The organism is Actinoplanes rectilineatus (assembly GCF_000962825.1).
In the GTDB taxonomy this organism is placed as follows: Bacteria; Actinomycetota; Actinomycetes; order Mycobacteriales; family Micromonosporaceae; genus Actinoplanes; species Actinoplanes rectilineatus.
In genome coordinates this window covers 1-209,362 of sequence record NZ_JZKF01000008.1, presented here as the reverse complement: position 1 = coordinate 209,362, position 209,362 = coordinate 1, and the positions used below count along the sequence as shown (strand labels likewise).

Below are 209,362 nucleotides of genomic sequence, written 5' to 3'. Positions count from 1 at the left end.
GCTCCACTTCGCTCCACTGGAGGGGGTGGGGGGTTTGTGGCGTCCCTCCACTTTCCTCCCGGGGAGCGCGGCGGGCGGGTGTGGGGGGTGGAAAGTCGGGTTGGAAAGTGGGTCATACGGGACTGTGAGCGCTCCATGTCGGAAACCGGACGGAGTGGATCATGGAAGAGCGCTCCACTGCGCTCCACCGCCTGTGAACAGGGATTACGTCCGCGAAAAGGCCTCGCGAGCGGCTGCTTTCGGGTTGCAGGTGGAGGGAAGTGGAGTAGAGTGGGGCGCAGTGGCAGGACCGAGGAACGAGACGGGACCTGCCGGCCCGAGTTGACAGGTGGTCCGACTCCCTCCGCGAAGGAGCGGAACGCCACGGCAAGGGGGTTGGGGCCGGATGTTCCTCGGCACACACACCCCGCGCCTCGACGAGAAGGGCCGGCTGATCCTCCCGGCCAAGTTCCGTGACGAGCTGGCGGGAGGTGTCGTGATCACGAAGGGGCAGGAGCGCTGTCTTTACGTGTTCCCGATGCCGGAGTTCCAGCGGATTGCCGGTCAGCTACGTGAGGCGCCGGTGACCAACAAGGCCGCCCGGGCTTACGGCCGGGTGTTCTTCGCCAGTGCTCACGACGAGGTGCCCGACAAGCAGGGGCGGGTGACCATACCAGCCCACCTGCGCGATTATGCGAGCCTCGGGCGCGACCTCGTGGTGATCGGGGCGAGCACTCGGGTCGAGATCTGGGACAAGCAGTCCTGGGAGGACTACCTCGCGGCGAGCGAGCAGGAGTTCGCCGACATCGAGGAGGGGGTGCTGCCCGGCGGACTGTAGGGCGTGCACTCGGTGGGCCTTTGTGACCGGCCCGGACGCCACTGCTGCCGTACCTCGAGATCTCCAGCCGCTCCCGCTCCTGGCGCCTCTTCCCCGGCGCCAGGCGCGTGTCCGAGCCCGGTTCATTGGGCATAGGACATGAGCGGATGGGGATCTGGTGGTACGGAATGGCGGCCGGGCCGGTGTGGCACGGCAGGAGCCGGGTGAGACGCAAGATGGTGGGGCAATGGGGGTCGTCATGGGGGAGCCGCGGGGCACACACGTGCCGGTGCTGCTCGAGCGCTGCCTCGAGTTGCTCGCTCCCGCCCTGGGCCGGCCGGGCGCCGTCCACGTCGACTTCACGCTCGGTCTCGGCGGGCATGCCGAGGCGGTGCTCGAACGATTCCCGGACGTGGTCCTGATCGGACTGGACCGCGACACCGAGGCTCTCGCCCACGCCCGGCACCGGCTCTCCCGGTTCGCCGATCGCACGCACCTGGTGCACGCGATCTATCACGAGCTGCCGCGAGTGCTCGACGAACTCGGGATTCCGGCGATCGACAGCGGACTGTTCGACCTCGGGGTCTCCTCGCTCCAGCTGGACGAGGCGGACCGCGGTTTCGCGTACGCGCAGGACGCCCCCCTGGACATGCGGATGGACCAGTCGCGCGGCGCCACCGCCGAGGAGGTCGTCAACGGCTACGAGCCGGGTGAGCTGGTGCGGATCCTCCGGCAGTACGGGGAGGAGAAGTTCGCGACGCGGATCGTCTCGACGATCGTGCGGGAGCGGGCGAAGAACCGGATCACCTCCACGGCGAGGTTGGCGGATCTGGTGAAGGACTCGATCCCGGCCGCCGCGCGGCGAACGGGTGGTAATCCCGCCAAGCGGACGTTCCAGGCACTACGCATTGAGGTGAACGGGGAGCTGGACTCGGTGGAGTCCGCGGTTCCCGCCGCTTTGGACGCTCTGGCGATCAACGGGCGACTTGTGGTGATGAGTTATCAATCGTTGGAGGACAGGATCGTCAAGCGCGCCTTCACCGCGAGGGTGCGCAGCACCGGGCCGGTCGACCTTCCGGTCGAGCTGCCCGGCACCGGGCCGTCGATGCGGTTGCTGACCCGAGGGTCGGAGCCGCCGACCGAGGCCGAGGTGGCGGAGAACCCGAGGGCTGCCTCGGTGAAGCTGCGAGCGGTGGAACGGATCGACGAGCGGGAGCAGGGACGGAAGTACGACCGGGCACCGATGGCCGGCCGCGAGCGGCCACGGGTGTCAACGGGTGGGGGACAAGGGCGGTTACGCCCGGGGGCGAAACAGGAGGGGGAGGGACGATCATGAGCGAGCGATCCGCCGCGCCTCGGCCGGGGGGCCGGGCCGAGCGGCCGCGCACCGGGGACGGTGAGCGGGGACGCCGGATGAGCGAGGCCGGCGAGGGGACTGGCGCCCGGGGGGTGCGCCAGTCCGCAACGAACGCCGGCTCGACGAGGTCGTCGGCCGACACGCGCCGTGGTCAATCCGACACGCGCCGTTCAGGGATGCGGTCCGGCAAGGGGAAACCCGTGACCGGTGCGCCCGTCGAGGGCACCGCGGCTCTGGCACTTGACGTTCCCGGCGAGGCGCCGGGGATGCCGGACGCGCGGCCCCGCCTGTGGGTGGCGCCACCGCTGCCGATCCGGGCGCCGCGGGTCACCTTCGCCGCCTCGGTGATCGTGGTGGTGCTCGCCGGCGTGCTGGGCATCCTCCTGATCAACACCAAGACGATGGAGCAGTCCTTCCGTCTGGACGCCCTGCAGAAGGAGCGGGCCGGGCTCGACACGCAGCAGCAGGAGCTGGAGCGTCAGCTGATCCAGGTGTCCGGTCCGGGCAACCTGTCGGCGATGGCGCGCCAGCAGGGTCTGGTGCCGGGCACTCCGGCGATGATCCGGCTGCCGGACGGCAAGATCGTGAGGCCGCCGAAGCCGGGCAAGGGCACGGTCGGACCGGTGGCCCAGCCGAACCTGTCGACGGTGACGCCGTCCGCGTCCGCCTCGACCGCGGCTGGTCAGGCCGAGACTGGACAAGCCGCGACCGGACAAGCCGCGACTGGACAAGCCGGGACCGGTCAGGCCGGGACCGGACAAGCCTCTGCCCCGGCTGCGGCCGGTCAGTAGGCCGTGATGTCTCCACGAGACGACGACGACACTCCGCGCCGGGGCACTCCGCCCCGGCGCGGCTCGTCCCGAGACCTTCCGGACGCCGAGACGGGCGAGGAGCAGCGGCCCCGCGACGGTCAGCCCCGCGACGGTCAGCAACGCGATGGTCAGCAACGCGACGGACATTCACGCGACGGGCAGCCGCCCCGGGACGGGCGGCGCGGGCGCAGCAGCATCAGTGAGGCGCGCGCCTACACGCCGCGCGGGCGCACCGTGGCCGAGCGGGGGCGCCTGCCGCGGTCCGGGCGCACGACTGATCCGTTCCGGCCGGCGCTGCAGGTGCTCGACGGGGGTGAGGGCGACACCGCGCCCCGCACCCGCGGGCGTGGCCGCGGTGCCGAGCCGCCGCCGGAGGAGCCGCCGAAGCAGCGCGGCAAGCGTGCCGCCGAGCCCCGTGCCGAACAGCCGAAGAAGGCGGAACCCCGTTCCGGCACCGGGGGCGACCGGTCTGCCTCTGACCGGACACGATCATCTTCAGCGCGTACCCCCAAGGAAGCCGGACCACGGCGGACCGTGACCGTGAAGCGGGGTTCGGAACGCGACGGGCGTGACCGGGACGCCCGTCGTGCCCGCCCGGTGCCGCCGGAGCCGCCGAAACTGGCGAGCAGCAGCCGGCGTCTGCGGCTGGGCACGGTGCTGGCGCTCTCCCTGTTCGTCACCATCGGCGTGCGGCTGGTGGTGCTGCAGCTGGGCACCTCCGAGCAGGAGGTGGCGCAGCTGCTCGACCTGCGGGAGAAGCGTCTCAGCACGGTGCAGCTGCCCGCGCCGCGCGGCAGCATCCTGGACACCAACGGTGAGGTGCTGGCGCACAGCGTCGAGGCACGGTACGTCTCCGCGGACCCGGAGAACACCGCCCTGCAGAAGGACATCCCGGGCATCGCGGCGCAACTCGCGCCGCTGGTGGGCGTGGCGCAGTCCGAGCTGGCCGAGAACATGCAGCGCAAGCAGGTGCTCGGGCGCTGGTTGCAGTTCCGGTACCTGGCCCGGGGCGTGGACGTCGGTGTCGCCGACCGGATCGAGGCGCTCGCCCTGCCCGGCATCTACACCCACAGCGACGAGCGGCGCGACGTGCCGGGCAAGGACCTCGCCGCGAACCTGATCGGGTTCACCGGCGACGACCACCACGGCCTGGAGGGCCTGGAGGCGCGCTACGACGACCTGCTGCACGGCACCGACGGCAAGCGGATCTTCGAGATCGGCAAGGGGAACCTCAACAAGCCGATCCCGGGCGGGTACGAGCAGTACACCGCCGCCCAGCCGGGCAACTCCCTGAAGCTCACCATCGACCAGTACGTGCAGTTCGACGTGCAGCGCATCCTCAAGAAGGCCGCGGAGAAGGCGAAGGCGACGGTGGCCGGGGCGGTCGTGATGAACGCCGAGACCGGTGAGGTGGTGGCGCAGGCCAGCTACCCGCCCTACAACGCCGCCAAGCCGCAGGATTTCGACCCGGTGGAGCGCATCGACGTGCCGACCGCGGTGGTGACCGACCCGGGCTCGACGCACAAGGCGCTCGTCTTCGGCGCGGCCCTGCAGGAGGGGATCATCACCCCGGAGTCGACCCTGGCCATCGGTCCGGCGATCAGCCGGGGCGGATTCCCCTTCGAGGACTCGCATCCGCAGGACAAGGGCACGCTGATGACGATGGAGGGGCTGCTGGCGCTCTCCTCCAACGTGGGCACCATCCTGATCGCCGACCAGCTCGGCAAGGAGAAGCTGTACGAGTACCAGAAGCTGTTCGGTCTGGGGGAGTCGACCGGGGAGGGCATGCCCGGCGAGGCCGACGGTGAACTGCTCAAGCCGGAGGACTGGAGCGGCTCGGCGAGCGGTTCGGTGCCGGTCGGCCACAGTGTCTCGGCGACCCTGGTGCAGATGGCGGCGGCGTACGGGGCCATCGCCAACGACGGCGTCTACACGCAGCCTCATCTGATCAAGGAGACCATCTCCGGTGTCGACGGCGAGGTGACGCCGTCCGCGGCGCCGGAGACGCACAAGGTCCTGGATGCGGACAAGGCCGCCCAGCTGCGGACGATGATGGAGGCCGTGGTCGAGTCGGACGTCGGCACCGGCAAGTCGGCGCGGGTCGCCGGGTACCGGGTGGCCGGCAAGACCGGCACCGGCAAGATGCTCGTGGACGGGCAGTACACCAGCCACTACGCGAGCTCGTTCGTCGGCATGGCGCCGGCCGACGACCCGAAGTTCGTCATCGCGGTCTCGATGGACGTCGCCAACGGCAGCGGCGGTGAGGTGTCCGGTCCGGCGTTCAGCGAAATGATGTCCTACACCCTCCTTCATTACGGAGTGCCACCGTCCGGTACCAAGTCGCCGACTTTCAAGATCCATCCATGAACGCCAGCCGCATGGCGTTGACGAGAAGCTGTGAGGGACCGGGTAGGGTCTGACGCCGTGTCCGGCATTACCCGACCCGAGACCGTCGCGCCGCACCCGCTTGCCCAGCTCGCAGAGCTGGTGCACGCGGAGTTGTGCGGTGCTGACGCAGAGGTCTCCGGCGTGACGCACAGTAGCAATGCGGTGCGTTCCGGAGATCTGTACGCGGCGCTTCCCGGCGCCAACCGGCACGGCGCGGAGTTCGTCTCCGCCGCCGCCCGAGCCGGGGCGGTCGCGGTACTCACCGATCCCGCCGGTCGGGAGGCGGCGATACAGGCCGGTCTGCCGGTCCTCGTCGTGGACGACCCGCGTGCCGTGCTCGGCGCGGTCGCCGCGGCGATCTACGGCGAGCCGTCCCGGCGGCTCACCATGATCGGCGTGACCGGCACGGCCGGGAAGACCTCCACGTCGTACCTGGTGGAGGCCGGTCTGCGGGCCGCCGGTCTGGTGACCGGCCTGGTCGGCACGGTGGAGACCCGCCTCGGCGACCACGTCGTCAAGAGCGTGCGGACCACGCCGGAGGCGACCGACCTGCAGGCGATCCTGGCCTCCGGGGTGGAGCGCGGGGTGTCGGCGGTGGTCATGGAGGTGTCCAGCCACGCCCTGGTGATGGGGCGGGCGGACGGGATCCGGTTCGCCGCGGCCGGGTACACCAACTTCGGCCAGGACCACCTGGACTTCCACCCGACGGCCGAGGACTACTTCGAGGCGAAGGCGCGTCTCTTCGACGGCCGGGCGCGAGTCGAAGTGCTTAACTACGATGATTCGGCAGTTATGCGCTTGAAGGGTGATGGAACGGTCACCTACTCGGCGGCCGGCGCGGAAGACGCCACCTGGTGGGCGTCCGACGTCCGGCCCTCCGCCTTCGGGCAGCTGTTCACCGCGCATGGGCCGGACGGGATCACCGTCGAGACCGGCGTGGCGCTGCCCGGCCTGCACAACATCGCCAACGCGCTGCTCGCGCTGGCCCTGCTGGTCGGCGCCGGCATCGACCCGGCGACCGCCGGGCAGGGCATCAGGGACTGCCGGGGCGTTCCTGGCCGTCTGGAGCGCGTCGACGCCCCCGGCGAGATCCTCGGGGTGGTCGACTATGCCCACAAGCCGAACGCGATCGTGGCGGCCCTGGCGGCCCTGCGGGAGCTGGCGTCCGCCCGCGGTGGCGGCCTGATCTGTGTGATCGGTGCCGGCGGCGACCGGGACAAGGGCAAGCGCCCGCTGATGGGCGAGGCCGCGGCGCAGGGATCCGACCTGGTCATCGTCACCGACGACAACCCGCGCACCGAGGACCCCGCCGCGATCCGGGCCGCGGTGCGCGTCGGCGCCGAGGAGGCCGGGACCGCCGCGAAGATCATCGAGGTGGGTGGGCGCCGGGCGGCGATCGCCGAGGCGGTCCGCCTCGCCGCGCCCGGCGACGTGATCGCGGTGCTGGGCAAGGGCAACGAACAGGGGCAGGAGGTCGACGGCGAGGTGCTGCCGTTCGACGACCGCATCGAGCTGGCTACCGCTCTGGAGGGCCGATCATGATCCGGATGACGCTGACCGAGATCGCCACGATCACCGGTGGCACGGTCGTCAACGCCACCGGCGACGAGGCCGTCACCGGCGGGGTGGAGTACGACTCCCGCAAACTCGGCCCGGGTGGCCTCTTCGTCGCCTTCGCCGGCGAGAAGGCGGACGGGCACGACTTCGCCCCGGCCGCGATCGCCGGTGGCGCCGCGGCCTACCTGGGCTCCCGGGACGCGGGCGTGCCCGGTGTGGTGGTCGCGGACCCGCTGGCCGCCGTCACCACGCTGGCCCGGGAGGTCGCCTCCCGGCTGGACAAGCTGACCGTGGTCGGGGTGACCGGCTCGTCCGGCAAGACCACCACCAAGGACTACATCGGTCAGCTCCTGGCGCACCTCGGGCCGACCGTGGCGCTGCCCGGATCGCTCAACAACGAGCTGGGTTTCCCGTACACCGTGCTGCAGGCCACCGAGGAGACCCGCTTCCTGGTGCTGGAGATGGGTGCCCGGGCCGTCGGGCACGTAGCCCACCTGTGCGGGATCGCCCCGCCGAGGATCGGCGTGGTGCTCAACGTCGGCGCGGCGCACATCGGCAAGTTCGGCTCGATGGAGGGCACCGCCCAGGCCAAGGGTGAGCTGGTCGAGTCGCTGCCGGCGGACGGCACCGCGGTCATCAACGCGGATGACGCGCTGGTCGCCGCGATGGCGTCGCGGACCTCCGCCCGGGTGACGCTCACCGGCGAATCGGACGCGGCGACGGTGAAGGCCACGGAAGTGACTGTTGATCACTACGGTCGCGCCAGCTATACACTCATAAGTGGTGAAAAAACTGGTTTTGTCCGACTGGCTGTCGTCGGGCGGCATCAGGTGGCGAACACCCTCGCCGCCGCCGCCGTGGCGCTCGCCGCGGGCATGGCCTTCGACGACGTGATCACCGCGCTTCCGGAGGTGGGCATCGTCTCCGAACGCCGGATGGACGTGGTCACCCGCCCGGACGGCGTGGTGCTCGTCGACGACTCGTACAACGCGAACACGTCGTCCACCATCGCCGCACTGCGGGCGCTGGCGGCGATGAGTGAGGGCCGGCGCACCACCGCGGTGCTCGGCTACATGGCCGAACTGGGGGAGTACGAAGTATCCGGTCACGCCGAGGTGGGGCGGCTCGCCGCCGAACTCGGGGTGGACCGGCTGATCGCGGTCTCCGCGGAGGCCGCGCCGGTCCTGGACGGCGCCGCCGAAGTCGCCGGATGGACGGGGCAGGCGCACTTCGCCGCCGACCAGGCGGCCGCGATCGAGATTCTGCAGCAGGACCTGCGCGCCGACGACGTCGTGCTGGTCAAGGGTTCCCGGTATCGGACATGGGACGTCGCCGACTGGTTGCGGCGCTCCGAGGAGGTTTAGCCCCGTGAGGGCAGTCATCGTCGCGGCCGCGGTCGCCTTTCTCATCTCTCTGTTCGGCACCCCGATCGCGATCCGGGTCTTCTCGGCGCTCAAGGCCGGTCAGCCGATCCGGAGCATCGGACCGCAGACCCACCTGGGCAAGCGCGGCACCCCCACGATGGGCGGCGTGGCGTTCATCATCGCCACGGTCTTCGCCTACGTGGCCGGGCACCTGGCGCTGACCACCCTGCCGGACCGGCAGATCGCCCAGGAGAAGCCGACCATGACCGCCCTGGTCCTGCTCGGTCTCTTCGTCTTCTGCGGTGCCGTCGGCTTCATGGACGACTTCCTCAAGATCCGTAAACGCAACTCGGACGGCCTCAGCGCCAAGGGCAAACTGCTCGGCCAGATGCTGATCGGTACCGCGTTCGGCATCGCCGCCCTCTACGTGCCCAGCACCAACGGCCAGACGGTCGCCAGTGAGAACATCTCCTTCATCCGCGACGTCGACTGGCTCAACGTCGGCAAGGTCGGTTCGGTCATGGTGTTCGTCTTCGTGATCATGGCGATGTCGAACGGCGTGAACCTCACCGACGGCCTCGACGGTCTGGCCACCGGTGCGTCGATCCTGGTCCTCGGGGCGTACTCGCTGATCGGCTTCTGGCAGTACCGGCACTGGTGCGGTGACGACAACTACCGCTCCACGAGCGCCCTCACCGAGACGCACTGCTATCAGGTCCGAGATCCCCTCGAGATCGCGATGATCGCGGCGGCGGCGGCCGCGGCCTGTGTCGGCTTCCTCTGGTGGAACACCAACCCGGCCCGCATCTTCATGGGCGACACCGGCGCGCTGGCCCTCGGTGGCCTGATCGGCGGCCTCGCGGTGGCCACCCGCACCACCCTGCTCTCGGTGATCATCGGCGGCCTCTTCGTCATCATCACGATGTCGGTGGTCATCCAGATCATCTCCTTCAAGACCACCGGCAAGCGTGTCTTCCGGATGTCCCCGCTTCAGCACCACTTCGAGCTGGCGGGCTGGTCCGAGGTCAACATCGTGGTCCGGTTCTGGATCATCGCCGGCATCTGCGCGGCGATCGGCCTGGGCCTGTTCTACAGCGACCACCTGGCGGTCATGGGATAACCCCTTCTCGGGTACGCGTACAGCGGGTCGTCACCCTGCCTCTCCGGCGGGTCGGCGGCCCGCTGTTCGCGTACCGGGGTTGATCTTCGGGGGTGACCACGCACGCAGGTCGCCCCGGAGGGCTTCACGCTCTGGACGCGTAGCGGCCAGTGAAGCGCTTCGGGGCCCTCGGCGGGAGCGACGGTCTGCACCACCCACTCTGCTACGACATCGGTCTTGACGATCGCCCGGTGACGGACGGCATAAACGTGCGACACGCCCGGTTCGTGACGCGTGGGGATGTGGACGGCGGACGATGATGGGGCCATGGCGGACGACCGAACCCAGACGGCCCGCCCGACACTGAGCCGGCAGCTGCTGCCCGCGGTGCACGGGCTGCTGGCGCGACCACTGTCGTCCTACTACCTGCTGATCGCCAGTGCCGGGCTGCTGCTGCTGATCGGCCTGACGATGGTCTTCTCGGCGACCAGCGTGAAGGCCTACGCCGAGGACGGGAACGCCTTCTCGGCACTCACCAGCCAGGTGGTGTTCGCGCTGCTCGGGCTGGTGGCGTTCTGGGTCTGCCAGCGGCTGCCCGCGCTGACCCTGCGGACCCTGGGCAAGTACGTCCTCGGCCTGGCGATCGGCCTGCTCGGTGTGCTCGACGTGCTGATGGCGCTCGAAGGTGTCGGCCTGCTGGGCTCGGCGCGGCTGGGACCGCTCGAGGCGAACCTGAACTGGCTGTACGTGGGCCCGGTCAGCCTGCAGCCGGCCGAACTCGCCAAGCTGGGCATGGTGCTGTGGGGCGCGGACGTGATGGCGCGCAAGGGTGCCTCGCTGGCGCACTGGCGGGAGCTGGCGATGCCGCTGTTCCCGGTGGTGGGCCTGCTGTTCGTGCTGGTCGGCTACAACGACCTGGGCACCATGCTGGTGCTGCTGGCGCTGATCATCGGTCTGCTCTGGGCCGCCGGGGTACGCCTGCGGGTCTTCGGTGCGCTGGGGGTGCTGGGACTCGCCGGCATCGGCCTGCTGATCGCCGCCGCCTCACGGGGTGCCGGCTCCGGGTCGGCCGACGCGCCCAACTACCGCCTGGAGCGGCTCACCAGCTTCCTGACGCCGTTGAAGGACTGCGACCCGACCCGGGAGTGCTACCAGGTCATCCAGGGCCGCTCGGCGATCTTCGAGGGCGGCTGGTTCGGTGTCGGCCTGGGCAAGGGCGCACTGAAGTGGAACTGGCTGCCGCAGGCGGACAACGACTTCATCTTCGCGGTGGTCGCCGAGGAACTGGGCGTGGTCGGCTGCGCGGTGGTGCTGGCGCTGCTGTCCGTGCTGGCCTACACCGGTTTCCGCATCGCCCGCCGGGTCGCCGACCCGTTCCGCCGCCTCGCCGCGACCGCGATCACCACCTGGCTGGTGGCCCAAGCAGTGATCAACATGGGCGGCGTGGTCGGTCTGCTGCCCATCACCGGCCTGCCGCTGCCGTTCATCTCCGCAGGTGGCAGTGCCCTCGTGGTGACGCTCGCGGCGATCGGCATGCTCGCCTCGTTCGCCCGCGCGGAACCGGACGCCGCACGAGCCCTGAACGCCCGTCCGACCCCGAGATGGGTACGACTAGTGTGGGCCCCGCTGCCGCCGCTCCCCCCGCCGCGGCGGCCGGGACAGTCACGTCCTCCTGCCGGGAAGAAGACGAGCAGTGGGACTTCCGTGGGCGCGGGGGGCGAGAGGAGACGGTGATGGGTCCGCTGCGGTCGGTCGTGCTCGCCGGAGGAGGCACCGGCGGTCACATCTATCCGCTGATCGCCTTCGCCGACGCCTTGCGACGCCACTTCCCCCAGGTCAAAATCACCACGCTGGGCAGCCCGAAGGGCATGGAGAACCAGTTGATCCCGGCCGCCGGCTACGACCTGCGGCCGATCCCGGCCTTCCAGCTGCCCCGGTCCCTCAATCTCGACCTGCTGCGTACGCCGGACCGGATGTACAAGTCGGCGGCCGCGTGCGGCGACATCATCGACGAGGTGCAGGCCGAGGTGGTCGTCGGTTTCGGCGGCTACGTGTCGGTGCCGGCCTACCTCGCCGCCTGGCGCCGTGAGCTGCCGATCGTGATCCACGAGGTGAACGTGCCACCGGGCGTCGCGAACCGGATGGGCATGAAGTTCACCAAGCGCATCGCGGTGGGCTTCCCGCACCAGCTGGAGCAGGCCGAGTCGCTGCGCAACGCGCGCCTGGTCGGTGTGCCGCTGCGGACCGGCATCTCCCAGCTGGACCGGCCGGCGCTGCGCCCGCAGGCGCTTTACCACTTCGGGCTGCGCCCCGACCTGCCGGTGCTGTTCGTGTCCGGCGGTTCGTCCGGTGCGCGCAGCATCAACCTGGCGGTGGCGGCGGCGGCCAAGAAACTGGCGCACGCCGGCATCCAGGTGCTGCACGTGCAGGGCGGCCGCAACGAGCCGTTCGACGTGCCGAACGACCTGCCGGTGCCCTATGTCGTTGTGCCCTACCTGTCGGACATGCAGCTCGGATACGCTGCCGCCGACCTGATGCTCTGCCGCGGCGGAGCGATCACGGTGGCCGAGACGACAGCGCTCGGCATGCCGGCGATCTACGTGCCGTACCCGTACAGCAACCAGGAACAACGGCGTAACGCGCTACCGATCGTCGACTCGGGCGGTGGCCTGATCGTCGACGACAGCGAGATGACTCCGGAATGGGTGGAGCACAACATCATCCCGCTGGCACGTGACCGGCAGCGGCTCGCCCAGATGGGCGCCGCCGCCGCGAGTTATGGCCGTCGTGACGGTGACGAGGCGCTGGTGCGTTTCGTTCTCGAAGCGGTGCGCTGATGCATTTTCTTGAAGGAGCGGATCTGTGAACACGGCGGAGCTGACGCCGGCCGGCGAGTTGACCGCCGAGGACCTGGGCAGCGTGCATCTCATCGGCATCGGCGGAGTCGGCATGGGCGGCCTCGCCCGGCTGCTGCTGACCCGTGGCGTCCCGGTCTCCGGCAGCGAACTGCGGGAGTGGCCCGCGCTGGCGGCACTGCGCGCGCTCGGCGGCACGGTGCACATGGCGCACGAGGCGTCGAACCTCGACGGGGTGGACACGGTCGTCTACTCGACCGCGATCCCGCGGGACCACATCGAGCTGGCCGAGGCCCGCCGCCGCGGTCTGCGCGTGCTGCACCGCTCGGAGGCCCTGGCCGCGGCGATGACCGGCCGGCAGACGATCGCGGTGGCCGGCACGCACGGCAAGACCACCACCACGTCGATCATGACGGTGATCCTGCAGCACGCCGGCCTGGACCCGTCGTTCGTGATCGGCGGCGAGATGTCCGCGGCCGGCGCCAACGGCCACCACGGCACCGGCCCGCACTTCGTGGCCGAGGCCGACGAGCACGACCGGTCGTTCCTGATCTACCGGCCGCACGTCGCGATCATCACGAACATCGAGGGCGACCACCTCAACAACTGGGGTGACCTGGAGACGCTCAAGGCGGGCTTCCTGGAGTTCGGCTCGCTGGCCGACGGGTTCGTGGTGACCTGCGCGGACGGCCCCGGCACCGAGGAACTCATCGCGGGGCTCAAGGCCGCGGGCAAGACCGTTTACACGTACGGGGAGAGCGAAGGCGCCGACCTGCGGGTCAGCGGGATCGTCACCACCGTGAGCGGGGTCCGCTACCAGGCCGAGTTGAACGGGGAGGCGCTCGGTGAGGTGAAGCTGGCGTTGCCCGGCAAGCACATGGGGCTGAACAGCGCGGCGACCGTGCTGACCGCGCTGAAACTGGGCCTGTCGCTGGACAAGGTGCTGGAGGCCCTGGAGGCGTTCCCGGGGGTCCGCCGCCGGTTCGAGCGCAAGGGCATCGCCGCCGGCGTGCGGGTGTACGACGAGTACGCGTACCACCCGACCTCGGTGAAGGCGGCGCTGCGCACCCTGCGGGACGTGGCCGGTGACGGGCGCCTGCTGGTGGTGTTCCAGCCGTACCGGGTCTACCGGACCCGGGACCTGGAGGCGGAGCTGGCCGACGGCCTCGCGGTCGCCGACGAGGTGATCTGCATGGAGGTGTTCGGTCCGGGCGAGACCCGTGGCCCCGGTGAGGGCGGCCGGGCGCTGACCGCGGCGATCGATCTGCCCGCGGACCGCAAGGTCTTCGTGCCGGACTGGGAGGACGTGCCGGCCGAGGTGGTCAAGCGGTCCCGGCCGGGCGACGTGGTGGTCACCATGGGCGCGCCGCCGATCTCGCTGATGGGCGACGAGCTGCTGGCCGCGCTGGCCGAGGCCGACCACAAGCCGGACCTGGCGAGGTAACACCGGTGGCGGGCGGGGGCACGCGCAACTGGCGTCTGGTGCGCGCCGACACGGACGCCGTGCCGCCGTCGGCGCGCCGGTTCATGGCCCGGGCCCGGCAGCGGCGCCTGCGTGCTCTGCTGCCGTGGCTGATCGGTGTGGGCGTGCTGGCCGCGGCCGGTGGCCTGACGTGGACGGTGTACGGCACGGCGGTGCTGGGTGTCCGGGCGGTGGAGGTGGTCGGCGCGGAGACCCTCACCCCGGACCAGGTCCGTGCGGCCGCCGCGGTGCCGGATCTGCTGCCGCTGGCCCGGGTCGACCTGGACGAGGTCGCCGCCCGGGTTCGCGGCCTGCCGCCGGCCGGCCGGGTGGCGGTGCGCCGCAGCTGGCCGTCGACCCTGGTGGTCGAGGTGGTGGAGCGGACGCCGGTGGCGGTGGTGCCGGCGAACGGCACATTCGTGCTGATCGACGAGCTGGGTGTGCCGTTCCGCTCGATGACCGAGCAGCCGGGTGGTCTGCCGCTGGCCCGTCTGGCGACGCCGGGGCCGGCCGACGAGAACACCGGCTCGGCGCTGACCGTGCTGGCGGCGCTCAGCGACGACCTCCGGGAGCAGCTGGTGGCGGTGTCGGTGGAGTCGCCGGTGCAGATCCGTCTGGAGTTGCGCAAGGGGCGCGAGGTCATCTGGGGCGACGACACCAAGAGCGACGAGAAGAGCAAGGTCGCGACGGCGTTGTTGGGTCAGAAAGGCGACGAGATCGATGTGAGCGCGCCGACAGTCGTCACAATCAGGTAAGTGGCCGGTTATACCGGACGTTGCGGCATGAACGGAATATTACGTGCAAGGTTACGGGTGAGTCGGATACTCACCTCGTAAGCGGACGCGACACGCCGCCCCGGGTCTTTGGTCGAGGGGGGATGTCCGCTTAGGTTGCGTCGAGAGGTTTCAGTAGTTGACATAACTCTAAACCTCTAGTAGAGGGTGAGGGTTTCCTCGCCCTCCCTTGTACGGCTGCGGATGTCGAAGTGCGGTCCCCTCTCGGACCGCAGGGGCCGTCGACATTCGCCAACCCTGGAAGGGATGGCTGAGCCCGATGACACCTCCGCACAACTACCTTGCGGTCATCAAGGTCGTCGGCATCGGTGGTGGCGGCGTGAACGCCGTCAACCGCATGATCGAGGTTGGGCTCAAGGGAGTCGAATTCATCGCGATCAACACCGATGCCCAAGCGCTGCTGATGTCGGATGCCGACGTCAAACTGGACGTCGGCCGTGAGCTGACCCGTGGACTGGGCGCCGGCGCTCAGCCCGAGGTCGGCAAGAATGCCGCCGAGGACCACCGCGACGAGATCGAGGAGGTCCTCAAGGGGGCCGACATGGTCTTCGTGACGTGCGGCGAGGGTGGTGGCACCGGCACCGGTGGCGCGCCCGTGGTCGCCAACATCGCCCGCAAGCTGGGCGCCCTGACCATCGGCGTGGTCACCCGGCCGTTCTCGTTCGAGGGCAAGCGCCGTCAGGTGCAGGCCGAGGCCGGTATCGACGAACTGCGTAACCAGTGCGACACGCTGATCGTGATTCCGAACGACCGGTTGCTGGCTCTCGGTGACCGGGGTATCAGCATGATGGACGCGTTCCGTCAGGCCGACCAGGTACTTCTCTCCGGTGTGCAGGGCATCACCGACCTGATCACCACACCGGGTCTGATCAACCTGGACTTCGCCGACGTCAAGAGCGTGATGAGCAACGCGGGCAGCGCGCTCATGGGCATCGGCAGTGCGCGCGGCGACAACCGCGCGGTCGAGGCGGCCGAGCGTGCCATCTCCAGCCCGCTGCTGGAGCAGAGCATGGACGGCGCGCGCGGCGTGCTGCTCTCCATCGCCGGTGGCTCGGACCTGGGTCTGTTCGAGATCAACGACGCGGCGCAGCTGGTCACCGACGCGGCACACCCGGACGCGAACATCATCTTCGGCGCGGTCATCGACGACGCGCTCGGCGACGAGGTCCGGGTCACGGTGATCGCCGCGGGCTTCGACGGGGGCACGCCCTCGTACAAGCCGGTCGAATCGGTCCGTAAGGTGCCGCAGCCGTCCACCGGCGGCAGCACCCCGGCACCCACGCCGGCGGTCACCCCGCCGCCGCCGGCCGCGACCACCCCGCCGCCGCGCCGGGTGCTCTTCGACGATGTGGACGTGCCGGACTTCCTGAAGAACGGTTCCTGACTCTCTTCATGAATCAGAACGACGACGGGCGGCGAGCTGAGCTCGCCGCCAATCTCGTGCAGGTGCGGGAACGTATCGCCCGGGCCTGCACCGCGGCCGGCCGCGAGCCGGGCGAGGTCACGCTGACCGCGGTGACCAAGACGTACCCGGCGAGCGACGTGGTCCTGCTCGCCGGTCTCGGCGTCACGGACGTCGGGGAGAACAAGGACCAGGAGGCCGGCGCGAAGGCGGACGTGGTGAGCGCCGCGGGCGCCACCGGTCTGCGCTGGCACTTCGTCGGGCAGTTGCAGCGCAACAAGGCCCGATCGGTGGCCCGGTACGCCGACGTGATCGAGTCGGTGGACTCGGTACGCCTGATCACCGCACTGGACCGGGCCTCCGCCGAGCGGACGGTCCCGCTGGAGGTGCTGATCCAGGTGAGTATCGATGGGGACCCGGATCGCGGCGGCGTGATTGAGAATGATCTCTGGGGGGTATCGGAAGCCGCGGCCTCGTCACCGGGGCTGAGGCTGGGCGGCCTGATGGCTGTCGCGCCGCGCGGTTGGGAACCGGACCGGGCGTTCGAGAAGCTGGCCGTCCTCTCCGGACGGTTGGCCGCTCGGTACCCCGCAGCGACGACCGTCTCCGCGGGCATGAGCGGCGACCTCGAGGCCGCGATTCGGCACGGGGCGACACACGTACGGATCGGAACATCTTTACTCGGGATGCGAAACTCGCTGCGGTAGCCTTGCGGCGGGCAGCAAACTACACAGGTGTTGTTTAACGCGACGAGCCACCACAAACGGCCGTAGCGTCCGACGACGCAGCGTCGCAGCGGGTCGTGGGTCCGATTCGGACCCGTTCTCGAACCGCGTCAAGGGGGGACGCGGCACGCCGAAGGGGGCGCGTGCCGTATAGCGGACGGAGGTGGGGGCATGGACTCTCGGCAGGAGTGCCGGCGGGACGGGGTGGGCTCATGAGCGCTCTGCGTAAGGCGGGCGTGTGGCTCGGTCTCGTCGAGGAGGACGAGGACCGCGGTTACGACGACCGGGGTTACCGGGAGAGCACCTACCGCAACCGCGAGCGTGAGCGGGACCGCGATCGGGAGCGGTACACCAGCGATCGCTACGCGGACGAGTTCGCCGACGAGGAGGAGCCGGAGGAGGAGCGTCCGGTGCCGCGGTCGCGCGCGGAGCGCAGCGAGCGGGGCCGGATCGGTGACCGGTTGTCCTCGGCCCGGGCCGACCTGGAGCGGGAGGAGAACGAGCGACTCGATCGGGCGAGCGTGCGTTCCATCACCCGTCCGGCGGCGCAGGCGGAGCAGTCCGGTTCGCTGACCTACTCCACCCGGGAGAACCTGGCGCTGAAGCCGCAGCCGGTGCCCGCGCCCCAGCCGCAGCGGGTGGTCGAGGAGGAGCAGCGGTACCAGATCACCACGCTGCACCCGACGACCTACCGGGAGGCGCGCACCATCGGTGAGCACTTCCGGGACGGCGTTCCGGTCATCATCAATCTCACTGAGATGGATGAATCCGACGCTCGCAGGCTCGTGGACTTCGCCGCCGGACTGGCTTTCGGCCTGCGGGGTACGATCGAGCGCGTGACCAACCGGGTTTTCCTGCTCTCACCGGCAAATGTCCAGGTCACCGCTGAGGACAAGGCCAAGATCGCTGAGGGTGGCTTCTTCACCCAGAGTTGACCCGAACGAGGGATCCGCCTGCCGTGCTGTCGATCGTGTTCCAGATTCTCTACATCTTGCTGTACCTCTTCTTCATGGTGCTGCTGGGCAGGTTCGTGCTGGGTGCGGTACTCCAGTACGGACGCCGGTGGCAGCCCAGCCGGGGTGCCGCGGCTGCACTCGAATCGGTGTGGAGCGTCACGGATCCACCCCTTAAGGCGTTGAGGCGTGTGATCCCACCGCTGCGCATTGGTAACGTGAGTTTGGACCTGGCTTCCATCGTGCTGCTGGTTATCCTGTTCGTGCTCATGGATTTCGTGCTACGTCCGCTCATCATTACCAACAGCTAGACAGCAGCCTCAACCGCGGCCGCGACTGACCCGAGGAGTTTCGATGCCGCTGACCCCGGCCGACGTGCACAACGTCGCCTTCAAGAAGCCCCCGATCGGCAAGCGGGGGTATGACGAGGAGGAGGTCGACGCTTTCCTTGACGAGGTCGAGCGCGAGCTTGCCCGTCTGATCGAGGAGAACAACGAGCTGCGTGCCCAGGTGGAGCGTGGAGGACGGGGTGGCGCACCAGCCGGCCCGAATTCCGACCCCCGCATGGCTGCCGAGCTCAATGAGATCAAAGCCCAGCTCGACCGGGTGCAGCGGGACAAGACGGCGGCCGAGCAGGCTGCCCGTCAGATGCAGGCCGAGCTCGAGCAGGTGCGTGCCCAGGGCCCCGGCCCCGGTGGCGGCGGTGGTGGCGCGGACGGCGAGCAGCAGGCCCTGCGCGTGCTGATGATGGCCCAGCGCACCGCGGACGACCACGTCTCCGACGCGCGCCGGGAGGCCGACAAGCTTCTCGCCGACGCCCGTTCCAAGGCCGAAGAGGTCACCCGTGAGGCCCGGGCCAAGGCCGACGCCCTCGAGCGCGACGCGCGTCAGCGGCACCAGGAGGCCATGGGCGGCCTGGACGCCAAGCGGACCGCGCTGCAGAAGCACATCGAGGAGCTCAAGCAGTTCGAGCGCGAATACCGCACCCGGCTCAAGGCGTATCTCGAGAGCCAGCTGCGTGACCTCGACGGTCGCGGCCAGGGCCTGGAGGCCGAGCTGTCGCGTGCCGACTCGGGCCGGGCCGTGGGCGGCTCCGGGGGACTCGCCACCGCCGGCCTCGCCGGCTCGTACGGCGGTAGCCGTGCCAACTCCATCGAATCGGGTCGCTGACCGCAGCCCCGCACCGCGACGAGGATGAGCCATGATCGTTGCTAGTCTCCTGCTCATCCCCGTCGCGGTGCTGTTTCTGGCACTGGGTCTGAACAACGGCTCGAGCAGTCTGCTCATAGCCTCGATCGTGGTCAGTCTGCTGGCCGCGGTCGCCCTGGTGGTCGGTCCGCGGCAGTCGGCCGGCACGCGCCGGGGCGTCGCCGGTGACGTCGAACCCGACGACTACGCCCCGCAGCCGCCGCCGATGCGACGGGCGCCCGCCGCCGCTGACGACGCCGCCTACTCCGATGAGACCGCGGTCCACGACTTCCCGCCGCCGCCCGCGCCGTCTCCGGAGCCGGTCCTGTCCGAACCGGTGGACACCCCGCCGTGGGCCGGCGATCTCGCTGATCAGGCCGGTACCCGGACGGCCGCCGGCCACGCCGAGCCGCAGGCGACCCGCGCTGCCGGACGTGATGTCGCAGACTCCGCGGATTCCGACTCCGCCGCTGAATACGCCCGGTCTGCCGAGCGCCCCGAGCCGGTCCCGGCGCCCGCACCACAGGCGACGGAGCCCGAGCCGGCCCATGTCGATCCGGTCTATGCCGAGCCGGTCCATGCCGAGCCGGTCTATACCGAGCCGGAGGCCGAGCAGGCCGACGAGTTCGCCGAGCCGGACGCCGACGATCCCGACGACGAGCCACTGCCGCAGTCGGTGCGCCCGGCCGACGCGGTGCTGGTGGCCCGCCTCGACACCGAGGTGCTGGTGGTCGACGGCCGTCCCCGCTACCACATGGCCGACTGCCCGCACCTGGTCGGCCGGCTGACCGAGCCGCTGCCCGCGAACGAGGCCGTCGAACTGGGCTTCAGCCCCTGCGGTCTGTGCCGCCCGGTGGACCGTCTGGTCGCCGCCGTGGCGCACGGCTGACGATGCGCCGTCCCGTGCCGGCCCAGGAGTCGGTGGTGGTCCGGGTGCGCCCGGGTGCCGGGCGGACCCGGGTCGGTGGCCGTTACGAGGGCCCGCACGGTCCGGCTCTGATCGTCGCGGTGGGGGCGCCCGCGGTCGACGGCAAGGCCACCGAGGCGGTCCGTAAGGCGCTGGCGCAGGCGCTGGGTGTCCGGGCCGGTGAGGTCGCGTTGCGGCTCGGCGCGACGAGCCGGGACAAGGTGTTCACGGTGTCCGTGCCGGCCGCGCAGTGGGAGCCCCGGCTCACCGCGCTCCGCGATGACAGTCAGTGAATCAAGCGTCACGAGGGGTGTATCCTCGATAATCCGGACGAACGGCAGGGGTATTCATGCCGATTTGTCGGGACCGGGTGGGATGGCGGGTTGTCGGTCCATTTCGCGTTTCGTATGCTTGCCACCTTCCGGCGCGCGCGGTGCTTTCCTGCCGCGCCGTTTCTGCAGGTGGGGGAAGATCTACCGCGGCGACCCGGCGGGCCGGGCAGCGCCCGGAACACGACAGGGGAGACCGGACGGCGCGGCGGCGCCCCGGTCCGCACACGCCGATCGCCGCGCAGGCGCGCGGCTGAGGGAGCGACGATGGCCAAGGCAACCGGTGGAACCGCTGCGGAACGGACACGTTCGGCGGAGGAGACCGAGCAGATCATGCAGGCTCTGGTCGCGCGGCGCGACGAGCTGCAGGCCGAGTACGATCAGTCGCTCAGCGAGATCACCGAGCTGCAGCGTGAGCGACTCGCCGACTCGGCCGGCGACGACCAGGCCGACACCGGCACCAAGACGTTCGAACGCGAGCAGGAGATCACGCTGGCCAACAACCTGCTCGAGCGGATCACACAGGTGGAACGCGCCATCGAGCGGGCCGGTGAGGGCAACTACGGTTGGTGCGAGCGGTGCGGAAACCAGATTCCGGTCGAGAGACTGGCCGCGTTCCCGTCCGCCACCCGCTGTGTCTCGTGCAAGCAGTTGGAGGAACGACGCTGAACGCCGACGACCCGGCGACCGCGGACGGCCGCCCGGCCCCGCGTTTCGCTCCCCGTGCGGTGGCCGTGCTGGCGGCCACCGCGGTGATCGCCGTTGCGGTCGACCAGTGGGTCAAGCACCTGTCCACCGAGAACCTGGTCCCCGGTGAGCCGGTCCGGATCCTGGGTGGCCTGGTCCACCTTTCGCTGCTGCGCAACAGCGGGGCGGCGTTCAGTCTCGGGAGCGACTACACCTGGATCTTCCCGCTGATCACGATCGTCGTGGTCGGCTGGATCGGCTGGATGGCCGTACGACTGCGCTCGGTGCCGTGGGCGGTCGCCCTCGGCCTGGTGCTCGGCGGCGCCCTCGGCAACCTCGGCGACCGGTTGTTCCGGGCTCCCGGGTTCCTGCACGGCCACGTGGTCGACATGATCAGCGTCTTCGGGCCGTACGGGGAGTACTTCGCGGTGTTCAACATCGCTGACAGCTGTTTGACCGTGGGCGTGGTGCTCGCGGTGCTCCTCGAGCTGACCGGTCGCCAGCGCGACGGCAGCCGCCTGCCCGGCAAGCGGGAGAAACAGACCGCGACGACCGGAAAAGAGGAGACGGCATGAGTGGACAGCGTTCCCTCCCGGTGCCCGACGGACTGCACGGGATGCGCCTGGACCAGGCCGTCTCCCGGCTCTTCGGGCTGTCCCGGACCGCCGCGGCGACGCTGGTGGAGTCCGGCGACGCGATGGTCGACGGCGTGGTCCGGATCAAGTCGGAGAAGGTCACGGCCGGCTCCTGGCTCGAGGTGACCCTGCCGGCGCCGGTGGCCCCGCCCGTGGTGGTGGCCGAGCCGGTGCACGGCATGGGCATCGTCTACAGCGACGACGACATCGTGGTGGTCGACAAGCCGGTCGGCGTCGCGGCGCACCCCAGCCCGGGGTGGACCGGACCGACCGTGATCGGTGGCCTGGCCGCGATGGGGCAGAACGTGGCCACCAGCGGCGCCGCCGAGCGGCAGGGCGTGGTGCACCGTCTCGACGTCGGCACCACCGGTCTGATGGTGGTCGCCAAGAGCGAGGTGGCCTACACCGTGCTGAAGCGGGCGTTCAAGGAGCGCGAGGTGGAGAAGCGGTACCACGCCGTGGTCCAGGGGCACCTCGACCCGCTGCGCGGCACCGTCGACGCCCCGATCGACCGGCACCCGACGGCGGACTGGAAGTTCGCGGTGATGAGCGGCGGCAAACCCAGCGTCACGCACTACGACACCCTCGAGGCCTTCCGGTCGGCGAGCCTGATCGACGTGCAGCTGGAGACCGGGCGGACCCACCAGATCCGGGTGCACTTCTCGGCGCTGCGGCACCCGTGCGTCGGCGACACCGCGTACGGCGCCGATCCCACACTCGCGGCCCGGCTGCAACTCGGCCGTCAGTGGCTGCACGCCCGCGAACTGGCTTTCGTCCACCCCCGGACGCACGATGAGGTCCGCTTCGTGAGCGACTACCCTGACGACCTGAAATACGCGCTGGACGTCCTGGGGGACGCCGGCTGACCGTCGGGGAGTGACACGGTGGGCCCCTCGCACCGACTGCGGACGGCCCTCGTCCGGTTCGGGGGAACGTCACTGCGGTCGCAGGTGATGACCGCGGTGGCGCTGGTGGCCACCGCCGCGCTGGTGCTCGGGGTCCTCTGGGCCGACCACGACCTGCCGGCCGGTGATCCGGACCCGGGTGACACGGTGCGGGTGGGCCTGGTCGAGGGGCAGACGGTCGCGGGTTACCTCGATTCCGCCCGGGTGGAGATGGACCGGCTCACCGACCCGTCGGCCCCGGCGTCCGGGGAGACCTGGGCGCTGGTGAGCCTGATCGGGTACGTGTCGCCGGACGCCCTTCCGCTGCTGTTCGGCGACGCCGTGGTGGCCCAGGTGTACGCGCGGGTTCCACTGCCGGAGATCCGGACCCCGGTGACCAGGATCCCGGTGTACCGGATGCCGGAGGACGTGACCGCCGGGATGCTCGCCGCGGCCGTCGTCCGGGACCGGGAGCAGGCCGACTACCAGCGGCTGAGCCGGGCGCTGACCGGAGCCGGCCGGGGCGAGGAACAACTCCGGCAGACGTACGAGGCGGCCGCCCACATCGCGGCACGGGAGGCGGCGGCGTACCGGGCCGGGTGTGCGTGCGTCTTCGCCGCGGTGGTGCGGGCGCTGCCCGCGGCGCTGAGTGGTCTCGCCGGCAGCCCGCAGGTCCGGGCCGTCGATCCGGCGCCCGAGGTGCGCGGTCTGGACAGCACCGAATTCCGCCCGCCGCTGCCCGAGGAGGTGGGCACGGTCTCTCCGGAGCCGTCGCTCTCCGACCGTGCGGCGGGAGCGTCCGGCGATCCGGCCGTTGCCTCCACCACTGCGGCACCTATACCGTCATCGATCGGGGCACGTGTGACATCCGCCTCACCGGATGCGGCGGCGCCGGTGTCGGTGTCGCCCGTACTGCCGTCGGGGTCGCCGGTTGCCGTACCCTCTGCTTCGGACACGAGTCCAGCTCACGAAGGCTCCGGCGTGCCGTCGGGGACGCCTGCCGCGACATCCGGCGGTTAGCAACGTCACGCGTGCGGACGTTCGGGTGGATGCACGTGCATGACCAGCGTGCCGTTATGTGATCAAGAACGACCGGAGGATGGGCGCTCGGCCGGTGGCCCGATTAGGGTTTTCCTCCGTAGCCTGTCAGGGGCGACACCAATCGCCGAGGACGACAGCCTGTCATGGGCGGACCATCGCCGTGGACCACTGAACGGGTCGGCGCAGAGAGGACGAGCCGTGGACGGGACCGAGACCGGCTGGGGCCGGCCTGCGGAACCAGCCCCGCGCTGGCGGGCGCTGCTCGACCGTGCCCGGCATGGGAACCGCAGCGACGAGCAGCAGGCCGACGAACAGCGGCAGCAGGCTGAGCAGCAGGCGCAGCAGCAACAGCAGCAGCAGTGGGGTCAGCAGCAGCCGGGCGGCCGTGGGCCGGCGCCGGTGGAACGCCGCCCCTTCAACCCGCTCGACCCGCGCGCCGCCCAGCAACAGCAGCAGCCCGGTGGTTTCGACCGCCGGCCCGCGGACCCGGCCGCCGATCCGGGACGGCAGGTGCCGCAGCGGCCGATCAACCCGCTCGACCCGCGCTGGCAGGGCCGGCAGGCCGAGCCGCAGCAGCCGGCCACCTACTTCGATCCGGCGCCGCGCGGTGTCCAGCAGCACTCGGCACCGCCCGCGCCACCCGCCCCGCCGGTTCCGCCCACGGCGCAGTACGGCACCACCGGTTATGCGACACCGCCGGCTCCGGCGCCCGCGCCGTCGGCATATCCGCCCAGCGCGTACCCTCCACCGACCAACGGCTACCCGCCAGCCCCGGTCGGCAACGGCTATCCGGCACAGCCCGGCACGGCCTACCCGGCCTCGCCGGCCGCCGCCTACCCGCAGGCGCCGCCCGCGCCGCCGCAGCCGGCCGCGCCCCCGATGCCCCCGGCGCCCCGGGTGGTGCCCGCGGTCCAGCCGGCGCCGATCTCCCCGGCCACCAGCGGCGCCCGGATCGAGTGGCGGCAGACCCGGGTCGAGGACGGCATGGACCGGGTCGTCTCGGTGATGCGCCGCAAACTCGGCCAGCCCCGGGTGCTCGCCTTCGCCAACCCGAAGGGCGGCGTGCACAAGACCACCGCCACGGTGCTGGCCGCGGCCACCATCGGCAGCGTGCGCGGCCGCGGCGTGCTGGCCTGGGACGACAACGAGCTGCGCGGCACGCTCGGACTGCGGGCCGGCAGCGCCCGGCACGCCCGGACGATAAAGCACCTGCTGGCCGACCTGACGCGGATCGAGGGCCTGCACGGCGACGAGCTGCTCCAGGAGCTGGACGCCTATCTGCGGCACGCCTCCGACGGGTCGTACGACGTGCTGGCCGGCGAGGAGAACCCGCGGTTCGCCCAGCGGCTCGACCAGAGCACCGTGCAGCGGGTGATGGACCTGCTGCGGCGTACCCATGATGTGGTCTGCGTGGACACCGGCAACAACGTGGAGAGCGTCAACTGGCAGACGGTCATGCGGATGGCCGACCAGCTGGTGATCACCACGGTGCCGCGGGAGGATGCCGCGTTCACCGCCGACTGGATGCTCGACGTGCTCGAGGAGAGCGGGGCGGGCGAGATGGTGGCGAACGCGGTGACGCTGATCTCCTGCCCGTCGCCCGGTCACCTGCCGTTGCTGGAGGACTTCAAGAAGCACTTCGCGACGCGGACCCGCGCGGTCGCGGTGGTGCCCTACGACCCGGCCCTGGAGGTCGGATCCTCGATCGAGTACGGCGATCTGCAGCAGGAGACCCGGCAGGCGTGGCTGCGAGCTGCGTCGACGATGCTGGAACCCTTCGCGGAGTAAATGATCACGGCGTTGCCCGTGGTTTTCAGGATCCGGTCCGGGCTAGGCTTCCTGGCGCTGTCGACGTTAGGGGGCTCCGGGTGTCCGACTCGTTCGTGCATCTCCATGTGCACACTGAGTATTCGATGCTCGACGGGGCGGCCCGGATCAAGGAACTGCTCGCCGAGGCGAAACGCCTCGGCATGCCGGCCGCGGCGATCACCGATCACGGCAACATGCACGGCGCCTACGACTTCTACACGCAGGCCAAAGCCGCCGGCGTGACCCCGGTCATCGGCGTCGAGGCCTATGTCGCCCCGGAGTCGCGCCTGGAGAAGAAGCGCATCAAGTGGGGCCGCCCGGAGCAGAAGGGCGACGACGTCTCCGGTAACGGTGCGTACACGCACATGACCATGTGGGCGCGCAACGCGGTCGGCCTGAAGAACCTCTTCCGGCTCAACTCCCGGGGCTCGATCGAGGGCCAGCTCGGTAAGTACCCGCGGATGGACTTCGACATCATCGCGGAGCACGCCGAGGGCATCATGGGCACCACCGGCTGCCCGTCCGGCATCGTGCAGACCCGGCTGCGGCTGGGCCACTTCGACGAGGCGCTCAAGTCGGCCGCGCGCTACCAGGAGGCGCTCGGCAAGGACAACTACTTCCTCGAGATCATGGACCACGGTCTGTCGATCGAGCGCCGGGTCCGCGACGGCCTGCTGGAGATCGGCAAGAAGCTGGGCATCCCGCCGCTGGTCACCAACGACTCGCACTACGTGCACGAGGAACAGTCCGCGGCCCATGACGTGCTGCTGTGCGTGCAGACCGGCAGCAACGTCGCCGACCCCAACCGGTTCCGGTTCGACGGCTCCGGCTACTTCGTCAAGTCGGCCGACCAGATGCGCGCCGTCGACTCGTCCGAGGCCTGGCAGGAGGGCTGCCGGAACACCCTGCTGGTGGCCTCGAAGGTGGACACCGAGGGGATGTTCACCTTCAAGAACCTGATGCCCCGGTTCCCGATCCCGGACGGCTTCACCGAGGAGGAGTACTTCCGGCACGTGGCCTACGAGGGGCTGCGGTACCGGTTCCCGGACGGCATCCCGGAGACCCACGTCAAGCAGGCCGACTACGAGCTGGGCGTCATCATCTCGATGGGCTTCCCGGCGTACTTCCTCGTGGTCGCCGACTTCATCCAGTGGGCGAAGAACAACGGCATCGCGGTGGGCCCGGGGCGTGGCTCGGCGGCGGGTTCCCTGATCGCGTACGCGATGGGCATCACCGACCTCGACCCGCTCCCGCACGGCCTGATCTTCGAGCGGTTCCTCAACCCGGAACGCATCTCGATGCCCGACGTCGACATCGACTTCGACGACCGGCGCCGCGCCGAGGTGATCCGCTATGTGACCGAGAAGTGGGGTGACGACAAGGTCGCCCAGATCGCCACGTTCGGCACGATCAAGGCCAAGGCTGCGATCAAGGACTCGGCCCGGGTGCTCGGCTACCCGTTCGCGGTCGGCGACCGGATCACCAAGGCGATGCCGCCGGACGTCATGGGCAAGGGCATCACCCTCGGCGGCATCTTCAACAAGGACGACAAGCGGTACAACGAGGCCGGCGAGGTCCGCGGCCTCTACGAGACCGACCCGGACGTCAAGAAGGTCATCGACACCGCCCGCGGCATCGAGGGCCTGATCCGGCAGACCGGTGTGCACGCCGCCGGCGTCATCATGTCCGCCGAGCCGATCATCGACCACATCCCGCTGATGCGCCGGGCCAGCGACGGCGTCATCATCACGCAGTTCGACTACCCGACCTGCGAGACGCTCGGCCTGCTGAAGATGGACTTCCTCGGCCTGCGCAACCTGACCATCCTCGACGACGCCAACAAGAACGTCGAGCTCAACCACGGGGCGAAACTCGACCTGCTGAAGCTGCCGCTGGACGACCCCAAGGCCTACGAACTGCTGGCCCGCGGCGACACCCTGGGCGTGTTCCAGCTCGACGGTGGGCCGATGCGCTCACTGCTGCGCCTGATGAAACCGGACAACTTCGAGGACATCTCCGCCGTCCTGGCGCTGTACCGTCCCGGTCCGATGGGTGTCGACTCGCACACCAACTACGCGCTGCGCAAGAACGGCCTCCAGGAGATCACCCCGATCCACCCGGAGCTGGAGGAGCCGCTCAAGGAGATCCTCGAACCCACCTACGGCCTGATCGTCTATCAGGAGCAGGTGCAGCGCGCCGCGCAGATCCTGGCCGGCTACACCCTCGGCCAGGCCGACCTGCTGCGCCGCGCGATGGGTAAGAAGAAGAAGGAGATCCTCGACAAGGAGTTCGTCCCGTTCCGGGACGGCTGCCGGGAACACGGTTACTCCGACGAGGCCATCCAGGCGGTGTGGGACGTCCTGGTGCCGTTCGCCGGCTACGCGTTCAACAAGGCGCACTCCGCGGCGTACGGGCTGGTCTCCTTCTGGACGGCCTACCTGAAGGCGCACTACCCGGCCGAGTACATGGCCGGACTGCTGACCAGCGTCGGCGACGACAAGGACAAGATGGCGATGTACCTGGCGGAGTGCCGCCGGATGGGCATCCAGGTCCTGCCGCCGGACGTGAACCAGTCGTCCGGGCCGTTCACCCCGGTCGGCAAGGACATCCGCTTCGGTCTGGGCGCGGTCCGCAACGTCGGCGGCAACGTGGTCGAGGCGATCGTCCGGTGCCGCAAGGAGAAATCCGACTACACCGACTTCTACGACTTCCTGTCGAAGGTCGACGCCGTGGTCTGCAACAAGAGGACCATCGAATCGCTGATCAAGGCGGGCGCGTTCGACTCGATGGGCCACAGCCGCAAGGCACTGCTCGCGGTGCACGCCGAGGCGATCGACGCGTACGCCGGAGTCAAGCGCAACGAGGCGGCCGGCCAGTTCGACCTGTTCGGCGCGTTCGGCGACACCGAAGGCGGCTCGGCGGCCACGGTGGCCATGCCGACGATCGGCGACGGCGAGTGGGACAAGCGCGACAAGCTGGCCTTCGAGCGGGAGATGCTCGGCCTGTACGTCTCCGACCATCCGCTCGCGGGCCTCGAGGTGATGCTGCAGAACGCGGCGGACACCAGCATCGCCGCGCTGGGCGAGGAGGGATCCGTCCCGGACGGCCAGGTCGTCACCCTGGCCGGCATCCTCACCGGCGTCCAGCGACGGATCACCAAGCAGGGCCGGGCCTGGGCGTCGGCCACCCTCGAGGACCTCGCCGGTGGCGTGGAGGCGCTGTTCTTCCCGAACACCTACGAACTGGTCGGGCAGTACATCGCCGAGGACGCCATCGTGGTGGTCAAGGGCCGGATCGACCGGCGCGACGACCAGGCCCGCATCATGGCGATGGACATGTCCATGCCCGACGTCACGCACAACCCGGACACCAAACCGATCACGCTGACCATGCCGATCACCCGCTGCACCCCGCCGATGGTGGACCAGCTCAAGGAGATCCTGATCAGTCATCCCGGCGAGTCCGAGGTGCACGTGCACCTGCAGAACGGCAAACGGACCACGATCATGCGGCTCAACGGCATGCGGGTGGCGCCGACCCCGGCGCTGCGGGCAGACCTGAAGATGATCCTCGGCCCGTCGGCCGTCGGGTGACGTCGGTCCGGGATCTGGAAGGATCGTAGGGTGCAACCCACCGATGAGCCGGCCGGTCCGTCGCCCGTGCCGCCGGCAGCGCCGTCCGCCGGGCTCACCCCGGATTCCCGGGCCGCAGACCCCCGCGCCGGGGATCCGTCGACCGGGGACTCTCCCGCCGGTGACCTCCATGCCGCGGACCTCCATGCCGCGGACCTCCGTGATGCGGATCCGCTTGCTGACCCGCTGTATCCCGGGGCGGAGGATGCGGGGGAGCCGTGGTGGCGGTTCCAGCACGGCACCCGGCGTCCCTGGCGGCGCACCCTGACCGTCACCGTAGCGCTCGCCGTGGTGATCGTGGTGCTCGGCGCCGGTCTCGGCCTGCTCTGGGCGTGGCTCGCCCCGAACGTGCCGGTGATCGACGCCGGCGGGGGCGGCATCGTGGTCAACGACCCGTCGCCCGAGCAGTACATCGCGGCCGACGGCTGGTTCACCCTGCTCGGCCTCGGGTTCGGCATCCTGGTCGCGATCGCCGCCTGGATCGTCCTGCGCCGCGACCGCGGGCCGTTCCTGTTGCTCGGCGTGATCGGCGGGACCTTCGTGGCCGGTCACTGGGTGGCGCCGGCGGTGGGCGAGCTGATCGGGCGCGACGCCTACGCGGACTGGCGGGCGACCGCGGCGCAGGGGGCGAGCTACCTGGCCCCGCCGGAGGTGCACTCGGTCGGGCCGACGCTCGTGCCGGCCTTCGCCGCGGCGATCGTGCTGACCCTGCTGGCGGGCTGGGCCAACGACCCGGACCTGGACCAGCCGGGCGCGCACCCGGGATACGGGCCGAATCACCCGGACGAGTACCCGGCGTACGGCCCGCTCGGCGTGTCCGCCGCGGATGCCGGCGAGCCGCAGACCCCGGCGTCGCGGGAGCCCGGCCGCCCGTCCTGACCCGTACTGTCAGCGGGCCGTGGCTCGTGCTGCGGGAGGGCGGGGACCGCCGTGCCGGTTGGTCAGTTGGGACTGGCGGGACGGGCCAGGTCGGACAGCGGGACCGGGACGGCCCGGACCTGGGCCAGGAGCCCCGCCTCACGGGTGAGCAGCCGCAGCTCGGCGCGGAGCCGGCTCGCCGTGTCCGGCATGGCCAGCAGCATCTGGCGCTCCTCGACGGCGAGCTGCGCGGTGGCGGCGATCAGGTGTGACAGGACCGTCGGATCGTCCGGCACCTGGTCGAGGACCTCGCTGCTGGGGCGCAGCAGCTCGAGATATGCCCGGAAGGCCTGCAGCACGCGCGGCGCCAGGATCTGGGCGATCTCGCCGGCGTCCTTCTCCTCGGGGAGCCACTCCACATGGGCGGTCAGGTAGGGCTCGCTGCCCTGTTCGACGCTGAGCACGGTGAACCGCCGCCGGCCCACCGTCATGATGTCGAAGCGACCGTCCGGCAGCTCGGTGACGTGCCGCAGCTCGGCGGTGCAGCCCACGTCGTAGAGGTCGTCGGCGTTGACCGGCACGGCGGGGGCGGCCTGGCCGTCCTCCGGGTCGGGGGCGACCTCGCTGCCACGCCGGAGAGTGACCACGCCGAACTCGCCGGTGTCGTCCGAGGTCTGCGCCACCAGCTCCCGCACGAGAGCGCGGTAGCGCTCCTCGAAGATGTGGAGAGGTAGGACCAGACCGGGGAAGAGCACCGTGCTCAACGGGAAGACCGGTAGCCGATCGCTCACGCGTTCAGCCTAGTCCCCGTCCGACCTTGGTCAACCCGCCGTGTCCCAACGCCTGGGCCGGGGAGTCGCGGTCGATAACTCGTTTCCGTCGCGGCCTAAACTGGTCGAGTGCTGAATCGGATCGACCTGCGCGGCTCCCGGCCGGACCCGCGCGGACTGCTGCCCCGTGCCCAGCTCGACGTCTCTGTGGCTGTCGAGCGGATCCGCCCGGTCGTCGAGGCGGTGCATCAGCATGGGTTCAGCGCGATCCGGGAGGCGACCGAGAGGTTCGACGGTGTCACCCTGGAGCGTCTGCGAGTGCCCGCCGCGGCGATCGCCGCCGCGGCCGAGACGCTCGAGCCCGAGGTTCGCGCCGCGCTGCTCGAGGTGATCGCCCGGGCCCGCAAGGTGCACGCCGACCAGCGGCGGACCGACACGACCACCCAGGTGGTCGACGGCGGCACGGTGACCGAGCGCTGGGTGCCGGTGCGCCGGGTCGGCCTCTACGTCCCGGGTGGCCTGGCGGTCTACCCGTCCACCGTGGTCATGAACGTGGTGCCGGCCCAGGAGGCGGGTGTCGACGCGCTGGTGGTGGCATCGCCGCCGCAGCCGTCCAACGGCGGCCTGCCGGATTCCCGGGTGCTGGCCGCGTGTGCCCTGCTCGGTGTGACGGAGGTCTACGCGGTCGGTGGCGCCCAGGCCGTCGCGATGCTCGGCTACGGGGCTGACGGCGTGGACGCCGGTGACCGTTGCGAGCCGGTCGACGTGATCACCGGACCGGGCAACATCTGGGTGACCGCGGCGAAACGGCTGCTGCGCGGCACGGTCGGCATCGACGCCGAGGCCGGTCCGACCGAGATCGCCATCCTCGCCGACGACACCGCCGACCCGCGGCACGTCGCCGCCGACCTGATCAGTCAGGCCGAGCACGACCCGCTGGCCGCGAGTGTCCTGGTGACCGACTCGCCGGCGCTCGTCGACGCGGTCGAGGCCGAGCTCACGGTCCAGGTCGCGGCGACCAAGCACGAGGAGCGGGTCCGCACCGCGCTGACCGGCGAGCAGTCGGGCGTGGTGCTCGTCGACGACCTGGAGCAGGGGCTGGCGGTCGTCGACGCGTACGCGGCTGAGCACCTGGAGATCCAGACGCGGGACGCCCGGCAGTGGGCCATGCGGGTCCGCAACGCCGGGGCGATCTTCGTGGGGGCGTGGGCGCCGGTGTCGCTGGGCGACTACGCGGCCGGCTCCAACCACGTGCTGCCGACCGGCGGCTGTGCCCGGCACTCGTCCGGCCTGTCGGTGCAGTCCTTCCTGCGGGGCATCCACGTCGTGGAATACAGCGAGGCGGCTTTGAAGGACGTCGCCGGTCACGTGGTGGCGCTGGCCAACGCCGAGGACCTGCCCGCGCACGGTGACGCGGTGAAGGTCAGGTTCGCCCGATGACGACGATCGACGATCTGCCGATCCGTGACGACCTGCGCGGCAAGACGCCCTACGGCGCTCCGCAGCTCGACGTCGCCGTGCGGCTGAACACGAACGAGAACTCCTACCCGGTGCCGGAGGACGTGGTCGAGGCGATCGGCAAGGCCGTGCAGGCCGAGCTGCGGGACCTCAACCGCTACCCGGACCGCGACGCGATCGCCCTGCGCACCGAGCTGGCGGCGTACCTCGGGCATGGCCTGACCACGGCGAACGTGTGGGCGGCCAACGGTTCCAACGAGGTGCAGCAGCAGCTCCTGCAGTGCTTCGGCGGTCCCGGCCGCACGGCGCTCGGCTTCGGACCGTCGTATTCGATGCATCCGCTGCTCGCGGCCGGCACCGGCACCACCTGGATCGGCGCGCTGCGCGACCCCGATTTCGGGCTGAGCCCGGAGGACGCGGTCGCCGAGATCGAGAGACACGACCCGGACCTGGTGTTCGTCTGTTCGCCGAACAACCCGACCGGCACCGCGCTGGACCCGGCGGTGATCGACGCGATCCTGGGCGCGGCCCGGGGCATGGTGGTCGTCGACGAGGCGTACACCGAATTCGCCCGGCCGGGCACGCCGAGCGCGCTGACCCTGCTGGCCGGGCACCCGCGGCTGGTGGTGTCGCGGACGATGAGCAAGGCGTTCGGGTTCGCCGGTGGCCGGCTGGGCTACCTGGCCGCCGACCCGGCCGTGGTGGACGCGGTGCAGCTGGTCCGGTTGCCGTACCACCTGTCGGCGATCACCCAGGCGGCGGCGCGGGCGGCCGTGGTGCACCGGGAGTCGCTGCTGGCCACGGTCGACGCGATCAAGGAGCAGAGGGACCGGATCGTGTCGGTGCTCACCTCCCGAGGCGTCAAGGTCGCCGCGTCGGACGCCAATTTCGTGTTGTTCGCCGTCTCGAAAGATCAGAAAGCGGACTGGCAGGCCTTCCTCGACCGGGGCGTGCTGATCCGCGACGTCGGACTGCCCGGCTGGCTGCGCGTCACCGCCGGCACCGAGGCCGAGACCACCGCATTCCTGAACGCCGCTGAGGAGATCTTGTAGTGAGTCGCACCGGGCGGATCGACCGCGTCACCAACGAGACCAAGGTGCTCGTCGAGATCGACCTCGACGGCACCGGCAAGGGCGATCTGAGCACCGGGGTCGGTTTCTACGACCACATGCTCAACCAGCTCGCCAAGCACGGCGGGTTCGACCTGACGGTGCGGACCGAGGGCGACCTCGAGATCGACTCGCACCACACCATCGAGGACACCGCGATCGCGCTGGGCGAGGCGTTCGCGCAGGCGCTCGGGGACAAGCGCGGCATCCGGCGGTACGGCTCGGCCACCATCCCGATGGACGAGGTACTGGTGCGGGCCGCCGTGGACCTGTCCGGCCGGCCGTACGTGGTGCACGACGAGCCGCTGCTCACGCCGTACATCGGCCCGGTCTACGCGACCAGCATGACCCGGCACATCTTCGAGGCGTTCGGCCACGCGGCCAAGGTGACCCTGCACGTGGACGTGCTGCGCGCCTGCCGCCCGGGCGGTCACCCGGACGCGCACCACGTGGTGGAGGCCCAGTTCAAGGCGTTCTCGCGGGCGCTGCGTGAGGCCGTCGAGATCGATCCGCGCAACGCGGGTGCGCTGCCCTCCACCAAGGGGGTGCTGTGATCTCGATGGCGCTGTTCGCGCTGGCCGGCATCCTGGTCGGCGGCGTGATCCAGCTGGTCAAGTCGGACGCGACCAGGTTCAGCATCGGGATCACCGGTGTGCTGGCGCTGCTGGCGACCGCGGGCGGGTTCGCCTGGTGGCCGACGGGGGAAGCCTGACATGCCCGGTGTGGTGATCCTCGACTACGGGTCGGGAAACCTGCGGTCGGCCGAGCGGGCGGTCGCCCGCACCGGCGCCGACGTGACGGTCACCAGCGACCTGGACGTGGCAGCCGCCGCGGACGGCCTGGTGGTGCCGGGTGTCGGGGCGTACGCGGCGTGCATGGCCGGTATCGAGGAGCTCGGTGCGGGACCGGTCATCGCCGGGCGGGTCGCGGCGGGCCGTCCGGTGCTGGGCATCTGCGTCGGCATGCAGGTGCTGTTCGAGTCCGGGGTGGAGCACGGCGTGGAGACCAAGGGGCTGGGCCTGCTGCCCGGGTCGGTCACCAAGCTGTCGGCCGCGCGGATTCCGCACATGGGCTGGAACACCGTGCAGGCGCCGACCGGGTCCCGTCTGCTGACCGGTCTCGAGGCGGGGGAGCGGTTCTACTTCGTTCACTCGTACGCGGCACAAGATCTTGAAGTTCTGGCAGAGGCCGGTGCCGAGGTGACCACCGCGAGCCATGATCTGCCGTTCGCCGCCGTGGTGGAGTTCGGCGCGCTCAGCGCGGCCCAGTTCCACCCGGAGAAATCCGCGGACGCCGGTTACCTGTTGCTGCGCAACTGGGTCGCCGGGCTTGAGTAAGGAACGTCAGCGGCGGCGGGCGGAACGGCTCGTCGTCCTGGAGCGGCAGAAGGCCGTCCGGGCCCGCAGGGTGGCCCGGCGGTCCTGGTTCCGGGAGAAGAAGCGGGCGATCACGCCCCGTTTCGGGCGTGACGGCCGGCTGCACCGTCACAGCCGGCGTCAGCGGCTCGGCATCGCGGTCGTCACGCTGCTGGCTGTCGCCGTGGTCTGGACGCTGATCCCGGATCTGCCCCTGCGCATCATCCTCACCGCCATGCTGGTCCTCGCCGTGCCGGTGTTCGTCGTCCTCTGGAGAAAAACGTGACTCTTCAACTGTTGCCCGCCGTCGATGTCGCGGACGGTCAGGCCGTCCGGCTGGTGCAGGGCGCCGCCGGGTCGGAGACCGCCTACGGCGATCCGCTGGAGGCGGCGCTGGCCTGGCAGAACGACGGCTCCGAGTGGATCCACCTGGTCGACCTGGACGCGGCGTTCGGTCGCGGGTCGAACGCGGAGCTGCTGGCCGACGTGGTGCGGCGTCTCGACGTGAAGGTGGAGTTGTCCGGCGGGATCCGCGACGACGAGTCGCTGACCCGGGCGCTGAGCACCGGCGCGCAGCGGGTCAACATCGGGACCGCGGCGCTGGAGGACCCGGAGTGGTGCGACCGGATCTGCGGCGAGTACGGCGACCGGGTCGCGATCGGCCTGGACGTGCGGGGCCGGACGCTGTCGGCGCGGGGCTGGACCCGGGACGGCGGGGACCTGTACGAGGTGCTGGCCCGACTGGACAAGGCGGGCGCATCCCGTTATGTCGTGACTGACATCACCAAGGACGGCACCATGCGTGGTCCGAACCTGGAACTGCTCCGCGAGGTCTGCGCGGCCACCGACAAGCCGGTGATCGCCAGCGGCGGCGTCTCCACGCTCGACGACCTGCGGGCCCTGGCGACGCTGGAGCCGGTCGGGGTCGAGGGTGTCATCGCGGGCAAGGCGCTCTATGCCGGAGCGTTCACGGTGCGCGAGGCGCTGGCGGTTCTGGCGGGCTGATCCGGGCCGCCCACGCTTCCTGGAGAGCCTGCACGGCGGCCCGGATCGCGGGACGGGCCGCCGCCGAATCCCGCCAGGCCAGCACGACGCCGCGGGTGGGCAACGGGGTGACCGTGACCACCCGCACCCCCGGTGGCAGCATCGGCCGGGCCAGCCGGGGCATCAGCGCGATGCCCACCCCGGCGGCGATCAGCGTCAGCTGGGTCTCGAACTCGCCCAGCTGGAAGTCCGGCACCAGACCGGGCAGTTTGCGGATCAGGTATTCGTAGCAGACGTCGCCGGCCCGCACCGAGATCCACCGCTCGTGGCGGGCCTGCTCCAGGGTGACCGTGCCGGTCAGGTGATGGCCGGCCGGCACGATGAGGTCGGCGTGGTCGTCGCCGAGCGTCAGTTTCGTCACCCCGCTCGGATAGTGCAGGCCCACCTCCGGCCAGTCGTCGAGCACCGCCAGGTCGACGTGACCGCGGCGCAGCAGCTCCAGGCCCTCGTGCGGGTTGACCTCGATCACACCGGTGGTCAGCTGCGGATGATCGGTGGCCAGGCGGCGCAGCACGTGCGGCAGCAGTGCCCGGCAGGCCGTCGCGAAGGTCGACATGGTGAGGCGCCCGGTGACCGTGTCGCGGTGCGCGGCGAGTGCGGCCTCCGCCTCGTCGACGCTGGTCAGCACCCGCTCGGCGTGCCCGGCGAGGACCCGGCCGGCCTCGGTGAGCCGTAGCCGCCGGCCGTCCTTCTCCACCAGGGTGGCGCCGGTCTCGCGTTCCAGCTTGGCGATCTGCTGGGAGACCGCGGACGGCGTGCAGTGCAGCGCCTGGCCTGCGGCGAGGACCGTGCCGTAGCTGGCCACCGCGTGCAGCGCCCGTAGTCTGCCCAGATCAATCATGTAGCGATGCTACATCCTGGGTGTAGGTTATTTTGCTGGTGCTTAACGGTCTGATGGCGCGAGGCTGACCGGATGAGAGCGCGTGACCTGGCCCTCGCCGTCGCCGTGGCGGCCATCTGGGGCATCAACTTCGTCGTCATCGACATCGGACTGGACCACTTCCCGCCACTGCTCTTCTCCGCGCTGCGCTTCGGGCTCGCCGCCTTCCCCGCCGTACTGCTGGTGGGCCGCCCGCAAGTGCCCTGGCGCTGGGTCGCCGCCGTCGCCCTGACCCTCGGCGTCACCAAGTTCTCGCTGCTCTTCGCCGGCATGGCCGGCGGCATGCCGGCCGGCCTCAGCTCGCTGGTCCTGCAGAGCCAGGCCGTCTTCACCATGCTCTTCGCGGTGCTCTTCCTGCGCGAACGCCCCCGGGCGGTGCAGATCGCCGGCCTGGCACTGGCCGCCGCCGGAGTGCTGCTCGTGGCCACCCGCATGGGCGCCGCCCTGCCGGCGTTCCTACTGGTGATCGGCGCGGCGGTGGCCTGGGGGCTGGCCAACGTGGCCACCCGGCAGGCCGCGCCGCCGGACTCGCTGCGCTTCATGGTCTGGGTCAGCGCCCTCTCCACCGGCCCGCTGCTGGTCCTCTCCCTGATCGTCGACGGCCCGGCCGCCGACCTCGCCGCGCTGCGGGCGATCAACGTCGAGGCGGTGCTGGCGCTGCTCTACATCGCGCTGATCTCGACCCTGGCCGGGTTCGCCGGATGGGGTTTCCTGCTGCGCCGGTACGGGGCCGCCACCGTCGCGCCGTTCTCCATGCTCGTCCCGTTCTTCGGCATGGCCTCCGCCGCGGTGTTCCTCGGCGAACGGGTCCACACCGTCGACGTGATCGGCGGGACACTGGTCGTCGGCGGTGTGCTCCTGGGACTGGTCCGAACCCGTCCCGTCGTTCTCGCTAATGTTGCGCCATGACGGTCGCGGTGCGTGTTATCCCCTGCCTGGACGTGGACGCCGGACGGGTGGTGAAGGGCGTCAACTTCGCCGACCTGCGCGACGCGGGCGACCCGGTCGAGCTGGCCGCGGCGTACGACGCCGCCGGGGCGGACGAGCTGACCTTCCTCGACGTGACGGCCTCCTCGGACGACCGCGGCACCATGCTCGACGTCGTCCGGCGCACCGCCGAGTCGGTGTTCATCCCACTCACCGTCGGCGGCGGCGTCCGCTCGGTGGCGAACGTGGACGTCCTGCTGCGCGCCGGCGCGGACAAGGTCGGCGTGAACACCGCCGCCATCGCCCGCCCCGACCTGATCCGGGAGATCGCCGAACGCTTCGGCAACCAGGTGCTGGTGCTCTCACTCGACGTGCGCCGCTCCGACGGGCAACCCAGCGGCTGGGAGGTCACCACGCACGGCGGGCGCCGCAGCGCCGGCCTGGACGCGATCGAGTGGGCGGCCCGGGTCGCCGACCTGGGCGCGGGCGAGATCCTGCTCAACTCGATGGACGCCGACGGCACCAAAGCCGGCTTCGACCTGGCGCTGATCCGCGCGGTCCGGGCCGTGGTGGACATCCCGGTGATCGCCAGCGGCGGCGCCGGCATGGTCGAACACTTCCCGCCGGCGGTGGAGGCCGGGGCGGACGCGGTGCTCGCCGCCAGCGTCTTCCACTTCGGGGACCTGACGATCGGCGAGGTCAAGGACGTCCTGCGCTCCTCCGGCGCCCCGGTGCGCTGATTGGGTCGTCGGGCTCCTCCGGCGTCTCGGTGCGCTGATAGGGTCGTCGCCATGACGAACATGTGGTGGCCCGCCTGACCGGCGGTCCCCGTGTGTTCAAACAACGGCCGCCTCGGTGAGGTGGCCCCCTTCCGAGGCATGACACCCTCGGAGGACCATCGTGACGACCTTTCCCGGCCTGCTCGCCCGGCTGCTCGCCGGCACCGACCTGACGCCGGACGAGGCCCGCTGGGCGATGGAACGGATCGTCGGCGGCGAGGCCGACCCGGTGCACGTCGCCGCCCTCCTGGTGGCCCTACGGGCCAAGGGCGAGACGGCGGCCGAGGTGGGCGGGTTCGTCACCGCGCTGCTGGCAGCCGCCACCGTGGTACGCGTTCCCGGCCCCACCCTGGACATCGCGGGCACCGGCGGCGACGGTACGAACGCGGTGAACATCTCGACGATGGCGTCCGTGGTGGTCGCCGCGACCGGGGTGACCGTGGTCAAACACGGTGGACGGGCGGCGTCGGCGACCAGCGCCGGCTCGGCCGACCTGGTGGAGGCGCTGGGCGTACCGCTCGACCTGTCCCCGGCTCGCAGCGCCGCGGTGGCCGCCGAGGCGGGTGTCACGTTCCTGTTCGCCCCGACCGTCCATCCCGGGATGCGGCACGCCGGCCCGATCCGCCGGACTCTCGGGGTGCCGACCGTCTTCAACGTGCTCGGCCCGCTGATCAACCCGGTGTCACCGACTCACCGGGTGGTCGGGGTGGCGAACCCGCGGATGCTGCCGGTGATCGTGGAGGTGCTGCGGGACCGCGGCGAGTCCGCGCTGGTGGTTCGCGGCGACGACGGCCTGGACAAACTGAGCACGGCCACGACGTCCCAGCTGTGGACGGTCCGCGACGGATCAGCCCGCCACGAGGTGCTCGACCCGCGCGAACTGGGGCTGGCCCGGCCGGCGCCAGGCGCGTTGCGAGGCGGCGACGCGGCGGCCAACGCCCGGGTGATGCACGCTTTGGTTGCGGGCGAGCCGGGCCCGGTGCGGGACGCGGTGCTGCTGAACGCGGGCGCCGCACTGCTGGCGACCGGCCGGTGCGACCTGGCGGACGGCATGCGGCGCTGCGCGGAGGCGATCGACTCGGGCGCGGCCGCGGTGACCCTCAAGAGCTGGGTGGGCGCCGCGGTCAGGACAGCCGGGCCAGCGGAAGGTCGCTGAGGCGGGCCCGGATCAGCTCGGTCATCTCCGGCGTGAGCGGCATGCCGCCGGCGATGACCGAGCGCCATGTCTCCCGCATGCGGTCGGTGAAGGCCCCGGCGAGCGTTTCCAGTTCTTCGGGTACGGGATAGCCGATCCGCTCGCCGAACCGGCGGAAGGTCGCGGGCGTGACGGTGCCGAAATCCTTCGACCGGTCCAGGTTGAGGGCCAGTCCGTCGGCGTGGAACGGCTGGTAGACGATGGTGGACACGAAGTCGTACGCCGGGCTGAGCGCGGTTCGCCCGGACGGGTGGTACCGCAGGGACCAGTTCGAATATCTGACCCAGGACAGGGCGTCCCGGCATGCTCAGATATTCGGGATCGGGTGTGAATCGGTTGGTGTTGCCGACCAGTGCGATCTCGCCTACCACGGTGTCGTGTAGCCGGACGACAAGCCGGCGCTGCGCCTCACTCCCGGCGGGCATGGTTGTCACCCCTCTCACTGTCGTCGTCGAGGAGCAGGTCACTGATGGCAGGCCGGTCGGAGCTTCCCCACTCGGCCAGGCCCTCGGAGACCTTGGTCAGGCTGAGCTCCAGCAGTCTTTTCCGATGCCGCCGGAAACCGGGGACGTCATGATTCTCGATCGATGTCAGGGCGGCGTCGTCGACAGCGTGGGAAGCGAGGACGTCCGCCTTGCCGACCCCGCGGAGAAGCCGGTGGATCACGCTGCCGTCATCTGGCGGCAGGAAGAACGGAACATCGAAGAACTGCTGGAACACTTCGGTGCCGTAGGCCTCCAACAGTGTGGCCACCGCGTATGGCTCGCCGGTCAGGGGGGATCGGGGAGCAAGCACGGTCAAGGCCAATTGCTCGCCGATGTTCCCCAGGATGCCGGACCCGGGCGGCCGCCCGGCCGTTCCGGTCAGAAGCTCTGCGGCGTCGAGGGAGTCCCGGCCGCTGATCGCCCGGAACGTCCGAGCCGGGTCCGGGGATGCCATCGAGCGCCACAACCAGCGGCGCAACAGGATCCGTGCCCGGGGTGAGGGCCGGGGATAACGGTCGAAGAACCGGCTGAGGGCCGGGAGCAGTTCGAGGTGCTGCTGCCACACCGCCAGATGGGGTACGGACGCTTCCGTGCGGAGCCAGGTGAGGACCTGGAGAAGAGTCGCCTCCGGGTCCGCCATGTCCATGAACTGGCTGATCACACTCGGGGGAAGGCTACCGAACCCGGCTTGCGCGATCCGTGCGGCGATGGAGGCGGGTGTCCGGTTCGCGGACGGCTCGGGCCGTTCGGTGCGTGCGAGATCGATCCCGCTCAGACGGATACCGCTGGTGTTGAGGAGGCGGAACACAGCGGTGGCGTTGTCGGGGGACAGGCCGTCGATCCGGGAGAGGACGAGTGGATAGTCCAATATCCGGGCGCGCATGTCGATCGCCCGGGCCGACTGAGCGTCGGTGAGGGCCTCATGGTCGAGCCATGTGGTGAAGGTGTGGTCGTCGACCAGATGATCGAGCGGAAGGAACCAGGGCGCCGAGGACGTGGATTCGGCGCTGACAGCCTCCGTATCGAGGTCGATGACCAGATGCAACGGGTGGGGACCGATCGGCAGGAGAGCGCCGGCGAGAGCGCCGAGCCGGTGGGACCCGTCCAGGATCCACCAGGCGTGCGGATCCGGAGGGACGGTGAGGTGGACCGGCCCGATCCGGACGGCTCCACCGGGGGCGGGGGCCTCGGTGACGAGGACGAGGCCGACGGGGAGGCCGGCCACGATGCTCTCGACGAACGAGATCGCCTGGTCTGTCGTCCATCGGTAGGGGCGTTGGAACGAGGGGGTCCGAAATCGGCCCGCCTGGAGGAGGCTCAGTGTTTCGCGGACGGTCAGCACGAAAGGGGTCTGGGTCATCGATGCCCCCTTCAGCCGTCACCTTCCGTGGTCATTCAACCGTATCGGTGGTTGCGGAGGGAGGTCCGGCGCGCGGGTCAGCGGCCGTCGGCGAGGCGCAGGCTGTATTCGCGGACGGCCGCGGCGTAGGCCCGCTCGTCCAGGGACCAGTCGGCCCGCCCCGGCTCGGCGGCCCGGTTCAGCTGGGCCTGCAGGGTCATCACGGCGGAGGAGAGGCCGCTGAACGGCCGGGTCCGCCACAGCTGTTCGCCGGCCGGCGCGACCTCGATCACGTCGTCGTCGACGGTGAGCAGGCCGGCGCCGGTGAGGCGGCGGATCGACTCTTCGAGGTCGTCGCGGCTCGGCACGCTCTGGTGCAGGAAGTCGGCCGCGGCCAGCAGGTCCGCCAGGGTCGCGCCGCCGACCGGCAGGGCGGCGTGCAGCGCCCGATCGCGCTCCAGTCGCTCCGCGATGACCGCGGAGACGAAGATCCAAGCGTCGTTCCAGTTCCAGCCGCCGGCCCCCATGGCGCAATGATGCCGTGCCGTCGGCTCACCGGGAAGCGAATGTGTCCGGATGATCACCGGGTTGTGATCAGCGTCAAACCGGCATCGATCAGTTCAAGATCGTTTCAGCGGGTACGGGCGCCCTCTCCGGCACCGTCAGCAGCGGCAGGAAAAGGTGTACCAGAGGGCCGATGGCCAGGGCGTACGCGATGGTGCCGAGCCCGAACGTGCCGCCCAGGAGGACGCCCGCGCCGAGCACGGTCAGCTCGATGCCGGTGCGGATGACCCGGATCGAGAGTCGCGGAAAACGTGTGTTCAGTCCTGTCATCAGACCGTCCCTCGGACCGGGGCCCATGCGGCTGCCGATGTAGAGGCCGGAGGCGAAACCGTTGAGCAGGATCCCGCCGACGAGCAGTCCGACCCGGGTCGGCAGCGTCTCGGCTTCGGGCAGGACGGCGAGTGCCGCGTCCGCGGAGAAGCCGACCACGAGCAGGTTGGCGACCGTGCCGACGCCGGGGCGTTGCCGCAGCGGGATCCAGAGCAGCAGGACCGGTACGCCGACGAGCAGCACCACCCATCCGAAGCTGATGCCGGTCACCCGGGACAGGCCCTGGTGGAAGACGTCCCACGGGTTGAGGCCGAGTCCGGACCGCACCATCAGGGCCATGCTGGCGCCGTAGAGGCCGAGGCCCACGAAGAGTTGAACGAGTCGACGGGACATGATCATAAAGCCACTCTCGATGCCAATCCGCCGATGATAAAGTGCCAATCCTGGGGAGGTGGCCATGACGACGTCGATCCGCGGGGGCCAATTGGCGCGGCTGCTGGGCCGGTGGCACGCGCTGCCGGGGCGGCGGCGCAACCCGGACTACGCGGCGCTCGCCGCCGCCGTGCGGGGTCTGCTCGCCGACGGCCGGCTGGCCCTCGGCGTCCGGCTGCCCGCCGAACGCGAGCTGGCCGAGTCCCTGGAGGTGAGCCGCACCACGGTGTCGGCGTCCTACCGGGCCCTGCGCGAGAGCGGCCACCTGACCAGCCGGCGCGGCGCGGGCAGTTGGACCACCCTGCCGAACGGGCACCGGGTGGCCACCTCCGGCCTGTGGACCCCCGGCGACGACGTCGACATGATCGACCTGGGGGTGGCCGCGTCGGCCGCGCCCGACGAACTGGTCGCCGCGGCCCGGGCCGCCGCCGACGACCTGCCGCGATACCTGGGCACCGCGGGTTACCACCCGACCGGCCTGCCCGAGCTGCGGTCCGCGGTCGCCGACGGCTACACCGCCCGCGGCGTGCCCACCTCCGCCGAGCAGATCCTGATCACCGGCGGCACCCAGCAGGCCCTCGACCTGGTGCTCCGGCTGTCCGTGCCGGCGGGCGCCCCGGTGCTTGTCGAGACGCCCACCTATCCGAACGCGCTGGCCGCGCTGGCCGCCCGCCGTGCCCGGATCAGCACCCACGGCCTGGACACGGCCACCGGCTGGGACGCCGAGATGCTGTTCGGCGCGCTCCGGCAGACCCGGCCGCGCCTGGCCTACATGATCCCCGAGTTCCACAACCCGACCGGCCACCTGATGACCGCCGACCTGCGCGAACGCCTGGTCGCCGCGGCACACGCCAGCGGCACCGAGCTCGTCGTCGACGAGTCGTTCGTCGACCTGCCCCTCGACCTGCCTCTCGGGGACCCGGCCATGCCGCCCCCGGTGGCCGTCTTCGACCGGCATTCGAGGGTCACCTCGATCGGCGGGATGAGCAAGCCGTACTGGGGTGGGCTGCGCATCGGCTGGGTGCGCGCCTCCGCCCCGCTGGTGCAGCGTCTCGCTGCGATCCGGGTCGGCGTCGACATGGCCAGCCCGGTGCTCGAGCAGATCGTCGCCGTGCACCTGCTGAACCAGGCCGGCCAGATCCTGGCCGCCCGCCGCGAACAGCTCCGCACCCGCCGCGACGTACTGGTGGCGGCACTGCGCGAGATGTTGCCCGAGTGGCGTTTCACCGTCCCGTCCGGCGGCGCGTCGCTGTGGGTGGAGCTGGACGGGCCGATCTCCAGCGCCCTCTCCCGGGCCGCCGAGGACGTGGGGGTGCGTCTGGCGCCCGGCCCGCGTTTCGGCCTGGACGGCACGCTGGAACGGTTCCTGCGCCTGCCGTTCAGCCTGCCGCCGGAGGACCTGACCGAGGCGGTCCGCCGGATCGCCTCGGTCCGCCACGACCTGGACCACGTGACCGCGCCGGCCTGCCGGGCCCCCGCGGTGATCGCCTGAGTCCGCGGTCCGTCACGCGGTCTTCTGGAACAGCCCGATCAGGTGCCCGTCGACGTCCCGCAGCGTCGCGATCAGGCTGCCGTCGCCCACGTCGTGCGGTGATCGTTCGATGCCCGCGCCGGCCGCTTCCAGCGCCGCGATACTCGCTGTCATGTCGTCCACGTGCCAGTAGGTGACCGGCCCGGCGCCGACGTCACCGTGCGGATCGAGGCCCAGCTCCGGTGCGCCGTCGGGCCGGAACCCGACGTAGAATGGTTGATCGACGTAGGGCTCGACACCGAGCAGCGTCCGGTAGAGCGCCTTCGCGGCGTCCAGATCCTTGACCGGGACGGTGATCGTCCGGATCGTCATGCCCCACCCCCTGCGGTGCCCACGGCCGTCGTCCTCCTCACGGTAGGCGCCGGGAGGGCTCTCCGAGGTCAGAACCTTTCCGGGGTACGCCGGACCGCCCGCGAACGGTGGACGGGGCTCCGGGCGTACCCGGAAAGCCAGGAAGCCGGCGCTGAGCAGCGCCGGCCTCGGGAGGAAGGGGGACGGACGAGGATCAGATCTGGGCGAGCGAGCCCGCATACATCTTGTTGATCTCGTCGGCGAAGTTGGCTTCCACGCTGCGGCGCTTGATCTTCATGGACGGGGTGATCTCGCCGGCCTCGATGCTCAGGTCACGGGGGAGGATGGTGAACTTCTTGACCGTCTCCCACCGGTTCAGCTTGCCGTTGAGCTCGGTGATGAAGCCCTCGACCAGGTCGTGGGTCTCGCGGGCCGCGATGATCTCCTCGTAGGACTTGCCGGCCAGTGGACCGGACGCGGCCCACGTCTTGATGGCGTCCTCGTCGAGCGAGATCAGCATGGTGACGAAGTTGCGGGACTGGCCGACCACGACCGCCTGCGAGGTGTACGGGCAGACGGCCTTGAAGGAACCCTCGATCGCGGACGGGGCGATGAACTTGCCGCCGGAGGTCTTGACCAGGTCCTTCTTGCGGTCTGTGATCTTCAGGTAGCCGTCGGCGTCGAGTTCGCCGATGTCACCGGTGCGCAGGAAGCCGTCCTCGGTGAAGGCGCCGGCGGTCTCCTCGGGCAGGTTGTGGTAGCCGCGCATGACGGGAGCGCCGCGCAGCAGCACCTCGCCGTCGGTGTCGATGCGGACCTCGATGTCGCCGATCGCCTCACCGACCGTGCCGATCTTGAGGCGGCCGTAGCGGTTGACGAAGTTGCCGGCGCAGGCCTCGGTCATGCCGTAGCCCTCGAGGATCGGCAGGTTGGCGGCGGCGAAGAACTCGGAGATCTCGCTGCTGAGGGCCGCGGAACCGCTGACCAGAACGCGCAGGTTGCCGCCGAGTTTCTGCTGCAGCTTCGAGAAGACCAGCTTCTCGGCGATCGCGTACTGCACCTTGAGCGGCAGCGGGAGCGCCCGGCCGGACTGTTCGAGGGCGACCTTCCTCTTACCGGTGGCGACCGCCCAGCTGAAGATCTTCGGCTTGAGGCCGGTGCCGCTCAGGCCGCTGGTGACGGTCTTGTTGTAGACCTTCTCGAAGATCCGCGGCGGGGCGCACATCAGGGTCGGCTTGATCACCGAGAGCAGGTCGATCAGCTTGTCGACCCGGCCGTCGACGTAGGTCGGCACCCCCACGTGCACGATGCCGCAGAGCAGGGTCTTGCCGAATGCGTGCGACATCGGCAGCCACAGGTAGTGCAGGTCCTCGGGGGAGAACAGGCCCAGGTGGTCCTGCGCGACACCCTCCCAGGTCCAGCCCTTGTGGAGCAGTTCCACGCCCTTGGGCCGGCCGGTCGTGCCGGAGGTGTAGATCAGGGTGGCGACGTGGTCCGGAGTGAGCCGGGCGATCACGTCGTCGATCAGGCTGGGGTCGTCGCGCAGCGCGGTGGCGCCGCGTTCCTCAAGCTCGGCGAGGGTGATCTGAGGCGGCGTGGCACCGGCGTCGGCCGGTCCGTCGATCAGCACGACGGTGGTCACCGAGGTCTCGGTGCCGGAGATCTTCAGCGCCTGCCGGGGGTTCTCGGCGATCAGCACCCGGGACCCGGAGTCGGCCACGATGAACGCGGTGTCCTCGGGCTCGGTGGTCGGGTAGACCGTGGTGGCGGCGGCACCGGCGACGTTGATGCCGAGGTCGACCAGGACCCACTCGAGCCGGGTGTTGGACAGGATGGCGACCCGGTCCTCGATGCCGACGCCCAGCCCGTGCAGTCCGGCGGCTATCGCCTTGGCGCGCTCACCCACCTGGCGCCAGGTGAGCCAGGCCGGCCCGCTGTCGTCGGCGTTCGGGGCGGCGAACGCCCGGCTGTCCGGGGTTTTCGCCACGCGCTGGAAGAGCATGTCCGGAATCGACCGGTAGGGAACCTCGAGAGCCATCGGAAGCCGCCTTCAACCTGTACGGGGGGTGCGTAACGTCAGCGTTACCGCAGAGTAATGGTCATGTGGAAACACGGCTAGGGTGTCACGCCCTTTACCGTCGATCCTAGCCAGGCCGTTCGGCCCGGTCCGCTCGCAGAACGGCGCGGTGGGACCGGTCGTGGGCCGTTCAGGCGGGCCACTCCGCGGTGACCCGGGCGACCTGCTCCCGTCCGAAGAAGTACAGCGCCAGCTCGCCGGGGTCGCCGCTGATCCGGCCCCGGGGTTCGCCGGAACCGGCCCGGAACGCCGGGAGACCGGGGGCCGACACCTCGGCGCCGACACCCTTGCGGCGCAGTGTGGCCCGGCCGATCAGTTTCACGTTGCGCCAGATGATCGCGGTCAGTTCCGGATCGAGCTCGCGGGGCGCCCAGTCGTCACCCGTCCGGCGGACGTCCTCGTGGTGGATGAAGAACTCGACCGTGTTGACCAGAGGGTCGGTCACCGGGTTGGTCAGCGGGCCCCAGGCCGGCGGGTTGCGGATCTGGTCGATCAGCTGCTCGTAGGGCAGGGCGGCACGGGCCAGCCGGACCCTCTCCCCGTGGCCGGCCAGCGGCGGGACGAGCATCCCGATCGCCGAGTCCGGCCGCCGTTCCCGGACGACCAGGTGGGCGGCCAGGTCACGGGTGGTCCAGCCCTCGCACAGGGTGGGTGCGTCCGGGCCGGTGCGGAGCAGCAGGTCGGCGAGGAGTGCCCGCTCGGTGCGCGCGTGGTTGACCATCCGTCGATCGTAGGCGATGTAATCGTGGCCACAATGTAAACGCGGCCCGGGTTGGGCAGGATGGGTGGGTAAGGCCGGAAAGCGCGGCGAACACTTACCAGTCGGGTAGGACATTGAGCGGCAGGGCCAGCAATGACGTGCTGGGACGGGGCTTGCGGGTGCTCGGGCAGGCGATCCGCACCGAACCACGCCTCTTCACCATCGGAGCGGTGGGCAGCAGCATCTTCGGATTGCTGATCATCGCCAACTCGTACGTCGTGGGTTTCGTGATCGGGCACGTCGTGGTGCCGGCCTTCGCGGCGGGCCGGGTCGGCGCCGGGGAACTCGCGACGATCGTCGCGATCCTTCTCGGCATCGCCGGCCTGCGGGTGGCGACCATCTTCGGCAGGCGCCTGGGTGCCGGCTACATGCAGTTCCGGCTGCAGGCGCGGTACCGCCGTGCGGTGACCCGCCGCTACCTGTCGCTGCCGCCGGCCTGGCATCAGCGGCACTCCACCGGCAGCCTGCTCTCCAACGCCACCTCGGACGTGGAGGCGGCGTTCGTGCCGATCGCGCCGCTGCCGTTCGCGGTCGGCACCATCGTGATGATCTTCGGCGCGGTGATCTCGCTGTTCGTCACCGACTGGGTGCTCGCGCTGATCGGCGTGGCGCTGTTCCCGTCGCTGTTCGCGCTGAACCTGGCCTACTCCCGGCGGATGTCGCCGCGGCAGATCCACGCGCAGCGGATGCGCGCCAAGGTCAGCTCGGTGGCGCACGAGAGTTTCGACGGCGCGCTCGTGGTCAAGACCATGGGCCGGGAGGCGGACGAATCCCGCCGGTTCGGCGTCTTCGTCGCCGAACTGCGGGACGCGCTGATCGCGGTGGGCCGGCTGCGCGGCCTGTTCGACCCGCTGATGGACACCCTGCCCAGCATCGGCACGCTGGCCGTGCTGCTGATCGGCACCTGGCGGCTGCAGCAGGGCGCGATCAGCGTGTCCGAGCTGGTCAGCGTCGCGTTCCTGTTCACCGTGCTGGCCTTCCCGGTGCGCGCGATCGGCTGGGTGGTCGGCGAACTGCCGCGCAGCGTGGCCGGATGGGAGAGGGTCCAGGCCGTCCTCGCCGCGGAGGGCGATCTGGCGTACGGGCAAGCCGGGCTCCCCGGCGCGGGCCCGGCCGAGCTGGCCTTCGAGCAGGTGTCCTACCACTACGAGGGCGGACCGGAGGTCCTGCACGACGTCAGCTTCACCGTTCCGGCCGGTAAGACGGTGGCCCTGGTCGGCGCCACCGGATCCGGCAAGTCCACCATCGCCGCCCTCGCGGTCCGCCTGGTCGACCCGGACACCGGCACGGTCGCCGTCGACGGGGTGAAACTGCCCGACCTGGCCGCCGCCGACCTGGCCGCCGCGACCGCGCTGGTCCCGCAGGTGCCGTTCGTCTTCGACGACACGATCCGCGGCAACGTGGCGCTGGACCGGCCGGACATCGACGACGAGCGGGTCTGGACGGCGCTGCGGTTGGCCCAGGCCCAGACGTTCGCCGCCGGACTGCCGGCGAAACTGGACACCGCGGTCGGCGAGCGCGGCACGTCGCTCTCCGGCGGCCAGCGCCAGCGGCTCACCCTGGCCCGGGCGCTGGCCGGCAAGCCCCGGCTGCTGGTGCTCGACGACGCCACCAGCGCGGTCGACCCGCGGGTGGAGGCGGCCGTGCTGGGCGCCCTGCGCGGACCGGACGCGGGCGCGTCGATCCTGGTGGTGGCCTACCGGCGGGCCACCATCGCCCTCGCCGACGAGGTGGTCTACCTGCACCGGGGCCGAGTGGTGGCGACCGGGACGCACACCGCGTTGATGGCGTCCCAGCCGGGCTACCGGGACCTGGTCACGGCGTACGAGAAAGCGGAGCAGCAGTGAGCAGCGACGGCACCTTCGCCACCATCAAGCGGGGTCTGGCCCTCTCGCCCGAACTGCGGACCGGACTGGGCGGCACGGTCGCACTGGCGCTCCTGCAGATGGCCGGCCGGGTGGCCGTGCCGATCGCCGTGCAGCAGGGCATCGACCACGGCATCCGGGGCGACGGCGGGCCCGACCCGCAGATCGTGCTGGTCGTGGTGGCGCTGACCCTGGCCGCCCTGGCGGTCTCCACGCTCTGCGGCTATCTGATGACCCGGCGGCTGTTCGCGGTCAGCGAGACCGCGCTCGGCGCGCTGCGCTCCCGGACCTTCCGGCACATCCACGACCTGTCCATGCTGCACCAGCAGTCCGAGCGCCGGGGTTCCTCGGTGTCCCGGGTGACCAGCGACGTCGACCAGATCTCCACCTTCCTGCAGACCGGCGGCGTGCAGTTGCTGCTGGCCAGTGGGCAGCTGATCGTGTCGACGATCGTGATGGCCGTCTATTCCTGGCAGCTCACCATCGTGGTGCTGCTCGCCTTCGGCCCGGCCGTCGGTGTGATCCGGCTGTTCCAGAAGCGGCTGGCCGCGGTCTACCGGTCGGTCCGGGAACGCACCGGCACGATGATGGGCGCGGTCGCCGAGAGCGTGGTGGGGGCGTCGGTGATCCGGTCGTACGGCGTGGCCGCCCGCACCGAGCAGCGCCTGGACACCGCGATCGAGGATCTGCGGGTGGCCCAGCAGCGGGCCCTGCGTACGAGTGTGACGAGCTTCTCCAGCGGCGAGATCGGCGCCGGTCTCGCCCTGTCCGGCGTGGTGGTCGTCGGGGTGCTGCTCGGGGTGGACGGTGAGCTGACCGTGGGCCGGCTGACCGCGTTCCTGTTCCTGGTGACGCTCTTCATCCAGCCGGTGCAGATCGCCACCGACATGCTCAACGAGGCGCAGAACGCGGTGGCCGGCTGGCGGCGCATCCTGGACGTGCTCGACGTCGAACCGGACGTGGCCGACCCCGACGACAAGGGCGTCGACCTGCCCGAGGGCCCGCTGTCGGTGCGGTTCCGCGACGTGTCGTTCCGCTATCCGGGCGGCCCGCTGGTGCTGCAGGACGTCGACCAGGAGATCCCGGCCCGGACCAAGGTGGCCGTGGTCGGCGAGACCGGCAGCGGCAAGACCACGTTCGCCAAGCTGCTCACCCGGCTGATGGACCCGGCCGGGGGCGAGGTGCTGCTCTCCGGGGTGCCACTGCGCGACGTGCGGTTCTCGTCGCTGCGCTCGCGGGTGGTGATGGTCCCGCAGGACGGTTTCCTCTTCGACGCCACGGTGGCGGAGAACATCCGTTTCGCCGACCCGGATCTCACCGACGCGGATCTCCAGCGGGCGTTCACCGAACTGGGTCTCGGCGACTGGCTGGCCGGGCTCACGGAGGGGCTGGACACCCCGGTGGGCGAACGCGGTGAGGCGCTCAGCGTGGGGGAGCGTCAGCTGGTGGCGCTGGTCCGGGCGTACGTCGCGGACCCGGACCTGCTGGTGCTGGACGAGGCGACCAGCGCGGTGGACCCGGCCACCGAGGTGCGCCTGCAGCACGCCCTGGACCTGGTGACCCGCGGCCGGACCACGGTGGCCATCGCGCACCGGTTGTCCACGGCCGAGGCCGCCGACGAGGTCGTCGTGGTGGATGCGGGCCGCGTCGTACAACGCGGCCCGCATGCCCGCCTCGTCGCCGAGGAGGGGTCGATCTACGCCAAGCTCTACGCCAGCTGGTTGGAACAAACGCGCTGACCGGAACGATCCCGGTGAGATGAGCGCGTCGCTCGCAGCGGCTGCGGGGTACGCAACCGCTGCGAGAGGCCCGCCATTTCAGCGATTCAAGAGCCTGTCCGGCTCAGCGGGCGTAGTACTCCACCACGAGCTGCTCGTCGCACATGACGGGCACCTCGGAACGCTGCGGGGCGCGGATCACCGTGCTGCGCAGGTCCTCGAGGACGGTGGAGAGGTACGGCGCGGTCGGGCCGTCGATGTGCGTGCCGGTCGCGGCGATCTGGAACGGCGGCTTCTGCCGGCTCGTCTCCTTGACCTCGATGACCTGACCCGGCTTGAGCTTGTAGCCGGGGCGGTCGACCTTCTTGCCGTCCACGGTGAAGTGACCGTGCACGACGAGCTGGCGGGCCTGGTAGATGGTCCGGGTGAAACCGGCGCGGAACACCGTGGCGTCGAGGCGGCGCTCGAGCAGGGTGACCATCGTCTCGCCGGTCTTGCCCTCGGCCTTGTGGGCGGCGTCGTACGCGGCCCGCATCTGGACCTCGCTGATGTTGTACTGGTGGCGCAGGCGCTGCTTCTCCAGCAGACGAACCTGGTAGTCCGAGCTCTTGCGACGTCCCCGGCCGTGCACACCCGGCGGGAACGGCCGCCGCTCGAAGTACTTGACGCACTTGCGCGTCAGCGGGATACCGAGAGCTCGGGAGAGCTTCGCCTTGGGTCGAGAGTTGTTCACTCGTGATCTCCTGTTACGGTTAGCCTTGCCTAACTTAGGTAAGCCTAACCGGTGCCCGGAGGTGCTCGTCATGCAACCCAGTCCTAGCGAGATCGCGCGTACCCTCGCCGCCGGTCACCTGCCCGCCGTCGCCCACATCGCCTGCCGTCCGGGACCGGTGCCGGTCCGGCACGTGACCGACACCCAGGGGCGGATCCTGCTCCTCGTGCCCGCCGAGGGTACTCTCGCCGCCGCACTTCGCCCACAGGACGGCAACGACGACACCGCGCTCGTTCTCGACATCCGCGACGTGCCACCGATGGCGGCATCCCCGTCGCTCGGCCGGGTCTGGGTCTCCGGCTGGGCCGCACGGCTCGACGGTGAGGACGCCCGGGCCGCGGCCCTCGACTACGCCGACACCGACGCCACCGGCGACCTGCTCGACATCGGCGGGAGCCAGGCGATCTACCGGATGGACGTCGCCGAGGTCCGCTGGGAACGCAACGAGAAACTCGTCGAGATCGACCCGGACGACTACGCCGAGGCGAGCCCCGACCCGCTGCGTGCCGTCGAGTTCGACCTGATCGCCGACCTCGCCGACCACCACGACGAGGAGATGAGCGACTACGTACGCCGCCAGCTGGGCAAAGCCGCCCGCCCCGGCGACGACCCCAAGGTGGTCCGGATGGACCGCTACGGATTCCTGGTGCGCCTCGGCGGGCGCAGCGCGCGACTCGCGTTCCCGCGGCCGGTGACGGACCGCCACGACCTGGCGCATCTGCTGCACCCGATCCTCTGCCGCCGCTGCACCGCGGCCTGAGCTCCGACCCGGAGCTCCCCTGACGGGCGGGATCCCGACGGCCAACCTTCTGCCGCCGTCTGGCCGCGGGATCCCGTCATGTGCTCTGCCGGCCGGTGCCGCGGTCGGCAGAGCACAACCACACCACACACGACGGAGGGCCGCACCTCGAGGTGCGGCCCTCCGTCGTGTTGATCACATGCCGGACGTCAGAGCGACAGGATCCGGTCCAGGAACTCGCGGTACCCGCGCATCGCCATCCGCATGCTCTCGGTGTCCGGGGTGTCGGTGCCGCGCAGCGGGTCCAGATCGTCCCGCTCGGCCAGCAGCACCTCGGTCAGCTCGTTGACCGCGTCGGTGAGCAGGTCGTGCGCCCGGGTGAGCGCCGTCACCGGGTCGTCGACGAACTCCGCCTTCACCTCGTGCCAGGCCGCCCGGAAGTGCCGGGCCGCGTCCTCGTCCCAGATCGTGCGCGGGGTGCCGGCGTCGTCGCCCGGCCCGTCCAGAGCGTCCTCCGGGCGGCGTGCCCGGCGGGCCGGCTCGACGTCCTCCAGGCTGGCCGACCGGCGGACGCCACCGCCCGCGAGACCGGTCACCCCGGCGCCGCTGCCCGGGAAGACCGGGAACTCGACCTGCGGCGCGGCGACCGAGGGGGCCTGCGGCGCGGCCGACACCGGCTGCGGCGCGACCGGTGCGGACGCCGGGGCGACCGCGGCCGACCCGTACACCTCGCCGGACCGGCCGAGGCTGTATCCGGTCGGGCTGAAACCGAACGAGCCGTCACCGGCCGGCGGGAGTCCCGCGTACCCGGTGGAGCTCTCGGCCGGCTCGGCGTCCGGCGGGGTCCGGGTCGCCGGGATCTGCAGCAGCGGCACCGTCATCGTCGGCGAGGCGACCGCGGGGGCCTCCACCGCCGGGCTGACCGGTGCGGCCGGTGCGGCCTCGGCGACCGGGCGCGGCTCGGGAGCCGGCGCCGGCGCCGGGACGGGAACCCCGGAGGTCGGCGCGAGCGTCCCGGCGGGGTGGTCCGGGGTGAAGTCCGGCACGCCGAAGGGGCCGGCCGGGAAGTCCGGGGACACCGGGAACTCGGGGGAGACCGGAGCTCCGGAGACCGGCCCGGCCATCGGGACACCGGAGGTCGGCACGGCCGGCTGGGCCGCGCTGGGCACCGAGGCCCAGCCGGCGACCGGGCGCGCGTGCTCCACGGGTGTCCCCGGGTCGAGCTCGTCGCCGGTGCCGGCCGCCGGCGATGCCGGCACGCCGTCCGGGCCCAGCTGCTCGCCGGCCTGTGCGTAGCCGGGCGCGCCTGCCCGTCCGTTCATGTCCTCACGTCCGTTCTCATCGCTGGTCGCCGCCGGTTCGGCGGTGTCCTGATCATCGGCCGGGGCCGCGTCCGGTTCGGTGTCCCCGGGTTCTTCCGCGGTCCCCGAGCCGGGCGTGTCCGCCTCGGCGTCCTCGGCCTTCTCCGCCTTGTCGTCCTGTTCGGGGGCGGTGCGCCCGCCGAAGAGGAACCGGCCGGCGTTGCCGAGCCGGAATCCGCCGACCCGGCTCTCCGGCTCCACGGACTTTACGTCCTGACCGGGGTCCGTCTCGTCGTCCGGAGGTACCGAGTGATCAGTATCGCCGTGCCCCTTCCGGCCGGGTGCGCCGGTGGCCGGACGGCCGGCCACCGGGGGCCGGGGCGTGCCCGGACCGACCCGCCCGGCCGCCTTGTTCAGCCCGAACGGATCGGGTGGGGAGGCCGTCGGCCCCCGGGTGCCGAGCGCGACCACGTCCGCCTCCACGCCGTCCGCGAGGCTGTCCGGACGGCCCTGCCACATCCGCGGCATGCCGCTCGAGGGCACGGTGCTGTCACTGTTGGACGTCGGCTCCATCCGTTTCACCACTCCCGTAGTGGGGCGCCGCCACCGGATCCGGAGAACCGCACGGACACGGACGGCAGGCAGTCGGGCACGTACCGCGTTCCGGCGACCGTACCGCTCCCGATCGCCCGGCACATCCCCTGTGCCCGGATCGTGGGCCTTCCACAGGCGGTTACCGGGCGGCCCGGTGCCTGGGGGAGAATCCGAGCGTGCCCGTATCCGATGCAGCAGAGACCTCCCTCGACCCGGCGATCGCCGCCCGGCTCAAGCGCACCCCTGACGGCCTGGTCGCCGCGATCGTGCAGGAGCACGGCACCGGCGACGTCCTGATGCTGGCCTGGATGGACGACGAGGCGCTGCGCCGCACGCTGGCCACCGGCCGGGCCACCTACTGGTCCCGCAGCCGCGGGGAGTACTGGGTGAAGGGCGCCACCTCCGGCCACCACCAGCACGTCCGCCGGGTCTCGCTGGACTGCGACGGGGACGCGCTGCTGCTGACCGTCGAGCAGACCGGCGCCGCCTGCCACACCGGCACGCACACCTGCTTCACCGACGATCTCCCCGTGGAGGATGCGAAGTGACAAGCGGCGCCACTGTCCCCGACGAGGCCGGGTTCCTCGCGATCGACCGCCGGGTCGTGCCGGTCACCCGCAAACTGCTCGCCGACGGCGAGACCCCGGTCGGCGTCTACACCAAGCTGGCCGGCGGACCGGGCACCTTCCTGCTCGAGTCGGCGGAGCAGGGCCTGGCCTGGTCGCGGTACTCCTTCATCGGCGTCCGGAGCACGGCGACGCTCGTCGAACGTGACGGGGAGGCGGCCTGGCTCGGGACACCGCCGGCCGGCGTACCCCTCGGGGGTGATCCGGTGGCGGCCCTGCGCGAGACGGTGGCCGCGCTGACCGGCGCGAGCGCGCCCGACGACGGTCTTCCGCCGCTCACCGGCGGCCTGGTCGGCTACATCGGCTACGACCTGGTCCGCCGCTTTGAACGGCTGCCGTCCACGGCGACCGAGGACGTGCCGCTGCCCGAGCTGGGCATGATGCTCGCCACCGACCTGGTCGTGCTGGACCACCACGAGGGTTCGGCGCTGCTGGTGGCGAACGCGATCCTGGACGCCGGCGCCGACGAGACCGCCCGTCGTGCCGCCTACCACCAGGCGATCGGCCGGCTGGACGCGATGACCACCGCGCTGTCGCGGCCCACCCCGCCGATGGTCTCCACGGTGGAGCGCGTTCCGGCCGGTGAGCCGGTCAGCCGCACCGCCCCGGGTGAGTACCAGAAGGCCGTCGAGGTCGCGAAGGAGGCGATCCGGGCCGGCGAGTGCTTCCAGATCGTGGTGGCGCAGCGATTCGAGCGCCCGACCGACGCGACCGCGCTGGACATCTACCGGGTGCTGCGGGCCACCAACCCGAGCCCGTACATGTACCTGTTGCGCTTCGACGACTTCGACATCGTCGGCTCGTCGCCGGAGGCACACCTCAAGGTCAGCGCGAACCGTACCGCCCTGCTGCACCCGATCGCCGGCACCCGCTGGCGGGGCGCCACCCCGGAGCAGGACGCCGCGCTCGCCGCCGAGCTGCTCGCCGACCCGAAGGAACGCGCCGAGCACGTGATGCTGGTCGACCTGGGGCGCAACGACCTGGGCCGGGTGTGCGAGCCGGGCAGCGTCGAGGTGCCGGAGTTCGCCCGGATCGAGCGGTACAGCCACGTCATGCACATCGTGTCCACGGTCGTCGGCCGGCTGCGCTCCGACCGCACCGCTTTCGACGCGCTGGCCGCGACCTTCCCGGCCGGCACGCTCTCCGGTGCGCCCAAGGTCCGGGCCATGGAGATCATCGAGGAGCTGGAGCCGGTCCGGCGGGGCCTCTACGGCGGCACGGTCGGCTACTTCGGCCTGGCCGGCGACATGGACATGGCGATCGCGATCCGCACCGCGCTGCTCAAGGACGGTGTCGCCTACGTCGGAGCGGGCGCGGGCATCGTCGCCGACTCCGACCCGGCGGCCGAGGAGCAGGAGACCCGCAATAAGGCCGCCGCGGTGCTCGCCGCCATCGCCTCCGCCGAGACGTTGCGCGCCGCCCGGTGAACCCGCGCGGCATGCTCGCCTCGCTCGTCGCCTGCCTGGCCGGCGGCGGGCTGATCCTCTGGTCGGTCACCCGGGTCTGGACGGTCGAGGTCGAGCAGCGTACCGGGCTGCCCGAGCTGCGGACCGAGCAGACCGGCGCCGACCTGCACCCGTGGCTGGTCGGCCTGGCGCTGGTCGCCCTCGCCGGCGCGGGAGTGCTGCTGGTCGCCCGCGGGCCGGTCCGCCGCGGGCTCGGCGGTCTGATCTCGGTGGTGGGCACGGCGATGGCCGCGGGAGCGGTGGTGGCCTGGGCCGGAGCAGCCTCCGGCGTCTGGCCGGGGGGAGCGCTGCTGGGCAGCGCGGTCGTCGTGCTGGGCGGGGTGCTGGCGGCGCGGCACGGCGATCAGTGGTCCGGCATGTCCGCACGGTACGAACGGAGCACGTCCACGTCCGTTCCGGTGGTGAACAGTCCCGCCTCCGACACCCGCGCCGCGTGGGACGCCCTCGACCGGGGTGACGACCCGACCGCCTGAAAGTCACTTTCTCGCGGTCGGTTTCCCCACGGGATGCGCCTAGTCCGTTTTCCGGCGTGTCCGGGGCTGAACGGTCCCGTTCGGGTGAATCAGGAAGCCCGGGCGAAGGTCTTCACCCGTCGGGTCGCCGCCATCGCGGCCAGTGCGCGGCCGACGTCGGCACGCGCCTCGGCCCGGGCCATGTCGGCCTGGATCGCGTCCCAGGCGTTGTCGCGTGCCGTCCGCACGTTCGCCGGGCCGACCACGGCCCTCTGCACCCCGGTGGCCACGTCGGCCGCGATCGACACGATCGTCCGGGAGAGGCTTGCGAACCCCATCGGAGGGGTAGAGGAGGCAGTAGCCATTGCTCGTCTCCACATCATCGTCCGACTTCTCGGCGTGCACCGACGCCGGGACAAGTCTGCCCGAAGCCCATCGTGGCGGAGACCTGTTTCCGCACGGTGACACGTGGGTCAACGGGGGACGGGATCGGCTGAACGGCGGAGGATGCCCTGCACAGGGCGTGTGCCAGGTTTTCCGGACTGTGACCGAGCGAACAGCCCGCGTGGGGCAGCCTGGCATTATGCCGGAGTCCAATCCGTGAGGCGCGCCATACCCCCGGGAGGCCGTCACCCGCCGTCACCTCCTAGCATCGGGCCGAAGACACCCGGAGAGGGGAGTCATGACGTGACATCCGATCAGGCGGAAGCGGGCAGTGGCGGACCCGCGCGGCGCGGAGCGGCGCCGCAGCAGAACGTTCTCGAGGAGATCCTCGCCGGAGTGCGCGAGGACGTGGCGGCTCGCCAGGCGAAGCTGCCCCTCGAACAGGTCCGTGAACTAGCGGCGGCAGCCCCGCCGGCGATCGACGCGTACGCCGCGTTGCGCAAGCCGGGCGTGGCGGTGATCGCCGAGGTCAAGCGGGCCTCGCCCTCCAAGGGCGCCATCGCGGACATCCCGGACCCGGCTGACCTGGCCGCGGAGTATGCGGCGGGCGGTGCGCGCTGCATCAGCGTGCTCACCGAGGGCCGCTGGTTCGGCGGGTCGCTCGACGACCTCGCCGCGGTCCGCAAGTCGGTGAAGATCCCGGTGCTGCGCAAGGACTTCGTGGTCTCCAGCTACCAGATCCACGAGGCCCGGGCCCACGGCGCCGACCTGGTGCTGCTGATCGTCGCGGCCCTCGAGCAGAACGTCCTCGTCGGCCTCCTCGAGCGCATCGAGTCCCTGGGCATGACCGCCCTCGTCGAGGTGCACAACGAGGAGGAGGCCGACCGGGCACTGGAGGCGAACGCGAAGGTGATCGGGGTGAACGCCCGTGACCTGCGCACCCTCGAGGTGGACCGGTCCGTCTTCGAGCGGATCGCGCCCGGCCTGCCGAACAACGTGGTCAAGATCGCCGAGTCCGGTGTGCGCGGGCCGCACGACCTGATCCGCTACGCCTCGGCCGGTGCCGACGCGGTGCTGGTCGGCGAGGGCCTGGTGACGCAGAAGTCGCCGCGCGACGCGGTGGCCGAGCTGGTCAACGCCGGCAACCACCCCGCCACGCCCAGGCCGGTTCGATGACCGCGCCGTCGCTGCCGGATCTGGCCGGGCACTTCGGGAAGTACGGCGGCCGGTTCGTCCCGGAGGCGCTGGTCAAGGCCCTGGACGAGCTGGACGCCGCCTACCGGTCGGCGAAGGCCGACCCGGAGTTCCAGGCGCGCTTCCAGGATCTGCTGCTGAACTACGCGGGCACCCCGTCGCTGCTCTACCGGGCGACCCGGCTGTCCGAGGCGCTCGGCGCGGAGATCCTGCTCAAGCGGGAGGACCTGAACCACACCGGCGCCCACAAGGTGCGCAACGTGCTGGGGCAGGCCCTGCTCGCCAAGCGGATGGGCAAGCCGCGGGTGATCGCCGAGACCGGCGCCGGCCAGCACGGCGTGGCCAGCGCCACCGCGGCCGCCCTGCTCGACCTCGAGTGTGTCGTCTACATGGGTGAGACGGACACCGAGCGGCAGGCGCTCAACGTGGCCCGGATGCGGATGCTCGGTGCCCGGGTCATCCCGGTGACCAACGGCTCCCGCACGCTCAAGGACGCCCTCAACGAGGCCCTGCGCGACTGGGTGACCACCGTCGACACCACGCACTACCTGCTCGGCACGGCGGCCGGCCCGCACCCGTTCCCGGAGATCGTCCGGGACTTCGTGGGCGGCATCGGCGTCGAGGCCCGCGCCCAGGTGCTGGAGATGACCGGCAAGCTGCCGGACGCGGTCGCGGCCTGTGTCGGCGGCGGCTCCAACGCGATCGGCATCTTCCACGCGTTCGTCGGTGACGAGGGCGTGCGGCTGTACGGCTTCGAGGCCGGCGGCGACGGCGTGGAGACCGGTCGGCACGCGGCGTCGATCACCGGTGGCACCGTCGGTGTGCTGCACGGCAACCGGACCTACCTGCTGCAGGACGAGGACGGCCAGACGGTCGAGTCGCACTCGATCTCGGCGGGCCTGGACTACCCGGGTGTCGGCCCGGAACACGCCTGGCTGCACGACGCCGGTCGCGCGTCGTACGAGCCGGTCACCGACGCCGAGGCGATGGCGGCGTTCCAGCTGCTCTGCCGGACCGAGGGGATCATCCCGGCGATCGAGAGCGCGCACGCGCTCGCCGGTGCCGCGAAGATCGCCCCGCGTCTGCGCGAGGAGCTGGGGCGGACCCCGACCATCGTGGTCAACCTGTCCGGTCGCGGTGACAAGGACGTGCACACCGCCGGCGCCTACTTCGGCATCCTGGACAAGGACGTGGTCTCGTGACCATCGCGAGCACCTTCGCCGCGGCCAAGGCGGACGACCGTGCGGTGCTGGTCGGCTGCATGCCGGCCGGCTTCCCGACGGTGGACGACAGCATCGAGCAGATGATCGAGATGCACCGGTCCGGGTGCGACGTCATCGAGGTCGAGCTGCCGTACTCCGATCCGGTGATGGACGGCCCGGTGATCCAGAAGGCGAGCGACATCGCGCTGGCCAACGGGGTCCGCACCCGCGACACCCTGAAGATCATCGAAGCGGTCTCGTCGGCGGGTGCCACGGTCGTGCTGATGACCTACTGGAACCCGATCGAGAAGTACGGCGTGGACGCGTTCGCCCGTGACCTCGCCGCGGCCGGGGCCACCGGGCTGATCACGCCCGACCTGATCCCGGACGAGGCGCAGGAGTGGCTGGCCGCGTCGGACAAGCACGACATCGACCGGACCTTCCTGGTCGCGCCGAGCTCCACCGACGCCCGGATCGCGATGACCCTGGAGAACTGCCGGGGCTTCGTCTACGCCACCGCCCTGATGGGCGTCACCGGCGCCCGGACCGCGGTGTCCTCACAGGCACCCGAACTGGTGTCCCGGATCCGTGCGGTCGACCCGGACCTGCCGATCGGCGTGGGTCTCGGTGTCGGCAACGGCGCGCAGGCCGCCGAGGTGGCCGCGTTCGCCGACGGTGTCATCGTCGGCAGCGCGCTGATCCGCTGCGTCCTCGACGCCCCCGACCGGTCCACCGGTCTGGACCGGCTGCGCGCGCTGAGCGCCGAGCTGGCCGAGGGCGTCCGCGGCCGCGCATGAGCATCCGCGAGCAGTTGCGGGGGTTGCCGGTCCTGGCCGGCGACCTCCCCGGCTTCGACGCCGCCACCACCCCGGACGACCCGCACACGCTGTTCGTGCGCTGGCTGTCCGAGGCGGTGGCCGCCGGTGTCAGCGAACCGCACGCGGTCACCCTGGCCACCGTCGACGCCGACGGCCTGCCCGACCTGCGGGTGCTCATGCTGAAAGAGGTCGACGACCTCGGCTGGCAGTTCGCCACCAACCGGCACAGCGCCAAGGGCCGGCAGGTCGCCGCGAACCCGTCCGCCGCCCTCGGCCTGCACTGGCGCGAACAGGCCCGGCAGATCCGGGTCCGCGGACCGCTGCGCCCGCTCGACCGGGAGGCCTGCGCCGCCGACTTCCTGGCCCGCCCGATCCCGTCCCGGGTGGCGAGCCTGGCCGGGCCACAGAGCGCGGTGCTCGGCAGCCCCGGCGAACTGGCCGACGCGCTGACCCGGGCCGAACGTCTCGTCCACGATGCCCCGCAGACCGTCGCCGAGGACCACACGGTCTACGCGATCAGTCCGGTCAGCATCGAGTTCTGGCAGGGTGACGCCGAGCGACGGCACGTCCGGCTGCGATACCGGCGTAACGATGCGGTCTGGATCAAGGAACTCCTCTGGCCCTGAGGGTCACAGGACGCTCGCACAGCGGTAGCGTGTGCACCCGTGTACATCGCCGCCATCCCCAGTCCCACCACTTCGGTGTGGCACATAGGCCCGTTCCCGCTGAGGGCGTACGCGCTCTGCATCATCGCCGGCATGGTGCTCGCGGTGCTGATCACCGAGCGCCGCCTCCGCGCCCGGGGCGTGGCGCCGTGGTCGTCGCTGGACGTGGTGGTGTGGGCGGTCCCGTTCGGCATCGTCGGCGCCCGGATCTACCACCTGATCACCTCCCCGCAGGACTACTTCGGAGCCGGCGGTGAGCCGATCCGCGCCTTCTACATCTGGGAGGGCGGCCTCGGCATCTGGGGCGCGGTGGCCGGTGGTGCGGTCGGCGCCTGGATCGGCTGCCGCCAGATCGGCCTCAAGCTGAGCGTCTTCGCCGACGCGCTCGCCCCCGGCCTGCCGGTGGCGCAGGCGGTCGGCCGGCTGGGCAACTGGTTCAACAACGAGCTGTACGGCAAGGTCACCACCCTGCCGTGGGGACTCGAAGTGCACGAGATGGACTCGGCGAACCCCGGCCACGCCACCGTCATCGACGGTGAACCGGTGACCAAGCCGGACCTCTACCACCCGACCTTCCTCTACGAGCTGGTCTGGAACCTCGGGGTGGCCGGCCTGGTCTACGCCCTGGACCGCAAGTTCAAGTTCGGCAAGGGCCGGGCGTTCGCGCTGTACGTGATGGCGTACACCGCCGGCCGCCTGTGGATCGAGATGCTGCGCGTCGACGAGGCCAACACGTTCTTCGGGATCCGCCTCAACGTGTTCACCTCGATCATCATCTTCCTGGGTGCCGCGATCTACTTCTTCATTGTCCGCGGCCCGCGGGAGTTCGTCGTCCCGGTCGACGCCCCGACGACGGTGGCGGAGAAGGACGACGTCTCCGCGGTGGACGTCTCCGCCGAGTCCGGTGGCACCCCGAAGCCGCCGACGGCGTACCAGGTGGTCAGCGAGGAACAGTTCCTGGCGTACCAGAAGACCGGCATCCTGTCGGCCGACGCAGGCGTGGGCGCAGACGCGGATGCCGGCGCGGGCGCAGGCGCAGGTGAGGAGCCCGCGACGAAGGCCGAGCCCGCACCGGTGAGTGTGTCCGAGCCGGAGCCGGAGCCGGCCAAGGCCGAGTCCCGCCCCGCCGACGAGAACTGACGTCCCGTGCGCACGGCCGTGGTGGTGGGCGCCGGGATGGCCGGCCTGGCCGCCGCGGGTGCGCTGTCCCGTTCCGGCTGGCGGGTCACCGTCCTGGAACGGGCGGAACGGGTGGCCGCGCCACCCACCGCTCTCGTCCTCTGGCCCAACGGCCGTCGCGCGCTGGACGCCCTCGACCCGGACGGCGGCTGGTCGGGGATAGCGTCCGCACTGCCCGACGGCGGGGTGCGGCGCCCCGACGGCCAGTGGCTGATCGCCCCGCGTTCCCGGGCCGGCGCCGGCCCGGGTCCCGCCGCGGTGCACTGTGAGGACCTTTACGACGCCCTGGTCGCGGGTCTCGGCGAGCACACCGAGATCCGCACCGGCTTCGAGATCACCACGATCCGCTGCGACGCCGGCAGTCGTCCCGCCGTCAGCGACGGCCGTTCCACGATCGAGGCGGACCTGCTGGTCGGCGCGGACGGCATCGACAGCCGGGTCCGCACCACGGTGGCGCCCGAGTCGGTGGCGCTCGGTTCCGGGTTCGCCGCCTGGCAGGCGGTCATCCCCGGTTTCCGGGTGCCGACCCTGCACGGTGATCTGGGCGGCGAGACCCTCGGCGCCGGTTACCGTTTCGTCGCGGTCCCTCTCGGCGAGCGCGCGGCGGGCCGGGGCGGCATCTACTGGGTGGCCACCGCGGCCGGCGCCCCTCGCCCGGAACCCGCCGCCACCCAGCTTGCGCTGCTGAAACGCTGGTTCGCCGGCTGGCACGACCCGATCGGCGAGCTTCTCGACGCGACCCGCCCGGAGGACCTGGTCCCGCAGGGGGTCCGCGAGTTGCGCCCGCTGCCCCGCGCCTACGGTTTCGGCTGCGGTCCCGGTGGCGTGGTCCTGCTCGGCGACGCCGCCCACGCCATGCCCCACCACCTGGGCCAGGGCGCCTGCCTGGCCTTCGAGGACGCCGCCACGCTGCGGGCCCTGATGGCCGACGCGGCGCCCGGTCCCGATCTGGTCGCCGCGGTGGACGCCTACAGCCGCCTGCGCCGCCCGCGGACCACGACGGTCGTCCGTCAGACCCGCCGGATGTCCGCGGTGGTCCAGGCCCGGGGTCGTCTCGCGCTGCGTGCCCGCGACGCCGCCCTGAGTCACATGCGCCCGCGTTTCCTGGGCCGTCCACTGGACCCGGTGCTGGACTGGTCCCCGCCGGACTGAGCCGGACGGAGACGGCTCGAGGCGGACCAGGGCCTGGGCGTCTCTCTCACGCTTCCTTCGGGGGTACGCCCACACCTCCCCCCACCGCCACTACCCGTCCCGTGGTGGCCCCAGGTCGTTCGTTCGCCCCCGGTTGCTGCGCCCAGGCTCGCCGTCCGGCCCGTTCAGGGCGGTCGGCGGCCGGGATTTGGGAACGTGATCCACACTTCATGCGGGAGATCTCACATCGACGGAGATGACCGGGGATCCGTGTTCGCTGTGGCCCGCGCCATGCGACCGGTCAGCTGGGTAAGGACCGGCAACCCGATCCGATCCTTACCGGGTCCCAAGATCTGGGAAGTGTGAGGGATTCGGTCAGAGCGGAACGGCGGCCGGCTCGCCGATGCAGGCGGTGCCCACCCGGCGGAAGCCGACCTTCGTGTAGAGCCGGGCCGTGTCGTCGTCGCCCGCGGCCAGGAAGATCAGGCCGGCGCCGGACCGGAGGAGGTGGCCGGCCAGCGTGGCGGTCAGCTGCGAGGCGTACCCCTGATTGCGGGCGGACGGCAGTGTCGCCACCCCGGCGACCTCGGCGGTGTCGCCGTGCCGCTGGCCGGTGGCGACGGCGAGGATGCCGTCGGTGGGGGACTCGGCGACCAGGGTCGTGTAGTCACCGGTGGCGAACATCGCGCGGGCGTGGTCGACGGACTCGGTGCTCAACGGTTCCACAGCGTCGCGTTCCGCGGGGCCGGACGGGTCGATGGCCAGGGGTTTCTCCCCCGGAGTGGTCAGCGTGGTGAGCATCGTCAGCGGGGTCAGGGGCGAACGGTGCGGTGGGGTGGCGAAGGCCAGCCGGGCGACGGCCCGGGCGGCGCGCAGGTCCTCGGCGAAGTCGTCCGCCGTGGGGTCCAGGTAGCGCAGTGTGGCGCCGGGGACGGGCAGGTCGGGGACGAGCGCGGCGGCGTCCAGGCTCAGCAGCGGCGCGAGGAGCACCTCCAGCCCGGCGGACCGGGCGACCGCCAACAGGTCGGGGGTGGTCTCGTGGACCCACTCGAAGGACTCGGGCAGGCCGAGTTCACGCTGCCGGCGACGGGTCTCCAGGATGTCCGCTGCCGAAGGGGTGTGCGAACCGCGTGCGGGGCGGGCATAGTAGGGCCAGCCCTCTCCCTCGCGGATGAAGAGAATCAGTGAGCCGATCTCCTCGACGCGTGCCCAGGGTCGGGGCAAAGCGTCGTAGAACTGCTCGAGCCGGTCGAAGAGGTCCGAATCCACTCGCGCCATCGCGCGAGACTACCGGTCTCCGCACCCGCTGTGCTATTCAGTTCGTCCGCACCTCGCGGTGCGCGTGTGACCAATCCGCATCTGGCGGAGATCAGAGTCTCTTACCGTAGACTCGAGAGACTTTGCAGGGCCGACGTCGTCCCGACCTCAGAACGAAACACCAGTGACGACAGGAGGCCCGGTGGCATATCCGCACCCCCAGGGGCTTTACGACCCGGCTTTCGAACGCGATGCGTGTGGCGTCGCCTTCGTGGCCGACATCCACGGTCGTCGTTCCCACGACGTGGTCGCCAAGGGTCTGTCGGCGCTGATCCGGCTGGACCACCGGGGCGCGCGGGGCGCCGAGCAGAACACCGGTGACGGCGCCGGCATCATGATCCAGATCCCGGACGAGTTCTACCGCGCGGTCGTGGACTTCGAGCTCCCGGCCGCCGGCAGCTACGTCGCCGGGCTGGTCTTCCTGCCCACGGACCCCGACGACGCGGCCCGCGCGGTCAAGATCTTCGAGAAGTACGTGCTGGTCGAGGGCGCCGAGGTGCTCGGCTGGCGGGATGTCCCGGTCGCCCCGCAGGACCTGGGCGCGACCGCCGAGGACGCCCGTCCCGCGATCCGTCAGGTGTTCCTGGCCGCGGACCGTCTGGTCGGCTCGAAATCCGGCCCGTCCGGTGAGCCGCTGTCCGGCATCGATCTGGACCGGGTCGCCTTCTGCATCCGCAAGCAGGCGGAGCGGGAGACCTCGCAGCGGGGCATCGCGGCGTACTTCCCGTCGCTGTCCTCGCGCACCATCACCTACAAGGGCATGCTCACGCCGGAGCAGCTCCCGGCGTTCTTCCCGGACCTGACCGACGAGCGGGTCGCCAGCGCGATCGCCCTGGTGCACTCCCGGTTCTCCACGAACACGTTCCCGTCGTGGCCGCTGTCGCACCCGTTCCGGCTGATCGCGCACAACGGCGAGATCAACACGATCCGGGGCAACAAGAACTGGATGGCCGCCCGCGAGGCGATGCTCTCCTCGCCGAACATCCCCGGCAACATCAAGCGGCTCTTCCCGATCAACTCGGCGGAGGCGTCCGACTCGGCGAGCTTCGACGAGGTCCTCGAGCTGCTGCACCTGGCCGGCCGCAGCCTGCCGCACGCGGTGCTGATGATGATCCCGGAGGCCTGGGAGAACGACCCCGGCATGGAGTCGCAGCGCCGCGCCTTCTACCGGTTCCACGCCAGCATGATGGAGCCGTGGGACGGCCCCGCCTCGGTGGCGTTCACCGACGGCACCATCATCGGCGCGGTGCTGGACCGCAACGGCCTGCGCCCCGGACGCTGGTGGCACACCACCGACGGCCTGGTCGTGCTCGGTTCCGAGGCCGGCGTGGTCGACGTCGAGCCGGCCGACGTGGTGGCCAAGGGCCGCCTGCAGCCGGGCAAGATGTTCCTGGTCGACACCGACGCCGGGCGCATCGTGCACGACGACGAGATCAAGGCCGAGCTGGCCGCCGCCGAGCCGTATGCGGACTGGCTGCACGCCGGCCTGATCGAGATGGACGACCTGCCCCCGCGCGAGCACCAGGTCTACACCCACGACTCGGTGACCCGTCGTCAGCAGGTATTCGGCTACTCCGAGGAGGAGCTGAAGATTCTGGTGGCCCCGATGGCCCGGACCGGCGCGGAGCCGCTCGGCTCGATGGGCACCGACACGCCGATCTCGCCGCTGTCGACCCGCCCGCGGCTGCTGTTCGACTACTTCCACCAGCTGTTCGCCCAGGTCACCAACCCGCCGCTGGACGCGATCCGGGAGGAGCTGGTCACCAGCCTCTCGGCGACGATCGGCCCGGAGGGCAACCTGCTCGACCCGGGACCGGCGAGCTGCCGGCAGATCGTCCTGCCGTACCCGGTGATCGACAACGACGAGCTGGCCAAGCTGCTCTCCATCGACGAGGACGGCGACCTGCCCGGGTTCAAGGCGGTCCGGGTCTCCGGGCTGTACCCGTTGCGGGACGGCGCGGCCGGCATCAAGGCCCGCCTCACCCAGATCTGCCGGCACGTGTCCGAGGCGATCGAGGACGGGGTCCGCATCCTGGTCCTCTCCGACCGCGACTCCAACGCGGACCTGGCGCCGATCCCGTCGCTGCTGCTCACCGCCGCGGTGCACCAGCACCTGGTCCGGGAGCAGACACGCACCCAGGTCGCGCTGGTCGTCGAGTCCGGCGACTGCCGCGAGGTGCACCACGCCGCCACGCTGATCGGTTTCGGGGCGGCGGCGGTCAACCCGTACCTCGCCTTCGAGAGCGTCGACGACCTGATCGCCACCGGCACCCTGGTCGGCATCGAGCGGCACAAGGCGGTCCGCAACTACGTCAAGGCGCTCGGCAAGGGCGTCCTGAAGATCATGTCGAAGATGGGCATCTCCACGGTGTCCTCGTACTGCGGTGCCCAGGTGTTCGAGGCCGTCGGCCTGGACAACAAGCTGCTGCAGCGCTACTTCGCGGGCACCTCCGGCCGGATCGGCGGCGTCGGCCTGGCCGGCATCCACGCCGAGGTCAAGGCACGTCACGACAAGGCGTACCCGGCGAACCGGGCCGAGCGCACGCACCGCCGTCTCGAGGTCGGCGGGGAGTACCAGTGGCGTCGCGAGGGTGAGATCCACCTGTTCAACCCGGAGACCGTGTTCCTGCTGCAGCACGCCACCCGGTCGAAGCAGTACGACGTCTTCAAGCGCTACACCGAGAAGGTCGACCAGCTGTCCGCGGACGCCGGCCACCTGCGCGGACTGTTCCGGTTCACCCCGGACCGGCCGTCGATCGACATCAGCGAGGTCGAGTCGGCCGCCGACATCGTCAAGCGGTTCTCCACCGGCGCGATGAGCTACGGCTCGATCTCCGCCGAGTCGCACGAGACCCTCGCGATCGCGATGAACCGGCTGGGCGCCAAGTCCAACACCGGTGAGGGCGGCGAGGACGTCGAGCGGCTGTACGACCCGGAGCGCCGCTCCTCGATCAAGCAGATCGCGTCCGGCCGTTTCGGCGTGACCAGCGAATACCTGGTCAACGCGGACGACCTGCAGATCAAGATGGCGCAGGGCGCGAAGCCCGGTGAGGGCGGCCAGCTGCCCGGCAACAAGGTGTGGCCGTGGGTCGCGAAGACCCGGCACGCCACCCCGGGCGTCGGCCTCATCTCGCCGCCGCCGCACCACGACATCTACTCGATCGAGGACCTGGCCCAGCTGGTCCACGACCTCAAGTCGGTCAACCCGATGTCGCGGGTGCACGTCAAGCTGGTCTCCGAGATCGGTGTCGGCACGGTCGCGGCGGGCGTGGCCAAACTCAAGGCCGACGTCATCCTGATCTCCGGCCACGACGGCGGCACCGGCGCCTCCCCGCTGAACTCGCTCAAGCACGCCGGCACCCCGTGGGAGCTGGGCCTGGCCGAGGCGCAGCAGACCCTGCTGCTCAACAAGCTGCGAGACCGGGTCACCGTGCAGGTCGACGGGCAGCTCAAGACCGGCCGGGACGTGGTGATCGCGGCGCTGCTCGGCGCCGAGGAGTTCGGGTTCGCCACCGCTCCGCTGATCGTCTCCGGCTGCATCATGATGCGCGTCTGTCACCTGGACACCTGTCCGGTCGGCATCGCCACCCAGAACCCGGTGCTGCGGGAGCGTTTCACCGGCAAGCCGGAGTTCGTGGAGAACTTCTTCCTCTTCCTCGCCGAGGAGGTCCGTGAGCTGCTCGCCGAGCTGGGCTTCCGCACCATCGACGAGGCGATCGGCCACGCCGAGGTCCTCGACGTGGCGGCCGCGGTCGACCACTGGAAGGCCAAGGGTCTCGACCTGGCGCCGGTGCTCTACGTGCCGGAGCTGCCCGAGGGCGCGTCCCGCCGCGGCGTCGTCGCCCAGGACCACGGCCTCGAGGCGTCCCTGGACAACGAGCTGATCGCGCTGGCCCAGCCGGCCCTCACCGACGGTGAGCCGGTCCGTGCCGAGCTGCCCACCCGCAACGACCAGCGCAGTGTCGGCGCGATGCTGGGTGGCGAGGTCAGCCGCCGGTTCGGTGGCAACGGCCTGCCCGACGACACCATCGCGTTCACCCTGCGGGGCACCGGCGGCCAGTCGTTCGGCGCGTTCCTGCCGCGCGGTGTGACGCTGCGCCTGATCGGTGACACCAACGATTACGTGGCCAAGGGTCTCTCCGGCGGCCGGGTGATCGTCCGCCCGGCCGAGGACGCGCCGTTCGTCGCCGAGGACAACATCATCGCGGGCAACACGATCCTCTACGGCGCGACCGGCGGCGAGGTGTTCCTCCGGGGACGCGTCGGTGAGCGGTTCGCGGTCCGTAACTCCGGTGGTGTGGCGGTCGTCGAGGGCGTGGGCGACCACGGCTGCGAGTACATGACCGGTGGTGTCGTGGTGGTGCTCGGCCCGACCGGCCGCAACTTCGCGGCCGGCATGAGTGGCGGCAAGGCGTTCCTGCTCGACCTGGACCAGCGCCTGGTCAACCCGGAACTGGTCGACCTGACGCCGCTCACCGAGGACGAGAGCGACCTGGTGCGTACCCAGGTGGAGAAGCACCACGCGGAGACCGATTCGGCGGTCGCCGGCCGTCTCCTCAAGGACTGGGCCACCTCGGCGGAACGCTTCACCGCCGTGGTGCCGCGCGACTACAAGCGCGTGATGGAACTGATCAGGACCGCCGAAGCCGCCGGTCGCAATGTGGACGAGGCGGTCATGGGGGTCACCAGTGCCTGATCCGAACGGTTTCCTTCGTTACCAGCGACAGCTGCCGAAGCGGCGGCCCGTCCCGGTGCGGATCATGGACTGGCGTGAGGTCTACCCGCCCGCGGGCGAGGAACTGATCCGCGACCAGGCCACCCGCTGCATGGACTGCGGCATCCCGTTCTGTCACGAGGGCTGTCCGCTGGGCAACCGCATCCCGGACTGGAACGACCTGGTGCGGACCGGGGCGTGGGCGGCGGCCTCCGAGTCGCTGCACGCGACCAACAACTTCCCGGAGTTCACCGGGCGGCTCTGCCCGGCGCCGTGTGAGGCGGCCTGTGTGCTCGGCATCGGCGACGACCCGGTGACGATCAAGCAGGTCGAGGTGGAGATCGCCGGGCACGCCTTCCGGGCGGGCCTGGTGCCGCAGCCGGCGCCGATCGCGTCCGGCAAGTCGGTCGCCGTGGTCGGTTCCGGCCCGGCCGGTCTGGCGGCGGCCCAGCAGCTGGCGCGGGCCGGCCATGCGGTCACCGTCTACGAGCGCGACGACCGCATCGGAGGCCTTCTCCGGTACGGGATCCCCGACTTCAAGATCGAGAAGGACGTCATCGACGCCCGCCTCGAGCAGATGGCCGCCGAGGGTGTCGTCTTCCAGCCGGGCGTCGAGGTCGGCGTCGACATCACCGCCGACGACCTGCGGGAACGGTTCGACGCGGTGCTGCTGGCCGCCGGTGCGCTGCAGGGCCGGGACACCCCGGAGACCCCGGGCCGGGAGCTCGACGGCGTCCACCTGGCGATGGAGCACCTGGTGCCGGCCAACCGGGTCGTCGCCGGTCTGCAGGACGGCACGCCGATCGACGCCGCCGGCAAGCACGTGATCATCATCGGTGGTGGTGACACCGGCGCCGACTGCCTCGGTGTGGCCCACCGCCAGGGCGCTGCCTCGATCACCCAGCTCGACCAGTACCCGGTTCCGCCGGAGGAACGCGCCGGGATCAACGACCCGTGGCCGACCTGGCCGATGATCCTGCGCAACTACGCGGCCCACGAGGAGGGCGGCGACCGGATCTTCGGGGTCGCCGTGCAGGAGTTCATCGGCGAGAACGGCAAGCTCACCGCGATCCGGCTCGCCGACGTCGCGGTCCAGCGCGTCGACGGGGTACGGACCGTCACCGTCGTCCCCGGCTCCGAGCGGGAACTGCGCGCCGACCTGGTCCTGCTGGCCATCGGCTTCGCCGGCACCGAGGAGCAGCCGCTGCTCGACCAGTTCGGGATCGCCCGCAACCGGCGGGGCGCCCTGGATGCCGGCGCCGACTGGCAGACCGCGCCGGGCGTGTTCGTCGCGGGCGACATGCACCGTGGGGCCTCGCTGATCGTCTGGGCGATCGCCGAGGGCCGGGCCGCCGCGGCCGCGATCCACGACTACCTGGGGGCGGCGGGCGACCTGCCGGCTCCGGTCCGCGCCGACCAGCAGCCGTTGTCGGTCTGATACCACGATCGCGCCGATGCCCGTCACCCGTCGAGGGTGGCGGGCATCGTTGGTTACGGACAGTGCCGAAAGTCCCGGCATACCGCGTGACGGACGTTACGCAGGGTACGACGAGCGCCGGAGGCCTTCTCGGACCCGGCGAAGATCGACGGCCGCCGCGCCCCGCTCGCACCTCTTGCCTGGTGGTGCAGGGGCAGCTCGTACCGTGAATGGGGTTGCGGCATGTGCCGCCGACGGCCGGAAGCGGACCGATAAGCTGGGGCGGCGGTCGCTGAAGCCCGCTGGACGACGCAGCGCAACCCCTCCTTCATGCGGGTTCCTCGCCGTCGACACCCGCATTTCATGCCGAAGACGGGGGTCGGCCGCCGAGCCGCCCCAGGACAAGGACTAGCCTGATGGCCGTGACACGCCGCGTAAAGATCGTCTGCACGATGGGACCCGCGACCGCCCAGCCGGAGCGCATGCTCGGCCTGGTCGAGGCGGGCATGGACGTGGCCCGGATGAACTTCAGCCACGACAGCCGGGAAAACCACAAGAAGATCTACGAGATGGTGCGCACCGCCGCCGACCAGGCCGGCCGTGCCGTCGCCGTTCTCGCCGACCTTCAGGGCCCGAAGATCCGTCTGGGCAAGTTCGCCGACGGCCCCCACCGCTGGGAGACCGGTGACCGGGTCACCATCACCAGCGACGAGATCCTCGGCACCCGGGAGCGCGTCTCCTGCACCTACAAGAAGCTGCCGCACGAGGTCAAGGTCGGTGACCGCCTCCTGATCGACGACGGCAAGGTCGCGATCGAGGTCGCCGACGTCGAGGGCGAGGACATCCACTGCCTCGTCATCGAGGGTGGCCCGGTCAGCAACAACAAGGGCGTCTCGCTGCCCAACGTCGCGGTCAGCGTCCCGGCCCTGAGCGACAAGGACGAGGAGGACCTGCGCTTCGCCCTCGGCCTCGGTGTCGACCTGGTCGCGCTCTCCTTCGTCCGCGCGCCGGAGGACATCAACCTCGTCCACAAGATCATGGACGAGGAGGGACGTCGCGTCCCGGTCATCGCCAAGGTGGAGAAGCCGGAGGCCGTCGAGCACCTCGAGGCCATCGTCCTCGCCTTCGACGGTGTCATGGTCGCCCGCGGTGACCTCGGCGTCGAGATGCCCCTCGACCAGGTTCCGCTGGTGCAGAAGCGCGCCGTGCAGCTCTGCCGGGAGAACGCGAAGCCGGTCATCGTCGCGACCCAGATGCTCGACTCCATGATCGAGAACTCGCGGCCCACCCGCGCCGAGGCGTCCGACGTCGCCAACGCCGTCCTCGACGGCACCGACGCGGTCATGCTCTCCGGCGAGACCTCGGTCGGCAAGTACCCGGTTCTCACGGTCAGCACGATGGCCAAGATCGTCACGACCACCGAGTCCGGTGGCCTGATCATCCCGCGCCTGCAGCACGACCCGCGCACCCACGGTGGCGCGCTCACCGTCGCCGCCGCGCAGATCGCCCGCAACATCGGCGCCAAGGCCCTGGTCGCCTTCTCGCAGACCGGCGACACCGTGCGCCGTCTCGCCCGGCTGCACTGCGACCTGCCGCTCTACGCGTTCACCCCGGTCGCCGAGGTGCGCAACACCCTCGCCCTGAGCTGGGGCGTCGACACGTTCCTGACCGACTTCGTCGAGCACACCGACGACATGTTCCGTCAGGTGGACGCCAAGATGCTCGGCCTCGGCCTGGCCAAGCCCGGCGACTACGTCGTCGTCGTGGCCGGTTCCCCGCCGAACGCCCCCGGTTCCACCAACACCCTGCGCGTCCACCAGCTCGGTTCGCTCGTCGACCCGGCCACGGTGTGACCTTGCCACTGCAAGGGCAGGCCGCCGTCGACCAGCTCCTGGATCTCCTGGATCTGGAGCAGGTCGACGCGGCCTCCTTCCGGGGTGAGAGCCCGCAGACCGGAGCCCAGCGTGTGTTCGGCGGTCAGGTCGCCGGACAGGCGCTGGTCGCCGCGGGCCGCACCGTCGAGCCGGAGCGGCAGGTGCACTCGCTGCACGGCTACTTCGTCCGCCCCGGCGACCCGACCGAACCGATCACGTTCACCGTGGAGACCATCCGCGACGGACGATCGTTCTCGGTCCGGCGCAGCACCGCGCAGCAGCACGGCAAGACCATCTTCTTCATGTCGGCGTCGTTCCAGACGCCGGAGACCGGTCTCGACCACTTCAGCCCGGCACCGACCGACGTGCCCGCCCCCGAAGACGTCCCGACGATGCTCGACTGGGTCTCCCGATATCCCGATCGGCGCAGCCTGTTCAAGGCGTCCCCGCAGGCCGTCGACGTCCGCTACGTGGGCGTGCCCGGCTGGGTGCCGCCCGGCGACCGCGACGCGCAGGCACAGCAGCGCGTCTGGATGCGGATCAACGGCAAGCTCCCGGACGACCCGCTGATCCACGCGTGTGCGCTCGTCTACGCCTCGGACATGTCGCTGCTCGATGCGGTGCTGTCCACCCACGGCGAGGTCTGGGGGCCCGGGGGTGTGATCGGGGCCAGCCTCGACCACGCGGTCTGGATGCACCGGCCGTTCCGGGCCGACGAGTGGTTCCTCTACGACAGCGAGAGCCCGTCGGCGAGCGGGGCCCGCGGCCTGGCGAACGGGCGGATGTTCACCCGCGACGGCCGGCACATCGCCAGCGCGGTGCAGGAGGGGCTGCTGCGGCGCGTCGGTGGCTGAGGCCCCGGGCGGTCGTCAGACCCACGGTGCCGGCGTGAGCGTCGCATCCTGGTCGGACGACAGCAGCACCTGCGAGTGGAACGGCACCTCGGCGCCGCGTACCGCCGGTTCCATGACGGGCACTCCGGACGGGCTGCCCGGCTTGGCGCGGTGACGGCCGGTCGCCTCGAAATCGGCCAGGCCCGCGGCGTACCCGGCGAGGCCCTCCGTGCGCTCCTCGGGCTCCGGCGTGTTCTCCCGCAGCCGCAGCGCGGCCACCAGATCCGCCACCGCGCGCAGCACGCCCATCGCGCCCAGCACCATGACCAGCATCTCCGGTGTTCGGCCGAACGCGCTCGAGGAGAAGAATCCCAGCCCGGTCTGCAGCACGCCCAGGGTCAGCAGCAGCGCGTCCCGGGTCACCACGCCCACCGCGACGTCGGCCGAGCCGCGGACCAGCAGGTACCACCCGACGAGTGACGCCGGCGTGGTGAGCGACGAGTCCGGGCTGGCCAGCAGCAGCAACCCGGTCACCGCGAACAGGATGCCCAGGCCCGCGTTCAGCCACCAGGTGCGCGTCCCGGCGAGCGCCCGCATCATCTCGCAGACCGCGCCGAACAGCACGACCGGTCCGGCGACGAGACCGATTCCCATCGGTTCCAGCCGGAGCATCGCCCAGGCGACGGCCAGCCACGCAGCCGAGGCGAACATGAGGAATCCCCACATGCTTCCGCGCGCGAGGGCCCGGGGCGACGAAGCGGACATCATGAGGCAATGACACCATCTTGCGAGGCCAGGTGTCTGCAAGATCACCACTTCGGTCCCGCGATCCGGTCCGAACGGGCGACGGTCCGGCGCCGGATCCCTGGGAAGGTGGTGGTGCGGGGGAGGATGCCGGCCGATTCTTTTACCCGGCCGTAACGTGCACGCGCGCATTCGACGTCGTCGGCGGTGCTGTGATTTCCATGTGCATTTCCGGGCGGAACGGCATCGGGATGTCGGCCGGTACCGTTCCGTTCCCACGTCATCCCGCAGAATCAAATGCGGCCAATGCGCGCGTACGCGGAATGCGGTGGCCCCGGTTCGCCGCCATGACGAACCTGGTGTCGTGGATCGGCCCGAGATAACGATGAACAGCGGAATCGGTCGGCGCACCGCTGCCGTCGATCGGGGTGCCTCGCACCCTGAGGATTGCTGTGTGTCCCCGGTGGGATTCGAACCCACACTGAATGGATTTTGAGTCCATCGACTCTGCCGGTTGGTCTACGGGGACGACATCACGGGCGCCGGCGCACTTCGGTCACGCCAACCCGAGCAGGGGACAGCCTACCTACTAGGCTTAGGGCGGCGACACCCACATACCGGGGTGTCGCGACATCGACGTTGTGGGGGTAGGGGTTTTCGTGGCCGAGACGCAGGCTGGTGCCGAGCGCAAACGCGTGCTCATCGCCGAGGACGAGGCCCTGATCCGGCTGGACCTCGCCGAGATGCTCGTCGAGGAGGGCTACGACGTGGTCGGTGAGGCCGGTGACGGCGAGACCGCCGTGCGCCTGGCCGAGGACCTCAAGCCGGACCTGGTGATCCTGGACATCAAGATGCCGATCATGGACGGTCTGGCGGCGGCCGAACGGATCGCCGGCGGCCGGATCGCCCCCGTGGTGATCCTGACCGCTTTCAGCCAGCGCGACCTGGTCGAGCGGGCGCGCGCGGCGGGTGCGATGGCCTACCTGGTCAAGCCGTTCCAGAAATCGGATCTGGTCCCGGCGATCGAGATCGCCCTGTCGCGTTACTCGGAGATCGCCGCGCTGGAGTCCGAGGTGGCGGGTCTGACCGACCGCCTGGAGACGCGCAAGTCGGTGGAGCGGGCCAAGGGCGCGCTGATGACGAAGTACGCGATGACCGAACCGCAGGCGTTCAAGTGGATCCAGCGGACGGCGATGGACCATCGGATGACGATGCGCGAGGTCGCCGATCGGATCCTCGCCGAGCAGGAGACCGAGGCCGGCACCACCGAGACCGCCTAGGCTCCCCCGATGACGCGGGCGGGCGTGGCGACTGCGGCAGCGCTGCTGCTGGTGATGTCCGCCTGCTCGCCGAGTTCCGTTCCGGAGCCGTCTCCCGTGTCTTTCGACTGGCGGGAGGCGGCTCTGTCGCTTCCGGACGGGGTGGCCGGCGTCCCGGTGGTACGGGACGCGGTGGAGTGCGGCGGTGAGTGGCTCGTGGTGGGTGCGGTCCGTGACAGCGACCGGGGCACCCGTCCGGCGGCGTGGCGGTCCCGTGGTGACGCGTCGGTGTGGGTGCCGGTACGAGTGGACGCGCAGAGTTACTACGGTCGGCAGAACGTGCTGTTCACGGCGGCGTGCCGGGACGGCCGGGTGGCCGTGCTGGGCGCCAAGCCGGGTGGGGCGCACGGCAATCCCCGGGTCAGTTCGTGGACGCTGTCCGGCGACGGGGTGCTGCGGGAGGTGTCGGCGCCGTTCGAGCTGTACGGCGGCCCGAACGCGGTGAACGTGTCGCGGGTGACGTCCGGGCCCGGGGGGTTCCTGCTCGCGGGGAACCGGGCGAGCGGCGCGGCGGTGTGGTCGTCGGCGGACGCGGCGGAGTTCGCGATCGCCGAGGGTGTGCCCGGTCTGGCGTCGGACGCGGCGGGCCTGACGTGGGCGGCGGATGCGGTGGCGGTGGAGGACGGCTGGCTCGTCGTCGGCGGCCTGCTGCCGGCCGGCCGCGTGGACCGGGACGCGGCGGGCTGGTCGTCGCGGGACGGCGGCGTCTGGCAGCGGGCCGGCACGGCCGGGGCGACCCCGGCGTACGAGGAGTTGCAGCGGGTGACCGTGCTCGGCGGCGTGCCGACGGCCCTGGGGATGAGCGGGCCGGCTTTCGGCGTGTGGCGGCTGGAGTCGGGGCAGTGGCGGCCGCTGGCGTCGTTCGGCGCGGTGAGCCCGTCGGCCTGGTCGGGTGTACGGGCGGTGACGGTGGCGGGTTCCCGGATGCTGGCCGCCACCGGTGACGGTACGCAGTTCGGCCTGTGGGTCTCGGACGACGGCGGAGCGCTCTGGCGCCCGGGTTCGTTGCCGCGTCCGGTTCCGGGAAAGGCCGGTAGTGAACTCTCCGTGACGGCCGGGCCCGGCATGATCGTGTTGATTGCCGACGATGGCGAAACCGGGCGTATTTTCATCTCCGTTACAACCTCGTGAAATGTTTTTTCGGGGCGACTGCCTGTTCGTGCAGTACTCGGTAACGGTTTGGTGTGGACGGGCCCAAGTTCTTACCCGTCGATGCCGAGCCCAGTACGCTGCGCCAACACGAGCAGTGCGCAGGTATCGCGGCACGGGCTGTCGGGGGGATGAAGATCTTGTGATCCCTGGTCGGTTTCGATGTACCGCTTCCTGCACCGGGATGAAAGGTCAGAAGCCTTGAGGCGTAATTATGTACGGGCCCTTGGTGCGGTCGGGCTCGCCGCCGCGTTGTTCGCGGCGGCCGGTTGTCAGGACGCTGGTAGCGGTGACGACACCGCCGCCAGCGAGGGCTGTGGCGGCAAGATCGCGATCTTCGGCGCGTTCAGCGGTGACAACGCCGGTCTGGTGCTGCCGTCGCTGAACGGTGCGAAGCTGGCCCTCAAGCAGCACAACGCGGCGAACGCCGACTGCCAGATCACCATGCAGGAGTTCGACACGCAGGGCGACCCCGCCCAGGCGACTCCGATCGCGAACCAGATCGCGGGTGACGCCTCGTTCCTCGGTGTCATCGGTGGCCACTTCTCCGGTGAGTCGGACGCGACGATGCCGGTCTACGAGGCCGCGGGTCTCGTCATGGTCAGCCCGTCGGCGACCCGCACCGACCTGACCTCGAAGGGCAACAAGTCCTTCTTCCGGGTGGTCGGCAACGACGGCACCCAGGCCGGCGCGGTCGCCACCTACCTGAAGTCGCAGAACGCCGCCAAGGTGTTCGTGATCGACGACGGCAGCGCGTACGGCGCGGGTATCACCGCGGACCTGGGGACGAACCTCGGTTCGACGATCGTGGGTACCGACAAGATCCAGGAGAAGCAGTCGCAGTTCGACGCCACCATCTCCAAGATCAAGACGGCCGGCGCCGACTTCGTGTTCTTCGGTGGCTACACCCGTGAGGCCGCTCCGCTGGTCCGCCAGATGCGCGCCGCCGGCGTGCAGGCCAAGTTCGTCGGCCCGGATGCCGTCTACGACCCGGCCTTCCCGGCCGGTGCGTCCGGTGGCGCCGAGGGCGCCATCATCACCTGCCCGTGCCTCCCGCCGGACAAGGCCGGCGGCACCTTCGACGCCGACTACAAGGCGGAGTACGGCCAGGCCGTCGGTTCCTACGGCGCGGAGGGCTTCGACTCCGCGCAGATCCTGATCGACGCGTTCAAGGCCGGCAAGAAGACCCGCGCCGACATCCTCGCGTTCGTCAAGGCGTACGACAAGCAGGGCGTTTCGAAGTACATCAAGTTCGCCGAGAACGGTGACGTCGACCCGAGCAAGGTCGTCATCTGGTCGTACCAGGTGAAGGGCACCGGGTTCGAGCCGCTGCAGGAGCTCAAGCTCAGCTGACGACGAGCGCTGGAATGCGGCCGGGGGCAACGCCCCCGGCCGCGTTCGATGCAAGGAGAACTCGGTGAATTTCGACGACCTCATCGGCCACATCGGCCAGCACACCGTCGACGGGCTGTCCAAAGGCGCGATCTATGCACTCATCGCGCTGGGGTACACGCTGGTCTACGGCGTCCTACGACTGATCAACTTTGCCCACTCCGAAGTGTTCATGGTCGGCACCTTCGCGGTGCTGGGCGTCTGGACCGCCCTCGGCGTGGAAAATAACCCGCCCATCGGCCAGGCCATCCTCTTCCTGCTGATCGGGTTCGTCGTCGCGGCGATAGCCTCCGGCGGCACGGCACTGGCGATCGAACGGATCGCCTACCGCCCGCTGCGGCGCAAGAACGCGCCGCCGCTGATCTTCCTCATCACCGCCATCGGCGTCTCGCTGATCCTGGTCGAGGTCTTCGGCCTGCTCCTGCCGGACCTGCTGGGCAAGGCGATCCCGTCGATGTTCGGGCGGGCGCGGCAGATCGTCGGCATGCCGACGATCATCCAGCAGGAGACGCTGTTCACGATCGGGAACACCCAGATCACCAACGTTCAGGTGATCGTGGTCGTCTCGGCGCTCGTCATGATGGCCCTCCTGGACTGGTTCATCAACAAGACGCGGTACGGCCGGGGTGTGCGCGCGGTCGCACAGAACCCGGAGACCGCCGCGCTGATGGGCGTGAACCAGGAGCGCGTGATCATGCTGATCTTCGTGCTCGGCGGCATCATGGCCGGCGCCGCCGCGCTGCTGTGGAGCATGCGGTTCGGCATCACCCAGAACAGCATCGGCTTCGTGCTCGGCCTCAAGGCCTTCACCGCGGCGGTGCTGGGTGGCATCGGTAACCTGCGGGGCGCGCTGCTGGGTGGCCTGGTCCTCGGCGTCGTCGAGGTCTACGGTGCGACGCTGTTCAGCTCCCAGTGGGAGGACGTCATCGCCTTCGTCATCCTGATCGTGATCCTGATGTTCCGTCCGACGGGTCTGCTGGGCGAGTCGCTGGGGAGGGCCCGCGCATGATCGACAAGCTGCGTGACGCGAACGCCCGCCGGGCCACCGCCATGGCGGGGTTCGGTGACCGGATGCGCGCCCTGCCGAAGTGGCAGCGGATGCTGGGCGTCGCCGCCCTGATCGCTTTCCTGTACTACCTGCCCCTGCTGGGCATCCCCGGACTGACCTGGCTGCGGACCGACTCGATCGAGGGCGGCAGCAACTGGGCCGGTGTGCTGTTCACCTGCGCCGTCTACGTGCTGGTCGCCATCGGCCTGAACGTGGTGATCGGTCTGGCCGGCCTGCTCGACCTCGGCTACATCGGGTTCTTCGCGATCGGTGCGTACAGCGTCGGTCTGTTCGGTTCGTTGAACTCGCCGGTGGTCAAGTGGTTCCAGCAGCAGTTCGACCTGCCGCCGACCTGGGCGGTCACCTGGGCGGTCTGCGCGATCCTGGCGCTGGTCCTGACGATGATCTCGGGTGTTCTGCTGGGATGGCCGACGCTGCGCCTGCGCGGCGACTACCTGGCCATCGTCACCATGGGCTTCGGCGAGATCATCCGGATCATCGCCCGGAACGCCGTGGGCGTCACCAACGGCCCGCAGGGTCTGTCGGCGATCCCCGGTCCGGAGGGCCCGCCGTCGGCCGACAACGAGGTCTTCGGTCTGATCGACGTCAAGCCGTGGTACTGGCTGGCGATCACGTTCGTCCTGGTCATGGTCTTCGCCGTGCGCCGGCTGGAGCACAGCCGGGTCGGCCGTGCCTGGCTGGCGGTCCGTGAGGACGAGGACGCCGCCGCGGTGATGGGTGTGTACCCGTTCAAGTTCAAGCTCTGGGCGTTCGCCATCGGCGCCGCTCTGGGCGGACTGTCGGGTCTGCTCTTCGCCAGCCGGTACGCGTTCATCGACCCGACCCAGTTCAACGTCAACCTCTCGATCCTCTTCGTCGCGATGGTCGTCGTCGGTGGCTCGGGCAACATGGTCGGCGTGTCACTCGGCGCGGTGCTGCTGGCGTACCTCCCGGAGCGTTTCCGGGAGATCGCCGACTACCGCTGGCTGGCGTTCGGTCTGGCGATGGTGCTGGTGATGATCCTGCGCCCGCAGGGCCTGGTCCCGAGCCGGCGCCGGACCCGCGAGCTGAGGGACCGCGCGGCGGAGGTCAAGGAGGCGCCCGCTCATGTCTGACGAGACCACCACCGTGGCGGCGCCGGAGACGGCGGAACAGCCCGGCCCCCGCAAGAAGCTTCTCGAGGTCGACAACGTCACGCTGCGCTTCGGCGGCGTGGTCGCGCTCGACGGGATCAGCTTCGACATCCACGAGGGCGAGATCCTCGGTCTGATCGGCCCGAACGGTGCCGGCAAGACGACCACGTTCAACGTGATGACGGGCGTCTACAAGCCCACGTCGGGCGCGGTCCGGTTCCGCGGCGACCAGGTGACCGGCCGCAAGCCGCACCAGATCAGCCAGATGGGAATCTCCCGGACCTTCCAGAACATCCGTCTCTTCCCGGAGATGAGTGCTCTGGAGAACGTGATGATCGGCACCGACTCCCGGCACAAGACCAGTGTGCCGGGCGCGCTGTTCCGCCTCTACCGGGTCCGTCCCAAGGAGGAGGAGCTGCCGCAGGTCACCGCCGAGAGCGGGATCGTGCGGACGTGGCAGCAGGTGCGGCGTACCTTCGCCAAGACCTTCGGGCTGTCGCGGCACATCCTGGAGGAGCGGGCGGCCGAGGACAAGGCGCTGGAGCTGCTGCACTTCGTCGGCATCGCGGACCGGGCCAACGACGCGGCCCGCAACCTGCCGTACGGCTATCAGCGCCGCCTGGAGATCGCCCGGGCGCTCGGCACCGAGCCGAAGCTGATCTGTCTGGACGAGCCGGCGGCCGGCTTCAACCCGGCGGAGAAGGAAGAGCTCCTCGAACTGATCCGCAAGATCCGTGACATGGGCGTCACCGTTCTGCTGATCGAGCACGACATGCGACTGGTCATGGGTGTCACCGACCGGATCGTCGTGCTGGAGTTCGGGCGAAAGATCGCCGACGGGGCGCCGGCCGAGGTCAGCCGGAACCCGAAGGTCGTCGCCGCGTACCTGGGGGAGCCCACCGATGCTGCTTGAGCTGGACAACGTCACCGTGTCGTACGGCCGGATCGAGGCCCTGCACGGCATCAGCCTCACCGTCGAGGAGGGCGAGGTGGTGGCCCTGATCGGTGCGAACGGCGCCGGCAAGACCACCACCATGCGGGCCATCTCCGGAACGCGCGGGCTCTCCAGTGGCAAGATCACCTTCAACGGCGAGGACATCAGCAAGCTCCGGGCCGACCTGCGGGTGGTCCGGGGCCTGTGCCAGTCGCCCGAGGGCCGGCAGATCTTCCCCGGCATGACGGTCCTGGAGAACCTGGACATGGGTGCCTACACCCGCCGGGACTCCGCCGGGATCGCCGCCGACCTGGAGAAGGTGCTGGAGATGTTCCCGCGCCTGCGGGAGCGCCGTAAGCAGGCGGGCGGCACGCTCTCCGGCGGCGAGCAGCAGATGCTGGCCGTCGGCCGGGCGCTGATGAGCCGTCCGAAGCTGCTGCTGCTGGACGAGCCGTCGATGGGCCTCGCACCCATGATCATCCAGCAGATCTTCGACATCATCACGGAGATCAACCAGCAGGGCACCACGATCCTGCTGGTGGAGCAGAACGCGCAGCAGGCGCTCTCCCGGGCACACCGTGGTTACGTGCTGGAGACCGGCCGGATCGTCAAGGAGGGGTCCGGGCAGGACCTGCTCCACGACCCGGCGGTCAAGGAGGCGTACCTCGGCGTCGCCTGACCCGAGCCGGCTACGGGACGGTCACCCTTCACGGGTGGCCGTCCCGTAACTTGTCGGGCCCTGCGGATAGAGTCCCTACCCGTGAGCAACGACAAGTCGCGCCTTCTCCTGCTGGACGGTCATTCGCTGGCCTACCGGGCCTACTTCGCCCTGCCGGTGGAAAATTTCAGCACCGCCACCGGCCAGGCGACGAACGCGGTGTTCGGCTTCACGTCGATGCTCATCAACATGCTGCGCGACGAGAAGCCGACACACATCGTCGTGAGCTTCGATCTCTCCCGCAAGTCGTTCCGCACCGAGAAATACGCGGAATACAAGGCCGGCCGGTCCGAGACCCCGGCGCCGTTCCAGGGTCAGGTCAGCCTGATCAAGGAGGTGCTCGAGGCGCTCCGGATCCCGGTGGTGGAGAAGGAGAACTACGAGGCCGACGACGTCATCGCCACCCTCGCCACCCAGGGGCGGGACGCCGGCATGGAGGTGGTGATCTCCAGTGGCGACCGCGACGCGTTCCAGCTCTCCTCCGAGCACGTCACCATCCTCTACCCGGTGCGCGGCGTCTCCGAGGTCTGGCGGATGACCCCCGAGGCCATCGAGGCGAAATACTTCGTACCCCCGTCGCTCTACCGCGACAAGGCCGCCCTGGTCGGCGAGGCCAGCGACAACCTGATCGGGGTGCCCGGCGTCGGCGACAAGACCGCCGCCAAGTGGATCAAGGAGTACGGCAGCCTCGACGGCATCGTGGCGAACGTCGACAAGATCAAGGGCAAGGCCGGCGAGAACGTGCGCGCCCACCTGGCCGACGTGCTGCGCAACTACGACCTCAACGGCCTGGTCTGCGACCTCGACCTGCCGCTGCGCCCGGAGGACGCCCGCTGGCAGGGCTGGGACCGCGAGGCCGTGCACCAGGTCTTCGACGCCCTCGAGTTCCGGGTGCTGCGCGAACGCCTCTACTCCTACCTCGACGCCGTCGAGCCCGAGGCCGAGGCCGGCTTCGACATCGACGGTCACGTCCTCGGCGCGGGTCAGGTGGCCGGCTGGCTGCGCGACCACGCCGGCACCGCACCGGTCGGCATCGCCGTCACCGGCACGTTCGGCCGGGGCACCGGTCAGCTCACCGGCATCGCCGTCGCCACCGCCGACGGCCCGGCCGCCTGGTTCGACCCAGCCGGTCTCGACGAGGACGACGAACGCGCCGTCGCGGCCTGGCTCGCCGAGCCGTCGCGCCCCAAGGTGATCCACGACGCCAAGCCCGCGCTGCTGGCCTTCCGCGCGCACGGCTGGCAGCTCGCCGGCGTCGGCACCGACACCGCCCTCGCGGCCTACCTCGCCAAACCCGACCAGCGGGCATACGCCCTCGACGACCTGGCCCTGCGCTACCTCAAGCGCGAACTGCGCGTCGAGGAGCCGGAGAACGGCCAGCTCACCCTCGACTTCGCCGCGGTCGACGCCGACGACCACTCCGCCGAGCAGGGCGTGATGCTGCGCGCCCGGGCCACCCTCGACCTGGCCGCGGTGCTCATCGCCGAGCTGTCCGCCGACGGCGGCGAGTCGGCCGGCATCCTCGCCGACGTGGAGCAGCCGCTGTCGGTCGTGCTCGCCGAGATGGAGCAGCGCGGCATCGCCGCCGACACCGACTACCTCTCCGAGCTGGAGTCGCACTTCGCCGCCGAGGTCAAGTCCGCCCAGCTGGCCGCCCACGAGGTGGTCGGCCGCGAGTTCAACCTGGGCTCCCCCAAGCAGCTCCAGGAGATCCTCTTCGTCGAGCGCAACCTGCCCAAGACCAAGAAGATCAAGTCCGGCTACACGACCGACGCCGACGCCCTGCAGAGCCTGTTCGCCCAGACCGCCGACCCGGTCCTGGCACACCTGCTGCGGCACCGCGACGTCGCCAAGCTGAAATCCACGGTGGACGGGCTGCTCAAGTCGGTCTCCGACGACGGCCGCATCCACACCACCTTCAACCAGACCGTCGCCGCGACCGGCCGGCTCTCCTCCACCGACCCGAACCTGCAGAACATCCCGATCCGCACCGCGGAGGGCCGGCGCATCCGTCGGGCCTTCGTCGTCGGGGCCGGCTTCGACGAGCTGATGACCGCCGACTACAGCCAGATCGAGATGCGCATCATGGCGCACCTGTCCGGCGACGACGCGCTGATCGCCGCCTTCAACTCGGGCGCCGACTTCCACGCCGCCACCGCGTCCTCGGTCTTCCACGTGGCTCTCGACGAGGTCACCCCCGACCAGCGTCGCAAGATCAAGGCGATGAACTACGGTCTTGCGTACGGTCTGAGCGCCTTCGGCCTCTCCAACCAGCTGACCATCTCCACCGACGAGGCCAAGGGCCTCATGACGGAGTACTTCGACCGGTTCGGTGGCGTCCGCGACTACCTGCAGGCCGTCGTCGCCCAGGCCACCAAGGACGGCTACACCGCCACCATCCTCGGCCGGCGCCGCTACCTGCCCGACCTGAGCAGCGACAACCGTCAGCGCCGCGAGATGGCCGAACGGATGGCCCTGAACGCCCCGATCCAGGGCTCCGCCGCCGACATCATCAAGCTGGCGATGCTGCACGTCGACGAGGCGCTCAAGGACTCCGGCCTCGGCTCGCGGATGCTCCTGCAGGTGCACGACGAGCTGGTCTTCGAGGTCGCCCCGGGCGAGCTCGCGGCCCTCGAGGAACTGGTGCGCCGGGAGATGGGTGCCGCCTACCCGCTGTCGGTCCCGTTGGAGGTCTCCGTCGGCAGAGGCCGCGACTGGAACGGCGCCGACCACTGACCACCGCTCGCCTCCGACCGCCGGTCGCGGTCTTCCGGTCCTGATCGGTGGTCGCGGCCTTCCGGCCCTGATCGGTGGTCGCGGCCATCGGGTCCTGATCGGTGGTCGGCCGATCGGGCTGTAGCCGGTTCGGGCCGGCGGAGGGGTGCCCGGGACCTTCGGGGCTGCGCAACGGCGCTCTGGGGTGCCCTGGACGGGATGGATCGTGCCCGTTCGGGTGGTTCAGGGGCCGCGGGGAGCGCGATGATCTGCCACCCTGGTTCGATGCCCAGCCGGTCCCTGGCGGTGGAGACCGCCTCGCCGCTCCCGGCAGCGACGCCGGGGAAGCCGGTCGCGTCGCTGCTGCACGGTTCGTTGGATGCCACCCGGGCGGGTGAACTGGCCGGCGTCTTCAAGGCACTCGGCGACCCGGTCCGTCTGCGGCTGCTGTCGATGATCGCCTCCGCGGAGGGCGGGGAGGCGTGCGTCTGCGATCTGGGCGCGGTGTTCTCGCTGACCGGCCCGACGATCTCCCACCATCTGCGGATTCTGCGGGAGGCCGGCCTGGTGGACGCTTCCCGCCGGGGCACCTGGGTCTACTACCGGCTCGTTCCGGGTGCCCTCACCGCGCTGGCCGGGCTGCTGGATCCGCCCGCTGTGTGAGTGGGTCGTGTCCCCGGCTCGCGGGGCTGACGGTCACCGCTTTGCGGAACCCGGTCCGCACCTCGGGGCCGATCGTCCGGTCAGCGACGGCGCAGCGATGCGGGTTTGTGCACCGCGTCGCGGCCGGTCCTGTCGCTGCGCACCCGGTACTGCGGTTCGTCCGGTGAGGCCGCCACGGTCCGCCCGGCGGCCTCGGTCCGCTTGGTGATCTTCTGTTCGACGGTGCCGTGCACGGTCTCGCCATGACTGCGCCAGCTCACCTTGTCACCCTTTTTCGGGCTTTCACCAGCTTTTCCCATGTCCGACCGGATACCCCGGCCCGACGAGCGGAAACGGTGACTACTCGTGAGAACCGGGCAGATCGCAGACGAAGATCGCCGTGCCGGGGAAGAGCCGTCCGCGCAGCGGGCTCCACTGGCCCCACACGCCGTCGTGATCCGCCGGCCACTCCGGCTCGATCAGGTCGCGCACCACGAATCCGGCCGCCACCAGTTCCCGGATCCGGTCGCCGAGGGTCCGGTGCTGTTCGAGATAGTTGACCGTTCCGTCGTCGTCGCGCTCGACGTACGGCGTCCGGTCGAAATACGAGTTCCGCACCACGAGCCCGCTCTCGTCGGGCTCGTCCCAGAACGCCCACCGCATCGGGTGCGTCACCGAGAACACCCAGCTCCCGCCCGACCGGAGGACCCGGGCGACCTCCCGCATCGCGGCGGCCGAGTCGGTCACGAACGGGATCGCGCCGAACGCCGTGCAGACGATGTCGAACGCGCCGTCACGGAACGGCAGGGCCATGGCGTCGGCTTGGATCAGCGGAACGCGTACCCCGGACCGGGAAGCGGCCTCGGACGCATGCCGCAGCATGCCCGCGGAGAGATCCATGGCGACCGGCAGGGCACCCTCCCGGCGCAGCCACCGGCTCGCTGCCGCGGCTCCGGCACCGAGTTCCAAGATCTTCTTGTCGTGTACGGGACCGAGCAGCCGCGCGTCAGCCTCCCGCAGACGCTCCGGGCACCACACGAAGTCGACGTCACCGAGGAACTTGCCGTGCTCGTCCTGATAGTCGTCGGCGTCGAGGTCCCACCACGAGCGGTTGGCCCGGCGCGCCTCGGTCTCAGTCACGTTACGACCCGGCGGGGCTGCCGCGGTGGGGATCTCAGTCACCCGGCAACGGTACGACAGGCGCGTCGCCTGTCCTTATTCGGGCTAAATCGGGCATGATGGCGGGTTCGGAGCTAACAATGTGCCGCGCTCCTCAGGAGGGCTTGCAACCTGTGGTAATGCGCACGGTAAGCTAGTCGATGCGCTCGCGGATCGTGTGCCTCGGCAGGGAGCAGGCTCCGCGGTCGCCGGTCTCGGCATGATCGATGGCATTGATCAGACTGCTCAAGGGTGGTCGTTCTCGTTCGTCTCGTGTCGCTTCCGGTGGCAGTTCCGCAGAGCGCGAGAGACACCACGACACCATCCGTTCGGAGCAACAGTCCACATGACGAGCAGCATCGAGGCCACCTCGAGCGCCAACAGGGTCACCGTCGACGATCTCGGCTCGGAGGAAGCATTCCTCGCGGCCATCGACGAGACCATCAAGTACTTCAATGACGGCGACATCGTCGAAGGCACCGTCGTCAAGGTCGACCGGGACGAGGTCCTGCTCGACATCGGCTACAAGACCGAGGGCGTCATCCCCTCGCGCGAGTTGTCGATCAAGCATGACGTGGACCCCGCGGAAGTGGTGTCGGTCGGTGACCACATCGAAGCCCTCGTCCTCACCAAGGAGGACAAGGAAGGCCGTCTGATCCTCTCGAAGAAGCGCGCTCAGTACGAGCGGGCTTGGGGCACCATCGAGAAGATCAAGGAAGACGACGGCGTCGTCCGCGGTTCGGTCATCGAGGTCGTCAAGGGTGGCCTCATCCTCGACATCGGCCTCCGCGGCTTCCTCCCGGCCTCGCTGGTCGAGATGCGGCGCGTCCGTGACCTGCAGCCGTATGTCGGCCGCGAGCTCGAGGCGAAGATCATCGAGCTGGACAAGAACCGCAACAACGTGGTTCTGTCCCGCCGCGCCTGGCTCGAGCAGACGCAGTCCGAGGTTCGCACCGAGTTCCTCAACAAGCTGCAGAAGGGCCAGGTCCGCAAGGGCGTCGTGTCCTCCATCGTCAACTTCGGCGCCTTCGTGGACCTGGGCGGCGTGGACGGCCTGGTGCACGTCTCCGAGCTCTCCTGGAAGCACATCGACCACCCGTCCGAGGTCGTCGAGGTGGGCCAGGAGGTCGAGGTCGAGGTTCTCGACGTCGACCTGGACCGCGAGCGCGTCTCCCTGTCGCTGAAGGCGACCCAGGAAGACCCGTGGCGCCAGTTCGCCCGGACCCACGCGATCAACCAGATCGTCCCGGGTAAGGTCACCAAGCTCGTTCCGTTCGGTGCGTTCGTCCGCGTCGACGACGGCATCGAGGGCCTGGTGCACATCTCCGAGCTGGCCGAGCGTCACGTCGAGCTGCCGGAGCAGGTCGTCCAGGTCGGCTCCGACGTCCTCGTCAAGGTCATCGACATCGACCTCGAGCGTCGCCGGATCTCGCTGTCCCTCAAGCAGGCCAACGAGAACTTCGTGGAGGGCGAGGAGCACTTCGACCCCACCCTCTACGGCATGGCCGCCACGTACGACAACGAGGGCAACTACATCTACCCGGAGGGCTTCGACCCGGAGACGGGCGAGTGGCTCGAGGGCTTCGACAAGCAGCGCGAGACGTGGGAGAAGCAGTACGCCGACGCCCGCGAGCGCTGGGAGGCCCACACCAAGCAGGTGCAGGCGTCCCGCGAGGCCGACGCCGAGGCTGCCCTCAACCCGGTCCCGGTCGGCGGCGTGACGTCCTCGTCGTCGTCGTCTTCCTCCTCCTCGAGCTCGTCGACCCCGTCGCGCTCCACCGAGGAGCCCGCGGGCACCCTGGCCACCGACGAGGCTCTCGCCGCTCTGCGCGAGAAGCTTGCCGGCGGCAAGGGCTGACATCACGACGGCTGAGTCCTGACTCGGCCGCGCCGGCGACAGTCGGCAGGTAATACCCGGAAAGGTCGTCCCGGCATCACGCCGGGGCGGCCTTTCGCCTTTCCTGAAGACGGACGATCCGCCGGACGCGGCCGATGGCCGGCACCGGGATACTGGGCGCATGCTGATGGTCGGGCTCACGGGTGGAATCGGTGCGGGCAAGAGTGCGGTGGCGTCCCGGCTCGCCGAGCGCGGCGCGGTGATCGTCGATGCCGACGTGCTGGCCCGGGAGGTGGTGCGGCCGGGCACCGACGGTCTCGCCGAGATCGTGGCGGCGTTCGGGTCGGGCGTGCTCACCCCCGAGGGTGATCTCGACCGGCCGGCGCTCGGGGCGAAGGTGTTCGGCGACGAGGCGGCCCGGCGGCGCCTGGAACAGATCATTCATCCCCGGGTACGCGCACGGACTGCCGCGTTGACCCACCAGGCACCCTCCGACGCGATCGTGGTCAACGACGTTCCGCTCCTGGTCGAGACGGGGCTCTCCGCCACGTACCATCTGGTGATCGTGGTCGATGCGGACCGTGAGGTGCGCGCCCGGCGGCTGACGCAGATGCGCGGCATGTCGGCGGCGGACGCCGCGGCCCGGATCGGCGCGCAGATCGACGACGAGAGCCGCCGTGCCGCCGGTGACGTGGTCCTGGCCAACGACGGTGATCTCGACCAGTTGCACGCCCGGATCGACGAGCTGTGGCGCGACCGGCTCGTCCCCTTCGAACGTAATGTGCGACTCGGCCGTGCTGTCGCGAAAGGCCCGGAGACCCGGATGACGGCGGCCGACCCGGACTGGCCGTGTGCCGCCGCCCGGCTGATCGCCCGGATCGAGCACGGCCTCGGTCCCGGCGTGACCGCTCACCACATCGGCTCGACCTCGGTGCCCGGCCTGCCCGCCAAGGACATCATCGATCTCATGCTGAGCGTGCGGACCCTCGCCGAGGCGGACGCGTTCGCCGATCGCCTCGGTGAGCTGGGCTTCCCGCGGTGGCCGGGGGAGTGGACCGACAACGCCCGCGGCCTGCCGGGGCACCGTTGGCCGAAACGACTGCACGGGTGCGCCGACCCGGGGTATCGGGTGAACCTGCACATACGGGTCGCCGGCTCACCGGGCTGGCGGTTCGCGCTGCTGATGCGCGACCACCTGCGCGCGGTGCCGGAGGCGCGGGACGCCTACGCCACGGCCAAGGCGGACCTCGCGGTGCGCTTCCCGGACCGGGCCGGATACCGCGCCGCGAAGGAGCCGTGGTTCGACGAGGAGGCCCGGGCGGCCGACGACTGGGCGTTGTCCACCGGATGGCAGCCCGCCTGACCCAAGATGTCGTACCCCCGACGTACGGTGGTGGCATGGCGCTCGACATCCCACGACTCGACGGCCGGTTCGAGGTCGTCAGCGACTATCAGCCCGCCGGTGACCAGCCCGCAGCCATCGACGACCTCGAGCGGCGGGTGCGTCGCGGCGACCGGCACACGGTGCTGCTCGGCGCCACCGGCACCGGCAAGAGCGCCACCACGGCCTGGCTGATCGAGCGTCTGCAGCGGCCGGCTCTCGTCCTGGCGCCCAACAAGACGCTCTGCGCCCAGCTCGCCAAGGAGTTCCGCGAGCTGCTGCCCAACAACGCCGTCGAATACTTCGTCAGCTACTACGACTACTACCAGCCTGAGGCGTACATCGCCCAGACCGACACCTACATCGAGAAGGACTCGTCGGTCAACGAGGAGGTCGAGCGGCTGCGCCACTCGGCCACCATGTCGCTGCTCACCCGGCGCGACACGATCGTGGTCGCCACCGTCTCGGCGATCTACGGTCTGGGCACCCCGCAGGAATACGTCGAACGTGCCGCCCGGCTCAAGGTCGGCGACGAGATCGACCGCGACAAGCTGCTGCGCCGCCTGGTCGACATCCAGTACACCCGTAACGACGTGGCCTTCCAACGCGGCACCTTCCGGGTCCGCGGCGACACCCTGGAGATCATCCCGGCCTACGAGGAGCTGGCCGTCCGGGTCGAACTCTTCGGCGACGAGGTGGAGAAGCTCTACTACCTGCACCCGCTGACCGGCGACGTGGTCCGCGAGGTCGACGAGCTGATCATCTTCCCGGCGTCGCACTACATCGCCGGCCCGGAGCGGATGGAACGGGCTATCAGCGACATCGAGGCCGAGCTGGAGGAACGCCTCACCGAACTGGACCGGCAGGGCAAGCTGCTCGAGGCTCAGCGCCTGCGGATGCGCACCACCTACGACCTCGAGATGATGCGCCAGGTCGGCTTCTGCAACGGCATCGAGAACTACTCGATGCACATGGACGGCCGGCAGCCGGGCGACCCGGCGTTCACGCTGCTCGACTACTTCCCCGACGACTTCGTGACGGTGATCGACGAGTCGCACGTGACGATCCCGCAGATCGGCGGGATGTATGAGGGGGACGCGTCGCGCAAACGGATCCTCATCGAGCACGGGTTCCGGCTGCCCAGCGCCGCCGACAACCGCCCGTTGCGCTTCGACGAGTTCCTCGACCGGGTCGGCCAGATGGTCTTCCTCTCCGCGACCCCGGGCAACTGGGAGATGGAGCAGGCCCAGGGGGAGTTCGTCGAACAGGTCATCCGCCCCACCGGCCTGGTCGACCCGGAGGTCGTGGTCAAACCGACCAAGGGCCAGATCGACGACCTGATGCACGAGATCAAGCTCCGCACCGAGCGCGACGAGCGGGTCCTGGTCACCACGCTGACCAAGAAGATGGCCGAGGACCTCACCGACTATCTCCTGGAGAACGGCATCCGGGTGCGTTACCTGCACTCCGAGGTGGACACACTGCGCCGCGTCGAGCTGCTCAAGGAGTTGCGCAAGGGCGACTACGACGTGCTTGTCGGCATCAACCTGCTCCGGGAGGGCCTCGACCTGCCCGAGGTGTCGCTGGTGGCGATCCTCGACGCCGACAAGGAGGGCTTCCTGCGCAGCGGCCGCTCGCTGATCCAGACCATCGGCCGCGCCGCCCGCAACGTCTCCGGCCAGGTCCACATGTATGCCGACAAGATCACGCCGTCGATGCGCAACGCGATCGAGGAGACCGACCGCCGGCGCGACAAGCAGATCGCGCACAACGAGGCGAACGGCATCAAACCCCAGGCCCTCCGCAAGAAGATCCACGACATCCTCGACGACATCTACCGCGAGGCGGAGGACACCGACGACGCCGTGGCGGGCCCGATGGTCGGCGGCGCCGGCCGGCAGATGTCGCGCGGCAAGGCGCCTGTCCCGGAGACCCGCTCGAAGGCCAAGGCCGGCTCGGGGACGGCGCGTCCGGGCATGGCCCGCACCGAGCTGGCCCAGCTCATCCAAGACCTCAACGATCAGATGCTGGGCGCCGCACGCGAGCTGCAGTTCGAGTTGGCGGCCCGGATCCGTGACGAGATCTCCGAGCTGAAGAAAGAGTTGCGCGGCATGGACATGGCCGGCGTGAAGTAACGACGTCACGGCCCTGGCGGGGCGGTCCGGCCTGGCCCAGGCGTTCGGTTCGGTCGGCTCGGTCCGGCGTGGTTCGGCTCGGTCCGGGCGGGGGTTCGGGTCGGGCGGCCAGGTCCGGCGTGGTCCGTGTGGACATTCGGCTCGGGTGCTCGGGTGCTTGGGTGCTTGGGTGCTTGGGTGCTTGGGTGCTTGGGTGGCGTGGTTCGGATTCGGCCGGTCGGCGTTCGGTGCGGACGGGGTGTGGTTCGGTTCGGTCCCGGTGAGGCGTGCGGCTCAGGCGGCGCGGCTCGCCGGGCTATTTCCGTGTTGCCCGGCTTTTTCTTACTGTGTCCGGCCGTCGTCTGTGGTGCTTGTCCGAGGGCAGGGGGTGGCCTGCCGTCGTCTGCGGTGCTCGGCCGAGGGAAGAGGGTGGCCCGATGCCACTCGGCTTAAGTTGATCATGAATGTGACCGGCGACTCTGCTGCGGCTGCGATCACGTCTGCCGTGCGCCGTCTCCGGTCGCCTCGTGCGTAGGCACCGTTCAGCCACTCGCAGCCTCCCCGGACCCGCCGCCAAGATCGGAATAGGGCGCGTGGCGTTCCGGCTACCCCTGGCCGTCGGCCCCGGTCCACCCGAGAGCCGAAAACAACCGCGGACGACGGCTGGGTGACTCCGAGCCGTCGCTGATGGCTGATTCCCGCCTCTCGAAGAGCCGTGGTTGACGGCTTGACTGGTTCGGCCGTCGGTCATGGTTCGTTTGCGAGTCGAAAGCAACCGTGGTCGACGGCTGGGTGACCCCGAGCCGTCGCCCACGGCTGATTCCCACCTCCCGAACAGCCGTGGCTGACGGCTTGACCGGTTCGGCCGTCGGCCATGGTTCGTACGCGAGTCGACAACGGCCGTGGGCGACGGCCGGCGGTTGCGTGATGCCACTCAGCTTACGTTGATCTTGGAGGTGGCCCCGCGCCGCGACGGATAGCTGAGCTGCGCCGACGTGACTGCCGCTGTCAACGGCCGACGAGTCGCCGCGGCGAAGGGGATCGCATGATCACTGGCGACGGCTTTGATCAACTTAAGTTGAGCGGCGTGGGAGGGTGGCCCGCTGTCGCTCTGTGCCGCGAAGTCGATGCCGTTGCCGATCCCGTCTCACAGCGTCAGGTGTCGGGTGCCGGAGCGATCGGGAGGCGGCAGGGCCTGCCACCTGAGGCTGCGGGGGCGGCAGGGCCGGGAGGCGGCAGGGCCTGGCACCCGAGGCTGCGGGAGGCAGTTGGGCGGGCGGAGTTCGGAGGCTGCGAACGGCCGGAATGGCTAGGCTCGCGCCATGACGACTGTCCCTGCGGCGGCTGCCCAAATCGACGCTGCCCGGATCGACGTCGGCCCGATCGACGCTGCCCGGATCGACGCCGGCTCGATCGGCGCTGGCCCGATCGGCGCTGGCCCGATCGGCGCTGGCCCGATCGACGTCGGCCCGATCGACGCTGGCCCGATCGACGCCGGCTCGATCGGCGCCTGCTCGATCGAGGCCGGCCCGCTGGACGAGGAAGAGCTGACCGGCCTGGTCCGGCGTTGCCTGGCAGTTGACGGCGGTCTGCCGCTCGCGGTGGAACCCGGCTTCCTCCGCAGTCGCTGGGCCGCTCCGGGGTCGGTGGCATTCGCGGTTCGGCCGTCGACCGGTGACGGCAGGCTGCTCGCGGCGCTTGCGGTGCGCCCGGTGGACGACGGTGTGGCGATCATCGGACTGGTCGACCCGGACGCCCGTGGTCGCGGCATCGGCAGCCGTCTGCTGGACCACGGTCTGGCCGCCGCCGGTCTGCTGCAGTCCGGCGCTACCGCCGCCGAAGCCCGACACGGCGCGAGACAGGTGGGACATCCCGGCCCGCCGTCCGCCGATGCGGGGAGAACAGCAGGAGAGGCCACAGGGGCGTCTGCGAGACCTCCCGCGGTACCGGCGACGGCTGTTGTCCGGGTGGAGAGTGAGGGGCTCACGGCGGGAGCGGCGGAACTGTTCGCCTCCCGCGGGTTCCGGCAGAGTTTCGCCGAAGACGTGATGCGGATGGACCTCGCCGATCGGGCCATCATGCCACCGGACTGGCCGGCGGGGACGACGACGGCCGTGTGGAGCGGGGAGACCGCGGAACGATTCCATGCCGTCTACACCGCGGCGTTCCGGGACAGGCCCGGCTTTCCGGGGACGCCGGCCGCCGAGTGGATCGCCGACACGGAGGACGACGACGACTTCCGGCCGGAGTTCTCACTGCTCGCGATGCTGCCTGAGGAGAGCCGCGACGACGGTGGCGATATCAACAGCGTCGACCGTAGCCGGGACGCGGGATTCGTGACGGCGGGAGTCGGCTGGATCGTACAGATCGGTGTGAGGCCGGAAGCGCGCCGCCGAGGTCTCGCCTCCGCCCTGATGCGGGAGTCGCTGCACCGGATGGCCGCTGCGGGCATCGCGCACGCCTGGCTGTGCGTCAACGTCGACAACCCGGCCGCATCGGTGTACCGGCGGCTCGGCTTCGTGGACAGGGGTCGCCGTGCCCGGTTTCTGCGATGACCCCCGAGGAGCGCGCGAGGCGAGCGAGGGCGTTAGGAGAAAGCGAGCGCGCGAGGCGAGCGAGGGCGTTAGGAGAAAGCGAGGGCGTTAGGAGAAATCGTGCTCCGGATCCAACCGGGTCGGGAAGTCGCCGAACAGTTCGGTCGTCGGCGGCTGTTTGAGCGCCCCGCCGATCAGCGCCCGCCACTGCGCGAACCGTTCGGTCCGCCGGAAGTTCCGTTCGTGCGCTTCCACGCTGTCCCATTCCGCGAGAAGCGTGAACCGGTACGAAACATCCACCGACCGTCTCAGTCGCACCGCTCGACATCCGGGTGCTCCTGCGATCATCGGCCGCGCACGCTGGTAGGCGTTGACGAAATCATCCTCGCGGCCAGGGAGAACGTCGATCAGCGTGACTTCGAGCACCATGCCCGCAAGCGTCCCATACGTACCCGGAAGTCGCCGTACTAGGATGCTCGACCCCCTGTGTCGGTGTTCTGACCAGCACATATTTATGCAATACCGGGTTAACCTGGCGTGGTGGCAGTCGGCTGGAGGAGGCGGCGCATGGGTGAACCGGCGGTGGACGCGGAGAAACCGACTGCGATGAGTGGTTTGACCGCGAGGTCCGCCACACCCGGGCTCCCGATGTGTTGCCCGGCGGTCGAGTGCGCAACAATGGGCCGTGTGGGAGGGGAGTATTCCCCCGCACCGGTCTCGTCAGCACGGAACGCCTCAGCAGGCGGGCCCGGGGCCGGTGGTCGCGGACCTCTGTTCGCGGCGGAAGAGACCTCCGACAGTCGCACGTCACTGCTTGCTGCCCGGACGGGATTCCGTCTTGACTTCGAGCAGCGACGACTCGTGTCTGCCGGAGGTCCGCGTTGAACGTTTCCGCCTGGGTGTGGGCTGTCACCCTCCTCGCTCTCGTCGTCGTCATGGCGATCGATCTACTGATCATCGGGCGGCGCCCGCACGAGCCGAGTATGAAAGAGGCCGGCGGGTGGGTCGCCTTCTACGTCGGTCTCGCCGTTCTGTTCGGCATCGGGGTCTGGGCGACCGCGGGTGGCACCGCAGCCGGTGAGTTCTACACCGGCTGGCTCACCGAGTACTCGCTGAGCGTCGACAACCTGTTCGTCTTCGTCATCATCATGGCCCGGTTCGCGGTGCCACGGCATCTTCAGCAGAAGGTGCTGCTGATCGGCATCGTGCTCGCGCTGATCATGCGGGGCGCGTTCATCGCCGCCGGCGCCGCGCTGATCACCCAGTTCTCGTGGGTGTTCTACATCTTCGGCGCGTTCCTGGTCTACACCGCGATCACCCTGGTCAAGGGCGGTGACGAGGAGGAGGAGTTCAAGGAGAACATCCTCATCCGCTGGGCGAAGCGTGCGCTGCCGCTCTCCTCGTCGTTCGGTGACGGCCGTTTCAGCGTCGTCTCGGAGACCGGCAAGCGCCTCTTCACCCCGATGCTGATCGTCATGATCGCGATCGGCACCACCGACCTGATCTTCGCGCTCGACTCCATCCCGGCGATCTTCGGCATCACCAAGGAGCCGTACCTCGTCTTCACCGCGAACGTGTTCGCCCTGATGGGTCTGCGCCAGCTGTTCTTCCTGCTCGGCGGTCTGCTGGAGCGTCTGGTCTACCTCAACATCGGCCTGGCCGTGGTGCTCGCCTTCATCGGCGTCAAGCTGGTCCTCGAGGCCCTGCACACCAACAACCTGTCGTTCATCAACGGCGGCGAGGGCTTCCACTGGGCCCCGGAGATCCCGATCTGGCTCTCCCTGCTGGTCATCCTGGGCACGTTGGGTATCGCCACCATCGCCAGCCTGGTCAAATCCTCACGCGACCGCAAACGCGAGCTGATCGCCTCCAACTCCTGACAGATCAAAACCCCCTTCCGGGGGTACGCGTAAAGCGCCGTCCCGTGGCCCCCACCGGACGGCGCTTCCGTCTGTTCCCGAAGCACCGTCGAGCGGCACACTGGGGGAACCCCAGCGGGTGACGTCAATTCGTGTACGACCCGATTCGTTCCTATGGTGGGCGGCGTGCCGGGTGGCGACACTGGGTGCGCAGCGAGCCGAGCCGACGGGTGAGAGATGAAGCGCATGCAGTGGCAGCGGGCTGTCTACGACGAGCGGTACCTCGGCACCGGCTACGACGACCGGTCGGCCGTCCGCGTTCTCACCGCGGAGTCGTCGGCGCTGCATCAGGCGGTGCGCCGTGCGTCCGAGATGCTGCCGCCCGGTGCGCCGCTGACCCTGTTCGATTTCGGGTCGGGTACCGGCCGGGTCACCAACGAGTTCGTCGCCCGGTTCGCGGTGGACTGTGCTGACATGCGGCGTGATCTGCACGTCGTGGCGTACGACGTGGCGGCCAACGGCCTCCGCAAGGCAGCACGCAACCTGATCCACGATGAGGGTTTCACCGTCGTCGACAAGCTCTCCTGGGACAACGACGCGCCGGGCGGTTACCGGGTGGGGACTGTCGCCCGTCCTGCTGTCGGAGAAGGCCCTGCTGCCGGTGTCGCTGGAGGCCCGGCCCGCGGTGGTGGCCCAGCCGTCGGTGGTCCGGCGGTGTCGGTGACTTTTGTGCACGGCGCGGAGGGCGACGCCGCCCCGGACGTCGGTCTCCTGGTCCGGGCGGCCAACGAGGGCCGGCCGTTCGGCGTGACCACGTCCTGGTACAGCGCTGTCTCACACATTCCGACCGCCGCCCGGCGTGCCGAGTTCCTGCGGATGCTCTGCGATGTCACCGACCCTCGTGGCGAGGTGCTGGTGGCGCCGTCGGTCTCCGGGGACCTGGTGGAATTGCAGGCCGAGTGGGCCGGGCGTCTGGCGGCCGGCACCGTGGGCGCGCATCCGATCGAGCAGCCCGGTGACGTCATCTACGAGACCGAACTGGGCCAGCAGAACTTCTACCACGTGTTCGGCTCCGACCTGGCCGACCTGCTGGAGGAGTGCCGTCGTCCCGGCCAGCGCGCCTGGCTGGAGGCCGTCCGCATGCCGGACGAGGAGTTCACCTGCGTCGCCGAGGAGCAGGACAACTACCGGCGGGCACGCGAGTTCAATGCCCGGATCGGTCGTCGGCGTTGGCGTCCGGAGGACTTTCGGCAGGTTCACACAGCTCTGGCCGTGCTGAGCGGCCACCCCGGCGAGTAGCCGCAGGAGCAGGCATCACCGGCAGCGGTCGAACCGTGGACCCCGGCCATCACGACCGGGGTGTGCTGCTGGGTGAAGGGGTTCCGCCACCGTCTACGAGGAAGCGCCGGGCGTTGCGTACCCGGTCCGGCCGGCTCCCGTGGAGGGCCGGTCGTGCAGGAGGTGGCCCGGGAAGTCCTGGTGGCAAACGGATGAGCCCGCCACCCCGGAGGGTGACGGGCTCATCCGGCAGCGAAACGACTACTGGTGCTTGCGGCGCGCGGCGGCGCGACCACGCTGGTTCTGGTCGAGGACGACCTTGCGGATGCGGACCGCGGTCGACGTGACCTCGACGCACTCGTCCTCGCGGCAGAACTCGAGGGACTGCTCCAGGGACAGCTTGCGCGGCGGGATCACCTTTTCGGTGTTGTCCGCGCTCGCCGCACGCATGTTGGTGAGCTTCTTCTCCTTGGTGATGTTGACGTCCATGTCGTCCTCGCGAGAGTTCTCGCCGACGATCATGCCTTCGTAGACCTCGGTGGTCGGCTCGACGAAGAGCTGGCCGCGCTCCTGCAGGTTGATCATCGCGAAGGCGGTGACCGCGCCGGAGCGGTCGGCGACCAGGGAGCCGTTCTGGCGGGTGCGGAGCTCGCCGAACCAGGGCTCGTGACGCTCGTACAGGTGGTGCATGATGCCGGTGCCGCGGGTCTCGGTGAGGAACTCGGTGCGGAAACCGATCAGGCCACGCGCCGGGACGAGCCACTCCATGCGGAGCCAGCCGGTGCCGTGGTTGATCAGTTCTTCCATCCGGCCCTTGCGGGTGGAGAGCAGCTGGGTGATGGCACCCATGTACTCGTCGGGGGCGTCGATGGTCAGCCGCTCGACCGGCTCGTGCACCTTGCCGTCGATGAGCTTGGTGACGACCTGCGGCTTGCCGACGGTCAGCTCGTAGCCTTCGCGGCGCATCTGCTCGACCAGGATGGCGAGGGCCAGCTCACCACGGCCCTGGACCTCCCAGGCGTCCGGGCGGTCGGTGTTGAGGACGCGGAGCGAGACGTTGCCGATCAGCTCCTTGTCGAGGCGGTCCTTGACCATCCGCGCGGTGACCTTGGCTCCCTTGACCTTGCCGACCATCGGCGAGGTGTTGGTGCCGATGACCATCGAGATGGCCGGCTCGTCGACGCTGATCAGCGGCAGCGGGACCGGGTTCTCGGCGTCGGCGAGGGTCTCACCGATCATGATCTCCGGGATGCCGGCGAGGGCGATGATGTCGCCGGGGCCGGCGCTCTCGGCGGGCTTGCGCTCCAGGCCCTCGGTGATCAGCAGCTCGGAGATGCGGACGTTGCTGACCGTGCCGTCGGTCTTGCACCAGGCGACGGTCTGTCCCTTGCGGATGGTGCCCTCGTGCACGCGGCAGAGCGCGAGACGGCCGAGGAACGGCGAGGCGTCGAGGTTGACGACGTGCGCCTGCAGCGGGGCGCCCTCGGTGAACTTCGGCGCCGGGATGGTGTCCATGATGGTGCTGAACAGCACCTCGAGGTCGGTGCTGTCCTCGGGGACGGTGCCGTCCTTGGGCTGGGTCAGCGAGGCGATGCCGTCGCGGGCGCAGGCGTAGACGATCGGGAACTCGATCTGGTGCTCGTCGGCGTCGAGGTCGAGGAAGAGTTCGTACGTCTCGTCGACGACCTCCTTGATCCGCGCGTCGGGCCGGTCCACCTTGTTGATGATCAGGATGATCGGCAGCTTGGCGGCGAGGGCCTTGCGCAGCACGAAGCGGGTCTGCGGGAGGGGGCCCTCGGAGGCGTCGACGAGCAGGGCGACGCCGTCGACCATGGTGAGGCCGCGCTCGACCTCACCGCCGAAGTCGGCGTGGCCGGGGGTGTCGATGATGTTGATGGTGACCGGTTTGCCCTCGGCGGGCTGGTAGCTGATCGCCGTGTTCTTGGCGAGAATGGTGATGCCCTTTTCCCGCTCCAGGTCCATGGAGTCCATGACGCGGTCGGCCATCTCGCCGCGCGCGTGGGACTGGCTGCCCTGGCGCAGCATGGCGTCGACCAGGGTGGTTTTGCCATGGTCGACGTGAGCGATGATGGCGACGTTGCGTAGGTCGGTGCGGGTCTGCATGGAGCCATTGTCCCCGGCTCAGGTTGCGATCAGTGACACGGGGTCAACTCTTGTGCTCGATGGCTGCGAGACGGTTGCAAGCCGGTCTCGGGGATGGTGAACAGCCCGGTCACGAAGGTCGACGGAGTGCGCGTTACACTGGAGTCCGGACCCGAGACCCCCTGCACCGACGCCGCTTTGACCCTCTGGTTGCCGCGGTAGTAAGGTCTCGGGGTTGTCGTGTGTCGTTGTGCTGGCGAGCTGCGTTTCTCCGGCCCGTGCAGCTCACCCTAAGGAGCCCTACTCAATGCCGCCCAAGAAGAAGACTCATGAGGTAACCCTCGCGCTTGAGGCGGGTAACGCCGCGATGGTCGACCTCGGTAAGATGCTTGGCCCGACCGGTGCCAACATGCGCGCCGTCAAGGTTGAGTACGACGAGGCGACCTCGAAGAACCGGGGCGAGATCATCCCGGTCATCGTCTCCGTCTACGAGGACCGCAGCCACACGCTGGCCTACAAGACGCCGCCGACGAGCTTCCTCATCCGGAAGTCTCTGGGCATCCAGTCCGGCGCTGCCAACCCGCTCACCACGACCGTCGGGACGCTCAGCGCGACCCAGGTCAAGGAGATCGCGGAGCGCAAGCTGCCCGACCTCAACGCGAACGACCTCGACGCCGCGATCAAGATCGTTGCCGGCACCGCCCGTTCCATGGGCGTGAAGGTCGCGTCCTGATCACAGGATCAGAAATGATCACGACGTCGATCTGAGTGATCAGAGAAAGCCCCGGGAGTTCACTCCCGGGGCTTTTTCGGGCTCACGACCTCGTCGATGAGCCCGTACTCGAGGGCTTCGGCGGCGCCGAGGCTGCGTCCGGTGGAGAAGTCGTCCTCGACCCGGGACCGTGGTTGCCCGGTCACCTCGGCGACCCGGATCAGCACCTCCTCGAGTTCGCGCAGGTGCTGACCGGCTGCCGCGGCCACCTCGTCGGCCGTCCCGGTCACCCCGGCGGCCCGCGGTTCGGCCAGCCGGAACCGTGCGTGCCGATAGGCCGACCGGCGGTCCGCCGCGACGAGGATGGCCAGTGCCGCCCCGCCCGCCTCGGACGTGACCAGGGCGTGCACCGGTGCGGTCAGGGCGTCGAGCACGTCGACCACCGCCAGGGCCGCGCTCAGGTCGCCGCCCGGACTGGCCACGTGCAGTTGGATCATCTCGGGCCCGGCCGAGTCCAGGGTGAGCAGCGCCGCCGAGATCCCGGTGGACGCCTCGCTGGTGAGCTGCCCGCGCAGCATCACGATCCGCTGGTCGAAGAGCCGTTCCTCGAGCCAGCCGGGCATCCCCGGACCGTGCGGGGGCGGCTGCCAGTCGGGTTGCTGATGTGGACCGGGGGAACCCCAACGCGACGGGTACACACGGCCAGCCTATCCACCCGGCAGGAAATGCGCCGATAACCAACGGGGACTAGGGTCCGGCCATGTCTGGGCCTCGACGCCGTTCGGTGCTGCTGGCGCGGCTCGCGGACCGGCCGGCGGGCAGCCCGCACACCGTGATCCTCGACGAGTTGCGCGGGATCATCCTGCACGGTGAGGTGCCGCCGGGTTCGGCGATCCCGGTGGACGCGGTGGCCGCGGCGTTCGGGGTGAGCCGGATTCCGGTGCGGGAGGCCCTGATGACCCTGATCGGCGAGGGCCTGGTGGACCATCGGCCGAACGGCGGCTACCGGGTGGCGATGATGACGGCCCGGGAGTTCGGCGAGATCTACCTGGTTCGGGAGGCTCTGGAGTCGGCGGCGCTGCGGGCCGCGGTGACCGGGGCGACATCGGACGACGACCGGCAGGCGCGGGCCGCGTTGCGGGCCCTGGACGGGGCGATCGAGACCGCCGACGGTGGTGCCGCCTATCACAGGGAGAGCCGCCGGTTCCACCTGGCGCTGATCGGGGCGTGCCGGATGCGCCGGCTGCTGCACATGCTGGAGGCGGCGTGGAACATGACCGAGCCGCTGCGTCCGATGTCACACCTGACGTCCGCCGACCGGGAGCTGCTGCACTCCGACCACGCCGGGATGCTGGCCGCCTTCCTGCGCCGGGACGAGCAGGGACTGGCCCAGGTGTCCGCGGTACACCACCACCGGTTGCAGGGTTTCGTATCGGGGATACCCCGAAACACCGGTCTATTCGCGGAGGGCTGAGCGCCCCAGCGCTGTCGCCAGGGACGCGGTGAGTACCACCGCCACGGCCGGCGCCAGCACCAGATGCGGGGACGAGAAGAGATAGGTACGCCCGTCGGCCACCATGGCGCCCCACTCCGCGACCGGCGGCTGCACCCCGAGGCCGAGGAACGACAGCCCGGAGACGGTCAGGAGCGTGCCGGCGAACCGCAGGCAGAGGTGGGCGAGCACCGGCCCGGCGATGTTGGGGGCGATGTGCCGGGTGATCACGCGTACCGGGCCGGCGCCCAGTGAACGGGCCGCCTCGACGTACTCCCGGCCCGTCTCCCGGACGGTGAGGTGGTACGCCTGCCGGGTGAACGGGCTCCACCCGACCGCGCAGACCGCCACCACCACGGACGGCAGTCCCGGTCCGAGGATAGCGGCGGTGATCAGTCCGACCAGGATGGTCGGCAGGGCCGCGACGACGTCCGCGATCCGCGGCACGGCCCGCAGCCCGAGATGACCCGCGACCGCGCCCAGCACGGTTCCGCTCACCGCCGTGACGGCGAGGGTGGCCAGGGTCAGTCCCAGGGTGAGCCGGGCGCCGGCGATCAGCCGGGCGGCCACGTCCCGCCCGAGCTGGTCGGTGCCGAGGAGGTGGGCGGCCGACGGCGGCGCCAGGATCGCGCCGTAGTCGACGGCCAGCGGATCCGGCAGGTAGGAGAGACCGAACACCAGCACGAGGAGAAGGAGGAGGAGACGCCTCATCGGGACCGTTCCCGCGCCACCGGATCCAGGGCCAGCTGCGCCACCTCGGCGACCACGCCCGCCACCAGCGCGATCCCGATCACGGTCATCGCCCCGGCCTGGATCATCGGCAGGTCCTGGGCGAGCACCGCCTCGTGCAGCAGCCGTCCCAGCCCGGGGATCCCGAAGACCACCTCGACGACCACCGAGCCGCCGATCATCCCGGCCACGAACATCCCGGACAGGGACAGCACCGACGTGGTCGCCAGCCGGGCGCCGTGCAGCCACAGCACCCGGCCGTCCGTGAGTCCCTTCGCCCGGGCGGTCCGGACGTGCGGCGACGCGAGGACGGCGATCGTCTCGGCGCGTATCAGCTGGGTGGTCAGCGCGGCCGGGTAGACCGCCAGGGTCAGCACCGGCAGCACCGCGTGGGCCGGCGTCCCCCAGCCGACCGCCGGCAGCATCCCGGCGTGCACCGCGAGGACCAGCACCAGCACCGGCGCGAGCACGAACTCCGGCACCGACACCCCGAGCACCCCGGCGCCGGTCACGGTCCGGTCCAGCATGCCTCCGGGGCGTCGGGCGGCGTACACCCCGGCGGGAAGACCGAGAAGGACGGCCAGGACCAGAGCCAGGACGGTGAGCAGCAGGGAGATCGTCAAGGCGTCGCCGACGGCCGATCCCACCGGGGTACGCGTGACGAACGAGACACCGAGGTCCCCACGGCAGGCGGCCGCCAGCCAGCGAAAATACTGCTCCACCGCGGATCCGTCGAGGCCGAACTCGGCCGCCACCCGGGCCTGTGTCACCGGGTCCGGGGCCTCCGACGCGGTCCGGGTCCGCAGCACCGTGCGGACCGTGTCGGCCCCGGTGAGCCGCGGTAACGCGAACACCAGAACCGACGCGGCCAGCAGGACCGGCGGGAGCAGGGCCAGCCGCCGGAGCAGCCGTCTCACCCCGCGGGTTGCAGCTGCGGCAGGACCGGCCGGACGCCGAGCGGGTCGGGCGTGAAGCCGGTGACGCCGCGGGTGCCGGCGGTGTTGTTCGGGTGCACGATCATCACGCCGACGGCCTGCTCGGTGAGCATGGCCGCGGCCTGGGCGAACACCTTCTGCCGGGCGGTGACGTCGCCGGTGCTGGACAGGCCGGCGATCGCCGCGTCGAACTCCGCCGAGCAGAAGTGGTCGATGTTGTAGCTGCCCTTGCAGGTGTAGTCCGAGGTGAGCACACTTGCCGCGTCCGCGAAGTCGGACAGGTAGCTACGGCTGTTCAGGAACATGTCGAACTCGCCGGCCAGGATCTTCGGCTCCTGCGCGGAGTAGTCACCGACGGTCACCTCGACGGTGATCCCCACCTCGGCCAGCATCGCCTGGATGGCGGTGGCCAGCACCGGCATCTCCGGCCGGTTCGGGAACGTCCACAGGCGTACCGTCAAGGGAGACGACGGACCGTGACCGGCCTCGGCCAGCAGGCGCTTCGCGGTGGCCGGGTCCGAAGCCTGCGGGGCGGTGGTCGCACCCCACGGCACCGCCGAGCCGAACAGGTCGGACGCCGGGGTGGCGGCACCTTCGAGGACCTTGGCGGCCAGCACGTTCCGGTCGATCGCCGCCGTGACCGCCTGCCGGACGCGGCTGTCGGCGAAGGGCGCGGCGGCCTGGTTGAGCAGCAGCTCCACGGTGCGGGCGGCCGGGTACGCGGTGACCGTCCCACCCGCCGACTCGACCTGGGCGGTGGCCGCGTGCGGCAGGCCCTCGGCGAACTGGACGTCCCCGGACTGCAGGGCGAGCGCCCGGCTCTGCGGGTCGGTGACGTAGCGCACCGTCACCGTCGACGCGCCGGCCTTGGCACCCCAGTACGCGTCGTTGCGTTCCAGCACCGCCGAGTCCGCACCCGCGACCGAGGCCAGAATGTACGGCCCGGTGGCGGTCCGGAGCACCGAGGGCTGTTGGCCGGTCGCGTACGCCGAGGGGGCCAGGATCCCCAGATTGCCGCTGCTCATCCGTAGGGGCAGAACGGGGTCGGGCTGACTGGTACTGATCAGCACCGCGTCGTCGCCGTCGGCGGTGACGGTCAGCCCGATGTCGCGGACCGCGCGGGGCGGCGCACTGACCGAGGTGATGTACGACAGTGCCGTCACCACGGACTGCGGCGTCAGCGGCGTACCGTCGTGGAAGGTGACTCCGGGGCGCAACGTGAAACGCCAGGTCTTGGGGTCGCCGGTCTGTTCCCACGCGGTGGCGAGCGACGGCGCGGGCTGAGCCTGCGCGTCGACGGTGGTGAGTGTCTCGGCGACGCCGAGGGTCATCAGCAGCGCGCCGTCATCGGCGTCGAAGGCGTACGCGGACCGGGGCGGGAACTGCATCGCGACGGCGATGGAGTCGCCGTCGGCGGTGGCGGTGCCGCTGGAGCAGGCGCTCAACGTGCACGCCAGGAGAACGGCTGTGAAGAGCCGCAGCACGGGGGAACCTTTCCGGGAGATCGCGTCCCTGGGGGTGGAGCGTCGACGGCACCGGGTCTGACTTCTCCCGTGACCGGGAGTAACAGTGGCGCGACCGTGCCGGGATTGCACCGGCTTCCGGGTTGCCGTCCTTGGCGCCGTGGAGTCTAGGTGGTGGTTCCTCGGACTGTGCTGTCAGGCCAGGGGTGGAATCCGGTCGTTACCCTCGTTTTCGATCAAGAGGGACGGCGGGGGACATGCGTAACTGGATCCGATCCCGGTTCACGCCGGCGGAGGACGTCGACGGGTGGCGGCCGGGCACGGCCATGAGCATCGTGGCTCACCCGGACGACGATCTGTACTTTCTCGACCCGGCGATCAGCGCCGCGGTCACCGCCGGGGCACCGGTCACCGGGATCGTGCTGACCGCGGCCGAGAGCGACGGCCGGAACGTCGACGTCAACGACCCGGACCGGGAGTCGGCGCCGGCCGATCACGCCGGCTATGCGACCGCCCGGCACGTCGGGCTGCGCCGCGCGTACGCCAGGATGGCCGGACTGCCGGTCGACAGCCCCTGGGAGCAGCAGGCGGTGACCCTCCGCACCGGTCTCACCGTGGAACGCGACCGGCTCGCCGCCCGGCCGGAGATCGTTCTTTATTTCGTCAACCTGGCGCACGCCGACGGGTTCAGCCGGTACACCGTGCCGCCGATGGCCGACGGTGAGCCGGTGGTCAGCCCGGTGTTGTCCCCACTCGACCTGCCGCTCCCGGACCAGGACGTGGACCGGGAGACCCTGATCGGCTCGCTGGTGGAGCTGATCGACGAGCACCGCCCCACCGTGATCCGTACCCTCGACCCGGACCCGGAGCACGACTGGGGACAGCCCGGACGGGTGGTCTCCGACCATGTCGAGCACGCCGCGACGGCCCGGCTGACCATCGAGGCGGTGCACCGGATCGGTTGCCGCAGGCCGGTCCCGCCGGTCGTCGAGTACCACCGGGCCTACGCCAACCGGTTCTGGCCGACCAACCTGAGTCCCCGGATGACCACGGCGAAGGCCGGCCTCCTGGCCACCTACGCCGGCGCGGACGGCGCGCCGGATCCCGGCCTGCCCTACGGCCACGGCGACTACCAGCTGGGCCCGGACCCGTGTCGCAGCACCCACATGTTCTCCACCGCCGCGCGGTACGCGGCCACCACGACCTGGCTGACCCGGCTGCCCGGCGGCCGGCTGGCCGCGTTCGTGGTGCTCGGCGACCGGCTGGCGATGTGGACCGAGCGCCGGCCCGGCTCCGGCACCTGGCGGGGCCCGGCCCTGATCGGCGAGCCGGGCCTGCTGCCCACCCTGGCCGTCGCCGCCGCGCCGGACCGGCCGGTGTCGGTGGTCGCGTTACGCCGCACCGACCGGGACGGTGTCGTCGACGTCGAGGTGGGCTTCCTGACCGTGGACGGCCGGGGCCGGGCCTCCGCCTGGACCTCGCTGGGCGGCCCGGACGCCGGCGACCCGGATCACCGGCGGGAGACCGGGGTGCCGGCCGCGACCGTGGACGGCGCCGGTGACCTGTGGGTGTTCGTCCGGGACTTCAGCGGTGGGCTGAGCCACCGGCGGCAGTCCGGTGGCGTCTGGCAGGACTGGACGCCGCTGGGGCGGGGGCCGCTGCAGGACGTCCCGGTGGCGACCACCGACGCGGACGGCACCGTCCGCGTCTTCGTGGCGGCCAAGACGACCGTGGCTACCTGGCGGCAGACCGTGGTGGGTGGCCCGCTGGAACCGCTGGCCCTGCGAACCGGGCAGGTTGCCAGTGGCGGCCTGACCGCGGTCCGGACCGCCGGTGACCGGCCCTGCCTGCTGTACCGGCAGGGCAGCCCGGCCCGGGGCCCGGAGAGCCGCGACGAGACCAGTGTGATCCGGGCGTACCGGGCGCACGACACGGGTAACGGCTGGCCGGGCGGCCGGGGCGCGGACTTCGGCGGCCCCGACGGGATCGGCCCGGTCGCGGCGCTGGACCGGACCGACGCCGGGGCCGGCGACCTGGTGATGGCCCAGCGCAACCGGTTCTGGACGGTCAGCGTGGCGGTGCCGCCGGCGAAGGAGGGCCGGTCCCGGTGGCGGCGGCTGCCCGGCATGATCAGCGGTGCCCCGGCCCTGGCGGTGGACGCCGAGGGCCGGGGTGTGCTGGCTGTCTACGGGCTGGACGGCCGGCTGCACCTGAGCCGGCAGGACGGCGACCTGCCGACCGACGCGTTCGGCCCCTGGACCACTGTCTAGGTACAGGCTCGGGGACCGCGCGAGTGCGCGATCCCCGGGCCGGCACCGTCAGCCGGGTCTGTCGGTGACCGCGAACGCCAGGCTGCTCGGGACCGAGAGGTACGGGCGGACCCGTACCTCCGGCCGCGGGTACTCCTCGTAGAGGTCCACCTCCGGCCGATCCTCGACCAGCATCGACGTGTACACGTAGACCCGCTTGCGTTCGACCACGTCGTCCATCAGGCGGGCCACCGGCACCGGAGTCCCGTCCGGCCCGCGGGCGACGGACGCGTCCCAGTCCTCGTACCGCAACAGACGGCGGTCGGCGAACGCGGCGGTCGGCACATCGACGGTGAACCGTCCCGCGCCGCAGGTGACGCCGGGAACGGTGAAGGCGTCCTCGTGTTCCCCCCGGCGGTTCATGATCAGCGTCGGCACGGTGTCGCCGAAGTCACCCCCGACGAGCCGCCCGGTCACCGTGATGTGCTCCTCGCCGAACGTGAGGTGCTCCAACTCGGCGTGCTCCGGCCGCTGCCAGGCCGCCACCGCCAGGTATCCGTCCGCGGTCGGGTAGGGGACGTTGCGGACGAACGGCGCGGTCTCCGGTCCGCCGATCAGCCCGCGCAGGTCCAGCAGCCCGGCCCGCAGGCGGTGCAGACCGTCGCGCCGGTCCGCGGCGTACAGATCCCAGCGGCCCTCGGCGAACGTCGCCGCCCAGGCCGGGAACGAGGCCTGCCAGCCGGTCTCCGGATCACCGGTGAGCGGCACCCGGACCGCCTTGGTCACGCCCTCGATCCGGCGGGGCCGGGCGACCAGCCGGGTCATTCCCCGGGGCAGCCCGGTGGCCGGCAGGGTGACCACGACCCGGTCGCCGTCCAGCCGGGCGCCGGCCACCGGTGCCGGGGCGGTCCCGCCCCGGATTCGCAGGCCGGGCAGGACCCGGAAGAGCGCGCGGCCGCCGGACCGCAGCCGCCGGGCCGGGCCGGTCGTCCCGCCGGCCCGCCGGCCGCCGGGGGTGAGGTGCTCGGTGAAGAGACTCTCGTAGGCGGCGGCGATCGGCACCGGGTCGTACCGGCGGGCGTTCTCCCGGGCCGCGGTGCCCATCCGGGCACGCAGATCCTGGTCGTTCATCAGCCGTAGCAGGCCGCCGGCGATGGCGTCGACGTCGCCGGTCGGTACCAGCAGGCCGTCCACCCCGTCCTCGATGATCTCGGCCGGGCCGACCGGGCAGGCCGTGCTGACCACCGGCAGGCCGCAGCGCATGGCCTCCACGATGGTCATCCCGAAGGACTCCTTGTCCGAGGTGACGGCGGCGATCGAGCCCTTGACCCACTCCGCCTCGAGCGGTGCGTAACCGCCCATCCGGAAGACGTGGTTGTGCAGACCGAGGTCGGCGATCAGGGTGCCCAACGGCTGGGACTGACCGCCGCTGCCGTAGATCCGCAGGGTCCAGTCCGGCCGCTCGGTGATCACCTTGGCGAACGCGCGGACCAGCAGGTCGTACCGTTTGATGGCGTCCAGCCGCCCGGCCGCGATCACGATCCGCCGGTCGCTGTCGGCCGGGGCCACCGCGGGGTCCGGGACGCTGTTCGGGACGGCCAGTACCGGCGGGGCGCCCGGGCCGAGCAGGGTCCGCACCGCGGCGGCGTCGGCCTCGGTGACCGCGGTGACCGCGGACAGCTGCCCGTAGTACCGGCGCATCTCCTCGTGCACCGACGCCGGGATCATGTCCTGGGTCATGTGCTCCTGCGCGACCCGGACCGAGCCGGGCCGGCCGAGCCGGGCCACCGCGAGGTTCAGCGCGGACCGGGTGCCGACCACCACGTCGTACGCCGTACGCCGCAGATAGTTGGTGATCCGCTCGTCGGAGAGCCGGCTGTAGAACCGGAAGAACTCCTCCTCCTGCGGGGTCAACCGGGACACCTCGGTGAACCGGGGATCCTTGGTGTCCGGCATCCCGGACCGCAGGTCGAGCAGACCGGTCACGGTCACCCGATCCGGGACGTCGAGCATCGGCCGGTCCAGGCGCCGCAGGATGGAGACGATCTCCACCTCGTGCCGCCGGGACAGCTCGGTGGCCAGGTTGATCACGGTCCGGTTGGTGCCGCCCACTCCGTAGACATTGTGGACGAGGAACGAGATGCGCACCTCAGCCCCGCTTCTCGTACGGGCTGGGCACCGGGAAGTAGCCGTCCAGGAACGGGCGCAGGATGGTGGCCTGCGATACCAGCTGTTCCTCGGTGGAGTACGCGTCGTTGAGGCAGAACGCGTCCCAGTCGCGCCGGGCCAGCGCGCGACTCAGCCGGGCGGCCAGGTCCGGCACGGCCAGCTGCACGTAGCCGTACTTCACCGAACCGGGTACCGCCCGGCCGCTCAGGTAGGCGTAGTAGTGGTACAGGTTGGACAGCGGGGACAGGTCGCGGGTGCTGCGGAACCGGGACGCCATGGTGGTCGCCCACTCCTGCGGGAACTCGGCCTCGATCTCGGACAGGACGCTGCGGCGCAGGGCGTACGGCACGTGCTGGAACACCTGCGCGGTGCTCGGCCCGAACTTGCCCGCCAGCAGCCGGCGGTTGTTCTTGTGCGCGGCGTCGACCGGGGTGTCCTCGTCGGTGATCGGCCCGACCGGCACCCGCCCCTGCGACAGGAAGAACTTCGACAGGCCGTTGGCCAGGAAGAATGCCTGGGGCGCGAGGGGCCGGCCGATGAACATGTCGTCGTTGAAGTAGAGGAAGTGCTCGGCCAGGCCGTCGATGTGGTGCAGCTGGCTCTCGATGGCGTGCGAGTTGAACACCGGCAGCACCGACGGATCCGCGAAGATCTCCTTGTGGCTGACCACCTGAACGCCCGGGTGGGCGGTGTCCAGCCAGGCCGGGGTCTGCTCGTCGGTGACGATCCAGACCTTGCGCACCCAGGGGGCGTTGGCGTGCAGCGACCGTAGGGAGTACCGCAGCTCGTCGCGGCTGAGGAACCGGGCCGCGCTGGCCGACTCGGCGTGGTACGTCTCCCCGGTGATGCCCGCCCGCCGGCGCTGCCAGGCCGGGTCGGTGCCGTCCACCCAGGTGTAGACCACGTCGATCGGGAAGCCGATGTCCTCCGGCAGCCGGGTGTTCATCTCCGGGCGGGTCCGTAGCGGCGGGAGGACCGGCCGAGGGCCGGCCAGCCGGGTGAACGGCTCGGCCGGGGCCTCGACCACCGGGTCGTCGCGGCGCAGTACCCGGGTGACCTGGTTGGGCCGCGGTGCCCAGATCCGCTCGCCGTCCTTGCCGGTGCCCCAGAACTCGACGTCGCAGCCGTAGTCGCGACCGTGCACCAGGGTCTGCGCCGGGTCGGTGCGGAACCAGGTCAGGCGCAGCACCTTGGCCTCGCGTGCCTTGTCCCAGGCCTTGGCGTCCCCGCCGTCGTGGAGCAGGTCCCGCCCGGACGGCTTGGGCAGCACCACGGACAGGTACGCCCCGGTGCTCGCGGCCAGGGCGGCCAGCGCCCGGAGTACGGCCGCGCGCTGGTCGGCGCGTACCCCGACGGCCGGGGCCCGGTCGTCCAGGGCGCGGACGGCGAAGCTGTCGATCCCGGCGGCGCGCAGCGCGTCCTGCACGGCGGTCAGGTTGAGGGTGCGGACCCGCAGCGGGGTCAGGTCCGGGTGGACGTGCACGGTCCGGTCCACCAACTGGACCGGGAGGATGATCCGCTCAGACATGCAGTTCTCCCCGGAGGGCCTGGCGGGGCAGGCGAACCGTCTCCTGCCGGGCCCGGCCCAGCTGGGTGGCGCTGAACTCGGCCCGTTCGGCGGCCACCTCGTCGGGCAGTTCGTACGGCGAGCGGAACGGGAAGTACTGGGGGAGGAAGTCGGCCATCATCGAGGCCTGTTCGCTGAAGGCCACCGCCGCGGTGTCGGTGTCGTTCAGGCAGAACACGTCGCAGTGCCGCCGGGCCAGCAGGAACGCCAGCTGCACCGGGGTGGACGGGTGAGCCAGGTCGGCGTAGGTGTACTTGATCGAGCCCGGCACCGCCCGCCGGGTCAGGTACGCCCAGTAGTGCTGCAGCGACGACGGGATGGACAGGTCGCCCGGGTGCCGGAACGGGTGCTCCGATGTGGCCTTCACCTGCTTCGGCAGGGTCTGTTCGATCTCCTCGAGCACGCTCTTCTGCAACGCGTACGGCACGTGCTGCATCTTCTGCGTGATGCCCCGCTCGAACCGCTCGGCGATGTGCACCCGGTTGTTCTTGCCTGCCGCGGTCACCGGGGCGTCGAAGACGGTCGCCGGGCCGGCTTCCAGCTGCGCCTTGGAGGGGAAGAACTTGGCGATGCCGTTGGCGTGGAAGAACGCGGTGGGTGGCACCGGCCGGCCCAGGAACATGTCGTCGTTGAAGTAGACGAAGTGTTCGGCCAGGCCCGGGATGCGGTGCAGGCGGGACTCGATGGCGTGCGAGTTGAAGGTGGGCAGCACGCCGGTGTCCCCGAACAACTCCCGGTGGCTGACCACGGTCAGGCCGGGGTGGGTGTCGTCGAGCCAGGCCGGCACCTGGTCGTCGGTGACCAGGAAGATCTTGCGGACCCACGGGGCGTAGGTCGCGATCGAGCGGAGCGAATACTTCAGCTCGTCCCGGCTGATGAACCGGGACGCGTTCGTCGCGATGGTGTTGATGTTGTCCGGGTCGAGTGCCGCGAGCGAGGCGGCCTTGCGCTCCACCCAGTCCGGGTCGTTGCCGTCGACCCAGGTGTAGACGATGTCGATCGGGAAGCGGACCGCCTCGGCCGGCACCGCGACGAACTCGGACCGGGTCCGGTACCGGGGAGTGGTGTCGTCCAGCGGCATCGACGGGTTCAGGTCGACCGGCGTGACCAGGTGGTGTTCCGGCTCGGCGGGCATTGCCGAGGCGACCGCGTTGCGGCGGGGGGCGACGATGGTGTCGGGGGCGCCGTCCACACCCTTCTCGGTACGCCAGAACTCGATCTCGCAGGCGGATCCGCTGCCGAGCACGGTCGTCCCGTACGAGCCGGTCACCGGGAAGTAGACCTGCGCCCCGGTCCGGCCGCGACCGGAACGAAAGCCCTCGTCGTCGATCGTCCCGGTGTGGATCTCCGCACCGGTGAGTTCCGGATCACGGCGCAGAGCGTCCAGCGTCCGTTCGCGGTCGCGCCGGTGGACGGCCACCGCGCTGTGCAGATCGCTGACCGGGCGGATGCAGAAGTAGTCGATCCCGGCCCGGTCCAGGACCGCGATCACCGCCTCCAGATTGGTGGTCCAGGCGGCGGCCGGGGTCATGTCCGGCACCACCCGGGCACGGACCTTGCGGCCGGCGTCGCGGACCGGAACCAGGCTGCCCGGTGCGGCCGCGATCGGCAGTCGGCGCTGTCGGGTGAGCCGGCGGACCAGCCACAACTGGCGGTGGGCCGGCAGCAGCTGGACGAGCCGGAGCCGGTAGTCCTTGGGCAGCAGACGGTAGAACTTCAAGGCGATCATGCCGCGCTCCGTACTCGACGCAGGGCGGCGTGAAAAAAGGCGTTCATCGGTAGTCCCCCGTGGATCCCGCTGGGTTGCATAGCCACAGCGGACAGTGAGGGTAAGCATTGTATGAACGTCAGTCAACATCGACATGAGCTGTGGTTATCCGGCTGCGGACCGCCGGGCGCGGAAGGCCGTCATGTTCATCCGGTTGCCGCATCGCACGCCGCAGAACCGCTTGGAGCCGTTGCGGGACAGGTCGATGAACAGGCCGGTGCAGTCGTCGGCCGCGCACACCCGCAGCCGGCCGGTCTCGTTCATCCGGATCACGTCGATCAGGGCCAGCGCGGCCTCGACCCTGATCCGTTCGGCGAGCGGCGCGCCGGGGTCGGTGGCGTGCAGGTGCCAGTCCTGGTCGTCGTGCCGGGTGAGGTAGGGCAGGGCGCGCGCCTCGCGCAGCATGGTGTTGACCGCCCGGACCGCGTCGTCACGATCCAGCACCCAGACGGCGCGCAGCGCGTCGCGGGCCTGCCGGACGTCGCGCAGTTCGGCCTCGTCATGGTCGATGCGCCCGGAGTAGGTGTACCGGGTCAGTAGATCGCTCAGGCCGTCGACGGTGTCCAGTTCGTCGCCGCCGGTGCGGGTGGCGCCGGGATCGGTGTTGGCGAGTGCCACGACGAAGGCGAGAGCCTCTTCGGTGTCAGGGGCTAAATGCAATTTGACTCCTCACACAGCCCACCCTAGCGTCAATGTTCGTGAAGGTCTCCACTTCCCCCATCGGGCTCGCCGCCGCGCTCGTCTCGGCCGCGACCTTCGCCACCTCCGGGGCGTTCATCAAACCCCTGCTGGAGGCCGGCTGGTCGCCGGCCGCCGCGGTCACCGCCCGGGCACTCGTCGCCGGGCTCCTCCTGCTGCCGATCGTGCTGTTCGCGCTGCGCGGACGCTGGGACGCACTACGGCGGGCCCGCGGCCGGATCCTCGGCATGGGCCTGATCGCCGTGGCGTTCACCCAGCTCGCCTACTTCGCGGCGATCCAGCGCATCCCGATCTCCACCGCCCTGCTGGTGGAATATCTGGCACCCCTGCTGCTGGTCCTCTGGGCCTGGGTGACCACCCGGCGCCTGCCCCGCCCAGCCGTGCTGGCCGGTTCGGTGCTGGCCATCGGCGGTCTGGTCCTGGTGATCGGCCCCGGCGCGCTGCAGGCCGTCGACCCGCTCGGCCTGCTGCTGGCGTTCGCCGCGGCGATCGGCTGCGCGGTCTACTTCGTGGTCGGCGCGCGCCCGGCCGACGGTCTGCCGCCGGTCGCCCTGGCCGGGGCCGGTCTGCTGCTCGGCGCGCTCGGGCTGGGCCTGGCCGGGCTGATCGGGCTGGTCCCGTTCACGGTCACCACCGGTGACGTGCACCTTCTCGACACGACCGCACCCTGGTGGGTGTCGCTGGCCGTGGTCGCGGTCTTCGGGACCGCCATCGCGTACGCCACCGGGATCTTCGGGTCCGGGCGGCTCGGGTCCCGGCTGGCGTCCTTCGTCGGCCTGCTCGAGGTGGTGTTCGCCTCGATCTTCGCCTGGCTGGTGCTGGGGGAGAGTCTCACGCCGCTGCAGATGGCCGGTGGGCTGCTCATCCTCGCCGGGATCGCGGCGATCCCGGCCGAACCGGTCGCGGTGCCGGCCGCGACTCCCGCTCACGCTCATTAGGGGGTACGCGGTGAGCCCGCGTCCTCTCATGCGTCCGGGATGATGACGACCTTGCCGGCGACGGTGCGGGACTCGGCGAGCGTCAGGGCGTCGGCCGTCGCCGAGAGCGGCATGGTGGCCGCCACCTGCGGGGTGATCACGCCCTCGCCGAGCAGCCGCAGCACCGCGGTCAGGTCCTCGCGCTGCTTCGCCCGGAACGCGGCGATGGTGAACCGGCGGCCGGCCCACAGGTTGTAGAAGTGGGCGCCCTTGCCGTTCGGCAGGTAGTTCCAGAGGGCGAGCCGGCTGAACAGCCGGATCGTCGGCCAGAAGTTGCCGCCCTCGTCCTCCTTGGTGGACGCGTTCCCGTACGCCACCAGCGTCCCGCCGGCCCGCAGAAGCCGCCACGACTCGTTCAGCCCCGGCCCGGCCACGTGGTCGAACACCGCGTCCACACCCTCCGGCGCCAGCGCGCGGATCGTGGCGTACAACTCGGGGTCGCGGTAGTCCACCGGAGTCGCGCCCAGCGCCCGGACCGTGTCGTGGTGCCGCGCCGAGGCTGTGCCGATGACGGTGATCCCGGCGTGCCGGGCCAGCTGCACCAGCGTCGAGCCGACCCCGCCGTTGGCGCCGAGCACCACGATCGTCCCGCCCCGGCGCACCTCGGCCGTGCGGTGCAGCATCTGCCAGGCGGTCACCCCGTTGACGACGAGCGTCTCCACCGCGACCGGGTCCAGCCCGTCCGGCACCGGGATCAGGTCGGCCGCGTCGACCAGCAGGTGGCTCGCCCAGCCGCCGACCTTGGTGATCGCGGCGTATCGCCGGCCGGTCATGCCCGGGTCCACCCCGTCGCCGGTCGCGGTGACCGTGCCGACCATGTCGTAGCCCGGCACGAACGGGTAGGCGGGCTGGTCGTAGTAGCGGCCGCGGCGCATCTGCTGCTCGGCGAAGGAGACCCCGGTCGCCTCCATCCGGACCAGTGCCTGCCCGGCGGCGGGCGTGGGGGCGGGGCGCACGCTGAGCTGGAGACCGCTCGGCTCGACCTTGCCCGGCAGGACGATCTCGGTGATCTGACTGGTCATGACGTGCTCCCTCGTTCGGCTTCGGCTTAAGCTAACAGTCGTTAACTAACACTCGCAACCTTACGGGTGGAAGTTTTCAGTTGTAAGGTTATGGCATGGAGACGACGAAGACCGCCCGGACCCGCAACCGCCGAGGTGAGGGCGGCCGCCTGCGCGACGAGATCGTGGCCGCCGCGGTGGCCCTGCTCGACGAGTCCGACGACGAACGCGCGGTCACGCTGCGCTCGGTCGCGCGCAGGGCGGGCATCGCCGCACCCTCGATCTACGCCCACTTCCCGGACCAGCCGGCCATCATGCTGGCCGTCGTCCGCAGTGGGTTCGCCGAGCTGGAGCAGACCCTGCGCGCTGCCGCCGACAGCACCGCCGACCCGGTGCCGCGGTTGCTCGCCGTCTGCCGGGCCTATCTGGACTTCGCCCGGGAGCGCCCGCAGCGCTACCGCACCATCTTCGGCGGCCTTTGGAAACCCGCTGCTGATGCCTCGGTCACCGACGACGACCTGCGCGGACTGGGTGACGGCGCCCTGGGGCTACTGGCCGCCGCCCTGGCCGATTGCGTCGCCGTCGGTGCGTCCACCTGCGACGATCCGGGATCCGACGCGGTCGCCCTCTGGCTCGGGTTGCACGGCCTGGCTCATCAGCGGGCCGTGACTCGCGCCTTCCCCGGCCCGCCCGGCATCGACGACCGAATGATCGCCGCCCTGGCCCGTCTCGCGACTGTGATCCATGTCGCTCCGCGCAACGCAGGGTCCAGTTCGGACTAGCGCCTGAGCTGGCTGTATGTCACAGCGAACTTTGCGCAACCCCCCACCCCTCGTGTAGTGGCTGATGCGTTCCGTGATCTTCCGGATTGACTCTATGACCCCAGAACAGGTGCGTTCCTCTCGGTCGACCCGGAGATCGACGAGTACGACCCGCAACGTCTGCATCCATACGCCTACGCGAACAACAATCCGACCACCTTCTCTGACCCCGATGGCCTCTTCTGGGGTTCGATCAAGAACGGTCTGCAGAAGGCCGCCACGGGTGCTGCCAGCAATGCGATGTCGGCGGCAAAGTGGGTCGTGAACAACGCCGACACCATCTCCACGGTGGCCAGCACTGTTGCCATGGTGTCATCGGTGCTGCCGCCGCCCGCTCAGGTTGTCGCCGCGGCAGCTGGTGCAGTGGCGGCGGTCGCCGGAGCGATCGATACCGCGAACAGTTGTGTGACCGGCGGTGGTGGGGCTTGCGCCGCCGGGATCATGGGCATGGTTCCCGGTGTCCGTCAGGCCAAGAATGCGGTTCGGGGCGCAGGCGGCTTGGCGAAGGCAGCCAAAGAGGCCATCAAGGACCTGAAGAAGCCTGGCCCGAAGGATCTCCTTGACGGACAGAGCTACGACGATCACATGGCGGTCCTCGGCAGCAGGACGAAGAAGAAGGCCGCAGCGGCAGGTACGGGGAAGATCAGCGTTGCTGCTGTCTACGAGACGCGTGCTGGCGGGCGGTATCCCGGCTATGCCGGCGAGATCCACCGAACCAAGATGAAGGTTCCGCTGCCATTGCGTATCTATATGCGTCTTGTTCCTCGGAAGAGGACGAAGGATGTCCACTCCGGCTGCGCAGAGACCGCCTGCCTGGTGAAGGCCTATCGGCATGAGGGCATCCGAGGCCTTTTCGGGGGTAAGATGCGGGCAATGCGCATCCGGCCGAAGAACTCAACCGAAGGGCCCAGCTTCGCGATTCCGCTCTGTGCCTTGATGTGTCAGCCGCGACTACGCTGGCTCAAGATCAAGTGGGATCAGGTCAAATGAGCGACTCGAGCACACATTATGAGCTGAGCGATCAGCTGACCGAGGCTCTGACCGCTGCTGGCTGGAGTCCTGAGCGTCAAGTGGATACGAGTTCCTGGGCTCGTGCGGTCGAGGCCGAGGGCATCCCCGTTTCCCCGGTCGCTCATGACTTCTGGCAGAGCTTCGGTGGCCTGAAGGTGCTGGGGCGAGGGCGATACAAGCCCCCCCTCGAACTCGACCCGACGGAGGCTCTTCACCTTTGGGATCCGCCGGAGCGATGGGAGTCCGAGTACCAGCAGTCGTTCTGTCCTATGGGCGTGTGGGACTCGCAGAACGGATTGTGGGTCGGCGATCGTGGACATGTCATGATCGTCTTCACGGAATTCCACGAGAGGGAGGTCGCGACCTCCCCGATGCAGGCGCTGGAGAGTCTGCTGGTCGGTGAACCGGGTCCGTGGAAGCGTTGGCTCGGCTCCGTTTCCAGACGATGGAACGGTTGATGCTCGACTGGGCTTCGATGGTTTCTCCAAGATCCTGATTTCGTTCTGCTGTTGACTGGTCTCACATGCTTCCGGTGGGATTCTCGTCGACCATGCGAATGGCTCGGCCCTACCGTCCGCGAAATCATGGTGGATAGTAGGTCCGAGTCGTTGAAGACGAAACCGGCGGCCCCGTAGGCTGGGGCTTCTGGTTCAAGCTTCCCTCGGAGCACGCGCAGCGCGGCTGCGTAGATGCTTTCCTGCAGGCTGGGAGGGGCCGGATGTCGATGTGTTGACTAAGAAGGCGATATCGTGGATCAGCGTCCCGTATGGAGTGTGTCCTGCGAGATACTGCAGCAAGGCGCCGACCGTGACGTGGCGAGGCGGGCGGCCGCCGACCTGGCGCGGGTGGCCGTCGACGATGCGGTCGCCGTCTCGCCGGGTGCGGACGAGGTCGTGCGGGCGGTCCGCCGTGTGATCGAGGACGGGTGCCGGTGGCGGGCTGATGCCTACGGCATGTTGATGTACGTCCTGAACCACGCGTACGAATGGCGTTCGCTTCGGTTGATGCGGGATCGGTATCGGGGTGAGTTCGACGCGAGTATCGCGGAGGAGGAAGCGGTGTTCGAGGCCCTCGCCGGACTTGACGCCGTCGTCCGTGAGGAACTCGTCGACGATGATCCGGAGGTGCGGGCAATGGCATGTCTGCTTCTCGGTTCCATCTCCGGCCAGCCGGAACTCGACGCGGAGCTGGTGCGCATGCTGTTCGATGCGGAGACCGACGATCTGCTGCGCGGTTGTGCCGCCGAGTCGCTGGTCCGGCTCGGTGCCGACGGTGCCGAGTTCCTCGGAGACCCGGCGGCGGCGGTGCGCCAGCGGCTCGCCTGGTTCTACACCCGCTGGCCGCAGGGTCCACGGGTGAAATTCCTGGACGACGCTCTCCACGAGCGGATCAGCATTCTTCTGAGGGAGCACGCGCCACTCGACTGGAAGATACTGGCCGAGGAAGTCTGAGCGAGGTGTTGGGCGAGCAGGATTATGAGCAGTAACACGGGAGATGCGCCGGCCCGGATCGTCTGTGGACGGTCCGGGCCGGGGCGTTTCACGGTGTACTCGACCCGCGGGCGGGCAGCGGGTGGCTGTCGACGGTACCCGTACCTATGGCGGTGACGGTGACCTGCGTGAAGACCCGCTCGCGGACGCGGGAGAACGTCAGCCGTACCTTGTCGGACTTGTAGTTGCCGTCGCCGCACGACGGCAGGCAGGTGTTGATCCGGCGGACGCCGGTGGCGGCGCCGGTGCTCGGGGTGAGCTTGGTCCAGGTGAGGTCCGCGTAGAAGAGGTCCTTGTGCGGCCGGATCTCCCGCGGTTTGACCTGGACGACCGATGTGCTGGCGTAGTCGACGACCACGCCCGGTCCGGTGGCGGCCGACGCGGGTGCGGCGATCCCGGTGGTGGCCGTCATGATCGCGCAGGTGGCGGCGCCGGCGAGTAGTGCTTCCTCGGTCGTGGCGCCAGGGCAAGGGCGAAGACCACCCCGATACCAGGGGTGGGTTCTGCCTGCCCCGCTGTCCGACGCTAGGAGTTTTTGAGTGAGTGCCTTCGGGACTCGTGAATCACCCACCACCCATGACCCGCAGTTCGCCCAACGGTGGCTTGTTCTGGCTGCTGTCGGCATCGCGCAGTTGATGGTGGTTCTGGACTCCACCATCATCAACATCGCACTGCCGTCGGCGCAGATCGACCTGGCCTTCAGCGACGGCAACCGCCAGTGGATCATCACGGCGTATGCGCTGGCCTTCGGTTCGCTGCTGTTGGCCGGCGGCCGGCTGGGGGACCTGTTCGGGCGCAAGCGGATGTTCGTCGCCGGCCTTCTCGGATTCGCCGTCGCGTCCGCGCTGGGCGGCGCCGCCGGCAGTTTCACCCTGCTCGTGATCTTCCGGGTCGGGCAGGGCGTCTTCGGCGCGATGCTCGCCCCCGCCGCGTTGGCGCTGCTCTCGACCACCTTCACCGACCCGCGGGAACGCGGTAAGGCGTTCGGCGTCTTCGGTGCCGTCGCCGGTGTCGGGCTGTTGCTCGGCGGGGTGCTGACCGAGTGGCTGTCCTGGCGCTGGTGCATGTATGTCAACCTGCTGTTCGCGCTGCCCGCCGCGGTCCTCGCGATCGTCGCCGTCCAGTCCCGGAGCGAGAAGCGGCACAAGGCCACGATCGACATTCCGGGTGTGGTGACCGCGACGCTCGGGCTGTTCCTGGTCGTCTTCGCGTTCTCGTCGGCGGAGACCCGTGGCTGGGACTCGCCGGTGACCATCGCGGCGCTGATCGGCGGCCCGGTGTTGCTGCTCGCGTTCGTCCTCATCGAGAAGCGGGTGGCGGCGCCGCTGCTTCCCCTGCATGTCGTCCGGCACGCCACCCGGGGCGGGTCGTACTTCGCGGTCGCGGCGCTGGGCATCGCCATGTTCGGTGCGACGTTGTTCCTCACCTACTACTTCCAGCAGAATCTGCACTACTCGCCGCTGCGTGCCGGGCTCGCGTTCCTGCCGCTCAACCTCACCATTCTTGTCGTCTCGGCGGTCACCGGCCGCAGTCTGCGGCCGAGGTTCGGCCCCCGCAACCTCATCGTCCTCGGCCTCGTCCTCGGCGCTGCCGGCATGGCGTCGCTCGCCCTGATCGATGTCGGCTCCGGCTACCTCAGTGTTCTGCCCGGGTTGTTCCTGATCGGGGTCTGTGCCGGACTTCTGTACTCGACGACGTTCGCCACGGGCACGCTCGGGGTGTCCTGGAACGACATGGGTGTCGCCTCCGTCATGATCAACACCGCGTACCGGCGGGAGTCGCCGCGCACTGACGCCCCGGACGTCGACGTCGTCGTGGGGTGTGCGAACGGAAGATATACAGTTCCGCTCATCTGGGTGAAACAGCGGATTCATAGCGTGACGGCCATGGCCGACACCATCCCGGGCACACCCCACGAGGACCTGGTCGAAGCCGCCGGCATGCCGGTCGGCAGCGGCGTCATCAAACCCGAGTACGACCCCCGTCTGACCAACGAGGACCTGGCGCCGCTGAGGAAGCAGCACTGGGGCTCGTACAACATCTTTGCGTTCTGGATGTCCGATGTGCACAGCGTCGGCGGTTACGTGACGGCGGGCAGTCTGTTCGCGCTGGGGCTGTCCAGCTGGCAGGTGCTGGTCTCGCTGGTCGTGGGCATCACGATCGTCTACTTCTTCTGCAATCTGGTGGCGAAGCCGAGCCAGGTGACCGGCGTGCCCTATCCGGTGATCAACCGGGTGGCGTTCGGGGTGCTGGGCGCCAATCTTCCGGCGATCATCCGCGGGTTGATCGCGGTGGCCTGGTACGGCATTCAGACGTACCTCGCGTCTGCGGCCCTCGATGTCGTGCTTTTGAAACTGTGGCCGTCACTGATGCCGTACGCGGATGTGGACCAGTACGGTTTCCTGGGTCTTCCGTTGCTGGGCTGGTGCACCTACGCCCTGCTGTGGGTGTTGCAGGCGGCGGTGTTCTGGACCGGAATGGAGTCGATCCGCAAGTTCATCGACTTCTGCGGACCGGCCGTCTACGTGGTGATGTTCGTGCTCACCGGCTACCTGATCTCGCAGGCCGGCTGGGGTGCGATCGACCTGAACCTCGGTGAGGTGACGGTGACCGGCACGGATGCGATCCCGGTCATGCTCGGTGCGATCGCCCTGGTCGTCTCCTATTTCTCCGGCCCGATGCTGAACTTCGGTGACTTTTCGCGATATGGAAAGTCATTTCAAGCCGTGAAACGAGGCAACCTCCTCGGGCTGCCGGTCAACTTCCTGATGTTCAGCATCCTGACCGTCGTCACCGCGAGCCTGACCGTCCCGGTCTTCGGCGAGCTGATCACCGACCCGGTCGCGACCGTCGCCCGGATCGACTCCACCTTCGCGATCGTCCTCGGCGCGCTGACCTTCACCATCGCCACGATCGGCATCAACATCGTCGCGAACTTCATCTCCCCGGCGTTCGACTTCTCCAACGTCAGCCCGCAGAAGATCTCCTGGCGGGCCGGCGGCATGATCGCCGCGGTCGGCTCAGTGCTGATCACCCCGTGGAACCTCTACAACAACCCCGAGGTGATCCACTACACCCTCGAGACCCTCGGCGCGTTCATCGGACCGCTGTTCGGCGTCCTGATCGCCGACTACTACCTGATCCGCAGGCAGCAGGTCGACGTCGACGCCATGTTCACGATGGCGCCCACCGGAAAGTACTGGTACCGCAACGGCGTGAATCCGCCTGCCGTCATCGCCACCGCGGTCGGTGCCGCCGTCGCGGTGATCCCGGTGCTCGGGTCCATGAAGGACGTCGCCCAGTACAGCTGGTTCATCGGCTGTGCCCTCGGTTTCCTGATCCACATGGCGCTGGGGCGGAAGACCGTCTGATGCGCATCCGGGTCATCAATCCCAACACCACGGCGTCGATGACCACGCTGATCGAGGCGAGCGCCCGGGCCGTCGCCGGCCCGGGCGTCGTCGTCGAGGCGGTCACCCCGGCGATGGGCCCGGCCTCCATCGAGAGCCACTACGACGAGGCCCTGGCGGTGCCGGGCCTGCTGGCCGAGATCGCCGCGGGGGAGCGGTCCGGCTGCGACGGCTACGTCATCGCCTGCTTCGGCGACCCCGGTCTGGACGCGGCCCGGGAGATCGCCGCCGGCCCGGTGGTGGGCATCGCCGAGGCCGCGATGCATGCGGCCTTGTTGGTCGGTCGCGGTTTCAGCGTGGTCACCTCCCTTTCTCGTACGGGGGGAAGAGCACGCGACCTGGCCACCCGCTATGCGCCGGCCGGAGCCTGCAGAGGGGTGCACGCCTGCGACATCCCGGTTCTGGAGCTGGAGCACGACCCCACGGTGCTGCCCCGGGTGGTGCGGCTCGCCCGGCACGCCCTCGAACGGGACGGCTCCGACGTGATCGTGCTCGGCTGTGCCGGGATGGCCGATCTGTGCCATCAGATCTCCGCCGAGGTGGGCGTTCCCGTGATCGACGGTGTGTCGGCCGCCACCGTTCTGGTCCAGTCCCTGGTCACGCTCGGTCTGTACACCTCGCGGCACGACGAATACGCTTCCCCGCCGGTCAAGGGATACACCGGTCTGCTCACCGATTTCGCGCGTCTCCCGTAATCGGTGCAACCCCTGTGACGCCCGGGTCGTCAGGGGTGTGTGAGAGCGAGGGAGGGGCTTCGGTGAAGGCCGAACGTGATGAGCAATTCCATCAGTTCGTCGTGTCACGGCGGGCACATCTGCTGCGTACGGCGACTCTGCTGACGGCGGGTGACGCCCACCTGGCGGAGGACCTGGTGCAGTCGACGCTGACCAAGCTGTACGTGGCCTGGCCGTCCTACCGGGGGGCCGACAACCCCGACGGTTACGTACGGCGGGTGATGGTCAACGCGTTGACGGACGAGCGGCGGCGCTGGTGGCGGCGCCGGGAACGGTCGATGGCCGAGATCCCGGACCGCCCCGCAGTCGAACGGTCGGCGGACGAGGCATCCGAGGGGCTGCGCGCGGCTCTGAAGGACCTGCCGCCACGGATGCGGGCGGCTGTCGTCTTCCGTTACTTCTACGACCTCGACGTCGCCGACACCGCCGACGCCCTCGGGTGCTCCGAGGGAACGGTGAAGAGCCAGACCGCGCGGGCTCTGGAGAAGTTGCGCGCGGCACTCGGCCGTCAAACGTCACCAGTACTGAACTGATTCCGGGAGAGAGACCATGAAGAGTCTGCACGACGAGCTGGCGGGCATCGCCGGTCCGGAGATCCTGCCCACGCCGGACCAGGTCCACGCCGACCTGAGCCGGGGCCGTGGCGCCCTGCGCCGCCGCCGGCTGGCGCAGTCCGCCGCCGGTTCGGCCCTCGCGGTCGCCGTCGCCGCGGCGACGTTCGCCTTCACCACCACCGGCGGGCCGTCCGGCAACGGCGGCACGCTGGCCAACCCGCCGGCCACCTCGGCCGGGGTGTCCCTGTCGAGCTCGTTCGAGCTGGTCGCCTACAAGGGTGAGCAGTCGGCCGGGTTCTCGATCGACAAGGTGCCGGCCGGATTCGAGGTCCAGGGGGTCGACGAGACGACGCTGACCCTGTCGCCGCTCGGCGCCAAGCCGCGCAACAGCGCCGACCCGCTGGGCGACACCCCGGACACCGACCCGCACAGCTTCGTCGGCAAGGTCATGGTCGGGCTGCAGTCGGTCGACGAGAAGGGCACCCCGGAGGGCGGCGAGGCCGTCACGGTGAACGGTGTCGCCGGCAAGATCGTGAACAAGGGCGGCGAGGCCCGTACGTTGTACCTGCCGCAGCCGAACGGCGTGAACCTGCAGGTCCAGATGTGGGACAACATCGACTGGTCGACCGCGCAGGTCATCGAGTTCGCCGAGGGCATCCACGTGAACGAGAACGCGAAGCAGTCGCGCGGCTGACCGATCGCGGTCAGAACGGAAACAACCGGGTCCCGGGCACGCCAATTGCCCGGGACCCGGCGGCTCACCAGCCCCGTTCCCGCCACTCGCCCAGGTGCGGCCGCTCCGCCCCGAGCGTCGAGTCCTTGCCGTGCCCCGGGTAGAACCAGGTGTCGTCCGGGAACCGCCCGAACACCTTGGTCTCCACGTCGCCGATCAGCGATGCGAAGTTCTCCTTGTTCCCCCGCGTGTTACCGACGCCACCGGGGAAGAGGCTGTCGCCGGTGAAGAGATGTGCCCGGCCGCCGTCCGGTTCGCGGTACGCCAGGATGATCGAGCCCGGGGTGTGCCCGACCACGTGGATCACCTCCAGCGCGTGCGGCCCGATCTCGACCACGTCGCCGTCGCGCAGCGTGCCGCTCACCTCCGGGATGGCGGAGGCGTCGTCGGCGTGTGCCAGCGAGGTCGCCCCGGTCATCAGGACCACCTCCTCCAGCGCGGTCCAGTGGTCGCGGTGCTGGTGGGTGGTCACCACCGTGCGCAGGCCGTCCGGCCCGATCAGCTCCAGCAGCGTGCCGGCGTCGTTGGCCGCGTCGATCAGCAGCTGCTCGGTGCCGTGCCGCAGCAGGTAGGCGTTGTTGTCCATCGGGCCGACCGACACCTTGGTCAGGGTCAGCCCGCCGCCGAGGTCGCGGACCGCGGGCTCGCCCCCGGTCACGACGTCACCGGTGTAAATGCTCATCTCCACCTCGCGGGTTGCGGCAGGTCGCCGTCGGGGGTGACGGTCAGGTCGGCGCCGTCGGCGCGCCCGGTCAGCCAGGCCGCGATCGATTTCGCCGTACCGGTGATCACCGGGCCGTCCGCCGAGCCGATCACCGTCGCGTGCTCCACCCCGGCGGGCCGCAGCACCATGGCGGGCGTGCCCTCCGGCGGGTCACCGGCGATCTCGTAGAGCAGCCGCAGCGCGAACGCGTCCGGCCAGTCCACCGGGGTGTAGTCGCGTCCCAGGTCGACGTGGTGCACCTCGACCTCGCGCAGCCGCACCCAGGGCACCACCGCGGCCGACCGCTTCAACGGCGGCAGGTGGAACGTCCACGCCTCGGCCGGCATCGCGGCGGCCGCGTCGGCGAACCGCTCGTGCGCGGCCCGCAGATCCGCCACCTGCTCGGCGACCGGACGTCCGGCGCCCTCCTCGATCGCCGCCGCGCGGGCCTCGACCGAGGGGTAGAGCGGCGTCTCGACGCCGGTGCGGGCCCAGGTCAGCGCGTTGGTCAGTGCGTCGGCGTTGCGCGCCAGGTGGGTCAGCACGTGGCCGGCGGTCCAGCCGGGCAGCAGCGACGGCTCGCCGACGGCGTCGTCACCGAGGCCCTCCACGGCGCTCAGGAGCGTCGCCGTGGCGGCCTCCACATCGGTCATCAACACCAGCGGGTCGATCGTCACGAGACGACCCTAGCCGGTTCCGCAACCACGTCGTGGCCCGGCGAAGGCACCCGCGGCGGAATTCGCTTTCGCCGGGGTGACCACGGCCGTACCGTCGGTGCCAGACGCGACTCGAGATCGAACCCGCAGAAGGAGGTGAGGAGCGTGCAGTTGGATTCCGCGTCCCTTCTCCAGGGAGCTTTTGCCGTCTGACCCCAGACCGGCCACTCCCGTTATCGAAAACAAGGGTTCACATGTCGTACGACCTGTCCCAGCTCGGCTGGGACGACTTCTTCGCATCCTCCTACCGTCGTTTCGACCGGGCCGACACCGACGCGGGCCGGGTCCTCCGGGCCGACCGCGGCGTCTGCACCGTGCTGACCGCCTCCGGGGTGACCCGGGCCAGTCTCGGCGGTGGTGTCCTCATCGAGGGCGCCCGCGACCCGGCCGGCCTGCCCTGTGCCGGCGACTGGGTGGTGCTGCGGCGCTGGCCGGACCGGCGCACCACCCTCGAGCTGGTGCTGCCCCGGCGCACCACGCTGATCCGGCGCACCGCCGACAAGGACTCCACCGGTCAGGTCCTGGCCGCGAACATGGACACCGTGGCGGTGGTCGAGCCGATCCATCCCGAACCCGACGACGCCCGCGTCGAACGGCTGCTCTCCCTCGCCTGGGAGTCCGGCGCCGACCCGGTGCTCGTCCTCACCAAGAGCGACACCACGTCGGACCCCGCGGCGGTGGCCCGCCAGCTCGGCGAGCTCGCCCCGGGCGTGCCGGTCCTGCCGGTCAGCGTGACCGCCGGTTCCGGTCTCGACCGGCTGCGCGAGTTCGTCGGTCCCGGCCGCACCCTCGCGTTACTCGGGCGCTCCGGCGCCGGCAAGTCGACCCTGGCGAACGCCCTGGCCGGGACCACCGTGATGCCGGTCCAGGCGATCCGGGACGCGGACGGCAAGGGGCGGCACACCACGGCGTACCGCAATCTGGTTCCGGTGCCGGGAGGTGGTGCGGTGCTGGACACCCCGGGCATCCGGGGCGTCGGCCTGCTCGATACCGGCGGCGGGCTGGACCGGGCGTTCGCCGACGTGACCGGCCTGGCCGGCCGCTGCCGCTTCGGCGACTGCACCCACGAGGGTGAGCCGGGATGCGCCGTGCAGGCCGCGCTCGCCGACGGTTCGCTGCCGCCACGGCGTCTGGCGAGCTGGCGCAAGCTGCGACACGAGGTCGAGGTGGAGAGCCGCCGTAAATCCGTGCGGATGGCACAGTCCGCCGGCCGGCGGGGACGCGGCTGACCGCGTACCCCCTATCGGTCCCGGCATGCGAAAGCGCACGTCAATGGCCTCCCCGCAGGAGGCTGTGGCGAGGCGGCCATGCCGGGGCCCGGGCGTCCCTCTGGCAGAATTCGCCCGGTGCGTGCGGCAGAAGAGATGATCGAGGACCCGGTGACCACCCCCGAGGAGACGGCCAGGACGCCCTGGCGGCGGATCGACCTGTGGGTGTTCCTGGGGTTCCTGGCGCTCGCCGTGCTGGTGACCGTGCAGCTGTGGCGGGATCCGAACGGGCGGATCCTGGCCGGCAACGACGACGACCACGGCATCTTCCTGTTCATGCTGGCGCACGCCGAGCGGGTGGTGTTCGACGGCGCGGCGCTGTTCCACTCGGACAGCCTCAACGTGCCGGTCGGCGTGAACATGATGGCGAACACGTCGATCCTCGCCCTGGCCCTGCCGCTCGCCCCGGTGACGCACTTCCTCGGCGCCGGCGTCTCGGCGGCCCTGATCGTCACCGGTGGCCTGGCCGGCACCGCCGCCGCGTGGTACTGGGTGTTGTCCCGGCACCTGACCGACACCCGGCTCGCGGCCTGGATCGGCGGCCTGTGGTGCGGTTTCGCGCCCACCATGATCTCGCACGCCAACGGCCACCTGAACTTCGTCAGCAACTACCTGATCCCGTTCATCGTGTGGCAGGTGTTCCGGCTGCGCGAGCCCGGCCGGATCGTGCGCGGCGGGGTGATCCTGGCCCTGCTGATCGTGGCGCAGATCTTCATCAACGAGGAGGCGCTGCTCTTCACGGCGATGACCCTGGCCGTGTTCGTCGTGGTGTACGCGGTGTCCGAGCGGGCCACCGTGCGCGCGGTGTGGAAGCGTTTCGTCGCCGGTCTCGGCGTGGCGGCGGCCCTCGCGGTGGCGTTGGCGGGTTACCCGCTGTGGTACCAGTTCTTCGCCCAGGGCAACTACCACGGGCAGCCGTTCGCGCCGACCGACTACGTCACCGACCTGGCGTCGCTCGCCGGTTTCGCCCGGCAGTCGCTGGCCGGCAACGCCGAGGTGACCCGGTTGATGAGTGTCAGCGCCACCGAGGACAACACCTTCTTCGGCCCGGCCGGCCTGATCCTGATCGTGGTCGCGGCGGTGATGCTGTGGCGGACCACGGCGCTGCGCGCGGCCACCGTGGCCGGCCTGGTGGTGCTGCTCATGTCGATGGGCCCGCAGCTGCGGGTACTCGGCCACGACACCGGCTTCCCGCTGCCGTTCGGTCTGATCAGTCACCTGCCGGTGATCAACCTGGTGAGTGTGACCCGGTTCGCGATGGTGCCGGCCACGATCGTGGGCGTCCTGCTGGCGTTCGCCGTCGACCGGATCCGCGACTACCCGGACAAGCGGCGGACCTGGTTCAAGGTCGGCCTGGTCCTGGCGCTGGTGCCGCTCTTCCCGAAGCCGCTGCCGGTGGTGCAGGGCGACCCGATCCCGGCGTTCATCGCCGACGGGACCTACCGCCAGTACACCGCCGGTGACCGCACCCTGGTCACCGTCCCGCTGCCGGACGTGACCACCGGGCGGACCGGCCAGCGGTGGGCGGCGCTCAACAACTTCGAGTACGCGACGCCGCGCGGCTACTTCATGGGGCCGGCCGACCCGGAGCGGGGCGACGACACCGGCTCCTGGAACGCGCCGCACCGGTTCACGTCGTACCTGTTGTGGGAGGTCCGGGAGTACGACCTGCGGCCGATCCTGACCGCGACGGACAAGGCGCGGATCACCGAGGACCTGGTCTACTGGCGGGCCGGCGTGATCGTGCTGGTCCCCGAGGGGCGCAACGTCCCGGCCCAGCGTGCGGTGCTCGTCCAGGCCCTCGGCCGGCCTCGACTGGTCGGTGGCGTGGAGATCTGGGACGTCCGCGATCTGCCTGTGCCCCCAAAGAGTGACGACTAATACGTCCGCTTTACGGGAATGTCCGGCAGGTGGAAGGCGCTGCACCGGGGCCGACAGAAAATGTCGTACCCCGTCGCTAGAGTGTCTGCGCTACTTCAAACACTTGTACGGAGAGGCTGGCAGTGGCCGACCGACTGACTATCCGTGGCGCCCGCGAGCACAACCTGCGTGACGTCTCACTTGACCTGCCCCGGGACGCGATGATCGTGTTCACCGGCCTGTCCGGGTCGGGCAAGTCCAGCCTCGCCTTCGACACGATCTTCGCGGAGGGCCAGCGGCGTTACGTGGAGTCGCTGTCCTCCTATGCGAGACAGTTCCTCGGCCAGATGGACAAGCCGGACGTCGACTTCATCGAGGGCCTGTCGCCGGCCGTCTCGATCGACCAGAAGTCGACGAACCGCAACCCGCGGTCGACCGTGGGCACGATCACCGAGGTCTACGACTACCTCCGTCTGCTGTTCGCCCGCACCGGCATCCCGCACTGCCCGGTCTGCGGTGAGCTGATCAGCAAGCAGACCCCGCAGCAGATCGTCGACCGGGTGCTGGCGATGCCCGAGGGCACCAGGTTCATGGTGCTCGCCCCGGTCGTGCGCGGCCGCAAGGGGGAATATGTCGACCTCTTCGCCGAGCTGCAGGCCAAGGGCTACGCGCGGGCCCGGGTCGACGGTGTGGTGCACCCGCTCACCGAGCCGCCCAAGCTGAAGAAGCAGGAGAAGCACACCATCGAGGTGGTGGTCGACCGGCTCAGCGTCAAGGCGTCGAGCAAGCAGCGGCTGACCGACTCGGTGGAGTCCGCGCTCGGCCTGGCGAGCGGCATCGTGCTGCTCGACTTCGTCGACCTGGCCGAGGACGACCCGGACCGCGAGCGTCTCTTCTCCGAACACCTGGCCTGCCCCAACGACCACCCGCTCGCCATCGAGGACCTCGAGCCCCGGGTGTTCTCCTTCAACGCGCCGTACGGCGCGTGCCCCGAGTGCACCGGCCTCGGCACCAAGAAGGAGGTCGACCCGGAGCTGATCATCCCGGACGAGGAGCGGAGCCTGCGCGAGGGCGCGATCCAGCCCTGGGCCGGCGGCACCACCCAGGAGTACTTCGTGCGCCTGCTCGAGGCGCTCGCCGCGGCGGAGAGCTTCAGCCTGGACGCACCGTGGCGTTCGCTGCCCACCCGGGTGCAGAAGACGATCCTGCACGGCGCCGAGGACCAGGTCCACGTGCGCTACCGCAACAAGTACGGCCGGGAGCGCTCCTACTACACCGGCTTCGAGGGCGTGGTGCAGTGGATCGAGCGGCGGCACAACGACACCGAGAGCGACTGGTCCCGCGACAAGTATGAGGGCTACATGCGGGACGTGCCGTGCAAGGTGTGCGGCGGCGCCCGGCTCAAGCCCGAGGTCCTCGCGGTCACGGTGGCCGGCCGGAGCATCGCCGAGGTCTGCAACCTTTCGGTGGGGGAGTGCGCCGAGTTGCTGGCCGGTCTGGAGCTCGACGACCGGCAGAAGATGATCGCCGAGCGGGTGCTCAAGGAGATCAACGCCCGGCTGCGGTTCCTGGTCGACGTCGGTCTGGACTACCTCTCGCTGGACCGGGGCGCGGGCACGCTCTCCGGCGGTGAGGCGCAGCGCATCCGGCTCGCGACCCAGATCGGGTCGGGCCTGGTCGGCGTCCTCTACGTCCTGGACGAGCCGTCGATCGGTCTGCACCAGCGTGACAACCACCGGCTGATCGAGACCTTGGTCCGGCTGCGCGACCTGGGCAACACGCTGATCGTGGTGGAGCACGACGAGGACACCATCCGGACAGCCGACTGGATCGTCGACATCGGCCCGGGCGCCGGCGAGCACGGCGGCAAGATCGTGCACTCCGGGACGGTCGAGGGCCTGCTCGCCAACGAGGAGTCCCCGACCGGTGCCTACCTGGCCGGCCGCAAGACGATCCCGGTGCCGCAGAGCCGCCGTCCGCAGACCGCCGGCCGTGAGGTCGTGGTGCACGGGGCCCGCGAGCACAACCTGCGCAACCTGACCGTGCCGTTCCCGCTGGGCCAGTTCATCGCGGTCACCGGGGTCAGCGGCTCGGGCAAGTCGACGCTGGTCAACGACATCCTGCACACGGTGCTGGCCAACCAGGTCAACCGGGCCCGCCTGGTGCCCGGCCGGCACACCCGGATCACCGGCATCGACAACGTGGACAAGGTCGTCGGCGTCGACCAGTCACCGATCGGCCGGACCCCGCGATCCAACCCGGCCACGTACACCGGTGTCTTCGATCATGTCCGCAAGTTGTTCGCGGAGACCGCCGAGGCGAAGGTCCGGGGGTACGGCCCCGGCCGGTTCTCCTTCAACGTCAAGGGCGGTCGCTGCGAGAACTGCTCGGGTGACGGCACGATCAAGATCGAGATGAACTTCCTCCCGGACGTCTACGTCCCCTGCGAGGTCTGCAAGGGCGCCCGGTACAACCGGGAGACGCTGGAGGTGCGGTACAAGGGCAAGACCATCTCCGAGGTGCTGGAGATGCCGATCGAGGAGGGTGCGGAGTTCTTCTCGGCGCTGCCGGCGATCCACCGGCACCTGCGGACGCTCGTCGACGTCGGTCTGGGTTACGTGCGGCTGGGACAGCCGGCCACCACGCTCTCCGGCGGTGAGGCGCAGCGGGTGAAGCTCGCCTCCGAGCTGCAGAAACGGTCCACCGGCCGGACGGTCTACGTGCTGGACGAGCCGACGACGGGTCTGCACTTCGAGGACATCCGCAAGCTGCTGATCGTGCTCAACGGCCTGGTCGACAAGGGCAACACGGTGATCACCATCGAGCACAACCTCGACGTGATCAAGACCGCGGACTGGCTGATCGACATGGGTCCGGAGGGCGGTCACAAGGGCGGCATGGTGCTGGCCACCGGCAGTCCGGAGGAGCTCGCCGAGGTGGGCGAGAGCCACACGGGCCAGTTCCTGCGGCACGTGCTCGGTCTCAAGGGGGAGCCGGCCGGATCGGCCGCGGCCACCGCGCGGGCGGCGAAGGCGAACGGCGCGAAGACCCGGGCGACGAAGTCCCGGGCCAAGGCATCGGCATAGTGCACGCAGGCGTCGGCATGGTGCACGCAGGCGTCGGCATGGTGCGCCAGGGTGTCGACATAGAGCACCGTCAAGGTGTGTTACTAAAAATAGTCTAAGAACCTGTACAGCAGGTTCTCAGGTGACTCAAAGCAACCGGGCACGGTCGAGCATCTAGTCTCGATCGGGCCCGGCTTTGTTTGTAACGGCAAGCAAACGACGCCGGGCGATTGCGTACGAACCGGGATCGAACAGCCTCGTGATGTTCGATATTTCCGCCGCACGCGCTGAACTGATGACGGTGGCAGGCCCGTATGTACAGGCGACTCCGTGTGACATACGAGCGGAAACAGGTAGTGGGGAGCGACGAGATGACTGACGTGCAGATCCGGCCCGAGGTCGAGGCCAAGCAGGAGAACGCAGCGGGGACGTGCTGCTCGTCACGCCGGGCCGTCCTGCTGGGTGCGGGCGCCGCCGGCGCGACCGCGGTCCTCGCCGCGTGTGGCACGTCCACCGACAGCAACCCGAACGGCACCGACTTCGCCAACGACCCGGCCCCGGCCGGCAGCGCGGCGGCCCCGGGCGGCGCCGACAGCACCAGCGGCACCGGCTCGAGCGGTGGCACCGCGCTCGTCGCGGCGGCCGACGTCTCCGTCGGCAGCGGCGTGATCCTGGACAACTACGTGGTCACCCAGCCGACCAAGGGCACCTTCAAGGCGTTCAGCAAGGTCTGCACCCACCAGGGCTGCGACGTGACCGAGATCGAGGACGGCGAGATCATCTGTAAGTGCCACAACGCGCACTACTCGATCAAGGACGGCTCGCCGACCTCCGGCCCGGCCAAGTCGCCGCTCGAGGCCACCAAGGTGAAGCTGGACGGCGACCAGGTCGTCACCGCCTGATCGGGTCACCCCCGTGTGGGCCGGAGGCCCGGGCCGTGGCGGCGGCACCGGACCTCCGGCCGGGCAATTCTGTCAGTCCCACCCTCTAGTCTGGGAGATGTGCCAGACCCGTCCACCTATCGCCCCGCGCCCGGTACCATCCCGGACGCTCCCGGTGTCTACCGATTCCGCGATCCGGCCGGCCGGGTCATCTACGTCGGCAAGGCCAAGAGCCTGCGTAACCGGCTCAACTCCTACTTCGCCGACGTCTGGTCGTTGCACGCGCGCACCCAGCAGATGGTCACCACCGCGGCCGCCGTGGACTGGGTCACCGTCGGCACCGAGGTCGAGGCGCTGCAGCTGGAGTTCTCCTGGATCAAGGAGTTCGACCCGCGCTTCAACGTCAAATACCGGGACGACAAGTCCTATCCTTTCCTCGCCGTCACGCTCAACGAGGAGTTCCCCCGCCTGCAGGTGATGCGCGGGGCCAAGCGCAAGGGCGTGCGCTACTTCGGTCCCTACTCGCACGCCTGGGCCATCCGCGAGACCCTCGACCTGCTGCTGCGCGTCTTCCCGGCCCGGACCTGCTCGACCGGCGTCTTCAAACGGCACGGCCAGATCGGCCGGCCCTGCCTGCTGGGCTACATCGGCAAGTGTTCGGCCCCCTGTGTCGGGCAGGTCGACGCCGAGCAGCACCGGGCGATCGTCGACGACTTCTGCGACTTCATGGCCGGCCGCACCGATGCGTTCGTCAAGCGTCTCGAGCGCGACATGATGCAGGCCTCCGAGGAGCTCGAGTTCGAGCGGGCGGCCCGGCTGCGCGACGACATCGCGGCGCTGCGCCGGGCGATGGAGAAGCAGACCGTGGTGCTCGGCGACGGCACGGACGCCGACGTGGTCGCCTTCGCCGAGGACCCGCTCGAGGCGGCGGTGCAGGTCTTCCACGTCCGCGACGGCCGGGTCCGCGGCCAGCGCGGCTGGGTGGTGGAGAAGGTCGAGGACCTCAGCACCGGCGACCTGGTCCACCACTTCTGCACCCAGATGTTCGGCGACACCGAGGGCGAGGCCGACGTGCCCCGCGAGCTGCTGGTCCCGGCGCTGCCCGACGACGCCGACGCGCTCGCCGACTGGCTCTCCGAGCGCCGCGGCAGCCGGGTCAGCCTGCGGATCCCGCAGCGCGGCGACAAGAAGACGCTGATGGAGACGGTGGCCCGCAACGCCGCCGAGTCGCTGCAACGGCACAAGCTGCGCCGGGCCGGTGACCTGACCACCCGCAACAAGGCGCTCGAGGAGATCGCCGACGCCCTCGGTCTCGACGCCGCCCCGTTGCGCATCGAGTGCTTCGACGTCTCGCAGATCCAGGGCACCGACGTGGTCGCCTCGATGGTCGTCTTCGAGGACGGTCTGGCCCGCAAGAGCGAATACCGGCGGTTCGCGGTGCGCGGCAACGCGGACGGCAGCGGCATGGACGATCTCTCGGCGATGTCCGAGGTGATGCGGCGGCGGTTCGCCCGCTCCACCACGGCCCCAGCGGCCCCGGCGGCCACGGCGGCCACGCCAGCGGCCCCGGCGGCCACGCCGGCCCCGGAGCCCTCGGCCGGTGACGAGTCCGTCGAGGGCGCGCTTCCCGGCATCGACCCGTTGACCGGCCGGCCCCGCCGTTTCGCGTACGCGCCTCAGCTCGTCGTGGTGGACGGCGGCCAGCCGCAGGTCAACGCGGTCGCGGCGGTCTTCTCCGAGCTGGGCGTCACCGACGTGGCGTTGTGCGGCCTGGCCAAGCGGCTCGAGGAGGTGTGGCTGCCCGGCGAGGATTTCCCGGTCATCCTGCCGCGGACCTCCGAGGCTCTCTATCTGTTGCAGCGCGTCCGCGACGAGGCGCACCGGTTCGCCATCACCTTCCACCGGCAGCGCCGGTCCAAGCGGATGACCGCGTCGGCGCTCGACGAGGTCGCCGGTCTGGGCGAGGTGCGCCGCAAGGCGCTGCTGCGGCACTTCGGCTCCCTCAAGCGGCTGGCCGAGGCCACCCCGGAGGAGATCACCGAGGTGCCCGGTGTCGGCCGCCGCACCGCCGAGACGGTGCTCGCCGCGTTGAACCCGGCGGCCGGAGCCGCGGGGGAGAGAGCCGTGGAGAAAGCCGCGGCGAAGACGGTGGAGAAAACCGTGGCGAAGACGGTGGCGAAGACCGCGGACATGCCTGGTGACAGCTCGGACGGGTAGCGGACACGCTGTCCGGCGGCCGGGAGCCCGGTCGTCGGCCTAGGATGTTGTGTCCGCTCGTGCGACGCGGGCGGAGCGACGCGGGAGGCGTGGTGACGGAAGCAAACCCGGACTTCGGAGCTGAGCCGAACATCGGAGCCGGTGAGGTGCTGGAACCGGACGAGGCCGGGACGGATCTGGTGGTCGTCACCGGTCTGTCCGGCGGTGGGCGCAGCACGGTGGCGCGCGCCCTGGAGAACGTCGGCTTCTACGTGGTCGACAACCTGCCGCAGGCCCTGATGCTGGAGATGGCCGAGTTGGCGTTCGCCGCTGGAGGCGCCGCACGGCGTACCGCGATGGTGCTCGACGTTCGCAGCAGGGCGTTCTCCACCGACCTGGCCGGTGCGGTCCGGGCCCTCAAGGAGCGTGGTTTCTCGCCGCGCGTGGTGTTCGTCGACGCCGACGACGAGGTGCTGATCCGCCGGTTCGAGTCGGTGCGCCGTTCGCACCCGTTGCAGGGTGACGGCCGGCTGGCCGACGGCATCGCGGCCGAGCGCAAACTGCTCGAGGAGGCCCGCGAGCAGTCCGACGTGATAATCGACACGAGCCACCTCAACGTCAACCAGTTGCGCCGCCGGGTCGAGGAGCTTTTCGGCGGGGAGGACTCCCGCAAGCTGCGGATCACCGTGCTCTCCTTCGGCTTCAAGTACGGCCTGCCCCCGGACGCCGACTACGTGCTGGACGCCCGGTTCCTGCCCAATCCGTTCTGGGTGCCGGAGTTGCGCGAGCACACCGGCCTGGAGGAGGGCGTGAGCAGTTACGTCCTGGGCCAGGAGGGCGCCACCGACTTCGTGGCGACCTACGCCGGCCTGATCGCGGCGACCGCACCCGGTTTCGAGCGGGAGGGCAAGCGCTACCTGACCGTCGCGATCGGCTGCACCGGCGGCAAGCACCGCAGCGTGGCGATCACCGAGGAGCTCGCCTCCCGGCTGAGTGGCATGCGTCTGTCCGCGCACACGTCGCACCGCGATCTGGGCCGCGAGTGAAGCCGATCCGCGTCGTGGCGTTCGGCGGCGGGCACGGTCTGAGCGCCTCGTTGCGCGCGTTGCGGCACAGTGCCCGCGACCTCGACCTGGAGATCACGGCGATAGTGACCGTCGGTGACGACGGCGGTTCCAGCGGCCGGCTGCGCGTCGAGCGGGACGCGCTGCTGCCCCCGGGTGATCTGCGGCAGGCGCTCGCCGCGCTCGCCGACGACGATCCCACCACCCGGCTGACGGCGAGACTGATGCAGCACCGGTTCGCGGCCATGCCGGAGATCCCGGTGCAGGGCGGCACCGAGCCGCTGAGTGCCCCGGCCCCGGTCGACCGGGTGCTCACCCGTGGACCGCGGGTGGAGCGCCGTGCCGAGCGGACCAAGGACACCCTGGCCGGGCACGCGGTCGGCAACCTGCTGCTGCTCGGCCTGATCGAGATGCTCGGCGACCCGGTGCTGGCACTGGATCACGCCGCCCGGATGCTCGGGGCTCGGGGCCGGGTGCTGCCGATGGCCCGGCACGCGGTCGGCATCGAGGCGGACATGGTGGCCGCCGACGGCGTCCCGTCGACGGTCCGGGGCCAGCACGCGGTCGCGGTGGCAGACGGCCGGGTGGCGGCATTGCGCCTGGTCCCGTCGGATCCGCCGACGTGCCCGGAGGCGATCGCCGCGGTCCGGGACGCGGACTGGCTGATCTTCGGTCCGGGCAGCTGGTACACCAGTGTCCTGCCGCACCTGCTGGTCCCCGAACTGGCCGCCGCGATCGTGGCGAGCCCGGCCCGCCGGCTGGTCACGCTCAATCTCTCCGAGGACAAGGAGACGGTCGGGCTGTCCGCCGCCGACCACCTGGCGACCCTCCGGTGGTACCTCCCGTCGCTGCGACTGGACACCGTGCTGGCCGACACGAAGTGGGCCGGCGAGCCGGAACCGGTCCGGGCCGCGGCCCAGGACCTGGGTGCGGAGCTGGTTCTGGCACCCCTCGCGGTGGCCGACGGCAGCCCACGGCATGATCCTCAGTCACTGGGCGTTGCACTGGTGCCAGTATTGGGCGCCGCTCGTTAATCAGTGGCGTAGTGCGGCACACACTTTGAAAAACCGGCGCATGAGGTGACGTAATGGCGATGACGGCAGCGGTCAAGGACGAGCTGAGCCGGGTCGACGTACCCAAGCCCTGCTGTCGCCGGGCCGAGATGGCAGCGTTGCTCCGGTTCGCCGGCGGGCTGCACATCGTCTCCGGGCGGGTCGTCGTCGAGGCCGAGCTGGACACCGGCGCGGTCGCCCGGCGGCTGCGGCGGGAGATCGCCGATGTCTACGGCTACCCCAGCGAGGTGCACGTCCTGGCCTCCGGCGGCCTGCGCAAGGGCAGCCACTACATCGTGCGCATCGTCAAGGACGGCGAGGTGCTGGCGCGTCAGACCGGTCTGCTCGACGTCCGGGGCCGGCCGGTCCGTGGCCTGCCGCAGCACGTGGTGAACGGCAACGTGTGCTGTTCGGTGGCGGCGTGGCGGGGCGCGTTCATGGCGCACGGCTCGCTCACCGAGCCGGGGCGCTCCAGCGCGCTGGAGATCACCTGCCCGGGCCCGGAAGCGGCGCTGGCGTTGCGCGGCGCCGCGCGCCGGATCGGCATCACCGCCAAGGAGCGGGAGGTGCGCGGCGTCGACCGCGTGGTGATCAAGGACGGGGACGCGATCGCCGCGTTGCTCACCCGCATCGGCGCGCATTCCAGCGTGCTTGCCTGGGAGGAGCGGAGGGTACGCCGTGAGGTCCGTGCCACCGCCAACCGGCTGGCGAACTTCGACGATGCGAACCTGCGGCGGTCCGCCCGTGCGGCGGTCGCCGCGGCGGCCCGGGTCACCCGGGCTCTGGAGATCCTGGCGGACGACGCGCCGAACCACCTGACCTCGGCCGGCCGGCTGCGGCTGGAGCACCGCCAGGCCTCCCTGGAGGAGCTGGGCGCCCTGGCCGACCCGCCGCTGACCAAGGACGCCATCGCGGGCCGGATCCGGCGGCTGCTGGCCCTGGCCGACAAACGGGCCCGGGATCTCGGCATTCCCGACACCGAGGCGGCCGTCACTCCGGAGATGATGGCCTGTTGATCCCGGGTAGTGATACCCGGGCCGCAGGGACCTTCGGTCCTTATCAGTCCCGCCCCGTTGGACGAGGCTTGAACTGCTGACAACGACGTCGTAGTGATCCGATTTAGATAACGTTCAGGTAGCGCCCCGCTGCTCCGCCGGTACGTGGTCTCGGATAGGGTCACTGGTGACGGCGACGGTGCCGGCAGTTCGGCCGAACCCCCCGCTGTGACGCCGCCAGCTCCTGCTGCGGTGCTCGCGCTTCCCTTCGGGCGCGGCGGCCGGGCGCCCTTGTGCCTGCCTTGAACTTCGGCGGGCATGCAGACCCCTCCGCCGGTCGCAGAATCCGGCGGACCGAAACGAGGAGATCCACCTGTGACCATCCGGGTTGGCATCAACGGCTTCGGCCGTATCGGCCGTAACTTCTTCCGGGCGGTTCTCGCCTCCGGCGCCGACATCGAGATCGTCGGTGTGAACGACCTGACCGACAACGCCACGCTGGCTCACCTGCTGAAGTACGACAGCATCCTGGGCCGTCTGGGTCACGAGGTGAAGGCCTCCGCCGACGAGATCACCGTCGGTGGCAAGTCCTTCAAGGCGTTCGCCGAGCGTGACCCGAACAACCTGCCCTGGGGCGAGCTGGACGTCGACGTCGTCATCGAGTCGACCGGCTTCTTCACCGACGCCACCAAGGCGAAGGCGCACGTCGACAAGGGTGCCAAGAAGGTCATCATCTCGGCTCCGGCCAAGAACGAGGACATCACCATCGTGATGGGCGTCAACGACGGCCTCTACGACGGTGCGAAGCACACCATCATCTCGAACGCCTCCTGCACCACCAACTGCCTCGCCCCGATGGCGAAGGTTCTGAACGACACGATCGGGATCGAAAAGGGTCTGATGACCACGATCCACGCGTACACCCAGGACCAGAACCTGCAGGACGGCCCGCACAGCGACCTGCGCCGTGCCCGCGCCGCCGCGCTGAACATCGTGCCGACCTCGACCGGTGCCGCCAAGGCCGTCAGCCTGGTGCTGCCGGAGCTCAAGGGCAAGCTGGACGGCTTCGCGCTGCGGGTGCCGATCCCCACCGGCTCGGCCACCGACCTGACCTTCACCGCCGCCCGTGACACCACGGTCGAAGAGGTCAACGCCGCGATCAAGGCTGCCGCCGAGGGCCCCCTCAAGGGCATCCTGGTCTACACCGAGGACGCGATCGTGTCGGCCGACATCGTCACCGACCCGGCCTCCTGCATCTTCGACGCCGGCCTCACCAAGGTCATCGGTGGCAACCAGGTCAAGGTCGTCGGTTGGTACGACAACGAGTGGGGCTACTCGAACCGCCTCGTCGACCTGGTCAAGCTCGTCGGGGCCTGATCAGCCTTGAAGACTCTCGACGACCTGCTCGGCGAGGGTGTCTCGGGTCGGCGCGTGTTCGTGCGCGCCGACCTGAACGTCCCGTTCGACAAGGCAAACCCGGGTGTCATCAGTGACGACGGCCGCGCCCGCGCGGTGCTGCCGACGCTGATCGCCCTGCGTGACGCGGGCGCCCGCGTGATCGTGGCGTCCCACCTGGGCCGTCCGAAGGGCGCTCCGGACCCCAAGTTCACGCTCGCGCCGGTCGCGCAGCGGCTGGGTGAGCTGCTCGGCTCGTCGGTGGTCTTCGCCGACGACACGGTCGGCCCGTCGGCCACCGCCGCCGTCGGTGCCCTTCAGGACGGCCAGGTGCTGCTCCTGGAGAACCTGCGCTTCAACGCCGGCGAGACCTCGAAGGACGACGCCGAGCGCGGCGCCTTCGCGGACCAGCTGGCCGCGTTCGCCGACTTCTACGTCGACGACGCGTTCGGCGCGGTGCACCGCAAGCACGCTTCGGTCTTCGACGTGCCGGCCCGGCTCCCGCACTACGCGGGTGGCCTGGTGCTGCGCGAGGTCGAGGTGCTGAAGAAGGTGTCCGAGAGCCCGGAGCAGCCCTACGTGGTGGTGCTCGGCGGCTCGAAGGTCTCCGACAAGCTCGCGGTGATCAAGGCCCTGCTGCCCAAGGTCGACAAGCTCCTCGTCGGCGGAGGCATGTGCTTCACCTTCCTCAAGGCCCAGGGCCACGAGGTCGGTAAGTCGCTGCTCGAGGCCGAGATGATCGACACCTGCAAGGCGCTCCTCGCGGAGGCCGACGGCCGGATCGTCCTCCCGGTCGATGTCGTCGCGGCGACGGAGTTCTCCGCCGACGCCGAGCGCAGCACGGTGAAGGTCTCCGAGATCCCGGCGGACCGCCTGGGTCTGGACATCGGCCCCGAGTCCGTCAAGATCTTCGCGGACGCCGTCGGCGGTGCGAAGACCGTGTTCTGGAACGGCCCGATGGGCGTGTTCGAGCTGGCGCCGTTCGCCGCGGGCACCCGCGGCGTCGCCGAGGCGATCACCAAGATCGACGGCTTCTCGGTCGTCGGCGGCGGTGACTCGGCCGCGGCGGTGCGCACGCTCGGGCTCGACGAGTCCGCGTTCGGTCACATCTCCACCGGTGGGGGCGCGTCCCTGGAGTACCTCGAAGGCAAGGCGCTGCCGGGCGTCTCCGCTCTGGAGAAGTGATGGGTGACGTGACCCGCAAGCCGATCATCGCCGGCAACTGGAAGAGCAACCTCAACCACTACGAGGCCAACCTTCTGGTGCAGAAGCTCTCGGCGAGCCTGAACGAGAAGCAGCTGGAGGCCGTCGAGACGGTCGTCCTGCCGCCGTTCACCGACCTGCGCACCGTGCAGACCGCGATCGAGGGCGACAAGCTCGCGATCAAGTACGGCGCCCAGGACATCTCGCAGCACGCCGGTGGCGCGTACACCGGTGAGATCTCCGGTGCGATGCTCGCCAAGCTCGGCGTCAGCTACGTGGTCGTCGGGCACTCCGAGCGCCGTGAGTACCACAACGAGTCCGACACCCTGATCAACGCGAAGAACAAGGCGGCCTTCGCGGCCGGCCTCGTGCCGATCTTCTGCGTGGGCGAGGGTCTCGAGATCCGTGAGGCCGGCAACCAGGTCGCGCACGTCCTGGCGCAGGTCGACGCGGGCCTCGAGGGGCTCAAGACCGAGCAGCTGCAGCAGATCGTGATCGCGTACGAGCCGGTCTGGGCGATCGGCACCGGCAAGACCGCGACCCCGGACGACGCTCAGGAGGTGTGCGGAGCGATCCGTGCCCGTCTGGTCGAGAAGTTCGGTGCCGAGGTGGCCGACGTGGTCCGCATCCAGTACGGCGGTTCGGTCAAGTCGGGCAACATCGCCCAGATCATGGCCAAGCCCGATGTGGACGGCGCCCTGGTCGGTGGAGCGAGCCTGGACGGCGAGGAATTCGCCGCCATCGTGCGTTTCCCGGAGCATGTTGCGCGCTGAGCGTGATTCGCGCGTGCCCGGCCGTATCGTTCGGCCGGGCATTCGCTATTGTGGGACGGCTTGCAGTGCCCTTCGAGAGGAATGAACCCGACGATGCCGATCGCGTTCGCTTACACGTTGATCGTGTTGCTGATCATCACCAGCATTCTGCTGACTCTGCTGATCCTGCTGCACCGCGGCAAGGGCGGCGGCATGTCGAGCATGTTCGGTGGCGGTGTCACGTCCAGCCTGGCCGGTTCCTCGGTCGCGGAGAAGAACCTCGACCGCTACACCGTCCTGGTGGGCATCATCTGGTTCGCCTGCATCGTGGGCCTGGGGTTCTGGCTCAAGCTTGCGGTGGCTTCCTGACGGCCGCTGCTGGTCGTACAATCCACCGCGCGGCCGGTTTCTCCGGCCGCGCGGTATTTTGTATCTACCGTCCGATTTCCGGCTGATTGCCCGGGCGGGGAGTACCGGCCCTCGAGACAGGAGTGACGTCCGTGTCCAGTGGCAGCGCTATTCGCGGCAGTCGCGTCGGGTCCAGCCCGATGCGGCCCGACGAGCGCAGCGAACCCGCACCGCGCAGGCAGGTCAAGTATTTCTGCGCGGCCGGGCATGACAGCGACATCTGGTTCGCGGCTGAGGCCGCGACACCGGACACCTGGGACTGCCCGCGATGCGGGCAGCCGGCCGGTCTCGACCGGTCGAGCCCGCCCGGGCGGTCGCGCACCGAGCCCTACAAGTCTCATCTGGCCTATGTGAAGGAGCGCCGGTCCGAGGAGGACGGTGCGGCGATCCTCGCCGAGGCCCTTGCCAAGGTCCGCCAGCGGCGGGGCGAGCGGGCCTGACAGCACGATCCTGATCTCACCGGCCGGCGTCGGCCGGTGAGACGGGTCAGCCCAGCGGACTGGTGCCGCGGCCTAGGAACTTCGCTCCCGAGTCGGCGACCGGGACGTCGTGGAATCCCAGCCGGCGGTAGAACGCGTACGCCCCGTGGTTCTCCGGGGCCATCCCGAGGTGCACCCGGTCCACGCCGGCCGACCGCAGGCCGTCCAGGAAAGCGGCCATCAGCCCCTGCCCCAGCCGCTTGCCCTGCCAGTCGGGGAGCAGATCGATGTGCAGGTGCGCGGGGTACCCGGCCAGTTCGGGGATGAGCATCCGCTCCGGGTCGTGCAGGTTGGTCAGCATCGCGTCGTCGCGCGGGTCGCCGTCCGGATAGCGCGCAGCGGTCGCCGGCAGCCACTCGGCGCGGAACCACGAGACGAACGCCGGGGTGTCCGCGGTGCCGAGGATGTACCCGACCGCGTTACCGTGACCGTCGTCGACCACGTACGCGTGCTGCGGCTCCCGGATCACGTACGGCGCCGCCCAGATGTCCCCGAGCAGCCGGTCGGTGCTGTGGCGTCCACGGGCGTCACCGCCGGCGGCACCGGTCCGCACGCAGATGTCGTAGACGGCGTCCAGGTCGGCCGGGCGGTACCCGCGGATGATCGGTTCCACGAACGCAGTCTAATTGTGTGACCGGCATCACTTGGGTATCGCCAACCTTATCCGGCCCCGGACGTCTACTCCTGCGACAGCAACATCAACGACTGGTGCAGGAGAGCTCGATGCGTATCTCGACCCGTGGACTGGCCATCTCCGTCGGCGCCGCCTCCGTGCTCGGGCTCGGTGGGCTCTCGGCCGCCGCCGCCTTCGCCGACGAGGCACCGGCACCCCGGCCGGCCCCCACCGCCGTGAGCGCCGAGCAGTCGCCGGCCGCCGCGACCCCACCGCCGAGCTTCAAGGCCACCGCCTCCCCCGAGGCGTCGCCCGCGAAGCCCGAGTCGGCACCGGGGAAGCCGGGCCCGACCGTCTCCAAGCCGGCCGCCACCCCCGGAAAGCCGGGCCCGACCGCGTCCAAGCCGGCCCCGACGAACCCGCCGGCGCCGAGCGCCACCGCCGCGCCGGTCACCCCGCCGCCGACCGCCGTCGCCGGCCGCTGACCCTCGTCCTCCGCCGTCGACCCTCGGAGATTCCCTTCGTGACGATCGTCCTGCCGATGCCGCCGCTGCTCCGCTGGCTGCGGCGAGTGCTCACCGGAGCCGACACGCCGGCCCGATCCACCGTCGGGCCGGCCGGCCCTCCGGCGATCAACGAGCTGTACCACAGCCGTCGCCTGAGCATGGTCCGGCTGGCGGTGCTCATGGTCGACGATCTGTCGACGGCGGAGGACATCGTGCAGGACGTCTTCACGGCGCTCTATCGGAAACATGGGGCGGAGCTGCGTACCATCGCTGATCCGAACGCCTATCTCGTCGCCGGGGTGACCAACGCGGCACGCTCGGCGCTCCGGCGCCGGCGCACCGCCCGGGCCTACGTCCCGCCGCCGCCCGGCACCGCGCCCGCAGCCGAGGACGAGGCGATGCTCGGCGCCGGCGACCAGGAGGTGCTGCGGGCGATGCGCGGCCTCACCGGGCGGCAACGGCAGGTCCTGGTGTTGCGCTACTGGTCCGACCTGTCCGAGGAGGAGATCGCCGACGTGATGCGCGTCTCCCGCGGAACGGTGAAGTCGACAGCGCACCGCGCGCTGTCCGTCCTGCGTGCCCGACTGGGGGAGCGGTGACCGGAAACGGACTGGAGGAGCGGTTGCGCGACGCCCTCACCGCGCGAGCGGAACAGATCACCCAGGAGCGCCTGCGCTTCGGGGAACCACCGACCGTCGCAGCCCTCACCTCGCCCAGCCGGTGGCGGCGCTGGTGGTGGGTGCCGCTCCCGGCCGGCCTGGCAGTGGCCGGCGCGGTGCTGGGAGCGCTGACCCTGACCGGTCAGCCGCCGTCACCCGATCCGAAGCCACTCCCGCCCGCCTCGTCGGCCGAACCGTCAACCGTCATCTCACCGTCGGTGCCCCTGTTCCCGCCGTCGACGCCGGCCCCGTCGGCGTCCACAAACCCGTCCGCGACGACGAGCAAGCCCGGCCGGCCCGAGCTTTCCCCGGACGACACCCCGCCGACCGTGACAGCGGGAGAGCACGACCCGGGAGCCGCCACGCCCACCACGAAGCCGCCGGCGACGACGATCCCCGCCACGCCGCCGTCCTGACTGGCAGGCTGGGAGGATGAACTGGACTCTCGAGGTCGTCGTCGTGCCGGTAACCGACATCGACCAGGCGAAGGCCTTCTACGCCGACCAGCTCGGTTTCACCCTCGACCACGACGTCGCCCCCGCCCCCGACGTCCGCATCGTGCAGCTCACCCCACCGGGCAGCGGCTGCTCGATCGTGATCGGCCGGGGCGCGGTCCCACACATGCCGCCCGGCTCCCTGAAGGGCCTGCAACTGGTGGTCCGCGACATCAAGGCCGCCCACGCCGAACTGACCGCCCGCAACGTCCCGGTCTCCGAGATCCAGCGCCTGGGCGCAAACCCGAACCCCGTCCCCGATCCGCTGGACAACATCGGTTTCTTCTTCTTCGAAGACCCCGACGGCAACAGCTGGGCGGTCCAGCAGATCTCCGCGCGCCCATGACCCCTTTTCTTGTACGAGCTACCCGTTCCATCACTGGCTCCCGCGACGCGGCCTCCTGCCACGCCTTCTCCGTCCCGCGCCCCGCCCCCGCCCGAGACCCAGCCCGTAAAGACCACCTGCTCCACACACCGCCCGAGCTCAAAGCCGAATCCGCTCCTGGGCGCGGGTCGCCAACCGCACCCGAAACGCTTGTGGGTGCGTTCGCCGTCCGGGGGTGGTAGCCACACTCGGAGCTGTTGTGGGTGCGCTCGCCGTCCGGCGGGGTGGTAGCCGCACCCGGAGCTGTTGTGGGTGCGTTCGCCGTCCGGCGAGATGGCAGCCGCACCCGGAGCTGTTGTGGGTGCGCTGGCCATCTCGTGATGAGTGGTGGCCGCACCCGTTCCGTTCGCCGGGAGCTCTCACGTTCCCGATCAGGGCGGTAGCCGTACCCAGAATCGTTGGGTGCGTTCACCTTCCCGGTCGGGGTTGGCAGCGGCACCCGGAGTCTTTGGCGGTGCGTTGGCCGTCCGGCGGGGTGGTGGTGGCACCCGAATCGCTTGTGGGTGCGCTGGCCATCTCGTTTCGGGCGTTCGGCGCACCCATTCCGAACGACGGGAGCGCTCACCCGGCCGATCGGGGCGGTAGCGGCACCCAGAGCCGTTTGTGAGTGCCTTTATCTCCTGGCCCGATGGCAGTGGCCCGATGGCAGTGGCCCGGTGGCAGCGACACCCAAGGCGGCCGGTGGGTGCGTTCATCGTCCCGAAGGGCGGCAGTGGTACCCGAAGCGCTTGTGGGTGCGCTGGCCATCTCGTAATGGTGGTGGTCGCGCCCGGTCCGGCCGCCGGGTGCGCTGACCTTCCCGATTGGGGTGGCAGCGGCACCCGGAGCCGTTTGCGGTGCGTTGGCCGTCCGGCGGGGTGGCGGTGGCACCCGAATCGCTTGCGGGTGAGCTGACCTTCTCGTATGTGGCGTTGGTTGCACCCGTTCCGCATGCCGGGAGCGCTCACCCGGCCGATCGGGGCGGTAGCGGCACCCAAAGCCGTTTGCGGGTGTGTTCACCGTCCGGTGGCGCGGCAGCTGCACCGAAGTGGTTCTGGGTGCGCTGGCCATCCTGTTTGGTGAGTGGGGGTACCCGATCTCGTTGACGGGTGCGTTCACCGTTCTGATCGGGATGGCGGGTGCACCCGAAGTCGTTGTGGGTGCGGCCACCGGCCTTGGAGGCGGTGAGCGCACCCACTTGTCGAGCTGTACCCGCGGCTGTCGAGCTGTATCCGGCGGCTGTGGACCTGAACCCGGCTGTCGACCGTCGTCTGACTGTCGATCGTCGTCTGCCTGTCGTGTCGAAGTGTGCGCCGACGCCGACGCCGACGGCCGACGGCCGACTTGCGCCGATTGTCGACTGCGCCGGCCGTTGACCTGCGCGGCCGTTGACTCGCGCCGGCCGTTGACTCGCGCCGAACTGTTGCCTGCGTCGACCGTTGGCCTGGGTTCGGCCTGCGGCCTGCGGCCGGGTAGCGGGCTACCGGGGACCGGAGCCCTTCGGGCAGGGGGCTACCGAGGACCGGCGCCCTTCGGGCAAGGGCTGTCCGAAGGGCGCCGGGAACGGTCAGAGCTGGGTGGGAACGTTCGCCGCGGCGGCCCTGTCCAGCAGGAACAGGGTCTTGCGGGTGCCGGTCGCGCTGGCCGCCGGCAAGTGCTTGTCGCCGCCGCCCTCGACCGCCACGCCGATCGGGCCCGCCTTGTCCGCACCGGCCGCGATCAACCAGACCTCGTCGGCGCTCTGGATGGTGTGCAGGGTCAGCGTGACCCGGGTGGGCGGCGGCTTCGGGCTGTCGAATGTCGCCGCCGTCGTGCCGGTTTCGGCCAGCACCGGGTGTTCCGGGAAGAGGGACGCTACGTGGCCGTCTTCGCCCACGCCCAGCATCAGCACGTCGAAGCGGGGCAGTGAGCCGCCGCCGGGGCCGGCCGCGGCGGACAGTTCGGTCGCGTAGCGGGCTGCCGCGGCGGTGGCGTCGTCGCCGTCGGGGCCGTCGGAGGCCGGCATGGCGTGCACCCGGGCCGGGTCGAGCGGCAGCTTGTCGAGGAGGGCCTCGCGGGCCTGGGTCTCGTTGCGGTCCGGGTCGCCGGAGGGCAGGAACCGTTCGTCGCCCCACCACAGGTCCACCCGGGACCATTCGATGGCGGCGGAGGCGGGTAGTTCGCGGACGGCTCGCAGCACTTTCGCGGCGACCCGGCCGCCTGTCAGGACCACGTTCGCCGTCCCGTACGCGGCCTGCGCGTCAATGATCTTGATGACGAGTCGTGCCGCCACCGTGGACGCCAGGATGTCGGCGTCCGGTACCACCACGACCGCGGTCTCACTCACGGATTTTGCTCCTCCATCGCAGAGCCGCCCGCCATCGGTGCGGCGGACGGCTCTGTCGGTAAATATTCGGTCAGAGAGCTGAACCGGCGATGGCAGCCAGTGCCGGGTCCTTCCAGACGTGCACCCGCATCGGCGCCCGGTGGCTCAGGTCGCTGAGACCGGCCATCGCTGCGAGGGCGTCCGCGTAGATCTGGTCGGGGTCGAGCCGCCGCAGTTCTTCGGCGAGTTCGTCGCCGACGGGACGGCGCGGCAGCGGCATGTACCGGTCTTCCTGGCCGGTCCGGCTGAACAGCGCGGTGCCTTCCTCGCGGGTGACACGCACGCAGTCGCCGTTCTCACACTGGAGTTCGACCGAGTGCAGGCGCGGCGCCCGGTCGGTGTGTTCGAGTGTCGGCTCGATGCCCAGCCGGGATTTGAGCCAGCCCAGCATCAGCCAGGCGGTCGGGTCGTTCTCCGGTGCCACGATCTTGGCGCCGGTGACCCGGGCCTCGGTGCTGTCGAAGGCGCCGGCCACCAGCGTCCGCCACAGCGTGATCCGGGTCCAGGTCAGGTCGGTGTCACCGGGCGCGTAGTCGACGGCCCGCTGGCGCAGCGCGGCCACCGGGTCGGGGGCCTGCGCCGAGTCGGTGATCCGCCGGTCGGCCACCACACCCAGGAAGTCGTTGGCGATCATGTTCGGCGGCTCTTCGTGCCACCAGGAGACCACCGGGACGTCCGGGGCGAGCAGCGGCATGACGACCGACTCGGCGTGCAGCGCGAGGCGACCGTACATCCGCATGACGACCGCCTCGGCGGGGCCGAGGCGCCCGCCCACGACGATCTCGGCGTCCAGACGGCTGCGGCCCTCCATGTCGGAGCGGACCACGATGAGCAGCCGGCACGGGTGGGCCGACGCCGCGATGGTGGCCGCTGCCTCGGCCTCGCGGACCTTCTTCTCCTCGACCACCGCGACCAGGGTGAGTGCCAGGCCGGAGGCGACGCCGCCGGCGCTGCGCCGTTCGGCGGCCAGGGCCTTCACCACTTCGTTGCCGGTGGTGTCCCACAGTCCGATCATGCTCGCCTCCAGGCACGGCCCTCGCGCGCCAGCATCTCGTCCGCGGCCCGCGGACCCCATTCGCCGGCCCGGTACGGTTCGGGTTTCTTGCCCTTCCAGGCCGCCTCCAGCGGGTCGATGACCCGCCATGACTGCTCGACCTCGGCGGCGTCCGGGAACAGGGTCCGGTCGCCGATCAGGACGTCCAGCACGAGACGCTCGTACGCCTCCGGGCTGGACTCGGTGAAGGCCTCGCCGTACTGGAAGTCCATCGCGATGTCGCGGACCTCCATGGCGGTGCCGGGCACCTTGGAGCCGAACTTCAGCACCACGCCCTCGTCCGGCTGGACCCGGATGACGAGCTGGTTGTGGCCCAGCATCTCCACGTCGGCCGGGTCGAACGGCAGGTGCGGCGCCCTCTTGAAGAGGATCGCGATCTCGGTGACCCGGCGTGGCATCCGCTTGCCGACCCGTACGTAGAACGGGACGCCGGCCCAGCGCCGGTTCTGGATGCCGAGGCGGACCGCCGCGTAGGTCTCGGTTTTGGATTTCGGCGGGATGTTCGCCTCTTCCAGGTAGCCGACGGCACGTTCGCCGGCGACCCAGCCGGGGAGGTACTGCCCGCGGACCGAGCCGGTGGCGATGTTGTCCGGCAGGCTGATCGCCCGGAGCACCTTGAGCTTCTCGGCCCGCACCTCCTGCGGGTCGAAGCTGGTGGGCTCCTCCATGCCGACCAGGGCGAGGAGCTGCAGGAGGTGGTTCTGCAGCACGTCGCGGGCGGCGCCGGACGCGTCGTAGAACGCGGCCCGGGTGCCGATGCCGACGTCCTCGGCCATGGTGATCTGCACGCTGTCGACGTACTTGGAGTTCCACACCGGCTCGAACAGGCTGTTCGCGAAGCGCAGAGCCATGATGTTCTGGACGGTTTCCTTGCCCAGGTAGTGGTCGATGCGGAAGACGTCCTCGGGAATGAAGACCTCGTCGACCAGCTGGTTCAACTCGACGGCGCTCTGCAGGTCGTGCCCGAACGGCTTCTCCACCACGACCCGCCGCCAGCCGCCGGACTTGGCGCTGTCCGCCATGCCGGTCCGGTTGAGCTGGTTGAGCACCAGCGGGAACGCCGCGGGCGGGATCGAGAAGTAGAAGGCCGCGTTACCCGTGATGCCGTTGCGTTCCCGCAGGTCGTCAAGGGTGGCCGAGAGCTGGTCGAACGCCTCGTCGTCGTCGAACGAGCCGGGGATGAAGTGGAACTGCTCGGAGAGCCGTCGCCAGACGTCCTCACGCCACGGTGTGCGGGCGCCCTTCTTGGCGGCGGCGTAGGCGAGCGACTCGAAGTCACCCTCGCCCCAGTCCTGGCGAGCGAAGCCCAGGACCACGAATCCGGGCGGCAGCAGACCGCGGTTGGCCAGGTCGTATACGGCCGGAATCAGTTTCTTTCGAGACAGGTCACCGGTGACCCCGAAGATCACCAGAGCGCAGGGCTCCGGGATCCGTGGAAGCCTACGGTCCTGTGCGGTGCGCAGCGGATTACCCACGTCCCCATCCTGCCAGTTCCAAGGGTGTTGAGCGGCCTGTCGCGGGGAGCCCGCGACAGGCCGCAGAGTGTTCGTGCCTAGGCGGCGTCGCTCGGCTTCGAGGAGCCGGCCGCGGCGGCCTTGAGGGACTTGTCGACGCCTTCGAGCAGCTCGTTCCAGCTCGTCTCGAACTTCTCGACGCCCTCCTCCTCGAGGACCTTCACCACGTCGTCGAAGTCGATGCCGGCGGCCTTGATGCCCGCGAAGACCGACCGCGCGTGCTCGTAGTTGCCGGTGATGGTGTCGCCCTTGGTCTCACCGTGGTCCTCGAACGCGAGGATGACCGACTCCGGCATGGTGTTCACCGTGCCGGGGGCGATGAGCTCCTCGACGTAGATCGTGTCGCGGAGTTCCGGGCTCTTGGTGCCGGTGGACGCCCAGAGCGGACGCTGCGGCTGGGCGCCGGCGGCGGCCAGGGCCTTCCACCGCTCGCTGCCGAACACCTGGGTGTACGCCTCGTACGCCAGACGCGCGTTGGCGATGGCGGCCTGGCCCTTGAGCGCCTTGGCCGCATCGGTGCCGACCTTGTCCAGGCGCTTGTCGATCTCGGAGTCGACCCGGGACACGAAGAACGACGCCACCGAACCGATCTTGGTGATGTCGTGGCCGTTCGCCTTGGCCTGCTCCAGACCGTCGAGGAACGCCTCCATGACGGCCTTGTAGCGGTCCAGCGAGAAGATCAGCGTGACGTTGACGCTGATGCCCGCGGCCAGGACCTGGGTGATGGCCGGCAGACCCGCGAGGGTCGCCGGGATCTTGATGTAGAGGTTCTCCCGGTTGACCAGCCACCAGAGGGTCTTCGCCTCGGCGACGGTCGACTCGGTCTCGTGCGCCTTGCGCGGGTCGACCTCGATGGAGACCCGGCCGTCGATGCCGTTGCTCCGGTCGTACTCCGGACGCTCGACGTCACACGCCCAGCGGACGTCCTTGGCGGTCATCAGGCGGACGGCCTCCTCGACCGTCACGCCCTGTACCGCGAGGTCGCGCAGCTGCTCGTCGTACGCGTCAGCGTCGGAGAGCGCCTTCTGGAAGATGCTCGGGTTCGTGGTCACGCCGACCACGTGCTGCTGCAGGCGCGACTTGTCCAGCGAACCGCTGGTCAGACGAACCCGGGAGAGATCGTCGAGCCACACCGCGACACCCGCGGCGGACAGCTCGGCAAGCCTGTCGGTCATGTGATTTCTCCTCAGTTTCCGGTCTTGTGGCCGGTGATCTCGCCGACCTTGGCGAGCGAGGCGTGAGCCTTCGCGACGATGTTGTCGGCGGTGAAGCCGAACTGTTCGAACAGGACCTTCGCCGGGGCGGAGGCGCCGTAGTGCTCGATGCTGACAGCCTCGCCGGCGTCGCCGATGAGACGGTCCCAGCTCATCCGGATGCCGGCCTCGACCGAGACGCGGGCCTTCACGCCGTGCGGGAGGACCTCCTGCTGGTACGCCACGTCCTGCTGGAAGAACCACTCCTGGCAGGGCATCGAGACGACCCGGGTCGGGGTGCCGTCGGCCTCGAGGCGCTCCTGCGCGGTCAGCGCGATCGCGACCTCGGAACCGCTGGCGATCAGGATCACCTTCGGGGCGCCCGGGGTGGAGGCCTCGGAGAGGATGTAGCCGCCCTTGAGGGTGCCCTCGGCCGACGCGTACTTGGTGCGGTCCAGGGTGGGCAGGTTCTGCCGGGACAGCGCGAGCGCGGTCGGCCGGTCGGTGTGCTCCAGGGCGCCACGCCACGCGTACGCGGTCTCGTTGGCGTCGGCCGGGCGGACCACGTCGAGGCCGACGATCGCGCGCAGCGCGGTCAGCGTCTCGATCGGCTGGTGCGTCGGGCCGTCCTCGCCGAGGCCGATCGAGTCGTGCGTCCAGACGAAGGTGACCGGCAGCTTCATCAGCGCGGACAGGCGGACCGAGCCGCGCATGTAGTCGCTGAACACCAGGAAGGTGCCGCCGTACGGGCGGGTGCCGCCGTGCACCGCGATGCCGTTCAGGATCGAGCCCATGCCGTGCTCACGGATGCCGAAGTGCAGCGTGCGGCCGTACTCGTGACCGGGGAACGCCTTGGTCGCGTACTCGGCCGGGATGAAGGACGGCTCGCCCTCCATGGTGGTGTTGTTGGATTCCGCCAGGTCGGCGGAGCCACCCCAGAGCTCGGGGAGGACCGGGGCGAGCGCCTTGAGGATCTTGCCGGACGCGGCGCGGGTGGCCAGGCCCTTCTCGTCCGCGGCGAACTCGGGCAGGGCGGCGGCCCAGCCCTCCGGCAGCGCCTTGGCGGCGAGCCGGTCGAACAGCTTCTTGCCCTCGGCGTTGCCGGCGGCCCAGGCGTCGAACGCCTTCTGCCACTCGGCCTTGGCCGCGCGGCCGCGCTCGACGACCTGCTGGGCGTGCTTGACGACCTCGTCGTCGATCGCGAACGGCTCGGCGGCGAAACCGAGCAGCTCCTTGGTCGCGGCGACCTCGGCGCCACCCAGGGCGGAACCGTGGATCTTGCCGGTGTTCTGCTTGTTCGGCGCGGGGAAGCCGATGATGGTCTTGAGGACGATGAACGACGGCTTGTCGGTCACCTTCTTGGCGGCCTGGATCGCGTCCCAGAGCGCCTCGACGTCCTCGGCGTAACCACCCTCGGACCGCCAGTTCACGGTCTGGACGTGCCAGCCGTACGCCGCGTAGCGCGCGCCGACGTCCTCGTTCTTGGCGATCCGGGTGTCGTCCTCGATGGAGATCTCGTTGTCGTCGTAGATCACCGTGAGGTTGCCGAGCTTCTGCACCGAGGCGATGGCGCTGGACTCGTGGCTGACACCCTCTTCGATGTCGCCGTCCGAGGCCAGGGCGTAGACCTGGTGGTCGAAGGGGGACTCGCCGGCGGCGGCCTCGGGGTCGAACAGGCCCCGCTCGCGACGGGCGGCCATGGCCATGCCGATCGCGTTGCCGATGCCCTGGCCCAGCGGACCGGTAGTGATCTCGACGCCGGGGGTGTGCCCGTACTCCGGGTGGCCCGGGGTCAGGGAGTCCCACTGGCGCAGGGACTTCAGATCATCGAGTGACAGGCTGTAACCATTGAGGAACAGCTGAACGTACAGAGTGAGACTGGAGTGACCACACGACAGCACGAAGCGGTCGCGGCCCGCCCAGTTCGGATCCGTCGGGTCGTGCCGCATGACACGGTTGAACAGCAGGTAGGCGGCCGGGGCCAGGCTCATCGCCGTGCCGGGGTGACCGTTGCCGGCCTTCTCGACCGCGTCCATGGCGAGCACCCGGGCGGTGTCCACCGCCTTGCGGTCGAGGTCGGACCAGTTGAGAGCGGGATCTTTGCTAGCCACGTCGGTTGTGCTCCTCGGGCAAAATTGTGGAACCCTTTTCGGCTTGACCCTATCCAGTAGGGCTAAACACGTGCGCAGTGAACGCCCTAGGCACATACGCTGTGAGCGGACACGCCGGTTCAAACGATGTGACTCTCTGCACCCGAACCGGGTGGCCCGAGCAGCGCAGACGACTGCGCGTAGGCTGTCCGGGCGGGCCGCCGGGTGCTATCCCCGGCAACGGCCGCGAAATAAAGCCGATGCCGGAAGGTGGCTGTCCGTGAGCATGATCACCGAGCGTCCCGCCCAGCGGCGGGCGCCCGGCGTGGTGGAGCGCCCGAAAAAAGGCGCCCCTCCTGCTGTGGCCGAAGCCCGTCGTGACTGGACCGCCCTGCTCCGGGCCTACGTCTCGCTGACCAAGCCGCAGATCGTCGAGCTGCTCCTGGTCACCACGGTGCCGACGATGATGCTGGCGGCCGGTGGCTGGCCGGATCCGCTGACCTTCGTGGTCGTCCTGGTGGGCGGCGCGCTGGCGGGCGGCGCGGCGAGCGCACTCAACTGCTACATCGATCGCGACATCGACCAGCTGATGCGGCGCACCAAGCGCCGGCCGCTGCCGACGAACACGATCACCCCGCGCGCGGTGCTGATCTTCGGCCTGACGCTCGCGGTCATCTCGGTCGTGATGATGGCGGTCCTCACCAACTGGCTCGCCACCGCGCTCACCGCGGCGTCGATCTTCTACTACGACGTGGTCTACACGCTCTGGCTGAAGCGCCGGACGCCGGCGAACACGTTCTGGGGCGGTGTCTGCGGCGCGGCGCCGGTCCTGATCGGCTGGGCCGCGGTGACCGGCGGACTGTCCCCGATGGCGTGGGCGCTTTTTGCGGTTGTCTTCTTTTGGCAGATGCCGCACTTCTATGCGCTCGCCGTGAAGTACAAGGAGGACTACGCCCGGGCCAGCATCCCGATGCTGCCCGTGGTGCGCTCCGCCCAGCGGGTCAACTTCGAGATCCTCTTCTACACCGTCCTGACTCTCGCGTCCTCGGCGTGGGTCTGGGCACTGGGTCTGAGCTGGATCTACGGCGGCACGGCGATCGTGTCCGGACTCGTGTTCCTGGCCGAGGCGATCCGTCTGGCCTACAAGAACCGGGCCGGCGAGGTGGTCAAGCCGATGCGGCTCTTCCACCTCTCGATCACCTACCTGACGGTGCTCTTCCTGGCCGTCGCGGTCGACGCGCTCGTCTGATCCGGCTCGCGGATCGCTCTGTGTGACTCCGGTTACGGCTTCGTCGCACAGGATGCCCGGAATGTAGCTACAGGTGGTTACTGTCCGTCACTCATTCGTGGGAATCAGTGCGCGGGTGCAAATCAGACTTTATCGCCGCGAAACGATCGTCGATCATTCGAAACCTGCTGGTAACAGGGGTCACAAAAGGATCGTCGATGCACCCACCGGATCCGCGTGAGTGCTTAGGCTGCGGACCATGGCAGATGGTTCCGTTTCGACACTGACCTCCGACATCAAGACTTTCGCCGCCGGTCACGGCGGCGCGAAGGCAGTGATCGAGTATGTCGGTAAGCGCGGCGCCCGCATCGTCCTCGTCGGCGAGGACGGCGAGTGGTCCGACCAGTTCGCCAAGGACACCGGCGTCGCCCGTGAGGCCTGCGAGGGCGCGGGTGTGAAGGTGGAGAACGAGTGGGAGCGCGAGCTGATGGAGCAGATGCGCCCCAGCAACGACCTGTGGCGCTCGATGTCGCGCCGGAGCATGGCCCGCTAGTGGCCGATCCGTCCCGCGTCGCGCTGGTCACCTGCGCGACCTTTCCCGACCTCTATGCGGACGACCTCCCGCTGCGCGACGCCCTGCTCGCGAGCGGGGTGCTCGTCGACGCGCTCCGCTGGGACGACGACGGCGCCGACTGGGCGGCCTACGACCTGGTCGTCGTCCGGTCCCCGTGGGACTACGTGGCCCGCCGGGACGCGTTCGTCGCGTGGGCCCGGAGCGTGCCACGGTTGGCCAACCCGGCCGACGTGATCGCCTGGAACACCGACAAGCGGTACCTGGGTGAGCTGGCCGAAGCCGGCGTGCCGATCATCCCGACCACGTTCGCCGGCCCGGGTGACACCTGGACGCCGCCGGCCGAGGGGGAGTGGGTGGTCAAGCCCACGATCAGCGCCGGCAGCCAGGACACCGGCCGCTACGTGCTCCCGGAGCAGGCCGGTCCGGCCCGGGCGCACGTCGACCGCCTGATCGCCGCCGGGCGCACCGCGATGATCCAGCCGTACATGGCGGCGGTCGACACCGCCGGTGAGACCGCGGTGCTGTGCGTTCCCGACGTGACCGGTGCGCTGACCTTCAGCCACGGTGTCCGCAAGGGGGCGATGCTCACCGAGACCGGCGGCGGCGCGATCGAGGTCGGCAGCGAGGTGATCGCCCCGCGCGAGCCGTCCAGCGCCGAACTGGCGCTCGCCCGCCGTGTCCTGGAGGCGGTGCCCGGTGACGCCAAACGCCTGCTCTACGCCCGGGTCGACCTGATCCCGGGCCCGGACGGCAGTCCGCTGCTGATCGAACTCGAGCTCACCGAGCCGAGCCTGTTCCTGCGCACCGCACCCGGTTCCGCCGAACGCCTCGCCGCGGCGATCCTCGCCCGGCTCTGACCGGGATCCACCAGCGACAAGCAGCGAGACCAGCAGAACCAGCCAAACCGGCGAGACCAGCCAGACCAGCGAGACCCTCAGAACCAGCGAAAGGCCGGCCGGGACTTCCGGTCGGCCTTTTCTCTGCGGTACGAGCCACACCCGTCACAGACGCAGCACGACCGTCCCGGAGCTGTCCGGAGCGCGAGCACCTGCCCGGCCACCCGCCGGCCACGCGAGCGACGGCCCGTGACCGTGGCAGCCCTTCCGCTGGGCCACTCCGGGACGGATGAGTTGCGTTTGTGACGGGTGTGGCTCGTACCGCAGAAGCCGAGGGTGAGAGGGGCGGCTCAGACCGCGGCAGGCTCCTTGGCCGGCGCGGGCTCCCCGGCGGGGGCGGCGACGACGACCGGGCGTTCGCGCAGCGCCCAGAGCACGGCGAGGGTGCTGGTCCAGACCAGGCCGGAGCCGAGCATGTGCACGCCGACCAGGATGATCGGCAGGTGCGTGAAGTACTGCACGAAGCCGATCAGGCCCTGGGAGAACTCCACGATCACCAGCACCGCGGCGGCCCGGACGGCGGTGGCCGGGGCGCCGGTCGCGCGCAGGGCGAACCAGAGCGCCACGCTCAGGCCGATCAGCAGGAAGACCAGGTCGGCGTGCACCTGGGAGATCTGCGTCGGGTCGAGACCGTTGCGGGCGGCGCCGTGGTCGCCGGCGTGCGGACCGGAACCGGTCACGACCACGCCGGCCGCGATGACGGCGAAGCTGGCCGCGGTGGTGAGCCACGCCAGGTGCCGGATCGGGGCCGGGACGTGCCAGATCTTGTCGCCGCCACCCTCGCCGGCCCGGCGCCAGAGCGCGTAGCAGCCGGCGATCATCACGATCGAGACGATGAAGTGCAGGCCGACCACCCACGGGTTGAGGCCGGAGAGCACGGTGATGCCACCGACCACGCCCTGCGCGGGGACGGCGAAACCGACCGCGACCGACAGCCACACGACGGCCTTGCGGCGCGGGCGCTGGGCGATCGCGGCGGCGAACGTGGCGATGGCGAGACCGACCAGGACGAACGTGAGCAGGCGGTTGCCGAACTCGATCATCCCGTGGACGCCCATCTCGGCCGTCGTCGTGTAGGAGTCGTCGGTGCACCGCGGCCACGTCGGGCAGCCCAGACCGGAACCGGTGAGCCGAACGGCCGCTCCGGTGACGATCAGGGTGATGTTGGCGATCAGGGACGCCAGGGCCAGCGGGCGTAAAGCGGATGCCAGGGACCTCACGCCGGGGATCGTACGCCCGGATGCGAACGGGCCTTTCAGCAGCTCCGGTAACCGGTGTGGTGGATCACCGGGGTTCGGTTTGCAGGGGCTGGACGAAATACGTAACGTTGGCGTAGTGAAATACGAGGTGCTGTCCGGCGACGGCGCGGGGGCTCCGGCCACCGTGACGGACGGGCGCACCCGTGACCGGGTCGCGCACCTGCTCATCGAGCGGGGTGCCGCCACCGCCGCGGAGCTCGGCAAGGTGCTCGGGCTGAGCCCGGCCGCGATCCGCAAACACCTCGACGCGATGCTCGCCGATCATCTGGTGGAGACACGGGCCGTCCGCTCGGACCGTCCCCGGGGCCGTGGCCGCCCGGCCAAGGCGTTCGTGCTGACCGCCGCCGGCCGTGAGGGTCTGATCCCGCACCACTACGACGGTCTGGCCACCGCCGCCCTGCGCTGGATCGCCTCGACGCACGGCCCGCAAGCGGTGTCCGCGTTCGCCGAGACCCAGGTGGGCGCCCTCGAGGGCCGGTTGCACGCCGCGCTGGCCTCGGCCGGCCAGGACCCGCTCGCCCGTGCCGAGGCGCTCGCCGAGGCATTGACGGCCGAGGGATACGCTGCCAATGCGACCACCATCGCGTCGGGTGGCCAACTGTGCCAACATCACTGCCCGGTGGCTCACGTGGCTGCCGAGTTCCCTCAGCTGTGCGACGCCGAGACCGAAGTCATCTCCCGGCTCATCGGCACCCACGTGCAGCGCCTCGCCACCATCGCGCACGGCGACGGGGTGTGCACCACGCACATTCCCGCTTCGAAGTGCGCTCCTGCCACCACGGTTAGTAAGGACAGATTGCAATGACGGACCAGATCGTGACCCAGGAAGAGCACCTCGCCGCTCTTGGCCGGTACGAGTACGGCTGGGCCGACGCTGACGTTGCCGGCGCGGCGGCGCAGCGCGGCCTGTCCGAATCCGTGGTGCGCAACATCTCCGCTCTGAAGAACGAACCGCAGTGGATGCTCGACCTGCGGCTCAAGGGCCTGCGCCTGTTCGACCGCAAGCCGATGCCGCACTGGGGCGCCGACCTCACCGGCATCGACTTCCAGAACATCAAGTACTTCGTGCGCTCCACCGAGAAGCAGGCCGCCAGCTGGGAGGACCTGCCCGAGGACATCAAGGCGACGTACGACAAGCTGGGCATCCCGGAGGCCGAGAAGCAGCGCCTGGTCGCCGGTGTCGCCGCGCAGTACGAGTCCGAGGTCGTCTATCACGCGATCCGCGAGGACCTCGAGGAGCAGGGCGTCCTGTTCCTGGACACCGACACCGCGCTCAAGGAGCACCCGGAGCTCTTCCAGGAGTACTTCGGCACGGTCATCCCGGTCGGTGACAACAAGTTCGCCGCTCTCAACACCAGCGTCTGGTCCGGCGGCTCGTTCATCTACGTGCCGAAGGGCGTGCACGTGGACATCCCGCTGCAGGCCTACTTCCGGATCAACACGGAGAACATGGGCCAGTTCGAGCGGACCCTGATCATCGCCGACGAGGGCAGCTACGTGCACTACGTCGAGGGCTGCACGGCGCCGATCTACTCGTCCGACTCGCTGCACTCCGCGGTCGTCGAGATCGTCGTGAAGAAGAACGCCCGGGTGCGGTACACGACCATCCAGAACTGGTCGAACAACGTCTACAACCTGGTCACCAAGCGCGCCACCTGCGAAGAGGGCGCGACCATGGAGTGGGTCGACGGCAACATCGGCTCCAAGGTGACGATGAAGTACCCGGCCGTCTACATGACCGGCGCGCACGCCAAGGGCGAGGTCCTCTCGATCGCCATGGCCGGCCAGGGTCAGCACCAGGACTCCGGCGCCAAGATGGTGCACGCCGCGCCGCACACCTCCTCGACGATCATCTCCAAGTCGATCGCCCGGGGCGGCGGCCGCACGTCGTACCGCGGTCTGGTGCAGGTGCTGGAGGGCTCGGCCAACTCCAAGAGCACGGTCAAGTGCGACGCGCTGCTGGTCGACACGATCTCCCGGTCGGACACGTACCCGTACGTCGACATCCGCGAGGACGACGTGAACATGGGGCACGAGGCGACCGTCTCCAAGGTCAGCGAGGACCAGCTCTTCTACCTGATGAGCCGTGGCCTGACCGAGGACGAGGCGATGGCGATGATCGTGCGTGGCTTCATCGAGCCGATCGCCAAGGAGCTCCCGATGGAGTACGCCCTGGAGCTGAACCGCCTGATCGAGCTGCAGATGGAAGGCGCTGTCGGCTGATTTCGAGCTGGCGTTCCGGACGATCATCTTAAAAAGGACGAAATGACAACCGAGGCCATCGCCCCGCCGAGCACCAAGTCCCAGGTGCTGCGCTCCTTCGACGTCAACGACTTCCCGGCCCTCAACGGGCTGGAGGAGGAGTGGCGTTTCACCCCGCTCAAGCGTCTGCGTGACCTGGTCAAGGCCACCGCCCTGACCGGCGCCGCACCGTCGGTCGAATACGGCGATCTGCCGGCCGGCGTCACGGTCTCGTCCGTCTCCGCGGTCGACCCGGTCCTGACCCCGTTCGACCGGATCAGTGCCCTGGCGTACGGCTCGGCGTCGAGCATCACCCTGATCGAGGTGGCTGCCGAGGCCGAGCCGGCCGAGGCCGCCGTGATCCGGGTGGTCGGCAAGGGCGGCGACGCCGCGGCCGCGCGGACCGTCGTCACGGTCGGCGCGTTCGCCAAGGCGACGATCGTGCTGGAGCAGGTCGGCACGGTCACGCTCGCCGACAACATCGAGGTCGTCGTCGCCGACAGCGCGCAGCTGACCTTCGTGACGCTGGCCGACTGGGACCGCGACGCCGTCCAGGCGCAGCACGTCAAGGTCAAGGTCGGCAAGGACGCCCGGGTGCAGCACGTCCAGGTCACCCTGGGCGGCGACCTGGTCCGGCAGTTCACCAGCGTGGAATACGCCGGCCGCGGCGGCGACGCCGAGCTCTGGGGTCTGTACTTCGCCGACTCCGGCCAGCACCAGGAGCACCGCCAGCTGGTCGACCACAGCGTGCCGGACTGCCGCAGCTACGTCGGCTACCGTGGCGCGCTGCAGGGCGCGTCGGCGCACACCGTCTGGGTCGGCGACGTGCTGATCCGGGCGGAGGCGACCGGCACCGACACGTACGAGATCAACCGCAACCTGGTGCTGACCGACGGCGCCCGCGCCGACTCGGTGCCGAACCTCGAGATCGAGACCGGTGAGGTTGCCGGGGCCGGCCACGCCAGCGCGACCGGTCGTTTCGACGACGAGCAGCTGTTCTACCTGATGGCCCGCGGCATCCCCGAGGGGGAGGCGCGCAAGCTGGTGGTCCGGGGCTTCTTCGCCGAGCTGATCAACAAGATCCCGGTCGAGGAGCTGCGCGAGCGTCTCGGCGACACCATCGAGGCGCGCCTGGCCGAGGCCGGGCAATAGTCATGCCGTTCGAGAACGTCGGGTCCGTCACGGACGTGGCCAAGGGCACCGCCCTCCAGGTGGAGGTCGACGGGGTCGAGGTCGCGGTCGTGCACGCGGACGACGACCAGTTCTACGCCGTACGCGACGAGTGCAGCCACGCCTCGGTGGCCCTCTCCGAGGGCGAGGTGGACGGCTGCGCGCTGGAATGCTGGTTGCACGGGTCCCGTTTCGACCTGCGCACCGGCGAGCCCTCCGGCCCGCCCGCCATCGACCCGGTGGCGGTCTACCCCGTCGAGATCCGCGACGGCGACATCTACGTTTCGACCGAACCGAGTAATGGAGTAGAGCCGTGAGCACCCTGGAGATCCGTGACCTGCAGGTTTCGGTGAAGCTGCCCGAGGGCGAGCTGAAGCCGATCCTGGCCGGGGTCGACCTGACCGTGAAGGCCGGCGAGACCCACGCCATCATGGGTCCGAACGGTTCCGGCAAGTCGACGCTGGCCTACTCCATCGCGGGCCACCCCAAGTACGAGATCACCGGCGGCACGGTGACCCTCGACGGCGAGGACGTGCTCTCGCTGACCGTCGACGAGCGTGCCCGGGCCGGCCTCTTCCTGGCCATGCAGTACCCCGTCGAGGTTCCCGGCGTGTCGGTGGCCAACTTCCTGCGTACCGCCAAGACGGCGATCGACGGCGAGGCGCCGAAGCTGCGCACCTGGGCCGGCGAGCTGCGCGGCGCCATGGAGAAGCTGCAGATGGACCCGGCCTTCGCACAGCGCAACGTGAACGAGGGCTTCTCCGGCGGTGAGAAGAAGCGTCACGAGATCATGCAGCTCGAGCTGCTCAAGCCGAAGGTCGCGATCCTCGACGAGACCGACTCCGGCCTGGACATCGACGCGCTGCGGATCGTCAGCGAGGGCGTCAACCGGGTCCGCGAGACCGGCGAGACCGGCTTCCTGCTGATCACCCACTACACCCGGATCCTGCGCTACATCAAGCCGGACTTCGTGCACGTTTTCGTCGGCGGCAAGATCGTCCAGCAGGGCGGTCCGGAGCTCTCCGAGCAGCTCGAGGCCGAGGGCTACGAGAAGTTCCTCACCAAGGCCTGAGAGGTTCTCCGATGAGTTTCGACGTCGCGCGGGTGCGCAAGGACTTCCCGATCCTCGAGCGGGAGGTGAACGGCCACCCGCTGGTCTACCTGGACAGCGCCAACACCTCGCAGAAACCGGTGCAGGTGCTCGACGTCATGCGCGCGCACCAGGAGAAGTACAACGGCAACGTGTCGCGCTCGGTGCACACCCTGGGCACCGAGTCGACCGAGGCCTACGAGGGTGCCCGAGCCAAGATCGCGGCGTTCATCGGCGCGGCGAGCCCGGACGAGGTGGTCTTCACCAAGAACTCCACCGAGGCCCTCAACCTGGTCGCGCACTCCGCCGGACAGCACCTGCGGCTCGGCCCCGGTGACGAGATCGTGATCTCCGAGATGGAGCACCACTCGAACATCGTCCCGTGGCAGCTCCTCTGCGAGCGGACCGGCGCGACCCTGCGCTGGTTCGGGATCACCGACGAGGGCCGGCTCGACGAGTCGGACCTCGACGCGCTGATCACCCCGGCCACGAAGATCGTCTCGCTGGTGCACATGTCCAACGTGCTCGGCACGATCAACGACGTGTCCCGGATCGCCGCCCGGGCCCACGAGGTCGGTGCCCTGGTCGTGCTCGACTGCTCCCAGTCGGTGCCGCACCTGCCGATCGACGTGCGCACCCTGGGCGCCGACCTGATCGCGTTCACCGGGCACAAGATGCTCGGACCGACCGGCATCGGCGTCCTGTGGGGCCGCTTCGACCTGCTCGAACAGCTGCCGCCGTTCCTCGGTGGCGGCTCGATGATCGAGACGGTCACGATGACCGGCACGACCTACGCCGCCCCGCCGGCCCGGTTCGAAGCCGGCACCCCGCCGATCACCGAGGCGATCGGCCTGGGCGCGGCGGTGGACTACCTGACCGGACTGGGCATGGAAGCGGTCCACCAGCACGAACTGGAGATCACCCGGTATGCGCTGGACACTCTGAGCGGCGTACCCGATGTGCGGATCTTCGGTCCGTCCTCTCCGGAGGGCCGGGGCGGCACGGTGTCGTTCGGCGTCGACGGGGTACACCCCCACGACGTGGGACAGATCCTGGACGCGCTCGGCGTGGAGGTGCGGGTCGGGCACCACTGTGCGCGGCCGGTGTGCGCGCGGTTCGGGGTGCCGGCGATGACGCGCGCCTCGTTCTACCTCTACACGACCACGGACGAGATCGACGCCCTGGCGCGCGGCCTCGACCAGGTCCGGAAGGTGTTCGGCTGATGATGCTCGACGGTCTCTACCAGGAGATCATCCTGGATCACTACAAGCATCCGCACGGTCGTGGTCTGCGGGACCCGTTCGACGGGGAGGCGCACCACGTCAACCCGACGTGCGGCGACGAGATCACCATGCGGGTGAGTTCCGATCTGTCCGAGATTTCGTACGACGGGCTCGGCTGCTCGATCAGCCAGGCCTCCGCATCAGTGCTGTACGAACTGCTGCAGGGAACGGACGTGGCCGAGGCGTCCGGAATCCACCATGCTTTCGTCGAACTGATGCAGGGCCGCGGCCAGATCGAGCCGGACGAGGAGGTCCTCGGTGACGGCATCGCCTTCGCCGGGGTCGCCAAGTTCCCGGCCCGGGTCAAATGCGCGCTGCTGCCCTGGATGGCGTTCAAGGACGCCGCGGCGCGCGCCGGTGTGGACGTGGGCGTGAGCCCGGAGGTGAAGGCATGACCGAGAAAACAGCTTCTTCAGTGTCGACCGCCCCCGACCCCGAGACGGCCCCGCCCGTCGCCGCCGGCGAGGCGGTGACGATCCTGTCGTCGCCGCCCGCCGAGGAGGAAGGCGTCAAGACCGTCGCCTCCGTCCCCGGCGACGCGTCGGCCGTCGACGACGAGGTGCCCGGCTGGCTGGCCACCGAACGCGCCGAGGCCGAGGAGGCCGGCGAGCCCGTCGAGGTGCCGGCTGTCGGCGTCTCCGCGGCCGCCGAGACCCCCGACGCCCCCGTCGCGGTGTCGAAGGCGACGCTGGCCGACATCGAGGAGGCGATGAAGGACGTCGTCGACCCCGAACTCGGCATCAACGTCGTCGACCTGGGCCTGGTCTACGGCGCCCACGTGGACGAGGACAACATCGCCACCCTCGACATGACGCTCACCTCGGCGGCCTGCCCGCTGACCGACGTCATCGAGGACCAGACCCGTCAGGCCCTGACCACCGGTCCCGGCGGCGGCCTGGTCCAGGACTTCCGCATCAACTGGGTCTGGCTCCCGCCGTGGGGCCCTGACAAGATCACGGACGATGGCCGGGAGCAGCTCCGGGCGCTCGGCTTCAACGTCTGAGCTGTCCCTCGACAGGGCGGTACGCGATCAGCGTGCCGCCCTGTGCCGTACCCCGGGGTTTGCCTCGTATCCGGGGGCGTCGTACCCCGGGGGTTGTCTCGCACGCCGGTCGTTTGTCGTACCCCGGTGGTTTGTCGTACCTCGGTGGTAGAAACCGAGGATGACTGCGACACCGCCCTTCCCCGAGCTCCTCGCCCTGATCGACAGCCGGTCGGCGGCCCTCCGCGACGCGGTGGCAGCCGCGCCCGACCTGGTGGCGACGGTTCCCGGCTGCCCCGAATGGACGCTGCGCGACCTCGTCACCCACACGGGCAAGGTGCAGCGGTTCTGGGCGGCGGCGGTGACAGCGGCCGACGATTCCGGGCCACCGACCGCCGAGCAGCTCGGCGACCGCGAACCGCCGTCCATGAGTCCCAGCGGTGACGGTCCGTCGGGGGCCGGGCCTGCGGGCGGCGCGGTGGCGGGTGCCGGGCCTACTGGCGGTGACGGTCCGTCGGGGGCCGGGCCCGCGGGTGGCGCGGCGGCGGGTGCGACTCGCGGCGGGCACGAGCGCCACGACGTGCTGCTCGACTGGTTCGCAGCCTCCACGGAGTCCCTGCTCACGGCCCTGCGCGCGGCCGGCCCCGACACGCCCTGCTGGGCCTGGTGGGAGTCGTCGGTCGCACCGTTGACGGCCGGCACGGTGGCACGTCACCAGGTGCAGGAGGCAGCCGTGCACGCCTACGACGCCCAGGAGACCATCGGCAGCCCCGAGCCGATCCCGGCCGCGGCCGCCGTCGACGGGGTCAGCGAGTTCCTGACCGTCTGCCTGGGTTCCCGCACGCCGTGGCCGCACCGCCCGGCCCGGGTGGCGTTCCAGGCGATCGAGGGCCCGTCGTGGACCCTCGACCTCTCCCCGTCCGGCGCCACTGTGGGCCCTGCCGCCTCCGGCGATCCGGTGACCAGGTTGCAGGGCCGGGCCAGTGACCTGGTGTTGGCGCTCTACCGCCGGATCCCCCTCGCGGACGTCCGGGTCGACGGCGATCGTGAGGTGGCCGGCCAGCTGCGGGAGTGGTGCCGCATCGACTGACCCGGCTCTCCGCCGACTGACCCCGCTTGCTGTCGCCTGCTGGCCGGCTGCCGTTGGCCGATCGCTGTTCGCCGCTGGCTGTTGCCGCTCGCCGTTTGCTGGCTGGCCGTCTCCGCTGCCCGTGTTCCTGGCTGCCCGCGTTTCTGGCTGCCCGCGTTTCTGGCTGCCCGCGTTTCTGGCTGCCCGCGTTTCTGGCTGCGTGCGTTCCTGCGTCGGCGATCGTGGTGCGCCTATCACCGTCCTGGGTTGTCGGCGTACCACGATCGAAACGGCAACCACCCACGCGGATCGATCGTGGTGCGCTGACCACTTCGGCGGGTGGTCTGTGCACCACGATCATCAATCCTCGGTAGAGCGTGCGTCCCCGGTTCGGTCCTGCCGCCCGTGGCACCGCGCAGCGTGAACGAGAGCATGCGGACTCGCGACATGGCGCTCCATTGGCGTCCGGCTCCGCGTCCGGCTCCGCGTCCGGCTCCGCGTCCGGCTCCGCGTCCGGCTCCGCGTCCGGCTCCGCGAACAGGTGTGGCTGACCGACGCCATGGGCGGGCGCCGAAGGAAGCTGAGTGGTGTCGCGTCCGGCGGCGCCCGATGTGATCCGGGAGCGGGGGTCAGGCGGGCCCGATGGGGAAGGACTCGGCCAGGAACTCCAGGATCAGGGGGTTGGCTCGGTCGGGGCTTTCCAGGGTGGGGAGGTGGCCGGCCCAGTCGAGCTCCCGGTGGCGGGCGTTCGGGAAGACGGTGGCGAGGTGCGCGGCGATCTGCCGGAAGTCGGGCAGGTCGTGGGCGCCGGAGAGGAGCAGGACAGGCGCGGTGAACTCGGAAAGGTCTGCCGACGGCGAGGCTTCCGACGGCGAGGCTTCCGTCGGGTCGGAGATCTCAGTGTCGGTTTCAGCCTCAGCGCCGGAGGCGGAGTCCACGCCGGTGGTGGTCTCGGTGTCAGCGGCGGCGGCTTCGGCGTCGGCGGCCAGCTGGATGGTGAAGGCGTGGTGCTGCATGAGGTGCAGCTTGGCGCGCGTCGCGTCGTCGGCCAGCGGGCCCAGCCAGAGGTCGACGTTGAGGGCGGTGGCCGCTTCGGCGTCGCCGGCCTCCAGTAGGGCGTCCTCGCGGTCGCCGAACGCGCTCAGCTCCGGGCTCGGGTCGTGGCCCCGCATCGCCGTGGCGATCAGGAGCAGGGCCGGGACCGTCTGCGGGGAGCGGGCGATCAGGTCGAGGGCCACCCGTCCGCCTCCGGAAGCGGCGATCACCGCGGCCCGGGTGGCGCCCAGGGAGGTCAGGAGGGTGAGGACGTCGTCGGCGTCGTTGTAGTCGCCGGTGGGCACCGGGGTCGAGCCGTAACCGTTGAGGTCGCAGCGGACCACCCGGTATCCGGCGCCGGCCAGGACGGGGACCTGCGGGTCCCACATGCGGCGGTCGCCGGTTGTCGAATGCAGCAGCAGCACGACCGGCCCGGAGCCGGTCACATCATGATTGAGAGTCATCGAGCAGGACTGTAGCGACCCGTCGGGAACGCCCGCACCCCAGTAGACCCGCGCCGGAGGACCGAGGGCGCCGAGACGACAGGTCGACAGGTCGACGGGACGGCAGGTCGACGGGTCGACAGGTCGACGGGACGACAGGTCAGGACTGCTACGCCGGGACGACCGCTTTGGCGGGACGTTGCTCGTCGCGTACGGCATCGAGGGCGTGCCATGCCGGGAAGAAGAACGGCGCGGCAGTGACCGCAAGGTATCCCGCGGCTGCGAGAAGCGCCGCCGTCCGCAGCCCGAGCACGTCGGTCGCCCATCCGCCCAGCACGCCGCCGAAGGGGATGCCCGCCCACGACACCGCGATCAGCACGCTCATCACCCGGCCGTGCATGTGCGACGGGATGCGCCCGTAGGCGGCGGCCAGCAGGATCGGGTTGACCGCGGACATCAGGGCGCCGGAGACCGCCGCGGTCGCCAGCACGGCCCACACCCGGTCGGTGGCGGCCACCGCGATGAGCTGGGCCGGTCCGCCGAGGAAGAAACAGATGCCGAGGGTACGCCGCCGCGGCAGCCGAGGTGCCAGGATCGTGTAGATGATGTTGCCGGCGACCGCGCCGAGCCCGAAGGCGGTGCCCACGATGCCCAGGGCGGCCGGTCCGTGTAGTCCGTCGCGGACCCAGACGGGGACGAACACCGTCGAGTACGCCTGGTCGAACATGTTGGTGGCGAACAGCATCGACATGATGCCGAGGATCAGCCGGTCCTGGCGTACGTACCGGAATCCGCCGGCGAGCGCCGCGGTGTAGCACTCGCCGGGGCGTGCTGTCTCGGCCGGGCCGACCCGGACCGCGGTGCTGATGATCAGGGCGCTGACGCCGAAGGTGGCCGCGTCGGCGAGTAGCACGATGACCGGGTCGGATGCGGCGATCAGCACGCCGGCCAGCGGCAGCCCGATCAGGGTGGCGGCGCGGCTGACCCCGTCGTAGAGGGCGGTGCCCCGTTCGGTGGTGAGCCCGGCGGCGTCGATGGTGCGGGGGAGCAGGGCGCGTTTGGAGGCGTCGCCGAATCCGCGGAGGGCGCCGGCCAGGGCGATGAGTCCCATCAGCGCGCCGAGGGACAGTCCACCGGCTGCGCAGGCCGCGAAGAGCGGGATGCCGGCTACCGCGAGCATGCTGGCGGCGTCGGCGGCGACGCTGGTCGGGCGGGGGCCGATCCGGTCGACGAGGGGACCGCCGAGGAGCCCGGCCAGGATGTACGGCAGCATTTCGGCGAATCCGGCCAGGCCGGCGAGCAGTGCCGAGTCGGTGCTGGTCAGGACCAGCCAGGGCAGCGCGACGAAGGTGATCCGGCTGCCGAGCATGGAGACGGCCTCGGCGGAGAGGAGGCCGGTGAGCTGGCGGTTCACCACATGCCGTCCGGGAGTTGCGGTAACGCCCGCCATTGGAACACCACCCGCCGGGCGTCGGACCGGACCGGATCGCCGGGGTATTCGTCGAGCAGGGATTCGATGCGGCGTTGCAGGTCGGCCGCTTCGGTGGGGGTGAGGCGCAGGATCCGGCTTCCGGTCGCCGTGTCGCCGGGGTCGACGACACGCCACCATCGTTCCCGGCCGGTGTTGCGGCCGGCGTCCTCTTCGACGAACCCGTATCCGGCGAGTTTGCGCAGGTGGTAGCTGGTGGATCCGGACGACTCACCGAGTCGCCCGGCCAGCCGGGTGGCGGTCGAGGCGCCCTGTTCCCGCAGGATCCCGAGGATCTGGACACGTAGCGGATGGGCGAGGCCACGGAGAGTGTGTGGAGGGAGCACCGTCAAAAGATAAGTTTGCAAATATACCTTTGCAATACGTTCATCGATATTTTTCGGGCATTCATGCAGGCGGCAGATGATCGATGACGTTGTACCCGTCCAGGGTGAGTCGTTCGCCGGTACGCCGGAACCGGCTGACCGAGGCGTTGCGGACGTACCCCGACGCGGCCTCCACCGCCAGCACCCCGTCCCAGTCCAGTTCCTCGAGCACCGCCCGGGTCATCAGCACCACCGCATCGTGGGCGACCACGATCACCCGCCGGCCGTCGTGATCGCGGTGCAGGTCCTCCAGGAAGGACCGCAGCCGGACCGCGATGTCGGCGAACGACTCGCCACCGGGCGGGGCATAACGGAACTCGCCCGCCTCGGCCCGCCGTGCCGCCTCGTCCGGGAACCGGGCCGTGATCGCCGCCCGGGTCAGCAGCTCCAGATCACCCTGGAGGCGGTCCACCAGACGGTCGTCGGTCGTCGGCTCGGGAAAGTCGACGCCGGACGCCTCGGCGGCGATCCGCCAGGTCTCACGGGCCCGCAGATACGGCGAGGTGATCACCACGTCGGGCCGCTGCTCCTCCGGCAGCGTGCCCAGCCAGGCGCCCAGCGCGCGGGCCTGCTCCTCCCCGAGCGGGGTGAGCGGGACCTCCGCGTCGCGGCCGCTCACCTCGGCCTCCATCAGGCCTTTCGCGTCCGCGGCGGGGAGGGCGACGTTGGCGAGGCTCTGTCCGTGCCGTACCAGGATCAGTTCAGCGACCATGATCGGACCCTACCCAGCCGGACGCCATCGGTCACTTTCTGGTATCAGGGAGAAGCGAAAAGTGATGAGCGTCTAGTGGGGGAGGTGGGGCCCGTGACCGGGGCTTTCCTCAACGGCGTGATCGCCGGATACGGCATCGCCGTGCCGGTCGGCGCCATCGGCGTGCTGATCGCCACTCTGAGCGCCCGCGACTCGCTGCGCGTCGGTGCCGCCGCCGGCCTGGGCGCGGCCACCGCCGACGGGCTGTATGCCCTGGTCGCCGTCGCCGGGGGAGCGGCCGTCGCCGGGCTGATCGCGCCGGTCGCCGTCGCGCTGCGCTGGGTGGGCGCGGTCGTGTTGCTCGGACTGGCCGCCTGGACGGCCCGGGGTGCGTTCCGCGGCGCCGCGACCGAGCGGGCGGAGCGTCCCACGACGGCGCTCCGGGCGTACGCCGGTGTGCTCGCCCTGACCCTGCTGAACCCGGCCACGGTGATCTATTTCGCCGCGCTGGTCCTCGGCAGCGGCGGTTCCGGCGGAGGGCCGTGGTTCGTCGCCGGTGCCTTCCTGGCCTCGGCGAGCTGGCAACTCTTCGTCGCCGGCGGCGGTTCCCTGATCGGGCGCCTGCTGACCGGACCCCGCGGCCGCCTGATCACCGCGCTGGTCTCGAGCGTCGTGATCGCCGTCCTCGCGGTCCGGCTGGTGCTCTGACGCGCCTGCCGGCCTGCCGCTGTACGGCTGGTGCTCTGACGCGCCTGCGGGCCTGCCGCCGTAGGCTGGCGGGATGGGTGAACGGGCGGCGGCCGGCGGCGGGAAGTGGGTGGACGTCGCGCCGGAACGGTTGCCGCGATGGCTGGAGAACTTCGGGGGCCGGCACGGCGCGTACACCGCGAGCGGTCTGACCGTGACCGGCGCGGACGGCGCGTCGGCGACGCTGCACGCCCCGCCCGGAGCCGGCCCGGTCGCGACGATCGACGAGCTGATCGGTGCGGCGTCGCGGAGACGGCTGCTGGGCCTGCTCCTCGCGCGCAAGGGCGCGGTCGCCGTCGGCATCGCCGACGGACCGGAACTGATCACTTCCAAGGTGGACACGCACTACGTGCAGGGCCGCACGGCGGCCGGTGGCTGGTCACAGCAGCGCTTCGCGCGCCGCCGGGACAATCAGGCGAAGGCGGCCGCGTCGGACGGCGCCGGCATCGCGGGCCGCATTCTTCTGCCCCGGGTACGCGAGATGACCGCGCTCGTGACCGGCGGTGACCGCACGGCCGTCGACGCGATCCTTGCCGCGCCCCCCTTGGCGGCGCTCGCCGCGTTGCGTCACGAGCGGCTGCTGGAGGTGCCCGAGCCACGCCACGCGGTGTTGGTGTCCGCGATCGCCATGGCCCGGGCTGTTCCGATTCTGATCAGAGAGGTCAGCTGACCGCGCCGGCGGCGAAGGTGTCGCACTTCTTCGGGTCGCCGGAGTCGTAGCCGACCCGGAACCACTGCTGGCGCTGCGCCGACGTGCCGTGGGTGAACTCCTCCGGGTTGACCTCGCCGCCGCCGCGCTGCTGGAGCGCGTCGTCGCCGATCTTGCCGGCGGTGTCGATGCCCTGCTGGATGTCCTCGTCGGTGAGGCTGGTGAAGATCTTGTCGCCGTCCTTGTCGGTCGTCGTCGACGCCGAGTGGGCCCAGGCGCCGGCGTAGCAGTCGGCCTGCAGCTCCAGCTTGACCGACTCCTCGTTGGCCGAGCCCGGGTCGCGTTCCTGGCGGCGGCGCATCTCCGCCTCGGTGCCCAGGACGTCCTGCACGTGGTGCCCGTACTCGTGGGCCAGCACGTACGGCTGGGCGAACTCGCCCGGCGCGCCGAGCTGATCGGCGAGCACCTTGTAGAAGGTCAGGTCGATGTACACCTTGTCGTCGGCGGGGCAGTAGAACGGTCCGACGCCGGAGTCCGCCGCGCCGCAGCCGGTGGTCACCTGGCTGGAGAAGATGTGCGTCTTGGCGGGCTGGTAGTCCTCGCCGAACGACTTCGGCAGCTGGTCACGCCAGTACGCCTGGATCGACGTCACGTAGAGGCCGTTGCGGCACTCCAGCGCCTGCAGTTTCTGCGCGTCGTCGCTGCAGCTGGTCAGGGGCGTGCCGGTCGACTCGCCGCTGCCGCCGCCGTTCATCACGTCGACGCCGAAGTATCCGCCGACCAGCATGAGAACGACGGTCACCACGATGCCGGCCAGGCCGCCGCCCCCGATGGGCAGGCCGCCGATGCCACCACCACCGCCGCCGCCGCGGCCGTCCTCGATCTGACTGGTGTCGATGTCGGCACGTTCGTTGAGTTCCATCTGTCCCACCTTCAGCACGGGTGTCCCCGCGTGTACCCGTTGATCTTGCAAATTAATCGGGTGGGAGGTGCCGTGCGGGGACCGGTAGTATGGCGGCGTGCTGCTCTGCGAAGGCTGACCGTGCCCGCGCCGACCGCCCCTACCCGGCGGCCGGCGCTTTCGTGTGCCCTGAGCCAGCCTGATTCCCGAGAGCGAGAGACTTCATGATCACCGCCACCGGACTGGAACTGCGCGCGGGATCGCGCATCCTGATCTCCCCCACCACCCTGCGGGTGCAGCCAGGTGACCGGATCGGCCTCGTCGGCCGCAACGGTGCGGGCAAGACCACCACGCTGAAGGTGCTGGCGGGCGAGGGCATCCCGTACGCCGGATCCGTCGAGCGGACCAGCGAGATCGGGTACCTGCCGCAGGACCCGCGCACCGGCGACCTCAACGTGACCGGCCGTGACCGGGTGCTGTCCGCCCGCGGGCTCGACGTCATCCTTGCCGAGATGCAGAAACTCGAGGTGCAGCTCGAGGAGAGCGCCGACGACAAACTGGTCCGGCGGTACGGCAATCTGGAGGACCAGTTCTCCGCCCTCGGTGGCTACGGCGCCGAGGCCGAGGCCGCCCGTATCTGCGCCAACCTCGGTCTGCCGGACCGCGCCCTGGCCCAGACCATCGGCACCCTGTCCGGCGGTCAGCGCCGGCGCATCGAGCTGGCCCGCATCCTGTTCGCCAACTCCGGGCAGAACGGCAAGGGCATCCTGCTGCTCGACGAACCGACCAACCACCTCGACCACGACTCGATCGCCTGGCTGCGCGGCTACATGGCGCAGCACAAGGGCGGCCTGATCGTGATCAGCCACGATGTCGAGTTGCTCGACGCCGCGGTCAACAAGGTGTGGTACCTCGACGCCAACCGCTCGGTCGTCGACATGTACAACATGGGCTGGAAGACGTATCTCGAGGCGCGCGAGACCGACGAGCGCCGTCGCCGCCGGGAGCGGGCCAACGCGGAGAAGAAGGCCGGTGCCCTGATGGCGCAGGCCGACAAGATGCGGGCCAAGGCCACCAAGACGGTCGCCGCGCAGAACATGGCGCGCCGTGCGGAGAAGCTGCTCGGCGGCCTGGAGGAGACCCGGACCTCGGACAAGGTCGCCAAGGTGCGGTTCCCGAGCCCGGCACCGTGCGGCAAGACCCCGCTGACCGCTGTCGGGCTGTCGAAGTCGTACGGCTCGCTGGAGATCTTCACCGACGTCAGCGTGGCGGTGGACCGCGGCTCCCGGGTCGCCATCCTCGGCCTCAACGGTGCCGGCAAGACCACCCTGCTGCGGATGCTCGGCGGCCTGCTCGAGTCGGACACCGGTGAGGTCCGCGCGGGTCACGGCCTGCGGCTGGGTTACTACGCCCAGGAGCACGAGACGCTCGACGTCGACCGTTCGATCCTGGACCACATGCGCAGTGCCGCGTCCGAGCAGACGGACACCGAGCTGCGCAAGATCCTGGGTGCCTTCCTCTTCTCGGGGGACGACGTCGACAAGCCGGCCGGGGTGCTCTCCGGTGGGGAGAAGACCCGTCTGGCCCTGGCCACCCTGGTCTGCTCCGGCGCCAACGTGCTGCTGCTCGACGAGCCGACGAACAACCTCGACCCGGTCAGCCGCGAGCAGGTGCTCGACGCCATCGCCAACTACCCGGGTGCGATCGTGCTGGTCACGCACGATGCGGGGTGTGTGCAGGCGCTCAAGCCGGACCGCGCGATCCTGCTGCCGGACGGCGACGAGGACGCGTGGAGCGACGATCTGCTGGAGCTCGTCGAACTGGCGTGACCTGTGGATGCTTCACGATCGGCTGCATCGTCAGTTGTCAACTGGTGCCCACACAGACAGTGCGATGTTCGGGCGTTTGGGGGCAGGTCGGACGCGCCTGTCCCCGCCACGCGCACGGCGGAGTGTCACGCCTCGGAGCGTCATGACAACTCTCCGGAGCGGGTCTTGGGCTCTGGGTGAGCTTGCCTCGATCGAGTGTTTCCGCAGGTGATCGATGGTCTTGGTGAGATGATCACTGAGTCCGGTGCGCGCCGGAAATGCGGTCCGAGGTGACGCCGGCAAAGTGTCTGACATTGATGCCGGTGGTAACCGTCAAGTTCCTGACAGTAATAAATGGGCACGTTCACGCACGCCGGATGCCTGGCGCATGATCGTTGGAGACGGTGTAATAGGTGGGACCGTATCTGACCGCACTGTCTGCGACGTGAGGATTCAAGATGGCAGCCACTGGCACAGCTACCAGTACTGAGAAGGGTCGTCGAATCGTCGGTAGCGAGCGGCAGTCGCTCGCCAAGGACCTGGTGAAGCGATACACCTCCGGCGAGAGCATCCGCGCGCTGGCCGCTTCCACCGGGCGTTCCTACGGATTCGTGCACCGCGTGCTCACCGAATCAGGCGTGCAACTGCGCCAGCGTGGCGGCGCGCGCCGCCGGAAGAAGGCGTGACGGCCGCCGACGCCGGGGTTTCCGCGGTATCCGCCGACGGGGCAGGCGTTCGCTACGAACAGGACGGGCCGGTCGCGACGGTGACGTTGTGCCGGCCCGATGTTCTCAATGCTCAGACTCCGGCCCTGTGGGCGGAGTTGGGCAACATTTCCCGGAAATTGCCGGGAGACGTACGGGTCGTCATTGTCCGTGGAGAGGGACGCGCGTTTTCCGCGGGCCTGGATCTGTCGGTGGTTCGCGGTGACGGCGATTCTTCTCTGGCGACCCTGGCACAGTTGTCCGCGTCCGAGTGCGCGGATCGCATTGCCGGCTTCCAGACCGCGTTCACCTGGTTACGCAGTCCCTCCATTGTGACGATCGCCGCCGTGCAGGGACACGCGATCGGGGCCGGCTTCCAGCTGGCACTGAACTGCGACATGCGTGTGCTCGCCGACGACGCGCGTTTCTCGATGGCCGAGGTGACCCTCGGACTGGTTCCCGATCTGGGCGGCACCAAACGGCTCACCGAGCTGGTCGGTCCGTCCCGGGCCCTGGAGATATGCGTGACCGGCCGGCGTCTCGCGGCGGACGAGGCGGACCGGATCGGCCTGGCCACGGCGGTCGTGCCCCGCGCCGACCTGGACGCGGCGGTCTCGGATCTGGCATCGGCGGTCCTGGCCGCCGACGCCGGCGCGGTCACCGAGATCAAGGCGTTGCTCGCCGGGGCGCCCCGGCGCTCCTACGCCGAGCAGGACCGGGCCGAGCGTGAGGCCCAGACCAGGCGACTCAGCGATCTGCTGGGCAGCGGCGAATAGCACAGCCCGCCTCCCGGGCGGTTGCGGCGCCTCGCGGCGCCCGGGAGGGCCTAAGGTGGGGCCATGACGGGGTTCCTCGTGTTCTTCGTGGTGTTCGGTGTGTTCTTGTGGCTGATGACCCGGTTTGCGATCTGGGTGCGCGCCAAAGGCATCGGCGGCGGCATCATGGGCCCGATCGACGAGGCCTGGCACCCGTCGGCCGAGCGCTTCCGCCAGGAGATCTCCGTGCATGAGCGGCGCGTGCTGCCACCTCGGCCCGGCGACATCATCTAGGGGTACGCGTTCGGCGCTCCCACGACCGCCACACGGCCGCACCCGTCCCACGGCTGTCCGCGCCCCGGTGCCCGCTCCCGGTCCGTGGCGCGCAACGAGCCCCTTGCCGGGTCCGGGCCGTCCCGCTCGCCCGGGTCACGCGGAGTCGGCGGCTGTCCGCAGAGCGGTGAACTCGGTGATCAGAGCGGGCAACTGGAAGTGCGCGTTGAGGCCGCTCGGGTTCGGGAGCACCCAGACCCGGGCGTCACCGATACCGTCCGGTTGGAGGCCGATCCGGGCCCGGGGACGGGCGAAGGCCGCACGGTAGGCGGTCACCCCGAGGATCGCCACGAAACGTGGTGCGGTACGGCGTACCACCTCGGTCAGGATCTCCCCACCCGCCGTGAGTTCGGCGGGGGTGAGCTCGTCCGCGCGGGCCGTGGCCCGCGCGGCGACGTTGGTGATGCCCAGGCCGAGAGCGGGCAGCAGGTGCTGCTCGGACGGGTGCAGCAGCCGGCCGGTGAAACCCGCGCCGTGCAGCGTGGGCCAGAACCGGTTGCCGGGACGGGCGAAGTGGAAACCGGTGGCGGCCGACCACAGGCTCGGGTTGATGCCGGAGAACAGCACCCGCAGATCGGGGCCGATCACGTCGGGGATGGTCCGTCCGGCGGCCGCGGCCACCTCGTCGGCGCTCGGCTTCCGGAACCCCGCCGGTGGCTCGGCCGTCGGTCTCTTGACCACGGGTCGCCCGGTCGTCGCTGCCTCGGTCCCGGCCCGGCCGGTGGGCGATGCTTCGGCCACGGGGCGGCCGGTCACAGCGTGCGCAGCGAGCCGCCGTCGATCGCGACGGCAACCCCCGTCACGTAACTCGCGGCGGGCGACAGCAGGAACGCCGCGACCCGGCCGAACTCGGTCGGATCGCCGATCCGCTTGAGCGGCACCGACGCGGCGGCCTCGGCGGCGGCCGTCGCGGGATCACCGGTGGCCGCCCACAACTCCTTGTTGCGACCGGTCATGAACCGGCCCGGCATCAGGCTCAGCACGCGGACGCCGCGCGGCGCGAACTCGTCGGCCATGTCCTTGGCCACCATCGCCAGGCCGGGGCGCAGCCCGTTGGAGAGCCCGAGACCGGCCAGCGGCGTCCGGACCGAGGTGGACAGCACGAGACCGATCGCGCCACCCTCCGGAAGGGCGTGCGCGACCGTGCGGGCCAGCCGCACCGACCCCAGGAAGACCGTCTCGAACGCGGACCGCCACTGGTCGTCGGACATCCCGGCGGCGGTGCCCGGGGTGGGCCCGCCGACCGAGATCAGCGCCCCGTCGAGACGGCCGAACCGGTCCTGCGCCGCGTCCACCAGCTCACGGGCCACCTCCGGGTCGGCCAGATCGGCGGACACCCCGAACGCGTGATCGGCGCCGCCCAGCGCGGCCACCGCCTCGGTGACCCGGTCGGCGTCCCGGGAGGAGATCACCACCCGGGCGCCGTCGGCGACGAGCGCCTGGGCGGTGGCGAAGCCGAGGCCGCGGGAGGCTCCGGTGAGGACGAAGACGCGATCAGCGAGCCCGAGATCCATGCACCGATCCTGCCACCTCTCGCGCCGGCCGTGCGCCCAGCGCGGCGGCGGTCTCGTCGTCGGCGGGCAGGAACGCCTCGACGGCGAGTTCGCTGAGGGTGACGTCGCGCGGGGTGCCGAGGACGCTGGTGACGCTGAAGAAGCACAGGCCGTCGAAGCGCAGCGGGACGACCAGGCCGTCCGGGCGGTCGGTGACCTCCCCGCCGGGATACCCGGACAACTCCGCGTGGAGGGCGCGCAGGACGGGGTCCCCGGTGGCGGTGGCCTGCCGGTCGAGGCGGTGCAGCAGATGGGTCCGCCACTGCGGCAGGTTGCCGATCCGCGGCGCCATCCCGTCCGGGTGCAGGGCCAGCCGCAGCACGTTGACCGGTGGGGTGAGCAGTGCCGGGGCGCAGCCGGCGGTGAACCGGGCGACCGCGGCGTTGCCGTCCACCATGGTCCAGTGCCGGTCGACGAGGACCGCCGGGTACGGCTCGTGCCCGGCCAGCACGTCCCGCAGCGCGGCAAGCACGCCCGCCAGGCGGGGCCCGTCCACCTCGGACTCCTCGAAGGCGGGTGCGTAGCCGCCGGCGAGCAGCAGCTCGTTGCGGGATCGCAGTGGAACGTCCAGCTCGTCGGCGAGCCGCAGGATCATGCCGGGGGTGGGCCGGGACCGGCCGGTCTCCACGAACGACAGGTGCCGCGCCGAGACACCGGCCCGGCCGGCCAGGGCGAGCTGACTCATCCGCCGTTCGCCGCGCCACTCCCGCAACAGCCGTCCCACGTCCGCCATGGCCGGATCGTAGGCGGGCGGCCGGGTGCGCGGCGATTACCTGGCGGGTAATCGACGGGACGACCGGTCCGGCGGCACAGTCGGGGCATGGATTTTACGGAGATCATCGAGCGGTATCTGGCGGTCTGGAACGAGGACGACGCGGTGGCCCGGCGGACCGCGATCGACGAGGTGTGCGCCGAGAACGTCCGGTACGTGGACCCGATGGCGGCGGTCGACGGCCGGGCGGCGCTGGACGCGCTGGTCGAGGGGGTGCGCAAGCAGTTCGGTGGGCTGGTGTTCAGCCTGGGCGGGCCGGTGGACGCGCACCACGACCAGGCGCGGTTCACCTGGCATCTGGGCGCGCCGGGGGAGGAACCGTTGGTGATCGGGTTCGACGTCGTCGTGCGGGACACCCAGGACAGGATCATCACCGTGTACGGGTTCCTGGATCGCGTTCCCGGTCATTAGCCCATCACGTGGCCGCCGTTGACGGCGATCCGTTCGCCGGTGACGAAGCGGGCACCGTCCGAGGCGAGGAACGCGACCACGTCGGCGACCTCGGCGGGCGTGCCCATCCGGGCCAGCGGCACGTCCCGCCGGTACCGCTCGACGTGCTCGGCGCCGATGGCGGCGTGCCGTTCGACCGGGATCCAGCCGGGCGCCACCAGGTTGACGGTGATGCCGAGCGGACCGAGTTCCCGGGCCCAGGTGCGGGTCAGGGAGAGCTGGGCGGCCTTGGCGGCGGCGTACGCGGACATGCCCGGCTCGGCCCGCTCCGGCATGTCCGATCCGATCTGGACGATCCGGCCGCCGCCGAGCCGTCGCATCCCGGGCAGGGCCGCCTGCATCAGCAGGGTCGGGCTCTTCACGAAGAAGCGCAGCTGGTCGAGGTGGTGCTCCCAGGTGACCTCGGTGGCCGGGCGGGACGGCTGGGGGCCGGTCGCGTTCGGCACCAGTACCCGGACCGGGCCGAGCCGGGCCTCGACGGCGGGGAGCAGCGCGGCGACGTCGTCCTCGTCGGTGACGTCGGCACGGAACGCCGCGGCCGTCCCGCCGGCCGCCACGATGGTGTCGACGACCCGTGCGGCGTCCTCCGGGTCGGGCAGGTGGTTGACCGCCACCGGCCAGCCGTCGGCGGCCAGGCGGCGGGCGATGTGCGCGCCCAGACCGCGGGACGCGCCGGTGACCAGGACCGAACCCTGCGATGCCATCGGACCTCCCGGACCGGTGTCGGATGTCGCCGGGTCCCGGGCCGGTGTCCGGTCTGCCGGGACGGTGTCAGTGGCGGCGGACGGCCTCTTCGACGACGTCGAGGACCCCGGCCAGCTCGCCCGGGGGCCGTCCGGTCGCCAGGTGCAGCACCAGCCCGTCGTAGGCCAGCTCGAGGAACTGGGCGAGCATGTCCACCGGGACGTCCAGGCGGAGCACACCGGCCTCCCGCTGGCGTTCCAGGCGCTCGCGGGTGGCCTCGGCGATGGCGGCGGAGCGTTCGGCCCAGCGCTTGGCGAACGCCGGGTCGGTCCGTAGCCGGTGCGAGACCTCCAGCTGGGTGCCGAGCCAGCCGGCCGTGTCACCGTCGCTGGAGCCGGCCCGGTCGAGCAGGTCGCGCATCACCTGGACCAGGCCGTTGCGGGCGACGGTCTCGACCATCGCGGCGGCGTCGTCCTCGGCGGTCGCGAGGAACAGCGACTCCTTGTCACGGAAATGGTGGAAAATCGCACCACGGGACATGCCTGTCGCCTCCTCGAGACGACGAACGGTGGCACCCTCGTAACCGTACCGGGCGAAACAACCGCGGGCGGCGCTGAGGATTTCGTGGCGACGCGCGTCTAGCTGATCCTGACTCACCCTGGGCACATGCTGATCGTGTCATGGGCCCGGGGACCGTTGCAATCCGTACGTACGGCTTCCAATTGTGTCGCGCCCCTCGATCGGATGATGCGAATTTCGTCATGGAACGGGGGCATTGTTAACGGTCCTGGGCTGTTCGGCTCCGTGAGCGCTCACGTACAGTGCCCGCGTGCCTCTAGTCTTGCTCGCACTGGACGACACCCTGCTCGACCGCAGTGGTGCGTTCCGTCTGTGGGCCAAAGGCTTCATCGACGAGATCTCCGCACCCCAGGAGGACCTGGAGTGGCTTGTCTCGGTGGACGCCGACGGGCTCACCTCACGGTGGGACCTGGCCGACCTGATATGTGACCGCTACCAGCTCAAAGTTCCGTCGATCGATCTGGTCGACGAGTTGTACGAGGGGCCCCTGGCATTCGAGCGCCTGGATCCGCTGGTCGGGTGCGCATTGGAGATCGCCGCTGACGCCGGGATCGTCCCGGTGGTGGTCACCAATGGCAACTCCGAACAGCAGGAAGGGCGGATCCGGCGTACGGGGCTGGACCGTTATGTCGCCGATTGGGTGATTTCCGAGCAGTGCGGGGTGAGCAAGCCGAACCCGCGCATCTTCGCGCTCGCCGCCCAACGGGTCCGGATGCGGCTCGCCGGCGCCTGGGTGGTCGGGGACAGCCCGGAGGCGGACATCGGTGGCGCGGCCGCGCTGGGCCTGCCGAGCGTCTGGCTGCACCGGGGCCGGGAGTGGATGGACACCCGGTTCGCGCCGACACGCATCGTCGGCAACGTGATCCAGGGTCTGTCGGCGATCATGGCCACACGGTGATGTAAATGGGTTGCGCGGATCGTCGGGATCCGTAAGAGTTTGGCCCGCGCCGGTCGTGGCGTGTCGTCAAGGGCCTGTGCCCGCGAGAGAGAAGGGGGTGGACCCCATGGCTGTCTTCGTGATGCCTGCAGTCCTGCCTTCCCCAGTTGAATCTTTCTCCGAGGAGACCCTTCAGTGCGCGAGCACGACTCTGACGGCCCGGCCACCCTGCGCCGCGGACGCCGCAAGTTCGACGACGACGAATCCGACTTCCTGAAGCGGGGCCGGCTCGAGCCGGCCCTGAAAGAAGACCCCGACCTGCCCGACGAGGGCGACGGCTGGTCCACCTGGGACGCCGCTGAGCAGGGTCCCGACCCACGGCCCGACTGGGTCCGCACCGAGCACGGCGCCGTGGACACCGAACTCGGCATTCTCAAGACCGGCAAGGAAGCCGACGTCTTCCTGGTCCGGCGCTACCTGCCGTCCACCGGCGCGTTCAGCATGCTGGCCGCCAAGCGTTACCGCGACGGCGAACACCGGATGTTCCACCGCGACGCCGGTTACCTCGAAGGGCGCCGGGTCCGCCGGTCCCGGGAGATGCGGGCGATGACCAACCGCACCTCCTTCGGCAAGGAGCTGATCGCCGGGCAGTGGGCGGCCGCCGAGTTCGGCGCGCTCAGCCGGCTGTGGCAGGTCGGCCAGGAGAGCGGGCTGATCTGCGTGCCCTACCCGGTGCAGCTGATCGGCACCGAGGTCATGCTGGAGTTCGTCGGCGACTGGGAGACCGGTGAGGCGGCTCCCCGGCTCGCGCAGGTGCGGGCCGACGACGATACGCTGGCCGACCTGTGGCGGCAGATGACCGACGCGCTGTCGGTGCTGGCCCGGGCGCAGGTCGCCCACGGGGACCTGTCGCCGTACAACATCCTGGTCCACCGAGGGCGACTCGTCCTGATCGACCTGCCGCAGATCGTCGACGTGATCGCCAACCCGCGAGGCGGCGAGTTCATCGCCCGCGATGTGCACAACGTGGCGAACTGGTTCCGGGCCCGCGGGCTTGCGGTCGACGCGGACGGGCTGGTCGAGCGTCTGCGCTACGAGGCGGGGCTCCGGTGAGCGCCGCGGATTCGCTCCGGGCCGGGCGGTCGCTCCTGCTCGCGGTCGGCCCGCTGGTCCTGCCGGCCGGTCCCACGGGACGGTCGGTGGCTCGCCCGGGCGGCGCCACGACGACGGAGACCGGTCCCGGGGCGGTGGCCCGTGCCGGGACGGCGGTGCGCGCCGGGACGACAGCCGGTCCGAAGGCGCAGGTCGTGCCGGGGGCACGGACCGGTCGGCGTACCTGGTGAGACCCGCGGGGACGCCGGTGCCCGCGGACGGTCGCGAACGGTGGCCGGCTCGTCCGTGGGCCGCGGGTGCTGCGGCCGTCGTGGGGCGACGGCCGCAGCCGGGTCACTGGATGTAGCCCTCGACCTCGCTGACGGAGTGGGCGTTCTCCGCGTCCGGGTCGTTGCCGACGTCGCGGGCGGCACGGCGCCGGCGCAGCAGGTCCCAGCACTGATCCAGGGACTCCTCCAGTGCCTTGAGCCGGGCGTGCTCCTCGTCGGAGGAGATCGTGCCCTGGCTCAGGGCCTGACGGAGCTGGTGTTCCTCGTCGACGAGCCCGCTGATCCGGGACAGCACAGTCTTGTCATCCATTCCCGAATCCTATTCACCGGCGAGCAGGGAGAGGCGACTCACCGGGGTGGTGACCGTGGGCGCAACCATTTACGCAGGTCGCCCGGTGGCCTGAGCGTTTCGGACGCGCAGCGGCCGGCGAAGACCGCCGGGCCCTCGGCGGGAGCGACGGTCCGTACCCACCACCCCGCTACGACATCGATCTTCCGATTCTGATCGGGAACCCCGCCGGGAAAGCAGAACGCCCCGCCTTCCACAACGGAAAGCGGGGCGTCGGCGTGCTGCGTCAGCCGCGGAGCATCTTGCGGAGGACGTACTGCAGGATGCCGCCGTTGCGGTAGTAGTCCGCCTCGCCGGGCGTGTCGATGCGGACGACCGCGTCGAATTCCTTGCCCGAGTCCGTCGTCACCTTGACCGTGCGCGGCGTGGAGCCGTCGTTGAGCTCGGTCACGCCGGAGATCGAGAAGGTCTCGGTGCCGGTGAGGCCGAGCGACTCGGCGTTCTCGCCCTGCGGGAACTGCAGGGGCAGGACGCCCATACCGATCAGGTTGGAGCGGTGGATGCGCTCGTAGCTCTCGGCGATGACGGCGCGGACGCCCAGGAGCATGGTGCCCTTGGCGGCCCAGTCGCGCGACGATCCCGAGCCGTATTCCTTGCCGGCCAGGATGACCAGCGGGACGCCGGCTTCCTGGTACGCCACGGAGGCGTCGAAGATCGTGCTCTGCTCGCCGGTCAGGTGGTTGAGCGTGAAGCCGCCCTCGACCCCGTCGAGCAACTGGTTGCGCAGCCGGATGTTGGCGAAGGTGCCACGGATCATGACCTCGTGGTTGCCGCGGCGCGAGCCATAGCTGTTGAACTCGGCGCGCGGGACGCCGTGCTCGGCGAGGTACTTGCCCGCGGGCGAGTCCGGCTTGATGGAGCTGGCCGGGGAGATGTGGTCGGTGGTGACCGAGTCGCCCAGCTTGGCGAGGACGCGCGCGCCGGCGATGTCCTTCACCGGGGACGGGTCGGCCTGCATGCCCTCGAAGTACGGGGGCTTGCGGACGTAGGTGGAGTCCTCGGACCACTCGAACGTCTTGCCGGTCGGGGTGGGCAGTGACTGCCACTGCTCGTCGCCGGCGAAGACGTCCTGGTAGGCGGCGCTGAAGCCTTCGGCGCCGATCGCCGAGGAGATGACGTCGTCGATCTCCTTGGAGCTCGGCCAGATGTCGTCGAGGTAGACCGGGTTGCCGTCGCTGCCGGTGCCGAGGGGCTCGGTGGTGATGTCGATGTCCATCGAACCGGCCAGGGCGTAGGCCACGACGAGCGGCGGGGACGCCAGGTAGTTCATCTTGACGTCCGGGTTGATCCGGCCTTCGAAGTTGCGGTTGCCGGAGAGCACCGAGACCGCGGTCAGGTCGGCCTCGTTGATCGCCGCCGAGACCTCCTCGGGCAGCGGCCCGGAGTTGCCGATGCAGGTGGTGCAGCCGTAGCCGACCAGGTTGAAACCGATCTTGTCCAGGTACGGCGTGAGGCCGGACCGGTCGTAGTAGTCGGAGACGACCTTGGAGCCGGGGGCGAGGGTGGTCTTGACCCACGGCTTGCGGGTCAGGCCCTTCTCGACCGCCTTCTTGGCGAGCAGCGCCGCACCGATCATCACCTGCGGGTTCGAGGTGTTGGTGCAGGAGGTGATCGCGGCGATGACGACGGCGCCGTGGTCCAGCTCGTAGGTCACACCGTCGTCACCCTTGACCACGGTGGGCTTGGAGGTGCGGCCGGCGGCGCCGAGGGCGGCGCTGAAGGCATGCGGCTTGTCGGCTTCGTCGGAGACGCCGTTGGCGGGCGCGTCGGAAGCCGGGAACGATTCCTCGCTGGCCTCGTCGGCGTGGCCGTGCGGCGCGGTGTAGTTCGGCAGCGCACCACGGAAGGCCTGCTTGGCCTCGGAGAGCAGGACCCGGTCCTGCGGGCGCTTCGGGCCGGCCAGCGACGGGACGATCGTCGACAGGTCCAGCTCGAGCTTCTCCGAGTAGTCCGGCTCGGCGTTCGGGTCCAGCCACAGGCCCTGGCGCTTCGCGTACGCCTCGACGAGCGCGACCTGCGCGTCGGAGCGGCCGGTGAGCTTCAGGTAGTCGATGGTCTGGTCGTCGATCGGGAAGATCGCGACGGTGGAGCCGTACTCCGGCGACATGTTGCCGATGGTCGCGCGGTTGGCCAGCGGCACCGCGCTCACGCCGGGGCCGTAGAACTCCACGAACTTGCTGACCACGCCGTGCTTGCGCAGCATCTCGGTGATCGTGAGGACGAGGTCGGTGGCGGTGGTGCCGGCCGGGGCCTCGCCGAACAGCTTGAAACCGACGACCCGCGGGATCAGCATGCTGACCGGCTGGCCCAGCATGGCGGCCTCGGCCTCGATGCCGCCGACGCCCCAGCCCAGCACACCCAGGCCGTTGACCATGGTGGTGTGCGAGTCGGTGCCGACCACGGTGTCCGGGTACGCCTGACCGTTGCGCTCCATGATCGTGCGGGCCAGGTATTCGATGTTGACCTGGTGCACGATGCCGGTGCCGGGCGGGACGACCTTGAACTCGTTGAACGCGGTCTGACCCCAGCGCAGGAACTGGTAGCGCTCGCGGTTGCGCTGGTACTCCAGCTCGACGTTGCGCTGGAAGGCGTCCTCGCGGCCGAACAGGTCGGCGATGACCGAGTGGTCGATGACCATCTCGGCGGGGGAGAGCGGGTTGACCTTGGTGGGGTCGCCGCCCAGCTCCTTGACGGCCTCGCGCATGGTGGCCAGGTCGACCACGCAGGGAACGCCGGTGAAGTCCTGCATCAGCACCCGTGCCGGGGTGAACTGGATCTCGACGTTGGGGTCGGCGTTGGAGTCCCAGCTGCCGAGCGCGGTGATGTGGTCGGCGGTGATGTTCGCGCCGTCCTCAGTCCGCAGCAGGTTCTCCAGGAGGATCTTCAAGGAGTAGGGCAGGCGCTCGTGCCCCTTCACCTTGTCGATCGTGAAAATCTCGTAGCTCGCGTCTCCGACGCGCAGCTCGCTCTTCGCACCAAAGGTGTCGAGGCTGGCCACCGTCATCTCCTTCACACCCGACGACTGGAAGTCGAAGTCTGTCGCACCGAAAGGGCGCCCTTCGGGTTAGGTATGCCTAACTCTCGGTTCACTTCTCCGGTAAACCGTACGTCCGTCTTGCTAGCCATCGCAAGGCGGGGTCCCTTCGACGATCCTCTCAGTCCCGGCGCCTCCGGGCTTCGTGTTCGCGATCGCCGATCAGCGTCCGGAAAACTGCGAAGATGTTTCGGTGACCACGATCGAGATCACCGCGGACACGTCCTCCACCGCTCTGAACAGCCCTGACTGGCTGATCGTGCACTACCACCGTGCGGACGGTGACTACGACGGCTGGCTGCTGCACGCCTGGGGTGACGTCGACGAACGCCGGCGGTACCCGGACGGTGCGCCGTTCGCCGGCGACGACGCCTACGGGCGCTTCGCCTGGGTGCGGCTCGTGCCAGGTGCCCATGAGGTGGGATTCCTGGTCGTCCACCGGGACGGCGCGAAGGACGTGACCACCGACCGCCGGGTTGCGGTCGACGCGGGCGTCGGCGAGATCTGGCTGCACGCCGGCGATCCCCGGGTGCTCACCGAGGCGCCGATGCCGGCACCTGCTCCCGATCCCGGCTTCGCCGTGATCCATTACCACCGGCCGGACGGTGACTACGGCGAGTGGGGTCTGCACTGCTGGGAGGGTGTTCCGGAGCCGTTGAAGACCTCGTGGGGTACGCCCAAGGCGCCCGATCGCTACGACTCCTTCGGTGCGGTCTTCGAGGTTCCGGTGCGGGCCGGCGCGGTGGGGCTGCGGTTCGTGCTGCACCGTGGCGAGGAGAAGGACCTCCCGGACGACCAGCGGCTCGACCTGACCGTGGCCCGGGAGGTGTGGGTGACCGCCGGTGTGGCGGCGCCGGTGCGCCCGGATCTCGGGACGCTCGGCCCGGAGCTGGATGCGGCGCGGTCGTTCGCGGTGTTCCTGGACCGGGGCACGCTGGCGCTGCCGGAGTGGATGGTCGCTGTCGACTTCTCCCTGGGTTCGCTGCCGTTGGTGCCTCGCCCCGGGGGCCTCTTCCAAGCGCAAAGTCGCAAATTTCCGCACTTGAGATCTTACCGAGCCTTTGCCATTCCGGAAATGTCGGACTTGGCGTTGGCGGAACTTCTCCGTGATCAACTGGTGGTGACCGGCCGGGATCGTGACGGGCGGGAAGTCGCACGAACGGGCGTGCAGCTGGCGGGAGTGCTCGACGAGCTCTACGCCGACGCGCTCGACGTGCCGCTCGGCCCGCAACTCGACGGCGACGACCCGCACCTCGCCGTCTGGGCGCCGACCGCCCGCGAGGTCGCCCTGGAACTGTTCCGGACCGTCGACGACGAGCCGAAGATCCTGCCGATGGAGCGCGACGACACCACCGGTGTCTGGTCGCTTCCGGTCAAGCGCAAGTGGTTCGGCCGCTACTACCGGTACCGCGTCGAGGTCTGGCACCCGGCCGCCCAGCGGATCGTCACCACCAGCGTCACCGACCCGTACTCGATCTCGCTCGCCGCCGGCTCCACCCACAGCCAGCTGGTCGATCTGTCCGACCCGGAGCTGTGCCCGCCGGGCTGGGACACCGGCGGGGAGCTGCCGCCGGTCGCCCCGGCCCGGATGCAGATCTCCGAACTGTCGGTCCGCGACTTCTCGATCGCCGACCCCACCGTGCCGGCGGCCGAGCGCGGCACGTACCTGGCCTTCACCCACGCCGGCTCGCACGGCATGCGGCACCTGCGCTCACTCGCCGAGGCCGGCCTCACCCACGTGCACCTGCTGCCGGTCAACGACTTCGCCTCGGTGCCGGACCGCCGCTCCGAGCAGGCCGTGCCCGCCTGCGACCTGGCCGCCCTGCCGCCCGACTCGGAGGCGCAACAGGCCGCCGTGATGGCCGTCGCCGACCGGGACGGCTACAACTGGGGGTACGACCCGTGGCACTGGACCACGCCGGACGGCAGCTACGCCCACGACCCGGACGGCAGCGCCCGCGTGGTGGAGATGCGCTCGGCGGTCGCCGCCCTGCACACGGCCGGCCTGCGGGTCGTCCTCGACGTGGTCTACAACCACACCATGCACGACGGCCTCGACCGGTTCAGCGTGCTGGACCGGGTGGTGCCCGGGTACTACCACCGGCTGCTCGCCGACGGCAGCACGGCCGAGTCGACCTGCTGCCCGAACACCGCGACCGAACACGCCATGATGGGCCGCCTCGTGGTGGACTCGCTGGTCACCTGGCGCCGGGCGTACCGGGTCGACGGGTTCCGCTTCGACCTGATGGGCCACCACCCGAAGGCGAACATCCTGGCCGCCCGGGAGGCGTTGGGGGCCGGCGTCGCCCTCTACGGCGAGGGGTGGAACTTCGGGGAGGTCGCCTACGACGCCCGGTTCGTCCAGGCCACCCAGGTCAACATGGCCGGCACCGGGATCGGCACCTTCAACGACCGGCTGCGCGACGCGGTCCGCGGTGGTGGCTCGTCCGGCGATCCGAGCGTCCGCGGGTTCGCGAGCGGTCTCGGTTCGGAGACCCCGCTGTGGCTGCACGACCAGATCAAAGTCGGACTGTCGGGGGCGCTGGCGGCGTACCGGTTCGTCACCCACACCGGCGCCGAGCACAGCGGCTCGCAGATCGACTACAACGGCTCACCCAGCGGGTACGCCCACGACCCGGGCGAGGCGGTCAACTACGTCGACGCGCACGACAACGAGATCCTGTACGACGCGATGGCGTTCAAACTGCCGGTCGCGCTGGACCCGCTGGAGCGGGCCCGGATGCAGGTCCTCGCCCTGTCGCTGGTGGTGCTGAGCCAGGGTGCCGGGTTCGTCGCCCTGGGCAGCGAACGTCTGCGGTCGAAGTCGTTGGACCGGAACTCGTACAACTCGGGGGACTGGTTCAACCAGATCCGCTGGGACCCGGCCGACGGGAACGGGTTCGGGGTGGGACTGCCGCCCTGGCCGGACAACGGCGACAAGTGGGACCAGGCCCGGCCGCTGCTCGGCGAGGCGTCGCTGGTCCCGCCGGTGGAGGCGGTCGAGCTGACCGCCGAACGCTACCGGGAGCTGCTGCGGATCCGCCGGTCGTCACCGGTGTTCGGGCTGCCGACCGCGGAGGAGGTGCAGCGGCGGCTGACGTTCCCGCTGGGCGGTCCGGGGGAGACACCCGGGGTGATCGTCATGTGCCTGGACGGGACCGGGCTGGACCCGCGCTGGCGGGCCGTCGTGGTGGTCTTCAACGTGACCGATCAGGCCACCCGGCAGGTGGTGCCGGACGTCGTCTCCTTGCGGCCGCACCCGGCACAGGTGTCGTCGGCTGATCCACTGCTGCGCGGGGCGGCGGCGTTCCCGGACGGTGCGGTGGAGGTGCCGGCACGGTCGGTAGCGGTGTTCGTCAGTCCGATCTGAGGGATTCACCCGTCGAAACGGCTCCAGCGGAAGCCCGGATCGCGCAGATCGCGCAACGCCCAGCGGCGGGACGCGCCCACGTGGATCCGGCGGCGATCCCCCTCGCCGCCGGTCGCCACGATCAGACCCGGCGCCGCGTGGTGCACGGTGTCGTCGGCCGGGATCCGGGCCGGTTCCAGCGGCACCGGCTGCAGCGTGGCGTGGAAGCGTTCGGCCTGCTCGACGTCGACGTCGGCCCACGCCCCGAACGGGCTCTCCAGGGCCGCGGTGCTGAGCACGAACTGCAGCAGGAACCCGCTCAGCGGCTCCCGCTCGCGCAGCGGGTCCTCCTCCCGCGGTTCCGGCTCGGGACGGCCGGCCGCCTGGGCGCGGGCCCGCCGCAGCGAGGCCAGGCCGTCGTACCAGACCGGTGGGTCGGGCTGCGCCAGGTCGGTGAGGATCGTCCAGGCGCCCTGGTTCTCCCGGCCGATCACGGTCAGGCCGCCGATCCAGGTCCGGTACCGGTGCGCCTCGATCAGGGTCTGCAGACGGCCCAGCATCTCCGGGCGGTCCGCGGCGATCTCGTGGAACGCGGCCAGGGCCGGCGGCAGACCCTCGGTGGCGGCCCCGGCCAGGCGGGGCGTGCCGTACCAGCCGGTGACGAAGGCGCGCAGGGCGGCGACCGGGTCGGCGGGCAGCCGGTCCAGCCAGGCGACACCCGGCAGGTCCACCTCGGCGAGCGGACGGGCCCGGTCGAGCACCTCGTACGACAGGCGCTCCTCCACCCGCAGCCCGGCCGTGGCCAGCTGCCCGGACTTGTCGAACGTCCCGTCCGCCAGATGCAGCCGGCCCAGCGACAGGTAGCCGTCGAACACCCGGACGAAACCGAGCAGCGGCCCGCGGTCCAGCAGGGTCGCCACCGGCGCGGGCAGATCGCGCAACACGATCCGGTCCGCGGTGCGCACCCCGCTGCCCTGCGGACGGTCGCCCGGCGCGATCACCACGACGCCGGCATCCGGTCCCACGAGATACTGGGCGTTCTCCGCGGAGAACCGTTCGGGGTCCGGGCCGGTGGCGGCGAGGATGTCTGCCCAGGTGCTGATCACTTCGCGAGACTAGTTGCTACGGTGCGGTCCATGGTGCTGGAAGAGATGGAGCACACCGCCCGGGAGTACGTATCCACCCAGGTCGCGCGGGGTGGACACGACTGGTTCGGTGTTGTCGAGGGTGTCGTCGAGCACCTGCACGGCTCCGCGGAGCCCGCGGAGATCCGGCGGATCGCGGTGCCACTGGCGGCCGAGGCGTTCGCCGCGCACCGGGCCGCCCAGGACGGCTGGCCGGTCTGGACCGACAACGACCGGCTCACCGACGCGTTCCGGGAGCTCGACGCGGCCGGGGTGACCGCCCGGGAGGACTTCGCCTGCTGCCGGAACTGCGGAGAGACGGACCTGGGCGGGAACGCGGCATACGCGTTCTACCACGAGCAGGACGCCGAACGGGCGGTGCGCGGCGACGGGGTGTGGATCGCCTTCGGGCCGGGCGTGGCGGCCGGCGAGCAGGTGGCGGCGGCGCTGCGGGCCGAAGGGCTGTACGTGGACTGGGACGCCGTCGCCGGGCAGCGGATCCACACCCGGGTGCGGTGGGCGCGGCGGCGGCACGGGCGGATGGCGGCGTACCCGGACCGCCCGGCGACCCGCACGATCCCGGTGGAGGTGGTACAGGGGAGGCTGCCCGGCGCCGGTGGGGAGTACGCCGACAACGAGCTGGAGCAGGTGCTGCTGCCCTGGCTGCCGTCCGGTGTCGCGGTCCGGCTCGCGGACGGCGTGGTGGTGCACCGGGAGTTCGACCGTCTCGTCGACGATCAGGGCCGCTCCGCGGGCCGGTTCCACGGCCTCCGGCTGCTGGACGGACAGCCGGCCGCCGCCGAACCCGAGGCGGGACTGCTGGAGGTCACCTACGAGGCGCTGCCGGACGGGACCCGGCAGGGCGACGGCCGCCCGATGACCGCTCCGGAGGCCCGGGACGTGCTACGCGGCATGCCCCCGCGGTCCCGGTCGTGGTTGTGCGCGGTGAGCCGTTCGGAGCGGGTGGTGCAGATGGCGTACGAGGACGGCGGCCTCTGGCTGGAGACCCCGGACGTCGCCCGATCCGCCTCGGTCGGTAAGTACGCGACCCTCGACGAGGCGGAACGCATGCTTGCCGTGCTGGCCGCCGAGGACCGGGTGGCCATCGACGAGCTTCCCGGTGTGACGGTCAAACCCTGGTGATGATCGGGGGCGTGCGCGGCTGCGCTAGATTGCGCCGCGTGGCCGCCGGAGGGGTGGCCGCGGAGCGGAGGTCCCGGTGCGGTTCGCCCTGTCCCTGAGCGCGGTGGTCCTGGTCGGGCTGGCCGGCGGTTGCACCTCGTCCGACGAGTCTCCGGAGACGCCCGCGCCGTCGACCGCAGCGTCCCCGCCGGCGTGGAGCGAGCCGGCGGCGTACTCGTTCGTGCTGAGCCGCGGCTGCGACGAGAAGGCCCCGATCGGCCGCTATCAGGCCACCGTCGCGGACGGCGTGATCACCGCGGCCACACCGGTTGGCGGGGCGGCGCCCGTTCCGTCGGCGTCCGCTTCCTCGTCCGAGGAGGATCTCGGCCCGGCCAACGGCCAGGAGGGCGAGGAGATCGAGGTGCCGACCCTCGCCGAGCTCGTCGTGATGGCCGAGACGGCGAAGGAGGACGGCGCCGAGGTGACCACGGTCCAGGACGGCACCGACGGCCACCCGGTGTCGGTCAGCATCAACGTGACCGACACCGTCGACGGCGCCGAGTGCTGGTTCGTCTCCGACTACAAACCCTGACCAACCCGGTGTGTGGATTTCGGGCGCCCTCGGCGCCCGAACTCACCACGCCTCCTGGGGTGTGTGGATTTCGGGCGCTCTCCGCGCCCGAACTCACCACGCCTCCTGGGGTGTGTGGATTTCGGGCGCTCTCCGCGCCCGAACTCACCACGCTCCTGGGGTGTGTGGATTTCGGGCGTCCTGGACGCCCGAAATCAACACACGGGGTGGGTCAGCCGGGGAGGCGGGGACCGGCCTCACGCTGGGCGGCCAGCCACTGCTCGACCTCGCCGGAGGACCGGGGCAGGCCGTCCGACAGGTTCTTGCAGCCGTCCGCGGTGACCAGCACGTCGTCCTCGATCCGGACGCCGACGCCGCGCAGTTCCTCGGGCACCAGGTCGTCCTCGGCCTGGAAGTACAGGCCCGGCTCGACGGTGAGGACGTAACCCTCCTCGAGGGTGCCGTCCCGGTACGCCTCCTTGCTCGCGTTCGAGCAGTCGTGCACGTCGATGCCGAGCATGTGGCCGAAGCCGTGCAGCGTCCACCGGCGGTAGACGGTGCTGCGCTCGCTCATCGCCTCGTCCACGCTGACCGGCAGCAGGCCCAGGTCGTGCAGCCCTTCGGCGAGGACCTGCATGCACGTCCGGTGGATCTCCTTGAACGCCACCCCGGGACGGACCGCGTCCATGCCGGCCTGCTGGGAGGCGTGCACGATGTCGTACACCTGGCGCTGCAGGGGGGTGAACGTGCCGTTGACCGGGACCGTGCGGGTCACGTCGGCGGTGTAGAGGTTGTCGCCCTCGACACCCATGTCCATCAGCAGCAGCTGACCGGGAGCGGTCATGCCGGTGTTGCGGATCCAGTGCAGGATCGTCGCGTGCGGCCCGGAGCCGACGATCGAGGAGTAACCCACGTCGTTGCCGTCGTGCCGGGCACGCAGGCCGAAGACGCCCTCGAGCAGGCGCTCCTTGACCGGGCGGTCGGCGGGCAGGACCCGGGCGACGTCCTCGAAACCGGCGACGGTGGCGTCGATCGCGGCCTGCAACTGCGCGATCTCCCACTCGTCCTTGACCAGCTTGAGCTCGGAGATCACCTTGGCCAGCTCGCGGTCGCGGGGCTTGGCGCGGTCCGGCTCGTACGCCAGGATGGCGCGGTCCACGTTCGCGTCGAAGCCGCGCAGCACCCGGGTGCGGCCCGGGGCGGAGTGCGCCAGGACCGGGCCGAGACCGCCCAGCGACGCGGTCTGCAGGCCCAGCTCGGTGGACTTCTCGGCCAGGGTGTGGGTGCGCCCGACCCAGAGCTCGCCGTTGCGGTCCCGGAAGAAGCGGTCGGTCTCCTTGGAGTTGCGCTCCCGGGTGTGCAGCACCGCCTCGTGGCCGGAGGCCGTCGGGTGCAGCACCAGCACACTGTCCGGGTCGTGGTCACCGGTCAGGTAGAAGAAGTCGCTGCCGGGCCGGAACGCGTGGTCGGTGTCGTTGGCCCGGACCTTCTCGTTGCCGCTCGGGATGATCAGCGTCTCACCGGGGAAGGCCTCGGAGAGAGCCGCCCGGCGTTTGGCGTAGTTGGGGACCTCGGGCAGCGGCGAGACGGACAGGTGGTCCTCCCGCCAGCCGCTGCGCATGAACTGCAGGAACGCCTCCGGGAAGTCGGGGTCGTGCGACTCCGTCTTGGGCGTTGGCTGCGTGCCGCCGCTCTGCTCGGCCATGGTGGGGTGCCTCCGTTCCTCTCCTCGCCCCGACGGTACAGCCTGAGCGTCCGGTGGAGAGGCCCGGGACGGGCCCGGGCCCCGCGGGTCAGCGAGCCGGCTTCGAGTACTGGCTGTGCCGGGTCAGGCAGGCGACCCGGGCACCGGCCTGACCGGCCTCACCGGGGTCGGTGTGGGTGTGCTCGGTGTGCAGGACCACCGACCAGGCCGGGCGGCCTGCGTCGAAATGCCAGTTCTGCTCGGCGGTGGCGGCACCGGTGCCGTGCGCGTCGGTGGTGAAGTCCAGCCAGACCTCGTTCTCCGGGTTGGCGTACTCCGGGTCGACGGACGGCTTGCCGGGGCCGGCCGCCGGGTCGACCTCCTGCTGGTAGTGCGGTCCGGCGTCGTCCGGCAGCTTGCCGCACGGGTTGAGGTGCAGGTGGGCGCCGTACCCCCGGCTCGGTGCGAGGCCGAGCGCGGTGAGCCGGACGACGGTGGTGTCGTCGGTCTCCTCGGTGCTGAACAGGATCTTCGCGCCCTCGGGGACGGCCGCGGTGTCGTAGGTGACGGCGTCCGCGCCCGCGGCCCAGGACCGGAAGGTGCCGCCACTGACCTCGCCGGGGAGTAACGCCGCGGGCGCCGAGGCGCTGGGCGAGGGCGAGGGGGCGGCCGGGGCGGCGACGGCGGCCGAGCAGGCGGCGAGGGCCAGCGGGGCGGCGAGGATCATCAGTCGACTCATCATGGGGTGAATTGTCGCAAATTGTGCATTATCGAGATGTCGAGCACCGCCATGGTGGCCTCGTGGTGTCAGCGGCGGGGTGAGAGGCTGAGGCATGGGTTACGCGATGGTGATGGGCGAGGCGCTGATCGACCTGCTCGAGGCGGACCTCGACGGGGAACGGATCTACCGTCAGGCGATCGGCGGCGCACCCCTCAACGTCGCCGTCGGCGTTGCCCGGCTGGGCGGCCGGGTCACCTACGCGGGCACCCTGAGCGGCGACATCCTCGGCGACCGGCTGGCGGACTTCCTGCACGAGGCGGGCGTCGGCGGCGACGGGATCCGCCGGGTGCCGGTCCCCACCACCCTCGCCGTCACCACGTTCGAGGGCGCTGAGCCGAGTTTCACCTTCTACGGCGAGCCCCCGTCGTACGCGCAGCTCACCCCGGCCGACCTGGACCCGTCGACGATCGCCGGAGCGGCGGTGCTCTACACCGGCTCGATCTGCCTGCTGCGCGAGCCGTTCCGGTCCGCGGCCCGGCAGGCGTGGGCGGTGCCCGGCCCGATCCGCGTCTTCGACCCGAACGTCCGCCCCACACTGCTGCCCGGCGCGGCCGCAGTGGCCGAACTGCGCGACCTGGTCGAGGAGTTCGCCGCCACCGCCGACCTGGTCAAGCTCAGCGCCGCCGACGCGGCCGTCCTCTACGGCGACACCGATCCGGTCGAGCGGCTCGGCGCCCGGGCCGTGGTGGTGACCCGCGGCGCGGACGGCGCCCGGGTGACCGCCTTCGGTGAGAGCATCGACCTGCCCGCACCCGCGGTCGCCGCGATCGACGCCACCGGCGCCGGTGACTCGGTGATGGCCGCGCTGATCAGCCGCCTGCTCGAGCACGGACGGCCCGCCGGCGCGGACGACTGGCGCGAGCACGTCGCGTTCGCCCTGTCGGTGGCCGGCCTGGTCTGCGAACGGCCGGGCGGCGCCACCGCCATGCCCACCGCGGCGGAACTGGCCGCGCGCTGGGGCTGAGCCGCTAACCCAGCGCCCGGCCGATGAACTTCTGCCGGTCCAGCAGCACCCGCTCGATGCGGACCTCGGCGACCAGCGTCTCACCGTCGTGGACGGTCACCTCGAAGAGCAGCTTGCGCCCGTCCACCTTGGTCAGCGTGGCGGTCGCGGTCACCCGGCGGCCGACCGGCGTCGGCGCCCGGTGCTCCACCTCGGCGCGGGTGCCGACGGTGGTGACCCCGCCGGGGATCTGCCGGGCGGTCGCGGCGACCGTGGCCGCCTCGGCGAGGGCGAGAACCCGCGGTGTGCCGAGCACCGGGACGTCACCGGACCCGACCGCCTGCGCGGTGTCGGCGTCGGTGACCAGCAGCTCGACCCGCGCGCCGAGACCGGGCGAGAACTCCGGGAACTCCATCAATCGAGTTTAGTGCGGTGTGGCCTGGACGGCGCGAGCCCGACGGGAGCGGGAGGCGAGTTCGTCGGCGATCGCCCACGCCTCGGCGAGGTCCCGGTCCCGGGCGATCCCGGCCCGCCCGCCGGCCGTGTCGGCGTAGACCGTGGCCAGGCCGAGCATCCGCTGCACCGGACCCTGGACGACCCGGACGCTCTGCAGCCGGGCGTAGGGGACCAGGCTCATCTCCCGGGTCACCCGCCCCCAGCGGGTCACGAACACGTCCGGCGTGAATCCCGCACCGTGGAACCGCAGGCTGATCGGATGCAGCCAGCGGGCCCGCGACGGCGGCGGCGAGGTGGCCATCGCGGTCAGCTCCACGCCGGGCATCACGGTGGCGATCAGGGCACGCGCGGTGTCCAGGTCGCCGACCGGGAGCAGCCGGTCGGAGCTGTTGTCGTTCCCGGACTCCGGCACGGACACCCCGGCGATCTCCAGGCGCAGCATCAGCCAGCGTTTCGGGCGCCAGAGCAGCGGCCAGGTGATCCGCAGCGTCTGCACCCGCCGGGTGGGCACCACCTGGCTGCGGGTCTCGGTCAGGCCGTAGTGCAGCACCAGCCGGCCGTCCCGGTCCTGGGAGACGCGGAAACCCCAGTCGGCGAGCACCCGGCGGATCGGCTGCAGCAGCACACCTGCCATCGCGGTGACCGTGCTGGCGATGCCGACGAAGGTCCATGACCCCTCCAGCACGAACTGCATGATCACCCAGGCGAGACCGATCGGCAGGAAGAACGCCTGCGGGGTGAGCAGCTGGCTGGTCAGCAGGTTCTCGTTGCGGACCTGGTGCAGCGCGATCTCGGCGGGCGGTGCGGCGACGGGCGGCGCCGCCGGGTCCGCCGGGCTCGGGCTCTCTTCAGGAGCCACCACGGGGGTACGCCCGGAGAGCGCGAGCAGTCGCTCCCGAAGGGCACTCGCCTCCCGGACCGTCAGGTAGGCCAGTGGTGCCTCGGTCTTGCCGCCGCCGACCACCTCGAGCCGTAGCTCCGCGAGGCCGGTGATCTGGGCCAGCAGGGTCCGGCGCAGTTCCACCGACTGCAGCCGGTCGAGGGGGATCGCCCGGGTACGCCGCCAGATCAGGCCCTCGGTGACCCGCAGTTCCCGGCCGACCACCTGGTATCCGGTGGTGAACCAGCCGATCACCGAGAAGATCACGACGGCGACCGCGAGGGCGGCCACCACCATGGCGAAGTGCAGCGGGCCGAGCTGGGACAGCGTCTGCCAGGAGAGCGCGGCGACGATGACCACCAGGCTCTTGGCGCCCTTGAGGAGCGGGCTCAGCGGGTGCAGCCGCTGCCGGGGTTCCGCCTCCGCGGGTGGCCGGGCGGGCGGCAGGGCCTCGTTCTCGGTGGGCAGGCCGGGGTACGGCGGCGGGGTGACGGTCTTTTCCGGGCCGGTGGGGGCGTTCTCCTCCGGGCCGGTGGGGGCGTTCTCTTCCGGGCCGGTGGGCGCGGGCTCTTCCGGGCCGGTGGGCGCGGGGTGGAGAGGTCCGGTGCTGGTCACAGGCCCTCGGCCCGGTCCTCGCCGAGGGCGGTCAGCCGGTCGCGCAAGCGGGCCGCCTCCTCGGGTGGCAGCCCGGGGACCCGGGCGTCGCTGGCCGCCGCGGCGGTGTGCAACTGGACGGTGGCCAGCCCGAACGCCCGCTCCAACGGTCCGGCGGTGACGTCCACGTACTGCATCCGCGCGTACGGGACGATGGACAGGTGCCGGACCAGCAGGCCGTGCCGGACCAGCAGGTCGTTGTCGCGTTCGGCGTATCCCCAGGCCTGGACCGCGCGGGCGGCCACCACCACCCGCCAGATGCCGGTCAGCACCTCGACGCCGAGCGCGACCAGCCAGGCCGGATGTTCGGCGAAGAACCAGCCGGTGATCAGGCCGGCGGCGAACACCACGGTCCAGGTGACGATGCCGATCAGCTGCACCCAGAACAACTTGCCGGAGACCGGGCGCCACTCGACGGTGTCCGGCCATGGTTCGAGAGCATCGACAACGGTACGTACCGACGGGTCACTCACAACGTGAAGCCTAGGAGATGTCCGCCTGCTCCGCCGCGCCGAAGGGGGTGACCTCGCGCAGGAATCCGCGCCGGGACAGGAACTCGGACAGGCTGTCCTTGTGGTCGATGCAGGCCAGCCAGGTCTTGCGGTAGTCCGGCGTGTGCAGTTTCGGGTTGTTCCACCGCAGCTGCCACGTGGCTGCCGCCCGGCATCCCTTGGCGGAACACTGGGGGTCCAACTGTCGACGCGGGGAAAAGAGATCCTCAACCATGCTGTCCTCAACCATGCCGTCACACCGTAGTTCGCAGGACGGATGGGAGTTTTAGCGCCGGGCGGCCACGGGGGAAGCCGCCCGGCGACGAGCCAAATGCTACACGCTTCAGATCCGCGCGTATCCACCCGGTTACCGTGCCCGAACCGGCGGATCGCGCAGAAAGATCAACACGACCGGCCTATGGTGCTCGTCGCGGCACATAGCCGCCTCTGCTAGGAAGCTTTCAGTCGGATCGTGTAAGTCTTGGACGTCGGCACCCGCGCCGGCGCCTCATACCGTTGTGGAGGACCGGTGTCGCAGCCGAGCACGCCCGAGACCGAGACCAGTCCGGACGCCGCAGCGCCGGTGCCGCCCGCGCAGGACGCGTCATTGCTCGAGCGGGCGATGTTCGAGGTCAAGAGGGTCATCGTCGGCCAGGACCGGATGGTCGAGCGGATGTTCGTGGCGCTGCTGGCGCGCGGGCACTGTCTGCTCGAGGGGGTTCCCGGCGTGGCCAAGACCCTCGCCGTGGAGACCCTGGCCAAGGTGGTCGGCGGATCGTTCTCCCGGGTGCAGTTCACCCCCGACCTGGTGCCCTCCGACATCATCGGCACCCGGATCTACCGGCAGACCAGTGAGAAGTTCGACGTCGAGCTGGGCCCGGTGTTCGTCAACTTCCTGCTCGCCGACGAGATCAACCGCGCGCCGGCCAAGGTGCAGTCGGCGCTGCTCGAGGTGATGGCCGAGCACCAGGTGTCGATCGGCGGCAAGAGCTACGACGTGCCCGACCCGTTCCTGGTGATGGCCACCCAGAACCCGATCGAGCAGGAGGGCGTCTACCCGCTGCCCGAGGCGCAGCGCGACCGCTTCCTGATGAAGATCGTCGTGGGCTACCCGACGGACAGCGAGGAGCGTGAGATCGTCTACCGGATGGGGGTCAGCGCGCCCGAGCCGCAGCAGATCTTCACGCCGGACGACCTGCTCGCCCTGCAGCGCCGGGCCGACCAGGTCTTCGTGCACAACGCGCTGGTCGACTACACGGTCCGGCTGGTGCTGGCCACCCGCGCCCCGGCCCAGCACGGCATGCCCGACGTCGCCCAGCTGATTCAGTACGGCGCCAGCCCGCGCGCCTCGCTCGGCATCGTCCGGGCCACCCGGGCGCTGGCCCTGCTCCGCGGCCGCGACTACGCGCTCCCGCAGGACCTGCTCGACGTCGCCCCGGACATCCTGCGGCACCGACTGGTGCTCAGCTACGACGCGCTCGCCGACGACATCCCGGCCGACCAGATCGTGGCCCGGATCATGCAGGCCGTCCCGATGCCGTCGGTCGCCTCCCGCCAGGGCGTCTCGCCGAACGGCCAGGGCATGCCGAACGGCCAGGGCATCCCGGGCGGTCCCGGCATGCCGAACGGGCAGGGCATCCCGAACGGCCTGGCCGGACCCGGCGTTCCCGGTGGTCCGAACGGGGTGCAGCCGACCAGCGGGGTCCCGGCGGCACCGTTCGACGGACGCCAGCCCTACCCGCAGGGCGGCGGAGCATGGCACGGTCAGTCGTGACCGGACGGGAGGAGGCGGCGTGAGCACACCGGGCGCGGAGACACCCCTCGCCCCGGACGAGGCGGCCCGCGGCGAAGCCGTGCTGAGCCGCCTCCAACTGCTGGTCACCCGCAAACTGGACGGTCTGCTCCAGGGCGACTACGCGGGCCTGCTGCCCGGCCCGGGCTCCGAGGCCGGCGAGTCCCGGGAGTACCGCCCCGGCGACGACGTGCGCCGGATGGACTGGCCGGTCACCGCCCGGACCACGATGCCGCACGTGCGGCGGACGGTCGCCGACCGCGAACTGGAGACGTGGCTGGCGGTCGACCTCTCCGCCAGTCTCGACTTCGGCACGGCCCGGTGGCTCAAACGCGACCTGGTGATCGCCGCGGCCACCGCGGTCACACACCTGACCGCACGCGGCGGCAACCGGATCGGCGCGGTCGTGGGCACCGGCTCCGGCGTACCCGACAAGGGTCCCGGCACGAGTTGGTGGCGCCGCAGGACGGCGACGGCGCCCGCGCCGCCCCCGCAGGCCCCGGTGGTCCGGATGCCGGCCCGGCCCGGCCGCAAGGAGGCGCAGGGCCTGCTCCGCGCGATCGCCCGCACCGAGATCCGGCCCGGGCGCACCGACCTGGGCGCCCTGATCGACATGCTCAACCGGCCACCCCGCCGGCGCGGCGTGGCCGTGGTGATCTCCGACTTCCTGTCACCGGTGGACGGCTGGGCACGCCCGGTCCGCAAGCTCGGTGTCCGGCACGACGTGCTGGCCATCGAGGTCGTCGACCCCCGCGAACTGGAGCTCCCCGACGTCGGCGTGCTGACCCTGGCCGACCCGGAGTCCGGTGTGCTGCACGAGGTGCAGACCTCCGATGCCGGGCTGCGCCGGCGGTACGCCGCCGCGGCGGCCGAGCAGCGCGCCGAGATCGCCCGGGCACTGCGGGCCGCCGGAGCGGCCCACCTGCGGCTGCGTACCGACACCGACTGGCTGCTCGACATGGTCCGCTTCGTGGCCGCTCAGCGCCACGCCCGTACCCGAGGGACCACACGATGATCCGTTTCCTGGAGCCCTGGTGGCTGCTGACGCTGCTGCCGGTCGTCGCGATGGCCGGCCTGTACGTCTGGCGCCAGTTCCGCAAACGCCAGTTCGCGATGCGCTTCACCAACGTCGACCTGCTGCGCACCCTCGCGCCGAAGGGCCTCGGCTGGCGGCGGCACGTCTCGGCCGGTGCGTTCCTGCTGATGCTGGGCGCCCTCGCGGCGGCGACCGCCCGGCCCTCGGTCGACACCGAGCAGCCGCTCGAACGGGCGACCGTGATGCTCGCCATCGACGTGTCGCTGTCGATGCAGGCCGACGACGTGGCGCCGAGCCGCATCGAGGCCGCGCAGGAGGCGGCCAAGGCGTTCGTCAGCGAGCTGCCGGAGGGCTACAACCTGGGCCTGGTGTCGTTCGCGAAGGCGGCGAACGTGCTGGTCTCGCCGACCAAGGACCGGTCCGCGGTGATCAGCGCGATCGACGGCCTGACCCTGGCCGAGGCGACCGCGACCGGTGAGGCGGTGTTCACCTCGCTGGACGCCATCCGGACGGTGCCCTCGGACGGCGCCGACGGTGCCCCGCCCGCGCGGATCGTGCTGCTCTCCGACGGTTACCGCACGTCCGGCCGGTCGATCGAGGACGCGGCGACCGCGGCGGCGCAGGCCAACGTGCCGGTGTCGACGATCGCGTTCGGCACCGACAGCGGGGTGGTGGACATCCGCGGGTCGGTGCAGCGGGTGCCGGTGGACCGGGTCTCGCTGCAGGATCTGGCCGACTCGACCAAGGGTTACTTCTACGAGGCCGCGTCGGTGACCGAGCTGAAGCAGGTCTACGAGGACATGGGCAGTTCGATCGGGCACCGGACCGAGCCGCGCGAGGTGACCCAGTGGTACGCGGCCGCAGGCCTGTTCCTGGGTCTGGTCGGCGCGGCGATGAGCCTGCTCTGGACGTCCCGCCTGCCGTGAGGTGAGCGCGCGCGCCGCCCGGTCAGGGGGCGGCGTGCGCGAGCACGAACAGTACGACCACCCAGGCCGAGAGCAGGGTGAATCCGAGTGGCGCGACGAAGTTCTTCATGATGAACCAACTTCCGCTGGTGACTTTGCGGGGGAGAGCGCGCAAATCACGTGCGGCCGTATCCCGGCACCCGGCGTCGTGGCGCACACGACCGGTCCGGCCCGAGCGCGAGGCGGCGGGCCGTGGGTGCGGGACAGGGAGGTCTGGTCAGCGGTCAGAAACGCTGACGAGCGTCCCGGCCGCGACTAGGAGGATCGCTATCTCGCACAGCGATCACCTCCGTCAAGTCGTCGGGCCAGGAACCGTGTGGGAGCGTACTCCTTAAGTACCACTTAAGAAAATCGGGTCACTCTCCCGCGGCGACGAGCCCCGACTCGTAGGCGAAGACCACCGCCTGGGCGCGGTCGCGCAGGGAGAGTTTGCCCAGCACACGGCCCACATGGGTCTTCACGGTCTGTTCCGCCACCACCAGTTCGGCGGCGATCTCCTGATTGGAGCGGCCGCGGGCGATCAGGCGCAGCACGTCGGTCTCCCGCGGGGTGAGCCCGTTGAGCTGGACCGGACGGATCCGGTCACGGTGCGGGCGGGCGGCGAACTCGGCGATCAGCCGCCGGGTCACCGAGGGGGCGAGCAGTGCCTCGCCGGACGCGACCACCCGGACCGCGTTGATCAGGTCGGCGGCCGGGGCGTCCTTGAGCAGGAACCCGCTGGCTCCGGCGCGCAACGCCTCGTAGACGTAGTCGTCCAGGTCGAACGTGGTGAGGATGAGCACCTTCGGGCAGCCGGTGCCGGTGGCCGCGCCCGGGGCGAGCAGCCGGCGGGTGGCCTCCAGACCGTCCATCACCGGCATCCGGACGTCCATCAGCACGACGTCCGGGTTCAGGGCCCGGGTGGCGGTGATCGCGGCCGCCCCGTCCGCGGCGTCGCCGACCACCAGCAGGTCGGGCTGGGCGGCGAGCAGTGCCCCGAAGCCCTGCCGGACCATCGCCTGGTCGTCCACGATCAATACCGTGATCATCGAGTCTCCGGTCGCCGGGGGATGCGGGCCGCCACCCGGTACCCGCCGTCGCCGTCGGGTCCGGCCGTCAGGTCGCCGCCGAGAAGGGTGACACGCTCGCGCATGCCGATCAGGCCGTGGCCCGTCCGGTTGCGGCCGGGTTCGCTGGTGAGCTCGTTGACGACGTCCACCAGCAGGGCGTCGTCGCCGAGGCGGATGCCGAGCCGGACCGTGCCGCCGGGGGCGTGCCGGGCCGCGTTGGCGAGCGCCTCCTGCACGATCCGGTACGTCGCCAGTCCGCTCGCGTCCGAGACACCGTCGACCTCCGCCACGGAAGCCTCCAACGGCAGTCCGGCCTTCCGCGCGGTCGCCACGAGATCGGTGATCTGCGCGTACCCCGGCTGGGGTTGCTTCTCGGCCTCCGCGTCCTCGGCGCGCAGCGCACCGAGCAGGCGGCGCATGTCGGTGAGGGCGGACCGGGCGGTCGTCGCGATCCCGGCCATCTCCTGACGGGTCTCGTCGTTCATCCCGTCCACCCGGTACGGCGCGGTCTCCGCCTGCACCGCGATCATCGACATGTGGTGCGCCACCACGTCGTGCATCTCCCGGGCGATCCGGGCGCGCTCCTCCAGCACCGCCCGCCGGGCCCGCTCCAGCTCGGTGATCTCGGACATCTCCCGGGCGCTACGGCGCCGCGAGACGATGTCGCCGAGCGCGGCGATCGCCACCAGCAGCACCGCCACACCCCACGCGTTGGACGGCGGGGTGAACAGGAAGACCGGGCACAGGCTGAGGCCGGTCGCCCAGAGCGTGACCGCCGACTCGCTGGTCGCGGCGAGACGGAGCAGGACGAACAGGAAACCGAGGATCTGCACGGTGGCCCACGGCCAGCTCTCCTGCGCCGTCGTGCCGAGCACGCCGAGGAACAGCATCACGAAACCGAGCCGCCACGCCCACACCGGTAACCGCAGCGCGAGCGGCACCGGGACCACCGCACCGGCCGCCAGCAGGGTCGTCAGCCAGGACGGAAGATCGCGGTTGGCGGCCAGGTATTCGGCGTCCGCGAATCCGAGCCCGACCATCGAGAACAGCAGCACGGGCACCACGTACGTCGATCGGCGACCCGCTGGCCTGGGAGTTTCCTGCTTGAACGTTAGGTAAGTCAGCGGCCCCGTCACTCCGCCTCCGGACCGCGGGCCGTTAGTCTCCATTCCCAGCAGGGTAGGGCGGTCACGAAAGGCTGTCGTGCCCCCGACCCCGTCGAAGGGATGCGTTGTGGCTCGCACCGTTCTGGTGACCGGAGGAAACCGCGGCATCGGCCTGGCCATCGCCCAGGCGTTCGCTGCGCAGGGTGACCGGGTGGCGGTGACCCACCGTGGTTCCGGCGCACCCGAAGGCCTGTTCGGGGTGCAGTGCGACATCACCGACTCGGCGGCCGTCGACGCCGCCTTCACCTTCGTCGAGAACGAGCTCGGCCCGATCGAGGTCCTCGTCGCGAACGCCGGCATCACCGACGACACGCTGCTGCTGCGGATGTCCGAGGAGCAGTTCGAGCGGGTCATCGACACCAACCTGACCGGCGCCTACCGGTGCGCGAAGCGGGCCAGCGGCAAGATGCTGCGCGCCAAGTGGGGCCGCATGATCTTCATTTCCTCGGTCGTCGGCCTGTACGGCGGACCCGGCCAGGTGAACTACGCGGCGAGCAAGGCCGGCCTCGTCGGCATGGCCCGCAGCATCACCCGTGAACTGGGCACCCGCAACATCACCGCGAACGTGGTGGCGCCCGGCTTCATCGAGACGGAGATGACCGCCGTCTTGCCGGAGTCGCGCAAGGCCGAGATCATCAAGTCCGTCCCGGCCGGTCGCCTGGCCAGCACGGACGAGGTCGCCGCGGCGGTGACCTTCCTGGCGAGCGACAGTGCGGCGTACATCTCGGGCGCCGTGATCCCCGTTGACGGGGGCCTCGGCATGGGGCACTGATTTTTCCGAGAGACTTTTCAGGAGAGAAAACTTGTCTGGACTGCTGGCCGGAAAACGGCTGCTCGTCACCGGCGTGATCACCGACGCCTCGATCGCCTTCTCGGTGGCGAAACTCGCGCAGGAGGCCGGGGCCACCGTCGTGCTCACCGGCTTCGGCCGGCTCTCGCTGGTGGAGCGGATCGCCAAGCGCCTGCCCGAGCCGGCGCCCGTCATCGAACTGGACGTGACCAACCCCGAGCACCTGGAGAGCCTGCCCTCCCGGGTTCGTGAGCACGTCGACGGACTGGACGGCGTTGTCCACTCCATCGGCTTCGCTCCGCAGAGCGCGCTCGGCGGCACCTTCCTCGAGACGCCGTGGGAGGACGTGGCGCAGGCACTGCACGTGTCGACGTTCTCGTACAAGTCCCTGGCCATCGCCTGCCTGCCGATGATGGACGCCGGTGGCTCGATCGTCGGCATGACCTTCGACGCGACCAAGGCCTACCCGCTGTACGACTGGATGGGCGTCGCCAAAGCCGGCCTCGAGTCGGCGTCCCGGTACCTCGCGATGTACCTGGGCAAGCACGGCATCCGCAGCAACCTGGTCGCGGCCGGGCCGCTGCGGACGATGGCCGCCAAGTCGATCCCCGGCTTCAGCGAGTTCGAGGACGCCTGGACCCAGAACGCGCCACTCGGCTGGGACCTCTCCAACCCGGAGGCGACCGCCAAGGCCGTGTGCGCCCTGCTGTCCGACTGGTTCCCGGCCACCACCGGTGAGATGGTTCACGTCGACGGCGGTTTCCACGCCCGATACGCCTGACCGCCGGGGCTGGGGCCGCCCGGTGGTGGCAGGATGGGCGGGTGGTTTACGACGCCTTCGTCCTGCTCTCCTTCGGCGGTCCCGAAAAGCCCGATGACGTGATGCCGTTCCTGCGCAACGTGGTGCGCGGGCGCGGAGTCCCGGATGAGCGCCTCGCCGAGGTGCGCGAGCACTACATGCACTTCGGCGGGGTGTCCCCGATCAACCAGCAGTGCCGTGACCTGCTGGCCGCGATCGAGACCGAATTCGCGGCCCACGACATCACGCTCCCCACCTACTGGGGCAACCGCAACTGGTACCCGATGCTCGCCGACACCGTCGCGCAGATGCGCGACGACGGCATCGAGCACGCGCTCGGATTCGCCACCAGCGCGTACGGCGGCTACTCCTCCTGCAAGCAGTACTGGGAGGACATCGCCCAGGCGCGGGCGCACGTCGGCCCGAAAGCCCCGAAGATCGCCAAGCTGCGGCAGTTCCACGACCATCCCGGTTTTGTCGAACCGCACGCGCAGGCCGTCACCGCGGCACTGGCCACCCTCGACCCGGCCCGCCGGGCGACCACGCGGATCGTCTTCACCGCGCACTCCATCCCGGTCAGCATGGCTTCGACGGCCGGTCCGGAAGGCGGCCGGTACACCGCCCAGCTGGAGGAGACCGCGCGGCTGGTGCGGGCCGCGGCCGCCCCCGACCTCGGCTACGACCTGGTCTGGCAGAGCCGCTCCGGCCCGCCGCACATCCCGTGGCTCGAACCGGACATCAACGACCACCTGCCGATGCTCGCCGACAAGGGCGTCACCGACGTGGTGGTCAGCCCGATCGGATTCGTCTCCGACCACCTCGAGGTCATCTGGGACCTGGACAACGAGGCCAAGGACACCGCCGCCGGCCTCGGCCTGGGATACGCCCGGGCCGCGACGCCGGGCGTGCACCCGCAGTTCGTGTCCATGGTGCGGGAACTCGTGCAGGAGCGTACCGATGATCGATCCCGGCCGGCACTGGGTACGCTGCCGACCTGGGACGTCTGCCCCGCGGACTGCTGCCCCCCACCCGCGCGACGAGGAGCACCCCAGTGAAGGAACGCAAGCCGATCGAGAGCTGGCTCACCGACATGGACGGCGTCCTCGTCCACGAGGGCGAACCGGTGCCGGGCGCCCCCGAATTCGTCAACCGGATGAAGGAATCCGGCAAGCCGTTCCTGATCCTGACGAACAACTCCATCTACACCCCGCGTGACCTGCAGGCCCGTCTGCTGCGCATGGGCTTCGAGGTGCCCGAACAGTCGATCTGGACGGCCGCCCTCGCCACCGCCCAGTTCCTCTCCGACCAGCGGCCGGGCGGGACGGCGTACGTGATCGGCGAAGCCGGCCTGACCACGGCGATGCACGCGGCCGGCTACATCCTCACCGAGTTCGACCCCGACTACGTGGTCCTCGGCGAGACCCGCACCTACAGCTTCGAGGCGATCACCAAGGCGATCCGCCTGATCAGCGGCGGCGCCCGGTTCATCTGCACCAACCCGGACGCCACCGGCCCCTCCAACGAGGGCCTGCTCCCGGCGGCCGGCTCGGTCGCCGCGATGATCTCCAAGGCGACGGGCGTCAAGCCGTACTTCGTCGGCAAACCGAACCCGATGATGATGCGCTCGGCGCTGAACGCGATCGGCGCGCACAGCGAGACCACCGCGATGATCGGCGACCGGATGGACACCGACGTGCTGTGCGGTCTGGAGGCGGGGCTGGAGACCATTCTGGTCCTCACCGGCATCAGCAGCCGCCTGGAGAGCGAGACCTACCCCTACCGGCCGTCCCGCATCATCAACAGTGTCGCCGACCTGATCGACGAGATCTGACAACCCTTCCCGGGGTACGCCTGCCGTCGCACCCGGTTTTTGCGTGCTGATCTGCTTCGCAGGTTGCTGATCCGCCTCGCAGCTTGCTGATCTGCTTCGCAGCTTGCTGATCCGCTTCGCAGCTTGCTGATCTGCTCCGCGGGTTGCTGATCCGCTCTGCAGCTTGCTGATCTGCTCCGCGGGTTGCTGATTCGCTCCGCGGGTTGCTGATCCGCCTCGCAGACCGTGGGTCCGTCAGCGGATCTTGGTGCGTTGCCCACCTGCATCGGTGGCCGACGCACCAAGGTCGGCCCGTGCTCGCTCCGTGCTCGCGCGGCGCCCGCACCGGTGTGTGCGGGTGACCCAGCCGTCGTCCATGGCTGCCGGCGGGCTTACGGGGCCGGGGCATGCGGCGTTGCCCCGGTCAGCCGTCGTCTATGGTCGGGCCGCCCCCTGAGAACCTGCCGTAATGTACGGCCCGGTCGGGTCGGCCGTCGGTGATGGCTGTCTCCTGGGCGAAAACGAGCCGTAGGCGACGGCTCGACCTTCCTCAGCCGTAGTACACGGCTCTGTCGAACTCAGAATTCAGCCCTGGGCCACGGCCCGCTCCGCTCGGCCGTCGTCTGCGGCTGCCTCCTCTCGGCCGTCGTCTGCTGCTGCTTCCTCTCGGCCGTCGTCCGTGGTCTGGTCGTCCATGGTCGTCTTGGGCTGGCGGCGGGACGCGGAACGGTTGGGGTGGGTGGCTACGGGGCGGGCGGCGAGCCGTGGACGACGGCTGGGTAGGTGGTCACGAAGCTGGAGGGCGCCTCCGGAGGGCCAGGAGGGACAGCAGCACCACCGTGGTCAGGGCCGCTGCCAGACGGGGGTAGTCGCGGTTCAGCCACCACACGACCGGCAGCCCGATCCAGGGCACACGCCACCGCCCGGTTCCGGTGACCGCACCGACTGGCACCGGGATCCCGTCCACCACAGCGTTCGCGTCACCCTTGGTGAGCAGGGCCCCATCCGGGGTGACCCCGACGATCCGGTGCAGCACCGGCCGCCCGATCCGCCCCGGCACGCGGAACCGGATGACGTCACCCGGCTGGAACCGTGTCGGCGACGACGAGATGATCACGTCGCCGGGCTGCACGGCCGGCCGCATCGATCCGCCGGTCACGATCGACGACGACCACCCGAACAGCAGCGGCACCAGCGTCCACACCACCAGCCCCGCCCCCGCGGTGAGCGCCGCTGTCGCCCCGCCGGCGGCCAGCCGTGACAGCCGATCAGAACCGGTCATGGCGCCCCTTCGTGTGCTGTACCTGCTGTCACCGCTGCCAGCCTTCGCCCCGCCGCCGGCCGTCGTCCCGTCCCGACGCCGCCCCGATACTGGCCGCGCTGTCACGCGGCTCGGCCTGTGGCGCGGCCCGGCCTGTGGCGCGGCCCGGCCTGTGGCGCGGCCCGGCCTGCGGTAGGTTCCACCCGTGCCAGCCTGGACCGCCACCCCTGTTCCCGCCGCGATTCCGTCGTCTGCGCCCCACGCGGGGGAGCCGCACGCGGGCGAGCCGCACGCGGGGGAGCCCCACGCATGACAGCCCCCGAGGTGGTCGCAGCAGCCTGGGTGCATGTCCGCGACCGCCGAGTGCTCGTGGTGCGGGCCTCCGGCTCGGACGCCTTCTACCTGCCGGGTGGGAAGCCGGAGCCGGGCGAGACCCACGCCGAGGCCGCGGCCCGTGAGGTGCGCGAGGAGGTCGGCATCCACGTCGACCCGGCGACGCTTCGCCTGTTCACCGCGATCGAGGCGCCCGCCCACAACCGGCCGCCCGGCACCCGGGTTCGCCTGATCTGCTTCATCGGCCCGGGTGCCGGTGAACCCGCCGTCGCCAACGAGATCGCCGAGCTGGCCTGGTTCTCCTCTGCCGAGCGCCCCCGCTGCGCCCCGGCCATCCAGCGACTCCTGGACGAACTCGTCGAGGCAGCCCTCATCGACTGACGGCTGCCCTGCCGCCCAGCGGTGTGAGGCGGTCGGGGTCACCGGCCAACGGCACGAAGCGGATGCCGGTCAGGCCGGGGTCAGACGGACCGCGGTGAGGACGACGATGCCGTTCGGATCGCCGCATTCGACTTTGAGAGCGAGTTTTTCCGCCCCCTCCACGCTTGCGGTCAGCGGCTGGGCGGCGGCGACCGTGGCGTTTTGCTGCCGTCCGCTCACCGAGGTGGTGATCGCCCCGTCCGGCTGCCGCTGGCCGGAGAGCGCCGTCACGTAGGTGGCCGATTCTTGATCGGTGCCGGCCGGGTACCACGGCCGGACGTCGGCCTGAAAGTCCAGGTAGCGGCCCTTCAGCGGCCAGGTGACGATGCGTTCCAGGTCGCCGGTCTGGTTGGTGGGGCAGGCGATCGCGATCGGATGATCGGCGAATCCGGCCTGGTCCCGCACGGCCCGGGGCACCGGCACGAGGTGTTCCCCACCGGTCTCGGCGGTGATCGTGTCGAGATGCGTCACCGTGGGGTCCCCGATCGTCGCCGTTCGGGGAGCGGGGGAGCCGGTGGCGGCGGGGGGAGCGGCTGTGCTGGGGGAGTTCGCCGGATCGGACCCGGGCCGCGGCCAGAACCAGGCGCCGACCGCGGCGAGTGCCCCGACCACCCCGGCGACCGCCCCCACGACGGCCCAGTGGTCACGTCGGGCCCGCCCGGCACGACCGGACGTCTGGGCGGTGGAATCGGTGGTGCTCACGGCCCCTCCCCGAGTGGATCGCTGAGCCGGCGAACCGGTGATCCGCGGGGAAACATTATCGATCGACGGCAGGCGATCCCGCTGGGATATTTCTGACGCATAGACGACAGTCACGCCGGGGGTCCGGTGCGACTAGGGTGCCGCATTACTCCTGGTCCGAGATCCCGAAGGACGTTCTCTCGTGAGCGACGAACAAGCGACTGATCCGATTCAGCCACCACCCGACGCCCCGAAGAAGTCGAAACCGAGGCGGCGGTTTCCGTTCGCCGCCGCGGTGGCTCTGCTCGCCCTTCTCCTCTCGGGTGCTGCCGTGGTCCTGTCCTGGCGTGCGCACAGCCTGGCGAGCAGCGCCGCCGACCGGATCGAGGCCCTCGAGACCGGCGTGGGGGCGCAGCCCGCCACCCCTACGCCGGACGTCCCGGCCCCGGAGGAGCCGCCGGTCAGCATTCCCGCGGAGCCCACCGCGACGGTCAGTGCGACCACGCCGGTGTTGAGGAGGGAGGCCCAGTACACCGGGCAGTACATCGAGAAGGCGTTGAAGATCCCGCCGGCCGCACGCTGCGGTGACGCGATCTTCGTCGACCTCGACGAGCCTCTGGTGCAGGTCGCGTCGGCCGTCGCCGAGGTGCGTTTCTCGGTGGACTGCGGCGGCACGGTGCCGTTGATGGGGTTGGAGGGCGGCGTGACGGGCAGTGTGGCCTCCTCCGAGGCGGTGGAACCAGGCGGCTGCGTCGACCTGATCAACTACAGTCCGCTGGCCGCTGGGGCGTCGCAGCCGATCCGCCAGGGGCAGGTCTACTGCGTCACCACGTCGCGGACGGCCGCCTATGCCGCCGGCATCACCTGGAAGATGCTGATCGTCGCGGTGACCGGCGTGGCCGAGGACGAGACGGTCGCCCTTCGCGTGTCGGCCTGGAACATCCCCGGCTGACGACTCAGCGCCCGTAGATCCGGTCGAGGCCGACCGGTTCGACGCGGGGATCGGTGGTGGCGTCGAGCCGGTAGTCCAGGGTGGGCACCGCCGGTTCCAGTCCGGCGCGGCCGCGTAGTGGCGCGGTGCCGGAGCGCAGGCCGCCCATGAGCGACAGCGCTGAGCCGCACAGCAGCAGCCGGACCGGTGAGTTGGTGCGCTGCGCCGCCGGGTCCCGTGCCTTCTACAGGATCGACGGTATTGACTTCTCCCCGCCCTAAAGGACGGGGATTCCGGCGGTCGCCCGCCGGGTTTCCTGCTTCACAGCCGACCGCCCCGAACGGAGATTCCCCCGTTGAG

192 protein-coding genes, 1 tRNA gene and 1 pseudogene are annotated in these 209,362 nt (G+C 70.5%); 132 read left to right on the top strand and 62 right to left on the bottom strand.

The genetic code is table 11. The features are described from left to right. Nucleotides 1-385 precede the first annotated feature (385 nt). The 25 genes from mraZ to WH85_RS09355 all read left to right on the top strand — a co-directional run bounded on the left by mraZ (nucleotide 386) and on the right by WH85_RS09355 (nucleotide 29,555). Nucleotides 386-817 carry a division/cell wall cluster transcriptional repressor MraZ gene (gene mraZ, locus WH85_RS09475; protein WP_045741361.1) on the top strand — a complete coding sequence of 144 codons (432 nt, stop codon included), beginning with the start codon at nucleotides 386-388 and terminating at the stop codon, nucleotides 815-817. 226 nt (nucleotides 818-1,043) lie between these two features. Next, nucleotides 1,044-2,132 carry a 16S rRNA (cytosine(1402)-N(4))-methyltransferase RsmH gene (gene rsmH / locus WH85_RS09470; RefSeq protein WP_045741360.1) on the top strand — a complete coding sequence of 363 codons (1,089 nt, stop codon included), beginning with the start codon at nucleotides 1,044-1,046 and terminating at the stop codon, nucleotides 2,130-2,132. A 221-nt stretch (nucleotides 2,133-2,353) separates the two neighbouring features. Further along, complete coding sequence (ftsL, locus tag WH85_RS52190) at nucleotides 2,354-2,944, top strand: cell division protein FtsL (protein WP_211275322.1); 591 nt, start codon at nucleotides 2,354-2,356, stop codon at nucleotides 2,942-2,944. Nucleotides 2,945-2,950: 6 nt separating this feature from the next. After that, nucleotides 2,951-5,332, top strand: a complete 2,382-nt coding sequence (locus WH85_RS09460) for a penicillin-binding transpeptidase domain-containing protein (RefSeq protein ID WP_045741359.1) — start codon at nucleotides 2,951-2,953, stop codon at nucleotides 5,330-5,332. Between the two features lie 117 nt (nucleotides 5,333-5,449). After that, nucleotides 5,450-6,895 (top strand): UDP-N-acetylmuramoyl-L-alanyl-D-glutamate--2,6-diaminopimelate ligase, encoded by a 1,446-nt coding sequence (locus tag WH85_RS09455; RefSeq protein ID WP_425394626.1) that lies wholly within the window; start codon nucleotides 5,450-5,452, stop codon nucleotides 6,893-6,895. Next, entirely contained in the window at nucleotides 6,892-8,274 is a 1,383-nt protein-coding gene (locus tag WH85_RS09450) for a UDP-N-acetylmuramoyl-tripeptide--D-alanyl-D-alanine ligase (RefSeq protein ID WP_045741357.1), read from the top strand. The genes WH85_RS09455 and WH85_RS09450 overlap by 4 nt, the downstream gene beginning before the upstream one ends. 4 nt (nucleotides 8,275-8,278) lie before the next feature. Continuing rightward, entirely contained in the window at nucleotides 8,279-9,394 is a 1,116-nt protein-coding gene (gene mraY / locus WH85_RS09445) for a phospho-N-acetylmuramoyl-pentapeptide-transferase (protein WP_045741356.1), read from the top strand. A gap of 306 nt (nucleotides 9,395-9,700) precedes the next feature. Further along, on the top strand, nucleotides 9,701-11,107 hold the full coding sequence (locus tag WH85_RS09440) for an FtsW/RodA/SpoVE family cell cycle protein (protein ID WP_045741355.1): 1,407 nt from the start codon (nucleotides 9,701-9,703) through the stop codon (nucleotides 11,105-11,107). Continuing rightward, a complete protein-coding gene (gene murG, locus WH85_RS09435) occupies nucleotides 11,107-12,210 on the top strand; it encodes an undecaprenyldiphospho-muramoylpentapeptide beta-N-acetylglucosaminyltransferase (RefSeq protein WP_045741354.1) in 1,104 nt (367 codons plus the stop codon). Before WH85_RS09440 ends, murG begins: the two co-directional genes overlap by 1 nt. Nucleotides 12,211-12,235: 25 nt before the next feature. After that, nucleotides 12,236-13,672, top strand: a complete 1,437-nt coding sequence (murC, locus tag WH85_RS09430; RefSeq protein WP_045741353.1) for a UDP-N-acetylmuramate--L-alanine ligase — start codon at nucleotides 12,236-12,238, stop codon at nucleotides 13,670-13,672. 5 nt (nucleotides 13,673-13,677) lie between these two features. Further along, the gene (locus WH85_RS09425) at nucleotides 13,678-14,445 is read left to right on the top strand and encodes a cell division protein FtsQ/DivIB (protein ID WP_045741352.1); all 768 of its coding nucleotides are present in this window, start codon (nucleotides 13,678-13,680) and stop codon (nucleotides 14,443-14,445) included. A gap of 298 nt (nucleotides 14,446-14,743) precedes the next feature. Next, nucleotides 14,744-15,868 carry a cell division protein FtsZ gene (ftsZ, locus tag WH85_RS09420; RefSeq protein WP_045741351.1) on the top strand — a complete coding sequence of 375 codons (1,125 nt, stop codon included), beginning with the start codon at nucleotides 14,744-14,746 and terminating at the stop codon, nucleotides 15,866-15,868. An 8-nt stretch (nucleotides 15,869-15,876) separates the two neighbouring features. Continuing rightward, the gene (locus WH85_RS09415) at nucleotides 15,877-16,593 is read left to right on the top strand and encodes a YggS family pyridoxal phosphate-dependent enzyme (protein ID WP_045741350.1); all 717 of its coding nucleotides are present in this window, start codon (nucleotides 15,877-15,879) and stop codon (nucleotides 16,591-16,593) included. Nucleotides 16,594-16,823: 230 nt separating this feature from the next. Continuing rightward, nucleotides 16,824-17,546 carry a cell division protein SepF gene (locus tag WH85_RS09410; protein WP_045741349.1) on the top strand — a complete coding sequence of 241 codons (723 nt, stop codon included), beginning with the start codon at nucleotides 16,824-16,826 and terminating at the stop codon, nucleotides 17,544-17,546. A gap of 23 nt (nucleotides 17,547-17,569) precedes the next feature. Then, complete coding sequence (locus WH85_RS09405) at nucleotides 17,570-17,875, top strand: YggT family protein (protein WP_045741348.1); 306 nt, start codon at nucleotides 17,570-17,572, stop codon at nucleotides 17,873-17,875. Nucleotides 17,876-17,918: 43 nt separating this feature from the next. Beyond that, complete coding sequence (locus WH85_RS09400) at nucleotides 17,919-18,734, top strand: DivIVA domain-containing protein (RefSeq protein ID WP_045741347.1); 816 nt, start codon at nucleotides 17,919-17,921, stop codon at nucleotides 18,732-18,734. A 31-nt stretch (nucleotides 18,735-18,765) separates the two neighbouring features. Continuing rightward, complete coding sequence (locus WH85_RS09395) at nucleotides 18,766-19,641, top strand: hypothetical protein (protein ID WP_083448891.1); 876 nt, start codon at nucleotides 18,766-18,768, stop codon at nucleotides 19,639-19,641. A 2-nt stretch (nucleotides 19,642-19,643) separates the two neighbouring features. Next, entirely contained in the window at nucleotides 19,644-19,952 is a 309-nt protein-coding gene (locus tag WH85_RS09390; protein ID WP_045741346.1) for a DUF167 domain-containing protein, read from the top strand. 303 nt (nucleotides 19,953-20,255) lie between these two features. Continuing rightward, nucleotides 20,256-20,657 carry a TraR/DksA family transcriptional regulator gene (locus WH85_RS09385; protein WP_045741345.1) on the top strand — a complete coding sequence of 134 codons (402 nt, stop codon included), beginning with the start codon at nucleotides 20,256-20,258 and terminating at the stop codon, nucleotides 20,655-20,657. Then, nucleotides 20,630-21,250 carry a signal peptidase II gene (gene lspA / locus WH85_RS09380; RefSeq protein WP_083448890.1) on the top strand — a complete coding sequence of 207 codons (621 nt, stop codon included), beginning with the start codon at nucleotides 20,630-20,632 and terminating at the stop codon, nucleotides 21,248-21,250. Before WH85_RS09385 ends, lspA begins: the two co-directional genes overlap by 28 nt. Beyond that, nucleotides 21,247-22,176, top strand: coding sequence for an RluA family pseudouridine synthase (locus WH85_RS09375; protein ID WP_045741344.1), 930 nt, complete (start codon nucleotides 21,247-21,249; stop codon nucleotides 22,174-22,176). Before lspA ends, WH85_RS09375 begins: the two co-directional genes overlap by 4 nt. 18 nt (nucleotides 22,177-22,194) lie before the next feature. Beyond that, nucleotides 22,195-23,214, top strand: coding sequence for a hypothetical protein (locus tag WH85_RS09370; RefSeq protein ID WP_045741343.1), 1,020 nt, complete (start codon nucleotides 22,195-22,197; stop codon nucleotides 23,212-23,214). A gap of 219 nt (nucleotides 23,215-23,433) precedes the next feature. After that, the gene (locus WH85_RS09365; RefSeq protein ID WP_045741342.1) at nucleotides 23,434-25,023 is read left to right on the top strand and encodes a MinD/ParA family ATP-binding protein; all 1,590 of its coding nucleotides are present in this window, start codon (nucleotides 23,434-23,436) and stop codon (nucleotides 25,021-25,023) included. Nucleotides 25,024-25,103: 80 nt separating this feature from the next. After that, a complete protein-coding gene (dnaE, locus tag WH85_RS09360) occupies nucleotides 25,104-28,637 on the top strand; it encodes a DNA polymerase III subunit alpha (RefSeq protein ID WP_045741341.1) in 3,534 nt (1,177 codons plus the stop codon). 30 nt (nucleotides 28,638-28,667) lie between these two features. Further along, nucleotides 28,668-29,555, top strand: a complete 888-nt coding sequence (locus WH85_RS09355; RefSeq protein ID WP_211275321.1) for a hypothetical protein — start codon at nucleotides 28,668-28,670, stop codon at nucleotides 29,553-29,555. A gap of 62 nt (nucleotides 29,556-29,617) precedes the next feature. Here the strand turns inward: WH85_RS09355 and WH85_RS09350 are convergent, their stop codons facing one another. After that, complete coding sequence (locus WH85_RS09350; protein WP_045741340.1) at nucleotides 29,618-30,325, bottom strand: LON peptidase substrate-binding domain-containing protein; 708 nt, start codon at nucleotides 30,323-30,325, stop codon at nucleotides 29,618-29,620. Nucleotides 30,326-30,433: 108 nt separating this feature from the next. Between WH85_RS09350 and hisD the strand changes: the two genes are divergently transcribed. Genes hisD through priA form a run of 7 tightly spaced genes read left to right on the top strand, consistent with a single transcriptional unit; the run spans nucleotide 30,434 to nucleotide 35,231 of the window. Next, complete coding sequence (gene hisD, locus WH85_RS09345) at nucleotides 30,434-31,744, top strand: histidinol dehydrogenase (RefSeq protein WP_045741339.1); 1,311 nt, start codon at nucleotides 30,434-30,436, stop codon at nucleotides 31,742-31,744. Further along, nucleotides 31,741-32,814, top strand: coding sequence for a histidinol-phosphate transaminase (locus WH85_RS09340; protein ID WP_045741338.1), 1,074 nt, complete (start codon nucleotides 31,741-31,743; stop codon nucleotides 32,812-32,814). Before hisD ends, WH85_RS09340 begins: the two co-directional genes overlap by 4 nt. Then, entirely contained in the window at nucleotides 32,814-33,425 is a 612-nt protein-coding gene (gene hisB / locus WH85_RS09335; RefSeq protein ID WP_045741337.1) for an imidazoleglycerol-phosphate dehydratase HisB, read from the top strand. The genes WH85_RS09340 and hisB overlap by 1 nt, the downstream gene beginning before the upstream one ends. Further along, nucleotides 33,422-33,583, top strand: coding sequence for a hypothetical protein (locus tag WH85_RS50235; RefSeq protein ID WP_157410909.1), 162 nt, complete (start codon nucleotides 33,422-33,424; stop codon nucleotides 33,581-33,583). Before hisB ends, WH85_RS50235 begins: the two co-directional genes overlap by 4 nt. 1 nt (nucleotide 33,584) lies before the next feature. Next, nucleotides 33,585-34,208 carry an imidazole glycerol phosphate synthase subunit HisH gene (gene hisH / locus WH85_RS09330; RefSeq protein WP_045741336.1) on the top strand — a complete coding sequence of 208 codons (624 nt, stop codon included), beginning with the start codon at nucleotides 33,585-33,587 and terminating at the stop codon, nucleotides 34,206-34,208. Further along, on the top strand, nucleotides 34,201-34,512 hold the full coding sequence (locus WH85_RS09325) for a hypothetical protein (protein WP_045741335.1): 312 nt from the start codon (nucleotides 34,201-34,203) through the stop codon (nucleotides 34,510-34,512). The genes hisH and WH85_RS09325 overlap by 8 nt, the downstream gene beginning before the upstream one ends. Next, on the top strand, nucleotides 34,509-35,231 hold the full coding sequence (gene priA, locus WH85_RS09320; protein WP_045741334.1) for a bifunctional 1-(5-phosphoribosyl)-5-((5-phosphoribosylamino)methylideneamino)imidazole-4-carboxamide isomerase/phosphoribosylanthranilate isomerase PriA: 723 nt from the start codon (nucleotides 34,509-34,511) through the stop codon (nucleotides 35,229-35,231). The genes WH85_RS09325 and priA overlap by 4 nt, the downstream gene beginning before the upstream one ends. Here the strand turns inward: priA and WH85_RS09315 are convergent. Beyond that, complete coding sequence (locus tag WH85_RS09315; protein ID WP_045741333.1) at nucleotides 35,194-36,111, bottom strand: LysR family transcriptional regulator; 918 nt, start codon at nucleotides 36,109-36,111, stop codon at nucleotides 35,194-35,196. The genes priA and WH85_RS09315 overlap by 38 nt on opposite strands. A gap of 72 nt (nucleotides 36,112-36,183) precedes the next feature. Between WH85_RS09315 and WH85_RS09310 the strand changes: the two genes are divergently transcribed. The 3 genes from WH85_RS09310 to trpD all read left to right on the top strand — a co-directional run bounded on the left by WH85_RS09310 (nucleotide 36,184) and on the right by trpD (nucleotide 39,012). After that, complete coding sequence (locus WH85_RS09310; RefSeq protein ID WP_045741332.1) at nucleotides 36,184-37,059, top strand: EamA family transporter; 876 nt, start codon at nucleotides 36,184-36,186, stop codon at nucleotides 37,057-37,059. After that, on the top strand, nucleotides 37,056-37,817 hold the full coding sequence (gene hisF, locus WH85_RS09305; protein WP_045741331.1) for an imidazole glycerol phosphate synthase subunit HisF: 762 nt from the start codon (nucleotides 37,056-37,058) through the stop codon (nucleotides 37,815-37,817). The genes WH85_RS09310 and hisF overlap by 4 nt, the downstream gene beginning before the upstream one ends. Before the next feature lie 160 nt (nucleotides 37,818-37,977). Further along, nucleotides 37,978-39,012 (top strand): anthranilate phosphoribosyltransferase, encoded by a 1,035-nt coding sequence (gene trpD / locus WH85_RS09300; RefSeq protein WP_157410908.1) that lies wholly within the window; start codon nucleotides 37,978-37,980, stop codon nucleotides 39,010-39,012. Here trpD and WH85_RS09295 read toward each other — a convergent pair. The 4 genes from WH85_RS09295 to yczE all read right to left on the bottom strand — a co-directional run bounded on the left by WH85_RS09295 (nucleotide 38,981) and on the right by yczE (nucleotide 42,108). Beyond that, the gene (locus WH85_RS09295) at nucleotides 38,981-39,262 is read right to left on the bottom strand and encodes a hypothetical protein (RefSeq protein ID WP_045741329.1); all 282 of its coding nucleotides are present in this window, start codon (nucleotides 39,260-39,262) and stop codon (nucleotides 38,981-38,983) included. The genes trpD and WH85_RS09295 overlap by 32 nt on opposite strands. 197 nt (nucleotides 39,263-39,459) lie before the next feature. Next, nucleotides 39,460-40,896: a DUF262 domain-containing protein gene (locus tag WH85_RS09285; protein WP_045741327.1), complete on the bottom strand. Its 1,437-nt coding sequence runs from the start codon at nucleotides 40,894-40,896 to the stop codon at nucleotides 39,460-39,462. Nucleotides 40,897-40,973: 77 nt separating this feature from the next. Continuing rightward, nucleotides 40,974-41,402 (bottom strand): hypothetical protein, encoded by a 429-nt coding sequence (locus WH85_RS09280; RefSeq protein ID WP_045741326.1) that lies wholly within the window; start codon nucleotides 41,400-41,402, stop codon nucleotides 40,974-40,976. Between the two features lie 88 nt (nucleotides 41,403-41,490). Next, nucleotides 41,491-42,108 (bottom strand): membrane protein YczE, encoded by a 618-nt coding sequence (gene yczE, locus WH85_RS09275; RefSeq protein ID WP_045741325.1) that lies wholly within the window; start codon nucleotides 42,106-42,108, stop codon nucleotides 41,491-41,493. A gap of 58 nt (nucleotides 42,109-42,166) precedes the next feature. Here yczE and yczR point away from each other — a divergent pair, with 58 nt between their 5' ends. Next, entirely contained in the window at nucleotides 42,167-43,633 is a 1,467-nt protein-coding gene (yczR, locus tag WH85_RS09270) for a MocR-like transcription factor YczR (RefSeq protein ID WP_045741324.1), read from the top strand. Between the two features lie 12 nt (nucleotides 43,634-43,645). Here yczR and WH85_RS09265 read toward each other — a convergent pair whose 3' ends face one another. The 3 genes from WH85_RS09265 to WH85_RS09255 form a co-directional block, all read right to left on the bottom strand. Further along, complete coding sequence (locus WH85_RS09265) at nucleotides 43,646-43,984, bottom strand: VOC family protein (RefSeq protein ID WP_045741323.1); 339 nt, start codon at nucleotides 43,982-43,984, stop codon at nucleotides 43,646-43,648. Nucleotides 43,985-44,177: 193 nt separating this feature from the next. Further along, the gene (locus WH85_RS09260) at nucleotides 44,178-46,001 is read right to left on the bottom strand and encodes an AMP-dependent synthetase/ligase (protein ID WP_045741322.1); all 1,824 of its coding nucleotides are present in this window, start codon (nucleotides 45,999-46,001) and stop codon (nucleotides 44,178-44,180) included. Between the two features lie 169 nt (nucleotides 46,002-46,170). Further along, nucleotides 46,171-46,761 carry a TIGR03085 family metal-binding protein gene (locus WH85_RS09255; protein WP_045741321.1) on the bottom strand — a complete coding sequence of 197 codons (591 nt, stop codon included), beginning with the start codon at nucleotides 46,759-46,761 and terminating at the stop codon, nucleotides 46,171-46,173. A gap of 137 nt (nucleotides 46,762-46,898) precedes the next feature. Here WH85_RS09255 and WH85_RS09250 point away from each other — a divergent pair, with 137 nt between their 5' ends. Together WH85_RS09250 and WH85_RS09245 are read left to right on the top strand one after the other, a co-directional pair. After that, entirely contained in the window at nucleotides 46,899-48,647 is a 1,749-nt protein-coding gene (locus WH85_RS09250) for an ABC transporter ATP-binding protein (protein WP_045741320.1), read from the top strand. Further along, on the top strand, nucleotides 48,644-50,404 hold the full coding sequence (locus WH85_RS09245; RefSeq protein WP_045741319.1) for an ABC transporter ATP-binding protein: 1,761 nt from the start codon (nucleotides 48,644-48,646) through the stop codon (nucleotides 50,402-50,404). The genes WH85_RS09250 and WH85_RS09245 overlap by 4 nt, the downstream gene beginning before the upstream one ends. 103 nt (nucleotides 50,405-50,507) lie before the next feature. Here the strand turns inward: WH85_RS09245 and rpsD are convergent, their stop codons facing one another. Next, complete coding sequence (gene rpsD / locus WH85_RS09240; RefSeq protein WP_045741318.1) at nucleotides 50,508-51,116, bottom strand: 30S ribosomal protein S4; 609 nt, start codon at nucleotides 51,114-51,116, stop codon at nucleotides 50,508-50,510. Nucleotides 51,117-51,186: 70 nt separating this feature from the next. On the opposite strand from rpsD, the gene WH85_RS09235 reads away from it, so the two are divergent. Further along, a complete protein-coding gene (locus tag WH85_RS09235; RefSeq protein ID WP_045741385.1) occupies nucleotides 51,187-51,915 on the top strand; it encodes a DUF2470 domain-containing protein in 729 nt (242 codons plus the stop codon). Nucleotides 51,916-52,103: 188 nt separating this feature from the next. On the opposite strand, the gene WH85_RS09230 is transcribed toward WH85_RS09235, so the two are convergent. Further along, nucleotides 52,104-53,768 (bottom strand): hypothetical protein, encoded by a 1,665-nt coding sequence (locus WH85_RS09230; protein WP_157410907.1) that lies wholly within the window; start codon nucleotides 53,766-53,768, stop codon nucleotides 52,104-52,106. A 128-nt stretch (nucleotides 53,769-53,896) separates the two neighbouring features. Here WH85_RS09230 and hisI point away from each other — a divergent pair, with 128 nt between their 5' ends. From hisI to WH85_RS09215, 3 genes are read left to right on the top strand one after another with little or no spacing between them, the layout of a single operon-like run. Continuing rightward, nucleotides 53,897-54,337, top strand: a complete 441-nt coding sequence (gene hisI / locus WH85_RS09225; protein ID WP_425394625.1) for a phosphoribosyl-AMP cyclohydrolase — start codon at nucleotides 53,897-53,899, stop codon at nucleotides 54,335-54,337. After that, on the top strand, nucleotides 54,334-55,842 hold the full coding sequence (locus tag WH85_RS09220; protein WP_045741315.1) for an anthranilate synthase component I: 1,509 nt from the start codon (nucleotides 54,334-54,336) through the stop codon (nucleotides 55,840-55,842). Before hisI ends, WH85_RS09220 begins: the two co-directional genes overlap by 4 nt. Nucleotides 55,843-55,853: 11 nt before the next feature. Continuing rightward, on the top strand, nucleotides 55,854-56,354 hold the full coding sequence (locus tag WH85_RS09215; protein ID WP_045741314.1) for a Trp biosynthesis-associated membrane protein: 501 nt from the start codon (nucleotides 55,854-55,856) through the stop codon (nucleotides 56,352-56,354). A gap of 89 nt (nucleotides 56,355-56,443) precedes the next feature. Here the strand turns inward: WH85_RS09215 and WH85_RS09210 are convergent, their stop codons facing one another. Next, complete coding sequence (locus WH85_RS09210) at nucleotides 56,444-56,671, bottom strand: hypothetical protein (RefSeq protein ID WP_052720271.1); 228 nt, start codon at nucleotides 56,669-56,671, stop codon at nucleotides 56,444-56,446. A 430-nt stretch (nucleotides 56,672-57,101) separates the two neighbouring features. Here WH85_RS09210 and trpC point away from each other — a divergent pair, with 430 nt between their 5' ends. Genes trpC through WH85_RS09180 form a run of 6 tightly spaced genes read left to right on the top strand, consistent with a single transcriptional unit; the run spans nucleotide 57,102 to nucleotide 62,927 of the window. Further along, nucleotides 57,102-57,893, top strand: coding sequence for an indole-3-glycerol phosphate synthase TrpC (gene trpC, locus WH85_RS09205; RefSeq protein WP_245673872.1), 792 nt, complete (start codon nucleotides 57,102-57,104; stop codon nucleotides 57,891-57,893). After that, nucleotides 57,890-59,113, top strand: coding sequence for a tryptophan synthase subunit beta (trpB, locus tag WH85_RS09200; protein ID WP_045741311.1), 1,224 nt, complete (start codon nucleotides 57,890-57,892; stop codon nucleotides 59,111-59,113). Before trpC ends, trpB begins: the two co-directional genes overlap by 4 nt. Then, nucleotides 59,110-59,910: a tryptophan synthase subunit alpha gene (trpA, locus tag WH85_RS09195; protein WP_045741310.1), complete on the top strand. Its 801-nt coding sequence runs from the start codon at nucleotides 59,110-59,112 to the stop codon at nucleotides 59,908-59,910. Before trpB ends, trpA begins: the two co-directional genes overlap by 4 nt. Further along, nucleotides 59,907-60,557 carry a pyridoxine/pyridoxamine 5'-phosphate oxidase gene (locus WH85_RS09190; protein ID WP_045741309.1) on the top strand — a complete coding sequence of 217 codons (651 nt, stop codon included), beginning with the start codon at nucleotides 59,907-59,909 and terminating at the stop codon, nucleotides 60,555-60,557. Before trpA ends, WH85_RS09190 begins: the two co-directional genes overlap by 4 nt. A gap of 39 nt (nucleotides 60,558-60,596) precedes the next feature. Further along, nucleotides 60,597-61,736, top strand: a complete 1,140-nt coding sequence (lgt, locus tag WH85_RS09185; protein ID WP_045741308.1) for a prolipoprotein diacylglyceryl transferase — start codon at nucleotides 60,597-60,599, stop codon at nucleotides 61,734-61,736. 6 nt (nucleotides 61,737-61,742) lie between these two features. Then, on the top strand, nucleotides 61,743-62,927 hold the full coding sequence (locus WH85_RS09180) for an FAD-dependent oxidoreductase (protein WP_045741307.1): 1,185 nt from the start codon (nucleotides 61,743-61,745) through the stop codon (nucleotides 62,925-62,927). Nucleotides 62,928-63,281: 354 nt separating this feature from the next. On the opposite strand, the gene WH85_RS09175 is transcribed toward WH85_RS09180, so the two are convergent. Continuing rightward, entirely contained in the window at nucleotides 63,282-64,184 is a 903-nt protein-coding gene (locus WH85_RS09175; protein ID WP_045741306.1) for a GNAT family N-acetyltransferase, read from the bottom strand. Between the two features lie 181 nt (nucleotides 64,185-64,365). Between WH85_RS09175 and gltB the strand changes: the two genes are divergently transcribed. From gltB to WH85_RS09155, 4 genes are all read left to right on the top strand, one after another. Beyond that, a complete protein-coding gene (gene gltB, locus WH85_RS09170) occupies nucleotides 64,366-68,919 on the top strand; it encodes a glutamate synthase large subunit (RefSeq protein WP_425394623.1) in 4,554 nt (1,517 codons plus the stop codon). After that, nucleotides 68,912-70,375, top strand: coding sequence for a glutamate synthase subunit beta (locus tag WH85_RS09165; RefSeq protein WP_045741304.1), 1,464 nt, complete (start codon nucleotides 68,912-68,914; stop codon nucleotides 70,373-70,375). Before gltB ends, WH85_RS09165 begins: the two co-directional genes overlap by 8 nt. 395 nt (nucleotides 70,376-70,770) lie before the next feature. After that, complete coding sequence (gene pyk, locus WH85_RS09160) at nucleotides 70,771-72,207, top strand: pyruvate kinase (RefSeq protein ID WP_045741303.1); 1,437 nt, start codon at nucleotides 70,771-70,773, stop codon at nucleotides 72,205-72,207. Then, nucleotides 72,204-73,082: an acyl-CoA thioesterase gene (locus WH85_RS09155; protein WP_045741302.1), complete on the top strand. Its 879-nt coding sequence runs from the start codon at nucleotides 72,204-72,206 to the stop codon at nucleotides 73,080-73,082. The genes pyk and WH85_RS09155 overlap by 4 nt, the downstream gene beginning before the upstream one ends. Before the next feature lie 15 nt (nucleotides 73,083-73,097). On the opposite strand, the gene WH85_RS09150 is transcribed toward WH85_RS09155, so the two are convergent. Together WH85_RS09150 and WH85_RS09145 are read right to left on the bottom strand one after the other, a co-directional pair. After that, nucleotides 73,098-73,772: a DUF308 domain-containing protein gene (locus tag WH85_RS09150; protein WP_052720270.1), complete on the bottom strand. Its 675-nt coding sequence runs from the start codon at nucleotides 73,770-73,772 to the stop codon at nucleotides 73,098-73,100. Nucleotides 73,773-74,260: 488 nt separating this feature from the next. Continuing rightward, nucleotides 74,261-74,334, bottom strand: a tRNA-Leu gene (locus WH85_RS09145). A 130-nt stretch (nucleotides 74,335-74,464) separates the two neighbouring features. Here WH85_RS09145 and WH85_RS09140 point away from each other — a divergent pair. From WH85_RS09140 to WH85_RS09100, 9 genes are all read left to right on the top strand, one after another. Further along, entirely contained in the window at nucleotides 74,465-75,085 is a 621-nt protein-coding gene (locus tag WH85_RS09140; protein WP_045741301.1) for an ANTAR domain-containing response regulator, read from the top strand. Nucleotides 75,086-75,094: 9 nt separating this feature from the next. Then, complete coding sequence (locus WH85_RS09135) at nucleotides 75,095-76,255, top strand: hypothetical protein (RefSeq protein WP_045741300.1); 1,161 nt, start codon at nucleotides 75,095-75,097, stop codon at nucleotides 76,253-76,255. A 219-nt stretch (nucleotides 76,256-76,474) separates the two neighbouring features. Continuing rightward, entirely contained in the window at nucleotides 76,475-77,626 is a 1,152-nt protein-coding gene (locus WH85_RS09130; protein ID WP_045741299.1) for a branched-chain amino acid ABC transporter substrate-binding protein, read from the top strand. 64 nt (nucleotides 77,627-77,690) lie between these two features. Next, nucleotides 77,691-78,674 (top strand): branched-chain amino acid ABC transporter permease, encoded by a 984-nt coding sequence (locus WH85_RS09125; RefSeq protein WP_045741298.1) that lies wholly within the window; start codon nucleotides 77,691-77,693, stop codon nucleotides 78,672-78,674. Next, a complete protein-coding gene (locus tag WH85_RS09120; protein WP_045741297.1) occupies nucleotides 78,671-79,828 on the top strand; it encodes a branched-chain amino acid ABC transporter permease in 1,158 nt (385 codons plus the stop codon). The genes WH85_RS09125 and WH85_RS09120 overlap by 4 nt, the downstream gene beginning before the upstream one ends. Next, entirely contained in the window at nucleotides 79,821-80,759 is a 939-nt protein-coding gene (locus WH85_RS09115; RefSeq protein ID WP_157410905.1) for an ABC transporter ATP-binding protein, read from the top strand. The genes WH85_RS09120 and WH85_RS09115 overlap by 8 nt, the downstream gene beginning before the upstream one ends. Further along, nucleotides 80,749-81,459, top strand: coding sequence for an ABC transporter ATP-binding protein (locus tag WH85_RS09110; protein WP_045741296.1), 711 nt, complete (start codon nucleotides 80,749-80,751; stop codon nucleotides 81,457-81,459). The genes WH85_RS09115 and WH85_RS09110 overlap by 11 nt, the downstream gene beginning before the upstream one ends. 81 nt (nucleotides 81,460-81,540) lie before the next feature. Then, nucleotides 81,541-84,234: a DNA polymerase I gene (gene polA / locus WH85_RS09105; RefSeq protein WP_045741295.1), complete on the top strand. Its 2,694-nt coding sequence runs from the start codon at nucleotides 81,541-81,543 to the stop codon at nucleotides 84,232-84,234. Between the two features lie 264 nt (nucleotides 84,235-84,498). Further along, on the top strand, nucleotides 84,499-84,876 hold the full coding sequence (locus WH85_RS09100; protein ID WP_045741294.1) for an ArsR/SmtB family transcription factor: 378 nt from the start codon (nucleotides 84,499-84,501) through the stop codon (nucleotides 84,874-84,876). A gap of 80 nt (nucleotides 84,877-84,956) precedes the next feature. On the opposite strand, the gene WH85_RS09095 is transcribed toward WH85_RS09100, so the two are convergent. Together WH85_RS09095 and WH85_RS09090 are read right to left on the bottom strand one after the other, a co-directional pair. Then, complete coding sequence (locus WH85_RS09095) at nucleotides 84,957-85,136, bottom strand: hypervirulence associated TUDOR domain-containing protein (RefSeq protein WP_425394622.1); 180 nt, start codon at nucleotides 85,134-85,136, stop codon at nucleotides 84,957-84,959. Nucleotides 85,137-85,215: 79 nt separating this feature from the next. After that, the gene (locus tag WH85_RS09090) at nucleotides 85,216-86,037 is read right to left on the bottom strand and encodes a class I SAM-dependent methyltransferase (RefSeq protein WP_045741292.1); all 822 of its coding nucleotides are present in this window, start codon (nucleotides 86,035-86,037) and stop codon (nucleotides 85,216-85,218) included. A 322-nt stretch (nucleotides 86,038-86,359) separates the two neighbouring features. Here WH85_RS09090 and rpsA point away from each other — a divergent pair, with 322 nt between their 5' ends. From rpsA to WH85_RS46840, 4 genes are all read left to right on the top strand, one after another. Then, nucleotides 86,360-87,871: a 30S ribosomal protein S1 gene (gene rpsA, locus WH85_RS09085; protein WP_045741291.1), complete on the top strand. Its 1,512-nt coding sequence runs from the start codon at nucleotides 86,360-86,362 to the stop codon at nucleotides 87,869-87,871. Between the two features lie 160 nt (nucleotides 87,872-88,031). Continuing rightward, nucleotides 88,032-89,213: a dephospho-CoA kinase gene (gene coaE / locus WH85_RS09080; protein ID WP_045741290.1), complete on the top strand. Its 1,182-nt coding sequence runs from the start codon at nucleotides 88,032-88,034 to the stop codon at nucleotides 89,211-89,213. A gap of 35 nt (nucleotides 89,214-89,248) precedes the next feature. After that, nucleotides 89,249-91,366: an excinuclease ABC subunit UvrB gene (gene uvrB, locus WH85_RS09075; RefSeq protein WP_045741289.1), complete on the top strand. Its 2,118-nt coding sequence runs from the start codon at nucleotides 89,249-89,251 to the stop codon at nucleotides 91,364-91,366. A 1,301-nt stretch (nucleotides 91,367-92,667) separates the two neighbouring features. Next, entirely contained in the window at nucleotides 92,668-93,900 is a 1,233-nt protein-coding gene (locus WH85_RS46840; protein WP_052720269.1) for a GNAT family N-acetyltransferase, read from the top strand. Between the two features lie 87 nt (nucleotides 93,901-93,987). Here the strand turns inward: WH85_RS46840 and WH85_RS09065 are convergent, their stop codons facing one another. Continuing rightward, entirely contained in the window at nucleotides 93,988-94,308 is a 321-nt protein-coding gene (locus tag WH85_RS09065; protein ID WP_045741288.1) for an antibiotic biosynthesis monooxygenase family protein, read from the bottom strand. A gap of 452 nt (nucleotides 94,309-94,760) precedes the next feature. Between WH85_RS09065 and WH85_RS09060 the strand changes: the two genes are divergently transcribed. Continuing rightward, nucleotides 94,761-95,759, top strand: a complete 999-nt coding sequence (locus WH85_RS09060; protein WP_045741287.1) for a TerC family protein — start codon at nucleotides 94,761-94,763, stop codon at nucleotides 95,757-95,759. 216 nt (nucleotides 95,760-95,975) lie between these two features. Beyond that, nucleotides 95,976-97,037, top strand: a complete 1,062-nt coding sequence (locus tag WH85_RS09055; RefSeq protein WP_169792425.1) for a hypothetical protein — start codon at nucleotides 95,976-95,978, stop codon at nucleotides 97,035-97,037. A 240-nt stretch (nucleotides 97,038-97,277) separates the two neighbouring features. On the opposite strand, the gene typA is transcribed toward WH85_RS09055, so the two are convergent. Beyond that, nucleotides 97,278-99,140 (bottom strand): translational GTPase TypA, encoded by a 1,863-nt coding sequence (gene typA / locus WH85_RS09050; protein ID WP_045741285.1) that lies wholly within the window; start codon nucleotides 99,138-99,140, stop codon nucleotides 97,278-97,280. Nucleotides 99,141-99,426: 286 nt separating this feature from the next. On the opposite strand from typA, the gene WH85_RS09045 reads away from it, so the two are divergent. Next, a complete protein-coding gene (locus WH85_RS09045; RefSeq protein WP_045741284.1) occupies nucleotides 99,427-99,852 on the top strand; it encodes an uL11 family ribosomal protein in 426 nt (141 codons plus the stop codon). A gap of 59 nt (nucleotides 99,853-99,911) precedes the next feature. Here WH85_RS09045 and WH85_RS09040 read toward each other — a convergent pair whose 3' ends face one another. Beyond that, a complete protein-coding gene (locus WH85_RS09040) occupies nucleotides 99,912-100,454 on the bottom strand; it encodes an ATP-dependent Clp protease proteolytic subunit (protein ID WP_045741283.1) in 543 nt (180 codons plus the stop codon). Between the two features lie 137 nt (nucleotides 100,455-100,591). On the opposite strand from WH85_RS09040, the gene WH85_RS09035 reads away from it, so the two are divergent. Further along, nucleotides 100,592-101,305: a GntR family transcriptional regulator gene (locus tag WH85_RS09035; protein WP_045741282.1), complete on the top strand. Its 714-nt coding sequence runs from the start codon at nucleotides 100,592-100,594 to the stop codon at nucleotides 101,303-101,305. Here WH85_RS09035 and WH85_RS09030 read toward each other — a convergent pair. From WH85_RS09030 to WH85_RS09020, 3 genes are read right to left on the bottom strand one after another with little or no spacing between them, the layout of a single operon-like run. Beyond that, nucleotides 101,288-102,034 carry an ABC transporter permease gene (locus WH85_RS09030; protein ID WP_045741281.1) on the bottom strand — a complete coding sequence of 249 codons (747 nt, stop codon included), beginning with the start codon at nucleotides 102,032-102,034 and terminating at the stop codon, nucleotides 101,288-101,290. The two genes, WH85_RS09035 and WH85_RS09030, sit on opposite strands and share 18 nt — an antisense overlap. Further along, a complete protein-coding gene (locus tag WH85_RS09025; protein ID WP_045741280.1) occupies nucleotides 102,031-102,969 on the bottom strand; it encodes an ABC transporter permease in 939 nt (312 codons plus the stop codon). The genes WH85_RS09030 and WH85_RS09025 overlap by 4 nt, the downstream gene beginning before the upstream one ends. Then, nucleotides 102,966-104,471, bottom strand: coding sequence for an ABC transporter substrate-binding protein (locus WH85_RS09020; protein WP_052720266.1), 1,506 nt, complete (start codon nucleotides 104,469-104,471; stop codon nucleotides 102,966-102,968). Before WH85_RS09020 ends, WH85_RS09025 begins: the two co-directional genes overlap by 4 nt. Nucleotides 104,472-104,707: 236 nt before the next feature. Here WH85_RS09020 and WH85_RS09015 point away from each other — a divergent pair, with 236 nt between their 5' ends. Next, complete coding sequence (locus WH85_RS09015; RefSeq protein ID WP_052720265.1) at nucleotides 104,708-106,720, top strand: PIG-L family deacetylase; 2,013 nt, start codon at nucleotides 104,708-104,710, stop codon at nucleotides 106,718-106,720. Between the two features lie 48 nt (nucleotides 106,721-106,768). Here WH85_RS09015 and WH85_RS09010 read toward each other — a convergent pair whose 3' ends face one another. The 4 genes from WH85_RS09010 to WH85_RS08995 form a co-directional block, all read right to left on the bottom strand. Further along, nucleotides 106,769-108,847 (bottom strand): glycosyltransferase family 4 protein, encoded by a 2,079-nt coding sequence (locus tag WH85_RS09010; protein WP_045741279.1) that lies wholly within the window; start codon nucleotides 108,845-108,847, stop codon nucleotides 106,769-106,771. Between the two features lies 1 nt (nucleotide 108,848). Then, on the bottom strand, nucleotides 108,849-110,396 hold the full coding sequence (locus tag WH85_RS09005) for a stealth family protein (protein ID WP_083448885.1): 1,548 nt from the start codon (nucleotides 110,394-110,396) through the stop codon (nucleotides 108,849-108,851). Then, nucleotides 110,389-112,164 (bottom strand): stealth family protein, encoded by a 1,776-nt coding sequence (locus WH85_RS09000; RefSeq protein ID WP_083448884.1) that lies wholly within the window; start codon nucleotides 112,162-112,164, stop codon nucleotides 110,389-110,391. Before WH85_RS09000 ends, WH85_RS09005 begins: the two co-directional genes overlap by 8 nt. A 144-nt stretch (nucleotides 112,165-112,308) precedes the next feature. Further along, nucleotides 112,309-112,863 carry a CGNR zinc finger domain-containing protein gene (locus WH85_RS08995; RefSeq protein ID WP_083448883.1) on the bottom strand — a complete coding sequence of 185 codons (555 nt, stop codon included), beginning with the start codon at nucleotides 112,861-112,863 and terminating at the stop codon, nucleotides 112,309-112,311. A 38-nt stretch (nucleotides 112,864-112,901) separates the two neighbouring features. On the opposite strand from WH85_RS08995, the gene WH85_RS08990 reads away from it, so the two are divergent. Then, nucleotides 112,902-113,840, top strand: a complete 939-nt coding sequence (locus tag WH85_RS08990) for an EamA family transporter (protein ID WP_052720278.1) — start codon at nucleotides 112,902-112,904, stop codon at nucleotides 113,838-113,840. 26 nt (nucleotides 113,841-113,866) lie between these two features. Here the strand turns inward: WH85_RS08990 and WH85_RS08985 are convergent, their stop codons facing one another. Continuing rightward, nucleotides 113,867-114,901, bottom strand: a complete 1,035-nt coding sequence (locus tag WH85_RS08985) for a medium chain dehydrogenase/reductase family protein (protein WP_045741276.1) — start codon at nucleotides 114,899-114,901, stop codon at nucleotides 113,867-113,869. A 95-nt stretch (nucleotides 114,902-114,996) separates the two neighbouring features. Between WH85_RS08985 and WH85_RS08980 the strand changes: the two genes are divergently transcribed. The 5 genes and pseudogenes from WH85_RS08980 (at nucleotide 114,997) to WH85_RS08965 (ending at nucleotide 118,163) form a co-directional block, all read left to right on the top strand. Next, on the top strand, nucleotides 114,997-115,662 hold the full coding sequence (locus WH85_RS08980) for a TetR/AcrR family transcriptional regulator (RefSeq protein WP_045741275.1): 666 nt from the start codon (nucleotides 114,997-114,999) through the stop codon (nucleotides 115,660-115,662). A 105-nt stretch (nucleotides 115,663-115,767) separates the two neighbouring features. Next, nucleotides 115,768-115,869 (top strand): annotated as a pseudogene (locus WH85_RS54100) (RHS repeat-associated core domain-containing protein); the annotation flags it as partial. A 93-nt stretch (nucleotides 115,870-115,962) separates the two neighbouring features. Beyond that, nucleotides 115,963-116,691, top strand: a complete 729-nt coding sequence (locus WH85_RS50230; RefSeq protein ID WP_245673868.1) for a hypothetical protein — start codon at nucleotides 115,963-115,965, stop codon at nucleotides 116,689-116,691. Then, nucleotides 116,688-117,170, top strand: a complete 483-nt coding sequence (locus tag WH85_RS08970) for an SUKH-3 domain-containing protein (RefSeq protein ID WP_045741273.1) — start codon at nucleotides 116,688-116,690, stop codon at nucleotides 117,168-117,170. Before WH85_RS50230 ends, WH85_RS08970 begins: the two co-directional genes overlap by 4 nt. 291 nt (nucleotides 117,171-117,461) lie before the next feature. After that, a complete protein-coding gene (locus WH85_RS08965) occupies nucleotides 117,462-118,163 on the top strand; it encodes a HEAT repeat domain-containing protein (protein ID WP_157410903.1) in 702 nt (233 codons plus the stop codon). Nucleotides 118,164-118,251: 88 nt separating this feature from the next. Here the strand turns inward: WH85_RS08965 and WH85_RS08960 are convergent, their stop codons facing one another. Continuing rightward, on the bottom strand, nucleotides 118,252-118,614 hold the full coding sequence (locus WH85_RS08960; RefSeq protein ID WP_045741271.1) for a hypothetical protein: 363 nt from the start codon (nucleotides 118,612-118,614) through the stop codon (nucleotides 118,252-118,254). A gap of 127 nt (nucleotides 118,615-118,741) precedes the next feature. Between WH85_RS08960 and WH85_RS52185 the strand changes: the two genes are divergently transcribed. The 4 genes from WH85_RS52185 to WH85_RS08940 all read left to right on the top strand — a co-directional run bounded on the left by WH85_RS52185 (nucleotide 118,742) and on the right by WH85_RS08940 (nucleotide 123,594). After that, nucleotides 118,742-121,573 carry an MFS transporter gene (locus WH85_RS52185; RefSeq protein ID WP_281179051.1) on the top strand — a complete coding sequence of 944 codons (2,832 nt, stop codon included), beginning with the start codon at nucleotides 118,742-118,744 and terminating at the stop codon, nucleotides 121,571-121,573. Then, nucleotides 121,573-122,307 (top strand): aspartate/glutamate racemase family protein, encoded by a 735-nt coding sequence (locus WH85_RS08950; RefSeq protein ID WP_045741270.1) that lies wholly within the window; start codon nucleotides 121,573-121,575, stop codon nucleotides 122,305-122,307. Before WH85_RS52185 ends, WH85_RS08950 begins: the two co-directional genes overlap by 1 nt. Before the next feature lie 62 nt (nucleotides 122,308-122,369). Continuing rightward, complete coding sequence (locus tag WH85_RS08945) at nucleotides 122,370-122,879, top strand: SigE family RNA polymerase sigma factor (protein WP_045741269.1); 510 nt, start codon at nucleotides 122,370-122,372, stop codon at nucleotides 122,877-122,879. A 16-nt stretch (nucleotides 122,880-122,895) separates the two neighbouring features. Next, the gene (locus WH85_RS08940; RefSeq protein ID WP_045741268.1) at nucleotides 122,896-123,594 is read left to right on the top strand and encodes a hypothetical protein; all 699 of its coding nucleotides are present in this window, start codon (nucleotides 122,896-122,898) and stop codon (nucleotides 123,592-123,594) included. 64 nt (nucleotides 123,595-123,658) lie between these two features. Here WH85_RS08940 and WH85_RS08935 read toward each other — a convergent pair whose 3' ends face one another. Continuing rightward, nucleotides 123,659-124,315, bottom strand: coding sequence for an MBL fold metallo-hydrolase (locus WH85_RS08935; RefSeq protein WP_045741376.1), 657 nt, complete (start codon nucleotides 124,313-124,315; stop codon nucleotides 123,659-123,661). Beyond that, nucleotides 124,312-125,013 carry a maleylpyruvate isomerase family mycothiol-dependent enzyme gene (locus WH85_RS08930; RefSeq protein WP_045741267.1) on the bottom strand — a complete coding sequence of 234 codons (702 nt, stop codon included), beginning with the start codon at nucleotides 125,011-125,013 and terminating at the stop codon, nucleotides 124,312-124,314. The genes WH85_RS08935 and WH85_RS08930 overlap by 4 nt, the downstream gene beginning before the upstream one ends. 233 nt (nucleotides 125,014-125,246) lie before the next feature. Here WH85_RS08930 and rsgA point away from each other — a divergent pair, with 233 nt between their 5' ends. From rsgA to WH85_RS08865, 13 genes are all read left to right on the top strand, one after another. Next, entirely contained in the window at nucleotides 125,247-126,281 is a 1,035-nt protein-coding gene (rsgA, locus tag WH85_RS08925; protein WP_045741266.1) for a ribosome small subunit-dependent GTPase A, read from the top strand. A 117-nt stretch (nucleotides 126,282-126,398) separates the two neighbouring features. Then, nucleotides 126,399-128,201 carry a DUF6311 domain-containing protein gene (locus WH85_RS08920; RefSeq protein ID WP_245673867.1) on the top strand — a complete coding sequence of 601 codons (1,803 nt, stop codon included), beginning with the start codon at nucleotides 126,399-126,401 and terminating at the stop codon, nucleotides 128,199-128,201. Between the two features lie 122 nt (nucleotides 128,202-128,323). Beyond that, the gene (gene uvrA / locus WH85_RS08915; RefSeq protein ID WP_045741264.1) at nucleotides 128,324-131,266 is read left to right on the top strand and encodes an excinuclease ABC subunit UvrA; all 2,943 of its coding nucleotides are present in this window, start codon (nucleotides 128,324-128,326) and stop codon (nucleotides 131,264-131,266) included. 350 nt (nucleotides 131,267-131,616) lie between these two features. Then, complete coding sequence (locus tag WH85_RS08910) at nucleotides 131,617-132,147, top strand: Rieske (2Fe-2S) protein (protein WP_052720277.1); 531 nt, start codon at nucleotides 131,617-131,619, stop codon at nucleotides 132,145-132,147. A gap of 99 nt (nucleotides 132,148-132,246) precedes the next feature. Beyond that, the gene (gene uvrC / locus WH85_RS08905; RefSeq protein ID WP_083448881.1) at nucleotides 132,247-134,343 is read left to right on the top strand and encodes an excinuclease ABC subunit UvrC; all 2,097 of its coding nucleotides are present in this window, start codon (nucleotides 132,247-132,249) and stop codon (nucleotides 134,341-134,343) included. Nucleotides 134,344-134,474: 131 nt separating this feature from the next. Beyond that, a complete protein-coding gene (rapZ, locus tag WH85_RS08900; protein ID WP_045741373.1) occupies nucleotides 134,475-135,368 on the top strand; it encodes an RNase adapter RapZ in 894 nt (297 codons plus the stop codon). After that, entirely contained in the window at nucleotides 135,365-136,420 is a 1,056-nt protein-coding gene (locus WH85_RS08895; RefSeq protein WP_045741263.1) for a gluconeogenesis factor YvcK family protein, read from the top strand. The genes rapZ and WH85_RS08895 overlap by 4 nt, the downstream gene beginning before the upstream one ends. A gap of 53 nt (nucleotides 136,421-136,473) precedes the next feature. Then, nucleotides 136,474-137,454, top strand: a complete 981-nt coding sequence (gene whiA, locus WH85_RS08890; RefSeq protein ID WP_014441726.1) for a DNA-binding protein WhiA — start codon at nucleotides 136,474-136,476, stop codon at nucleotides 137,452-137,454. Between the two features lie 354 nt (nucleotides 137,455-137,808). Then, entirely contained in the window at nucleotides 137,809-138,810 is a 1,002-nt protein-coding gene (gene gap, locus WH85_RS08885; RefSeq protein ID WP_045741262.1) for a type I glyceraldehyde-3-phosphate dehydrogenase, read from the top strand. 6 nt (nucleotides 138,811-138,816) lie between these two features. Further along, entirely contained in the window at nucleotides 138,817-140,013 is a 1,197-nt protein-coding gene (locus tag WH85_RS08880) for a phosphoglycerate kinase (RefSeq protein ID WP_045741261.1), read from the top strand. Further along, nucleotides 140,013-140,804: a triose-phosphate isomerase gene (gene tpiA / locus WH85_RS08875; protein WP_045741260.1), complete on the top strand. Its 792-nt coding sequence runs from the start codon at nucleotides 140,013-140,015 to the stop codon at nucleotides 140,802-140,804. Before WH85_RS08880 ends, tpiA begins: the two co-directional genes overlap by 1 nt. 93 nt (nucleotides 140,805-140,897) lie before the next feature. After that, nucleotides 140,898-141,152, top strand: a complete 255-nt coding sequence (gene secG / locus WH85_RS08870; protein ID WP_045741259.1) for a preprotein translocase subunit SecG — start codon at nucleotides 140,898-140,900, stop codon at nucleotides 141,150-141,152. Nucleotides 141,153-141,283: 131 nt separating this feature from the next. Next, complete coding sequence (locus WH85_RS08865; protein ID WP_045741372.1) at nucleotides 141,284-141,631, top strand: RNA polymerase-binding protein RbpA; 348 nt, start codon at nucleotides 141,284-141,286, stop codon at nucleotides 141,629-141,631. Nucleotides 141,632-141,677: 46 nt separating this feature from the next. Here the strand turns inward: WH85_RS08865 and WH85_RS08860 are convergent, their stop codons facing one another. Further along, nucleotides 141,678-142,283: a GNAT family N-acetyltransferase gene (locus WH85_RS08860; protein WP_045741258.1), complete on the bottom strand. Its 606-nt coding sequence runs from the start codon at nucleotides 142,281-142,283 to the stop codon at nucleotides 141,678-141,680. 110 nt (nucleotides 142,284-142,393) lie between these two features. Between WH85_RS08860 and WH85_RS08855 the strand changes: the two genes are divergently transcribed. From WH85_RS08855 to WH85_RS08840, 4 genes are read left to right on the top strand one after another with little or no spacing between them, the layout of a single operon-like run. Next, complete coding sequence (locus WH85_RS08855) at nucleotides 142,394-142,768, top strand: hypothetical protein (RefSeq protein ID WP_157410902.1); 375 nt, start codon at nucleotides 142,394-142,396, stop codon at nucleotides 142,766-142,768. A gap of 38 nt (nucleotides 142,769-142,806) precedes the next feature. Continuing rightward, entirely contained in the window at nucleotides 142,807-143,388 is a 582-nt protein-coding gene (locus tag WH85_RS08850; RefSeq protein ID WP_245673866.1) for a sigma-70 family RNA polymerase sigma factor, read from the top strand. Next, nucleotides 143,385-143,864, top strand: a complete 480-nt coding sequence (locus WH85_RS08845) for a hypothetical protein (protein ID WP_045741257.1) — start codon at nucleotides 143,385-143,387, stop codon at nucleotides 143,862-143,864. Before WH85_RS08850 ends, WH85_RS08845 begins: the two co-directional genes overlap by 4 nt. Before the next feature lie 16 nt (nucleotides 143,865-143,880). Continuing rightward, the gene (locus WH85_RS08840) at nucleotides 143,881-144,288 is read left to right on the top strand and encodes a VOC family protein (RefSeq protein WP_045741256.1); all 408 of its coding nucleotides are present in this window, start codon (nucleotides 143,881-143,883) and stop codon (nucleotides 144,286-144,288) included. A 1,585-nt stretch (nucleotides 144,289-145,873) separates the two neighbouring features. On the opposite strand, the gene pgl is transcribed toward WH85_RS08840, so the two are convergent. The 5 genes from pgl to tkt form a co-directional block, all read right to left on the bottom strand. Then, nucleotides 145,874-146,632 carry a 6-phosphogluconolactonase gene (pgl, locus tag WH85_RS08835; RefSeq protein ID WP_045741255.1) on the bottom strand — a complete coding sequence of 253 codons (759 nt, stop codon included), beginning with the start codon at nucleotides 146,630-146,632 and terminating at the stop codon, nucleotides 145,874-145,876. A 70-nt stretch (nucleotides 146,633-146,702) separates the two neighbouring features. Further along, a complete protein-coding gene (locus WH85_RS08830; RefSeq protein WP_045741254.1) occupies nucleotides 146,703-147,686 on the bottom strand; it encodes a glucose-6-phosphate dehydrogenase assembly protein OpcA in 984 nt (327 codons plus the stop codon). Beyond that, a complete protein-coding gene (gene zwf, locus WH85_RS08825; protein WP_045741253.1) occupies nucleotides 147,683-149,200 on the bottom strand; it encodes a glucose-6-phosphate dehydrogenase in 1,518 nt (505 codons plus the stop codon). The genes WH85_RS08830 and zwf overlap by 4 nt, the downstream gene beginning before the upstream one ends. A 77-nt stretch (nucleotides 149,201-149,277) precedes the next feature. After that, nucleotides 149,278-150,414: a transaldolase gene (gene tal, locus WH85_RS08820; protein ID WP_045741252.1), complete on the bottom strand. Its 1,137-nt coding sequence runs from the start codon at nucleotides 150,412-150,414 to the stop codon at nucleotides 149,278-149,280. A gap of 11 nt (nucleotides 150,415-150,425) precedes the next feature. Continuing rightward, a complete protein-coding gene (gene tkt, locus WH85_RS08815; protein WP_045741251.1) occupies nucleotides 150,426-152,543 on the bottom strand; it encodes a transketolase in 2,118 nt (705 codons plus the stop codon). Between the two features lie 259 nt (nucleotides 152,544-152,802). Here tkt and WH85_RS08810 point away from each other — a divergent pair, with 259 nt between their 5' ends. The 3 genes from WH85_RS08810 (at nucleotide 152,803) to WH85_RS08800 (ending at nucleotide 155,181) form a co-directional block, all read left to right on the top strand. After that, the gene (locus WH85_RS08810) at nucleotides 152,803-153,771 is read left to right on the top strand and encodes a heme o synthase (RefSeq protein ID WP_045741250.1); all 969 of its coding nucleotides are present in this window, start codon (nucleotides 152,803-152,805) and stop codon (nucleotides 153,769-153,771) included. A 238-nt stretch (nucleotides 153,772-154,009) separates the two neighbouring features. After that, entirely contained in the window at nucleotides 154,010-154,303 is a 294-nt protein-coding gene (locus WH85_RS08805) for a hypothetical protein (protein ID WP_045741249.1), read from the top strand. Beyond that, nucleotides 154,303-155,181 (top strand): ATP-grasp domain-containing protein, encoded by an 879-nt coding sequence (locus WH85_RS08800; RefSeq protein WP_045741248.1) that lies wholly within the window; start codon nucleotides 154,303-154,305, stop codon nucleotides 155,179-155,181. Before WH85_RS08805 ends, WH85_RS08800 begins: the two co-directional genes overlap by 1 nt. A 329-nt stretch (nucleotides 155,182-155,510) precedes the next feature. Here WH85_RS08800 and WH85_RS08795 read toward each other — a convergent pair whose 3' ends face one another. After that, complete coding sequence (locus WH85_RS08795) at nucleotides 155,511-156,440, bottom strand: COX15/CtaA family protein (RefSeq protein ID WP_245673865.1); 930 nt, start codon at nucleotides 156,438-156,440, stop codon at nucleotides 155,511-155,513. 115 nt (nucleotides 156,441-156,555) lie between these two features. Between WH85_RS08795 and WH85_RS08790 the strand changes: the two genes are divergently transcribed. From WH85_RS08790 to WH85_RS48565, 9 genes are all read left to right on the top strand, one after another. After that, nucleotides 156,556-157,284, top strand: a complete 729-nt coding sequence (locus tag WH85_RS08790; RefSeq protein ID WP_045741247.1) for a helix-turn-helix transcriptional regulator — start codon at nucleotides 156,556-156,558, stop codon at nucleotides 157,282-157,284. Next, entirely contained in the window at nucleotides 157,281-158,702 is a 1,422-nt protein-coding gene (gene sufB / locus WH85_RS08785; RefSeq protein ID WP_045741246.1) for a Fe-S cluster assembly protein SufB, read from the top strand. Before WH85_RS08790 ends, sufB begins: the two co-directional genes overlap by 4 nt. A 42-nt stretch (nucleotides 158,703-158,744) precedes the next feature. Next, nucleotides 158,745-159,872, top strand: coding sequence for a Fe-S cluster assembly protein SufD (sufD, locus tag WH85_RS08780; RefSeq protein ID WP_045741245.1), 1,128 nt, complete (start codon nucleotides 158,745-158,747; stop codon nucleotides 159,870-159,872). 2 nt (nucleotides 159,873-159,874) lie between these two features. Beyond that, nucleotides 159,875-160,207, top strand: a complete 333-nt coding sequence (locus tag WH85_RS08775; protein ID WP_045741244.1) for a Rieske (2Fe-2S) protein — start codon at nucleotides 159,875-159,877, stop codon at nucleotides 160,205-160,207. Continuing rightward, nucleotides 160,204-160,962: a Fe-S cluster assembly ATPase SufC gene (sufC, locus tag WH85_RS08770; RefSeq protein WP_045741243.1), complete on the top strand. Its 759-nt coding sequence runs from the start codon at nucleotides 160,204-160,206 to the stop codon at nucleotides 160,960-160,962. Before WH85_RS08775 ends, sufC begins: the two co-directional genes overlap by 4 nt. A gap of 11 nt (nucleotides 160,963-160,973) precedes the next feature. Further along, complete coding sequence (locus WH85_RS08765; protein ID WP_045741242.1) at nucleotides 160,974-162,203, top strand: cysteine desulfurase; 1,230 nt, start codon at nucleotides 160,974-160,976, stop codon at nucleotides 162,201-162,203. Beyond that, a complete protein-coding gene (gene sufU / locus WH85_RS08760) occupies nucleotides 162,203-162,658 on the top strand; it encodes a Fe-S cluster assembly sulfur transfer protein SufU (protein ID WP_045741241.1) in 456 nt (151 codons plus the stop codon). Before WH85_RS08765 ends, sufU begins: the two co-directional genes overlap by 1 nt. Nucleotides 162,659-162,882: 224 nt before the next feature. Beyond that, nucleotides 162,883-163,266 carry a metal-sulfur cluster assembly factor gene (locus WH85_RS08755; RefSeq protein ID WP_045741368.1) on the top strand — a complete coding sequence of 128 codons (384 nt, stop codon included), beginning with the start codon at nucleotides 162,883-162,885 and terminating at the stop codon, nucleotides 163,264-163,266. Between the two features lie 160 nt (nucleotides 163,267-163,426). Next, a complete protein-coding gene (locus tag WH85_RS48565; RefSeq protein ID WP_045741240.1) occupies nucleotides 163,427-164,335 on the top strand; it encodes a maleylpyruvate isomerase family mycothiol-dependent enzyme in 909 nt (302 codons plus the stop codon). A gap of 608 nt (nucleotides 164,336-164,943) precedes the next feature. On the opposite strand, the gene WH85_RS08745 is transcribed toward WH85_RS48565, so the two are convergent. The 4 genes from WH85_RS08745 to WH85_RS08730 all read right to left on the bottom strand — a co-directional run bounded on the left by WH85_RS08745 (nucleotide 164,944) and on the right by WH85_RS08730 (nucleotide 168,358). Then, nucleotides 164,944-165,813: an alpha/beta fold hydrolase gene (locus WH85_RS08745; RefSeq protein WP_045741239.1), complete on the bottom strand. Its 870-nt coding sequence runs from the start codon at nucleotides 165,811-165,813 to the stop codon at nucleotides 164,944-164,946. A gap of 148 nt (nucleotides 165,814-165,961) precedes the next feature. Continuing rightward, nucleotides 165,962-167,242: an MFS transporter gene (locus WH85_RS08740; RefSeq protein WP_045741238.1), complete on the bottom strand. Its 1,281-nt coding sequence runs from the start codon at nucleotides 167,240-167,242 to the stop codon at nucleotides 165,962-165,964. Then, entirely contained in the window at nucleotides 167,203-167,607 is a 405-nt protein-coding gene (locus WH85_RS54095; RefSeq protein ID WP_245673864.1) for a helix-turn-helix domain-containing protein, read from the bottom strand. Before WH85_RS54095 ends, WH85_RS08740 begins: the two co-directional genes overlap by 40 nt. A gap of 61 nt (nucleotides 167,608-167,668) precedes the next feature. Next, entirely contained in the window at nucleotides 167,669-168,358 is a 690-nt protein-coding gene (locus tag WH85_RS08730; protein WP_045741236.1) for a histidine phosphatase family protein, read from the bottom strand. A gap of 93 nt (nucleotides 168,359-168,451) precedes the next feature. Here WH85_RS08730 and WH85_RS08725 point away from each other — a divergent pair, with 93 nt between their 5' ends. Together WH85_RS08725 and WH85_RS08720 are read left to right on the top strand one after the other, a co-directional pair. Beyond that, nucleotides 168,452-169,045, top strand: coding sequence for a LysE family transporter (locus WH85_RS08725; protein WP_045741235.1), 594 nt, complete (start codon nucleotides 168,452-168,454; stop codon nucleotides 169,043-169,045). Between the two features lie 73 nt (nucleotides 169,046-169,118). Further along, entirely contained in the window at nucleotides 169,119-169,754 is a 636-nt protein-coding gene (locus tag WH85_RS08720) for an acVLRF1 family peptidyl-tRNA hydrolase (RefSeq protein ID WP_045741234.1), read from the top strand. On the opposite strand, the gene ypfJ is transcribed toward WH85_RS08720, so the two are convergent. Continuing rightward, nucleotides 169,747-170,655 carry a KPN_02809 family neutral zinc metallopeptidase gene (ypfJ, locus tag WH85_RS08715; protein ID WP_045741367.1) on the bottom strand — a complete coding sequence of 303 codons (909 nt, stop codon included), beginning with the start codon at nucleotides 170,653-170,655 and terminating at the stop codon, nucleotides 169,747-169,749. The two genes, WH85_RS08720 and ypfJ, sit on opposite strands and share 8 nt — an antisense overlap. Before the next feature lie 203 nt (nucleotides 170,656-170,858). On the opposite strand from ypfJ, the gene WH85_RS08710 reads away from it, so the two are divergent. From WH85_RS08710 to WH85_RS08695, 4 genes are all read left to right on the top strand, one after another. Further along, entirely contained in the window at nucleotides 170,859-172,463 is a 1,605-nt protein-coding gene (locus WH85_RS08710; protein ID WP_045741233.1) for an ABC-F family ATP-binding cassette domain-containing protein, read from the top strand. Between the two features lie 437 nt (nucleotides 172,464-172,900). Continuing rightward, on the top strand, nucleotides 172,901-173,128 hold the full coding sequence (locus WH85_RS08705) for a helix-turn-helix domain-containing protein (RefSeq protein ID WP_014441759.1): 228 nt from the start codon (nucleotides 172,901-172,903) through the stop codon (nucleotides 173,126-173,128). Continuing rightward, on the top strand, nucleotides 173,125-173,922 hold the full coding sequence (locus tag WH85_RS08700; RefSeq protein ID WP_045741232.1) for an enoyl-CoA hydratase/isomerase family protein: 798 nt from the start codon (nucleotides 173,125-173,127) through the stop codon (nucleotides 173,920-173,922). The genes WH85_RS08705 and WH85_RS08700 overlap by 4 nt, the downstream gene beginning before the upstream one ends. 63 nt (nucleotides 173,923-173,985) lie before the next feature. Beyond that, on the top strand, nucleotides 173,986-174,195 hold the full coding sequence (locus WH85_RS08695; RefSeq protein ID WP_157410901.1) for a hypothetical protein: 210 nt from the start codon (nucleotides 173,986-173,988) through the stop codon (nucleotides 174,193-174,195). Nucleotides 174,196-174,330: 135 nt separating this feature from the next. On the opposite strand, the gene mug is transcribed toward WH85_RS08695, so the two are convergent. From mug to WH85_RS08680, 3 genes are all read right to left on the bottom strand, one after another. Beyond that, nucleotides 174,331-174,915 (bottom strand): G/U mismatch-specific DNA glycosylase, encoded by a 585-nt coding sequence (mug, locus tag WH85_RS08690; protein WP_045741366.1) that lies wholly within the window; start codon nucleotides 174,913-174,915, stop codon nucleotides 174,331-174,333. Between the two features lie 71 nt (nucleotides 174,916-174,986). Further along, nucleotides 174,987-175,748, bottom strand: coding sequence for an SDR family oxidoreductase (locus tag WH85_RS08685; RefSeq protein ID WP_045741230.1), 762 nt, complete (start codon nucleotides 175,746-175,748; stop codon nucleotides 174,987-174,989). Next, the gene (locus WH85_RS08680) at nucleotides 175,729-176,520 is read right to left on the bottom strand and encodes a helix-turn-helix domain-containing protein (protein ID WP_045741229.1); all 792 of its coding nucleotides are present in this window, start codon (nucleotides 176,518-176,520) and stop codon (nucleotides 175,729-175,731) included. Before WH85_RS08680 ends, WH85_RS08685 begins: the two co-directional genes overlap by 20 nt. 87 nt (nucleotides 176,521-176,607) lie before the next feature. Between WH85_RS08680 and WH85_RS08675 the strand changes: the two genes are divergently transcribed. After that, nucleotides 176,608-176,970, top strand: a complete 363-nt coding sequence (locus WH85_RS08675; protein ID WP_045741228.1) for a nuclear transport factor 2 family protein — start codon at nucleotides 176,608-176,610, stop codon at nucleotides 176,968-176,970. Here WH85_RS08675 and WH85_RS08670 read toward each other — a convergent pair. Then, nucleotides 176,967-177,713, bottom strand: coding sequence for an SDR family NAD(P)-dependent oxidoreductase (locus tag WH85_RS08670; RefSeq protein WP_045741227.1), 747 nt, complete (start codon nucleotides 177,711-177,713; stop codon nucleotides 176,967-176,969). The genes WH85_RS08675 and WH85_RS08670 overlap by 4 nt on opposite strands. A 67-nt stretch (nucleotides 177,714-177,780) precedes the next feature. Then, the gene (locus WH85_RS08665; protein WP_045741226.1) at nucleotides 177,781-178,359 is read right to left on the bottom strand and encodes a TetR/AcrR family transcriptional regulator; all 579 of its coding nucleotides are present in this window, start codon (nucleotides 178,357-178,359) and stop codon (nucleotides 177,781-177,783) included. Nucleotides 178,360-178,522: 163 nt separating this feature from the next. Here WH85_RS08665 and WH85_RS08660 point away from each other — a divergent pair, with 163 nt between their 5' ends. From WH85_RS08660 to WH85_RS08650, 3 genes are all read left to right on the top strand, one after another. Continuing rightward, on the top strand, nucleotides 178,523-179,170 hold the full coding sequence (locus WH85_RS08660; RefSeq protein ID WP_045741225.1) for an HAD family hydrolase: 648 nt from the start codon (nucleotides 178,523-178,525) through the stop codon (nucleotides 179,168-179,170). A 174-nt stretch (nucleotides 179,171-179,344) separates the two neighbouring features. Continuing rightward, nucleotides 179,345-180,262: a serine protein kinase RIO gene (locus tag WH85_RS08655; protein ID WP_045741224.1), complete on the top strand. Its 918-nt coding sequence runs from the start codon at nucleotides 179,345-179,347 to the stop codon at nucleotides 180,260-180,262. Beyond that, nucleotides 180,259-180,492, top strand: coding sequence for a hypothetical protein (locus tag WH85_RS08650; protein WP_045741223.1), 234 nt, complete (start codon nucleotides 180,259-180,261; stop codon nucleotides 180,490-180,492). Before WH85_RS08655 ends, WH85_RS08650 begins: the two co-directional genes overlap by 4 nt. Before the next feature lie 103 nt (nucleotides 180,493-180,595). Here the strand turns inward: WH85_RS08650 and WH85_RS08645 are convergent, their stop codons facing one another. Continuing rightward, the gene (locus WH85_RS08645; protein ID WP_045741222.1) at nucleotides 180,596-180,841 is read right to left on the bottom strand and encodes a DUF2630 family protein; all 246 of its coding nucleotides are present in this window, start codon (nucleotides 180,839-180,841) and stop codon (nucleotides 180,596-180,598) included. A gap of 265 nt (nucleotides 180,842-181,106) precedes the next feature. Further along, nucleotides 181,107-183,893: an aconitate hydratase AcnA gene (gene acnA / locus WH85_RS08640; RefSeq protein WP_281179050.1), complete on the bottom strand. Its 2,787-nt coding sequence runs from the start codon at nucleotides 183,891-183,893 to the stop codon at nucleotides 181,107-181,109. A gap of 214 nt (nucleotides 183,894-184,107) precedes the next feature. Between acnA and pulA the strand changes: the two genes are divergently transcribed. Next, a complete protein-coding gene (gene pulA, locus WH85_RS08635) occupies nucleotides 184,108-187,284 on the top strand; it encodes a pullulanase-type alpha-1,6-glucosidase (protein WP_045741364.1) in 3,177 nt (1,058 codons plus the stop codon). Nucleotides 187,285-187,289: 5 nt separating this feature from the next. Here the strand turns inward: pulA and WH85_RS08630 are convergent, their stop codons facing one another. Further along, nucleotides 187,290-188,369 carry a hypothetical protein gene (locus WH85_RS08630; RefSeq protein ID WP_045741221.1) on the bottom strand — a complete coding sequence of 360 codons (1,080 nt, stop codon included), beginning with the start codon at nucleotides 188,367-188,369 and terminating at the stop codon, nucleotides 187,290-187,292. Nucleotides 188,370-188,399: 30 nt separating this feature from the next. On the opposite strand from WH85_RS08630, the gene WH85_RS46830 reads away from it, so the two are divergent. After that, complete coding sequence (locus WH85_RS46830) at nucleotides 188,400-189,530, top strand: DUF6891 domain-containing protein (protein ID WP_052720263.1); 1,131 nt, start codon at nucleotides 188,400-188,402, stop codon at nucleotides 189,528-189,530. A 76-nt stretch (nucleotides 189,531-189,606) separates the two neighbouring features. Beyond that, nucleotides 189,607-190,101 carry a hypothetical protein gene (locus WH85_RS08620; RefSeq protein ID WP_045741220.1) on the top strand — a complete coding sequence of 165 codons (495 nt, stop codon included), beginning with the start codon at nucleotides 189,607-189,609 and terminating at the stop codon, nucleotides 190,099-190,101. Between the two features lie 211 nt (nucleotides 190,102-190,312). Here WH85_RS08620 and WH85_RS08615 read toward each other — a convergent pair whose 3' ends face one another. Together WH85_RS08615 and WH85_RS08610 are read right to left on the bottom strand one after the other, a co-directional pair. Next, nucleotides 190,313-191,785, bottom strand: coding sequence for an aminopeptidase P family protein (locus WH85_RS08615; protein WP_045741219.1), 1,473 nt, complete (start codon nucleotides 191,783-191,785; stop codon nucleotides 190,313-190,315). Nucleotides 191,786-191,873: 88 nt separating this feature from the next. Next, nucleotides 191,874-192,506, bottom strand: coding sequence for a hypothetical protein (locus WH85_RS08610; RefSeq protein WP_063775476.1), 633 nt, complete (start codon nucleotides 192,504-192,506; stop codon nucleotides 191,874-191,876). Nucleotides 192,507-192,597: 91 nt separating this feature from the next. On the opposite strand from WH85_RS08610, the gene WH85_RS08605 reads away from it, so the two are divergent. Beyond that, entirely contained in the window at nucleotides 192,598-193,509 is a 912-nt protein-coding gene (locus WH85_RS08605) for a carbohydrate kinase family protein (RefSeq protein ID WP_045741217.1), read from the top strand. A gap of 4 nt (nucleotides 193,510-193,513) precedes the next feature. On the opposite strand, the gene WH85_RS08600 is transcribed toward WH85_RS08605, so the two are convergent. Genes WH85_RS08600 through WH85_RS08585 form a run of 4 tightly spaced genes read right to left on the bottom strand, consistent with a single transcriptional unit; the run spans nucleotide 193,514 to nucleotide 196,219 of the window. Further along, the gene (locus WH85_RS08600) at nucleotides 193,514-193,903 is read right to left on the bottom strand and encodes a thioesterase family protein (RefSeq protein WP_045741216.1); all 390 of its coding nucleotides are present in this window, start codon (nucleotides 193,901-193,903) and stop codon (nucleotides 193,514-193,516) included. A gap of 9 nt (nucleotides 193,904-193,912) precedes the next feature. After that, entirely contained in the window at nucleotides 193,913-195,439 is a 1,527-nt protein-coding gene (locus WH85_RS08595; RefSeq protein WP_045741215.1) for a PH domain-containing protein, read from the bottom strand. Beyond that, nucleotides 195,436-195,951, bottom strand: a complete 516-nt coding sequence (locus tag WH85_RS08590; RefSeq protein WP_045741214.1) for a PH domain-containing protein — start codon at nucleotides 195,949-195,951, stop codon at nucleotides 195,436-195,438. The genes WH85_RS08595 and WH85_RS08590 overlap by 4 nt, the downstream gene beginning before the upstream one ends. Before the next feature lie 10 nt (nucleotides 195,952-195,961). Continuing rightward, nucleotides 195,962-196,219: a hypothetical protein gene (locus WH85_RS08585; RefSeq protein WP_157410900.1), complete on the bottom strand. Its 258-nt coding sequence runs from the start codon at nucleotides 196,217-196,219 to the stop codon at nucleotides 195,962-195,964. Nucleotides 196,220-196,498: 279 nt separating this feature from the next. On the opposite strand from WH85_RS08585, the gene WH85_RS08580 reads away from it, so the two are divergent. Genes WH85_RS08580 through WH85_RS08570 form a run of 3 tightly spaced genes read left to right on the top strand, consistent with a single transcriptional unit; the run spans nucleotide 196,499 to nucleotide 199,723 of the window. Continuing rightward, nucleotides 196,499-197,743 (top strand): AAA family ATPase, encoded by a 1,245-nt coding sequence (locus WH85_RS08580; RefSeq protein ID WP_045741213.1) that lies wholly within the window; start codon nucleotides 196,499-196,501, stop codon nucleotides 197,741-197,743. Nucleotides 197,744-197,762: 19 nt separating this feature from the next. Continuing rightward, complete coding sequence (locus WH85_RS08575; protein ID WP_045741212.1) at nucleotides 197,763-198,776, top strand: DUF58 domain-containing protein; 1,014 nt, start codon at nucleotides 197,763-197,765, stop codon at nucleotides 198,774-198,776. Next, entirely contained in the window at nucleotides 198,773-199,723 is a 951-nt protein-coding gene (locus WH85_RS08570) for a VWA domain-containing protein (RefSeq protein ID WP_045741211.1), read from the top strand. Before WH85_RS08575 ends, WH85_RS08570 begins: the two co-directional genes overlap by 4 nt. 395 nt (nucleotides 199,724-200,118) lie before the next feature. On the opposite strand, the gene WH85_RS08565 is transcribed toward WH85_RS08570, so the two are convergent. Both WH85_RS08565 and WH85_RS08560 read right to left on the bottom strand, forming a co-directional pair. Beyond that, complete coding sequence (locus WH85_RS08565) at nucleotides 200,119-200,790, bottom strand: response regulator (protein WP_045741210.1); 672 nt, start codon at nucleotides 200,788-200,790, stop codon at nucleotides 200,119-200,121. Beyond that, the gene (locus tag WH85_RS08560) at nucleotides 200,787-201,866 is read right to left on the bottom strand and encodes a sensor histidine kinase (protein ID WP_245673863.1); all 1,080 of its coding nucleotides are present in this window, start codon (nucleotides 201,864-201,866) and stop codon (nucleotides 200,787-200,789) included. Before WH85_RS08560 ends, WH85_RS08565 begins: the two co-directional genes overlap by 4 nt. A gap of 178 nt (nucleotides 201,867-202,044) precedes the next feature. On the opposite strand from WH85_RS08560, the gene WH85_RS08555 reads away from it, so the two are divergent. Genes WH85_RS08555 through WH85_RS08540 form a run of 4 tightly spaced genes read left to right on the top strand, consistent with a single transcriptional unit; the run spans nucleotide 202,045 to nucleotide 205,397 of the window. Further along, entirely contained in the window at nucleotides 202,045-202,749 is a 705-nt protein-coding gene (locus tag WH85_RS08555; protein ID WP_045741208.1) for a beta-ketoacyl-ACP reductase, read from the top strand. A gap of 31 nt (nucleotides 202,750-202,780) precedes the next feature. After that, nucleotides 202,781-203,548, top strand: a complete 768-nt coding sequence (fabI, locus tag WH85_RS08550; protein WP_045741207.1) for an enoyl-ACP reductase FabI — start codon at nucleotides 202,781-202,783, stop codon at nucleotides 203,546-203,548. A gap of 41 nt (nucleotides 203,549-203,589) precedes the next feature. Then, nucleotides 203,590-204,621 carry a ferrochelatase gene (locus tag WH85_RS08545; protein WP_045741206.1) on the top strand — a complete coding sequence of 344 codons (1,032 nt, stop codon included), beginning with the start codon at nucleotides 203,590-203,592 and terminating at the stop codon, nucleotides 204,619-204,621. Beyond that, nucleotides 204,561-205,397, top strand: a complete 837-nt coding sequence (locus WH85_RS08540; RefSeq protein WP_425394624.1) for an HAD-IIA family hydrolase — start codon at nucleotides 204,561-204,563, stop codon at nucleotides 205,395-205,397. The genes WH85_RS08545 and WH85_RS08540 overlap by 61 nt, the downstream gene beginning before the upstream one ends. 766 nt (nucleotides 205,398-206,163) lie before the next feature. Here the strand turns inward: WH85_RS08540 and WH85_RS51540 are convergent. After that, complete coding sequence (locus tag WH85_RS51540) at nucleotides 206,164-206,658, bottom strand: signal peptidase I (RefSeq protein WP_045741204.1); 495 nt, start codon at nucleotides 206,656-206,658, stop codon at nucleotides 206,164-206,166. 288 nt (nucleotides 206,659-206,946) lie between these two features. Here WH85_RS51540 and WH85_RS08530 point away from each other — a divergent pair, with 288 nt between their 5' ends. Further along, nucleotides 206,947-207,351 (top strand): NUDIX hydrolase, encoded by a 405-nt coding sequence (locus WH85_RS08530; RefSeq protein WP_045741203.1) that lies wholly within the window; start codon nucleotides 206,947-206,949, stop codon nucleotides 207,349-207,351. 69 nt (nucleotides 207,352-207,420) lie between these two features. On the opposite strand, the gene WH85_RS08525 is transcribed toward WH85_RS08530, so the two are convergent. Continuing rightward, nucleotides 207,421-208,092 carry a hypothetical protein gene (locus WH85_RS08525; protein ID WP_045741202.1) on the bottom strand — a complete coding sequence of 224 codons (672 nt, stop codon included), beginning with the start codon at nucleotides 208,090-208,092 and terminating at the stop codon, nucleotides 207,421-207,423. Between the two features lie 181 nt (nucleotides 208,093-208,273). Here WH85_RS08525 and WH85_RS08520 point away from each other — a divergent pair, with 181 nt between their 5' ends. Then, on the top strand, nucleotides 208,274-209,023 hold the full coding sequence (locus tag WH85_RS08520) for a hypothetical protein (RefSeq protein WP_045741201.1): 750 nt from the start codon (nucleotides 208,274-208,276) through the stop codon (nucleotides 209,021-209,023). Nucleotides 209,024-209,027: 4 nt separating this feature from the next. Here WH85_RS08520 and WH85_RS50225 read toward each other — a convergent pair whose 3' ends face one another. Then, nucleotides 209,028-209,171, bottom strand: a complete 144-nt coding sequence (locus WH85_RS50225; protein WP_157410899.1) for a hypothetical protein — start codon at nucleotides 209,169-209,171, stop codon at nucleotides 209,028-209,030. Between the last annotated feature and the right edge of the window lie 191 nt (nucleotides 209,172-209,362).

What these genes read in the sequence shown, in the direction of transcription:
- WH85_RS09110 (WP_045741296.1), top strand. Translation starts at nt 80,749, where the DNA reads ATGCTGCTTGAGCTGGACAACGTCACCGTGTCGTACGGCCGGATCGAG.
- rsmH (WP_045741360.1), top strand. Translation starts at nt 1,044, where the DNA reads ATGGGGGTCGTCATGGGGGAGCCGCGGGGCACACACGTGCCGGTGCTG.
- WH85_RS09410 (WP_045741349.1), top strand. Translation starts at nt 16,824, where the DNA reads ATGAGCGCTCTGCGTAAGGCGGGCGTGTGGCTCGGTCTCGTCGAGGAG.
- rpsA (WP_045741291.1), top strand. Translation starts at nt 86,360, where the DNA reads ATGACGAGCAGCATCGAGGCCACCTCGAGCGCCAACAGGGTCACCGTC.
- WH85_RS08695 (WP_157410901.1), top strand. Translation starts at nt 173,986, where the DNA reads ATGACGGGGTTCCTCGTGTTCTTCGTGGTGTTCGGTGTGTTCTTGTGG.
- WH85_RS09285 (WP_045741327.1), bottom strand. Translation starts at nt 40,896, where the DNA reads ATGACCCAGACCCCTTTCGTGCTGACCGTCCGCGAAACACTGAGCCTC.
- coaE (WP_045741290.1), top strand. Translation starts at nt 88,032, where the DNA reads ATGCTGATGGTCGGGCTCACGGGTGGAATCGGTGCGGGCAAGAGTGCG.
- WH85_RS08985 (WP_045741276.1), bottom strand. Translation starts at nt 114,901, where the DNA reads ATGACCAGTCAGATCACCGAGATCGTCCTGCCGGGCAAGGTCGAGCCG.
- WH85_RS08720 (WP_045741234.1), top strand. Translation starts at nt 169,119, where the DNA reads ATGGGTGAACGGGCGGCGGCCGGCGGCGGGAAGTGGGTGGACGTCGCG.
- mraZ (WP_045741361.1), top strand. Translation starts at nt 386, where the DNA reads ATGTTCCTCGGCACACACACCCCGCGCCTCGACGAGAAGGGCCGGCTG.
- WH85_RS50225 (WP_157410899.1), bottom strand. Translation starts at nt 209,171, where the DNA reads ATGGGCGGCCTGCGCTCCGGCACCGCGCCACTACGCGGCCGCGCCGGA.
- WH85_RS48565 (WP_045741240.1), top strand. Translation starts at nt 163,427, where the DNA reads ATGACTGCGACACCGCCCTTCCCCGAGCTCCTCGCCCTGATCGACAGC.
- WH85_RS08675 (WP_045741228.1), top strand. Translation starts at nt 176,608, where the DNA reads ATGGATTTTACGGAGATCATCGAGCGGTATCTGGCGGTCTGGAACGAG.
- WH85_RS08615 (WP_045741219.1), bottom strand. Translation starts at nt 191,785, where the DNA reads ATGGCCGAGCAGAGCGGCGGCACGCAGCCAACGCCCAAGACGGAGTCG.
- trpB (WP_045741311.1), top strand. Translation starts at nt 57,890, where the DNA reads ATGACCGCGCCGTCGCTGCCGGATCTGGCCGGGCACTTCGGGAAGTAC.
- sufD (WP_045741245.1), top strand. Translation starts at nt 158,745, where the DNA reads ATGACAACCGAGGCCATCGCCCCGCCGAGCACCAAGTCCCAGGTGCTG.
- WH85_RS08710 (WP_045741233.1), top strand. Translation starts at nt 170,859, where the DNA reads ATGATCACCGCCACCGGACTGGAACTGCGCGCGGGATCGCGCATCCTG.
- murG (WP_045741354.1), top strand. Translation starts at nt 11,107, where the DNA reads ATGGGTCCGCTGCGGTCGGTCGTGCTCGCCGGAGGAGGCACCGGCGGT.
- WH85_RS08855 (WP_157410902.1), top strand. Translation starts at nt 142,394, where the DNA reads ATGCGTATCTCGACCCGTGGACTGGCCATCTCCGTCGGCGCCGCCTCC.
- WH85_RS08565 (WP_045741210.1), bottom strand. Translation starts at nt 200,790, where the DNA reads ATGATCACGGTATTGATCGTGGACGACCAGGCGATGGTCCGGCAGGGC.
- WH85_RS09035 (WP_045741282.1), top strand. Translation starts at nt 100,592, where the DNA reads ATGTCTGGGCCTCGACGCCGTTCGGTGCTGCTGGCGCGGCTCGCGGAC.
- yczE (WP_045741325.1), bottom strand. Translation starts at nt 42,108, where the DNA reads ATGATCATGTCCCGTCGACTCGTTCAACTCTTCGTGGGCCTCGGCCTC.
- WH85_RS08935 (WP_045741376.1), bottom strand. Translation starts at nt 124,315, where the DNA reads ATGAGCATTTACACCGGTGACGTCGTGACCGGGGGCGAGCCCGCGGTC.
- WH85_RS09045 (WP_045741284.1), top strand. Translation starts at nt 99,427, where the DNA reads ATGCCGCCCAAGAAGAAGACTCATGAGGTAACCCTCGCGCTTGAGGCG.
- WH85_RS08685 (WP_045741230.1), bottom strand. Translation starts at nt 175,748, where the DNA reads ATGGATCTCGGGCTCGCTGATCGCGTCTTCGTCCTCACCGGAGCCTCC.
- WH85_RS08830 (WP_045741254.1), bottom strand. Translation starts at nt 147,686, where the DNA reads ATGATCGGACTGTGGGACACCACCGGCAACGAAGTGGTGAAGGCCCTG.
- WH85_RS08570 (WP_045741211.1), top strand. Translation starts at nt 198,773, where the DNA reads ATGATCCGTTTCCTGGAGCCCTGGTGGCTGCTGACGCTGCTGCCGGTC.
- WH85_RS09255 (WP_045741321.1), bottom strand. Translation starts at nt 46,761, where the DNA reads ATGGTCAACCACGCGCGCACCGAGCGGGCACTCCTCGCCGACCTGCTG.
- WH85_RS09400 (WP_045741347.1), top strand. Translation starts at nt 17,919, where the DNA reads ATGCCGCTGACCCCGGCCGACGTGCACAACGTCGCCTTCAAGAAGCCC.
- WH85_RS09100 (WP_045741294.1), top strand. Translation starts at nt 84,499, where the DNA reads ATGCCCAGCCGGTCCCTGGCGGTGGAGACCGCCTCGCCGCTCCCGGCA.
- WH85_RS08980 (WP_045741275.1), top strand. Translation starts at nt 114,997, where the DNA reads ATGGAGACGACGAAGACCGCCCGGACCCGCAACCGCCGAGGTGAGGGC.
- WH85_RS08705 (WP_014441759.1), top strand. Translation starts at nt 172,901, where the DNA reads ATGGCAGCCACTGGCACAGCTACCAGTACTGAGAAGGGTCGTCGAATC.
- WH85_RS09440 (WP_045741355.1), top strand. Translation starts at nt 9,701, where the DNA reads ATGGCGGACGACCGAACCCAGACGGCCCGCCCGACACTGAGCCGGCAG.
- WH85_RS09055 (WP_169792425.1), top strand. Translation starts at nt 95,976, where the DNA reads ATGAAGCGCATGCAGTGGCAGCGGGCTGTCTACGACGAGCGGTACCTC.
- WH85_RS09375 (WP_045741344.1), top strand. Translation starts at nt 21,247, where the DNA reads ATGAGTGGACAGCGTTCCCTCCCGGTGCCCGACGGACTGCACGGGATG.
- sufU (WP_045741241.1), top strand. Translation starts at nt 162,203, where the DNA reads ATGATGCTCGACGGTCTCTACCAGGAGATCATCCTGGATCACTACAAG.
- WH85_RS08530 (WP_045741203.1), top strand. Translation starts at nt 206,947, where the DNA reads ATGACAGCCCCCGAGGTGGTCGCAGCAGCCTGGGTGCATGTCCGCGAC.
- secG (WP_045741259.1), top strand. Translation starts at nt 140,898, where the DNA reads ATGCCGATCGCGTTCGCTTACACGTTGATCGTGTTGCTGATCATCACC.
- tpiA (WP_045741260.1), top strand. Translation starts at nt 140,013, where the DNA reads ATGGGTGACGTGACCCGCAAGCCGATCATCGCCGGCAACTGGAAGAGC.
- WH85_RS08585 (WP_157410900.1), bottom strand. Translation starts at nt 196,219, where the DNA reads ATGGTTGAGGACAGCATGGTTGAGGATCTCTTTTCCCCGCGTCGACAG.
- ypfJ (WP_045741367.1), bottom strand. Translation starts at nt 170,655, where the DNA reads ATGGAACTCAACGAACGTGCCGACATCGACACCAGTCAGATCGAGGAC.
- pyk (WP_045741303.1), top strand. Translation starts at nt 70,771, where the DNA reads ATGGCCGTGACACGCCGCGTAAAGATCGTCTGCACGATGGGACCCGCG.
- WH85_RS09460 (WP_045741359.1), top strand. Translation starts at nt 2,951, where the DNA reads ATGTCTCCACGAGACGACGACGACACTCCGCGCCGGGGCACTCCGCCC.
- WH85_RS46830 (WP_052720263.1), top strand. Translation starts at nt 188,400, where the DNA reads ATGGTGCTGGAAGAGATGGAGCACACCGCCCGGGAGTACGTATCCACC.
- WH85_RS08740 (WP_045741238.1), bottom strand. Translation starts at nt 167,242, where the DNA reads ATGGCGGGCGTTACCGCAACTCCCGGACGGCATGTGGTGAACCGCCAG.
- WH85_RS09450 (WP_045741357.1), top strand. Translation starts at nt 6,892, where the DNA reads ATGATCCGGATGACGCTGACCGAGATCGCCACGATCACCGGTGGCACG.
- WH85_RS09395 (WP_083448891.1), top strand. Translation starts at nt 18,766, where the DNA reads ATGATCGTTGCTAGTCTCCTGCTCATCCCCGTCGCGGTGCTGTTTCTG.
- WH85_RS09260 (WP_045741322.1), bottom strand. Translation starts at nt 46,001, where the DNA reads ATGGCTCTCGAGGTTCCCTACCGGTCGATTCCGGACATGCTCTTCCAG.
- WH85_RS08840 (WP_045741256.1), top strand. Translation starts at nt 143,881, where the DNA reads ATGAACTGGACTCTCGAGGTCGTCGTCGTGCCGGTAACCGACATCGAC.
- yczR (WP_045741324.1), top strand. Translation starts at nt 42,167, where the DNA reads ATGACGACGTCGATCCGCGGGGGCCAATTGGCGCGGCTGCTGGGCCGG.
- WH85_RS08600 (WP_045741216.1), bottom strand. Translation starts at nt 193,903, where the DNA reads ATGGAGTTCCCGGAGTTCTCGCCCGGTCTCGGCGCGCGGGTCGAGCTG.
- WH85_RS09120 (WP_045741297.1), top strand. Translation starts at nt 78,671, where the DNA reads ATGATCGACAAGCTGCGTGACGCGAACGCCCGCCGGGCCACCGCCATG.
- WH85_RS08680 (WP_045741229.1), bottom strand. Translation starts at nt 176,520, where the DNA reads ATGGCGGACGTGGGACGGCTGTTGCGGGAGTGGCGCGGCGAACGGCGG.
- WH85_RS09000 (WP_083448884.1), bottom strand. Translation starts at nt 112,164, where the DNA reads ATGATCGCCTTGAAGTTCTACCGTCTGCTGCCCAAGGACTACCGGCTC.
- WH85_RS08960 (WP_045741271.1), bottom strand. Translation starts at nt 118,614, where the DNA reads ATGACGGCCACCACCGGGATCGCCGCACCCGCGTCGGCCGCCACCGGA.
- WH85_RS08645 (WP_045741222.1), bottom strand. Translation starts at nt 180,841, where the DNA reads ATGGATGACAAGACTGTGCTGTCCCGGATCAGCGGGCTCGTCGACGAG.
- WH85_RS08910 (WP_052720277.1), top strand. Translation starts at nt 131,617, where the DNA reads ATGACTGACGTGCAGATCCGGCCCGAGGTCGAGGCCAAGCAGGAGAAC.
- WH85_RS09280 (WP_045741326.1), bottom strand. Translation starts at nt 41,402, where the DNA reads ATGGGGGCCGGCGGCTGGAACTGGAACGACGCTTGGATCTTCGTCTCC.
- WH85_RS08970 (WP_045741273.1), top strand. Translation starts at nt 116,688, where the DNA reads ATGAGCGACTCGAGCACACATTATGAGCTGAGCGATCAGCTGACCGAG.
- WH85_RS09215 (WP_045741314.1), top strand. Translation starts at nt 55,854, where the DNA reads ATGCTCGCCTCGCTCGTCGCCTGCCTGGCCGGCGGCGGGCTGATCCTC.
- WH85_RS08950 (WP_045741270.1), top strand. Translation starts at nt 121,573, where the DNA reads ATGCGCATCCGGGTCATCAATCCCAACACCACGGCGTCGATGACCACG.
- ftsZ (WP_045741351.1), top strand. Translation starts at nt 14,744, where the DNA reads ATGACACCTCCGCACAACTACCTTGCGGTCATCAAGGTCGTCGGCATC.
- WH85_RS08805 (WP_045741249.1), top strand. Translation starts at nt 154,010, where the DNA reads ATGGCAGATGGTTCCGTTTCGACACTGACCTCCGACATCAAGACTTTC.
- WH85_RS09005 (WP_083448885.1), bottom strand. Translation starts at nt 110,396, where the DNA reads ATGTCTGAGCGGATCATCCTCCCGGTCCAGTTGGTGGACCGGACCGTG.
- rsgA (WP_045741266.1), top strand. Translation starts at nt 125,247, where the DNA reads ATGTCGTACGACCTGTCCCAGCTCGGCTGGGACGACTTCTTCGCATCC.
- WH85_RS09385 (WP_045741345.1), top strand. Translation starts at nt 20,256, where the DNA reads ATGGCCAAGGCAACCGGTGGAACCGCTGCGGAACGGACACGTTCGGCG.
- WH85_RS08605 (WP_045741217.1), top strand. Translation starts at nt 192,598, where the DNA reads ATGGGTTACGCGATGGTGATGGGCGAGGCGCTGATCGACCTGCTCGAG.
- WH85_RS09150 (WP_052720270.1), bottom strand. Translation starts at nt 73,772, where the DNA reads ATGTTCGCCTCGGCTGCGTGGCTGGCCGTCGCCTGGGCGATGCTCCGG.
- WH85_RS09315 (WP_045741333.1), bottom strand. Translation starts at nt 36,111, where the DNA reads ATGATTGATCTGGGCAGACTACGGGCGCTGCACGCGGTGGCCAGCTAC.
- WH85_RS09265 (WP_045741323.1), bottom strand. Translation starts at nt 43,984, where the DNA reads ATGACGATCCGGACGATCACCGTCCCGGTCAAGGATCTGGACGCCGCG.
- WH85_RS09310 (WP_045741332.1), top strand. Translation starts at nt 36,184, where the DNA reads ATGAGAGCGCGTGACCTGGCCCTCGCCGTCGCCGTGGCGGCCATCTGG.
- WH85_RS09230 (WP_157410907.1), bottom strand. Translation starts at nt 53,768, where the DNA reads ATGGAGCCGACGTCCAACAGTGACAGCACCGTGCCCTCGAGCGGCATG.
- WH85_RS09175 (WP_045741306.1), bottom strand. Translation starts at nt 64,184, where the DNA reads ATGGCGCGAGTGGATTCGGACCTCTTCGACCGGCTCGAGCAGTTCTAC.
- WH85_RS09415 (WP_045741350.1), top strand. Translation starts at nt 15,877, where the DNA reads ATGAATCAGAACGACGACGGGCGGCGAGCTGAGCTCGCCGCCAATCTC.
- WH85_RS08670 (WP_045741227.1), bottom strand. Translation starts at nt 177,713, where the DNA reads ATGGCATCGCAGGGTTCGGTCCTGGTCACCGGCGCGTCCCGCGGTCTG.
- whiA (WP_014441726.1), top strand. Translation starts at nt 136,474, where the DNA reads ATGGCGATGACGGCAGCGGTCAAGGACGAGCTGAGCCGGGTCGACGTA.
- sufB (WP_045741246.1), top strand. Translation starts at nt 157,281, where the DNA reads ATGACGGACCAGATCGTGACCCAGGAAGAGCACCTCGCCGCTCTTGGC.
- WH85_RS51540 (WP_045741204.1), bottom strand. Translation starts at nt 206,658, where the DNA reads ATGACCGGTTCTGATCGGCTGTCACGGCTGGCCGCCGGCGGGGCGACA.
- WH85_RS09030 (WP_045741281.1), bottom strand. Translation starts at nt 102,034, where the DNA reads ATGAGGCGTCTCCTCCTCCTTCTCCTCGTGCTGGTGTTCGGTCTCTCC.
- WH85_RS09040 (WP_045741283.1), bottom strand. Translation starts at nt 100,454, where the DNA reads ATGCCCGGCTGGCTCGAGGAACGGCTCTTCGACCAGCGGATCGTGATG.
- WH85_RS46840 (WP_052720269.1), top strand. Translation starts at nt 92,668, where the DNA reads ATGACGACTGTCCCTGCGGCGGCTGCCCAAATCGACGCTGCCCGGATC.
- WH85_RS08610 (WP_063775476.1), bottom strand. Translation starts at nt 192,506, where the DNA reads ATGATGAGTCGACTGATGATCCTCGCCGCCCCGCTGGCCCTCGCCGCC.
- WH85_RS09115 (WP_157410905.1), top strand. Translation starts at nt 79,821, where the DNA reads ATGTCTGACGAGACCACCACCGTGGCGGCGCCGGAGACGGCGGAACAG.
- WH85_RS09210 (WP_052720271.1), bottom strand. Translation starts at nt 56,671, where the DNA reads ATGGGGTTCGCAAGCCTCTCCCGGACGATCGTGTCGATCGCGGCCGAC.
- tal (WP_045741252.1), bottom strand. Translation starts at nt 150,414, where the DNA reads ATGACCGACAGGCTTGCCGAGCTGTCCGCCGCGGGTGTCGCGGTGTGG.
- WH85_RS08730 (WP_045741236.1), bottom strand. Translation starts at nt 168,358, where the DNA reads ATGGTCGCTGAACTGATCCTGGTACGGCACGGACAGAGCCTCGCCAAC.
- WH85_RS09065 (WP_045741288.1), bottom strand. Translation starts at nt 94,308, where the DNA reads ATGGTGCTCGAAGTCACGCTGATCGACGTTCTCCCTGGCCGCGAGGAT.
- WH85_RS09235 (WP_045741385.1), top strand. Translation starts at nt 51,187, where the DNA reads ATGCAACCCAGTCCTAGCGAGATCGCGCGTACCCTCGCCGCCGGTCAC.
- WH85_RS09015 (WP_052720265.1), top strand. Translation starts at nt 104,708, where the DNA reads ATGCGTAACTGGATCCGATCCCGGTTCACGCCGGCGGAGGACGTCGAC.
- WH85_RS09340 (WP_045741338.1), top strand. Translation starts at nt 31,741, where the DNA reads ATGACGACGATCGACGATCTGCCGATCCGTGACGACCTGCGCGGCAAG.
- WH85_RS08765 (WP_045741242.1), top strand. Translation starts at nt 160,974, where the DNA reads ATGAGTTTCGACGTCGCGCGGGTGCGCAAGGACTTCCCGATCCTCGAG.
- WH85_RS09190 (WP_045741309.1), top strand. Translation starts at nt 59,907, where the DNA reads ATGAGCATCCGCGAGCAGTTGCGGGGGTTGCCGGTCCTGGCCGGCGAC.
- typA (WP_045741285.1), bottom strand. Translation starts at nt 99,140, where the DNA reads ATGCAGACCCGCACCGACCTACGCAACGTCGCCATCATCGCTCACGTC.
- WH85_RS08775 (WP_045741244.1), top strand. Translation starts at nt 159,875, where the DNA reads ATGCCGTTCGAGAACGTCGGGTCCGTCACGGACGTGGCCAAGGGCACC.
- WH85_RS09135 (WP_045741300.1), top strand. Translation starts at nt 75,095, where the DNA reads ATGACGCGGGCGGGCGTGGCGACTGCGGCAGCGCTGCTGCTGGTGATG.
- WH85_RS08940 (WP_045741268.1), top strand. Translation starts at nt 122,896, where the DNA reads ATGAAGAGTCTGCACGACGAGCTGGCGGGCATCGCCGGTCCGGAGATC.
- WH85_RS08745 (WP_045741239.1), bottom strand. Translation starts at nt 165,813, where the DNA reads ATGACTCTCAATCATGATGTGACCGGCTCCGGGCCGGTCGTGCTGCTG.
- hisF (WP_045741331.1), top strand. Translation starts at nt 37,056, where the DNA reads ATGACGGTCGCGGTGCGTGTTATCCCCTGCCTGGACGTGGACGCCGGA.
- WH85_RS09390 (WP_045741346.1), top strand. Translation starts at nt 19,644, where the DNA reads ATGCGCCGTCCCGTGCCGGCCCAGGAGTCGGTGGTGGTCCGGGTGCGC.
- hisH (WP_045741336.1), top strand. Translation starts at nt 33,585, where the DNA reads ATGCCCGGTGTGGTGATCCTCGACTACGGGTCGGGAAACCTGCGGTCG.
- uvrB (WP_045741289.1), top strand. Translation starts at nt 89,249, where the DNA reads ATGGCGCTCGACATCCCACGACTCGACGGCCGGTTCGAGGTCGTCAGC.